Genomic DNA, 197,747 nt, shown 5'->3' with positions numbered 1-197,747 from the left:
TGAGTGGTAAGTGACGTTCTAACGCCACTTACCACTCACGACCCGCTGTACCGAGAACCTCTCGTCACCGAGCTGGCGTGAGGCGTCCCGAAAGCCACTTTCGGGACATCACACGTCGCGAAAGTGGCTTTCGCGACACGACCTGGCGATGCCATCTCCGGCGCCCTCACTTCAGGCCTTGCAGGGACAACAGCAGCGGATGCACGTCGGTCGCCCCCACCCGGCCGGACGGCTGGAAGGCCGGATCGCTGCACAGCAGCACCGGACCGTCCTCTGTGGAATCCGGTAGCCGTCCGTGTGAGCCGCGTACCCAGCGCGGGTCGGTCGGGACGACGTCCATCGCGTACCGGAGCCCGGCGAACTTCTTCGCCAGGTTGAGCCCGGCCCGCGCCTTGGCGAACTTGTCCTCCGGATCGAAGAACAGTTCGGCGGGGTCGTAACCCGGTTTGCGGTGGATCTCGACGCCGCGCGCGAAGTCGGGCTTCCGCTCGTCGTCGAGCCAGTAGTAGTAGGTGAACCACGAGTCCGGTTCCGCGACCGCGACGAGTTCGCCGGCGCGTTCGTGGTCGATCCCGTACTTCGCCTGCGCCTCGCGGTCGAGGACCTCGTCGACGCCGGTCAGCTCGCCGAAGATCGAACGGACCCGCTCCACGTCGGCGGAGTCACGGACGTAGACGTGTGCCACCTGGTGGTCGGCGACGGCGAACGCGCGCGACGCCCACGGGTCGAGGTACTCCATCCCCGCCTGGGTGTAGACCTCCAGCAGGCCCTCGCGGCGCAGCGCCCGGTTGATGTCGACGGGGCGCTCCACGTTGGTGATGCCGTACTCGCTGAGCACGACCACGGTCGCCCCGGCGTTGCGGGCGTCGTCGAGCAGCGGTGCGAGCGCGGTGTCCAGTTCCCGCGCGGCCAGCGCCGCCTGGGGAGCGTCCGGGCCGAAGCGCTGCAGGTCGTAGTCCAGATGCGGGACGTAGGTCAGCAGCAGGTCGGGCCGCTTCTCGCGCAGGATCTGCCGGGAAGCGCCGATCACCCACTTACTCGACTTGATCGACGCCGTCGGGCCCCAGTACTGGAAGAGCGGGAACTCCCCCAGCGCGCCGGTCAACTGGTCGTGCAGTTCCGGCGGACGCACGTAGGCGTCCGGCGACTTGCGGCCGTCGGCGTGGTAGATCGGCCTCGGTGTCACCGTGACGTCGGTGCTCATCCCCATCGCGTACCACCAGCACACGTTCGCCGACGTGTAGCCGGGGTGCGCCGACCGCGCGGTCTCCCACAGCTTCTCGCCACTGACGAGACGGTTGTGCTGGCGCCACAAGAAGATCTCGCCGAGTTCCCGGAAGTACCAGCCGTTGCCGACGATCCCGTGCTGCGCGGGCATGAGCCCGGTGAGGAAGGTCGACTGCGCGCTGCAGGTGACGGCGGGCAGCACCGTGCCCAGTTCGGCCTGCCAGCCGTCGCGGGCGACGGCGGACAGGTTCGGCATGTCCCGCAACGCCTTCGGGGTGAGCCCGACGACGTCGATGACGACCAGCGGCTTCACGCGGAAACCCCTTCCCGGACAAGGTTCGCCTTGGCCCATTCGAGTTCGGCGGCGATCCCGCCGACGAGGTCGCCCGCGTCCGGGAGCACGCTCCAGGTATAGGTCTCGACCTCGATATGCGGTTCGCCGGGCAGCCCGGCGGCGACCGTGCGCAGGACGTCGGTCGTGGTGGCGAGCGGCGCGGCCGGGGCCTGGTGCAGCGGCATGTGGAAGTGCACGCGCCACGGGCCCTCCCCCGGCAACTCCGTCCAGGCCTCGGGCAGATCGTCGGCCTTGTGCACGACACCGTCCGCGCCGAGCTCCCGCACCTGGTGCAGATAGCGTGGTTCGGCGAAAGTGGCCAGGGCTTCCGCCGCCTCCGCGGGCTTTTCGACGTGCAACGCCGCGGAAGCCTGGACCTTGACGATGTCCACCTCGGACTCCGCGATCGCCTTGAGGGTCTCCGCCGGATCGGCGAACGACACCGCGAGGTGACAGGTGTCCAGGCACAACCCGACGTACTCCGGGTCGACGCGGCCCGAGAGCCAGGCCAGCGCGTCGGCCACCGTGTCGAGCACGCAGCCGGGTTCGGGTTCGACGGCCAGCCGGATCGGCCGGTCACCGGTGGTCCGGATCGCCCGGACGACCTGTTCGAACGCCGTGGCCGCGGCGTGGTCGTCGTGGTCGGTCCACGGCTCGCGCCAAGCCAGCGGCAGGGTGGAGATACTGCCGTACGTGGCGTCCTCGGCGAGCAGATCCGCGAGCACGGTCACACAGTCGATCGTGTAGGCGACCCGTTCGCTTTCCGTCCACAAAGGACGATAAACCGCGTGCTTGACGACCTCGTCGTGGAAGCCGCCGTACGGGAACGCGTTCAGCGTGTAGACGGACAACCCGCGGGCGTCCAACTCCGCGCGGAAGGCCTTGCGCGCTCCGGCGTCGTCGGCGAGTCCGCGTGCGACCGGCGCGGAGAGCCACAGTCCGACGCCGAGCTTGTCGGCGCCCAGCCGCTCACGAACAGGGAGCGCGTACCGCTCCAACTGCGCGACGATGCCGTCGACGTCCTCGCCCGCGTGGACGTTCGTGCAGTAGGAGATCATTTGCGGGCACCTCGCAGGACCGAGTTGCCCTCGAAGGTCTCCGCCTCACCGGTGAAACCGGGCAGCGGGTCGAGGGTGAGCCGCCCGCTCTGGTCGTAGAAGGCGACCGGGTTCTGCCACAGCACCTTGTCGACGTCGGCGCCGGTGAACCCGCCGTCGAGCATCGCCTGCCCGGTTTTGGCGGTCTTCAAGGGATCCGAGCGGCCCCAGTCGGCGGCCGAGTTGACGATCATCTTGTCGAGGCCGTACTGGCGCAGGATCTCGACCATGCGGTGCTCGTCCATCTTGGTGTCCGGGTAGATGGAGAAGCCCATCCAGGCGCCGGAATCCTTGACCAGCTTGACGGTGACCTCGTTGAGGTGGTCGACGATGACGCGCTCCGGCGCGATGCCCGCTTCCCGGACGACGTCGAGGGTGCGTTTGGTCCCCTCGAGCTTGTCGCGGTGCGGGGTGTGCACCATCACCGGCAGATCGTGTTCGAGGGCCATCGCCAGCTGCCGCGCGAAGACCTCGTCCTCTTCCTTGGTCATCGAGTCGTAGCCGACCTCGCCGACCGCGACGACGCCGTCCTTGGCCAGATACCTCGGGAGCACGTCGAGCACCTCACGGCAGCGAGGGTCGTTGGCCTCCTTGGGGTTCAGCGCGATCGTGCAGTGGTGCCGGATGCCGAACTGGGCGGCGCGGAACCGTTCCCAGCCGATGAGCGCGTCGAAGTAGTCGGTGTACGAGCCGACACTGGTGCGCGGCTGCCCCAGCCAGAACGCGGGTTCGACCAGCGCGCGGACGCCTGCCGCGTACATGGCTTCGTAGTCGTCGGTGGTCCGGGAGGACATGTGGATGTGGGGATCGAAGATGCGCACGGTCAGTGGCCTTCCTTGAGCAATGAGAGGGCGTCGGCGGGAACGTCACGTCCGGCCGCCCTGCGTTCGTCGGCGAAATCGGCGAGCATGCGCCTCAGCTCGTCGTCCGCGCGGGTTTCGAGCTCCGCGACGGCGGCGAGGGGAACGCCGACGAAAACGCATTTCAGGACACCGTGCCGCCACGTGTGCGGTTCCAGGTGACGCGCCGCGAAGGCGCCCATGGCCGCGGCGACGAGCCGGATGTCGTTGGCCCGCAGGGCATCGGCGACGAGCAGTTGCCCGGCTCCGCTGACCTTCTCGTCGAGGGCTCCGTCCTGGACGAGCTTGTTCAGCCCGCGCAGGACCCCGCGCCGCTCGGCGTCGTCGCCGTACCGGTACAGCTCGCCCAGTTCGACCGCCAGATCCGCCGGGGGCAGCTGACGGGACAGCACCCCGATCAGCCGCGAGCGGGCCGCGTCGTCGACGGTGCCGTGGATCAAGCCCTGCGGATCGGTTTCGGGCTGGAGCGCCGTCCGCCCGACCTCACGACCGACGGCCGGGAAGAGTGAGCCGATGACCGACGGCTTCTCCCGGATCCGGCTTTCCGCCTTGGTCAGCCAGGTGTCCTCCGGCAGCGCCGCGGTCAACGCCTCGAAGGCGCGTCGCGCGGTGTCCGGCGCGGCGTGACTGTGCCGCGGCAGTTCGACCGCGGCCAGCCCGGCGTAGCCGATCTCGCTCAGTGCCGCCAGCGTCGCGGGCAGATCCAGCTGCCCGTCACCGAACTCCAGATGCTCGTGGACCTTCGGCAGCATGTCGTCCAGCTGCACGTTCCACAGCAGCGGACCGGCAAGACGGACGCATTCCGCCGCGTCCACCGGCTCGACGGCGACGCAGTGCCCGACGTCGAGCGTGACACCGAACAGTTCCGGTTCGCCGAGTTCCTTGCGCAGATCCAGGACCTGGCCGAGATGCTGCACGAGGTGGCCGGGCTCGGGTTCCATCGCCAGCCGCACGTTCAGCCGCGCGGCGTGCTCCAGGACCGCCGCGACACCCTCACGCAACCGAGACCAGGCCACACCATTGTCCACAGTGGACACACCAGACCAGAACGAGACACAGTCCGCCCCGAGGTCGCCCGCGATCTGCAAAGCCTTCGCCAGGAAGTCGATCCGGAGCGCGGGGTCGTCCGACAGCAGCGTCGGCGAGTGCTTGCGCCACGGGTCGAGCAGGTACCGCGCGCCCGTCTCGATGACGACCCGGTTCAGGCCGAGCGCCGAAAGCCGGGAGGCCACGTGGTCGACCTGTCGCGCCAGATCGTCGGCGAACGGGTCGAGATGGTCGTGGTCCAGCGTCAGCGCGACCCCGGTGTACCCGAGGTCCGCGATGACGGCGAGCGCGTCGTCGAGCCGGTGGTTGGAGAACCCGTTGGTGCCGTATCCCAGGGAGAAACTCATGTGGGGCTCACCTTCCGCGACAGCTTGCGGGCGATCGGCAGCGCGGCCGCGACCAGCGCGGCCCCCAGTACCGAGCCCTTGGCCGTCACCGCCGCCTGCAGCGGGACCATGCCGTGGATGCCGGACTTGGTCGCCGAGCGCACGGACTTCGCCGACGGATCGCGGACGGCGTCCGCCTGCGCCCTGCCGACCAGGCCCGCGTAACCCGAACCGGCCGCCAGAGACGCCGCCCGGTGCCAGCCACCGCGGACCGGGCCACTCAATGCCAACGTTGTCGCCGCACAGCTCGTGGCGAGCGCGGCACGGGCCGTCGCCGGGCTTCCACCGTGGACCTCCCCGGTGGACAACGCGGTGACGCCGAGCGTGTGGACCCCCACGGCCGCCGCGGCGGTGAGAGCACGGCGAGGTTCATGGCCCGCTCCCAGCAGGACGTCGAGCGTGCGGCAGGCCGCCATCGCCACCGGTCCGGCCGGGGTCGGCTTGAGCACGGTGTCGTAGGCCCACACCGCGGCCGCGAGCGGGACCGCGACCTTCATCGCCCCGCGGCCGCCGCCGAGCGCGGCCAGGCCGAGCCCGGCCGCGGTCAGCGCGGCGCCGGTGGTGAGCGCCGCGCCCGCGCTCACCCGCCCGGACGGGATCGGCCGCTCGGGACGCTCCACGGCGTCGAGCTCCCGGTCCGCCCAGTCGTTGAGGGCCATCCCGGCCCAGTAGAAGGCGACCGAGGACAGCGGCAGCAGCAGCCGTCGCCCGGTCATCTTGAGCCCCGCCGCGGCGGACCCGGCGACCGTGTCACCGAGCACCGTGAGCGCGGCGGGCGCCCGTACGAGTTCTACGTAAGCCTTCACAGGGCGGCCGCCCAGGTGATCAGGCGGGCGGACTGCTCGGCGAAGCGGTGCTCGTCGCTGCCCAGCGGGTCCTTGAAGAAGAAGCCGAGTTCGGTCAGCGCGCCGCTCTGGCCCGCGGCGTGCGCAGTGGTGACCAGGCGGGCGAGGTCGAGGATCAGCGGCGCCGCGAGCGCGGAGTCGTAACCGGTCCAGGTGAACTGCAGGCTCATGCGCGCGCCGAGGAAACCCTCGAACGACACGTGATCCCACGCGGTCTTGACCTCGCCGAGGTCGGGCACGTTGTCGATGTGCAGCGGCGCGGTGACGTCCTCGCCGAGCAGCGCGGCGAGCCCGCGTGCCTTCGATTCCAGCTTGCTGTTCGCGGTCACCGGGTCGGCCAGGGTCTCGCCGTCACCGCCGCCGAGGAGGTTGGTGCCCGCCCAGGAGCGGACCTTCAGCGCCCGCGCGCTGAACATCGGCGCGAGGACGGTGCGGAGCAGGGTCTCGCCGGTCTTGCCGTCGGAACCCGCGTACGGCAGGCCTTCCCGTTCGGCGAGCTCGCGCAGCGCGGGCAGGGTGATCCCGGCGGACGGCGTGAACTCGACGTACGGAGCCCCCGCTTTCAGTGCCGCGTAGGCCGAAAGCGAGCTGGACGGCAGTACCGCCCGCGCCGGATCGGCCAACGCCGTTTCGAGCGCGTCGAGGTCGTCGTGTTCGGGCAGGTGGGGGCACGGAGCCTCGGTGGAGGACACGTTGACCACGACGACCCGCGCGAGGTCGTGCCGGTCGGCGAAAGCTCGGATGTCCGCGGTGAGCCGGGCGGCCGCGTCGGACTGGGCACCCGTATGCGTCGCCGGGTGATAGCCGTCGCGGATCTCGGCGTCCACTTCGGCCAGCCCGGACCGGACCGCCGAGAACACCGAGTGCCCGAACACGCCGGCGTGCGCCAGCTGTTCGGCCCGCTTCTCCAGCGGGGTGTGCACGATGTCGTGCCCGCCGAGGACCAGATCGTCCCAGCCCGGCAACGGAACCCCGGCGAAATCGGGCAGTTCGGTGACGCAACCGCCACCGCCCGTCACCCCCGCGCGGAGGGCGAGCAGGCCCACCGCCGCGGTCGTGGCGACAGACCCCCTCGCCCCGATCAACCAGATGCCCGTACGCTCGTGAGCAGGCATTTCTCCACCTTTCCAGAACCCGAAAACGCCAACTGTGTTCACCATCGGATGGTCGGACGTTTCGGATCGAACCAAGTCGCACTGATGTACGTCCATGCGACTTTCGGCTGGATCTACTTCTCAGTTACTCCCCCTCGCAGTGACGCCGGGCACAGCGGTCCAACGGGACTCTTCGGACGCGCTGCGTTCGACCGCGTCCAAGACCTGCTGGACCCTCAACCCGTCCTCGAAGGACGGTTCGGGATCCGTGCCGTCGCCGATCGCGGTGAGCAGGTCGGCGACCTCGTTGGTGAAGGTGTGCTCGTAGCCGAGGAGATGCCCCGGCGGCCACCACACCCCGACGTACGGGTGCTCGGGTTCGGTGACCAGGATCCGGCGGAACCCCGCTTCGGTGGCGGGCTGGCCACCGTCGAACCAGGACAGTTCGTTCATCGATTCGAAGTCGAACGCGAGGCTCGCCTTCGACCCGTTGATCTCCAGCCGCATCGCGTTCTTGCGGCCCAGCGCGAACCGGGTGGCCTCGAAACTCGCCACCGCGCCGCCGGTGAACCGGCCGAGGAACAGGGCGGTGTCGTCGACCGTGACCTGGCCGGTGCCGCCGTCGCCGTCCGGCCGTTCCTTGACGAAGGTGTTGGTGAGCGCGGAAACCCCGGTGATCGTGTCACCGGTGACGAACTGGGCCGCGTCGACGATGTGCGCGCCGAGATCGCCCAGCGCGCCCGAGCCCGCCTTGTCCTTGTGCAGCCGCCAGGTCATCGGCGACGCCGGATCGGACAGCCAGTCCTGCAGGTAGACCGAACGCACGTGCCGGATCTCGCCGAGCGCCCCGCTCGCGACCAGTTTCCTGGCGTGCGCGAGCGCGGGCACCCGGCGGTAGTTGAACGCCACCATCGACCGGACGCCGTTCGCGCGGGCCTTCGCCGCCGCCTCGGCCATCGCTTCGGCCTCGGCGAGGGTGTTGGCCAGCGGTTTCTCGCACAGCACGTGCTTCCCGGCCTCGAGCGCGGCGATCGCGATCTCGGCGTGGCTGTCGCCCGGCGTGCAGATGTCGACCAGGTCGACGTCGTCACGGGCGATCAGCGCGCGCCAGTCCGTCTCGACGTCTTCCCAGCCGAACCGTTCCGCCGCGGCCTTCGCCCGCACCTCGTCACGGCCGCCGAGCACGGCGAGTCTCGGGATCAGCGGCGGGGTGAAGAACCGGTGCACACTGCGCCACGCGTGCGAATGCACCGCACCCATGAACGCGTGGCCCACCATGCCGATCCCGATCGTTTCCTTTGCCGTGCTCATGCCCCTCCTAGGTCCGCTTGCGTGTGTCGGGTACGCGGGTCTTACGAGTCGAAGCCGACGTCCATGTACTTGTCGACGTTCTCCTTGGTGACCACCGCGGAGTACGTGGTGATCTCGGCGGGGATCTCGTGCTCGGCGAAGTCACCGGCGCCCTTGCCCTGGCCGAGCAGCCGCGCGAGCGAGATCGCCGAAGACGCCATCGACGGGCTGTAGAGCACCGTCGCCTTCAGCGGCTCGGCGTCGGACTTGATCAGGTTCATCGCGTTCTTCGACCCGGCGCCGCCGACCATCAGGAAGTTCTTGCGGTTGGCGTTGTTGATCGCCGCGATGACCCCGACCCCCTGGTCGTCGTCGTGGTTCCACAGCGCGTCCAGCTTGGGCGCGGACTGCAGCAGGTTCGACGTCTGCTTCTCGCCCGACTCCGGCGTGAACTCCGCGGCGACCCGCGGGCCGACCGCGAAACCCTGACGCGCCAAGGCGTCCTTGAAACCCTTGCTGCGTTCCTGGGTCAGCGGCAGCGAGTCGATCCCGGCGACCTCACCGATCACGGGGCTCGCGATGTTCTTCGCCTTCATCTGCTGGGCGATGTAGTTCCCGGCGTTGACGCCCATCCGGTAGTTGTCGCCACCGATCCAGGTGCGGTACGCGAGCGGGGTGTCGAAGACGCGGTCGAGGTTGATCACCTGGATACCGGCGTCCATCGCCTGCTGGCCGACCGCGGTGAGCGCCTTGCCGTCGAACGGCAGGATCACCAGGACGTTGACCTTGGCGTTGATCAGCGTCTCCACCTGGGAGATCTGCTGGTTGACGTCGTTGGTGCCCTCGGTCGCGTTGAGCGTGACCTCACTGAACTTCTGCGCCTGCGCGCGGGCGTTCTTCGTGATGGCGGCCATCCAGCCGTGGTCCGCGGCCGGTGCCGAGAACCCGATGGTGACCGGGGTTCCGGGCTGCGAGTTGGCCCCGGCGTTGGCCACGTTGGCGGCGTTGTTCTGCGCCGGCGCCTCGTTCGAGGTGCACGCGGTCAGCAGCGCACCCGCTCCGACGGCCGCGCCTCCCAGCAGGAAGCGGCGGCGATGCAGGGATTGTTCGGTCATGACGACTCTCCATCCACGGTGATCAAGTACTCGTCTTGGTTTTCTTTACGGAGCGGAACTGGAGCAGCGCGGCCAGCACGATGATCACGCCCTTGGCGATGTTCTGGATGTCGGTGTCCAGGTTGTTGAGCGTGAAGATGTTGGACAGCACGGTGAAGATCAGCACGCCGATCAGGGTGCCGATGAGCGAGCCGCGGCCGCCGGTGAGCAGCGTGCCGCCGATGACGACCGCCGCGATGGCGTCGAGTTCGTAGAGCATGCCGTTGGTCGAGGCGCCCGCGGTGGTGCGGGCGACGACCATCAGCGCGGCGATGCCGCAGCACAGACCGGCGACGCCGTAAACGAGTGCGGTGTGCCGCTTGACGTTGATGCCCGCCAGGCGCGACGCCTCGGCGTTGCCGCCGACGGCGAAGGTGCGGCGGCCGAACGTGGTGCGGTTCAGCACCACCCAGCCGACCGCGAACACCAGCGCGAACATCCAGATCAGCACCGGGATGCCGAGCAGGTCACCGCGGAAGAACTCGAGGAAGCCCGCCTCGGCGACCACCTGCGTGCGGCGGCCGCTGATGCGTTCCGCGAGCCCGCGGGCCGAGACGTACATCGCCAAGGTCGCGATGAACGGCACGATCTTCCCGTAGGACACCAGGATCCCGTTGACCAGACCGCAGCCGAGGCCGACGAGGAGTCCACAAAGGATCATCACCCACGGGCCGTAGGACTGGGTGGCCAGTGTGGTCAGCCAGACGCTGGAGAGCGCCACGATCGACCCGACCGAGAGGTCGATGCCGCCGGCGATGATCACGAACGTCATCCCGACGCTGACCACGCCGATCGCCGCGGCGAGCCGCAGGATCGTCGAGATGTTGCCTTCGGTGAAGAACTGGTCTGGCCGGGTCACGCTCCCGACGACGCACAGGATCACCAGCACCCCGGTCAGCGCGAGCAGCCGGGAATCGAGTGAGAAGGCGAGTCCCTTCTTCTTCGGTGGTACGGGTTCCACGGCGGTTCCCGTACGCACCGACTCGGCTTGGTCAGTCACGCCGCACTCCCCTCGAGAATCACGTCGAGCACATCCGCCTCTGTCAGCTCCGCAGACGGCTTTTCAGCCAGGACACGTCCTTCACGCAGCACCAGCACCCGGTCGGACAGTCCGAGTACTTCGGGGATCTCGCTGCTGACGAGCACGATCGCGACCCCGGTCGCGGCCAGTTCCTCGATCAGCCGGTACAGCTCGGCCCGCGCGCCGACGTCGACCCCGCGCGTCGGCTCGTCCAGCAGCAGCACCCGGCAGCCGCGGACCAGCCAGCGCGCGAGCACCGCCTTCTGCTGGTTGCCGCCCGAAAGCGTGCGGATGATCCGGTGCGGGTCGGCGGGCCGGAGATCGAGCCGCCGCAGGCTTTCCCCGGCGTCTTCCAGTTCCCTCGACCGCTCGGTGAAGCCGAACGTCGCGTACTTGCCGAGGCTCGCCAGGGTCACGTTGTGCACGACGGGCAGGTCCAGGAGCAGCCCTTGGCTCTTGCGTTCCTCGGGCGCCAGGCCGATCCCGGCCTTGACCGCCGCGGACACACTGCCCGCCCGGACCGGCTCTCCGTCGACCGACACCGAACCGGTGTCCTGCTTGCGGGCGCCGAAGATCGTCTCCAGCAGCTCGCTGCGGCCGGAGCCGACGAGGCCCGCGATACCGACGACCTCACCCGCGTGCACGGTGAAACTCACGTTTTCGAACTCGCCGACGGTGGTCAGGTTCTCCACCTTGAGGACCTCGGTGTCCGGGTCCACGTGCTCCTGGTGACGCGGGCCGAACACGGTTTCGACCTTGCGGCCCGCCATCAGCGCGACGAGGTCCGAGGTCGGCGTCTCCTTGGCGTCGAGGCCGGTGGAAACGGTCTTGCCGTCCTTGAGCACGGTGACACGGTGGCCGATCCGGCGCAGTTCTTCGAGTCGGTGGGAGATGTAGATGATCGCGACGCCCTCGGCGGTCAGTTCGCCGACGATGCGGAACAGGTTGTCGACCTCTTCCCCCGCCAGCGCCGCGGTGGGCTCGTCCATCACCAGCAGCTTCGCGTCGTACGCGAGTGCCCGCGCCATCGAGACCAGCTGCTGCCCGGCGGCGGAGAGCTTGCCGACCTCGGTCGAGGGCGTGATCTCCGGATGCCCGAGCCTGGCCATCAGCTCGGCGGCCTTCTTGCGGGATTCGCTGATCCGCGTGAACCCGAACGACGCGCGTTCGCGGCCGAGGAAGATGTTGTCGGCGACGGAAAGTCCCGGTACCAGGTCGAGTTCCTGGTACATGGTCGCGATCCCGATCTTCAGGGCGGCGACCGGCGAGGGCAGCGTGACCTGCTCGCCCTGCCAGAAGATCTCGCCGCCGTCGGGACGGTGCGCCCCGGCGAGGGTCTTGATCAGCGTGGACTTGCCCGCGCCGTTCTGGCCGAGGAGACAGTGCACCTCGCCGGGTTCGACGTCGAAGTCGACCCCGTCGAGCGCGCGCACCCCCGGAAAGGTCTTCACGATCCCCCGGACCGAAAGCAGGGTCATGCCGGTGCCTCCTGGGTGACGAACGGGACGAGCGTCGGATCGGCGAAAAGCCGTTCGGTGGCGAGATGTGCGGCACCGCGCAGCGGGGCGGTGGTACCCAGCGGGGACGGCTCGACGCGGTAGGCGGGCTCGTGCCCGAGCGGACGCGCGGACAGTTCGCGGCGCACCGGCTCGACCAGCCACTCGCCCAGTTCGGCGAAGTACCCGCCGAGCACCACGACGTCCGGGTCGAGCACGTCGACCACGGTGGACACCGCGACGCCGAGCGCGACCCCGAGTTCCGAAACCGCCGCGACCGCGCGCTGATCACCGCGCTGGACACGGTGCTTGAGCAGCCCGACCCGGCCGTCGACGCCGAGCGCGGGGTCGTGCAGCGGGTCACCGGGTGAGGCGGCGCCGCGCAGGACGGCGTTGAGCCCCGCCTTGGTCTCCAGGCAGCCGACCCGGCCGCACTGGCACTGCTCGCCGGACGGGTCGACGGTGATGTGCCCGACCTCGCCCGCGAAACCCCTGGCACCGCGCAGGATCGCGCCGCCGGACACGAGTCCGCCGCCGACGCCCATCCCGCCGCTGAGGTAGAAGAGCTCCCGCACACCGCGCCCGACACCGGCGACGGCCTCGCCGACCGCGCCGAGGTTGGCCTCGTTGTCGACCGCGATGGCGTCGGCGGGCAGCCCGAGCCGGGCGGCGAGCAGATCGGCGATCTCGGCGTCGCGCCAGCGCAGGGTCGGCGCGAACCGCAGCACGGCGGCGGCCGAATCGACCAGGCCGGGAACGGACACCGTGACGCCGACCGGCAGATCGTCGCGGAGCACCTGCCCGGCGAGGAAGGCGAGCTCGTCCATGCTCCGGTGGAGACCGAGCGCGGCGACGTCGGCGGTCTCCGTGCGTTCGGCGACGACGCTGCCGTCGAGGTTCGTGACGACGGCGGCGAAACGATCGGCCTCGACGCTGAGCGCGAGCCCGTAGGCGCTGGCCCCGTTCAGCTCGACCAGCTGACTGGGCCTGCCGTTGCCGCCGGCCTGCAGTCCCGCGGAGCGGACGAGGCCGCGTTCGGACAACTCGGTGATCAACCCGGAGACAGCCGCTTTGGTGATCCCGCAGCGCGCCGCGAGCTGGGTGCGCGAAAGCGGCCCCCCACGCAACGCACGCAGGAGCGCGGCGAGGTTCGCCGTGCGTGGATCAGTCGCGGCCACACTGCCCTCACTTACGAATCGGCCGTAACAAACTTTGTTACTTAGCCAGCGAAAGTAGGGTGGTGCGTGTCACTCGTCAAGGTGACAACAGGACAGAAATCCCCGCCGTCACCCGAATAGCCGTCCAGATCAGTACAGACTTTCGTACTTCATGAGCGAAAGTCTGTACGATCTTGACGTTACTAATCGGAATCAGGTGGGTGCTCAACGTGCCGCTGGGAGGTCACTCAGCGCTTCCGGACGTCGCTTCGCTCCGCCTCCAGCGCGTGCAATGAAAGGCCCGTTCCTTGCAAAATTTGCAAGGAACGGGCCTTTCATTGCACGCGCGATACCGCAGAGCCGAGCGTGGTCAGCTACTCAGCGTGAAGGCTCGGTCCGTGGCGGACCAGGCGGCCCCGATGACGCCGGCGGTGTCCCCCAGTTCGGACAGCACGATCGGCAGGTTCCCGGTCGCGAGCGGCAGCGACCGCCGGTAGACCGAGCTGCGGATCTCGGCGAGCAGCTGATGCCCGAGCTGCGCCACACCACCGCCGATCACGACCATGCCCGGGTTCACGAAACTCACCAGCGAGGCCACCACCTGACCGAGCCGCCGCCCGCCGTCGCGGATCAGGTTGACCGCGCCGAAGTCGCCCGACGCGGCCGCGCGGCCGACGTCCTGGGCGGTGATCGCGCCGCGGTCCGCGACGACGTCGGCGAGGTACGCCGACCGGCCGCTGCGCGCGAGCGTCAGTCCGTCGCGGGCCAGCGCGGCGCCGCCGAAGTACGCCTCCAGGCAGCCTGTCTCACCGCAGGCGCAGGTGGGCCCGTAGTCGTCGAGGCGGATGTGCCCGATGTCGCCCGCGGTCCCCGCGACGCCGCGGTACACCTTGCCGCCCAGCACGATCCCGCAGCCGATGCCGGTACCGATCTTGACGAACACCAGATCGTCGGTGGAGCGGGCGACCCCGGCGTGCCGTTCCCCGAGCGCCATCGAGTTCACGTCGTTGTCGACGGTGACCGGGCAGCCCAGCAGTCCACCGAGATGGTCACGGACGGAGAACCGGTCCCAGCCGGGCATTATCGGCGGCGCGACCGCCATGCCCTCGGCGAAGCTCACCGGCCCCGGCAGGCCGATCCCGGCGGCGATCAGCTTGCCCGGCGCCTCTTCGCGGATCTTCTCCGCGAGGGCGCTCACGCGTTTGAGCACGGCGTGCGGTCCCTGCCGGACGTCGCAGTCCTCGACGGTGTGCACCAGCACCTCGCACGAAGCGTCGGTGAGGGCGACCCCGACCGAGGTCGCGCCGATGTCGACGGAGAGCACGCGCAGGTCTCCCGCCAGCCGCACCAGCGTCGACCGCCTGCCGCCCCGGCTCGCCGACGGACCCGCGGTTTCGACGAGGCCGACCTCGGCGAGGCGCGCGACCTCGGCACCCACCCGGGCACGCGGCAGCTCCAGCCGCTCCCCCAGTTCGACCCGGGACATCGGGCCCTCGTCCCGCAGCAGGGTGAGCAACTGGGTCTGGTGCCGGGTTTCGACCATCGGATGCTCCGTGGTGGATGCCGTGCTCATTCAAGCGAGCCTACGGCGTTCTCCCCGGGGTGTCCCGAATGCCACGGCGAAGACTCGCTCACGACATTCGGAACCTTCGGTGACGCCCTGGCGGGAACAAACCCACGGAAGCCTTCTAGTCCACTGTGGACTTTTCGGTGCGCATCAGGATCCACGCCGGGATCAGCACGATCGCGGTGATCCCGGCGATCCACCAATGCGTGTCGGCGATGACGGACGCGGCCCCCGGAGCGGCGGCGAAGCCCACGGAGACGACCACGGTCAGGATCGACGTCCCGAAGGATCCGCCGATCCGTTGCAGCATGGCGAAGATCGGCATCGCGTGGGAAATCCGGTCCCGGCGCACCAGCATCAGCCCGGCGGCGAGCGCCGGGGTGGTGGTCAGGCCGATGCCGCAGCCGCGGACGACCTGCACGGCCGAGAGCCACCAGTAGTCGTCGGATCCGGTGAGCAGCGCCAGCGGCACTGTCCCGATGATCGTGACGATCAGCCCGGCGAAGATCACCCGGGCGCCGCCGATCCGGTCGGTCAGCCTGCCCGCCAGCGGAAGTGCCGCGACCGTGCCGAGCGCCAGCGGGGCGGTCAGGAACCCGGTGGCGACGAGACTCTCGTGGCGGACGTCGAGGTAGTACAGCGGCAGGACGATCATCGCGCCGAACAGCGCGACCCCCATCCCGAAGATCACGGCGGCGGCCGAGGAGAACGCGCGGTCGCGGAACAGCCGCAGTTCGAGCAACGGCGCCCGCGACCGCAGCGCGGTGACCACGAAGACGGCGAGCAGGACCGCCCCGGCGATCGCCGGGACCGGGGCGGCTTCCGCGACGCCGAAAACGAGCAACGGCAGCCCGGTCATGGTGAGGACCAACCCGCGCACGTCCAGCGGTTCAGTGCCGGCGGCGGTCTCCCTCGGCAGCCATTTCCGGCCCAGCAGAAGACTGAGCACCGCGAGCGGCACGTTCACCAGGAACAGCCACGGCACGCCGAGCCCCTCGGTGAGCACGCTGCCGAACAGGGTGCCGAGCACCGGCGCGAGGTAGATCGGGATGCTCAGCACGGCCATCATCCGGCCGAGCCGTTTCGGCCCCGCCGTCACCGCGAACAGGATCTGCCCCGCCGGGACCAGCAATCCGCCTGCCGCGCCTTGCAGGACACGGAAAACGATCAGCGCCTCGATCGACGTCGCCATCGCGCAGAGCGCGGAGAACACCGCGAACAGGCCGACGCACAGCAGCCAGAGCCGGGTCGTCCCGAAGCGGCGGCTCGCCCAGCCGCTCACCGGCACCATCGCGGCGAGCGCGAGCAGGTAGCCGGTGGCGACCCACTGAGCGGTACCGAGCGAGGCACGGAATCCGGCCGCGATCGTGCCGAGCGCGATGTTCACCACGGTCGAGGTGAACATCGACAGGAACCCGCCGAGGGTCAAGATCGAGGCCATCCCCCACAACGCGGGGGTAAGGCGCTCGTCAGCGGCACGCCCGATCATCCTACCTGCCATTCTTATCACCGTTAAGATCTTAACAGTGATAAGATCGCCTGGAGTTGTCAAGTCCGATACGGACCGGCGAAAGTGTGCCCATGGTCGTGAGACGGGATGGCTACGTTCGAGCCGCGCTCGAACTCCTCGACGAGGTCGGGCTGGACGGCTTGAGCCTGCGCAAGCTCGGGGAGAAGCTCGGCGTGCGGGGTCCCGCGCTCTACACGCACTTCAAGAGCAAGCAGGCGTTGCTCGACCAGATGGCCGAAACCATGCTGGACGACAACCTCGCCCCGCTGAACGATCTCGCGGCGATGGACGACTGGGCCGGGTGGCTGACCCGGCGCGCCCGCACCATCCGCCGCACGCTGCTGTCCTACCGGGACGGCGCCCGCCTGCACGCCGGTTCCCGCCCGACCGGGCGGTCGGCGATGACGCCGCTGGTCAAACCGTTGCGGGAAGCGGGCTTCACCGAAGAGGACGCGACACACGCGATCCTCGCCATCAGCCGGTACACCCTCGGCTGCGCGATCGACGAACAGCAGCACATCGAGGGAGACTCGGCCGTCGACCATGCCGAGGATCCGGCCGCCTCCTTCGAGTACGGTCTCGCCCGCTTGATCGCCGGACTCCGGGCGGACGTCGATGTCGCAAAACCGCCAGACCAGGATGTCGCATAACTGCTGGAATGGCGGCATGACGACCGACAACGCCCGGCTGTTCCGTTCCCTGCACGTCCCGTCGAGCCCGCTGGTGCTGGCCAACGCGTGGGACGTCGCGAGCGCCCGGCTCATCGAGGACGCGGGCGCCGCCGCGATCGCCACCACCAGCGCCGGGGTGGCGTGGAGCCTCGGCGCCCCCGACGGCGACCTGCTCGGCCGCGACCTCGCGGTGGACCTGATCGCCCGGATCGCCCGCCTCGCAACGGTTCCGGTGACCGCCGACATCGAAGGCGGCTACGGGGACACTCCCGGCGACGTCGGCGAGACCGTCGCGGCCGTGGTCGCCGCGGGTGCGGCCGGGATCAACATCGAGGACGGCCCTCGTCCGCCCGAAGAGGTGGTCCCGCGGATCGCGGCGGCCCGCGCGGCGGACGGCGACGTGTTCGTCAACGCCCGGATCGACACCTTCCTCAGGGGGCTCGGCGGCGTGCCGGAAACGCTGGAGCGCGCGGCCGCGTACCTGGCGGCGGGCGCGGACGGGATCTTCGTTCCCGGCGCCACCGACCCCTCCGTGATCGCCGCGCTCGTCGAAGGCATCGACGCGCCGGTGAACGTGATGGCCCACCCCGGTGCGCCGAGCGTCAAGGAACTGGCCGCGCTCGGGGTCGCGCGGGTGAGCGTCGGCTCCGGGATCAGCCAGGCCGCGTACGCCGTCGCACGGGAAAGCGCCCGGGAGCTCTTCTCGACCGGCACCTACTCTCGCCTCGAAGAGTCCGTGGACTACGGCGTCCTCAACGGCCTGCTGAACCCCCGCAAGTAGTCCTCTAGTTGCGACGGAGGGGCGGTCAGGACCAGAGGTAGCGGCGCTCGGGGCGTCCCGTCCCGCCGTACTTGAGGGTCACTTCGGCCTTCCCCGTCGCCACGAAATGCTCGAGGTACCGGCGCGCGCTCACCCGCGCGACGCCGGTCGCCTCGGCGCATTCGCTCGCGGAGATCCCGGCGGGCGCGCCGCGCAGCGCGGTCTCCACCAGCCGCGCGGTCTCCGCGGTGAGTCCCTTGGGCAGCACCGGTTTCGCGCTCGGCCGCGCGCCGAAGACCTGGTCGACGTCGGCCTGCCCGGCCTCGGCGAGCCGGTCCAGCCGCTGGTGCAGCGTGGCGAAGTGGGTCAGCTGATCCCGCAGGGACGCGTATTCGAACGGCTTGATCAGGTAGTGCAGGACCCCGCCCCGCATCGCCTGCCGCACGGTTTCCACGTCGGTCGCCGCGGTGATCACGATGACGTCGACGTCTTCGGTGGCCCGCAACTCCCGCAGCACCGAAAGCCCGTCCAGATCGGGAAGATAGACGTCGAGCAGGACCAGATCCGGTTTCAGTTCCCGCGCCAGCCGGATCGCGTCGGCGCCGGTGTGCGCGACCCCCACCACGGCGAACCCGTCCGTGCGCGCGACGTATCCACTGTGGACTTTCGCGACCATGAAATCGTCGTCGACGACGAGGACCCGGATCATCGCGGCAACCTCGCGGTGAACACGGCACCGTCGTCGTTGTGCACCTCGACGGAACCGCCCCGCCGGACGCACGCCTGCCGGATCAGCGCGAGCCCGAGACCACGCTGACCGTGTGCGGCGGCCTTCGTGGTGAAGCCGTGCTTGAACACTTCTTCCGCGATCTCCGGGGCGACTCCCGGACCCGAGTCACGGACCTCCACCCGCACTTCGTCCTCCTCTTGCCAGACCCCGACCTCGATCCAGCCCCGTTCGCCGACCCGCATGGCCGAACTCAGCGCGTCCAACGCGTTGTCGACGAGATTTCCCAGCACCGTCACCAAATCCGTGGAAAGCGCGTCCTCGACGCGGTCCAGTTCGCTGTCCGGCGCCATTCGCAGCCCGACACCGCGTTCCGCGGCCAGCGACGCCTTCGCGATCAGCAGTGCCGCCACCGCCGGGTCGCCGACGCGCGAGCCGACCTCCGCGCGCCACTCCCCTTGCGCCGAGCTGATCCGGCTGACGTAACCGCGAACCTCTTCGTATTCCTCGAGTTCCAGCAGCCCGGAGATGGTGTGCAGCCGGTTGCTGAACTCGTGCGCCTGCGCCCGCAACGTGTCGGTGGCGTGTTTGCTGGCGTCGAGTTCGTCCCGCAGGGTCATCAGATCGGTGCGGTCCCGCAGGGTGACCACGGCCCCTCGTTCGTCGATCGGCATCCGGTTCAGCGTCAGTACCTTTCCTTGCCGCAGCACGATCTGGTCGGCGCCGGTCGCGCGGCCGGTGAGCAGCTCGCGGATCCGGTCGTTGAGATCGAGGTCCTCGACCGACCGGCCGACGGCGTCCTCCGGCAGCGCCAGCAGCGCGCGGGCCTGATCGTTCACCAGGGTGATCCGGTGCTGCGGATCGAGCCCGACGACGCCCTCCTTGATCCCGTGCAGGAGCGCCTCCCGGTTCTCCACCAGCGCGGTGATCTCGTGCGGCTCCAGGCCGAGCGTCTGGTTCTTCACCCGCCGCGCCAGCAGCAGCGAACCGCTCACGCCGATCACCAGCGCGACCCCCAGCACCCGCAGGGCGTTGTCCGGCGAGTCGAGCACGCCGGCGAAGAACCCGGGCGACTTCGAGCCCGCGGCGACCATACGGACCACCCTGCCGCCCTTCGCGTCGAGCACCGGGACGTGCGCCACGATCGAGCCGTCCAGTTCGCCGACCCACGACCGTCCGGAAAGGACGGTGCTCTCCCCGATGTCGAGCGTCGTCCTCAGCTGGCCCGGATCCGGCGACGCCAGCACGTAGCGGTCCGCGCCGGCGATCACGACGGAGTCCACGCCCGAGAAGCTCCGCGCGGTCTCCGCGGGGGCGTTCAGTTCGAACGGGCCGTTCTCGAGGTCGCCCACGACCCCCTGCGCGGCGACACTCTCCGCGACCGAAAGCACCCGGCGCCCCTCCGTCGTGCGGAAGTTGTTCCCCGCCTGGGTGACGGCCAGTACGCCCACCGCGCACAGTAGGCAGGTGACGACAACCAGTTGCCACACGAGGAGCTGGCGGGCCAAGGAACCCCGAGCACCCATCGCCACCTCCGCGTGACCAAAACGACCACAACAACCATTGGGCCCGCAAGCGGGACATCTCTGTTTACACGAGTGCAACATGTCCAACCACGCGGCAGAGAGGCGGGGATCACAGTGAAGCCCAGTAACTGGTTGGCCATCGCAGCGGCGCTCGTCGCCGTTTTGCTGGTGCCACCGTTGCTCACCCCGGGTGGCGAGGCCGACGAGGGCTCGCAGATCCGGTCGTTGCGGGTACTCGTGCCCAACGCGCCCGGCGGTGGTTACGACATCACGGCCCGCACGGCGACCAAGGCGATGGAAGACGCCGACCTGCTCGGCAACGCGGAGGTGTTCAACCTCCCCGGCGCCGGCGGCACGGTCGGCCTCGGCCGCACGGTGGCCGAACGCGGCAACGGCAAGCTCGTCATGTCCATGGGGCTCGGCGTCGTCGGCAGCGTGTTCACGAACAAGTCGCCGTCTTCGCTGCTCGACACCACGCCGGTGGCGAAACTGATCGAAGAATCGGACATCGTCGTGGTCGGCAAGGATTCGCCGTACCAGACGATCGGCCAGCTCATCACGGCGTGGAAGGCCGATCCGGGCGCGGTCCAGGTCGGCGGCGGTTCCTCGCCCGGCGGCCCGGACCACCTGGCGCCGATGCTGATGGCGAAGGCCGTCGGGCTCGCGCCCAAGGCGGTCAACTACGTCCAGTTCGACGGCGGCGGGGAACTGCTCGCGTCGGTCCTCGGCGGCAAGGTCGCGTTCGGTGTTTCGGGCATCGGCGAGTACCGCGACCAGATCGCGGCGGGCACGCTCCGGGTGCTGGCGGTGACCAGCGAGAAGCGGATCCCCGGCGTCGACGCGCCGACGCTCTCGGAGTCCGGTGTGGACGTCAAGTTCACCAACTGGCGCGGCATCGTCGCTCCGCCGGGCATCACGGACGCGGACCGCGCGAAGCTGGTGAGCCTGTTCGACCGGCTGCAGAAGACGCCGCAGTGGCAGGAAGCCTTGCAGCGCAACGGATGGACCGGAGCGTTCGCGCCCGGGGAGCAGTTCGGTTCGTTTCTCAAAGAGGAGAACACGCGAGTGGCAACGGTGCTGAAAGAGCTGGGTCTGGCATGACGACCACGTGGCTGAAGGAGCGCTCCGAACTCGGGGTGAGCGTGGTACTCCTGGCGCTCGGCGTGCTGGTGCTCACCGACGCGCTGAGCATTCCCACCGATTTCGCCCAGCGCGGGCCGGTGGGGCCGAAAGCGGTGCCGATCCTGGTCGGTTCGCTGCTGCTGCTCGTCGCCGTGCTGCTGGCGCGCGACGTGCTGCGCGGCGGCAAGGGCGAGGCCGAAGGCGGGGAGGACATCGACCTCACCGAGCCCGCCGACCTGCGCACGGTTCTGTTGCTGTGCGCCGCTTTCCTCGCCAACGCGGCGCTGATCGGCCTGGTCGGTTTCCCGATCTCGGGCGCGATCCTGTTCTGGGGCGCGGCGTACGCGCTCGGCAGCCGGAACCTGGTGCGTGACCCGCTGATCGCGGCGGGCATGTCCGTCGCGACCTTCCTGGTCTTCAACAACCTGCTCGGTGTCCCGCTCCCCGGTGGCCCGTTGATGGAGGTGTTCTGATGTTCCAGCAACTCATCGACGGCTTCGGTACCGCGCTGACCCCGACCCATATCGCGATGGCGGCGATCGGGGTCCTGCTGGGTACCGCGATCGGCGTGCTGCCGGGCATCGGCCCGGCCATGGCGGTGGCACTGCTGCTCCCGGTGACCTACGGGCTGGAGCCCACGGGCGCGTTCATCATGTTCGCCGGCATCTACTACGGCGGCATGTTCGGCGGTTCGACGACGTCGATCCTGCTGAACACCCCGGGCGAGAGCGCGGCGGTCGTGGCGGCGATCGACGGCAATCCCATGGCCCGCAAGGGCCGCGGCGCGCAAGCGCTGGCGGCGGCCGCGATCGGGCACTTCGTCGGCGGCATCCTCGGCACGATCGCGCTGGTCGTGCTGGCCCCGGTGATCGCGAAGCACGCGGTCGACATCGGCGCGCCGGACCTGTTCGCGATCATGGTGCTGGCGTTCATCGCGGTCACCTCGGTACTCGGCAGCTCCCGGATCCGCGGCGTGGCGTCGCTGCTGATCGGCCTCACCATCGGCCTGGTCGGCCTGGACGAGATGACCGGCCAGCAGCGGCTGACCTTCGGCTCGCTGCACCTGGCCGACGGCATCGACGTGGTGATCGTGGCGGTCGCGCTGTTCGCGGTCGGCGAGTCGCTGTGGGTCGCGGCGCACCTGCGGCGCAACGCGTTCAAACCGATCCCGGTCGGCAGGCCGTGGCTGTCGCGCGCCGACCTGAAGCGGACGTGGAAGCCGTGGCTGCGCGGGCCGCTCATCGGGTTCCCGTTCGGCGCGGTGCCCGCCGGTGGCGCCGAGATCCCGACGTTCCTCTCGTACGTCACGGAAAAGCGGCTCTCGAAGCACAAGGACGAGTTCGGCAAGGGCGCCATCGAAGGCGTCGCGGGTCCGGAAGCGACGGCTTCGGCGTCGGCCGCCGGAACGCTGGTCTCGATGCTGACGCTCGGCCTGCCGACCACCGCGGTCGCGGCCGTGATGCTGGCGGCGTTCCAGCAGTACGGCATCCAGCCGGGACCGCTGCTGTTCGAGCGGGAATCGTCGCTGGTGTGGGGTCTGATCGCCTCGCTGTTCGTCGGACTGACGCTGCTGCTGGTGCTGAACCTGCCGCTGGCGCCGCTGTGGGCGAAGCTGCTGCGGATCCCGCGGCCGTACCTCTACGCGGGCATCCTGTTCTTCGCCAGTGTCGGCGCGTACGCGGTCAACGCGGACATCTTCGATCTGCTGGTGATGTTCGTGATCGGCCTGATCGGCTTCGCGATGCGCCGCTACGGCCTGCCGGTGCTGCCGGCGATCATCGGCGTCATCCTCGGCCCGGCCGCCGAACAGCAGATGCGGCGCGCGCTGCAGCTGAGCGACGGCAGCCTGACCGGGTTGTTCAACACCCCGTTCGCGATCGTGGTCTACGTGATCATCCTGCTGATCCTGTTCTTCCCGTTGATCAAGCGCTTCCTGCCTGCCCGTCCCACCGCCGACGAGGCGGAGCCCAAGGACAAGGTGAACGCCTGACCAGTGGGAATCACAAGGAAGGCCCGGTCTCGACTGCCCCGAGACCGGGCCTTCTTTCGTATCGTCGCCGCACGGTTTGAACCCCTTCCGGTCGCCGTACGTGTGCGGGGCATCACCTCGATTTAATATAACGAAAAGGTAACGGAGAGATCGCGTTTTGAACCGGCTGTCCGCTGGGGCCGTTTCAGCCAACGCGGAGTCAGTGACGCCGGCGCTGCCGGCGCCGCATCCCCCGGGCTTCGCGCAACGACACCGAACGAGGTGAACAAGTTCATGCCCCGTAACCAAAGATCCGCCGGCCGCCACCGCATGGCACGCCGTACCAAGGTCGCCACCGGCGCCATCGCGCTCTCCCTCGCCGTCGGCGGGATCGTCGTGATCAACACGACCGGAACCCCCGACGCGGCCAGGGCCGACGGCGCGGACAAGTCGTTCTTCATCGACATCGCGAAGGTCCCCCGCGGCAACAACGTCAACCTCGACCTCGCGAAACGAGGCGCCCGGGGGACGTTCACCGTCGACTGTGGCCGCAACGAGAACGGCCACTTCAACGGCGACAACTTCATCGCGCAGCCCGGTGTCCGCAACGGAGCCGAGCATCTCCACGACTACGTCGGGAATCTTTCGACCAACGCGGACTCGAACAACAAGAGCCTGCTGCGCGCGGGCACCACCTGCAAGAACGGCGACAAATCCGCCTACTTCTGGCCGGTCATCCGGATCAACACCGAGGAAGAGGAAGAAAACGAGCGGGCGGCCGACGCGAAGCTCGCCGCCGACCGCGCGAACGCGGCCAAGGACGAGGCCGCGCCCCAGGTCGACTGTCCCGACGTCGCGAGCGAACTCGACGAGGTCCCCGACCAGGCCATGCCCGCGATCGACGAAAACCTCGACAAGCTCGACAAGGAGTCCGACAACGCGGACGGCCAGCTGGCACAAGGGAAACAGGCCGCCCAGGTGCTCGAAGAGCTGAAGAACAAGCGAAAGCCGTCGATCAAGCAGATCAGCGACGCCATGAAGCAGGCGGGCAAGCCGGTCGCGAAGAACGAAGACCAGCTCGCCGGTTGCGCGGTGAAACAGAACGGCGAAGGCGGCCTCGACAACGGCGGCCAGAACAGCGACGTCAGCAAAGCCGGTGACGCCGAGAAGAAGAAGTCCGACGGGAACGCCGCCGATCTGCCCGGCGTCGACGACAACAACGAGATCGGCGACAACGAAGGCGAGATCCAGCGTCCCGAAAAGGTCGACCTGACCTTCACCAGCGGTGGCGCCCGCCGCGTCGTCGCGATGCCGAAGTTCCTGCGCGTGCTCTACGGCGACGCCAAGCAGAGCACCAACGGCCCGGCCAACGCCCGGCCCAGCTGGACCTGCACCGGCTTCGAGGACCGGCTCACCGAGCTGTACCCGATCTGCCCGCGGGGCAGCAAGATCGCGCGCATCCACGCGTTCCCGAACTGCTGGGACGGGAAGAACACCGACAGCGCCAACCACCGCACGCACATCGTGTTCTCCGACCGCAACGGGAAATGCCCGCGCGGTTTCAAGAACGTGCCGCAGCTGCGGATCACGCTGGTGTACAACATCCCGCCGAACATCCAGGCCGCCGGGCAGTACGCGGTCGACGCGTTCGCGCAGGAGAAGCACAACCCGCGCTCCGACCACGACGACTTCGCGAACGTCATGTCGCAGCGGTTGATGAACCAGCTGGTGAAATGCGTCAACAGCGGAAAGCGCTGCAGGCAATAACGACAAACTCGTGAGTGGTAAGGACGGTTCTAACCGTCCTTACCACTCACGAGGCTCGTAGCGAGGGCGCGGCGGGGATGACCCGCGCCCCCACCCCCCGCGCCGGGGGTCCGGTTTCTGGCCCGGCGTAGGGGTACCGGGCCAGAAACCGGCGAGCGATACGGCCTTCCCTCCCTGGAAGCCGGACCGCCCGGTCTCGGGGTCAGGCCGTCGTGGACAACCGGCTCACCCGGTCGAACACGAGCGGCACCGCGACGGCGGGGTTCAGCTCGGCGAGGACCGCGTCGGCGTCCAAGCCAGGCAGGTGGATCCACGCGCTGTCCGCGAAATCCGGGGTCGTGACGCTGATCCTGGCGCAGCGGGCGGGCGGGACCAGCGCGACCCCGAACGGTTCGACCACGTTGCGGAACACCGATTGCGAGACGATCATCCCGGCGCCGAACTTGTCGCCCGTCGGGTCCAACCGGCACCAGTAGCCGACGGCGTCGTTGAAGGTCGAGGCACACAGCAGCCGGGTCAGCGTGATGTACGTGCGGTGGTAGCGGTGGTTGTCCGCCATCGGTCCCATATGGACGGCGACCCGGGCCCGCATCGGGACCCGGGCGTAGCGGTTACGGGTCCGAAGCAGATGGTCCAGGTGGAACACGACCTCGCAGAGCTGCCCGACGGCCCGGTCCGGATACGCGACCATCAGCCCGTCCCCGGTCTCCCGGAAGTGACGCGCTTCCCCCGGCGCTAGCCCGACCGCGGTGAACGAGCGGGAGACCAGCGTCTCCATCTCGGTCTTCATCGGGTCCAGCAGGTCATCGCTGGCCTTGGACGAACCGACGATGTCGACGGACAGTACGGCGTGGGTGTGCGCGTTGTAATGGCCTGAGGTCAGCACCTGCATCTCTGCGACCCCTCCCCTGATCGGTGAAAACTGGCGGCAGGAAGCAGTGTTCCCACTCGTCACCGGAAGTTCTGTTCGGAACCGAACAGAACCTGACCCCGCCCTGGTCAACGCCAGTGAGCTAAGTCACACCTTTTTCCGTGATCACTCGCAACGCTTCGCGGTCGACGACAGTGATCGCACGGCGCGAACTGGCCACAACTCCTGCCTTCCGGAGCTTGTCCAGTGCCTGCGCGACCATGGTCCGTCCCATCGGGATGAACTGCGCGAGCTCGTCCTGGCTCAGCGGGATCCCGATCCGCCAGCCGGCGGGCGTCCTGATCCCGCAGACGTCGACGAGGTAGTCCAGTCGCGTCGCGACCCTGGCCACCGCTTGCGGTTTCCAGGACTGCGTCCGCTGCCGCTGGGCGAGCACGAACCGGCGGGCGACACTGACGAGCACCTCCCGCATCGCCGACGGATGGTCCAGCAGGAACCGGTTGAACTCGCTCGCCGCGATCCGCCGGACGTGGACCTCCTCGATGGCGACGACGTCGGCCATCCGGATCCCGCCCGCGATCACCGCGATCTCGCCGTGCAGATCGCCGGGCACCCCGACGTCGAGGATGACCGTCGCCCCCATCCGGTCGGCGCTGGTCACCTTCACGTAGCCATGTCGCAGCAGCATGACGAAGTCGCCGGGCTCACCGGCCCGCATCAGCGCCTGTCTGCTCTCGTAGGTCTGCGGGGTGCCCATCTCCAGCAACCGCGCACGGACGGGTTCGTCCAGCCGCTCCAGGAACGGACGTTCTCTCTCTTCGGCGGCCTCCGGGCCCAAACCCACGAAACACCCTCCCAGGCAGTCGTGAACACCTATCGCGGAGAGTAACCGAATCGGCCACCCGATCCGGCGGCGGAACCATCGTGGGTGGTGAAAATGCCCAGCCGGACCAACTCGGACCTGATCCACTCGGCCAGCCGGTGCAACGGTCCGTCTTCGGCTTCGACGAAATAGCTGTCCACGATCTGGTGTCGCCTGTCGGCGTGCTTCGCCGCGTATAGCAGCGCTGACCGTACCTCCGACACCTTCAACGGAGCGACCTTGATTCCTGGAGCGGGCCGCACGGTGCTCTTGGCGGCCATCACCGCCAGCACGGCTTCCTCCAGGCTGAACCGGTGCTCCACCGGTACGACCACATGTTCCACGCCCTCGACAACCCGGCGCCCGATCAACGGCATGCTGTCAGATCAGCATGACGCACGGCCGTAGTCTGTTCGGCACCGAACACTCAGCGTGGTTCGACCACCGCGATGGCGTCTTCCAGCCCTTCCCGGTACAGCCTCATCCGCTCGACGAGCATCACCGGATCCGGGTTCTCGTCCCGCGCGTGTCGCTCCAGTTTCTCGGTGGTCTGCTTCACCGTGACGCGCAGTTCGACGACCGCGGGCGAGTTCTCACCCCTCACCCTTTCGAGTCTGGTCACCGCTCGCCGGAAGACCGACGAAAGCTCCGTTTCGCCTGGCTGCACGATTTCGATGGCCGTCAGCGCTCGCCCGAGCAGGCTGTAGTGGTCGTAGAAGGCGGCGGGCTCCGGCGCGCGGACCTCGCGCACCCTCCTCTTCGATCGCTTGCCGTTCAACACGAAGAACGCGACTTCGGCGGGGAACAGCACGGCGAAGGCGGCCACGCCGCCGAAGAGCCAGGCCTGCGGATGCGGCACGGTCACCGCGTGACCGAGCAGGCAGGCGATCAGCGTCAGCACCCCGGCGACGACGTGGAACGGGCGGTTGTCGTGATCGGCCATGTCAGAAGTTACTGAAGACGTTGACGAACATCTTGTCGATGCCCTGCGGGTCCACGGCCTTGTAGCTGCGCGCCTTGGATTTCAGCGCGATTTCGTCCAGCACGCTGCTGTCCGCCTGCGCGCCGTAGGCCATGGTGAAGATCCGGACCGAGTTGTCCAGCCGTTCCGCGTCGACGGCCTGGAGCATCTGTTCCTTGGTCGTCCCGGGCGCGGTGTTCTCCCCGTCGGTCAAAAAGACGATGGCGTTGATGACGTTCGGATCGAACTCCCGCCGCATCTTGTCGTTGGCGTCCACCACGGACTTGTACAGCGCTGTTTCCCCTTTCGGGGTCAGGTTGTCGACCAGGTCCAGCATCGGCCCCCGGACGTTCTTCACCTTGCCGATCGGCATCTTTTCCTCGGGCCCGTTCGTCGAGAACGTCCACAACCCGACTTCGTCCTCGGGATGCAGATACTCGAGCTGTTTCTTGATCGCGGGTTTCAGCAGGTCGATCCGGGGCTCGGAGTACGGTTTGTCCTTGCGGTTCTTGTCGAACGGTTCGTTCATCGACCCGGACAGGTCCAGCACCAGCAGGATCCGGCCGCGCCGCTGGGTGTACTCCCAGCCGTCGAGCATCTTCTGGATCTGTTCCCCGGTGGGGGTCTTGATCACCTGGGGTCCGGCGATCCCCGTGGTGCCCACGCCCTTGGCGAGTTTGTCGTTGCCACGGCCCTCGGGATCGCGGAAGCCGAGATCGCGGAAACGGTCCTGTTGCGCCGGTTCCCGCAAGAACGCGTAGAAGTCCTTGGCCGCCTCGCGCTGTTCCGGCGACGCCTTCGCCGTGGTCAGGAAGGGATGGTCGATCAGCATCGTGCCCTCGTCCGGATGCACGGCGACGAGCGGCCGGTTCAGCTGGACGGGATTGTCCTGCAGCTGTTTCGGGTCACCGGTCGGGGCGCCGTGGTTGTAGAGGTAGACCATCTGTTCCTGCATCGCCATCGCGCTGATGTAGGGCGTGGGCTTCTTCCGGTCCTCTTCGTACAGCGTCTTCAGGAAGGCCACCGAATCGTCGCTGTAGTAGGCGACCGACGCCTCGATGCCGCGGACGAACTGCACGGCGTCCGCCGAATCGATCTTGCCGTAGTCGCCGCCGGTCGCGGCGAAGTAGGTCGAGATGGTCGCGGCGAGCCCCGAGGTCGAGCGGCGCGGATTGTCCTTGCCCAGCGTGAAGTTCCCCCACTGCGCGTTCTTCGAACGGGTTGAGGCCCAGCCGCCGTTCCGGTTCACCTCGAGTACGTCCCGCCAGCCGATGCCCTTCTCGGGCCAGCCCAGTTCCCTCGCCATCGGCTCGGGCATCGCGATCACCATCGGGCTCGTCGCGAGCGAGGTCTTCATGCCGTCCTGGAGCAGGTCCCCCTTGCCGCGCTGACGCAGCAGATCCAGCCAGAGCGACGAACTCGGCATCCAGACCTGGGGTTCGGGCTGCCGTTCGTCGAGGTCGTTCCAGCCGTCGGCGATGAGGTCGAGCGCGGCACCCGAGGTCTTCTTGAACGCCTCGATCTTCGCGCACCGGCCGCCGCCGAAGGTCCGGTCGGTGTTGTTGTACCGCTCGGCCAGTTCGCCGATCAGGTCGCCCTTCTCCGTGGAAGAACTGGTGATCAGCCGGACGCAGTCGGTCCTGGCCGCGTTCGAGGGCGCGGTGACCGTGACCGAGAGGAGCACGATCACGACCGCCCCGACGAGCGCGCCGAAGGCGAGCGAAAGCCAGCCTGATCTCCGCATGTGCCGCCCCCTAGCCGTGGTAGCGGGCAAGTGTAGCTACAACCCGGCTCCCGGTTCTGTTTCCTCGGTCACCAGATCGTAGGTTTCGAAACTGAAGCGGGCGAGGGTACCCACCCAATTCCGATAGACCTGTAGATCATCGAAGGATTCGACGTCTAGCCGCCATTCAGGTGGAAAGGCTTCGGACGGCGCTGCGCCATCGGAAAGCGCGCCGCCGGAAAGCGCGACGAAGGTCGAGCGCGCGGCGTCCGGATCGGCGACCAGCAAGGTCAGCAGGACGAGCACCGCCCGGTAGGGGCCGCCGACGAACCGCGTCAGTTCCGCGTCGGGAATGCCGATGCGGACGAGCCGGTAGAGGTTGACCAGTTTCCGGATCTCGCGCGGTGTGTTCAGCTTTTTCCGCAGCACGTGGACGAAGTCGCGTTCGACCTCGGTGAGCCGCAGCCGGTCCGGCCGCATGTTGTAGAACGTCGGCGGGGCGGTGTCCTTGACGATGACCTCCGCCTGTTCGCCGCCTTCACCGCTTTCGCGGGTGTCCCCGTCTTCTGCCCATTCTTCGTGCCCGCGCGACGCCGGTGCCCGTCCTTCGATCGGCATCAGGGCGTCGATCAGCTCGTCCGCCGCGGCTCCCATGGGGCGCAACGCGAAGACGATCTGGAAGATCTTGTCGAGGTACTCGGCCCGCCGTGCTTCCCCGGTGCCGAACAGTTCTTCGTGATGCTGGTCGAGGCAGCGCCGCAACCACCGCGGATCGACGGCCACCACCACGACGAACGCGGGCAGGGCCAGCAGCAGGTGCACCGCGGCCAGTACCTCGATCACCTTCGACGGCGGGCAGCGGTCGAGGTCGTCGATGTAGAGCACGATCCGTTCCAGTGGCGGCTCGCCCTTACCGCCCGCCAGCAGCCATTCCGTCCGCGCGTCGGCCAAATCGGCGCTCAGGTCCGCGAGATCTTCCCGTACCCGGGCGAAAACCCCTTGGTAGTCACCGTATCTGCCAGTCTTCGCCTCTTCGATCAGCTCGCCGAGCCGGGCGGCCGCGTCCAGCCGCCGGAGCCGCTCCTCGGTCTCCCGGAGCTCGGTCTCGAACCGTTCCGCCCGTTTGTCGACGTCGTACCGCAGCTTGTCCAATGTGGACTTGACCGGCGCGAGGGCCGACTTGGCGGTGGTGAGCGCCGGGGTCAGCACCGCACCGAGCGCGACGATCGCTCCCGCCGCGGCGAGTATCGCGTTGTGCCACAAGGCCCAGCCGGTGATCGCCGCGGCGAGGCCGAGCACGCCCAAGACCGCGTAGCCCGCGACGGCGAGCCGTCGCCGCCGTCGCTCGGCGCGGTCCACCCCGGACACCAGGAGCCGCCAGCGCCAGGTGAGCGGGGAATCCGCTTTGATCGCGCGAAGGCTCGCGAGCCTGGTCCGCAGCTCCTCGCGTTCGGCGCGGACCTCGTCGGCGTCCGCGTGCGTCTCGGGCGCGCCGAGGTTGCGGAACAGGTGATCCACCAGCCCGACCCACAGATGGTCGTCGTGGTACTGCCAGGCGTTGAACCGGATCTGCCGGATCTCCCCGGCGAACACGCTGTTCGCCGCGTTGCCGCGGGAGCGGCGGGCCAGTTCCGCCACCCGGTCCGCCACCTGCCGCACGAAACTCGACTTTCCGGACCCCCACGGGCCCAGCAGCGCGACGCACAGCGGCGGGCTGGTCTCACGGTCGGCGATGACCGCGGCGAGGGTGCGCACGTCGTCCTGGAAGCCGATCAGGTCGACCGGGCTCTCGACATCGGGGGTGATCCGCGGGCGCGCCCGTCCCGGTTTGGGCTCGACGAAGCCGGTGCCGTCGATCTGGTTGCCGAAGCGGTCCCACACCCGGATCGTGCGGTCGTCCCCGACCGTGACGATCTTCTCGTTGCCCGCGGTGCACGCGATCGCGCGGACGTTCCCCTCGTGTCCCTTGAGGAGGGTGTAGTCGGCGGGGTTGTCGATCTCGCGGACGCAGACCTCGCCGCCGGAACCGCCGGAGAGCACCAGTTCGCCGTCCGGGCTGAAGGCGAGCACCCGCACCACGCCGGCGTGCCCGGGGAAGACGAGGGCGGGATCGCCCTTGCGCCCCCACAACCGGACCGTCTCCCCCTCGGCGGACAGCACCCGCGAGCCGTCGGGTGAGACCGCGACGACGTGGACCGCGCCCGCGCCACCGAACCGGTAGTGGGAAACGACTTCCCCGTCCCACAGCCGCACGCCACCGGTGTCGTCCCCGGCGACCACGACCCGGCCGTCCGGGGTCACCGCGACCGATTCGATCTCCGGACCGCCGGTGCGGAGGCCGCGGACGGTCACGCCGTCCAGCCGCCGGACCTCGACGGTGCTTCCCGCGCCGGACACGGCGAAATCCTTCGCCACCGCGACCGTGAGTGTCCGCTTGGTGGTCTGGACCTCTGGGGGTTGCGCCTCGCGGCCCGTGAGCCGCCAGCGCCGCACCGTCGCCCCATCGCAACCGACCACGTACCGACCCGAGATACCCACCGCGAGCACCGGCCGATCGTGCCCGCTCAAGGCGAACCGCTGCGCGCCGGTCTCCAGGTCCCACACCCGCACGGTCTTGTCCGTACCGCCGGTGACCAGGCGGTTTCCGTGCACGGCGACAGCGAGGATGGGTTCTTCGTGTCCGGTGAATCGCGCCGTCGTCATAGCCGCACAGTCTTCCGGTCGAGTCAAGATCATGGTTAACGACAGGCGACTATCGGCGGGTACCCCGACGACCTCGACAGGTCCTAACATCACGCGGAGGCAACGGAGGACTACTCAGAGATCCCTCCCGCCAGAACAAAAGTGTCGACACTGCTCCGAAATTCCAGCACGCCTTAAACGCGAGGAGTTCAACGTGCTTCGACGTACCTTCGCCGCGGTGCTCACCGGCGCCGCGCTCTCCATCTCGGTGCTCTCGGCACCCTCCGCCGGTGCCGCCGAGATCATGGCGACCACCCTGACCTACGACGACAGCCAGGCCGCGGAGTTCAAGGACGCGGTGGCCGCCGGCGTCAACGTCTGGAACACCAACGTCACCAACGTCCGCCTCGTGAAGGCGACGCCGGGGCAGCGGGTCAACATCCGGATCATCGCCGACAACGGCTGGCCGCGCGCCACCCTCGGGCCGGTCCGCCCGAGCGGCCAGGTCACCGTCTGGTACGGCAGGCAGGCCGTCCAGCAGGGCTACAACAAGACCCGGATCGCCTCGCACGAGCTGGGCCACAGCCTCGGCCTGCCCGACGTGAAGCCCGGGCCGTGCTCGTCGCTGATGTCCGGCTCGACCGGTGGCGTCAGCTGCGCCAGCGTGAACCCCAACGCCCAGGAGAAGGCCCGGGTTCAGCAGCTCTACGCCGGCACCGCCGTGCAGAGCGCCGACGCGGGCAAGGTCCTCGTGGACGTCGGCTGATCCCGCGCCAGGGGGTGCCCCGCCCGGCACCCCCTGGCCAGGGCGACGTCCTGGTCGTGCACCGTGCGGCGTTCGCGGTCGACCTCGAGTTTCATCGGGGTCACCAGGCCACCGGGAGCGCGTACACCCCGTAGATGTCGGAGTCCGTCCGCAACGGGATCTCGTCGGCCGGAACCGCCAGGCGCAGTTCCGGGAACCTGGCGAGCAGCCCGGTGAAGGCGACCTTCAGCTGGACTCGCGCGAGCTGCTGGCCGAGACACTGGTGGACGCCGTGCCCAAAGGCCGCGTGCCCGGCCGTCTTCCGCCCGACGTCGAGCCGATCGGGCTCCGGGAACTTGAGCGGATCGCGGTTGGCGGCCATCGCCGAAATCGCGACCGCCTCCCCCGCCTTGACGAGCTGCCCGCCGATTGCGACGTCCTCGAGCGCGGTGCGCACACCGGTGTGCGCGATCGTCAAGTACCGCAAGAGTTCCTCGACTGCGCCTTCCATGCTCTCCGGCTTCTCACGCAGGACTGCGAGCTGGTCCGGATGCTGGAGCAACGCGAAGGTACCCAGCCCCAGCATGTTGGCCGTGGTGTCCAAACCGGCCCCCAGCAAGAGGAACGCGATGCCGGTGAGCTCTTCGTCGGTGAGTTCCGTGGTGACCAGTTCGCCGAGGATGTCGTCGGCCGGCTCGGCCCGTTTGGCCACGACGAGCTTGTAGAGGTACTCCCCCAGCGCGTTCATGGCGGCTTCCTGCTCCGCGAGCGAGGCGTCCGGCAGGTTCAACGGCAGGACGTTGCGGCGGAAGAACTCGTGGTCTTCATAAGGGACCCCGAGCAGTTCACAGATCATCAGCGCCGGAATGGGCTGCGCGAAGGCCGTCACCAGATCGGCGGGCGACCCCTGCCGCTCCATGGCGTCGAGATGCTCGGCGGTCACCTGCTCGACCCGTTCGGTGAGCAGGCGCATCCGGCGGACGGTGAACTTGCCGGTGAGCAGCCTGCGGTACCGCGCGTGCTCCGCGCCGTCCATCTTGATGAACATCCCCGGCGCCGCGGGAGGCGGCACCACCATCGCCGCCGGTCCCGGCAGCGGTGAGTGCAGGAGCTCCTGTCGTGCGCTGAAGCGCGGATCCGCGATGATTTCCCGGATGGTCGCGTGCCCCGTCGCGAGCCAGCCTTGGTGACCGTCGGGGAACGTCAGCCGGGCGAGCGGGTGCTCGTCACGCAGCGTGCCGAGTGCGGCGGGCGGGTCGAACGGGCAGCCCCGCGGCCGGTCGAGGGGCAATTCCGTGAGGTGGGGTACCGAAGTCGTCATAGCTGTTCCTCCCAGATCTTCAGCCATGACAAAAGGCTACGTTGCGTTCATAGATCGCTCAAAGTTCTGATCTGGCTTTTCTTTCGTAATAGCTGGTAGATTTCCTGAAATCGTTGCAATCGTCTTGCCGATGAATGCAACGATGCGTTGCAATGATCTGCGACTGAACGCACCGGAGGTGCCCATGCCGGGCGGCAGGCTGACCCAGGAAGATCGTCGACTGATCGCGTCCTGGCTCAAGGACGGTCTCGGATACGCCGAGATCGCCCGGCGGCTCGGGCGCCCGACGTCGACGATCAGCCGCGAGGTTTCGCGCAACAGCGGGCACTCCGGCTACCGCGCCGAAGAAGCGAGCCGGGTGACCGGCGAACGCGCGCGGCGCCGCAAACCGCTGCCACGAGCCGTCCCCGTCGTCCAGAACGGCTACGGGCGGGACCCGGCGGCCGTGCGCCTCTTCGAAACCGAGTTCGCCGAGATGATCGTGGCCACCGGGCTTCCCAGGATGACGGCACGCGTGCTCGCGTGCCTGTCCGTCAGCGACGACGGCGTGCTCAGCGCGGCCGACCTCGCCCAGCGACTCCAGGTGAGTCCGGCGTCGATCTCGAACGCCGTGGCCTACCTCGAAGCGCAGGCGATGCTCAAGCGGGAACGGGACGGCCGGCGGGAGCAGTACGTCATCGACGAGGAAATGCCGCAACGAGTATGGGCCGAGAGCGTGCGCGCGAACCAGGAATGGGTCAAGATCGCCCGCCAGGGCGCCGAAGTCCTCGGCACGTCGACACCGGCGGGCGCCCGCATGGACGACCTCTCCCGATTCCACGCGCGCATCAACGAAATCATGCTGGACGACCGAGTGGCGGTCTTCGCCGCCGACGCGGTGACCGTACTCGCCGCCCTGCTGCACGCGGGACGACCGCTCGCCCCCGAATCGCTTTCCGCCGCCTTGGGATGGCCGCTCGAGCAAGTGGCCGCCGCCCTGCGGGTCGCCATCGAGCACCCGCACGTCGCCGGTCCGGTGACGGTGGTCGTCGAGGACGGGACTTATCGCGCGGCCCCGTTGAGGGAACGGCTTACTGCGGCGCAGTTGGCGGCTTTGGGGTGTTGAGTGGTGGCCGTTTTTCGGCGATACGGCGGGGACAGGTGGCCGACGGGACTTGTTGCCGTTGTTCGGCAAAGGACCAGAGTGGTGACGGCTAGTGGGCAACACCACCGCGGAAAAGCGTGGCCGATTCCCGGTAACGCGCGGAGACAGCTACGGATGGCCGCTAGGCAGCGGCCCCTCAGCTCGCGGGCTGAGGGCTCTTTCGCGGTTCACGGTGTCCGGTGGCCGTTTTTCGGCGATGAGGTGGAATGGGTAGTTCCGTAGGCGGAGTGGCTCAGGACCGCGCAGCTGGCCGCGCTGAGAACGGGAGCGGTGGCCGGTTTTCGGTGAAGGTGTTCTAAGCGGGGGCGGTTCCGTTTGGGCTGGTCGCGTTGGAAGCCTGGACCGTGGCCGGTTTTCGGCGACGGGGTTCAGAATGGTGGTGGTTCTTCGGTTTTTGGGCGGGGTTGGTGTAGTGGTGGTGGGGTGCTGTCGTGGCTTTGTCCGGTGGGGGTGGTGATGGTGAGGGTGCCGTCGGGTGTGAGGTGGTAGGTCCAGCCGGGTTCGTCTTTCAGGCGGTGATCGCGGCGGCAGAGGTCGATGAGGTCGGCGGCGTCGGTGTGGCCGCCGTGCTCCCAGGGCACGGAGTGGTCGAGGTCGCAGGCTTGGGCGGGGCGGTGGCAGCCGGGTCTTCGGCATTCGCGGTCGCGTACCCGGACGAACTCGCCCTGGCCCGCGGTGGGCCGATACCGGTTCCGGCCGAGGTCGAGCACTTGCCCGGACAACGGGTCGGTGATGATCCGCCGTAGCACGGTGTCCGCCCCGGTCGCGATCTCGCGGGCCAGTGACGCGGGAAGGTGGCCGTGTCCGGCGAGTTCCGCTGGATCGTCGTTCACTCCGAGGTAGGTGAACAGGTCCATGTAGAGGAACACCTCGGCGCGTTCGGTCTTGCCGCCTTGGCCGCCCAAGAGGAGGTCGAGCGCGACATCGGCGCGGAGTTGGTCGAGGGTGCGGGTCTCGTCACCGGTTTTGAGTGCTCGTGCTTCGCGGTCGATCCGGGTGTAGGCGGCGGTGACTTTTTCGGCGGGGCCGTCTTCGACTTCGATCGACGCCACGCCTGTCTCGCCGTGGCGGACCGTCAGCCGGCGGCCTTCGCGATGCCGCTCGGTACGGGTAGCGGCGCCTTCGCGGTCGACTGTGAGTGCCGCGTGGCTCGCCGCTTTCCGGATCTGTCCGGAGTTTTTGTCCGGTAGCCGGTCCTCCAGGAGGGCGTCGGCGGCGAGGGCGTTGTCGTCGGATAGCCACGCGGTGGCGGCGGCGACTTTCATCGCGCCGAAACCATCCACTTTTCCTTGGTCCATCAAGCCCAGTGTGCGGGGCAGGCGGGTGGTCAACGCCTCAGCCGCGGCGACCATCGCACCCGCATGATTGTCCACAAGAGACAACGCGAACGCGACCTCCTGGGTGACACTGCGGGCGCCGTCGCGATGCCGCGAAAGCTGCGCCAGCGCCCGGAACCGGACCGCTTCCAATCGTGCGATCCCCGCTGACGCGGCTTGGGCGACAGCGACGGAATCGGTGTCATCCAAGGAATCGACAGCAGCATTGACCGACTCCAGCAGGCCGGGGTCGGTGAGTTTCTCGAGGAGTGCCACAGGTGTGGCTTTACGTGTGTCCACCTGATCAACATACGACCGACCACCGACAATTTCCGATCATGCAGCCACCGTAAGGCGTTGCCGATTTTCGGCATGAAGGCTCGGCGAACCGACCAGATCAGGGCCCGATACCGACCACAGCACCCATGGCCACCCGGAATCATTCTGCCATCGTGAAGCGTCGCCAAATTCCGGCAATGCGTTCCCGGCAGCCGAAACCCCGACCGCCGAGAACGCCACAATGCCCCTACATCACGTCCCGCACGACCATCCGTTCCGAAGCCCGCTCGATCGCCGCTTCCACGGCACCGACCCGATCCGCCAGCAGGCCCATCGCGCCGACCGCGCGGCTCATCGGGTCCTCGTCGTCCCCGCCGAGTGCCTGCGCCCGCAGGTAAGCCGCCTTCACGTCCGCCCACCTTTGCGCTTCCGAGGCGCTCAGCCTTCCGCGCAGTTCCGCCAGTTTGAGCAGGTTGGCCTCGGCGCCCGAGGTCAGCGTCTGCGCCTCGCCGGCGTAGTGGTCGTCGATCAGCGCTTCGAGTTCGGCGTCGTTCATCGCGGGCACGATCCGTCCGGCGAGCTTGTTCATGTTCCGGTACGAACCCTGTAGCTGGAACGGTGGTTCTACCCGGGACGCGTCCGCCTGCGCCGCCGAAGCGATGTACGCCTGGTTGTTCTTCAGGATGATCCGCTGCACCTGGATCAGTTTCCGCAGCACGGCGAGGATCTGCTCCAGTTCGGTCGCCGAGTACGCGTGCTTCAGCTGATCCGCCCGCACCGAGCCATCGCCGCGGGCCAGGCGCACGAGAACGTCCACATCGGACCGTTCACGTGAGACCAGCGGTGCCAGCACGGTGTTCGCGGTGAGCGAGTTCTCGATGTAGCTCAGCGCGAACAGCTCTTCCTTGCCCGACAGTACATCGCCGAGGTTCCACACGTCCGCGCGGTTGGCGAGCATGTCCGGGATCCGGAACCGTTTACCCTGCTCGGTGTACGGGTTGCCCGCCATGCAGACGGCGAACCGCTTGCCGCGCAGGTCATAGGTCCGCGTCCGGCCTTCCCAGACGCCTTCCATCCGCCGCTGCGCGTCGCACAGCGAGATGAACTTCTGCAACAGCTCCGGCGACGTGTGCTGGATGTCGTCCAGGTACAGCAGCACGTTGTTGCCCTGCTCCAGCGCGAACGAGATCTTCTCGACCTCTTGCCGCGCGGTCGCGTTGGGCGCGTCCGCCGGATCCACCGACGTGACGTCGTGCCCGAGGGCCGGCCCGTTCACCTTGACGAACACCAGCCCGAGGCGGCTCGCGACGTACTCCATGAGGGTCGTCTTGCCGTATCCGGGCGGCGAGATGAGCAGCAGCAGACCGGACTGGTCGGTGCGCCTGGCATCGCCGGTCGCGCCGAGCTGCTTGGCGAGGTTGTCACCGATCAACGGCAGGTAGACCTCGTCGAGCAGCCTGTTGCGCACGAAGGCGCTCATCACCTTCGGCTTGTACTCGCCGAGCCGCAGCCTGTCCCGCTCGGCGGCGACGAGTTCGTTGCGCTGCCGCTGATACGCCCGGAAACCCGGCACCCGGTCACGCCGGAATCGCTGCGTCCTGGCCAGCGTCTCGTCGAGCCGCAGGGTCAGGGACCGGTTGACGATCCGCGCATGCGAGCCGAGCAGACCGTCCACGGTGGCCGAAAGCTCGGCCGAGGAATCGTACCGGGGCAGTTCGGCCAGTTCGATCGCGACGGCCTCCGCCAGTTCGTCGCCCGGCAAGCCCGCCGAGTCCACAAAGGACGTCAGCCAGGCTTCAGCGAGCTGGTGCCGGTCGGCGAGGTCTTCGAGGGCGCGGAGATCCTCGGCGAAGCTCCGGCGGTCGAGCCGGAACTTGTCGAGCAGCGTCCGCGCTCCGCCGCTGGTGACGAATCCCGGCGACGCGTCGGCCAGTTCCTCGAACAGGTACTCGCCGGCGAATTCGAGGTCCAGCGCCAGTCCGGACGACGTGGCGAAAGCGGTCATCGCCTCGGTGAACTCCCGCGCCAGCGAGTCGATCGCCGTGGTGTGCCCGAACGCCTCCCGCACCCGCGCGAGCGACGCGGCACGCGTCGTCCACGCGGACTTCGCCGCCTCTTCGACACCGAAAGCCCAGAACAGCTGAGTGGCGGCCCTGGCGGCGGGCGGGTAGCGCAGCAGCCCTGCGGCGGACCGCAGGCGCAGCAACGCGGACAGGATCGCCGCGGCGTCGTGATCGTGCACGCCGCGCGCGTAGCCCTCGTCGTAACGGTCTCCCGCGACGCGCCGGACGACCTCGAGCAGATCGGCGTCCGGCAAATCGGGCTTCTCGAGCAGGATCGACGTGGCCAGGTACTCCGCGCGATAGACCTCGGGCGATTCCGAGACCAGCAGTTGATCCCAGTACGGCCGCGTCGCCTCGAACGACTCGTCCCGCACGGGCGAGCGGTAGTCGGTCCCGGTGATCGCGAACTTCATCCCGCCGTCGTGCGGCACCAGGGTGAGGTCGATGTCCTGCGTGTTGACCGCGAAGGTGTTGCGACCCAGGCGGATCGTCTCCCCGCCCTCGCCGTACAGGTCGAGCCTGTCGCGCAGCGCGCGGCCTGCTTCCTGACGGGCGGCCTTGACCCGGCCTTCGAGTTCTTCGGCGCGCACCTGGTCACCGAGGTCACGCAGTTCGGCGACGACGCTGCGCAGTTTCGCGACCATGGGGTCGGAGGCGAAGTACGTGTTGATCTCGTCGACCGAACCGAGCGTGCCGACCCGCCTGGTCACACTCGACAGGATCCGGCCCGCCGAATCGACCAGCCGGTCCGCGCGGCGTGCGCGTTCGTCGAGCAACGCTTGTTTGCGCGAGGAGAACGCCTCGTAGACGTCCGTGCGCTTCTCGCCGAGCGAAGCCAGGAAGTCGTCGAACTCGCCGAACCGCGATTCGAGGTTTTCCAGCTGCAGCAGCAATCTGCCGAGCTGCTCGTCGCAGCGGTCCGGGGTGTCCGCGACCGCGAGCCCGCCGGTGATGGCCTGCGCCAGCAGGGCGAACTCGGCGGCGAACTCCGCCCGGCCCTCGGTCTCCAGCAGTTCCTTGCGCCGCGCCTCGAGCGTGGCCCGGGCCCGGTTGACGCCGCCGATGACCTCACCGACGCGTTCGAGGATCTTCGTCCGCACCACCGCGTCCGCGATCTCCAGCCCGCCGACGACGTCGGTGAGGACTCCGAGCCCGCCGGACTGTTCGTCCAGCTGCTCGGCGACCGGAACCGCCTCGGCGACGGTGGAGATCGCGCCCGCGGCGTCGATCAGCCTGTCGACCTCGGCGTGATAGCTCGTGAACGCGTCTTCGCCCTGCAGGAACCGGACGGCTCGCTGTGCGGCCTCGCCGAACTCCGCGTCGAGGTCGGCTATCAACTTGTCGACACGGTCGGTGTCGACGTAGCGCAGTTCCCGCACGGTGACGAGATGTCCTCGCGCGCGGTGCATCTCGGCGAGCCTGCGCACCCACGCGTCGGCCGCGTTCAGCGCCTCGCCGCGCACCTTGCGCACGAGCGAGGCGGTTTCCGCGGCCGCCTCCTCGACGGCTTCGGCCGCCTGCGCGGTGAGCGAGGTGACCGTCTCGAACTCGTCGAGCACCTGCTCAGCGGTGCCCCGGACGTCCGAAAGCGGCGACCGCAGATCACCGAGTTCGGCCTCGCCGAGCCAGTGATAGTGGTCGAAGACCCTCGCGCACGCGGCGATCAGCGCCTCGAACACGGCGGCCGACGGCGCCATCTCGCCGACCATCCGGCCGATCGAAAGACAGTCCGAGATCCCGCGGACCAGATCGGCGTTGCCGACCCGTTCCAGCGGCCCCGTCCCGGCAGGCTGCGACGCGGCATAGGTGTCCGACTGGAACGGCGTCCGCCACACCTGCATCGGGTGCACCCGGCTCGGCTCGTCGGACATCGCCCGGAACAGCACCATCGTGCCGTCGTCGAACAGCGAGTACCCGTGGCACGGGATCGGGTTCGAGACCTCTTTGCGGATCACGTTGTACGGCAGGAGAAGCGAACGTCCCTCGGCCCTGGCGTGGAAGACGTAGAGCACGTCCTCCCCGTTGGGCGAGCGGATCACGCGCTCGAATTCGAGACCGTCCACGGTGGTGTCGAACGTCTTGCTGATCCCCGTGTCGAGGTAGTAGCCGCCGGGGAAGATGATCCCGTGGTCCTCGGGCAGCCGCTGGCACGCCTGCCCGATCCCGTCGAGGCGCACCACGTCCCGGGTGCGCGTGTTGAACACCAGGTACCGGTACTCGGTCTCCTTGTACGGCAGCATCCGCAGCAGGATCAGCGGGCCGATCCTGGCATAGGAGACCTCGGCGTCGGCGAGACTCTGCAGCGGCTCGTCGACCGGTTCGGAGTAGACGCCCTCGCCGGTCTCGGTGTTGTTCTCGATCTTGATCGTCAGGTTTCCGCCGACGGTCTCGACGAACACCTCGTCCTCGATCGAGATGTGCGGATGCCGCCCGAGAACGTGCTGCTCGCGGCTGGTCTCGACCCATTCGAAATCGTGCGACGGCGGGAAGACGTGGTCGCGTTCGCCTCGGCTGTCCACATAGGACACCGTTCCGTCGGCGGCGATCCCCCAGCGCAGCACGCGGATGTCCTCGGTCCGCGGGCCGATCTGGAACACCGCGAGCAGCTTGCCCTCGACGCGCCGCAGCTGCAGCAGTTTCGCCTGCCGGTAGTAGCGGTACAGCTCGGCGAAGTCGCGGACGAACCGCTCGTCGCGCAGCAGCCCCGGCAGCTCCTCGGCGGGCACGTCGTCGAAGCGGAAGGCTTCTTCGTCATGGCTGAAGCCGTGCAGCGAGAAGACGTCGTCGACCGTCGTTTCGGGTTTGAGCCCGATGAAGACGTTGTAGCCGAACAACATCCGCCCGCCGACCGAAACGACGTCCCGCGGCACGCAGTTGTTCGCGGTGCGGATCCGTTCCGTGCCGATCAGCGCGAGCTGTGCGCTGCCGAAGATCCCGAGCCGCGCGGTGTTGAGCTCGTCCGCGCGTTTCGCCAGTTCGGCGGCCTGTGCGGCGAGCCGGGCGCGGAGCACCTCATAGGTGCCCGCGTCCAGCTGCTCCGTTCCTGCCGCCGGTTCGGTCGTCGTCACTGCTTCGCGGGGGCGAGGGCGGCGACGGACTGGTCGGCGAGGCCGAGCCGCTGCGCCATCGACAGCAGCTCACGCAGCTTGTCGCTGTCCGGGCCGCCCGCCTGCAGCTGCTTGGCCAGGAAGGCCGACAGCGTCAGGTTCTTCACGTCCTCGGTGCTCACCGAGCCGACCAGTTTGGTCAGGTCGTCGGTGAAGCTGCCCGAACCGTCGAGCCACGACTTCCCCAGCGTCTGGACGACGTCCGAGTGCTCGACGAACCCGTCCACGCTCTTGCCGAGCCCGATCGAGCCGATGACCTTCTCGAAGAACATCGTCTCGCCGCCGACGATGTCGATGTCGGCCTTCTCCAGTCCGATGCCGAGCACCGTGGCCTGCGCTTCGGCGACCTCACGCTGCACGTTGAGGGCGGCGAGCCGGATCTCCTTCTCGGCCTCCAGGCGCAGGCGGTACTCCTCGTGCTGGCGGCTGGCGGTGTCGAGGGCGGCCATCGCGGCGGCCTTCTCGGTGAGACCTTCGGCCTCGCCCTTGAGCTTGTCGCGCATGCCGTCGGCGAGCACGATCGCCTTCTCGCGCTCGACGATCGCCTCGGCGCGGCCGACCTTCTCCAGCGCGTCGGCGTCGCGTTCCTTGACCTGCGCCGCGGCCAGGCCGATCGCGGCCTCCTCGGCCTGGATGCCTTCCGCCAGGCGGATCTTCGCGCGGGTGTCCAGCTCGGCGGCCTGCTGGCGTGCCTCGGCCAGCGTCAGTTCCTCGCGGGCCTTGTGCTTCGACGCGGCCTCGGCGGCTTCCGCGGCCTTGATGTCCTTGACGAGGTTTTCCTGCGCCTCCGCCTCGGCCCGGATGATGATGGCCGAGCGCTGACGCTCCGCCTCTTCGACGACGCGAAGCTTCTTGATGTTCTCTTCCTGCTCCGCCACGGTCTTCTCGACCGCGATCCGCTCGCGGATCACCTCGGCGATGGACCGCTTCTCGGTCTCGACTTCCTTGTCCTTGGCGATGCGGGACAGCTCGGTCTCGCGTTCGCGGCCGATGACCTCGAGGAGCCTGTCCTTCTCGATGCGCTCGCTCTCGATGGCGATCACGCGCTCACGGTTCTTGCCCGCGACCTCGATCTCACGCTGCTGGTTCTGGTGCTGGATGCCCAGCTGCTCGTCCGTGCGCAGATCGGCGGCCTGCGACTTGAGCCGCTCCTCCGCCTGCACCTTGGCGATCTCGGCTTCTTCGCGCGCCCGCATGGTCTCGACCTCGCGGCGCTGCTTGATCTCGGCGTCGGCCTGCCGTCGCTCCAGTTCGAGGATCGCTTCGCGGGCGTCCACGTTCTGACGCGTGATCTCTTTTTCCTCGCCGCGGCGGAACTCGTTGGTGCGTACGTGCTCGATCGCGGTCAGCTCGGTGATCTTGCGGATACCCTGCGCGTCGAGGATGTTCGCGGAGTCGAGCTGCGACATCGGCGTCTGCTCGAGGTAGTCGATCGCCGCGTCCTCAAGGCTGTACCCGTTGAGGTCGGTGCCGATGACGCGGATGATCTGGTCACGGAATTCGTGGCGCTTGGTGTAGAGATCCACGAAGTCGAGCTGCTTGCCGACGGTTTTCAACGCCTCGGAGAACTTGGCGTTGAACAGTTCCTGCAGCGTCGCCTCGTCGCTCGCGCGTTCGGTGCCGATCGCCTGCGCGACCTTGATCACGTCCTCGACGGTCTTGTTGACCCGGACGAAGAACGAGATCCGGATGTCGGCGCGGATGTTGTCCCGGCAGATCAGGCCTTCACGGCCGGTACGGGTGATTTCCATCGCCTTGACTGAAGTGTCCATGATTTCGGCCTTGTGCAGCACCGGAAGGACGATCGCACCGGTGAAGGTGACGTCCACCCGGCGGACCTTCGAGATGATCAGTGCCTTCCCCTGCGGCACCTTCTTGAACAACCTGGTGATCGTGAAGAGCAAGACCAGGAGGATGACAACTATCACGGCGATCAGAACGCCGGCCCCCACGCTGATGGCACCCATAGTGTTCCTTTTCTGCTTCAGATGTCCAAGGACTCGACCCAGAAGAACTCGCCTTCGGAGTCGTAGTCATAGAGAACTACGCGGCTCCCCGCCGTCAGGTTGCCTTGACCCGCCTGCCGAACGTCCACAATGGCCGACGATCCGTCGGCGGCGGTGGCTTCGGCCTGGCCGAAGTCGTGGGTGACGGACGAGGTGCGGATGACCGCGGCACGACCGACGAAGTCCCTCCGGCTCGGTTCCTTCGCGGGACCGAACACCCGGCGCAGTGGCACCACGATCACCCTCGTCCCGAGTGTGCCGAGGACGAGCGCGACGGCGACCACGCCGACGCCGAACCCGATCCTCGAAGGTGTCGAAAGGTCCAAGTCATCGAGAAGAACCGTTCCTGCCAGGCTGGCGAACCAGGTGAAGGCGATCAGCAAAGAGAGCGAAATGGACAGTGGGACCCCGCCGAAGCCCGCCAGGAGCCCTTCGCCACCGCCGAATTCGGCAGAGTCTTCGATGTCGACGGCGCCGAGCAGCGCCAGCAGCCAATAGCCGATCACCACGATCAGCAGAAAGCTGAAGAGCACGGCCGGAAACCCCAGAGCCGCGGTGACGAACCCGCCCATCGCCGTCGTTCCCTCCCCCATTACCCCGGGTCAGGACTATAACCAGCGCGTGACACCGGGCGGGCCGTTTTCGGCTACGAGTGGGTCACGGTGTGCGGAAGCGTGCGCGAGGGTCGTCACCCTCGCCGCAAGTAGTCCTCTAGTTGCGAAGGGGAGCCACTCACGAGGCCCGGGCGGGTGCGGAGCGTTACGCCGACCGGCCGCCCGGAAGCCATCCGGTTGGACCTGTCGCGCCACCGGAGCGCCCCCTACTCTCCAGTATTGAGAGTGACACAGGACACACCACGGTCTTGGGAGGCTCCATGGGGTGGCACGTTCGCGAGGTGATCGACGGGGATCAGCGCGAACGGCGGATCCGCCACGTCACCCGATGTCTGAGCTGCACGCTCACCTGTGTCCATTGTGGACTTCCGGCCGGATTCGCCCTTCCCGTGGGACATCCCGGACTCGGCGTTGTCGAGCACCTCCCTGGCTCGACAACGCCCGGCCTGCCCGACCTCGCCCTACTGCACCGGTTCTGCCGGGACAACCTCGCCGCGGAACCCGGTATCGCGCTCAGGCGCGCCTACCTCGGACTGGCGACCGAACTCTTCGAAGCGGGACGGCGGATCCGCCGCCTCCGCAGGCTCGGCGTGCATCCGCCACGGCCGGGACACCTCGAGGCCTACCGAAAACGGTGGCGAGTGGCCAAAATGCGGTACGCCTGCAAGGCGTGCCGGTACTACACCGGCTCTCACTGAGCCGATTCTCCCCCGGAGGACTCGTGCTCGTTCGTCTCATCCTCGGCCTGCTCATCACCGTCGCCGGTCTCGCCTTCGCCGCCCGCCGCGCCGTCTGGCTCGCCAAACTCATCCGGTCCGGCCAGCCGGACGAAAAACGGTCGGACGTCATGGCCGTGCGCGCGAAAACGCATCTGGCCGAGGTCTTCGGGCAGCGCAAGCTGCTGAAGTGGTCCGTCCCCGGGCTCGCGCATCTGTTCACGTTCTGGGGCTTCGTGATCCTCGGCTCGGTCTACGTCGAGGCGTACGGCGCCCTGTTCGACCACGACTTCCACATCCCGCTCATCGGGCACTGGGCGGCGCTGGGGTTCCTGCAGGACTTCATCGCTGTCGCGGTCGTCGCCTCGCTCGTGGTCTTCGCGGTCATCCGGATCCGCCAGGCCCCGGAACGCAAGGACCGCGCGTCCCGGTTCTTCGGTTCGCACACCGGCGGCGCCTGGCTGATCCTGTTCATGATCTTCAACGTGATCTGGACGATGTTCCTCTTCCGCGGCGCGTCGGCGGCGGTCGGCGTCTTCCCCTACGAGTCGGGCGCATGGGTCTCCCTCGGCGTCGGCGAACTCCTGGAGCCGCTCGGCCCCTCGGTCACCGAGCCGCTGGAGACGGTCGGGCTGCTGCTGCACATCGGTGTCATGCTGGCGTTCCTGTCGATCGTGCTCTACTCCAAGCACCTGCACATCTTCCTGGCACCGATCAACGTCACCGCCAAACGACTCCCCGACGCGCTCGGCCCGCTGCTGCCGATGGAATCCGGCGGCAAGCCGATCGACTTCGAGGATCCGGGCGAGGACGACACCTTCGGTCGCGGCAAGATCGAGGACTTCACCTGGAAGGGCATGCTCGACTTCGCCACCTGTACCGAATGCGGCCGCTGCCAGTCGCAGTGCCCGGCGTGGAACACCGGGAAACCGTTGTCCCCCAAACTTTTGATCATGGATCTGCGTGACCACCTTTTTGACAGCGCGCCCTACATCCTGGACGGCAAGGAGCCTCCCCAAGAGCGTCCGCTCGTCGGCAAGAAGGAGGACTTCGGCGTCATCGACCCGGAGGTCCTCTGGTCCTGCACCTCCTGCGGCGCCTGCGTCGAGCAGTGCCCGGTGGACATCGAGCACGTCGACCACATCGTCGACATGCGCCGCTACCAGGTGATGATCGAATCGGCCTTCCCGAGCGAGCTCGGCGTCCTGTTCAAGAACCTCGAGACCAAGGGGAACCCCTGGGGCCAGAACAACTCCGACCGCCTCGCCTGGACCAAGGACCTCGGCTTCGAGGTACCGATCTTCGACGGCGAACTCGCCGACGACGTCGAGTACGTCTACTGGGTCGGCTGCGCGGGCGCGTTCGACGACAACGCCCGCAAGACCGTCCGCGCCACCGCGGAGCTGCTGCATCTGGCCGGGGTCGAGTACACGATCCTCGGCACCGACGAGTCCTGCACCGGTGACCCGGCCCGCCGGTCCGGCAACGAGTTCCTCTTCCAGATGCTCGCCCAGCAGACCGTCGAGACGCTGAACGCGGTGTTCGAGGGCCGCGAACCGGGGACGCGCAAGATCGTCACCACCTGCCCGCACTGCCTGAACACGCTCGGCCGCGAGTACCCGCAACTCGACGGGCACTACGAGGTCCTGCACCACACGCAGCTGCTGAACCGCCTGGTCCGCGCCAAGAAGCTGACCCCGGTCAAACCGGTCGACGCCGGCCCGGTGACCTATCACGACCCGTGTTACCTCGGCCGCCACAACAAGGTCTACGAGCCGCCGCGTGAACTCGTCGGCGCGACCGGCGCCACGCTCAGCGAGATGCCCCGGCACGCCGACCGCTCGCTCTGCTGCGGCGCCGGCGGCGCGCGGATGTGGATGGAGGAGCAGATCGGCAAGCGCATCAACCTCGAACGCGTCGACGAAGCGCTCGGCACGGACGCCGAAACCATCGTCACCGGCTGCCCGTTCTGCCGCGTGATGCTGAACGACGGCCTCGTGCAGCGGCAAAGCGAGCAGCGTGGCGAGAACGTCACCGTGCGCGACGTCTCCCAGCTACTGCTGGAGACCGTGCGTGAACGAGACCGGACCGCGACCGAGATTTGAGGCACACGAGAGTTGGAAGTTCGGCATACCGAACTCTAGACTCACGGGATGGCGAATCTCCGCAAGACCGTCTGCGCGCTGGCCGCGTCGGCGCTCGTCCTGACCGCGTGCGGCGCGGGCAACGGAACGAGCGGCGGCACGGACGACAAGCGGCCGGTGGTGCTGACCACGTTCACGGTCTTGGCGGACATCGCCGCGAACGTCGCGGGCGACCGGCTCCGGGTCGAGTCGATCACCAAACCCGGCGCCGAGATCCACGGTTACGAGCCCACCCCGGACGACATCAAGAAGGCCGCGAAAGCCGATCTGATCCTCGACAACGGGCTGAACCTGGAGGCCTGGTTCGCCCGGTTCGTCTCGGAGAGCGACGCGCCACACAAGGTGGTCAGCGAGGGTGTCCAGCCCATCGCCATCGGCGAAGACGCGTACCAGGGCAAGCCGAACCCGCACGCGTGGATGTCGCCGAAGAACGTCGGGATCTACGTCGACAACATGGTCAAGGCGTTCAGTGAGGTCGCCTCCGGCGATGCCGCCACGTTCAAGGCCAACGGTGATGCCTACAAGGCGAAACTGCAGGCGGTCCAGGACGAGATGACCGGCGCGCTGAGCGGGCTGCCGCAGAACGAGCGCGCACTGGTCACCTGCGAGGGCGCTTTCTCCTACCTGGCGCGCGATACCGGTCTCACCGAGCAGTACATCTGGGCGGTCAACGCCGAACAGCAGGCCACGCCCCAGCAGATCACCCGAGCCATCGGGTTCGTCAAGGAGAACAAGGTCCCCGCGGTGTTCTGCGAGTCGACCGTCTCCGACGCCCCGATGCGCCAGGTCGTCTCCGCGACCGGTGCCGCGTTCGGCGGTGTCCTCTACGTCGATTCCCTGTCCGGTCCCGAAGGCCCGGTGCCGACCTACCTCGACCTCATCCGCCACGACTCGAAGACGATCGTGGCCGCCCTCACCGGAGCGAAGCCGTGAGCGCCGCGATCCGCGTCGAGGACGTCACCGTCCACTACGGCGAGGTCCTGGCCCTCGACGGGGTCGACGTCTCCCTCGAACACGGCCGCGTCTGCGGGCTGATCGGGATGAACGGCTCGGGGAAGTCGACCCTGTTCAAGACGATCATGGGTATGGTCCGGCCGGACTCCGGCACGGTGTCGGTCGACGGCGGCCCGCCCGTCCGCGCGCGCAAGACCGGCGCGATCGGGTACGTGCCGCAGAGCGAGGACGTCGACTGGTCGTTCCCGCTGTCGGTGCGGGACGTCGTGATGATGGGGCGCTACGGGCATCTCGGCTTCACCAGGAGGCCGCGGCGCGCCGATCACGAGGCCGTCGAGCGGGCGCTGGAGCGGGTCGAACTGACCGAACTCGCCGGACGTCAGATCGGGCAGTTGTCCGGCGGGCAGCGCAAACGCGCGTTCGTCGCGCGCGGGATCGCCCAAGGCGCCCGTGTCCTGCTGCTGGACGAGCCGTTCGCCGGGGTGGACAAGCGGTCCGAAGCCACGATCACGCGGCTGCTCAAGGAACTCGCGGCCGACGGCGCCGCGGTCCTCATCTCCACCCACGACCTGCACGCGCTGCCCGGTCTCGCCGACGAGGCGATCCTGCTGATGCGCAAGGTGCTCGCGCACGGCTCACCCGGCGAGGTGCTCCGGCCGGAAAACCTCGCGCTGGCCTTCGGACTCGATGTCCTGCAACGGGAAGAAGAACCCGCGTGAGCCTTTACGACCTGTTCCTCGAACCGCTCTCCTACGACTTCATGGTGCGGGCGCTCGCGTCCACAGTGGTCGCTTCGACGGTCTGCGCGGTGCTTTCCTGCTGGCTGGTGCTGATCGGCTGGTCGCTGATGGGCGACGCCGTTTCGCACGCGGTGCTGCCCGGCGTCGTGCTCGCGTACATCCTCGGCGCCCCGTTCGCGCTCGGCGCCGTCGTCTTCGGGTTCCTCGCCGTGGCCCTGATCGGTGTCGTCCGCGACACCAGCCGCGTCAAGGAGGACGCCGCGATCGGCATCGTGTTCACCACGCTGTTCGCGCTCGGCCTGGTGCTGATTTCGGTGACGCCGAGCCAGACCGACCTGAACCACATCATCTTCGGCAACCTGCTCGGCGTCGACACCTCGGATCTGATCCAGATCGGCGTCCTCGGCGTGATCACGCTCGCCCTGCTGGTGCTCAAACGCCGCGATTTCACCTTGTACGCCTTCGATCCCACGCACGCGCACGCCATCGGTTTCAACCCGCGGCTGCTCGGTGCCGCGCTGCTCGGGCTGCTCGCGCTGACCGCGGTGGTCGCGCTGCAGGTGGTCGGCGTGATCCTGGTGGTGGCGATGCTGATCATCCCCGGCGCGACGGCGTACCTGCTGACCGACCGGTTCGGCCGCATGCTCGTGATCGCGCCGTCGTTCTCGGTGCTCGCCGGGGTGATCGGGCTGTACCTGAGCTACCACCTCGACACCGCGTCCGGCGGGATGATCGTGCTGGTGCAGGGCGCCGGGTTCACGCTCGTGTACCTGTTCGGGCCGCGGCACGGGATCGTCGGGAAGCGGCTGGCCAAGCGCAGGCGGGAAGCGGCGCGGGTGGCGTGACGCGTCAGTTCCAGCGGCCGGCGCGCACCCGGGCGACGGCGGCGCCGAGCGCCCGCACGCCCTGGTAGGAGCCCGGGTCCATCCCGGCGAGTTCGCGAATCCGCCGGAGCCGGTAGTCGAGGGTCCGAGGGTGGATGTGCAACGCCCCTGCGGTGTTGAGCCGGTTCATGTCGTGCCGGTAGTAGGCGTCGAGGGTGGTCACGAGATCGGGCCCGGCCTCCAGCCGCCGCGCGACCCCGCGCAACCAGTCGTCGACCTGCGGCAACCGGGAGACACCGAGCTCGACGAAGACGTCGGTCATCACGGGCAGCCTGCCCGGCCTGGCCTCGACGGGCGCGACCCGGCTGATCCGCCGGGCGAGCGCGGCGGTGTCCCGCAGCGCTCGGATCCGGCCGGAAGCCGCGCCCGTCGCGCAGGGCCGTCCGGCCAGCTCCGCGCACTCACGGACAAGTGCCAGCGCGCGTTCCCGCACCGTTTCGGGGTCATCACAGGGGAACAGGGCGACCAGTTCACCGGGCTCGGGCCAGGTCATCGGTACCCGCTCGCGTTTCAGCAACGCGCCGATGATCTCCTCGCGCCGTTCCTCCGAAGGCAAGGGACCGCCGGAGAACCGCACGACCGTGATCAGGTACCGGCCGGCGGAACCCAGGCCGAGACTTTCCGGGAGACCGGGGAGTACCGCCCTGTCGTCGAGCAGTGTCTCGGCGAGTTCCCGCGCCCGTCTGACGAACGGCGTAGCGCGTTGCTGCCCGGCCAGAAAGCCGCGGAGATAAGCGTTCTGCCCGGCGAGACCGTTGCCGGGCAGCCAGCCGATCATCTCGGTCACGTGGGCGACCTCGTGCAGGCCCGCCGCCTCGTGGATCTCCCGCAGGGTGAGCACGTCGTGCAGGTCGAGCACGCGCCGTCCGGAAGCCGTGGAAACGCCCTGAGCGCCGCGTTGCTCGCCGAAGGCCGCCAGTACCGCCAGATCCTCGCCGGTGAAAGGCGCGCCGTCGGCGGCGAGTTCGACCTCCCGGCGCCTGAGCAGGACGGCGAAGTCCAGCATCGAGGCGCGAACCCCGTCCCTCCGGGCCGCCGCCCGGAAATCGGGCACCTCGCTCAGATAGACGTCGACGGCCCGCCGCGCGTTGTGGTCCACGCGGTCCCACAGCAGTTTGTAGAGACCTTCCATGTCCCCTCCCCCGCCTTGTTCGCCGGGAAGGCTACGGACGACGACTGGACGTTTTCTGGATCGCTCGGACGGGCCAAGCGGCGGTACCCGCGCCGGGCGCAGGTCCGTGAAGGACTCCTTGAGGGACCCTGGGTCCCTCAAAGTTCCCCTCACCCTGACGGAACACCACCATGAGTCCCAGCCACACCTGAAGACCACGCGGTCAGTGCCCCCAATGCGGCATTGGGGGCGCTGAGCGTCTCCAATGCCGCATTGGGGGCAGCAGCTCTCGTGAGGCGTGGGGGCGACCGCCGCCTGCGGTAACCGGACAATCACCCCGCGCTCTGTGTCACTCACGACATCGGCCTGACCGCACGATTAGGTTAGGCTCCCCTCATGTCTACGGAAGACGCGCTGCTCACCGGCCATGACCTGGTGCTCGCGCACCATGAGCGGGCCGTGGTGGACGGCGTGTCCCTGTCGCTGCGCGCCGGGACGGTGACCGCGCTGGTCGGGCCGAACGGCTCCGGCAAGTCGACGCTCCTGCGGTCGCTGGCGCGGCTGCACAAGCCCCGCGAGGGCACCGTCCAGCTGGGCGACCGCACCGTCTGGGGCGGGAACGCGTTGTCCGGCAAGGAATTCGCGCGCCAGGTCACGTTGCTGACCCAGCACCGGCCCACTCCCAGCGGGGTCTCCGTGCGCGACGTCGTCTCCTACGGCCGCTACCCGTACCGCTCGGGCTGGCGCGGGGTCGACACCGACGGCGCCGCCGCGATCCGCCGCGCGATGGAACTGACCGGCGTGACGCCGATGGCCGAACGCGGAGTCGACGAACTCTCCGGCGGCGAGCTCCAGCGGGTCTGGCTCGCGTCCTGCCTCGCGCAGCAGACGTCGGTGCTGCTGCTCGACGAGCCCACCAACCATCTCGACCTGCGCTACCAGGTCGAGATCCTCGACGTCGTCCGCGATCTGGCCAACGAAGGCGTCGCGGTCGGTGTGGTGCTGCACGATCTCGACCACGCGGCGATCATCGCCGACGAGGTCGTGCTGCTGAGCGAGGGAACCATCGTGGCCACGGGTGACATCGGGCAGGTGCTCTCCACCGAGTACCTCTCCCAGGCCTACGGCGTCACCGTCCACGTCGCGAACGACCCGGTGACGGGCGCGATCCACTGCAGGCCACTCGGGCGGCATTCGCCCAGGCCCGCCTGAGAAAACCAGGAAGAACCATGCGTTTGCTGACCCCTGCCGTCCTCGTCGCGACGGCGGCGTTGCTGCTGTCCGCCTGCGGCACCACCGAGACCCCCACGGCCGCGCCGAGTGAGTCCGCCGCCGCGACCGGACCGGTCACGGTGACCGACGCGCGCGGCAAGGCCGTCACCCTCAAGGCCCCCGCCAAGCGCGTCGTCGCGCTCGAGTGGGGCGAGGCCGAGATGGTCGCTTCGCTCGGTGTCATGCCGGTCGGCGCGGCGGACGTCGCGGGCTACAACGTCTGGGACAAGGCCGTTCCGCTGACCGCCGAGGTCAAGGACGTCGGCAAGCGCAACGAACCCAGCGTCGACGCGATCGTCGGGCTGAACCCCGACGTCGTCATCATCGCCGAGGAGCGCGACTCGCCCCTGGTGCCGCAGATCGAGAAGTACGTCCCGGTCGTGGTCACCAAGACCAGTGACGCGAGCCGCAACTTCGACCGCCTGCGCGAGGACTTCAAGCTGATCGCCAAGACGGTCGGCAAGGAGGCCGAGGCGGGCAAGCAACTGTCCGAAATGGACGCCAAGCTCGCCGAGGGCAAGAAGGCCGTCGAGGCCAAGGGCGCCGCGGGCACCCCGTTCCTGATGGCCGACGGCTACCTCGAAGGCAGCACCGTCAGCATCCGCCCGTTCGGCAAGGGTTCGCTGGTCTCCGACACCGCCGAGGCCGTCGGCGCGAAGAACGTCTGGACCGGCCAGGTCGACCCGCAGTGGGGTCTCGGCCAGACCGACGTCGAGGGCCTGACCGCGATCACCGACCCGAAGACCGTGCTGTTCTACAGCGCGTCCGAAGAGGACGTCTTCACCACCGGGCTCGCCCAGAACGCCGTCTACCAGCGGCTGCCGTTCGTGGTGTCGAAGAAGATCCACAAACTGGAGTCCGGAACGTGGACCTTCGGCGGCCCGAAGTCGATCATCGCCACCAGCGACCAGATCGTGAAGGCTCTCACCGCCTGATGCTCAAAGAAGTCCGAGGTACTTCTTCCCGCCGAGGGCTCAGGAAAACAGCACGTGCGCCGCAAGCCATTCGCACGGTGGTGGTGTCGGCGGGACTGGTGGTGCTCATCGTCGTCCTCGCCGGCATCCACCTGACCCAGGGCACGTCGACGTCCGGTCCGCTGGACGTGGTGAAGGCGATCTTCGGCCACGGTGACGCGCAAACCCTCGCGGTACTGGAGGGTTCGCGCGTTCCCCGGCTGCTCGCCGCGCTGCTGCTCGGCGTCGCACTCGGTGTCGCGGGCGCGGGAATGCAGTCCGTGGCGCGGAACCCGCTCGCCTCGCCCGACACGCTCGCGGTCAACGCGGGCGCGCATTTCGCCGTGGTGGCCATTTCCGCGTTCGGCCTCTCGCTGCCGCTCGTGCCGGTCGGCGGGGCGGCGTTCGCGGGCGGGCTCGCCGCGGCCGTCGTCGTGCTCGGCCTGGCGGGCGGCGGTTCAGCGAGTCCGCGGCTGGTGCTCGTCGGCTCGGCGGTACTGCTGGCGCTGCAGTCGGTGACCATCCTGCTGCTGCTCCTGTTCGAGCAGGAGACGTCGGGCCTGTTCGCCTGGGGCAGCGGATCCCTGACGGTGTCCGACCTTCGGGCGACCGCGCAGATGACGCCGATCGTGGTGATCGCCGTCGTGGCGTTGATCGCGATGGGCCGCAAACTCGACGTCCTCGCCCTCGGCGACGACAACGCGACCGTGCTCGGCCTGCGGGTCCGCCGGACGCGGATCGGCGCGATCGTGCTGACCGTCGCGCTGACCGCGGCGGCGGTGACCGTCGCCGGACCGGTCGGGTTCGTCGGGCTGAGCGCGCCGGTGATCACGAAGCTGCTGTTGCCGATCGCGAAACATCGTGTGCTGCTGCCGGTGTCCGGGCTGGTCGGCGTCGTGACGGTGCTCGGCGCCGACGTCGTCCTGCGGGCGATCATGGGCTCGGCCGCCGCCGTGCGGGTGCCGACCGGGGTGGTGACCACGATCATCGGCGCCGTCGTGATGGTGTGGCTGGCCCGGCGCGGCCGGGGCAGTGGCTCGCGCCGTCCGGCTCCGGCGGGACGCGTCGGGGTCGCCGGCTCGACCCGGCGGCTCGTGCTGATCTCCGCCGTGCTGGTGGCACTGCTCGCCGTGATCCCCGTGGCGGGCATGATGTTCGGCGACCGGGTGGTGCTGCTCGGCGACCTGATGAACTGGGTCACCGGCAACACCGGGACCGCGCTCACCTTCGTGCTGGACCAACGGCTTCCGCGCGTCCTCGCCGCACTGCTCGCCGGTGCCGCGCTGGCGGTGTCCGGCTGCGGGATCCAGTCGGTCAGCCGCAACCCGCTCGCCGAACCCGGACTGCTCGGCATCACCGCGGGCGCCGGGCTCGGCGCGATCACGCTGATCACCGTCGTCCCGGTGGCGGGCGCCTGGGCGATCGCGGGTGCCGCGGGCGCCGGTGCCACCGTGGTGTTCCTGCTGGTCTACGGGCTGGCCTGGCGGTCGGGGCTGGATTCGGACCGGCTGGTGATCATCGGCATCGCGGTCTGGTCGGCCGGGATGGCGCTGATCACGCTGCTGATCGTGGTGTCCGACCCGTGGAACTCGGCCAAGGCGCTGACCTGGCTTTCCGGCTCGACCTACGGCCGCACGCTGGAGCAGGTCGCGCCGGTGGCGCTGGCCCTGATCGCGCTGACACCGTTGCTGTGGCTCAAGCACCGCGAACTGGACCTGCATGCCCTCGACGAGGACACGCCGCGGGTGCTCGGGATGCGCATCGAGCGGTCGCGGCTGGTGATCCTGGGGGCCTCCGGGATCCTGGCGGCCACCGCGGTGTCCGCGATCGGCGTGGTCGTGTTCGTCGGGCTGGTCGCGCCGCATCTGGCGCGGTCGCTGGTCGGCGGGCGGCACGGCCGGATCGTCCCGGTGGCGGCGGCGCTCGGAGCGCTGCTGGTGAGCGTCGCGGACACGCTCGGGCGGACGGTCATCGCACCCGCCCAGATCCCCGCCGGTCTGGTCATCGCGATGGTCGGGACGCCGTACTTCATCCTGGTGCTCTGGCGGACCCGGCCCTGACGAGAGCTGAAGGGGCCCTTCACCGCATCGCATGCGGTGAAGGGCCCCTTCGTGGCGTCTTATGCGGGGAAAGGCCCCTTCAGCTCCGGCTACAGGGTCTTTTCGAGGCGGCTCGCGAGGAGCTTGGTGAAGCGGGCCGGGTCGCCCAGTTCCCCGCCCTCGGCGAGCAAAGCCATGCCGTAGAGCAGTTCCGCGGTCTCCGCGAGCCCCTCGCTCTCACCGTTCTCCGTGAACGACGACCGCAGCCCGGCGACCAGCGGGTGGCCCGGGTTGAGTTCCAGGATCCGCTTGATCTGCGGCATTTCCTGGCCCATCGCGCGGTACATCTTCTCCAGCGTCGGGGTGACGTCGTTCGTGTCGCCGACGATGCAGGCGGGCGACGTCGTCAGCCGCGTCGAGAGCCGGACCTCCTTGACCTGCTCCGCGAGCGAAGTCGTCAGCCAGGTCAACAGCCCGGAGAACTCTTCCTTCTGCTCGTCGCTGGTCTCGTCGAGTTCGACCTCGCCCTTGGCAACCGACTGGAACTGCTTCTCCTCGAAGCCGGGCACCGCGTCGACCCACATCTCGTCGATCGGGTCGGTGAGCACGAGCACCTCGTACCCCTTGGCCTGGAAGGCTTCCAGATGCGGGGAGTTCTCGATGCTCTGGCGGGACTCGCCGGTCAGGTAGTAGATGTGCTCCTGGCCGTCCTTCATCCGCTCGACGTACTCGCGCAGCGAAGTGAGCTTATCCGGGTCGTTCGTCGAAGCGAACGAGCAGATGTCGAGGATCGCGGTGCGGTTCTCGTGGTCGTCCAGCAGGCCTTCCTTGACGGCGCGGCCGAACTCCTTCCAGAACGTCTCGTACTTGTACGGGTTCTCGTCCGCCATCAAGGTCTTGACCGTCGAGAGGACCTTCTTGACCAGGCGACGGCGGATCAGCTGGATCTGCCGGTCCTGCTGCAGGATCTCGCGCGAGACGTTGAGCGAGAGGTCCTGCGCGTCGACGACACCCTTCACGAAGCGCAGGTACTCCGGCATCAGCGCTTCGCAGTCGTCCATGATGAAGACGCGCTTCACGTACAGCTGGACGCCGCGTTTGCGCTCCCGCATGAACAGGTCGAGCGGCGCGTGCCCCGGCAGGAACAGCAGCGCCTGGTACTCGAAGGTGCCCTCGGCCTGGAGCCGGATCGTCTCCAGCGGGTCGTTCCAGTCGTGCGCGACGTGCTTGTAGAACTCGTTGTACTCGTCTTCGGTGACGTCGCTGGAGGAGCGGGCCCACAGCGCCTTCATCGAGTTGACCGTGGCGACCTCTTCACCCTCGGTCATCCGGATCGGCCAGGTGATGAAGTCCGAGTACTTCTTGACGATCTGCTTGATCTTCGTGGCCGAGGTGTAGTCGAAGAGCTGGTCTTCGGCGTCTTCCGGCTTGAGGTGCAGGACGACCGACGTGCCCTGCGGCAGGTCCGGGACCGTCTCGATGGTGTACGTGCCTTCGCCCTCGGACTCCCACCGGACGCCCTCGTCCGATCCCGCGCGGCGCGTCAGCAGCGTGACCTTGTCGGCCACCATGAAGCTCGCGTAGAACCCGATGCCGAATTGGCCGATCAGGTCCTGCGAGGCCGCGGAATCCTTGGTTTCCTTCAGCTTCTTCAGGAATTCGGCGGTGCCGGATTTCGCGATCGTGCCGATCAACGCGACGACGTCGTCCCGGCTCATCCCGATTCCGTTGTCCCGCACGGTGAGCGTGCGGTTTTCGGAATCGGTGTCGATCTCGATGTGGAGATCGTCGGTATCCGCCTGGAGTTCCTTGTCACGGAACGCTTCGAGGCGGAGTTTGTCCAGTGCGTCGGAGGCGTTGGACACCAGTTCGCGAAGGAAGGTGTCCTTGTTCGAGTAGATCGAGTGGATCATCAGCTGAAGCAGCTGACGTGCCTCCGACTGGAACTCGAGTGTTTCGGCAGAGGTGGTCACGCGGCGATATTACCGAGCGCGAAATCGGCTCAAGCCAGCCTCTGCCCGCCCACCTTCACCAGGCCGTCGCCGGTGGCCTGTTCGATCGTCGTGACGGCGGAGCGGCCGTCGGCGTCGACCGTGGCGATCACGTTGCCGAAATGCGGACCGGACACCTTGTCCCAGGTCAGCGGATCCGGTCCGACCCCGCCCCGGCGTGCCCAGCCGCGCGCGATCGCCGCCACCCGCCTCGACCAGGTGGCCGCGAAGGCCAGCCGGAGCGGCCGCGGCATCGCGTTGTGCACCGGGGAGCAGGTGAGCTGGTAGACGGTCGAAGTCACCGGTTCGGGGTACCGCGCTTCGGCGATGTACGCGTGGTGGACGTCGCCGGAGAGCACCGCGATGGTCGCGGGCGGATCTTCCTTCCGCCCCTCGCGGGCGATCATCGCGGAGAGCCGCTCGAACGACGCGCGGAACGCCGCCCAGTGTTCGAGGTCGGCGGCCTGCCGGATCTTCTCCGCGAGCCTGCCGCGCCACCCGGGGCGGTTGCAGGCGCGCTCGTTGAGGGATTGCAGGTGGGAGATGACCGGCGGCAGCAGCCACGGCAGCGAAGACCCGATGAGCAGGTGGTCACAGGCCTCGGCGGCGTTCTCCTCGATCCAGTCGAACTCGTCGTCGTCGACCATCGACCGGGCGCCGCCCGCCAGGATCCGGCCCGCGCGGCTGTCGATGACCAGCAGCCGCACGCCGCCGAAGTCGCGGCGGTAGCTCCAGCGCGCGCCCTTGGTGCCGTCGCGTTCGTTGTCGGCCTCGTCGGCGAACGCGACGAGCAGCTCGGCGTTGTCGCCGCCGGAGGTGATCGCCTTCTGGAAGGTCTCGTCTTCGGCGAGTTCGGCGGGGCCGAGGTTCCCGAGGTGCTGGTAGACCCAGTAGGTCATGATCGCGCCGCGCAGGCGCTCCTTCCACCACGGCTGCGCGCGCATCTGCTGCTGCCAGGTGTACGAGGTGTTCCAGTCGTCGCGGACGTCGTGGTCGTCGAAGATCATCGACGTCGGCACGGTGGAGAGCAGCCAGCGGATCGCCGGTTCGCCCCACGCCTCGAAGTAGAGGTGGGTGTACTCCTCGAAGTCCATCACCTCGGTGCCCGGCGGTTTCGAGGTGTCCCGGCGCTGCTTGAGCCACTCCTGCGTTTCATCGGTGGTCTCGTCGGCGTAGACCTGGTCGCCGAGCATCAGCAGTGCCTGCGGCCAATCGGTTTCCTCGCCGTGCGCCATCCGGTGGGCGTACGCGGCCAGCGCGTCCGGGCCGTAGACGTCGCCGTCGTGCGGTTTGCGGCAGGAACCGAACACGAGCCGGACCCGGGACTCGTTCTCCGGCAGCGTCCGGATGACGCTGGGCGGGAACTCCGATCCCTGCTCCGGCCACACCTTCTCGCCGTCCACGCGCACTTCGTATTCGGTGCGGGTGCCGGGTTCGAGCCCGGTCAGCACCAGCAGGGCGTAGTGGTGACCGCGGATCTCGAACGTCCTCGCGGTGGTACCGAGGACTTCGACCTCACTCGCGGTGTCGGTCTCGACCCACACCGTCGCCGATGTCTCGTCGACGTGTCTCAGCAGGGGGCCCAGGAGCAAGCTCATTCCTGAAACGGTGCCACAGCCGGGCCAAGATCGTCCGCTGAGTGTCAGCCGTGCTGGTCAGGAGTGAACTCTTCGCCGCGCTGAACCGGTTCGGCCCGCCGTCCGTGTAACCGGATGAAGGCTGCCCCCCGGAAGGAACCTGCGTTGTCGGTTTTCACGCCTCCCGCCCTCGTGGGCCTGCCGGGCGACCGGACGGCCGCCCGCGAAATCGCGTCCAGCGCGGTGACCACCCTCTCCGCGGTCCTCGTGCTGTTCGCCCTGCTCGCGCCGAACGACCTCGACAGGCTGACGCCGGAGGCGTTCGTGCGGCTGCCGGTCGAAGCGCTGCTCGGGGTGGCGGTCGTGCTCATGCTGCGCGACGGGGCCCGGCGGACCGTCGCGGCGTCCGCCGGCGCGGTCCTCGGCCTGCTGACCGTCGTCAAGGCGATCGACATCGGGTTCGGGCTCGCGCTGAACCGGCGGTTCAACCCGGTGTTCGACTGGGGTGTGCTCGGCAACGGCGTCGACCTGCTCGGTACGTCGATCGGCCGGACGGGCGCGATCGCGTCCTTCGCCGGGCTGACCCTGCTGGCCGTGGCCGTGATCGTGCTGATGGCGCTGGCGATGCTGCGGCTGAGCCGGGTGGTGGCCGGACGCCGCACCGCCTCGACCCGGGTGGTCGCCGTGCTCGGCGTGGTCTGGATCGGGTGCGCGCTGTTCGGCGCGCAGCTAGCGCCGGGGCAGCCGCTCGCGTCGCGCAGCGCGGTCGCGTTCGCCTACGACGACCTCCGCCAGGTGCGGGCCGGCATCCGCGACCGGGAGTCCTTCGCCGAAGAAGTCGCCGTCGACGCCTTTCGCGACACTCCGCCGTCCGGGCTGCTGAACGCGTTGCGGGGCAAGGACGTCCTGTTCACCTTCATCGAGAGCTACGGCCGGGTGGCCGTCCAGGATTCCGACATCGCGCCCAAGGTCGACGCGGTCCTCGACGCCGGGACAGCGCGGCTGAAGAACGCCGGATACGGCTCGCGCAGCGCGTTCCTGACCTCGCCGACGACGAGCGCGGGAAGCTGGCTGGCGCACTCCACGTTCCAGTCCGGGGTCTGGGTGGACAGCCAGCACCGCTACGACGACTTCGTGAAGACCGACCGGTTCACCCTCGGCGGCGCGTTCAAGCGGGCGGGCTGGGAAACCGTCGGCGTCGTTCCGGCGCACACCGAGGACTGGCCGGAGGGCAAGGTCTACGGCTACGACCGCTATTACGACTCACGCGGCATCGGCTACCACGGCCCGCCGTTCTCCTACGCCACGATGCCGGACCAGTTCACGCTTTCGGCCTTCCAGCGCGCCGAACGCGCGAAGGCGGGCCACCCGCCGCTGATGGCGGAGATCGACCTCGTCACCAGTCACTGGCCGTGGACCCCGCTCCCCCGCATGGTCGGCTGGGACGCCGTCGGCGACGGCTCGATCTACCAACCCATGCCCTCGCAAGGGAAAACGCCCGACGAGGTGTTCACCGACCCGGCCAAGGTGCGCGGCGCGTACGGCGACTCGATCGTCTATTCGCTGAACTCGCTCATCTCGTACGTGGAGACATACGGCGACGATGATCTCGTCCTGGTGTTCCTGGGTGACCATCAGCCGAATCCGATCGTCGCGGGCGAGGGCGCGGATCGCGACGTCCCGATCACCGTCGTCACCCGGGACAAGGCCGTCCTCGGCAAGATCGCCGGCTGGAACTGGCAGGAGGGCCTGAACCCGGACCGGAACGCGACCGTCTGGCCGATGCACACGTTCCGGGACCGGTTCCTGACGACTTTCGCGCGCTAGCCGACGGCGTCACGGTACCGATCGGCCAAGGTACGCAAGCAGTCGACCAATTGCGGCGGTCCTTCGACGGTGAAGGGATACCCGAGGAGTCCTAAATGGACGGCCAGGGTCTCGACGCTGTCGGCGCCGGTGTGCAGCACGCACGTCTTCGCGTCGACTGCCTCCACCGTGCCGACGGCCGGGTTGATCCGCGCGGTCACCTCGTCGGCGGGCGCGTGCACGGTGACGTCGGCCCGATGGCGCCAAGCGGCGGACGAGACGCCGCGCCGCACCCGGTCCGTGACGTCCTCGGGCAGGTCGCGCGGGGTGAACCGGGGTCCGATCGGGACGCGCGGGGTCAGCCTGTCGACGCGGTAGGTGCGCCAGTCGCCGCGGTCGAGGTCCCAGGCGACGAGGTACCAGCGGCGTCCCCAGTTGACCAGGCGGTACGGCTCGACCTTGCGGACGCTCTCCGAGCCGTCGTGGGCCCGGTAGCCGAAACGCAGCTGCTCGTGGTCGCGGCAGGCGGCCGTCAGCACGGTGAGCGTCTTCGCCTCGACCCTCGGGCCGGGCTCGTCCCTGGGCACAGGGATCGTGTACGCCTGCAGCGCGTTGACGCGGCGCCTCAGCCGCGAAGGGAGCACCTGCTCCAGTTTCGCGAGCGCGCGCAGCGACGTCTCCTCGACGCCCGCGATGGTGCCGCCGGCCGCCGTGCGGAGTCCTATCGCGACAGCGACGGCCTCCTCGTCGTCCAGCAGCAGCGGCGGCAGTTCGGCGCCCGCGCCGAGCCGGTAGCCGCCGACGGAACCGCGGGTCGCGTTCACCGGGTAGCCGAGCCCGCGCAGCCGCTCGACGTCGTTGCGGATCGTCCGGGAGCTCACTTCGAGGCGTTCTGCCAGTTCAGTGCCGGTCCAGTCACGGGGTGTTTGCAAGAGGGAGAGCAAACGGAGCAGTCGAGCAGAAGTGTCCAACATATTTTCAGGTTGCCCTCCTATTAGGAACGGCATGTTCCTAATAGGAGCTTACCTTGGTCTCATGAACGAGAACACCGAGATCAGACCCTTCCGCATCGACGTCCCGCAGTCCGAATTGGACGATCTGGCCAACCGCCTCGCGCGGGTCCGGTGGGCGAACGAACTGCCCGCCGATCAGGTCACCGACGGGGTGCAGCGTGGACCGGTCACGCCGGGCTGGGAGTACGGCGTGCCCCTCGACTACGTACAGCGCCTGGTCGCCTACTGGCGTGACGGCTACGACTGGCGGAAGTGGGAAGCGAAGCTCAACGAGTACCCGCAGTTCACCACCGAGATCGACGGGCAGAACGTCCACTTCCTGCACGTCCGCTCGCCGGAGCCCGACGCGACGCCGCTGATCCTGACGCACGGCTGGCCGAACTCGGTCTTCGAGTACCTCGACCTGATCGACCGGCTGACGGACCCGCGGTCGCACGACGGCGATCCGGCCGACGCGTTCCACGTGGTCATCCCGTCGCTGCCCGGGTTCGGTTTCTCGGGCGCCACCCGGGAGAAGGGCTGGAACCGGTACCGCACCGCCCGCGCCTGGGCCGAGCTGATGCGGCGGCTGGGCTACGAGCGTTACGGCACCCACGGGAACGACGCCGGTTCCTTCGTCGCCCCCGAGGTCGGCCGCGTCGACGCCGAGCACGTCGTCGGGGTGCACGTCACGCAGTTGTTCTCCTTCCCCAGTGGTGACCCCGCGGAGTTCGAGGGCATGACGGAGAAGGAACTGGAGTACATGCAGTTCCTCCAGACCTTCAACGACGACATGTCCGGCTACGCGAAGCTGCAGGAGAGCGCGCCGCAGAACCTCGCGCACGCGCTCGCCGATTCGCCGACCGGGCAGCTGGCCTGGAGCGCGCAGCTGCTGTCGGGGACGAGCGACGACCACGTGCTCACCAACGCCACGCTGTACTGGCTGACGAACACGGCGGCCTCGGCGGCGCGGTTCTACTACGAGGACAAGCACACCGAGCACCCGAGTGAGCCGACGACCGCGCCGACCGGGCTGGCGAGTTTCGCCTACGACTTCCGGCCGCTGCGGCGCTTCGCCGACCGCGACCACGCGAACATCGTTTCGTGGCAGGAATTCGACCGCGGCGGCCACTGGGCGACCCAGGACGCCGCGGACCTGTTGCTGGGCGACATCCGGGCGTTCTTCCGCAAGCTGGTCTAGCGGCTCGTGAGTGGTAAGGACGGTTCTAACCGTCCTTACCACTCACGAGGTCCGTCAGGCTCCGGCACCGTCCAGCACCGCCAGCTGCGACGCGCTCAGCTCCAGCGTGAACGCGGGCCGGATCGCCTCGTAGTGTTCCCAGGTCCGCGGCCCGATCAGGGGCAGCACCCGCGGCGACGTCTGACGCAGCAGCCACGCCAGCGCGACCTGGTTCCCGGTCGCCCCGGTTTCCGCCGCCACCGCCTCGATCGCGGCCATCCGCGCTTCGCCGTCCGGCCCGGCGTAGGACTGCCACACGGGGTGCGCGAGCCGTCGCGTGGAGTCGTCGTAGATCCCGCGCAGGATCGACGAGTACGCGGCGAGCGCGATGTCTTCGTTGTCCCGCAGGAAATCGAGCATGTCCCCGGTGGCGAGCGACGCCGAATCGGCCACCGGCCGCAGATACGAATGCTGCAGCTGGACGGCCACCGGCGACGCCCAGCCGTTCCGTTCCGCGAGCGCGCGGATCCGTTCCAGCCGCCAGGAGCGGACGTTGCTCCAGCCGATGTGCCGCACCTTCCCCGCGCGGACGATCTCGTCGAGCGCGGACAGCGTCTCCTCCAGCGGCGTCGCCCGGTCGTCGACGTGGATGTAGTACAGGTCGATGTGGTCGGTCCCGAGCCGCCGCAGGCTTTCGTCGACGCCGCGCCGGATCACGTCGCCGCCCGCGCCCTCGAAATGCCGTCCGATGTAGTCCCAGTCCGCGCTGCCGTCTTCGTGGTACCCCTTGCGCGCGCTCTCGGCGTCGGCGACCGCGGCCGACACCTTCGTCGCGAGGAAGACCTTGTCCCGCCTGCCTTTCAGCAGTTTCCCGAGCAGTTCCTCGCTTTCCCCGCCCGCCGCGCCGGGCACCCACCACGAGTAGCAGTTCGCGGTGTCGAGGAAGTCGCCGCCGTCGTCGAGATACGCGTCCAGGATCCGTGCCGAGGTCCGCTCGTCGGTGGCGGTGCCCATCGTCATGCACCCGAGCGAGACCTGGCTGACTTTCCGGCCCGTCCGGCCGAGCTCCACCTTTTCCATGGTCTAGACCTTACGAAAAGATCGGTCCGGGACTACAGTCCATTGACATGACGAAATCCCAGACCAATCTGGCTTGGGACGTGCTCCTCGACCTCTCCGGACCGGGTCCCCGGCACGAGCGGCTCACCCGGGCACTCCGCACGGTGATCCGCGATGGCGCGCTCGGCTCCGGCGCCGCGCTGCCGCCCAGCCGCACCCTCGCCGCGGATCTGGGCTTCTCCCGCTGGGTGATCACGCAGGCGTACGAGCAGCTGATCGCGGAGGGCTACCTCGCCGCGCGCACCGGCTCGGCCACCGTCGTGCGCTGGGTCGCGCCGGGGACAGAGCCCGCGAAACCCCTTCGCCGCCGGGCCGCGCCGCCGGAGATCGACCTCGCGCCCGGTCTGCCCGATCTCCGCCATTTCCCCCGGCAGCGCTGGGCGGAGGCGGTCCGCGAAGTGCTCGCGAACCTGCCGCACGGCGAGTTCGGCTACCCCGTCCCGGGTGGACATCCGCATCTGCGCGCGGTGCTGGCCGACTACCTCCGCCGATGCCGGGGCGCCGTCGTCGACGACGTGCGGATCTCGTCCGGCGTCACCGACGGGTTCGGCCGCGTGTGCCGCGCGCTGCTCGCGGCCGGGATCACCCGCGTCGCGGCCGAGGAGCCGGGCTGGCTGACGCTCCGCCGCGTCGCGACGAGGGCCGGTCTCGAAGTCGTCGGTGTCCCTGTCGACGAAGACGGCCTCCGCGTCGACGAGATCCCGCCCGGTGTGCGGGCCGTCCTCGTGACCCCGGCGCACCAGTTCCCCACCGGCACCGTCCTGTCGCCCGCCCGCCGCGCCGGGCTGCTGAACTGGGCGCGCGACGTCGACGGGCTCATCGTCGAGGACGATTACGACGCCGAGTTCCGCTACGACCGGCGCCCGGTCGGAACGGTGCAGGGCATGGATCCGGCGAGGGTCGCGCTGCTGGGGTCGGTCAGCAAGACGCTCAGTCCCGCGCTCGGTCTCGGCTGGTACGCCCTGCCTCCACAGTGGACCGAGCTGGTCGAACCCTCGCCGTCCCCGCCCGCGCTGGACCAGCTCGCGTTCGCGGCCTTCCTCGAACGCGGCTCGTACGACCGGCATCTGCGCGCGGCCCGGCGGCGCTACCGTTCCCGGCGCGACGCGCTGGTCGGCGCGCTCGGCCCGCTGCCCCTCTCCGGCATCGCCGCGGGCCTGCACCTCGTGCTGGACCTGCCGGGCGGATCCGCGGCCGAGGTGGTGCGACGAGCGGCCGTCAACGGACTGCGCGTCGCCGATCTCGACGACTACCGCGCGACTCCCGGCACCCCCGGGCTCGTTCTCGGCTACGGCAACCTCGCGGACGGTTCCGTCGGCACCGCCGCCCGCCTGCTGATCGAGGCCATCGGGGACTCGTGAGGCTCACTCGGCCATGCGGTGCAGCAGGAAGATCCCGTTCAGCAACGGCCTGTCGAGCCGCTGGTGGTCGGTGGCCATGTACTCGTCGAGGATGTCGAGGATGCGGTTGTCGAGTTCGGTGGCCTCCTCGGGCGAGAGGTGCAGCGCGAACCGCTCGACCACCCGCACCGAAGCAGGGCCTGCCTCGCGGAGTTCGTCTTGGAAGGCCTCGATCGGCCCGAACCGGGTGTCCTCGTTTTCCTCGTTCAGGGGCCCGTCCAGCCACCAGGTCTTGCCGGCGTTGCGGTACGGCTTCTCGAGCGCGCCGCTCGCGCCCGTCCGCACCGGCGCCTGCTCCAGCAGACCGGCGTCGACCAGCTGCCGCACGTGGTGGAGCACCGTGCCGGGGTCCTTGCCGAGCCGGTCGGCCAGTTCCTTGTTGGTCAGTTCGCGCTCCCCGCAGAGCCGGAGAATGCGCAACCGCATCGGGTGACCGAGCGCCTTGGCCTCGCGCGCCGTCGCCTCGCGCCGCCGGTCCGCGACCCTGGCGGCGACCTGATCGTCCATGAGCGCAGCGTAGCCGAGCGATGGGAGAAAAACACATCGATTGAGTTTTCCCCATCGATGTGTGATTCTCGATCGGTGACCGCGCTGGGGACCGCTTACTGGCGGCTGTGGAGCTCGTCGGGGCTGTCGAATCTGGCCGACGGGATCGTCAAGGTCGTGCTCGGCCTGGTGGCCGTCCAGTACACCCGGTCTCCGGCGCTCGTCGCGGGGCTGGCGACCGTGTCGTCCTTGCCGTGGCTGCTGTTCGCCCTGCACGCCGGGGTGCTCGCCGACCGCGTCGACCGCCGCCGCGCGATGCTCACCGCCAACGTGATCCGCGCGGGCCTGCTCGCTTCTCTCACGGCTGCGATCGAACTGGGCTTCGGCTCGATTTGGCTGCTCTACGTGGTCGCGCTCGGACTCGGGATCGCCGAAACGGTCCACGACACGGCCGCTCAGGCGATCCTCCCCCAGGTCGTGGGCCGCGATCAGCTGACGCGGGCCAACAGCCGCCTCTACGCCGCCGAACTCACCGCCAACGAGTTCGCCGGGCCACCGGTGGGCGGCTTTCTCGTGGCCGCGGGCGCTTTCGCCGCGTTCGCGGTGCCCTCGGCGCTCTGGATCGTCGCGATCGTCGCGCTCTTCTTCGTCCCGGGAACGTTCCGCGCCGAGCGCGTCCGCGAAACGAGCGTGCGCGAAGACCTCGTCGAAGGACTGCGTTTCCTTTGGGAGAAACGGATTCTCCGGATCCTGGCGATCATGGTCGGCGGGTTCAACTTCGCCACGAGCGCCATGATAACGATCTTCGTGCTCTACGCGGTGGGGCCGTCGTCGGCGATGGGCTTGTCGGAACAGGCCTACGGCTTCCTGCTGTCCGCCATCGCCCTCGGCAGCTTCGCGGCGTCGTTCGCGGCCGAGCGGATCGAACTCGCGCTCGGCCGCACCCGGTCCCTGGTCCTCAGCCTGCTCACCGGCGCCGCACTCGTCGGGATCCCCGCGGTGACCACAAATCCTTACGTGATCGGCGCGGTGTTCTTCGTCGGCGGGGCCGGGGTCGTGGTGTGGAACGTCGTCGTCGTGTCGCTGCGGCAGCGGATCATCCCGGACCACCTGCTGGGACGGGGCACCAGCGGCCACAGGCTCGTCGCGTGGGGCACCAAACCGCTGGGCGCGCTGACGGCGGGACTGCTCGCGGAGGGTGTCGGGCTGCGGCCTGTGTTCGCGGGTGCGGCGGCGCTGATCCTGGCGCTGGTGCTGCTCTGCCCTCGTGAGTGGTAAGGACGGTTAGAACCGTCCTTACCACTCACGAGACCAAACGCCTCACCGCCGCCGCTCAGCCAGGCAGCACCGCCCGCACGGCCTCCGGAGTCCGTGCGACCACGGTCGTGCCGTCGTCGGCGGTGATGATCGGCCGCTGGATCAGCTTCGGATGTGTCGCCAGCGCCTCGATCCACCGGTCGCGGTCGGCGGGCGTGCGCCCCCAGGTCTTCAGCCCGAGTTCCTTCGCGATCGCCTCGGCGGTGCGGGTGATGTCCCACGGTTCGAGGCCGAGTCGCTTGAGGACGGCCTTCAGTTCCTTCGCCGTCGGCGGCTCCTCGAGGTACTTCCGCACGGTGTATTCGGCCCCGGCCTCGTCCAGCATCGACACCGCGGACCGGCATTTGGCGCACGCCGGGTTCACCCAGATCTCCATCCGAGACCGCCTCCCTTCAAAAGTGCTCAGTCGGTGAGCACTTTGCTTCCGATGATGGTCACAGACGTTACGACGAGAGGAACCCGGTCATGGACGAGACCACCTTCACCGCCGCCACCCCCGCCGAATGGCGCGCCTGGCTGGCCGAAAACGCGGACACCGCGAAGGAGGTCTGGCTGATCATCCAGCACAAAGGCAACGGCGTCGCGAGCGTCCGCATCGAGGAGGCGATGGAGCAGGCACTCTGTTTCGGCTGGATCGACGGGCTGCACCGCAAGAACGACGCGACCAGTTCCCGGCTGCGGTTCACACCTCGCGGCCCCCGGAGTTCGTGGAGCCGGGTCAATCGCGAGCGTGCCGCCCGCCTGATCGCCGACGGGCTGATGACCGCACGGGGTCGGGCGATGATCGATCTCGCCAAGGAAAAGGGCCGCTGGCAGATGGTGCCCGACGGCGAAGGCGTCCCCGAGGATCTGCGCGCCCGGCTCGACGCCGACGAAGCCGCCCGCACCCATTTCGCGAAGTTCCCGCCGTCGTCGAAAAGGCTGATCCTGGAATGGATCCTGACGGCGAAGAAGCCGGAGACCCGGGAGCGGCGGATCGCCAGGACCGTCGAACTCGCGGCCGTGAACCTCCGCGCCAATCACCCTGTCCGGTGACTCAGTGGTCGTCGCGCCGGGCCACGAGGAGGGCGATGTCGTCCTGTGCCGGCGTCGTGCCGACGAGCGCGGCCATCACCCGCGCGCACACCACCCCGGGCAGTTCGGGGGTGATCACCGCGGCGAGCCGCTGCAGACCCACGTCGATCAGGCGATCCCGGCGCTCCACGAGACCATCCGTGTAGAAGGCGAGCACGCCGCCGGGCGGCAACTCGATCACCGTTCTTCGCCGCGTCAGTCCCGTGACCCCGATGGGCGGGTCGACCGGGACCTCGACGAACACCGAGGGACGGCCGGGCACCGCGAGCACCGGAGGGAGATGTCCCGCCAGCGAAATCGCCACGCTGTCCCGCGAAGCCGGTACCAGTCCGTACACGACGGTGGCGAGCGCACCCGGTTCGAAATGATGGACCTTCCGGTCCAATTTGGACAGAACCTCCGCCGGATCGTCCGATTCGAGCGCGTAGGCGCGAAGCGCGCTGCGCAGCCGTCCCATGATCACGGCGGCGTTGAGGCCGTGCCCGGCGACGTCGCCCATCACGACACCGAGGCGGTCGCCCGGCAGCGGGAACAGGTCGTACCAGTCACCACCGACCCCGGGCTCGGTACCCGGGACGTACCGCGCGGAGAACTTCATCCCGGCGACGGCGGGCAGCCGTCCCGGCAGCAGGCTCCGCTGGAGTGCCGCCGCGGCCGCGCGGTCGGTGGCGGAGTTGTCGATCTGCAACGCCAGCGCGAGCCGCGCGGCCACCAGCCGCAGCAGGTCGACGTCGGCCTCGGGGAATTCGCGCGGCGTCGTGGATCCGACGTGCAGCACGCCGATCAGCTCGTCCCCGGCCACCATCGGCACCCCGAGCAGGGTGCGGAGCCCGCGTTCCCGCAGCAGCGCGTTGACCACGGTGGTCTCGTCGACGTGGTCAAGGATCACCGGACGCCGTTCCGCGGCCACCCGGCCCGCGAACCCCGCGCCGACGGCGATCCGGACGTCCTGGAAGACCTCTTCTTCGATGCCGGAGGCGGCGATCGCGTGCAACTGCTGGGCTTCCGGGTCGTGCCGCAGGACCGTGGCCGTGTCGACGCCGAGCACTTCGCGCACCCGGCCGAGAATCGTGGCCATCACCCTTTCGGGATCGAGATGTCCCAGCGCGGTGTCGGTGATGGCCTCGAGCACCCGGAGCCGGTCGTCGGCGGTCGAAGTCCCGGACATGCGCTGAGCCTAGCCAGTCCGACGGCGCGATGTCGTCCAGCCCGCCGCCAGTTCGTCGAGGCCGTCGGCCAATTCGGCACTCGGCGGTATGGCTTCCCGCGGGACCCGGCAGGCGAGCGCCGTGCCGAGTCCCGCCATCCGGATGACGGTGTCGATCATCACCTCCGGCTCCTCCGGCCAGTCGAATCCCGGCTGGGTGATCAGCAGGCTCACGCATCCGTGCATCGCCGACCAGAGGCCCATCGCGAGGACTTCCGGTTCGCCACGCAGGATGCCCGCGCGCACGCAGGCGGCCGTCGCGTCGGCGAGGTGCCGGAAACAGGCGACCGCGCCGGGGGACGAACCGCCGGACGGTCGCATCAGGAGTACGCGGTACTGCACCGGATGGTCCAGTGCGAACCGCGCGTACACCCGCGCGCACCGGCTGAGCGCGCGCATGGGATCGGCGACTTCTGCGGCGTGTTCGCGCATCCGCTGCGCGAGCTCGTCCCATACCCCCAGGCAGACGGCCTCCAGCAACGCGTCACGGCTCGGGAAGTGCGCGTAGACCGATGGTGTGGAGACGCCGGTCCGCCGCGCGACCGCGCGCAGCGTCAGCGCCTCGTCGGTCCCCGTCTCGGCGAGCAGGGCGTCGGCGGCGCGCAGGATCTCGCCCCGCAGCTTCTCCCCTTCGCCCGGCCGCGCCTTCGTCCGCTTCGCGCCCATGCCGTGATGCTGCCAGCATTGACTTGACACCGTCAACTTGACGATGTCAGCTTGACCGTATGGCGCATTTCCAGACCGCGACCGCCCTGGTCCGCCGGGGCGACGACCCGGTGTTCGACACCGAACTCGATCCACAGTGGACGATCGGGGCGAAGCTGCACGGCGGCTACCTGCTCGCCGTCCTCGCCAAGGCTGCCGCGGCGGTCTCCTCGCATCCGCATCTGACCGCGATCAGCGGCTCGTTCTCGGTGGCCCCGGAGCCCGGCCCCGCGGTCGTCGAGGTCGAGGTCCTGCGCGAAGGCCGCGGCCTCACCCAGCTGCGCGCGCGGCTGAGCCAGCACGGCGCGCCCTGCACCGAGGCCCTGATCACCCAGGGCGTCCTGACGGACGGCGACGCGTGGTGGTCCGGAGTGGACCCGGTCGAGATCCCGCCGGAGCAGGACTGCCTTCCCGTCCCCGCCGACGGCGGCGGCGGGTTCCGCATCGGCCTGATGGACGTCGTCGAGCAGCGGCTCGATCCGGCCTCGGCCGGTTTCGCGGTGGGACAGCCGTCCCGGAAAGGCGTCATCTCGTCCTGGCTGCGGCTCGCCGACGGCACCGACTGGGATCCGGTGAGCCTGCTCGTGGCGCTCGACCCGGTACCGCCGATCTCCTACGACCTCGGCATCGCGGGCTGGGCGCCGACCGTCCAGTTCACCGCGTACCTGCGCGGGATCCCGGCGCCGGGCCCGGTCCGGGTGCGGATGCGGGCGGGCGAGATCGGCGGCGACCGCATGGACGAGATCGCGGAACTTTGGGACGAAAAGAACCGATTGATCGGGCAAGCCACCCAAATTGCCGCCGTGCGCGTCCCCTGATCCACCCGAAAGCAGGGTCATGACGGAACTCCGGGAGTTAAGATCCGGCGTCGACGTCATTGTTCTGGGGGCAGGACCATGGAAGTGGAACCACGCCGCGCGGACGCGGGCGGCTCCGACGGGGACGGGGCCGAAATCACCCGGCTCTGCCGGACCCTGGTGCCGCTGGCGGCCGCCGGTAAGCATGCCGAGGCCGCGTCGACCTACCGGTGGGTGACCAGGGCGTCCATGGGTGCTCCGCGCCAGTACGGCGACCACGCGCTCCGGCTGGAGTTCTGCGCGCTCACCGGCAACGAGCACACCGGTTTCGATCTTCTGTCGCTTTTGGACGGTGTCGGCGACCATTCGGACGCCGTCGGCAGGCTGGAGTTCTTCGCGTCGGCCGCCCTGCTCACCCGACGGTTGACGGAAACCGGATACGGCGAAATCCGGTTCGTTCTCAACGGTCCGTACGACGGCCTTTCCCTGCGGCTGCTGCACCGGCGGATGCGGGCGGCGGCGTTCGTCGAGGCCGAGGAACTCGACGAACGCGATCAGACCGCTTATTTCACCGCGTACGTGGAACGGAAGATGGCCGCGAAACCGGTCACCGAATTCGTCCCGCTCCTGCCTTCCGCACTGCCCCGGGTCCCGATCCTGCCCCCGCCGGACCTGTCCGCGGAGGAACTCGTCGTCCGGGCCGAAATCCACAATCACCGGTCCGAACCGGAGGAGGCGCGGGCCTGTCTCGCCGCGATCGACACCGTCGGAGACGAGCTCGCCCCACGGCTGGCGGAACTGCGCGCGATCTTCTTCCAGGGCGACGACACCGAGGAACGGCTGCGCCGCGCGGCCGCCGGGTTCCGGCGGCACGGCGACGAAATCCGGTTCCTGCTCAACCAATGCTGGCTCGGCCTGTGGCTCGTCTTCGACGATCAGGCGGAGACCGGGGTCGCGCTGACGACGGTGGCCGCGGCGCGGTTGCGCGCCGGGACCGACGATCGCGCCGCCTGCTGGGGCGAATACTGGCTGGCACACGTGCTTTCCGGGCAAGGACGCACTCCCGAGGCGTACGAGGCCTTGCGGCGTGGCGCCGAACGGGCCCGTGAAGCGGGCGATCCCTTGCTCCACGGCACTCTTCTGTGCCTGGAGGCGTCGCTGCGGAACGGCGACGGCGAGGATCCGGCGACCACCTTGGAACTCGCGCAGGCGGCGACGGACGCCTTCATCGTCGGCAACGTCGGCGAGAAGGCCGTCGAAGCCGTCGAACAGGTCCGGATCGCCTACGAGCGAGCAGGATCGCTCGACGAGTTGGACGTCTTCGTGGAGCACCTGCTGGTGACGCTGCCCGTCGGCGGCCCGGAACGGTTGCGCGGTCACCTCCGTCAGCTGCGGGCGTTGTCCCTGATCGGCACCGGCCGATTCGCGGAAGCCGTCGACGACGCCTACGCGTCTCTCGGCGTCGCCGCGTCGAAAGGCAAGGACAACGCGGAACATTGGTACGTCCTCGTCACCGCGCTGCACGGCGCCGGCCGCTACGACGAGGTCCTCGACGTCGCGCCCCACGCCATCGACCTGCTCACCGGACTGCCGGACTGGGGCCACCGCTGCCGGTGGATGTACGCCGACACCTACCGCGCGCTCGGCGAGTCTTCGCGCGCCTTCAACGAATACGCCGTCCTCGCCGAGATCCTGGAGGAGTCGGGTGACACCGGGCATTCGTACATCTCGGTGAGCATGGCCGCCGCCGAACAACTGGACCTGCTCGGCTACGGCGCGAACGCCGCCGACTTCTACGCGCGGGCGGCCGACGCGGCACTGGCGATCGGCGGCGGCTACGTGGCCGCCACCTGCCGGAACGCCGCGACGCTGTCCCGGCTGCGGTCCGGCGACCTGGACGCGGCGCTGACCGCGCTCGACGCCGCGGAAACCGCCGTGCACGCCGTGGAAACCGAAACCGCGCCCGCCAGGGAACATCTCATCGCCCAGCTCGATCACGTCGCTGCCCACGTGCTCAGCGCCGCGGGCCGGATCCGCGAAGCCGCCCGGCGCGCACTCCGCGCCGCCGAAACCTTCCACCGGATAGGCGAAGCCGAGTCCGCCCGCGACGTCGACCTGCTGCTCGAACAGATACTTCTCGGCGAACAAAAGTGACGACTCGTGACCGGCGCTCGACGTCGTGGCTGAACCGAAGGTGAGCGAGGGGCCTTCATGTACTTCAGGCGACCTTGCCAGCCCTCGCGACCCGGAGAAAAATGCCCGTCATGCCCGACGCAGCCAGCGGTACCCGAAGCCTGTCCCTCGGCTCGATCGCGCTGTGGATCGTGCGCGTCGCGCTGGCGGCCGAGTTCCTCTACAGCGGTTACCTGCTGTTCGCCGGCGGCCACACCGAACAGACCTTCGCCGAGATCGGGCTCGGGCAGTGGCTCCGGTACGTCACCGGCGTCCTGGAGGCCGGCGGCGCGATCGGCCTGCTCGTCCCCCGCCTCGGCGGGCCCGCGGCACTGCTGCTGGCGGGCGTCATGGTGGGCGCGAGCGTCACCGAGCTGTTCATCCTCGCCAACGGCGGCCCGGTCCTCCCCCTGATCCTGCTGATCGTCTCCGCGACCCTGGCGTGGTTCCTGCAGGATCAGACCCGCGCGCTGCTCGGAATCGAGCCTCCCGCCGACGACGAGGACTACCGCTAGGCGAACGCGAGGCCGCCGTCCTCCGAACGGCGCAACGGCCTCCCGCCGAATGCACCGATCACCGGAACAGTCAACGAAAAACCGCATGTCAGCGCGCCTCGCGAGCGCTTGTCGACAGCGCCGAAAACCGATCATCAGCGTGATCACGCGCTCACTCAAGGTGAAAGATTGCGGCTCGTTTACAACGAACCGGCCACCTGCTTGACAGTCGGAGTGGTACGTACCACGCTGCCCGCATTGGTCTACACCATTTTGTGGGAGCCCGGCACAGTGGCCGGGCATCGAAAGGACGGCACGAGTGAAGCGCTGGCTCAAGATGACTGCGGGCGCCGCGGCCATCACCCTCGCGACGGCGGGCTGCGCCGGTTCCGGCAGTGGCGACAGCACGAATTCGAGCGCTCCGGCCTCGAACGGCTCGCTCACGGTCTGGCTCATGACCGGGACCGCCCCGGAAGCACTGACGAACTCGCTCCACAAGGAATTCGAAGACGCGCACCCCGGCGTCAAGGTCAAGTACGAGATCCAGCAGTGGAACGGCATCCAGCAGAAGCTGACCACCGCGCTGGCCAGTGACAACCCGCCGGACGTGATCGAGCTGGGCAACACCCAGACCCCCGCGTTCGCGAACCAGGGCGTGCTCGCCGACCTCACCTCGAGCGTGGGCGACTTCAACGGCGCGCAGTGGCTCCAGGGCCTCAAGGCTTCGGGCGAGTTCGACGGCAAGACCTACGGTGTCCCGTTCTACGCGGCCAACCGTGAGGTCATCTACCGCAAGGACATGTTCGAGCAGGCTGGCATCACCGCGACGCCCAAGACCCGCGCGGAGTGGCTCGACGCGATCACCAAGCTCAAGGCGAAGTTCGGCAGCGACCCCGAGTTCCAGGCCCTCTACCAGCCGGGCCAGAACTGGTACGAGCTGCTGTCGTTCATCTGGGACGAGGGCGGCGACATCGCCCAGGCCAACGGGAAGTCCTTCAAGGCGACCCTGGACTCCCCGCAGGCCAAGGCCGGGCTCGAGTTCTACAAGCAGCTCACCGACGCTTCGGGCACCAAGGCGCCGAAGGACGCCGACGAGGCCACCCCGCAGCAGGCCGGTATCTACGGCGCTGGCAAGGTCGCGATGATGATCGGTGTCCCGGGTGAGGCCGACACCGCGGCGAAGACCGACAAGTCCATCAAGGAGAAGTCGGGCGCCTTCCCGATCCCCGGCAAGGCCGCCGACAAGTCGGCCCCGGTCTTCCTCGGTGGTTCGAACCTGGTCATCCCGGCCAACAGCAAGAACTCGGCCGCGGCCAAGGACTACGTCAAGCTGTTCTCCACCCCGAAGTACCAGACCGAGCTGGCCAAGGCCGGTTACGTCCCCGGTACCTCGACCGACGTGTCCGCGCTCGACGCGAACCCGCTCACCAAGGTCATGGCCGAGGCGTCCAAGAACGGCCGCGCCGTGCCGACCAGCCCCAAGTGGGGTGACGTCGAATCCGGTCAGAACCCGATCAAGGACATGCTGACCGCGTACCTGACCGGAACCAAATCGCTCGACCAGGCGACCGCCGACGCCAACGCAGCGCTCGACAAGCTCATCGGCGGATGACCACGACCAAAGATGTGACGACGCCGGCGGGGGCCACCCCGCCGGCTTCGCCGCGCATCAAGCCCCCGAAATCGAACCGGCGCCTCCGCCTCGGCGAGCGGACGGCGCCGTACCTGCTGATCCTTCCCGCGTTGATCGCGATCCTGGTCCTGCTGGGGTGGCCGACGCTGCAGCTGATCGGGATCAGTTTCCGCAAGCTCGACCTCCGTGAGCTGGTCTCCGGAGAGATGGTCTGGGTCGGATTCGAGAACTTCTCCGAAATCCTGTCCGACTCCGAATTCTGGGAGATCACCGTCCGCACGCTGGTGTTCACCGCCGCGGTCGTGATCACCACCCTGCTGCTCGCGCTGTTCATGGCGCTGCTGATGCGGCATCTCAACCCGGTGGTCCGGGTGATCCTGCAGGTCGCGCTGATCCTCGCGTGGGCGACCCCGGTGCTCGCGACGACCACGATCTTCCAGTGGATCTTCGACCAGCAGTACGGGATCCTGAACAAGACGCTCGCGAAACTCGGCTTCGAGGGATTCATCGGGCATTCCTGGTTCGCCACCGGACCGAGCACGCTGACCGTGATCGGCCTGCTGGTCGTCTGGCAGGCCGTGCCGTTCGTGGCGTTCACGCTCTACGCCGGGCTCCTCGGCGTCCCCAAGGAGCAGTACGAGGCCGCGGGCATCGACGGGGCGAACGGCTGGCAGGCGTTCTGGGCGGTCAGCTGGCCGGCGATCCGGCCGATCCTGACCATGGTCACGTTCCTGTCGGTCCTGTGGGACTTCAAGTTGTTCGCCCAGGTGTGGGCGATCCGCCAGGGCGGGCCGGACGGCTCCAGCACGACGCTGCCGGTCTACATGTACCTCAAGGGCCTCGCAGGCAACCACTTCGGCCTGGCGGCGACCGCCGCCCTGCTGATGATGCTCGTGCTGATCCTGCTCACCGCCCGGTACGTCCAGCTGCTGGTGCGCACGAAGGAGGCCGACCTGTCATGAAGAAGTCCCTCGCGCAGCGGATCGGCCTCGGCACGTTCGGCGTGATCGTGGCCTTCCTGTTCGTCTTCCCGACGTACTGGATGGTCACGTCCGCGCTGAAGACGCCAGGCGAAGTCCTGTCGCCGAATTACGACCTGATCCCGCTCTCGGTGACGTTCGACAACTTCGTCACGGCGCTGACGAAGCCCGGATTCACCACCTATCTCGCCAACAGCCTGATCGTCACGATCGGCGCGGTGCTGTGCTCGCTCGTCGCGGGCGTGCTCGCCGCGGTTCCCCTGTCCCGGATGCGATTCCGCGGGCGCAAGGGGTTCCTGATGCTGGTGCTGATCGCCCAGCTCGCGCCGTTCGAGGCGCTGCTGATCCCGATGTACCTGCTGATGCGGGACGCCGGGCTGCTCAACCAGCTGCCTTCGCTGCTGCTGGTGTACTTCGCCGCGACACTGCCCTTCACGTGCTGGATGCTCTACGGCTTCGTCAACGGCATCCCGTACGACCTCGAAGAAGCCGCGATGATCGACGGCTGCAGCCGGGCGGGCGCGTTCCGCCGGGTGACGCTGCCGCTGCTCGCGCCGGGACTGGTGACCACGTCGGTGTTCAGCTTCATCACCGCGTGGAACGAGTTCCTGTTCGCGTTCGTGTTCATGCGCGACCAGAACAAGCAGACGCTGCCGGTGTGGCTTTCGTCGTTCCGGACGGCGTTTTCCGTGGACTGGGGCGGGATCATGGCGGCGTCGGTCATCTACGCCGTACCCGCGCTGGTGTTCTTCATCCTCGTTCAGCGCAAACTCGTGTCCAACCTGACCGCAGGCGCAGTGAAGGGATAATCCTTGTCTTCACCGGAAAAGCTCGCCGGCTCCGTTCTCGTATCGGGCTTCGACGGCACGACCGCACCGGATTGGCTGCGGCGCAAGGTCGCCGACGGCCTCGGCGGCGCGATCCTGTTCGGCCGCAACGTGGTCGACGACGAGCAGGTGGCCGCGCTCAGCGCGCAGCTGCGGGCGGAGCGGCCCGACGTGCTCATCGGCATCGACGAAGAGGGCGGTGACGTCACGCGGCTCGACGTCGCCACCGGCTCGTTCGTCCCGGGACCACTCGCACTCGGCGCCGCGGACGACGTCGAGCTGACGACCTCGGTCGCGGCGGCGCTCGGCGAGCGGCTGGCCGCGTGCGGGGTCACGATCAACTTCGCCCCGTGCGCGGATCTGACCCTGGCGGCGGAGGATCCCTCCATCGGGGTCCGCGCGTTCGGTTCGGATCCGGTGAAGGCGTCGCCGCATGTCGCGGCGTACATCACCGGTCTGCAGAAGTACGGCGTGGCCGCGTCGGCGAAGCACTTCCCCGGGCACGGGGCGGCGACCGACGATTCGCACCACTCGCTGCCGGTCCTGCCCAGGACCGAGGCGGAACTGCACGAGATCGAGCTCGTCCCGTTCAAGGCGGCGATCGCGGCCGGGGTGCGCGCGGTGATGACCGGGCACCTCGTCGTGCCCGCGTGGGGCGATTTGCCCGCAACGCTCAACCCGAAGGCGCTCACCGACGTCCTGCGCGGCGAGCTCGGCTTCACCGGCGCGGTGATCACCGACGCGCTCGACATGGGTGCCATCGCGGGCGAACTCGGCAAGACCGAGGGTGTCGGCCGGGCGTCGGTGCGGGCGCTGATCGCCGGTGCCGACGCGCTCTGCCTCGGCGGTGTTTCGTTCGAAGAGGACGAGCTGAACCGGATCGCGGCGGTCATCGCGGCCGCGGTCGAATCCGGCGAGCTGCCGATGGAACGGCTCGTGGAGGCGTCGGAGCGGGTCGCCGCGCTCGGCACTCCCCCGGTGTCGACGCCGATCTCGCCGGTCGACCACCGGCTCGGCCTGGAGGCGGCTCGCAAGGCGCTGCGGATCCAGGGCTCGCCGAAGCTGGACGGGCCGCCGCTGGTGATCGACATCGAGACCGAGCCGATCATCGCCGCGGGCCCGATGCCGTGGGGGCTCGGTGCGCATCTGACCGAACTCGTGCCGGGCACCCGCGCGCTCAAGGTCACCTCGGACGAGATCGCGACCGCGATCGACGCCGTCCACGGCGCGCGCGACATCGTCGTGGTGACCCGCGAGGCGCACCGGCACCCTGAGGTCCGCGAGTTCCTCGGCTGGCTCCGTGAGGCAGGCGTGGACTACATCCGGGTCGAGACCGGCGCTCCCGGCCCCGACACCGAAGGTCCGCGGCTCGACACGTTCAGCGGGTCCTACGTCAGCCTCCGCGCCGCCGCGGAGTACCTGGCCTGACCCTCTCTCGCGTTTCGTCCTCTAGTTGCGGTACTTGCATGTGCAAGTACCGCAACTAGAGGACGAATTGCGTTGGGGGGTTATTCGGTTGCGAAGCGGGCGGCGGGGGTGTGTAGTCGGGAAGATCGGTTCCCGGCCCAGGAGATGATCGTCTTGCCAGTGTCCATGTTCTTCCCTCAGGTAATTTCCGCCTACCTCAAGGACATGACACTTCGTGAAGACCCTCAATCTGGGGATTCTGGCGCATGTTGACGCCGGGAAGACCAGCCTGACAGAGCGGCTGCTGCATACGGCCGGGATCATCGGCGAACTGGGCAGTGTCGACGACGGCAGCACCCAGACAGACACGCTGGCGCTGGAGCGCGCCCGTGGGATCACCATCAAGGCGGCCGTGGTGTCGTTCGCCGTCGGCGACGTCATCGTCAACCTGATCGACACCCCCGGCCACCCCGATTTCATCGCCGAGGTCGAACGCGCGCTCGGCGTGCTCGACGGCGCCGTCCTGGTGCTGTCCGCGGTCGAAGGCGTTCAGGCGCAGACTCGCATCCTGATGCGGACCCTGCGACGGCTGGGGATCCCGGCGCTGCTGTTCGTGAACAAACTGGATCGCCGCGGAGCCGACCCGGACCGCGTGTTCCGTGAGATAGCCGAGAAACTCACGCCGTCGGTCGTCGCGATGGACCCCGTGGCACCCGATCGGGTGGCCGACCTGCTGGCGACGCTCGACGAGGACTTCCTGACCGAATACCTCACCGACCCGGACGCGTTCACACCGTCGCGACTGCAGGCCGAACTCACCGCAAAAGTGGTCGAAGGGCTCGCTTATCCGGTCTACTTCGGCTCGGCGATCACCGGAGCGGGTATCGACGCACTCCGCGACGGCATCGAGAATCTGCTGCCCGCCAAGGAAGGCGACGCCGACGGGCCACTGTCCGGCACGGTGTTCAAGGTCGAACGCGCTCCGGGCGGCGAAAAGATCGCCTACGTCCGGCTGTACTCCGGCACTGTCGCCGTCCGCGACAAGGTCCTGCTCGGTGACGGCGAAGGCAAGGTCACCGCGATCAGCGTCTTCGACAACGGCTCGGCCGTGTCTTCGGGATCGGCTAGTGCCGGGCGGATCGCGAAGCTGTCGGGGCTCGATGTCCGCATCGGTGACGTGTTCGGGACCAGGCCAAGGCACGCGCAAGTGGCTCTGTTCTCACCTCCGACGCTGGAAACCGTCGTCTCCCCGGTGCACGCGGTCGATCGCGGACCGCTGCATCAGGCGCTGACCCGGCTGACCGAACAGGATCCGCTGATCGGCCTGCGGCACGACGAGATCCGCGGGGAAACCTCGGTCTCGCTGTACGGCGAAGTGCAGAAGGAGGTCATTCAAGCGACGCTCGCGGAGGAGTACGGCATCGACGTCACGTTCAGCGAGACGACCACGATCTGCGTCGAGCGCGTCTCCGGCACCGGGTCGGCCGCCGAAATCATCGACAAAGCGCCGAATCCCTTTCTCGCCACGGTCGGATTGCGCGTCGAACCAGGCCCGGCGGGAAGCGGGATCTCGTTCCGGCTGGAGGTCGAACTCGGCTCGATGCCGTATTCCTTCATCAAGGCCGTGGAGGACGCGGTGAAGGAGACACTGCGCGAGGGCGTCCACGGCTGGGAGGTGCTCGACTGCGTGGTGACGATGACGCATTCCGGCTACCACGCCAGGCAAAGCCACGCCTACGGCACGTTCGACAAGAGCATGTCCAGTACCGCGGGCGACTTCCGCGATCTGACGCCGCTAGTGCTGATGGCGGCGCTGCGACAGGCCGGGACGACCGTGCACGAGCCGATGCACCGGTTCACCCTCCAGGCCCCGGCCGACACGCTCGGCCCGGTCACCGCGCTGCTGGCGCAGGCTTGGGCCGTCCCGCGCACGACACTCACGAGAGGCGGGACGGCGGAACTCGACGGCGAGATCCCGGCGGCGAAAACCCATGAGGTGCACCAACTCCTGCCCTCGGCGACAAGGGGCGAAGGCACGATGGAGACCGCCTTCCACGGCTACCGGCCCGTCCGGGGCGCGGCACCGTCACGGTCGCGGACCGATCACAACCCGTTGGAGCGCAAGGAATACCTGCTACGCGTGCTGCGGCGTGTCTGACGTCACGGCGTTCAGAGCGCCTTTACGACGGCGACCATGTCCTCCGCACCGAACCCGAGCCGCTCGGTCTCTGCGTAGAGGGCACGGGACGCGTCGAGCAGCGGCAGGGTGAGTCCCGCTCGCCCTGCCGCCGCCGCGATCAGCTCGACGTTGGCCAGGACGTTCGCGATCGACGCCTGCGGCGTGAAGTCCTCTTCGGTCAGTTTGGGCACCTTGACCCGCAGGATCGGGCTGGCCAGCTGCCCCGCGCCGAGGACGTCGGTGAGCAGGCCGAGGTCGAGCCCGTGCGCCCTGGCGAAGCGGACGGTCTCGGCCAGCCCGGTCACGACCGCGGTCAGCTGCACGTTGACCGCCAGCTTCATCAGGAGCCCGTTCGGTACCGGCCCGCAGTGCACGGTCTCCCGGCACAAGGGCTCCAGCAGCGACCGGATCTCCCCGATCGCGCCCGGGTCGCCCGCGAGCATGGCGACCAGCTCCCCCGCCTCGGCCGGAACCCTCGAGCCCGAAACCGGTGCCTCCACGTACTTCGCCCCGGCCGCGAGGAGCTCGGCCTCGATCCCGCGGGAGTGCTCCGGCGCCGTCGTTCCCATGTGGACGATCGTGCGGCCGGCGAGCGCGGGCCGTCCGCGGTCGAGCACGGCATCGACGGCCGCCGCGTCCTTCAGCATCAGGAACACGACCTCGCACCGCGTGAAGAGCTCCGCCGCGTCCTCGGCGACCTCGGCGCCCGCGGTCACCAGTTCGGAGGTCTTGCCGGGGGTGCGATTCCAGACGAGCAACGGGATTCCGGCCCGCGCCAGGTTCAGTGCCATCGGCCCGCCCATGCTGCCCAGCCCGGCGAAGCCGACTCGTGAGATACCCATGGACCCACTGTGCCCCAGGGTCGCGAACCGGTGTGGACGATGAGATGTTCCTGCCGGAAATCGCGAGGAATGCCCCTCGTGAGTGGTAAGGACGGTTCTAACCGTCCTTACCACTCACGAGGCTTTAGAACGGGTGCACCATCCACACGTTCGCTTCCACGTAGACCCCGCAGTCCCGCTCGACGTTCGCGTGCACCGGCGCGATCCCACCGGGGATCACGTTGTCTCCGTCGGCGAGTTTGACGCCGGTCCAGTCGTGCCAGTCCGCGATCGAGCCCGAGATGGTCACGGCGAACGGGCAGACCTTGATCATCCGCGCGCCGAGCCGTTCGTGGGTGCGCAGCCAGCGGTCGGCGAACAGCCCGTCCTCACGGCGCCGGACGGCGTACTCCTCCATCGGGACGTCCGGCTCGTCCTCCTTGCCGATCGGGCGCACCGAGACGATCAGCCGCTTCAACCCCGTCTCGGCCGCACGCGCTTTGAGCGCCTTCAGCATCGGTGTGGACAGGCCCGTCCCGCGCATCTTCGGGGCCACGACGACTTCGAGCGCGCACAACGTGTCCGGCTCGCGGCCGTCCATGAGGTCCTGCGCGGCCCACTGGATCGCTTCGTCCCAGCCGTGTTCCGGCAGTTCCCGGCGATCCTCGGCGGGATAGGTCAGCGGGACCGACAGCGCCCGCGCGATCGGCACGCCGTCGTCGTCCAGCGCGATCAGGAAGTAGCGGGCCCAGTGCCGCAGGAACCGTTCCGGGGTGATCATCTTGCCGCTGAAACCCCGGTAGATGAACTCACCCCCGACATCGCCGAGATTCAGTGCGGGGTCGAGGAGATCGGGACGGGACGCAAGATCGACGATTCGCATGCCGCCCAGTCAAGCGAGCCGACGTTCACCGGCGATAGCTGCTTCCGGGCGATGATCAAGCCAGCTGTCGCGGCGCGGCCTGCAATCGGGAAAGAACATCGGTGAGCCTGCCCGCGGCGACGTCCCATTCCTCGAGGACGCTGCTCCGCGCGAGCGCCGACGTCCGCAGGGAATGGCGGAGCTCGGCGTCGAGCGACCAGCGCAGCAGAGCCGTCGCGAGCGCGGACGGATTGTTCGGTGGCACCAGCATGCCGGGGACCCCGCCGCCGGGCGCCATGCCGAGGGCATCGTGCGCGCCGGCGGTTTCGGTGGTCACCGCGGGGATCCCGCGCGCGAGCGCCTCGGCGACGACCAGTCCGGACGTGCCGCCGCGGGCGGGCAGGACAAGCAGATCCGCGCCGTCGTAGACCAGGTCGAGGTCGTCCGGCGGCCGGATGAGGCTGATCCGGGAACCGAGCCCGAGCCGCTCCACCGTCCAGCGCAGTTCGTCCACGTAGACGGGATCGTGGTGCATCGCGCCGGCGAAGACGCATTTGAACGCCAGTTCGTCGACCATCGAGAGCGCCTGGATCAGCACGTCCTGGCCGTGGCGCGCGGTCATCGGCGCGAGGCAGAGCAGCCGGGAGACGCCGTCCGCGCCGGTGGCGAGCGGTGCGGCGTCCGTGCCGGGTGTCGCGACGTAGACCCGGGTGGGGTCGAGGTCGTGCCGGTCGATCAGCTGCCGCGCGAGCCACGGCCCGGTGGCGACGACCATGCCCGCGAGCCGCAGGGTCTCCCGTTCGCACGCGTCGAGTTCACCGGCCTGCGCCGGGTCGAGCGCGGGATCGTCGGCGAGCGGCTGATGCACCAGGACGGCCAGCCGCAGCCGCCGGGCGTGCGGGATCACGATCTCCGGGACCCCGCAGGCGACCGTGCCGTCGATCAGGACGACGGTGTCGTCGGGCAGCGCGGTGAGCGAGCGCGCCAGTCTCGACCGGGCGAGTGGCCCCGGCATCGGCCAGTCGCCCGCGATCGGCAGTTCCAGCAACGGGAGGCCGGTGGCCGGGAGGTTCTGGCACATCCGTCGGTCGTACTCACCGCTGGTCTCCCCGGCTTCCCCCGGCAGGACGAAGACGACCGGTTCGGTCACGCGGACATTCGAGGTGAACACGGTTACCTCCAGGTGCGGGCGCCTTATTAAGGGACACGGACGCGGAGTCCGGACGGTTCACATCTGGAGGCGGAAATTTCAGCCGCGCACGCGCGCGATCGCGGCGACGATCTCGTCACGCAGTCCGGCCCCGACCGCGATGGTGGCCGCCGAGCGCACCGTGTGGTCGTCGCCATCGGTATCGACGACCACTCCCCCGGCCTCGCGCACCAGCAGGACACCCGCCATCGTGTCCCACGGTTTGTTGGCGAGGATGACGCTCGCGTCGAGTTTGCCGTGCGCGACCCAGGCCAGGTCGATCGCCGCGGAGCCGAGGAACCGGACCCGCTGGACGCGGCCGCCGAGTTCGGCCAGCAACGCCATCCGGACGCGGTTCTTGACCTCGGCGCCCTCGCCGACCGCGAAGTCTCCGATCGAGACGATCGCGTCGGACAGCTTCGTCGCCTTCGAAGCTTCGAGACGTTCTTCGCCCGCGTACGCGCCCTGGCCCTCCACAGCGGTGTACGTGACATCGAGGAACGGCAGGGAGATGGCCGCGACCGTGCTCTTGAGACCGTCGACGAGACCGAGCGAAACGCCGCACAGCGGGATGCCGCGCGCGAAGTTGGCCGTGCCGTCGACAGGGTCGAGCGCCCACCACAGGTTCTCGTCGCCCTGGTGCCCGCGTTCCTCGCCGAGGATGCCGATCTCCGGGGTCTCGCGCGCCAGGAACTCGCGCACGGCGTCCTCGACGGCGAGGTCGACGTCGGTCACCATGTCGCGATCACCCTTGGCGGCAACGGAAAACGACGTCATCGAGCGGATGATCCCGGTCGCCTTGGCGACGGCCTCGCGGGCGACGGACAACAATGCGGCGTGGTCGGTCATCTGGGTACCGTAGCCCGGTGAATCTGTTCCCGACGACCACGACGGCCGACGAACGCGCCCGCGACGCCGACGTCGCGGTGCTGCCCGTCGGCAGTTTCGAACAGCACGGCGCGCACCTCCCGCTGGCCACCGACGCGATCATCGCGACCACCATCGCCGACGCCCTCGCCTCGGCGTACCCGGTGCTGCGCCTCCCGCCGATCACGATCGCCTGCTCGCACGAACACGCGGACTGGCCGGGAACGGTCAGCATCTCGGCCGCGACGCTGTACGCCGTGGTGAACGACGTCGCCGCCTCGCTGCGCCGTTCCGGGGTGCCGAAACTGGTGCTGGTGAACGCGCACGGCGGCAACTACGTGCTGTCCAACGTGGTCCAGGAATCGACGTCGCCGATGGCGCTCTTCCCCGGCGTCGAAGGCTGGCAGGCGGCGCACGGCGCGGCCGGACTGGAGACGTCGCTGGACAGCGACATGCACGCCGGGGAACTGGAGACCTCCCTGCTGCTGCACGCCCACCCTGCGCTGGTCCGGCCCGGTTTCGCGGAGGCGGACCACCTGGCCGACGACCGGCGGCACCTGCTGACGACGGGGCTGCGGCCGTACTCGGAGTCCGGTGTGGTGGGACGGCCTTCGCTGGCGACGGCGGAGAAGGGGCGGCTGGTGCTGGAGTCGCTCGTGCGGAGCTTCGGAGACACCCTGACCGCGCTCGCCTGACCCGCCCGCGCCGCGGGAACAGCGAGGGTCAGGAGCCGACTGAGCCGACAGAGCCGACTGAGCCGACAGTGCCGATCGAACCGACAGTGCCGATCGAGCCGGCCGAGTCCAGGTGCGGGAGGAAGTGGTGCATCCGCTCCCGTTTCGTCCGCAGGTACCGCAGGTTCTCGTCGTTCGGCGTGACCAGCAGCGGCACCCGTTCGCTGATCCGCACCCCGTGCAGTTTCAGCTGGTCGACCTTCGTCGGGTTGTTGGACAGCAGCCGCACCGACCGCACCCCGAGGTCGGCCAGGATCGCCGCCGCCGCACGGTAGTCCCGCGCGTCCACCGGCAGCCCGAGCGCGATGTTCGCCTCGACGGTGTCGAGTCCTTCGTCCTGCAGCCGCATCGCCTTCAGTTTCGCGAGCAGGCCGATGCCGCGCCCTTCGTGCCCCTGCGCGTACACGAGGACTCCCGCGCCCTCTTCGACGATCGCCCGCAGCGCGGCGGCGAGCTGGTCTCCGCATTCGCAGTGCATCGAGGCGAACACGTCGCCGGTCAGGCATTCCGAGTGGACCCGCGCCAGCGTGCCGGAACCCTCGACGTCGCCGTGCACCAGCGCCATCTGCTCGGTGCCGTCGGCGTCCAGGTAGCCGTACGCGCGGAAAACGCCGTAATGGGTCGGCAATCTGGTCTCTACGACCCTCTCCACGATCATCGCGTTTCTCCTATCCGTACAGGTACCCCGAGGCGCGGTGCGGCGGGCGTATGAGTCTTGAAAGAGCGCGCCAGCAGCACGGCGGCGCCGGGAAGGCTCGCCACGAGCGCGAGCACGCCGTAGACGACGGCCACGGTGACACCCTGCGCCGAACCGAGCCCGGCCGTGCCGAACAGCAGCGCGCACACGCCTTCGCGCGGGCCCCAGCCGCCGATGTTCAGCGGCAGTCCCATCGCGAGCAGGGCGAGGATCATCAGCGGCAGCAGTTCGCCGACCGGCGCGGTGACCCCGGCCGCCCGAGCGGCGACGACGAACAGGGCGAGGTGCCCGGCGAGGGTGGCCACCGAAAGCAGGCTCACCCCTGGCCAGGTCTCCTTGGTCAGCAGGCCGAGCCGGACGTCGGCGAGGGTGACGGCGAAACCGCGGCGCCACTTCGATCCACTGTGGATCCAGTGTTTCCCCGCCGTCATCCCGGTGACGACGGCCGCGAAAGCGACGACGACGACCACGATCGCGGCGGCCATGACGACCCCGTCGATCGGCGGCGGGACTACGGAAGGCGCACTGAGCACGACGGCGACCGAAGCGCCGATCACCGCGACCTGCCCGGCCGTCCGCTCCAGCACCACCGCGCGGACCCCGCGCGGGACGTCACCGGATTCGCGGCCGTGCTGCACGGCGCGGTTGACGTCACCGAGAACTCCCGCCGGCAGGACACCGTTGAGGAACAACGCGCGGTAGTACTCGCCGACGGCGCTCCACAACGACAGCTTCAGGCTCAGCCGCCGAGCGACCAGGCACCAGCGCCAGGCGCTGAACACCGTCGTCGCGAAGCCGATCCCGAGCGCGGCGGCGACACCGGTGGCGTCGACCTCGCGCAGCCCGTCCAGGAAGGCCCGGGTGCCCAGTTGCCAGGCGAGAACGGCGAGGATGCCGAGCGCGCCGAGGATCTTCAGCCAAGGCCAAAATCGCTTCACGACGGCACCACCAGAAGATCTTCGTGCTGGATCACCGCGTTCAGCTCGCCCGCCGCGCACTGCGCGAGCCGCCACCGCAGGTAGGCGTCCCCGTCCGCCGCGAGCTCCGGCCGCTGCTCGCGGGCGGCGCCGACCCAGCCGGTGAGCCATTCCGCGGTCAGCGCGGCCTGGTCCGCCCCGAGCCGCCACGGGCTCGGGGCCCGCCGCACGGTGGCGCCGAGCCGTTCGAAGACGCCGAACGCGACGTCCACCGCGTCCGGGCCGAGCAGCCACCGGCCGTTGGTCACCCGGCGCTGGTGGGCGTTGAAGGCGTCGGCGATCTCGACGTCGAACTTGTCCTTGGGCGACAGCACGACCCGGCCCGAAACGCTCAACGTGAACAGAACCGCGCAATTGGCCTCGACGCACGCCTCCGCCAGCCTGCTCATCTCCTCGGCGGTGAGCAGGTCGAGCAGCGCGGACGCCGCCACGAGCGACGTCCCGGCGAGGTCCTCGGCACGCAGTTCGGTGATGTCGCGTTCTTCGGCGACGACGGTGACTTCGCTTCCGTCCAAAGCGTGCTCCGGACGACTGGTGCGGGCCAGCGCGTGGGTGAGCAGATCGGTGTCGCGGTCGTGCAGGATCCAGCGCTGGCGGCCGGGCAGCCGCCTGGCCAGCCAGCGGCCGAGTGAGCCGGTGCCACAGCCCAGATCCCGGACGACGACCTCGTCCTGAGTCTTCAAGAAGGAACGGACCGGCTCGATCAGCTCGGTCGCGCGCGCGGCGGCGTCGGCGTCCTCCCGCAATTGCAGCCAGCTGGGGGCGTACTTGGTCATGCCGCCGTCCTTTCGTTCAGCAGCACGGCGGCGACGCCGCGGGCCGTCGCGTCCCAGCTGGTCAGCGTCTCGCGGCGAAGGCGGGCGGAGGCGCGAAGACGGTCACGCAGTTCAGGCTCGGTGAGCCAGCGGCGAAGGGCGGCGGCCAGCGCGTTGACGTCCTCGCCGGGTACGAGCATCCCGGGCACGCTGCCGTCGGGTGACCGGCCGAGCGTGTCCGGCAGCGCGTCGACGGCGGTCGCGAGCACGGGAACACCGTGCGCGAGCGCCTCGGTGACCACCATGCCGTAGGTCTCCGCACGCGAAGGCAGCACGAGAAGGTCTGCGGCCGCGTACGTCGCTTCGAGCGCTTCGCCGGACCGGGGGCCGGTGAGGGTGAACCTCTCGCCGAGGATGTGTCGCCGCAGGCGCTCGACGTAGCGCGTCTCGCGGCGGATGGCGCCGACGCATTCGCAGATCCACGGGAGATCGGTGAGCGACTTCAGCGCGTCCGCGAGCAAGCCCTGCCCCTTGCGCGGGGTCACGTTGGCGACGCAGACCAGATGCGTCCCGTTCAGGCTTCCGGGCGAGACTTCGGCCTTGTCGACGCCGGGCGGGACGGCGTGGACGCGATGCGGGGCGAGGTCGTGGTGCTCGATCAGCCGCCGCGCCGCCCAGTCGCTCGTCGCGACCACGGCCTCGACAGCGCCGAGCGTCTCGCGCTCCAGACGGTCCAGTTCGGCGGCGAGCGAGGGCGAAAGGCCCGTCTCGTCGGCCAGCGGCAGGTGCATCAGCACCGCGATCGACAGCCGTTGCGCCGCGGGCACGATCACCTCGGGCACCCCGCAGGCGACCAGCCCGTCGAGCAGGACCGCCGCACCGTCCGGCAGCTCGGCGAGCTTGCGCGCCAGGACCTTGCGCGCCTCGGTGTCAGGCCGCGGCCAGTTCCCGCGGACGGCGATCTCGCGGACCTCCACGCCCGTCGCGGCGAGGCCGTCGCACAGGCGGCGGTCGTAGACGTTGCCGCCGCTCGGCGCGCTCAGGTCGTCGATGTCGTTGGGCAGGACGACATGGAGGCCGTTCACAACACACGCTCGTAACTCGCCCACGCGACGTGGGATTCGTGCAGCGAGACGGTGATCCCCTCGAGCCCTCGCGCCCCTTCGCCGAGCGCTCCCGCGTGGACGCGGTCGGCGAGCCTGTCGGCGATGACCTTGGCGAGGAATTCGGTCGAGGTGTTGATCCCGGCGAACTCGGGCACGTCGTCGAGGTTGCGGTAGTTCAGGTCGGCGAGCACCGCCTTGAGCTCTTCGGTCGCCTTGCCGATGTCGACGACGATGTTGTCGGCGTCCAGCGCGGACCGGCGGAACGTCGCGTCCACCACGAAGGTGGCGCCGTGCAGTTTCTGCGCGGGTCCGAAGACCTCGCCGCGGAAGCTGTGGGCCACCATGACGTGGTCGCGGACGGTGATACTGAACAACGGACCTCCTCCGGTCGTGCCCTTAACGCATGTCCTCCATCTGATAGGTGACACGGAGGCAGAGCGTTCCTGGTTCATTCGCGGCCAGACGCGGCAGAACGTCCGGCAGTTCCTGGAACCGGCATTCCCCGCTGACCAGCACTTCAAAGCCCGGATCGGCCAGAATTCGCAAAGCGAGAGCCAAGCGGTCGCCGTAGCTCCGGTTCGTGCGGCGAGCGGGCGAGACCATGCCGACCTGGCTGCTGCGGATCGTCAGGCGCCGTGAGTGGAAGTTCTCGCCGAGCGGGACACTGATCCGGCGGTCGCCGTACCAGCTCAGCTCGACGACCTCGCCCTCCGGCGCGAGCAGTTCCAGCGACCGCGCCAGTCCGGCCTCGCTCGCGCTGGCGTGCACGACGAGGTCGCAGTCGCCCAGCGCGTCCTCCGGTGTCGAGAACTCGACGCCCAGCGCTTCGGCGATCTTCGCGCGCCCCGGGTCGACGTCGATCAGCTGTACCCGGGTCGCGGGGAAGCCCGCCAGCAGTTTCGCGACGCTGCTGCCGACCATCCCGGCGCCGACGACGGCGATCCGGTCGCCGAGTTTCGGCGACGCGTCCCAGACGGCGTTGACCGCGGTCTCGATCGTCCCGGCGAGGATCGCGCGCTCCGGCGGCACCCCGTGCGGCACCGGCGTGACAGCCGACGCCGGGACGACGTAACGGGTCTGATGTGGATAGAGGCAGAAAACCACTTGCCCGGCCAGATGCTCCGGACCATGTTCGACCACGCCGACGTTGAGGTAGCCGTACTTCACGGGTCCGGGGAAGTCGCCCTCCTGGAACGGCGCGCGCATGGCCTCGCGCTGGCTCGGCGGGACCTCACCGCGGAAGACGAGCGTCTCGGTACCCCGGCTCACGCCGGTGTACAGGGTGCGGACCAGCACCTCGCCGTCACCGACCGGAGGGAGCGTGACCGGCCGGAGCTCGCCGTCACCGGAACCACTGAACCAGAAGGCGCGTTCCATCGTGTCCTCTCATGTCGGACCCTGGAGACGGGGTCGCCGTCACCATAACGAGGAGGCCTCGTGATCAACCCCGGAGTTTTCCTGGGGGTCCTCGTCCAGCTGGCACTGTTGGGAACGCTGGACGCCGTCACCGGACTGGGCCCGCTGGGCTGGATCGCCGGAGCGGCCTACGGCATCGCCGTCGGCGGATTCCTGACCTACGGCCTGAACCGGAGCACCGCGCGCTCCCTCGGTCCGGCCGACGCCGTGACGCTCGGACGCTCCGGGCTGGTCGGCTGTGTGACCGCCCTCGTCGTCGACACCGCGGGCGGGGAGATCGTCACGATGGTCGTCATCGCGTCGGTCGCGCTCGCCCTGGACGCCGTCGACGGCCAGGTCGCGCGCCGCACCGGTACGGCGTCGCCCCTCGGCGCGCGCTTCGACATGGAGGTCGACGCGTATCTGATCCTGATCCTGAGCGTGGTCGTCGCCCAGTCGCTCGGCCCGTGGGTGCTCACGATCGGCGCGATGCGGTACGTCTTCGTCGCCGCGAGCCGGCTGTGGCCGTGGCTGAACACTCCGCTGCCGCCGAGCCTGGCGCGCAAGACGGTCGCGGCGGTGCAGGGCATCGTGCTGGTCGCGGCGGCTTCGACGATCCTGCCGCTCTGGGCCGGTTTCGTCGTGACGTTGGGCGCGCTCGGACTGCTGACCTGGTCTTTCGGTCGCGACACGTGGTGGCTGCTGGAGCAGCACGCCTTCAGCGGCACGCGGCGTGTGACGGCCGACGTCGCGTGATCACGCGTACTGCGCCTCTCCGTTCCCGAACGACCAGTTGATCAGATCGGTCTCGTTGATCGTCACGAGCACGTTCCGCGGCTCGGTCCCCGAGTACTCCTCGGCGAGCTCCGCGATCCGCCGGTACAGCGCCTTCTTCCGTTCGTCGGTGCGCCCCGGGCGCATGGTGATCGCGACGAACACGACCCCCTCGTCCCGGTGGATCCCCAGGTAGTCGTCGTACTTCAAGGTGCTCCGGCCGTTGAGGACCTGGAACCGGTCGTCGGCCGGGATGCCGAGCGTCTCGACCATCGCGTCGTGGACGGCGTTGCCGAGGGCTTCGAGCCTGTCGGTCCCGACAGCGTCGATGCGTACGAAGGGCATGTCAGTTCTCCTTGGTGGCGAGCAGGCCGAGGGCGCCATCGACGGCTTTCGCGAACACGTCCGGGGATCCGGCGGCGCGGGCGAGGACATAACCGCCCTGCAGGACCGCGACCAGCGCGGTCGCCGTGGCGGTGGAATCGAGCGAAGCGTCCAATTCGCCGTTCGCGCGGCCTTCTTCGAGCAGTTCGGCGAGACGGCCGGTGAGCCAGCCGAAGGTGTCCTCGACCGGCTTTCGCAGGTCCGGATCGGCCATCACGTCGGGATCCTGGGTGAGCTTGCCGACCGGGCAGCCCTTGAGCACGTCGCGCTCGCGGCGCAGGTAGACGGTGATCCGTTCGACGACCGTGCCCGGCCCGGCGAACTCGGCCTCCGCCCTCGCCCGCAGCTCCTCGGCGTTGCGGCCGATCGCGGCGAGCGCGAGGCCGGACTTGCCCTGGAAGTGGTGGTACATGCTGCCCTGACCGGCGCCGGAGCGCTCCTGGATCGCCTTGGGGCTGGTGCCGACGTACCCGCGCTCCCACAGCAGTTCGCGAGTGCTCTCGATGAGCTGTTCCCTCTTGTCCACACCGAGACCGTACATACTAGTAGGTACAGAGCGCAAACCAGCGCGGCGAGAGCAAGGGACCTTTGCACCGCCGGAACGCGTTTAGTCGGCTAAACGCGCCTCAGGGGCGCGAGTCCTGCCCGAACCGCTCCCACTCCCGGTCCCAGGCCGCGCGCCGCGCCCGGTCCAGCAGGTGCCGCGCGACGAGGTACCCCGCCGCCAGCAGCGTCACCGCGATCAGCCACACGCCCACCCCGACGCCGACCCCCGTACTGGTCGCGTCCATCGGCGTCACCGGCGGATCGACCACGGCTTCGGCGTCGTCGAGCCACACGGTCACCCCGTCACCCGCCGAAGCGCCGAGATCGGCGGTGACGAGTTCCTCTCGGTACGTCCCGTCCGGCAACGTCCACCGCGCCTTCACCGAAGCGGTATCGGCCGAGGGGGTCCCATCGACGCCGACACGCGCCGACGGAGCGTCTTCGAGCAGGAACGCGGTCGTCGAGTGCCGCGCGGCCGTCTCGAGCGCCGAGCGCTCCATCATGGCCGCGTAGGCCTCGGAACCGGCCGCCGCGGCCAGCGGGACACCGAGCAGCGCCACCGCGACGCCGCCGACGAGGATCACTGCCTCGATCCGGTCCCAGATCCGCGCGAGCGGATTCCGGCCGGGATGGATCCGGCGCCACAGGAACAGAAGCGACACGACGGGCCTCCTTCGCCGGTTCCCCACCGACAAGACTGCGTCGGGAAGAGCCGGAGGGATAGGAGGCTTTGGTCCCTGTCAGCGGCGAGGAACGTTCTCACCCGGGACCACGTGCGCGGAGGCCGCACGGTTCATCGCACGACGTGTTCGTACGCGGACTTCAGGTCCCCGACCGGACCGGCCGGCGCGACCAGTGGCCCCTTCGCCCAATCGCAGCCGAGTTCGTGCAGGACCTTCAGCTGCCGCGCGGTTTCGACTCCCTCGGCGACCACCACGAGGTCGACGGCGTGCGCCATCGCCATGATCCCGGCGACGATCGGTTCGGCGTCGCTCGATCGCCCGAGATCGGCCACGAACGACCGATCGATTTCGATCACGTTCAGATCGAGACGGCACAGCTGGGCTAGCGAGGAGTACCCGGCGCCGAACCGTTCCGCGGTCACCCTGACCCCGGTCTTCCGCAGCGCGTCGACGGCGTCGGCCGCGTCCTTCAGCGCCGTCTCGTCGACGTCGAGGCTCAGATCGTGCGGCCCCAGCCCCGCGCCTTCCAGTGTGGTCTGAACCACTTGCAGCAACGTGGGATCGCCCAGTTGGCGGACCGAAAGACTCACATTCACATTACAGTGCACACCATGATCGGCACGCCATCGGGAGATCTCACCGGCGGCCTTGGCAAGGACCTCCGCACCGATGATCGTCAGAAGATCGCCGTCGTCGGCGATCTCGGCCAATTCCGCCGGATCGATCGGCCCCCGGACCGGATGGTCCCAACAGGACTTCGCCTTCACCGCGACCATGTCGCCGGTCCGCAGATCGACGACGGGCTGATAAACGGTCTCGACCAGCCCGTCCGCGACGGCGTTCCGCAGATCCTGCTCCAGGATGAAGCGGTCCTGCACGCGTTTCCGCATGATCGGCGCATAGAAAGCAGAGCGGCCCGGTCCGAATGTTTTCGCCTGATACATCGCCAGATCGGCGTCTTCCAGCAATTCGTCGGCACTGCGGGTATCACCGGGTTCTGCGATCACTATTCCGATGCTCGTATTGATATGCAGTTCCCTGCCGTGCACGGTGAGCGATTCGGCCAGATGCCGCTGGAGGTGATCGGCCAGCGCCCGCACCTCGGCGGCTTCGGGATAACCGGTGGTGATGACCAGGAACTCGTCCCCGCCGAGCCGTCCGACCAGGTCCGAAGGTCCGGCGGCGGCCCGCAGCCGGTCGCCGATGATGCGCAGCACCTGGTCGCCGACGGTGTGCCCGAGCGAGTCGTTGATGATCTTGAACTTGTCGAGGTCGATGAACAGCACGGTGGTCGTCTGCGACGGATCCGCGATCGTGAGGCGCAGATGGTTCAGCGCGAGCGTGCGGTTCGCGAGCCGGGTCAGCGGATCGTGGGTCGCCTCGTAGGCCAGCCGCTCGCTGATCGCCCGCCGTTCGGTGATGTCGGCGAAGGAGGTCAGCACCGAGGGCACGCTCTGCCCCGGCGCCATCAGCGGACCGGACGTCAGCGAAAGCCACCGATGGGCACCGTCGCGCCGCCGCACCTGCACGACCCGTCCGGTCTCGACCTTCCCCGAGCGCCGCACGCGCGCCGACGGCAGATCGTCGACGGGGACCGGGGCCCCGTGCTCGTCGTGCAGCCGCAACGTCCGGCTTTCCAGGCCGACCAGGGAGCCCTCCGGCACGCCGGAGATCCGGTGCGCGGCGGAGTTCGCGAGCTCGATCCGCCCGCTGGGGCCGACCAGCAGCACCCCTTCGTCGAGCGTTTCGACGACGGTGGCGAATTCGGCCTCGGCCCGGCGCTGCGCGGTCTCGTCGGCGCACAGCAGCACGTAGCCGTCGAACATCTCGGCCGCGGAGACGCGGACCGCGAGCGCCGTGCCGTCGGCGCTGAAATGCGTCGCCTGCACCACACCGCCCGCCGCGACGACCTGCCGCGGATTCATCGGCGCGCCCACGACCTCGGACACCGGCACCCCGATGACCTGGTCGAGTTCGTGTCCGTAGACGGCCTCGGCCGCCGGGTTCCAGCTCGTCACCAGGCCGTCGGGCGAGGTCGCGATGATCGCGTCGCTCGCGTGGCCGACCAGCGCGGCCTGAAACCGCAGACCGGCTTCCGCCGCCTTCTGCGTGGTCAGATCGCGCATGATCACCTGATAGGCGGGTTTGCCCTCCCAGGTGGTGAGCACCGCCTGCGATTCGACGGCGACCTTGTGGCCCTGAAGGGTCCGCAGCATCATTTCGGTCGGCTCACTGAACGAGCCGGGCGCGACCAGCGAACCGATCCGCGCCAGCAACGCGTCCTGCGAGCCGGCGTCGACCAGATCCGTGATGTGCATCCCGATGATTTCGGTCGACACACTCGCGCCGACGAAGCGCATCGTGGCCGAGTTCACGAAGACGACTTTGCCCCGCTGATGGACACAGATCCCGTAAGGGCTCGCCTCGACCATCGTGAGGTATTGCGTACCCAAAGTCCCGCCGTCGGAATTTTGCTCCAAAAGGCGGTACCCCTTGCCGAGAAAGGCAAGCGCGGGTTCACCACGTTGATCCCTCTCGGCGGACAACTCGGTCAGCAGGCGGACGAGCGAAGCATGACGGTCGGGTTCTCCAACCGTGCAGGTCGCGGTGCCGTTCGCTGGCGAGGAATCCTGATCCGAAGGCCGGTGGGTGTCGGGGGTCCCACCGTCGAGATCGTCAGGATCCATGTGATCCAAACCCCCTACTCGACTGATGTAGCTTCCGATTAGATCACTAAATCGACGTAGCCGTCCTCCTCGTCCAGCTGATCGGTGCGGCTTTTCCACCCCAGCGTTGACGGAATGTAGTTGAAGGGAAACACGTGCGGAGCAAAACAGACATCTGCGGCATCGGCGCCGTAACCGCCTACGGCTGGGGGCGCGAATCGCTGTGGGAGGGCCTCGCGAGCGGCGTCCCCTGCGCCCAGTACACCGACGGCTTCGGGGAAACCCCGGACCTGCCCGGCTGGGTGGCCCACATCCCCGAGGGCGGCAGACCGAGGGACGGCAGCCTGCACGCCCGTGCCCTGCTCGCCGCCGCACGGGAGGCGATCGAAGACGCGGGCACCCGCGGCTGGTCGCCGGGACGGCGGGTGGGCGTCATCTCCGGCGGCGTCCGCGAGGACCTGCGGACCTGGGACAGGCTCACCGAACTCGGCGAGGAACTCATGTACCGGCGCGAGTTCATCGGCATGATGCCCTCGACCCCGATCGCCTCGCTGATGTCGGAGTTCGGTTTCCACGGCCCGTCGATGGCCACCTCCGCGATGTGCGCGACCGGCAGCGCCGCCGTCCTCACCGCGAAGATGTGGCTGGACGCGGGAATGGCCGACGACGTCGTCGTGGTCACCACCGATCTGTCCGCGACCAGGACGATGGTGCGCAACTTCGTGCACTGCGGGGTGGCGATCACCGACACTCCCCCGCTCGACGCGTGCCGCCCTTTCCAAGAGGGCACAAGGGGATTCACCTTCTCCGAGGCCGCGGTCGCGGTGGTGCTGACCCAGCGGAAGACCGACTCGTACGCGACTTTGCTGGGCGGCGCCATGTCCCATGAGGCGCACAACGCGATGGCGCTCGACCCGAACCCGGCGAACGCGATCTCGGCGGTGACCGGGGCCTTGGAGAACGCGAACGCCACCGCGAAGGACGTCCGCTACCTGAACGCGCACGGAACGGGCACGAAACTCTGCCACCGCACGGAATCCCAGATCCTCGAAGCGGTCTTCCCCGGCAGTACGGAGATCTACTCGATCAAACCGCTGACCGGCCACAGCCAGTCCGGCAGCGCGCTGACCGAGATCGCGGCGACCTGCCTCGCGGCACAGCGCGACCTCGTCCCGGCGCCGAAACCGGTGGCGGACGGGCATCCGCAGCTGATGGACGGGCCCTCCCGGCCGGAAAGCGGGCTCACCGTCAAGACGTCGATCGGGATGGGCGGGTATGTCGCCGCCGTCGTCTTGGACGCCGCCTGACTCCTATTCGATAACACACGGTCTCAACGTCGTCACGAAGTGTCATATCCGGTGCTCATCGGGTCGATACTGCCAAGTAGCGATACGCACTAGGCACGGAGGCGGCCATGAGCCCGAGAACGGCATCCGACAACCTCGTCCACAACTACCTGTTCTTGCGGCGTGCCATCGGTTTCCTCGGGATCGGACTGCCTTTCGTGCTGATCTTCGGGAAGATCGCCGTCGACGGCGGCGGCCTGCTCAACTCGATCAGCGGCTACTACTACTCGGGGATGCGCGACGTCTGGGTCGGCGTCATGTGCGCCATCGGTGTCTTCCTGTTGTCCTACCGGGGTTACGGCCGGATCGACGACATCGCCGGGAACATCGCCGCGGTGGCCGCGGTCGGCGTGGCGCTGTTCCCCACGACACCGTCGAACGGTGACCGCACGGACGAGATCCTCGGCCTGCTGCACCTCGGGTTCGCCGCGGTCTTCTTCCTCACCCTGGCGTTCTTCTGCATCGTGCTGTTCACCAAGTCGGACAAGGAGATCCCCGGCGCCCGCAAACCCGAACGGAACCGGCTGTACGTCGCCTCGGGCGTGATCATGCTGGTGTGCCTGGCGTTGATCGTGCTCTGCGGCCTCGTCTTCGACGATCTGACGAAGTCGCTTTACCCGGCGCTGTGGCTGGAGTCGGTGGCGATCCTCGCGTTCGGTGTCGCGTGGCTCACCAAGGGCGGGACACTGCTGCCGGACAAGACCGTGACGGCGGGAACGCGGGTGACGGCCTGACCTGTACCGGAGCCGGGCCGATCAAGGTAAAGGAACCTTTGTCATCGGCCGGGTCGTTGACGCGGTATGACTGAGCGCATCGCACTCCAGCTCGGCCGCCGCGACCTCCTGGTGGTCGCGGGGATACCCGGGGCGGGCAAGACCACGCTCCTGGCCCGGGCGGCGACCGGCGCGATGCCGGTGCTCGATTCCGACCAGGTCCGCGCGCGGCTGCGCGGACGGCTGCCCGCCGCGCTGCCGTACCGGTGCTATCGGCCCGTGGTCCACCTGTGGCACCGCGCGCGGGTCGTCCGGGCCGCGCTGGCGGACGGCGGCCCGCTGGTCGTGCACGAGCCGTCGACCCGCGCGACGACCCGCGGGCTGCTGGCCCTGCTCGGCCTGGTGAGCCGCCGCCCGGTCCGGCTGCTGTGGCTCGACGTCACCCCGGAGGAGGCCCGCGCGGGCCAGGTCGCGCGCGGGCGCGTCATCCGGCCGCGGTCGTTCGCCCGCCACGTCAGAAGGGCCGAGAAGGTGCGCCGCGACCTGCGCGCCGGCTGGGTCCCGGCAGGCTGGCACGGCGCGCGGATGGTGACCCGCGAGGTCACCGGGGCGCTGCGGTTCGTCACCGAAGAGGAGCCGGGAAGAGGCCGCTCAGGCGACGTCCGGCTCCTCCCGGTCGACCGGCCCGGCGCACCCACAGTGCGCGCAGGTTAGCGGTTCCGGCTCGGGTTCGTCCGAAGGTCCTGGTCGGTTCGGGGGCGGACACGGGTTCCCTGGCGCCCAGCGGATGCGTACCGGCATCGTCGTTCGTCCTTTCCACGCCGCGAAGGACCTTCGCACGGAGATACGGACGTGCTGATCCACCGGTTCATCCCATCCCCGGATCGGGTCAGATCCCCACGTAGTTCTCGGCGAAGAAGTCCTGGTGCGCACGGGAAACCCGCAGGCTCTCCAGCCGCGCGTCCCGCAGGGCCCGCTGGAACAGGGCCTCGTCGTCGTATCCGGCCGGACTGTGCAGGAGACCGATCATCCACTGCGAGAACTCCTGCGCGCGCCAGATCCGCGGCAGGCACTCCGCGGAGTAGTGGTCGAGCGCCGTCGTGTCGTCCGTTTCGTGGGCGGCGATCAACGCCTTGGCGAGGATCTCCGCCTCCATCAGCGCGAGATTGGCGCCTTTCGCCGCGGCGGGACTGATCAGGCTCGCCGCGTCGCCCGCGAGGAACAGTTTCCCGCGCTGGATCGTGTCCATCACGTGCGAACCCAGGTCCACGATCCGCCGTTCGATGACGGGGCCGCGTTTGAGCGCGCCGTACCGCTCGCCGCGCATCCGCAGGTGCAGCTCGTCCCAGACCCGGTCGTCGGTCCAGGCGTCCGGATCCTCGCCGCGCGGGACTTCGAGGTAGTAGCGCGTCACCGTCGGCGTCCTCGCCATATGCCCGGCGAAACCGCGTTCGTGGAGCGCGTAACCGATCGCGGACATACTGGGCGGCGCCTCGGCGAGGATCGCGAGCCACGAGATCGCATGGTCTCGCTGGAAGACCTTGGCGGGAACGGATCTCCGCGAGACGCCGTGCCTGCCGTCGCAGCCGGCGATGTACTCGGCGCGCAGGAGACGGTCGTCGGCGATGATGGTGGCCTCCGTCCCCGACACCGACGAAACCTCGGTCTCGAACCGGATCTCCCCGCCGCGGGCGAGGAATTCCGCGATCAGATCGGTGACCAGGAATTGCTGCGGATAGACGGTGTGCACCTCGCCGCCGCCGAGTTCGCCGTACTTGAGCTCGAATTCCCCTTGTTCGGCACGGAAGGCGCAGGTGTCATGCCGGACGCCGTTGGCGAGAAGCCCGTCGGCGAGGCCGTTCCCGTCGAGGACACGGACACTGTTCGCGGCCAGGAATCCCGCCCTGGCACGGTTTTCGACGTACTCCCGGCTTTTCCGCTCCAGGATCAGGCAGTCGATTCCGGCCGCGCGCAAAAGATTTCCCACGACCAGCCCGGCCGGACCCGCTCCCACGATCAGTACATCGGCGTCGTTCTTCCCCACGAAAGCCCCCCGTGCCCTCCCCCACTGCGATCCACGGTACACAAACTGCGTTCACCCGGGGGATGTTCAGCCCTTCTGGGCACGCAACCTCGCCCGGCGTTTCCCTTCGTGCATCGCCACGACACGCGCGATCGGGATCGTGTGCCCCTGTTCGACGAGGTCGGCGGGCAACGTCTGCGGCGCGGGCATCGCCTCGGCCCACGGATCCTTGTCGCCGAGCAGACCCGGCGCCGTGTAGACGGTGAAGTCGGCGGGGACCACGTCCGCCAAGGCGTCCCAGGCGACCGGGAACGACACCGGCAGTCCCGGCCGCAAACGCGGGCTGTACGCCGCCGCGACCGTGTTCCCGCCTGCCCGCGTCGAATCGAGGTACACCTTGCCCTCGCGGTCTTCCACGATGTACGCGGTCGTCGCGACCGACGGGTCGACCTGCTCCGCGCGAGCGGAAAGGGCGCGGGTCGCGGCCGCGACGTCTTCGAAGGTCTGCCCCGGCACCAGCGGGACGAAGATGTGCACTCCCTTGGAACCACTGGTCTTCACCGCACCGGCGAGCCCCGAATCGGAGAGCGCCTGCCGCACCAGCCCCGCGGCCTTCACCACGTGCGCGAAATCGTCACCCGGCGGCGGGTCGAGGTCCAGGACGAGATGGGTCGGGCCCGCGACGTCCCCGGCGGTCATCAACGTCGGGTGATACTCGACGGCGCGCTGGTTCGCGAACCACAGCAACGTGCGGCGGTCGTCGCACAGCGCGTACGACACCTGCCGCTGGGAGGTCTCCGCCCAGATTTCGTGCCGCTTCACCCAGCCGGGTGTGTATTTGGGCAGGTTCTTCTGCATGAACGGGTCCTGGCCGCGCAGGACGCGGATCACCGACAGCGGCCGGTTCTCCAGTACCGGGAGGAGACGGCCCGCGACGAAGTCCAGGTAATCGACGAGATCGCGTTTCGTCGCGCCCTCGAACAACGGCTGGTCGAGGTTGGTCAGCTTGACCCCGTCGCGCTCGTCATCGCTCATGACGGTGAGCCTGACACAAAAAGCCTCGTGAGTGGTACGGACGGTTCTAACCGCCCTTACCACTCACGAGGCCGACGCTTAGCTGATGTTGGCGTCGATGCAGGCGTAAAACGCGTTCGCCGTGTCGTAGACGTTCCAGCGGGCGAGGATCTTGTGCCGCCCGCTCTGCTGCAGGTTCACGCTGTGCGTGACCGTGGCACCCGGCTGCGCGCCGTTGTCGTTGACGGTCGCGACCTTCGCGCCGTCGACGAAGTACTCCCACGTGCTGGTGCGGTGGCGAGCCGTGATCGTCCACCGGAACGTGGTGGTACGGCCGAGGGAATGCACCTTCCAGCCCTTGCTGTCATTGTTGAGGTCCGCGAAACGGCCGACGCCGCCGTTACAGCTCATGAGACCCTTGGGGCCTTCGACGCTTTGCGGTTCCCATTTGATGTCACCGCAGGAAACGGTGTTCTGAGCGCACTGCGCCTGCCTGCTGGCAGGTGAGGAGACGTAGCCGTGCGCGCTGGCGGTACCCGCCGGGATCGCGACCAGAACCGCCGGCACCGTTGCCGCACCTGCCGCCAGGGTCAAAAGCCGTCGTTTGAAGCTCATGCCTACCCCTTTCCCATCTGTGCACCCACCGCTGACCCGGGTGGCGGAACCGTCCGTGGAGCTCGAGGTTCCTGGGCCACGGCGAGCGAAAAACCAATGAAGGTTGGGACCACATCCGCCGAAGCGCCGAGCGGCGAATGTGGTCTAGACCATAATTGGTTCAGACGACTCGGTCAAGAGTAACCAACCGGGCACTTGGAGTCGTGAAGATCGAACAGGGGTTGTCAAGCCGTGCGATCAGCCCGCACCCAAACAGACGAAGGGTCGCCGGAACGGATCAACCGCGATGGTGTCCGCGAGCGCCGTCGCCGGGCCGGCCCCGTCGGCGAGTCCACGGTGGTAGTCGTCCATCGCGGCCGCGGCGGCTTCGTCACCGACTCGGCTCAACGGTGCGATCACCGTCCGCGAACCGCTCGCGAGCAGCGCGCTGGCGAAACCGAGGACTTCGTCGCCGGGCCGGATCCGGTTCAGCGCCAGTTCGCACGACGCGAAGACGACTTGCGACGGCGGCTGCGCGAGCCCGGCCATCTCGTGCGCGAAAAGGATGCCATCGGCCAGTTCCAGCCGGGAGAACAAGGCGTTCTCGGGCTCGTGCGCACCGTGCGCGGCGATGTGCGCGAGCTTCGCGCCGTCCAGCGCGCCGAGGACGGACCGCACCGTCGCGTCCGGCCCGGTCAGCGTATGCGCCGTCCGGTAGTGCGTGGCGAGTTTGGCCAGCTCACCCCTGGTCCCCACGAGGCCGGGGCCGCTGACGAGGACGACCTTCCGCGCCTCGGGGACCGTCGTGCGTTCGGCTCCCAGCCAGGCGGTCGCCGACGGGGCCACGACGATCGGCCGCGACCGCAGCGCCGGCAGCACCCCCCACGGGATGGCGAACAGCGGACCGGTCGGCACGACGACCAGGCCGCGGTCGCCGAGCAGCCGCTCCAGCGGCCGGATGAGCTGGGCGTCGAGCCGTTCGGCCTGTTTCCGCGCCGAACCGAGTACCGCCTGGACCAGGGGCGGCGGCAGGTGATCCGGCGCGAGGGCGTCGAGATCGACGTTCAGCATCCGCGCGGACTCCGCCGCCGACGCCGCCGAGCCGAGCCGCACCAGTTCGCACCGCCCGCCCGCGACGACCACCGCCACCAGGTCGTCTCCGGAGGACACGAAGCTCACCAGCGCGCGTTCGCCCAGCTCGTCGGCGACCTCGGCGAGCCGCGCGATCGGCCGCGGCCTGCCCCAGCGTCCGGCGTGCCACCCGAGCCGATGCGCCTCACGCAACCGCTCGGCGTGTTTCGCCCGCAAGGCCGCCGTCGGATGCCCGTCGTGCTGCGCCTGGTGGATCGCCTGATCGAGACCCCGGACCTCACCGACGCGCTCGGCGAGATCCGGATCGCTCGCGGCAACAGGTTCGTACCGGTAACTTTGCGCGCGGGTCCGTTCCGTCCAGCCGAACAACCGGGCCGCGTCCGCGCGTTCGAGCACGATCTTGACGGCCAGATCCGCCAGCTCCCTGCCGTGCAGCGCCGTCCCGGACACCAGTTCGAGGCCGCCCATCCGGTCGCGGACCCGGTCGAGTTCGGTGAGCCCGCCCCTGATCTCGGCCAGCGCCCTGGCCTTGTCCCCCTCTTCGACCGCGAGTTCCGCGCGGCAGAGCCGTCGCAGCATCCGGTAATCGACGGTGGTCAACCGGCCCGGCTGCGGAATCCGCGCCAGCAGTTCGGCGGCGCGCTTGCGTTTTCCCTTCCGCAGCTCGACCCGGACGGCCAGCATGCGCGCCAAGGCCGCCTGATCGGCGAGCCTCGGCATCGGCATCGCGTTCGCCGCCCGCAGCGCACGGGCCGTCAGGTTGGCCGGGATCTCGTTGGTACGCAACGCATCCCGCACGTCGGCACGAAGGCCGACGATCGTCGCGTTGGCGACACAGGTCTGACATCCCCAGCGCAGCGTCCGGCGCCGGGCCGAAGAGGCGTACGTCCGGGCGAGCTCCAGGTCGTCGGTCATCAGCGCCGCGGACGCGCGGAACAGCTCCACCCCGCCCAGATCCCTGGTGATGCTCCGCTGTTCCAGCATCACCGGCAGGATCTCGTCGAGATGTACTCCGGCCTCTTCGGCCAGGCCCGCGGTCAGCAGTGCTTCGGCCCGTTCCCACCGCAGCAGCGGCGGGATCTCCAGGTCGAGAGATCGGTAGATCCGCTCGCTTTCCTCGTAGAGCCGCAATGCGGCGGGCACGTTCCCGACGCGGAGTTCCAGCGTGCCCAGCGGGCGGCGGACGTCCGCGGCCTGGGCGTGCAGGCCGTTGCGTTCCGCGAGCGCCACGGCGTTGGCTAGGTCCCGCCTGGCGCGGCGGATGTCGCCGAGCCTGGTGTAGGCCAGCCCCCGGGTGGTCAACGTGCCCAGGTACGGATCGAGCGAGGGCGCGGGATCCTTTTCCATGGCCAGGAGGGCCTCTTTGTGCGCGAGCGAGGAATCGAAATACGCCGTGCTTTCCTCGTTCCGCCCCACCGCCATGAGCAGGAGTCCGTAATTGTGGTCGAGCTGACCGCGCAATTCCGCGTGGAGCCGGGGGTCGTCCACCGCTTTGAGCAACAACCGGACGTCGTCCAGGCCCGCGAGACCGGAAGCCACGCCCCCGCTGGTCTCCGACCCCACGGTCGCGATGCTGGAAGCCAGCCGGATCCGGGTGGCCAGCCAGTCGTTCCTCATCCGTTCGGCGACCGGATGGATCGAATCGAGCAGAGCCATCCCCCGCCGCAGCAGGAGAATTCCCTCACGTTGACGGGCCGAACACGCGGCATCGATACCGGCGCGCTGGAGTTCGCGCGCCTTGCGAATGACATCGGCTTGATCGAGCTGTGTAACCGCCACTGATCTATGACAGCACACTCCGTAGCCGAGAGTCGCCCGCCACCGGTTCTTACCCGGGTGACGGGCGAACCCTCTTCAGCCAGGAGTGTGCTCAGGGAGTGGGCGGCGGCGTCTGAGCGCATCCGCCAGGACAGTCCCAGACTCGTTCGTTCTGGTGCTCGCAGTCGGGGCTGTGCTGGTGTTCTCCCTGGTCGGGCCTGGGCTGAGCCGGGTCGACCGGCTCTTCCTCACCGATGGGATCCTTGACGTCCGTAGGCGTCGACATTTGACGATCTCCTCCCCTGATGATCTTTCTTTGTCGTACCAGGCAGCCCCGTCACACCAGGCCCCCTCTGATTCGCAGGCCCTCTTCCTGCGAACGGGGCAATAGTGCCACAACGGAGCAGTGATCGGGAGTTTTTACCTACACTGAGTCATCGGCGGCACCCAAAAGGGGGACGCCTAGTTAGCGAACCTCACGACCTGCGCCGAATGGCCGAACGGGGGGTACGCCGTCTCCGACCCGCCAGCGGGACCGAGATCATCAACGAATCCCTTGCCCGGAAAGGGAAACCGGCCGGAAGCCACGCGCGGACCCGGCAGAGCCCACTGCGCCATCCGGCCTAAGATCCAAAAATACTTGTGGCACAAGGGTTTCCGGCCACGAAAGCCGGGGAACTCACGGCCCGTCGGGGGTTGCCTGGCAAAACATCCGGAGGAGATAACGATGCCCACGTGGTTGGTCATCATCATCGTCATCGCCGCGGTCCTGGTGGTGGGAGCGGCCGCCTGGTTCGTCGTCGCGGAGCAACGCAAGCGGCGGTTGCGAGAGACGTTCGGGCCCGAATACGACCGGGCCGTCAAGGAACACGAAAGCCCGCGAGAAGCGGAACGCGAGCTGTCGTCGCGAGTGAAACGCCACTCGGACCTCGACATCCGGCCGCTGCCATCGTCCACAAAGGACCGGTACGCGCAGGAATGGGCACTGATCCAGGAACAGTTCGTCGACCGCCCGTCCGGTGCCGTCGTCGACGCGGACCGGGTATTGGTCTCCCTGATGGCCGAGCGCGGCTACCCGACCGAAGGGTACGACCAGCAGCTCGCGGATCTGTCCGTCCGGCACGCGAACGCGTTGCGGCACTACCGCGCCGGGCACGACACGCTGGTGCGCCATCGGGATTCCGAAATGTCCACAGAGGACATGCGTGAAGCGATGAAGCACTACCGCGAAGTGTTCGAAGATCTGTTGACCGATGGTGGCGAAGGAGCGGAAAGTCATGGAGAGCAGGCCTCTGGGAACCGAGGGAACGGAACCGCGGAGCACGGAACGCGTCGCGGGGACGACGGATCGGCTCGACGGGGAACCGACCGCTGACGGTCTCGGCGACACCCGGGCCGACGAGGATTCCGGGCACACGCTGAGCACCGAGGACCTGGTGGCCGCCGAACCCGAGCGCACCACCGGGAGCACGACCGAACATCACGAAGACAAAGCCCAGACGTTGTTCGACAACGTCGACGTGGACAAGTTCCGCGACAGCTGGCAGGGCATCCAGACGGCCTTTGTGGACGATCCGCAGCGGGCGGTCAAGGAGGCCGACGAACTCGTCGCCGTCGTGATCCAGAACCTCGCCACGACCTTCGCGGACCACAAGAAGGAACTGGAATCCGCGTGGAGCCAGGGCGAACCGGCCACCGAGGATCTGCGGATCGCGTTGCGCCGCTACCGCTCGTTCTTCAATCAACTGCTGAGCACGTAGCCCAAGAGCTCGTGAGTGGTAAGGACGGTTCTAACCGTCCTTACCACTCACGAGTTTTTACGCGCCGGTCGTCGACCCGGGCCGCACGATCATCAGCACCGTCACCACGGCCCAGAGCAGGTTGAACACCCCCGTGTACATCGCCACGCGCCCCGCCATCACCGGTTCCGACGGCCGCTCGGCGTCCAGCACCGCCAGGATCGCGTTCTGCCCGGGCAGGACCAGCAACGCCAGCACCCCGGCGGCCGCGGCGGTGAGCACGATCGACACGATCACCCACACGTCACCGAAGACCCGCATGCTGCCCGCGGTCGCCAGCCCGAACAACGGCACGGCCACCCCGAAGATCGCGTACACCCGGCAGATCCGGTTGAGCATGCGCAGGACGGACAACCCGGAACCCGGTTCGGCGAACGCGCGCCGGGCGGCGGCCGGGAACATGCTCGCCGCGACGGTGACCGGACCGACCGCGATGACGGCGGCGAGCACGTGGAGGATCAAAAGTACTTTCGACACCCGCCGAGCCTAAGATCGTCACCCCGGCGCCCGATACGGGTGTTTTCGACGGATGTCGCAGGATTCCGGCCATGCGCTACGTCCGATGACGTACGCCGGGTGCCGCCTGCGAACGGATGTGGTGCGGCCTCGCGGGAGCCACCATTCATCACCATGAACCTTCCCGTGGACACAGACGAACTCACGAAACGGTACGGAGAACACCTCGCCGTCGACCGGATGAAGCTGACCGTGCTGCCCGGCGAGATCTACGGTTTCCTCGGCCCGAACGGCGCCGGCAAGACGACGACGTTGCGGATGCTGCTGGGGCTTGTCCGCCCGACGTCCGGCAGCGTGCGGCTGTTCGGCAGACCGCCCGGCGACCTCGACGGGGTCGGCGCGCTGATCGAATCGCCGGGCTTCTACCCGTATCTGTCCGGCGCGGACAACCTCAAGGTGCTGGCCCGGTACAGCGGAACGGATCCGCTCCGCGTCGGCGAGGTGCTCGCGTTGGTCGATCTCGCCGATCGCGGCAAGGACCGGTACTCGACCTACTCCCTCGGGATGAAGCAACGGCTGGGGGTCGCGGCCGCGCTCCTGAAGGATCCGCGACTGCTGATCCTCGACGAACCGACCAACGGCCTGGACCCGGCGGGGATGGCCGACATGCGCGTGCTGATCCGGCGGCTGGGCGCGGAAGGCTGCACCGTCCTGCTGTCGAGCCATCTGCTGGGCGAGGTCCAGCAGATCTGCGACCGGGTCGGCGTCGTCTCGCGGGGACGGCTGGTCGCGGAGAACACGGTGACCGAACTCCGCGGCGGCACGGTGCTGCACATCGAAACCGACGAGATCCTGCGTGCCGCCGACCTGGTGAAGCACTGGATCGGCGCGGAGAACGTGCGCGCGAGCGGGACCGGGCTCGATCTGACCGTCGACCCGGACCGCGCGTCGTGGCTGAACCGCGAGCTCGTCACAGAAGGGATCCCGGTGCGGGAACTGCACGTCCGCGAACGGGATCTGGAGCAGGTTTTCTTCGAGCTCACCGGAGAGGTGGCAAGTCATGTGGGGTAGCTGCACCGCCGAGCTGGCGAAACTCGTCCGGCGTCCGGCGAACTGGTTCATGCTGGGGATCGCGGTCGTGCTCGGCCTGACCTTCACCTATCTGCTGCCGCTCGCGGGCGCGGCGGGTTCGTCGAGCGGGGCGCCCGGCACGGATCGCGGGCTGGCCGCGACCATGCCGTCGAACCTGGTCGGCAACTCGATCGGCGGACTGCCGGTGTTCCTCGGCGCGATCGTGCTCGTGCTCGGGGTGCTGGCCGTCGGCACCGAATACGGCTGGAGCACGTGGAAGACCGTGCTGACACAAGGACCTTCGCGGCTGACCGTCTACAGTGGAAAGTTGTTCGCGCTGGCCGTCGCGACTCTGGCCGTCGTGCTGACAAGCTTCGCGACCGGAGCGGCCACGAGCGCGATCATCGCCTCCTCGGAAGGCGAACCGATGAACTGGCCCGCGTTCGGCGAGCTCGTCACCGGGATCGGCGCGGGCTGGCTGATCGCGATGACCTGGGCCGTCCTGGGCGCGGCGCTCGCCATCGCGATGCGCGGGGTGGCGCTGCCGATCGGGCTCGGCCTGGTGTGGCTGCTGGTGGTCCAGAACCTGCTGTTCGGCGTCGCGGCCCCGCTGCTGGACTGGGTCGGCACGCTCCAGCTGGCCCTGCCGGGAGCCAACGCCGGTTCGCTGGCCGCGTCGCTCGGTGCTTCGGGGGCGACGCCGGGGATCGGGGAACTCGTCGGCGTCTCCCAGGCGACGCTGGTGGTGGCCGGCTACCTGGTGGCCTTCGCCGTTCTCGGCGGCTGGCTGCTGCGGCGCCGGGATGTCCTCTGAAAGCACGTGAAGGCCCCCTTCCCCCTGCTGGGTTTTACAAGCAGAGGGAAGGGGGCCTTCACGCGGGATCAGGCGAGGGCGTCGAGGTCCGCGACGACGTCCTCGGGCAGCTCCAGCTTCGCGGCGGCGACGTTCTCGCGCAGGTGCAGCAGCGACGACGTACCGGGGATCACCAGGATGTTCGGCGACCGCTGAAGCAGCCACGCGAGCGCGACCTGCATCGGCGTCGCGTCGACGCGGCGGGCGCAGTCGTCGAGCACGCCGGACTGCAGCGGGGTGAACCCGCCGAGCGGGAAGTACGGCACGAACGGGATGTTGATGGCCGCGAGCGCGTCGAGCAGCCCGTCGTTGACGCGGTTCGCGACGTTGTACTCGTTCTGCACGCAGACGACCGGCGCGATGGAGCGGGCTTCCTTGACCTGCTCCGCCGAGACGTGGCTCAGGCCGAGGTGCCGGATCAGGCCCTGCTGCTGAAGTTCGGCGAGGACCTCGAACGGCTCCGTGATCGAGACCGGGATCGGGAAGACGCCGTGCTCCCCCGCGAGCCGCAGGTTGACGACGTCGAGCACATCGACGCCGAGGTTGCGCAGGTTGTCGTGGACCGCGGAGGTCAGCTCCTCACGCGAGAGCGCCGAAGGCCAGCCCTTGTCCGGAGTCCGCTTCGCGCCGACCTTCGTGACGAGGTGCAGGTTCTCCGGGTACGGGTGGAGCGCCTCGCGGATCAGCTCGTTGGTCGTGTGCGGCCCGTAGAAATCGCTGGTGTCGATGTGGGTCACGCCCAGTTCGACCGCCGCGCGGAGGACGGCGATCGCGGTTTCGCGATCCTCCGGCGGCCCCCAGATGCCGGGGCCGGACAGCCGCATGGCGCCGTAGCCCATCCGGCTCACGGTGAGATCGCCGAGAGTGAGGGTGCCGCCTGGGCTCATGATCGCTCCTTGGTCGTGGTTCCCGGCTCACCCTATGCAGGGTCGGCCGCCTCGGCGCGCGCGGGAAGGGAGCAAGGGACCTTTGCTATCGCCCGAGGCTCTGACCTGCGCGAACGACGAGGCCGACCAGCTGGTTCGCCAGTCCTTCGGTCAGCCCGTCGACGAACATCTCGCGGCCCGCGGGCGCTCCCCGTTCGGCCAGGACCGTCGCTACAGCCTCGCCCGGGTTCGCGTAGGGCCACAGCCCCGCGACGAGGATGAAGACGGCTTTCGCAAAGTGCCCGGCGGCTTCGGCGTCCAACGGGACCTGGGCCCGGACGACGTCCGCGAGCCGTTCGGTGCGTTCACCGGCCCGGGTCTTGAACGCCCGGGCGGTCTCGACGGAGATGTTGCGTTCGAGCACGGCCGCCATCGTGCTGATCAGCTCGCACAGGAGGCGCTGCCGCGAAATCGACGTCGCGATGACGGCCGCGACGCGGACTTCGCGCTCGTAACCAGGCTTCGCGTCTCTCGGGGCACCTAGTTCGTCTTCGAGTTCGTCGAGCCATGCGACCCAGATCGAGTCGAGGACCTCCAGGAAGATCGCCTCGCGGCTGTCGAAGTACCGCAGCACGTTCGACTTAGCCAGGCCGACGCGATCGCTCAGCTCGCGCAGGCTGATCTGCGAGACAGGCCGCTCAGCCAGGAGTTCGCGCGCCGAGTCGAGGATCGCCGTGCGCCGCGCCTCCACCTGTTCCGGCCGCCGTGCGCGCTGGAAGTCGGGGGACACGCGCCGCACGGTACCAGACCACCCGGCTGTTATTCGGCCTTCGCGGCCCTCCGGGCCTGCACTCGCTTGTAGCTCCAGATCAGCAACGCGAACAGGATCAGGCCGGACAGGATCAGGCTCGAACCGGTGCTCCATCCGCCGAGCGGCAGCCCGGGCACGAGCCCCCAGACCACACCCGCGGCCAGCAAACCCAGCCCGGCCAGCACCGAACCCGCGATGCGCAGCGGCGACGAAACACTGTCCTCGGCCGCCTTCATCGCCCTGTCGCGGATGGGATCGACGTACTTCTCCACCGCCGGGAACTCCGAAGCCAGCACGAGCAGACCTGCCAGTACCAGCAGCAGACCGGGTCCTGGCAGCACGAGCAGCGCGATGCCGACCAGCAGCAGAATGACGCCCGCGATCAGGATCAGCACCTGCCTCACGGGTTTTCCGATGCCCACGTCATTCTCCTCGCCGTCGTTCCTGAGACTGATTGTGCCGGGAACGCGCTGGTCCCGCCCGGTCTGAGGATGGAGACACGGTCTTGATCAACGAAGCGATCCATCGACGATGAAGGAATCGGGACACTCAACGTCCCGATTCCTTCATCGTCGACTCCGGCACACGCTGAATCGCCACCCTTGTGCTGGTCGGCTGGCCGCGCGATCCGGCCGAGCGGGGTGGATCACCTCACCCAGGCGATAGCAAAGGTCCCTTGCTCACTCCCCCGCGCCCAACAGCTGCTCGAACGGCACAAACCCGCTGTTCGGAGCCACAACAGCCCCCTCCGACGAGAGCCGCGAGGCGAACTCCCGCCCAGCCCGCGAAGCCCGCGCGTCGAGATCGCCCGGAGAAGCCCAGTCCGACGAAGCCGCGTACACCGCCGTCGCGACAGGCTCGGCGCGAAGGTAGGCGAAGAGCGGCCGCAGCGCGAAGTCGAGCACCAGCGAGTGCCGTTCGGTTCCGCCGGTGGCACCGATCAGTACCGGCTTCCCGTCGAGCGCCTTCTGCTCCAGCACGTCGAAGAACGACTTGAACAGTCCGCTGTACGACGCGGTGAACACCGGTGTCACGGCGATCAGGCCGTCCGCGGTGGTCACCGTGTCGATGGCCGCGCGCAGGGCCGGGGAGGGAAACCCGGTCAGCATGTTCTTCGTGACGTCGAGGGCGAGGTCGCGAAGTTCGATCACCTCGATCTTCACGTCCGGCAGCACCGAAGAAGTCGCCGCGGCCAGTTTGTCCGCGAGCAGCCGCGTCGAGGACGGCTGGCTCAACCCCGCGGTCACGACAGCGATCGTCGTCATGCGGTCACCGCCGAAGAAGCCTCCGAAAGAAGCGAAGCGTGCGTAGGAGCCTCAGGCACGTGAGCGGGACGAAGGGAGTCGAGTTCCTTACGCAGCACCGGGATCACGTGCTCGCCCAGCAGGTCGAGCTGCTCCAGCACGGTCTTCAACGGCAGACCGGCGTGGTCCAGCAGGAACAGCTGACGCTGGTAGTCGCCGAAGTGCTCGCGGAAGGTCAGCGTCTTGTCGATCACCTCCTGCGGGCTGCCGACGGTCAGCGGCGTCTGCTCGGTGAACTCCTCCAGCGACGGCCCGTGCCCGTACACCGGCGCGTTGTCGAAGTACGGCCGGAACTCCCGCACCGCGTCCTGCGACTTCGGCCGCAGGAACACCTGGCCGCCGAGGCCGACGATCGCCTGGTCCGCCTTGCCGTGCCCGTAGTGCTCGTACCGCTCGCGGTACAGCTCGATCAGCGCCTGGAAGTGCTCCTTCGGCCAGAAGATGTGGTTCGCGAAGAACCCGTCGCCGTAGTAGGCGGCCTGCTCTGCGATCTCCGGGCTGCGGATCGATCCGTGCCAGACGAACGGCGGCACCCCGTCGAGCGGCCGCGGGGTCGAGGTGAACTCCTGCAGCGGCGTCCGGAACTTGCCGGACCAGCTGACCACGTCCTCGCGCCACAACCGGTGCAGCAGGTGGTAGTTCTCGATGGCGAGCGGGATCCCCTGCCGGATGTCCTGCCCGAACCACGGGTACACCGGGCCGGTGTTGCCGCGGCCCATCATCAGGTCGACGCGGCCGTCGGCGAGGTGCTGCAGCATCGCGAAGTCCTCGGCGATCTTCACCGGGTCGTTCGTGGTGATCAGCGTGGTCGAGGTGGAAAGAATGAGTTTCGACGTCTGCGCGGCGATGTAGCCGAGCATCGTCGTCGGCGAAGACGGCACGAAAGGCGGGTTGTGGTGCTCGCCGGTCGCGAAGACGTCGAGGCCGACTTCTTCGGCCTTGAGCGCGATCCGCACCATCGCCTTGATCCGCTCGTACTCGCTGGGCGCCTCCCCGGTGGTCGGGTCGGTCGTCACATCGCCCACCGTGAAGATTCCGAACTGCATGACCTGCTCCCTAAGCCGGGTTGTTGTTGCTTGAGCGTTCAACCTCACGCGCGCGAGAAGTATTCCAGACCATCGACGCAGGCCGAAAGGGTGACTTGATCAGTCCCGGAAAGTGGCCGCCCTCACACTCGGATCCATGTGGCTCACTTCCCTGCTTGTGACAACGTTGACATTCGCTCTCACGCCGGCCACCACCACTCCCGAACCCACCGTCGCCGCGACGATCTGCGCCAAGTACTGCGACAGCCGCGATCCCGCACTGGCCGTCGGCGAAAGAAGACCCAGTACGGCGACGGTCTGGGGCCGCGGCATCACACTGCATCTCTCCGACGGCGACGACATGGGCTGGGGCAGCATCGCCAACGGCGACCCCGGCGACGAGGTCTGGCTCGACCGCTCCTTCGACGGCGGCCGCACCTGGGCCGGAGACAGCCGGATCGGTGACACCAAGATCCCGGCCGGCCAGCGCGGCTGGCGGACCCTGATGTTCAACGTGGACGACCCCGCCACCCACCGGTTCGGCGCCCTGCGCGCGTGCGGGAAGGCGGGCAACCGGCCGGAAATCGCCTGCACGCCGTGGTTCCGCACCACGGTCGCCGCGCACGACCGCGCCGAAGCCGCGGCCACCGCGCTCATGCAGTTCTACGACAACGGCACCGGCCTCTGGCAGACCACGGGCTGGTGGAACTCGGCGAACGCGCTCACCGCGATCCTCGACTACAGCACCCGCACCGGCTCACAGAACTACCGCCACGCCATCGCCAACACCTTCGACCGCAACCGCGGCGACAACTTCACGAACGAGTACATCGACGACACCGGCTGGTGGGCGCTCGCCTGGATCCGCGCCTACGACCTGACCAAGGACCGCCGCTACCTCGACACCGCCGTCATCGCGGCGGACTACATGTACTCCTACCGCGACGGCACCTGCGGCGGCGGCCTCTGGTGGTCGACGGCGAAGACGTACAAGAACGCCGTCACCAACGAGCTGTACGTCAAGGTCGCCGCGTCACTGCACAACCGGCTCCCCGGCGACACACGCCAGCTCGCGCGGGCACGCGAGGTCTGGGACTGGTTCCGCGCGAGCGGCATGATCAACGGGAACGACCTGATCAACGACGGCCTGAACGCCTCCTGCGCCAACAACGGGCAAGCCGTCTGGAGTTACAACCAGGGCATCGTCCTCGGCGCGCTGCTCGAACTGAACCGCGCGACCGGTGACGCCGCCCTGCTCACCCGTGCCCGCCGGCTCGCCGACGCTTCCACCACGACGTCACTGCTGCACACGAACGGGATCCTGCGCGATCCGTGCGAGTCCGGCGACTGCGGCGCCGACGGGCCGTCGTTCAAGGGCGCGTACGCCCGCAACCTCGGTGAGCTGGACCGGGCCCTGCCCGGCAGGCCGTACCGCGCTTACCTGACACGCCAAGCGAACTCGACGATCGCGCACAACCGCACGTCGCTCGACCAGCACGGCCTGCGCTGGTCGGGACCGGTCGACAAGGTCGACGCCGCTCGTCAGCACAGCGCGCTGGAGGTCCTCACGGCAGCACTCTGATCACCGGATCCGGGACGTGCAGCCAGGCGCGGACCTCGGTCTCCTTCTCGTTCACGAGCACCTGCCGGTAGCTCATCGTGTCGAGACCGGGGCCGCCCTGGTCCTGGACGTCCTCGTGGAACCGGTCCGAGACGAGCACGACCATGGGCGAACCGTCCGGCGCCTCGGCCAGCGCGTCACGCAGCACCCGTGAATCGAGCAGCCGGGCCAGCAGCACCTTCGGCCGCCCCGTCACGCCGTATTCGTCGAGCGTGACCTCGCCGGCGTGGATCGCGACCCGCACCCGGATCCGCAGCTCGGGCGCCGTGACCACGTTGTACCTGGCCAGGTCCGCCGCGAGCTGGGCGAGGAGCGGGTACAGCAGCCTGAACTTCGGGAACTGCGGCGGGACGACCACGATCATCCCGTCCCCGGTGTCGCTCTTCAGGCAGACCTCCCAGGCGATCCCGCTGCCGGTGAAGGCGTTCTCCAGCAGGCCGAAGAGCATCCGCCGGACCTGGACGAAGATCTCGCTGCTGCGCCCGACCTGCCCGAACCCGGCGATGTCGATCGAGAACAGCCCGCAGTGCATGCCGGACTCCACCCACACCGTGGGCAGTGGGTAGAGGATCTTCTTCCGCAGCAGGGCGAGGTGCACACAGGACACGGTGACCAACAGGATCGTGCCGAAGAACCAGAAGAAGCCGAACGCGATCTCCGTGTTGTCCGCGTCGCCCGCCCGCGCGAGCGAGTAGGTCATGAAGAAGGACATGAGGCTGTAGCCGAGCACGTAGAACCACAGGGCGGCGCGTCGCAGCCGCCACGCGGCGTGCACGAACGCCAGCGGCGCGAACACGCCGAGTGACCCGACCGCCACCACGAAATACCAGAGACTCACCACGCGCTGTGCGGTCGACGCACGTGTCGGGCCGATTCCGACGACCACTGCTTCCCCCCGTCACCCTGTGACACGGGAAACGATAACGCCTCATCCGAAGAAGGAGAAAGCCACTCGCGGCGGCCGTGACCCGGCCATCGGGACAGGTGGTTCGCCACACCGAGGGCGCTGGAGAAGACTAACTGTCGGGGCGGCCGGATATCCTCCAGTACGGTGTCGCGTTGAACGCCACCGTCACGAGCAAGTTCGCGAGCCACGACTCCAGGAGAAAGACCCAGTGACTGCTGAGACCCTGTACGGGGCCGACGACCTGACGCATCTCGAGGGTCTGGAAGCGGTCCGCAAGCGTCCCGGGATGTACATCGGCTCCACCGACAGCCGCGGCATCAACCACCTGTTCTCCGAGGTCGTGGACAACTCGACCGATGAAGGTGTGGCGGGTCACGCCGCGAAGATCGTGGTCACCCTGCACGCCGACGGCAGTGTCCAGGTCGACGACGACGGCCGCGGCATCCCCACCGGCACGCACGCCAAATCCGGTTTGTCCGGTGTCGAGCTGGTGCTGACCAGGCTGCACGCCGGCGGCAAGTTCGGCGGCTCGGGCTACAAGACCTCCGGCGGCCTGCACGGCGTCGGCGCTTCGGCGGTGAACGCGCTGTCGCACCGCTTCGACGTCACGGTGAAGCAGGACGGCAAGGTCCACCAGATGTCGTTCGCGCACGGCGTCCCCGGCGTGTTCGACGGGCCGGGCCCGAAGGCGAAGTTCACCCGCAAGTCCGGGCTGAACATCACCGGGAAGATGAAGCGCGGCGAGCGCGGCGGCACCTCGATCCGGTACTGGTACGACTCGCGCTACTTCGAGACGGGCGCCGTGCTCGACGTCGAAGGCGTCCGCGCGAAGATGCGCAACACCGCGTTCCTGGTCCCGGGCGTCACGTACATCCTGCGCACCGCCGTCGACGACTCGATCAGCGAAGAGACCTTCCACTTCCCCAACGGCCTGGCCGACATGGTCGACTTCCTCGCCCCGGACAGCGAAAAACCCGTCTGCGGCACGCTGATCATCAACGGCGAAGGCACGTACAAGGAGAACGCCGCGGACGCCAGCGGGGTCATGCAGTCCAATGTGGAGCGTCACGCCGAGATCGAGGTCGCGCTGCGCTGGGGCACCGGCTACGAGCGCACGGTGGAGTGCTTCACCAACACCATCCGCAACGTGCACGGCGGCACGCACCGCCGCGGTTTCGACCGCGCGGTGCTGAAGTCCTTGCAGGACGCCATTTCCAAGACCCGCGGGCTGCTCAAGCCCAAGGAGGACATGCCGACCGTCGAGGACGTCCTCGAAGGCATGACGGCGGTCGTCCACGTCCGGCTGCCGGAGCCGCAGTTCACCTCGCAGACCAAGGACGAACTGTCCACCGCCGGCATCACCCGGGTCATCCAGGGCGTCGTCGACAAGCACATCCGCGCCTGGACCGAAGAGCGCAAGACCAAGTCCGAGGCCAAGATCGTGCTGCAGAAGGTGGTCGACGCGGCACGCGTCCGGCTCACCCAGAAGCAGCAGAAGGACGCCGCCCGGCGCAAGACCGCGCTCGAAGGCGCGGCCATGCCGCCGAAGCTGGTCGACTGCCGCACCACCGGCGTCTCCCGCAGTGAGCTGTTCCTCGTCGAGGGTGACAGCGCGCTCGGTTCGGCCCGGATGGCGCGCGTGTCGGAGTACCAGGCGCTACTTCCCTTGCGCGGCAAGATCCTGAACGTCCAGAAGGCGTCGCTCGGCGACACCTTGAAGAACGCCGAGATCGCCTCGATCGTGCAGGTGCTCGGCGCGGGCAGCGGGCGCACGTTCGACCTGACGACCATGCGCTACGGCCGGGTGATCCTGATGGCCGACGCGGACGTCGACGGTTCGCACATCCGGACACTGCTGATCACGCTGTTCGCCAAGTACATGCGGCCGGTCATCGAGGACGGCAGGCTCTACGCCGCGATGCCGCCGCTGCACAAACTGGTCACCAAGGGCCGCAACCCGGAGACCCACTTCACCTTCACCCAGAAGGAGATGGAGACCAAGTTCGCGGCGCTGGAGCGCGCGGGCAAACAGATCGTCACGCCGGTGCCGCGGTTCAAGGGCCTCGGCGAGATGGACGCCGACGAACTGTGGGACACCACGATGAACCCGGCCACCCGCTCGGTCCGCCGCATCACCCTCGACGACGTCGAAGCCGCGGAGAACGCGCTCGAACTGTTGATGGGCGAGAAGGTCGAGCCGCGCCGCAACTGGCTGGTCGAATCCTCCGACCGGGTCGACCGCGAAGCCATCGACGCCTGATTTCGTTGCTATTCAAGGAGCTTTGAGCAATGGCACGCCGTAAGGGCACCACCACCAAGGTCGACCCCTCCGCGTTCGACCAGCCCGGCGCGAACGTCTTCGACAACTCCCTGAAGACGGAGATCGAGGATTCGTACCTGGAGTACGCCTACTCCGTCATCCACTCGCGGGCGCTCCCGGACGCGCGAGACGGGTTGAAGCCGGTCCACCGCCGGATCATGTACTCGATGAACGAGAACGGCTACCGGCCGACGCACGCGTACGTGAAGTCGTCCCGCGTGGTCGGCGACGTGATGGGCAAGTACCACCCGCACGGCGACACGGCGATCTACGACGCCATGGTCCGGCTCGCGCAGGACTTCTCGCTCAACGTCCCGCTGGTCGACGGGCACGGCAACTTCGGCTCCCCCGACGACGGCCCGGCCGCTTCGCGATACACCGAGGCGCGGCTGTCCCCCGAGGCGATGCTGCTGGTCGGCGAACTCGGCGAGGACACCGTCGACTTCCGGCCGAACTACGACGGTTCGCTCGAAGAGCCGTCGGTGCTGCCCGCGGCGTTCCCGAACCTGCTGGTCAACGGCACTTCCGGGATCGCGGTCGGGATGGCGACCAACATGATCCCGCACAACCTGACCGAGGTCATCGGCGCGGCGCGGTGGCTGATCAACCACCCGAACGCCACCCTCGACAAGCTGATGGAGTTCGTCCCGGGCCCCGACCTGCCGACCGGCGGTTCGCTGCTGGGCCTCGACGAGGTCCGCCGCGCGTACGAGACCGGCCGCGGCGTGGTGCGCATGCGCGCCAGCGCCGAGACCGGCCCGCTGGAAGGCAGCCGCGGCCGCCAGGCGATCACCGTCACCGAACTGCCGTACGGCGTCGGCCCGGAGAAGGTGATCGAGAAGATCACCGACGAGGTCAACAAGTCCAAGCGGCTCACCGGCATCGCCGACGTCAAGGACCTCACCGACCGCGAGAACGGCACGCGGCTGGTCATCGAGTGCAAGGTCGGCGTGAACCCGCAGGCCCTGCTGGCGGACCTGTACCGCCTGACGCCGCTGGAGCAGTCCTTCGGCATCAACAACCTGGTGCTGGTCGAAGGACAGCCGCGGACGCTGGGGCTCAAGGCGCTGCTGGAGGTCTTCCTCAGCCACCGCTACGAAGTCGTCACCCGCCGCACGCGCTACCGCCGCCGCAAGCGCGAAGAGCGTCTGCACCTGGTCGAGGGCCTGCTGGCGGCCCTGCTCAACATCGACAAGGTGATCAAGCTGATCCGCGAGAGCGAGAACGCCGCGGCCGCGAAGGACGGCTTGATGAAGCGGTTCAAGCTCTCGGAGATCCAGGCGACGTACATCCTGGACACCCCGCTGCGGCGGCTCACGAAGTACGACCGCATCGAACTCGAGGCCGAGCAGGACAAGCTGCGCGAGGAGATCGCCGAGCTGTCGAAGATCCTCGACGACGAGACGGTGCTGAAGAAGGTCGTCTCGGCCGAACTGGCCAAGGTCGCCAAGGACTCCCCGACCGAACGCCGCACCGCGCTGATCGACGGCGACCTCAAGGAGGTCCTCGCCGCGTCGAAGCCGTCCGGTCCGCTGGAGGTCACCGACGACCCGTGCCAGGTGATCCTGTCGGCCACCGGCCTGGTCGCGCGGACGGCCGCGGAATCGGAGGAGGCGTCGGAGGTGCGGCGCCGCAACGGCCGCGTCAAACACGACTCGGTGTCCGCCGTCGTGCACTCGACCGCGCGCGGTCAGGTGCTGCTGGTGACCAACCGCGGGCGTGCCTTCAAGACCGACGTGCTGCCGCTGCCGGTGCTGCCCGAGCAGGCGGGCACCGTCTCCCTGCGCGGCGGGATGGCCGCGAAGGAACTGGTACCGCTGGAAAAGGGCGAGCACGTCGTCGGGCTGGCTCCGCTCGGCGAGCAGGCGACCGGCTCCCCAGGCCTCGCGCTCGGCACGAAACTCGGCGTCGTGAAGGTGTGCGCGCCGGAATGGCCGGTCCGCTCCGACGAGTTCGACGTGATCAGCCTGAAGGACGGCGACGAGGTCGTCGGCGCCACCTGGCTCACCGACGGCAACGAGACACTGGCGTTCCTGTCGTCCGAAGCGTCACTGCTGCGCTACGCCGCTTCGCTGGTGCGGCCGCAGGGCCTCAAGGGCGGTGGCATGGCCGGGATCGTGGTGCGAGGCGAGGCGGAAGTGGTCTTCTTCGGTGCGATCCGGACCGACGACGCCGAGCACGGCGAGCCGATGGTCGTCACCGCGACCGGCGCGAGTGTGAAGGTGACCCCGTTCAACGAGTACCCGGCCAAGGGCCGCGCGACCGGCGGTGTCCGGGCACAGCGGTTCCTCAAGGGCGAGACGCGACTGATCGTCGGCTGGATCGGCCCGCGCCCGGCCGGCGCGGCCCGCAACGGCGACCCCGTGGAGCTGCCCGAGATCGACCCGCGCCGAGACGGCTCCGGCCACGCGCACCCGGGTCCCGAGGTCGTGGGTCACCTCATCGAACGCACCTAGGCCGTCGCCGCATTTAGTCCTCTGAATGCGAAACGCCTCCTGCCCCCTTGTTCGCGCCCGGCGCGAGCAAGGGGGTTTCCTGTGCCGGACGGCCGTCTGCCTGCGGATGGCGTAAGACATGAGGGCACTGTCTGCGCCCCTAAGAGGCAAGCCTGGGACCTTCGCTCACTTGAGCGCCCGGGCCGCGCGGCGTTTTCGGCATCCACCCCTCGGCCTCGTTGCCGAAATCGTAGAGATCCACCGCACCTGGACTCGGGAAACTCCTCCGGAGTCCGGCGTCCCGGCATTTCAAGAGTCCATTCGGGCGATTCCCATTTTCCTTGTTTCCAGTTGACCTTGTGGCCGGGCTGCGGATACATTTCCGTTCGGCCAGCTCGGCCCAGACACTTCACGCAATGACGCGGATAGCAGAGCTGCGACTCTTGTACTGAGGGGAATTCGGATGTCGAGTTTTGTCGACCTGCTCAACTCACCGAAAGACACGCGACCGAACATAAAGTTCGAGCAGCCAGGAGAACAATCGGACAGTCAGAACATTCTTGCCCGCGTCGCATTCGAAAAGAATGGGTTCGCCCCCGAATTGCACAAGGGCGTGCCGACGGTGGGCGTACCGATGACCACGGAGACCGAGCCGGGATTCCACGAGGTTTTCGCTGCTTCGGGCCCGGTCGTGGCGGGCAAGGAAGGCGGCCTGGTCTACGCCGTGGACGGCCGCCATCTGTTCTGCTCCGTCCAGGTCAGCGAGCGCGGCGTTTATCGCGATGCGGCCCGGATCGCCTACGACTCCGCCTTCGAGCTCGCCACACGTCTCGGCTACCCGAACATCCTGCGCATGTGGAACCTGGTCGGCGGCATCATCGACGACAACGCCGACGGCGTGGAGGTCTACCGCGACTTCTGCGCGGGACGGTCCGAAGCCTTCGCCCTGTGGTCAGGCAGAATCCTGCACATCCCGGCGGCCACCGGGATCGGCACCCGGGGCAACGGCGTGTACCTCTACTTCATCTCCGGGCGCGCCGATGCCGACGTGCACCACCTCGAGAACCCCCGGCAGACTCCGGCCTACCACTACCCGGACAGCTACGGTCCCAAAGCGCCGAGTTTCGCGCGAGCCACCTTCGCCGACGGAATCCTGTACATTTCCGGGACCGCCAGCATCATCGGCGACGAAACCGTGCACAAGGGGGACATCTCCGGCCAGGTCGACGTCACCTTGGAGAACATCGCGGCGCTGATCAGCACGGAAAACCTGGGGAAAGTCCGGGCGGAAGGCGGCTACACCCTCCAGGACCTCGACTTGATCAAGGTTTACGTCAGCCGTTCTGAAGACATCCCGTTCGTCCGTTCGCGGTGCAAGGAAGTCTTTTCTCCCGATGCGCGGGTCGTCTATTTGAACGTCGACATCTGCCGCCCCGATCTGCTCGTCGAAATCGAGGCGATAGTCCAATGAATCTGGCCCGTCACCTTGCCGCACTCGCCGAAGAAAAAGGCTGGTCGGGGCGAACCGCCTACCATACCGAAGATACGAAGGTGTCTTACGCGGAGTTGTACGCCGGTTCGGCACGCTACGCCGGTGGACTGGCCGCACACGGGGTGAAGGCGGGAGACCGTGTCCTGCTGGTGCTCCCCGACGGTGTCGAACTCGTGCAAGCCGTCCTCGGCACGATCCGGCTGGGGGCCGTGGCGATCCCCCTCAACACCTTCATCCACGAGGCGGCCATCGGGCGTGCGGCCGAAACCGCGAGTCCTTTCCTGACCATCGCGGAACCGGGGACACCCGGGCTCGACCAGGTCGACCCGGTCCCACCCGCCCGGCTGCGCGACCATGAGCCGGTGACCGGGTACGCCGCGGCCGACGCGGATACGCCGGCGTTCGCCTTCTTCACCTCCGGCACGACAGGGACTCCCCGGCTTTGCTTCCACACGCACGGTGACCCGGAGATCTACGACCAGGCCATCGGCTCGGTGGTGGACCTCACCCCGGAGGACGTCACCCTCTCCGTTTCGCGAATGTACTTCTCCTACGGATTCGGCAACTCCATCCTCTTGCCGCTGCTTCGCGGAGGCTCGACGGTGCTCAGCCGGGAGCGTCTCACCGAATCCGCGGCCCTGGAGCTGATCACCCGGCATCAGGTTTCGGTCCTTTATGGACAGCCCAGCTTCTACGCCCGGCTGCTCCAGCAACCTTTCGCCGCGGCGCTCCGCGGCCTGAGGCTGGCACTGGTCGCCGGTGAACCCCTGCCCGAAAGTGTCGAAACCACGCTGCGCGAAACACTCGGGGCGAGGTTCCTCAATATTTTCGGCACCACGGAAATAGGTCACGCGCTGATCGCGAACACCCTGTCCTCGCAACGGGACGGCAGCATCGGCCGGATTCTCCCGCCGTACCGCATGCGGATCGTCGACCAGCTGCGCCGAGAGGTGGCGGCCGGTGTGGAAGGGAAGCTGGAGGTCCGTGGCCCGACGATCGCGCCCGGGGTCCCTCGCGGCTCCGACACCCCGCTACGCACGCCGGACGACTGGTACGTGACCGGCGATGCCGCCACCGTCGATCCCGACGGCTTCGTCCGCCTGCACGGCAGACTGGACGACATCGAGATCGTCGGCGGGCAGAACGTGCATCCCGCCGAAATCGAGGATCTCCTGGTGAGTCACCCCGCCGTCCGCGCGGCCGGTGTCTGTTCGGTGCGCCGGGAGTCCTCCACGACTTCACTGCGCGCCCACGTCGAACTGGACGAGGGCGCCGAGCCGGACCGGGTGATCGCCGAGATCGATTCCCTGACACAGAAGAACCTGAGCTGGTACGAGATCCCGGAGGACATCATCGTCGTCGAATCCCTTCCCCGCACCCCGGTCGGCAAGCTGGACCGCCGGGCGCTCCGGACGCTGGCGGCCGTTCGATGAGCACCCGGACCGAGGCCGAGGCAGGGCTCGACATCAAGGCCGTCGCCGCGGTCACCGTCACGTTGGTCTTGTGGGCGTCCGCCTTCGTCGGCATCCGCTTCGCCGGTGCGCACTACGAGCCGGGGTCGCTCGCCCTGGGCAGGCTCCTGGTGGGCGCGCTCGCCCTGGGCGCGATCGCGGCGATCAAGGGAATGCCGCTCCCGCCGCGCAAGGCCTGGCCCGGCATCGCCGGCGCCGGGGTCTTCTGGTTCGGCCTGTACATGGTCGCGCTGAACTGGGGCGAACGCTATACCGACGCGGGGACGGCGTCGCTCCTGGTCGGGATCGGCCCGGTCTTCGCCGCGATCCTCGCTGGGATCGTCCTGAAGGAAGGGCTCCCCCGCCCTCTGGTGATCGGGCTCGTCGTCGCTTTCACCGGCGCGGCGATCGTGGGACTCGCCTCGCAGCACGGCTCCTCCAGTGCCCTCGGCGTCGCGCTCTGCTTGCTGGCGGCGGCGGGATACGCGGTGGGCGTCGTCTCCCAGAAACCGGCTTTGAGTCACGCGACCGCGTTGCAGGCCACGACCTTCGGCTGCGTCGTCGGCGCCGTCGCCTGTCTTCCGTTCAGCGGTCAGCTGATCCACGATGTGGCGACAGCACCGGCATCGGCCACCTGGTCGGTGGTCTATCTGGGCTTGCTGCCCACCGCGCTCGCCTTCTACACCTGGGCCTACGCGTTGTCCCGGACGCCCGCCGGAAAGCTCGGCGTGACCACCTACGTGGTCCCGGTGATCGTGATCGCGCTGTCCTGGCTCTTCCTCGACGAAGTTCCCACTCTGCTCGCAGTCCTTGGCGGGGCTCTGTGCCTTGCCGGCGTCGGCGTTTCCCGGACCAAGAAACGGAGAGCGCAGTGACCACGATCCCCGATTACGAACTGTTGCCGAGCCCGGCGGAGCTGGCCGCCGAACACCCCGTTCCCAGCCAGGTCGTCGACGAAATCCGGGAACACCGCTCGGACATCACCGACGTGCTCAACGGTCGTGACGGACGGGTGCTGGCCGTCGTCGGCCCGTGTTCCGTCCACGACCCGGTCGCTGTCCTCGACTACGCCGAACGGCTGGCGAAGGCGGCCGAACCGATGAAGGACCACTTGCTCGTCGTGCTGCGGGCGTACCTGGAAAAGCCGCGAACCGGGGTCGGCTGGAAGGGCCTTCTCCACGATCCCTGGCTGGACGGCTCCGAAGACATCGCCGGTGGCCTGCGCACCGGCCGCCGGTTCTTGACCATGGCCGCGGAGAGTGGTCTGCCACTGGCGGGGGAATTCGTCGAGCCGATGCTCGCCCCCTATGTGAGCGATCTCCTCAGCTACGGTGCCATCGGAGCGCGGACGGTCTCCAGCCAGTCGCACCGGGAGCTCGCGTCCCAGCTGCCGATGCCGATCGGGATCAAGAACGGTCTCGACGGTGACTTGTCGGTCGCCACCGCCGCGATCCACTGCGCCCGCACCGCGCAGCGCCACCCGGCGGTGAACGAACACGGCGCGCTCGTCGTGCGAAGTTCGCCCGGCAACCCGGCGGCACACCTGATCCTCCGGGGCACCGCGGCCGGGGCCAACTACGACCCGGAGAACGTGGACGCGGCCATCGAGGGACTACGCGCCACGAAGTCCTTGGACCGTGTCGTCGTGGACGCGTCGCACGGCAACTCCCGCAAGGACCATCGTCGCCAGGGCGGCGTCGTCGCCGACATCGCGCGCCGGATCGCCTGTGGTGAGCGGGGAATCGCGGGAATCATGATGGAGTCGTTCCTCGAAGCGGGACGACAGGACCATCCGGCGCCGTACGGGGTGAGCATCACCGACGCCTGTCTCGACCTGGGCAGCACCGTTTCGGTGCTGGAGTCGCTCGCCGACTCCGTGCGACTGGGCCGGTCAGTCGTCCTCGGGTGATCTCCGCCCCAGTGTCAGGAAAGGGTCGTTCAGGACGCTTTTCGTCTTGAACGACCCTTTCCTGACACACGCGACAGCAAAGGTCCCTTGCTCCCGCTCAGCGACCCAGCAGCCCCTTCGCGATGTGCGTCACCTGGATCTCGTTGCTTCCCGCGTAGATCATCAGCGACTTCGCGTCCCGGGCCAGCTGCTCCACCCGGTACTCCGCCATGTACCCGTTGCCGCCGAACAGCTGCACGGCCTCCATCGCGACCTCGGTCGCCGCCTCCGACGAGTAGAGCTTCATCGCGGAAGCCTCGGCCAGCGTCGGCATCTTGCCCGCGCGCAGCGTCTCGATCAGCTGGAACACCATGTTCTGCACGTTGATCCGCGCGACCTCCATCTTCGCCAGCTTGAGCTGGATCAGCTGGAACCGCCCGATCTCCTGGCCCCACAGCTTCCGGTTCTTCGCGTAGTCCACGCAGAGCCGGTGGCATTCGTTGATGATCCCGAGCGCCAGCGCCGCCACCCCGATCCGCTCGACGGCGAAGCCGGACTTCACCTCGGCCTTGCTGTCGCCGTCTCGGCTGTTCTCGGACTCGCCCAGCAGCCGATCGCGCCCGAGCCGGACGTCGCTGAAGAACAGCTCGCCGGTCGGCGACGACATCATGCCCATCTTCTTGAACGGCTTGCCCTGCGTGAGGCCGGGCATGCCCTTGTCGAGCACGAAGGTCAGGACCTTGCGATCACGGACGGCGGCGCCGTTGCCTTCGTCGAGCTTGGCGTAGACGATGATCGTGTCGGCATACGGGCCGTTGGTGATGAACGTCTTCTGTCCATTGAGGACGTACTCGTCGCCGTCACGCCGCACCGACGTCTTCATGCCGCCGAAAGCGTCCGAGCCGGAGTCGGGCTCGGTGATCGCCCACGCGCCGACCTTCTCGAACGTCGCCAGCCCGGGCAGCCAGCGTTCCTTCTGCGCCCGCGTGCCCTTGGTCAGGATCGTCTGCGCGGTCAGGCCGATGCTCACGCCGAGCGAAGCGACGATGCCGAGGCTCACCCCGGCCAGTTCGCTCACCGCGATGAGCGCCATCGCCTCCTGCCCACCGAACGCCAGCCCACCGCCACCGGATCCCGAGCCACCCTCCTTCGCCAGCAGTTTCGTCACCGATTCCCGCGCGAGCGCGTCGATGCCGAAGGCGGCGAACATCTTGCGGATGAGGTCGTACGGCGGCAGCGTCCCGCTTTCGAGTTCGTCGACGTGCGGCCGGATCTCCTTGTCGACGAACTCGCGGATCGCGTCCCGGATCAGCAGTTCGGTCTCGGACCACTCGATCACGGCAGCCTCGCCGCGATGTCGTCGATCTCCCAGGCTTCCTCGGTTTCGATCACCTTGACGTCGTGCCAGCCCGCGAGTTCCGAGATCGCGCCACCCTGCACCGCGAACACCTTGCCGGTGAGCGGGCACTTCTCGGTCGCGAGGTAGGCCACCAGCGGGGAGATGTTGGCCGGGGAGAACGCGTCGAACTCGCCTTCCTCCACCTCCTGCGCGAAGATCGCGCCCATCCCCGGCGTCGCCAGGGTGAGCCGCGTGCGCGCGATCGGCGCGATCGCGTTGACCCGCACGCCGTAGCGTTCCAGTTCCTCGGCGGCGACCAGGGTCAGCGCGGCGATCCCCGCTTTCGCCGCGCCGTAGTTGGCCTGTCCCGCGTTCGGCAGCGTGACCCCGGAGGCCGACGCGGTGTTGATCACCGAGCCCGCCACCCGCTCGCCCGCCTTGCTCGCCGTCTTCCAGTACGCGGCCGCGTGCCGCAGCACCGCCGCGTGCCCCTTGAGGTGGACCGCGATCACGGAATCCCACTGGGACTCCTCGAGCCCGGCGATGAACGCGTCGCGCAGGATGCCCGCGTTGTTCACGACGACGTCGAGCCTGCCGAACTCGTCCACCGCCTGCGCGACCAGCTCGGCGGCGCCCGCCCAGTCCGCGACGTTGGCCGTGTTCGCCACGGCCTTCCCGCCCGCCGCGCGGATCTCGTCGGCGACCTCCTGTGCCGGGCCGACATCGGCGCCGCTTCCGTCGTTCGCCCCGCCGAGGTCGTTGACCACGACGCTCGCGCCCTCCCGCGCGAACAGCAGCGCGTGCTCGCGGCCGATCCCGCGACCGGCGCCGGTGATGACGGCGACCCGCCCGTCGAGTGCTCCCATGACTTTGGCTCCTACTCCGCGAATTCCGCGAGACCGTCTTTGATCACGACGGTCTCGCCGACGGTGGTTTCGAACGCGTGACTCCCGGCGCCCGCGCGCCAGATCCGCGTCGTCAGGTCCTGGCCGGGCAGTACCGGTTTGGCGAACCGGACGGCGAACCGCTTCAGTCTGTCCACATCGGACCCGGCGACCTCGGTCAGCAGCGCCCAGGACGTGAACGCCATGGTGCACAGGCCGTGCGCGATGATCCCCGGTAGTCCCGAATCCTTCGCGACCTCTTCGTCGAGATGGATCGGCATCGGGTCGCCCGCGGCGGGCGCGTACCGGTATGTCTGGTCGTCGTCGACGTGCTGCTTCACCTCGGCCACCGGTGCCTGTGCACGCAGCGCGTCGTCGAACTTGTGCTCCGGCCCGAGTTCGCCCCGGGTCTCGCCGGTGTCGAACCCGCGGACGAACAACGTCACGTACTGCTCGTTGACGAGGTCGCCGTCCCCGGTCCGGCATTCGAGGTGGATGGTGCCGCGGGTGCCGTTCGGGAGACCCTCGTACCCGGTCATCCGCGCCCGCGACACGAGCTTGTCGCCGGGCTTGATCGGCCGGTGGAAGCGGAATTCCTGTTCCCCGTGCACGATCCGGCCGAACAGCCCGACCGGGACGACCTCCAGCGCGGGTTCCATCAGCGACTCGAACACCGGCACGATCGCGAACACGGGGCTCGCGACGTCCCCGGCGAGATGCGCCGGGATCGGGTCGTTGGTGGCCTTCGCGTACTCGATCAGCCGTTCGCGGGTCACCTCGAACCGGGACTCGTCGGTCCACTTGCCGAGCCCGGCGGGATCGAACCGCTCGTCGGTCACGCGACCAGCGCCTTGAAGTTCTCGAGGGAGGCGTCGAGGTTCTTCTTGCCGTCCTTCTCGACGGCCTTGCCGAGCGCGCCGATGATCATCTGGCCCGCGAACTCCGCGTCGATGCTGGCGAGCGAGCCGTCGCCGGACGCTTCCACGGACAGCTCGAACTTGACCTTCACCCCGGCCATCCCGGTCCCGGAGATCGCGAGCTTCGAGGGCGCCTCGAACTCGTCGACGGTCCAGGTGATCGTGTTCGGCATCCCGAGCATCGTGACGACCTCGGAAGCCTGCGCCCCCTTGGAGAACTCGGCCGGGACCTCGCCCTTCCACTTGGTGTGGATGGTCAGCCACTTCTCGAAGTTGTTGGGGTTGGAAAACTCCGCCCAGACCTTGTCGGGAGCGGCGGGGAGTTCGACGGAGGCACTGATCTTGCCCATGGTTCTTCCCTTTCGGTGAGATCAGCGCACGGCGCGCTGGTAGGCGGTGACGACGGCGGCGCCACCGAGTCCGATGTTGTGCTGCAGCGCGGCTTCGACGCCGTCGACCTGGCGTTTGTCCGCGGTTCCCCGCAGCTGCCAGGTCAGTTCGGCGCATTGCGCGAGGCCGGTGGCGCCGAGCGGGTGCCCCTTGGAGATCAGCCCGCCGGACGGGTTGACGACCCATTTCCCGCCATAGGTGGTGTCCCCGGAGTCGACCAGCTTCCCGGCCTCCCCTTCGGCGCAGAGTCCCAGCGCTTCGTAGAGCAGGAGTTCGTTGGCGGAGAAGCAGTCGTGCAGCTCGATGACCTGGAAGTCCTCCGGTCCGAGCCCGGCCTGGTCGTAGACCTGGCGCGAGGCCTGGACGTTCATGTCGTGGCCGATGATGTTCTTCGCGGTCCCGTCGAAGGTGCTGGCGAAGTCGGTGGTCATCGCCTGCCCGACGATCTCGACGGCCTGGTCCGCGAGCCCGTGCGAGTCCACAAAGGACTCACTGGCGAGGATCGCCGCGCCCGAACCGTCCGAAGTCGGGGAGCACTGGAGCTTCGTGAGCGGGTCGTAGATCATCCGCGAGTCCAGGATGTCCTGCAGCGAATAGCTTTCCTGGAACTGCGCGTACGGGTTGTTCACCGAGTGCCGGTGGTTCTTCTCGCCGATCTTGGCGAAGTGCTCGGCGGTCGTGCCGTAGGTCTTCATATGCTCACGGCCCGCCGCGCCGAACATCCACGGCGCGGGCGGGAAGAGCACCTCGGAGATCTCCGCGAGCGCCTGGAGGTGCTTGCCCATCGGCTGCTCGCGGTCGTCGTAGGTCGAACCGAGTGATCCGGGCTGCATCTTCTCGAACCCGAGCGCGAGCACGCAGTCCGCGCGGCCGCCCCGGATCGCCTCCGCGGCCAGGTACAGCGCGGTCGACCCGGTCGAGCAGTTGTTGTTGACGTTGACCACCGGGATGCCGGTCATGCCCAGCTCGTAGACCGCGCGCTGCCCCGAGGTCGACTCGCCGTAGACGTAGCCGACGTAGGCCTGCCGCACCTCGTCGAACGAGATCCCGGCGTCGGCGAGCGCCTTGGTCCCGGACTCCTTGGCCATCTGCGGGTAGTCCCAGTCCTCGCGGCGTCCGGGTTTCTCGAACTTCGTCATGCCCACGCCGACGACGTACACCTTGTTGGCCACCACGACGCTCCTTGTCGTTGCCGGTCGCTACTGGAACTGAAGATACAGACAGGTCTGTATTTATCAACCCCTTACATACAATCCTGCACGGATGTTACTTACGGCACGCTCAGTGTCAGGTGACGCAGACGGCCGGCTCACACCCCCGTTAAACAGGGTGGACACGACTCACAGGGGGTTTCGATGAAACGTACGAGCCTGGTCATGGCGGCCACCGTCGCCGCCGGACTGCTGTCGGCGGGCACCGCGTCGGCGAGCGAATGGACGATGAGCTACCTGCCGTTGCCGCCCGGCGGCGCCGCCGCGCGAGTGACCACGACGGACGGTGCCGGTGGCTACGCGGGGACCTACGACGGGCGGCTGATCACCTGGACGGGCGGGACCTTCCAGGACCGCGGCCTCCCGGCGGGCTACATCTCGGTCGAAGCGGTGGACGAGAACGCGTCCGGTTCGGTCCTCGGCAACGCCGTCTACTACCCGGAAGGGAGCCGCTACCCGGGCAAGCACGCTTTCGCCTTCGAGAACGGCGACTTCCGGTTCCTGGGGAAGGTTCCGGGCTACTACAACACGCAAGCCCTCGGCACGAACGACCGCGGCGACGTCGTCGGCACGGTGTTCAACGACATCCGCTACGGCTCCACCTCCGCTTTCTGGCCGTCCGGCGACCGTGAGCACCCGGTGCTGCTGGACGTCCCGCCGCTGCTCTCCCCCGTCGACATCGACCAGGACGGCACCATCCTGCTGAACGAACAGTTCGGCGGCACCTGGCTCTGGAAGGAAGGCGTGCTGAGGCAACTCGTCCTCCCCGAGGGCCTTCGCGAATCGAGGGGAATCGCGATCCGGAACGGGAAGGTGCTGGCCTCGACTCAGCTGGGCGACCGGCTCTGGTCGTCCATCGACACCTCCGAGGAGATCCCGGGCGGCATGTACACGACGGCGCTCAACGGATCCGGGCTGGTCACGGGCTACATCTCACCGAGGACCCCCGCGGTGTGGTCACCGGGCGGCACGATCACGACGCTCCCCGCGCCCATTCAGGGGCACGGCGTCGTCGTGGGCGACAACGGCGAGGTCGCGGGAGCGCTGCAGGGCGGCTACGAGAACGCTCCTGTGGTGTGGCGCCGTGGCTAAGGTCGGGATATGGATCCCGAGGAGCTTCGTCAGCGGTTCTCCCAGCTGACCACCGCGCATCTGACCGACGGCTGCGTCCGCGCGGGCGTACCGGTCCGATGCGCGCCCGCCGGCACGCACGCGGTCGTGCCCGGCGGCCGCGTGGCCGGGCGGGTCGCCCCCGCCCGGCACGTCGGCAGTGTCGACGTCTTCCTGGAGGCGTACGAAACCGCGAACCCCGGCGACATCCTCGTCGTCGACAACCGCGGAAGACTCGACGAAAGCTGCGTCGGAGACCTCGCCGTCCTCGAAGCGGAGGCGGCCGGGCTGAGCGGCGTCGTCATCTGGGGCCTGCACCGCGACACCGCCGACATCAAGAAGATCGGCCTGCCCGTGTTCAGCCTCGGCTCGATCCCGACCGGCCCGCTCTCGGTCTCGGCCCGCCCGGACGGCGCGCTGGACTCGGCCGTCGTCGGCGAATGGACGGTGACCCGGGACGACCTCGTGTTCGGCGACGAGGACGGGGTCCTGTTCATCGCGGCCGACCGGGCCGACGAGGTCCTGGACCGCGCCGAAGGCATCCGCGACACCGAACGGCTCCAGGCCGAGCGGATCCGCGCCGGAGAGTCCCTTCGCGAGCAGGTGCGCTTCGCCGACTTCCTCGCGGAGCGCGCGAAGACGCCTTCGCTGACGTTCCGCGAACACCTGCGATCGGTCGGCGGCGCCATCGAGGAGTAGCAAGGGACCTTTGGTATCGCCCGCGCGACTGGGTGCTGGGGGGGACCGGGCCGAGCTGTCCGCGAAGGCCTCCTTCCCTACCTTCAGGGTAGGCAAGGAGGCCTTCACGGACAGGACTTACGAAGTCTTCACGCCGCCAAGCCACAGCAGACCGTCGATGACGAAGCGGTTCTGCACCTCACTGCCGAAGGTCGACGACAGCGGCTGGTTCGTCTCGTAGTTCATCTTGTTGTGGCCGAAGTTGGCGTACAGCATCTTGTACTTGTTGTTGGTCCAGAGGATCGGGTAGTACCCGCTGTACCAGGACTGGTTCGGGTCGGTCCCCAGCGGGAAGCTCACCGGGTCCACCGACGCGAGGATCCGGATGTCCGGGTTCTTGCGCAGGTCGCTGTTCCAGGCGTACCACTCGCTCACCGACGAGGTGAACGTCGCGGGCAGCCGCGTGGTCGAGGGGTGCGGCCGGTTCTCCACCTTCAGCGTCGCCGTCGTCGGCCCCCAGGTGTTGGACTTGAACGCGCCCGTGCCGAGGAACCTGTTGTGGTACCAGTCCCAAGTGGACGGATTGGTGTTGAACGCCGCGACGTGGAAACCGAAGAACGCGCCGCCCGCCTTCACGTAGCGCTCGAAGCCCGCGCGCTGCGACGAGGTCTGCGGCAGGTCGTCCAGGAACAGCACGACCTGGTACTGCGAAGGCTGCAGCGAGTTCAGCTGGTTCCAGTTGTTGGTCGCGGTGTAGCTGAAGTTGTTCTGCGAAGCGGTGTTCGGGAACCACTGGTTGGCTTCCTTGACGAAGCTGATGTGCGCCGCGTCGTAGGTGCCGTTGTAGAAGGCCAGCACCTTGAACGCGGGTGCCGCCTGTGCCGTCACCGGCGCCAGCGCCAGTGCGAGACACGAAACGAACAGCAGAGCGAGCCGGACCGCGATTTTCTTCATCTTGCTCACCACCCATGCCGATAGCGAAGGCCGAACCCGAACGGGAACAGCCCGGACTTTCCGTCGCCGACGTTGATCGGCTGCTGGTCAGCACTGCGCATCCAGGTCACCGGCAACTTGCCGGTGGGGTTGTAGTCGCCGAAGAGCACGTCCGCGACGCCCTGGCCTTCCGAGCCGGGCAGCCACGACGCGATCAACCCGTCCCAAGCCGGCACCTGCCGGGCGATGTCCAGCGGCCGCCCGGAAACGAGCACCACCACCGTCGGGACGCCGCTGTCCTGCAGCCGCTTCAAGGTCGCCAGATCTTCGGCGTCGAGCCCCATTCCCTCCGGCTTGTCACCGCGGCCTTCGGCGTACGGCGTCTCCCCGACCACCGCGACGGCGACGTCGTAGGACTTGTCGATCCCGTTCGCGTCCTTGTCGAAGGTGACCGTGGACGACGGCTTCGCGGTGTGCCGGATCCCTTGCAGGATGGTCGTTCCCTCGGTGACCGGACCGCTCTTGCCCTGCCAGCCGACCGTCCAGCCGCCACTCTGGTTCCCGATGTCGTCGGCGCTCTTGCCCGCGACGAAGATCCGGTTGCGCGACTTGTCCAGCGGCAGTACCCGGTTCTCGTTCTTCAGCAGCACCTGCGATTGCCGGACGGCCTGCCGCGCGAGGGCGCGGTGCTCGTCGCTGCCGACGGTCTTGAGGAACCGGCGATCGGTCAGCGGCCGCTCGAACAGGCCCAGCTCGAACTTCTTCGTCAGGATGCGCTTGTTCGCGTCGTCGATCCGCGCCTGCGTGACCCGCCCGGCGAGGACTTCGGCCTTGAGCGTGTCCATGAACTTCTGGTACTCGAAGGGCACCATCACCATGTCGATGCCGGCGTTGATCGACGCGGTGACCTCGGCCGGGGTGAAGCCCGGCTGCCGGTCGATCTGGTCGATGCCGTTGTAGTCCGAGATCACGATGCCGGAGAACTTGAGTTCCTTCTTGAGCACGTCGTTGATCAGGTAGGAACCGGCGTGCATCTTGAGGCCGTTCCAGCTGCTGTAGGAGATCATCACCGAGCCGACGTCGCGGCGGACGGCCTCGCGGAACGGCGGCAGGTGCACCGCGCGCAGTTCGGCTTCGCTGATGTCGGTCTCGCCCTGGTCGTCGCCCCCGGTGGTGCCGCCGTCGCCGATGTAGTGCTTCGCGGTCGCGAGCACCGATCCGGGCGCGGACAGCGAACGGCCCTGCATACCGTCGATGGCCGTCGTCATCGCGGACGCGATTTCCGGCACCTCGCCGAAGGATTCGTACGTGCGCCCCCACCGGTCGTTGCGCGCGACGCACAGGCACGGCGCGAAGTTCCAGTCGATTCCGGTGCCCGAGACCTCTTCGGCGGTCGCGCGGCCGATCTTCTCGACCAGCGCGGGATCGCGCGTCGCGCCGAGGCCGATGTTGTGCGGGAAGACCGTGGCGCCGTAGAGCCCGTTGTGGCCGTGGACGGCGTCGACACCGTAGATCAGCGGAATGCCGAGCCGGGTCGCGAGAGCTTCCTTCTGGAAGTTGTCGTACATGTCGGCCCAGGTGACCGCGTTGTTCGGGGTCGGCTGGGAACTGCCGCCGGAGAGCAGGGAACCGAGCATGCCCTTGGTGACGTCGCCGGGCGCCTTGATCCCGAGCCGCTCGGCCTGCGTCATCTGGCCGATCTTCTCGTCGAGGGTCATCCGCGAAAGCAGATCGGCCACGCGCACTTTCACCGGCCGCCAGGCGTCCCGGTAAGCGGGGCCGTTTCCGGCGACTGCCGGGGTATGCGACCCCAGCACCAGCGCGGCCGTCACTATCCCCAGGGTGAATCTCCGCATCCGGGTCCTCCTCGACACCATGCGTAAGTTCAAGGCTTGAATTAACGCATGATGGAGGTCGCATGGTCTAGACCTGCGGAAAAGACGGTTCCCGGTGACCGACACCGGCCCGGATCGATAACCTGGGGATTATGGAACTGCGGGACATCGAGATCTTCTTGGCGCTGGCCGACGAGCTGCATTTCGGCCGCACCGCCGAGCGGCTGCACGTCTCGCAGGCACGGGTGAGCCAGACGATCAAACAGGTGGAACGCCGGATCGGCGCCCCGCTGTTCGCCCGCACCAGCAGGCGGGTCCAGCTCACCCCGATCGGCAAACGGCTGCGCGACGACCTCGGCCCCGCGTACCGCGCGCTGCACGAAGGCGTCGAACGCGCGGTCGCGGCCGGGCGCGGGATCGGCGGCGTGCTGCGGCTGGGCTTCGAGGCCCCCGGCGTCGCCGATCTGACCGAGGATCTCCTGAACCGCTTCCGGCAGCGTCATCCCGGCACGGAACTGCTCATCCGGGAGGCCGAGTTCGCCGACCCGTTCGCGATGCTGCGATCGGGTGAGATCGACGTCCTGGTGACCCTGTTTCCGGTCGACGAAGCCGATCTCGCGACCGGACCGGCCGTGCACACCGAACCGATGGTGCTCGCGGTGTCGTCGAAACACCCTTTCGCGCGACGGAAGTCAGTCACCCTGGACGATCTCGCGCGCGACACCGTCCTCCGCGCGGCACATCCGCCGGAGCCGTACTGGTTCGAGGAACCGCGGCAATGGCTGACGCCTGCCGGACATCTCGTGACCCGGGGCAAACCCTTCGCGACGTTTCAGGAACTGCTCGCCGCGATCGCCACCGGCGCCGGAATCTGCCCGCTCGCCGCGCACGCGCAGGAGTACTTCTCGCATCCCCGGATCCGCTTCGTGCCCTTCGCCGGTTCCCCCGACGTCGAGTGGGGCCTCGTCTGGCCGCGCTCCGCCGAGACGGCCCGCGTACAGGCCTTCGCGTCCGTCGCCTCCGCTTCGCGCCCCTGACTCCCCCGCAATTCGTCCTCTAGTTGCGGTCCTTGCACGCGCAACTACCGCAACTAGAGGACGAAACGCGGCGAAAACTAGCCGACGACCTTCTTCACCCAGTCCTGCTCGAGCTTCACGACCTGCCCGTTCGACGCGACCGTCGGCGTGCCGAAGCCGGGACCGTTGCCGAAGTCCTGCTGCAGCGACGGATCCGTGGAGATCTTCTTGTACGCGTCCTGGATCTGCTGCTCGTAAGCGCCGGTGTTGATCGCCGTCGCGAAGGCCGGGTCGGTGATGCCGACGTCCTGGCCGAGCTTGATCAGCTGCGCCTTGTCGAATCCGCGCGCGCCTTCCTGCGGCTGGTCCTTGAACAGCGCGTCGTGGAAGGCGATGAACTTGCCCGCGTCGGCCGCGGCGAGCGAGGCGTTGGCGGAGTCCAGCGAGTAGCCCGGCGGGTCGGAACGCTGGTTCAGCATCGGCAGCATGTGATAGCGGACCTGCAGGGTCCCGTTGTTCACCTGCTCCTCGATCTGTCCCTTGAACGACTCTTCGAACTGCTTGCAAATAGGGCACAGGAAGTCGGCGTAGACGTCGATGGTCTTCTTCGCCTCGGGCTTGCCGGCGGTCACGACGGCCCCGTCGCGCTTCTCGACGACACCCGCCGCCCAGGTGCCCGACTGCGCCGCGATCACCTTGCCCTCGGTGCTGTCCTTGCTGGACGTCGTCCAGATCACGCCGCCGATCACCAGGGCGGCGAGCACGACCACCGCGACCGTGATCGCGACGACCTTCTTCTTGTCGCCGCCCGCGACGCCCCTGGCCTGCGCCACCGAGCGCGAAGCCGTCTGCTGCTGCTTGCGTTTCCGAGCGTTGCGCTCAGCTCCACCCACGATTATTCGTTCCCTTCAGCGATACCCACATAGTCGTCGTCGGCGGGGACCCGAGAGTTCCCGAGCCAGCCGTCCACGGACAGCCAGGTCCGCGGCCGCACGATCAGCCAGACACCCAGCAGGGCGAACCCGAGGTCCCTGGCGATCTCCTGCGGATACTGCGTCTGATCCGCGGCGATCTGACCGCCACCGCCGAAGCAGCCGCAATCGATGCTCAGCCCGCGCGCCCACGATTGGGCGATCGCGGCGATGAGCACCGCGAGCAGCAGCACCGACAGCACCGACGCCCAGCGGGTCACGAACCCGGCGAGCAGGAGCAGGCCGAGCGCCAGTTCGGCGATCGGCATCCCGATCGCGACCGGGCGGACGAGCCCGTCCGGCAGGACGTCGAACGCCTGCACGGCGACATAGGTCTGCCCCGGATCGCTGATCTTCAGCGCTCCGGAAATCAACCAGACGGCGGCCAGTCCGAGCCGGGCGAGGGTGCCCACGGCGTCGAGCACGACTTGGGACGGTCTACGCACGGGCCTAGGCTAGCCGTCGACCCTGAGAACAACGTGAGGCGGCGGACGGAGGTACCCGATGAGGGGACGCGCCCTGCTGATGGTCTGTTTGATGCTGGTCACAACGACGGCCTGCAGCAAAGAGGCCGGTCCGGCGGATTCCCTCGTCGCGCGCGCCGTCGGGTCCAACAAACTCACCATCGGCATCCGCTTCGACCAGCCGGGACTCTCCAAACGGACGGTCGACGGGCGGTACGTCGGCTTCGACGTCGACGTGGCGAAGTACATCGCGAGCGAATTGGGTGTCGACCAGGATCACATCACCTGGCACGACAGCAAGCCGTCGTCGCGCGAGACGGACATAACATCCGGGGTGACGGACCTGATCGTGGCGACCTACTCGATCACCGAAAAACGGAAACAGACGGTCGCCTTCGCCGGGCCGTACTTCGACACCGGCCAGGACCTGCTCGTCCGCCTCCGGTCGACCGACATCACCGGTCCCGAGAACCTCAACGGCCGCAAACTGTGCGCCGTGGGCGGCACCACCTCGGCCGAGCAGGTGCGCGACAAGTTCGCCCAGGCCGTCCAGCTCGTCGAGTACCCGCGCTACCAGGACTGCGTCACGGCGCTGCTCGCGGGACAGGTGGACGCGGTGACCACCGACGACGTCATCCTGGCGGGCTACGTGGCGCAGAACCCGGAGTTGCTGAGAGTCGTCGGCAAGCCGTTCTCGAAGGAGAAATACGGCGTCGGCCTGCGCAAGGGTGACACCGAGGGCCGCGCGGCGGTGGCCAGGGCCATCCAGAAGATGATCTCTTCCGGTGACTGGCTCGACTCGCTGAACCGCAACATCGGCCCGTCCGGCTACCGGATCCCGCCCCCGCCGCAGGTCACCGAGCAGTGATCCTTCCCGATCTGCCGGTTCGCGCCGTCCTGCCCGAACTCCAAGCCGCGCTCGACGCCCATGGCACCGCCGTGCTCGTCGCGCCCCCTGGAACCGGTAAGACCACCCTGGTGCCGCTCGCGCTGGACAACGGCGAAGGCCGGGTGATCGTCGCCGAACCGAGGCGGCTGGCCGCACGGGCCGCGGCGGCGCGGATGGCGTCCCTGCTGGGCGAACGCGTCGGCGAGACGGTCGGTTACTCGGTGCGCGGAGACCGGAAGGTGTCGTCTTCGACGCGGATCGAAGTGGTCACCTCGGGACTGCTGGTCCGGCGGGTGCAGGGCGACCCCGAACTCGCCGGGGTGTCGACCGTCCTGCTCGACGAATGCCACGAGCGCCACCTCGACGCGGATCTACTGCTCGCGCTGCTGCTGGACGTGCGCGCCGGGCTGCGGGACGACCTGCGGCTGCTCGCGACGTCCGCCACCGTGGCCGCCGGACGGTTGGCGGCCCTGCTCGGGGACGCGCCGGTGATCACCGCGCACGCGCGGACCTATCCGGTCGACGTCTCGTACTCTCCGCCCGCACGTGGCGAGCGGATCGAGACGACCGTGGTCCGCGCGATCCACAAAGCACTGTCCGAAGGAGACGGTGACATCCTCGCCTTCCTTCCCGGCGCCGGTGAGATCGCCAGGGTCAGCGGAATGCTCGGTGGCCTGGACGCGGACGTGCTGCCCCTGCACGGGCGGCTTTCGGCGGCGAGCCAGGACGACGCGCTGCGCCCGCGCGCCCGCCGCCGGGTGGTGCTCTCGACGTCGGTCGCCGAGTCCAGCCTGACCGTGCCGGGTGTCCGCGCGGTGGTGGACTGCGGGCTGTCCCGGGTCCCCCGCGTCGATCACCGGCGCGGACTGCCGGGGCTGGCGACGATCCGTGTTTCGGCCGCGGTCGCGGAACAGCGCACCGGCCGGGCCGGGCGCGAGGCGCCGGGGCGCGCGTACCGGTGCTGGGCGGCGCACGAGCAGGGTTCCCTGCCCGCCTATCCCGAACCCGAGATCAGGACGGCGGAACTGGCGCGTTTCGCGCTCGAACTCGCGTGCTGGTCCACTCCGGACGGTTCCGGCCTGTCCTGGTGGGATCCGCCGGGCGAAGGCGCGCTGGCCGCCGGTCGCGCGCTGCTGACCACCCTCGGGGCGACCACCGAAGACGGCACGGTGACCGAACGCGGCCGAAAGATGGCCGGACTCGGCCTGCATCCGCGCTTGGCGCGGGCGCTGCTGGACGGCGCGGCGCGGACCAACGCGCGTTCGGCGGCCGAGGTCGTCGCGCTGCTGGACAGCGGCGGCACGCTGACCGATCTCGAAGCCGAACTGCGGCGCGTGCGGGACGACGGGCGCTGGAAGTCCGACGTGCGGCGGCTGACCAAGCTGGTCCCCGACGGCGGCAAGGCGTCCGACCCTGCGCTGGTCGTGGCCCTGGCGCATCCCGAGCGGCTCGCACGGCGGCGTTCCGCGGGCACGCCGGTGTACCTGATGGCCGGCGGTACGGCGGCGGAACTGCCGCGCGGCAGCGGGCTGGCGGACGTCGAATGGCTGGCGGTGGCCGAAGCGACCCGCGATCCCGGCCGCGCGCAGGGCATCATCCGGCTGGCCGCCCCCGCCGACGAGGCCCTCGCCGTGCGCGCGGCGCCGAATCTCGTTTCGACGGTGGACGAAGTGCACTGGGCGAGCGGGGATGTCGTGGCGCGTTCAGTGCGGCGACTCGGGGCGATCGTGCTGTCGGAGAAGCCGTTGCGCTCCCCCGCGCCGGACGCGATCCGCGCCGCGCTGCTGGACGGCCTGCGCACCGAAGGGCTCGGCCTGCTGCGCTGGTCGGAGGACGGGCGGCGACTGCGCGAACGACTCTCCTTCCTGCATCGAGTGCTGGGCTCGCCTTGGCCCGCGGTCGACGAAGCCGCCCTGTTGTCCACTATGGACAGCTGGCTCGATCTCGGCTCGGCGCGCCGCCGGTCGGACCTGGCGTCGCTGGACGCGGGCGCCGCGTTGCGTGGGCTGATGCCCTGGCCGGAAGCGTCGCGCTTGGACGAGTTGGCGCCGGACCGGCTGGAGGTGCCGTCGGGTTCGCGGATCCGGGTCGATTACTCGGGTGAGCAGCCGGTGCTGGCCGTAAAACTGCAGGAGACCTTCGGCTGGCTCGCGACGCCGGAGCTGGCGGGCGTCCCCGTCGTCCTGCACCTGCTCTCGCCCGCCGGTCGGCCCGCGGCGGTCACCGCGGATCTGGAGTCGTTCTGGCGCAACGGTTACGCGGCCGTACGCGCCGACCTCCGCGGGCGCTATCCGAAGCATCCCTGGCCGGAAGACCCGCTGGGCGCCGCGCCCACGCGGCGGACCACGCGGCGCGGCGGGACGTGACCGCTCAGTCCATCATCTGGTGCTGAGGCCTGGTCGGCAGCTGCGCGGCCAGCTCCTCGTCGTCCTCTTTCTCGTTCAGCCCGAGTTGCACCGCGCTCCGGATCTGCTCCCGGTTCTCCCGCACGACATGCGCGAAGAACTCGTCGATCCGCGGGTCCGTCAGCACTTCGAGGATCACGCGCATCGCGGTGTCGATCACCGAACGCACCACCTCGTCGTGGAACGGCAGCTTGGAAAGCCGTCCGGCCTGCGGGTCGTTCTTCAGCTTCTCGGCGATGATCCCCCGCAGCAGCGATTGGTTGTCACCCAGTGACCGCGCGAGGTTCTGCGGGTAGTTCCCGGTTTCCAGCACCTTGACGACCTCGTCGAGCACCGCGATCGTGATCGGTTTCTTGATCGCCAGCACGATCGGCCGCGAAAGCCGTTCGACCAGCCGCTGGGTGAACCGCTCCCCGAACGCGCGGTCGGCCGTGCGCGCGAGCCGGACGAGCACGACCAGGATCCGCAGCAGCCGGAACCCGCGCAGCGCCGGATGCGCGATCGGGATCATGCCGAGGATTTCGTACCAGTTGCGCAGCGGGAACCACTTCTCCCAGCCGTTGCGCCGCCATCGCCACAGGAATTCCAGCGCGAAGATCCCGCACACCACGGTGTCGATGATGAAGACGGTGTGCGCCGTCTCGTCCGAATGCGGGAAGAACGTCACGTAGACGAGCAGCCCGACCGAGAACACGGCGAGCACGAGCATCACCAGGTCGAGCGGATTGACGCGCCGTTGTTCGCGGGTGGTCATGGCGCCGATTCTGCCTTTCCGGGGTGACTCGTGCCGAGCGGCACCTGTCGAAAGTAAGGGATGACCGATGACTTCGGGGCGATGCCCGCACGTGTCCCCGCGTCGGAAACTTTCGGTACACGAAGGAGGGCGCGGATGATCACGCTTCGAGGACTCACGAAGCGCTATGGCGGGAAGACGGTGGTCGACGGGCTGACCTTCGCCGTCGAGCCGGGCAAGGTGACCGGTTTCCTCGGTCCCAACGGCGCGGGCAAGTCGACGACCATGCGGATGACACTCGGCCTCGACACGCCGAGCGGCGGCGAGGTCCACATCGGTGGCGAGAAGTACGCGGACCTGCGGTATCCGCTGCGTGAGGTCGGTGCGCTGCTGGAGGCCAAGGCACTGCACCCCGGGCGGAGCGCGGGCAAACACCTGCTGGCGATGGCGCGCAGCAACGGGATCGCGGCGAGCCGGGTGGACGAGGTGCTCGCGACGGTCGGCCTCACCGATGTCGCGGGCAAACGAGCCGGGACGTTCTCACTCGGCATGGGACAACGGCTGGGCATCGCCGGCGCGCTCCTGGGCGACCCGGGCGTGCTGATGTTCGACGAACCGGTCAACGGCCTCGACCCCGACGGCGTCCGCTGGGTGCGGCAGCTGATGCGTTCGCTGGCGGCGGAGGGCCGCACGGTGTTCGTTTCGAGCCACCTGATGAGCGAGATGCAGCTGACCGCGGACAGGCTGGTCGTCATCGGCAAGGGAAAGCTGCTCGCCGACGCCCCGGTGGACGAATTCATCGCGGGCAATTCGCGGACGTCGGTCGCGGTGCGGGTGCCCGTTCCCGGGGAACTCCGGGCGCTCGAACAGCGTCTGCGCGCGCTCGGCGCGACCACGGAAGCCGACCGGGACGAACTGATCGTGCACGACCTGCCCGTCCACCGTGTCGGTGACGCGGTGCACGAACTCGGGATCCGCGTGCACGGGCTGACCGAACGGACCGCGTCGCTGGAACAGGCCTACATGGAATTGACCGCGTCGTCGGTCGAATACGGAACGGGAGTCGCGGCATGAAGTCACTCATGGTCCTGGTGGCGGTGATCGCCGGCCTGCTGGGGGTGCCGACGGCCGCGTCGGCGGCACCGAACCTGTCGCTGCCCGCGCCGGGTGGCCCGGTCCCGATCGGACTGCGCACGCTGCACCTCACCGACCAGGCACGAGCCGATCCTTGGGTGCCCGAGAAGCGCCGAGAGCTGATGGTCAACGTCTGGTACCCGGCCTTCCCGGTCGGGCGGGCGCCGCTGTACATGACGCACGCGGAATCTGCGGCCGCGGTCGCCGGGCGGAAGCTCGATTTGCCGCCGGACACGCTGAGCAAGGTGCGGGTCCACTCGAGGGAGAACGCGCCTTCCCTACCGGGACGGCGTCCGCTCGTGCTGTTGTCGCCGGGCGCGGGCAACAACCGGACCACCCTCACCGCGATGGCCGAACGCCTTGCCTCACAAGGATTCGTGGTCGCCGGAATCGACCACGCCCACGAAGCCTGGGCGACGGAGTTCCCCGACGGGCTGCGTCAGTGTGTCGCTTGTGGGCGTCCGGACGACCCGTGGCCCGCCGCGATCGCGAACCGCGCGATCGACACGTCGTTCGTCATCGACACCCTGCTGAAGGACTCACGCTGGTCGATCGACGCCGGGAAGATCGGGATGGCCGGTCACTCCGCCGGTGGTTCGGCGACCGCCGCCTCGATGGTCGCCGACCGGCGGATCAAAGCGGGCGTGAACGTCGACGGCCCCTTCTACGGCACCGTTTCCCTCGACCGGCCAGTGCTTCTCCTGACGAGTCCGATCGGCGAGAAGCACTTCAGCCCGACTTGGGACGAGACCTGGCCGCGGCTCACCGGGCCGAAAGAGCGGTTCCTGGTCGAGGACAGCGGCCATTCGTCGGTGACCGACGCGGCGATCCTGATCGACCAACTGGGGCTGCGGCCGCGGATCCCGCCGACCGAGGTCGAGAACCAGTACGGCTCGATCGATTCGCGGAAGGCGCTGGACTTCTTCCGTGACCGGCTGACCGGTTTCTTCAAGCAGTGGAGCGCACGATGAACGCGATCTCTTCGGAATGGACCAAGTTCTGGTCGGTCCGCTCGACGTGGTGGTGCCTGAGCCTCGGGGTCGTCCTGATGATCGCCTACTCCGGCGCGCTGGGCCTGGCCGCGCACGCGGGCGTCGAACGCTCGATGGCCCCGCACGCCGTGGTGACCGGGGCGGCTTTCTACCTCACGCAATTCGCCGTGGTCGCGCTGGCGGCGCTGTTCATCACGAGTGAATACGCCAGCGGCAGCATCCGCTCGACCTTGCAGTGGATCCCGGTGCGGAACCGGCTTCTCGCGGCGAAATCGGCGGTCCTGTTGCCGGTCCTGTTCGGCTACGGCGTCCTGAACACGCTCCTCGGCGTGGCGGTCTCGGCACCGCTGATCCCCGAGCGGGAATCGTCGGTGGGCGATGTCCTCACGACCGCCGCGGGCATGGGTGGCTACTTCGGACTGCTGGGCCTGCTCTGCCTCGGCCTGGGGACGGCGCTGCGGAGCACGGCGGGGACGATCGTGACGATGTTCGTGCTGCTGGTGATGATCCCGATGTTCGCCGGTTCACTGGGCGGCGAAGACCTCGTGAACTACTTCCCCGGCTTCGCGGGCGTCAACGCGATGCTTTCCGCAGGAGAGCCGAACCCCATCTTCGGCGGCATCGCGCCCTACTCGCCCTGGATCGGCATCGTGCTCTGCACGGCTTGGGCGGCGGCCGGACTCGCCGCCGGTTCCACCGTGCTCCGGCGACGCGACGCCTGAGCGGGGAAGCAAGGGACCTTTGCTCTCGCCTCTCACCCGGCATGTCGCGAAAGCCACTTTCGGGACATCTGATGTCCCGAAAGTGGCTTTCGCGACACCCCGACCCCGGGCCAACGCACCTGCCCCAAGCAGGCGAAACCAAAGGTCCCCCGCTACCCCGCCACTCCGAGCCCCGCCAAGACCTCCCGCGCTCCCCGCGTCAGCTCCGCGAGATCCGGCGGCCGCAGCGAGCCGGTCCCGGCCAGCGCGTCGAAGATCGTCCCGTCCAGCCACGCCACGAGCACCCGCGCGTGCCGCTCCGGCTCGGCCGATCCGCGTCCGGCCAGCACCTCGGCACACCGCCGCCGGATGACCAGCCCCCCGCGGTCATAAGCCTCGCGCAACTCCGGCCGCCGCGTCGCCTCCAGCGCGAACTCGTACCGCGCGAGCATCCGAGTCCGCCCCCGCGTGATCGCCGCGTGGGCGAACCCCGCCACGTACTCCGCCAGTTGCCCGGGCTCGGGATCCAGGGTGACGTCGTCGAGTTCGACCATCCGCGAGATCGCCAGCTCCAGCAGCGCCGCCCGCGTCCGCGCGTAGTACGAGGTCGAACCCGCGGGCAGCCCGGCGAACCGGTCGACGGCCCGATGCGTCAGCCCGCGCATCCCTTCGGCCGCGATCACCTCGATGGCCGCGTCCCCGATCGTCGCCTTTCGCACTCTACAAGTGTAGTAGTACTCTACAGATGTAGAGGAGGTCGGCATGCGCAAAGCGATCGTGGTCGGCGGAGGAATCGGCGGATTGAGTGCCGCCATCGGACTGCACGGAATCGGCTGGGAGGTCACCGTCCTGGAACGGGCGCCGGAACTCACCGCCGCCGGCGCGGGCATCTCCCTGTGGCCGAACGCCCTGCGGTCACTCGAAACACTGGGCATCCACCTCGGCAAGCTGCGGGAACAAGCGTCGGGCGGTCTCCACGACCGCGCGGGCCGCCGCATCACCCGTTGGGATGCCGAGGCGTTCCGCCGGCACCACGGGCGCCCGCTCGCCGCCATCCACCGCGCCGACCTCGTCGACGCGCTCCGCGACGCCCTTCCCGCGGGCTGCGTCCGCACCGGCACCGAGGTCACCGGCCTCGACGATCTCGACGCGAACGTCATCGTCGCCGCCGACGGAATCCACAGCGCACTCCGGAAACAGCTGTGGCCTCGGCATCCCGAACCGGTCTACAGCGGCAGCACGGCCTTCCGCGCGGTGACCGCCCTTCCCCACGCGGCCGACCTCAGCACGAGCTGGGACGACGGCGCCGAGATCGGCGTCATCCCCTTGCACGACGGCCGGGTCTACTGGTGGGCGAGCTATGTCACCGAACCGGGAATCCGATACGAAGACCCGAAGGCGTACCTGCGGAGCCGTTTCGGCGGCTGGCACGAACCCGTCCCCGAGCTCATCGACGCCACCGCTCCGGAAACGCTGCTCCACCACGATCTCTACCTGCTCGGCTCGCCCCTGCCGTCGTACGTGCGGGGACGCGTCGCGCTCCTCGGCGACGCGGCGCACGCGATGCCGCCGTTCCTCGGCCAAGGCGGCTGTCAGGCGATCGAGGACGCCGTCGTCCTCGCCGCCGCGCTCAGTGACACCGAAGACGTCGACGCGGCGCTGAAGAGTTACGACGAGCAGCGCCGCCCGCGCAGCCAAGCGGTCGCCAAAGCCTCGGTCCAGGCGGGGAAACTGGGCCCGCAGCTGCGCAACCCGCTCGCCGTCGCCGTCCGCAACGGCGTGGCCCGCCTGCTCCCCGGCGCGCTCACCGCCCGCGCCGGTGCCGGTGTCAGCGGCTGGATTCCTCCCGTTCCCCGCCGACCAGCCCCGCCTCGTACGCGGTGATCGCGGCCTGCACCCGGTTCCGCGCGCCGAGCCGGTTGAGGATGGTGCTCACGTAGGCCTTCACCGTGCCCTCGACCACGAACAGCCTCCCGGCGATGTCCGCATTGGACAGTCCGGAACCCAGCAGCGCCAGCACTTCCTGTTCGCGCGGGGTCAGCTTGCCGATCAGCGCCTTCGCCTCTTCGGCGCGGGAAACCCGATTGCCGGAGAAGCGGGCGATGACCCGCTGCGCGACCTTCGGCGAAAGGAACGCCGCTCCACCGGCGACCGCGCGGATCCCGGACAGCAGTTCGCGGGGATCTCCGGATTTCAGCAGGAAACCACTCGCGCCGAGACCCAGCGCACGCTCGATGTAGGTGTCTTCGCCGAACGTGGTCAGCATGATCACGCCGATCTCGGGCAGCAGCCGCCGGATCTCCTCGGCCGCCTTGAGCCCGTCCATGACCGGCATCCGGATGTCGAGGAGCACGACGTCCGGCCGGGTCGCACGGACCTGCTCGACGGCGGCGCGGCCGTCCTCGGCCTCCGCGACCACTTCGATCCCGGCGTCCGCGGCCAGGATCGCCGACACCCCGGCGCGGATCATCGCCTCGTCATCGGCCAGCACCACCCGGATCATCCGGGTTCCCCCTTTGCTCGTCTTCACTGATCACGTCCTTCGCCACGAGTTTCCCGTCGGCGAAGCACAACCGGTACGCCTCGTAGTACCTGTGGAACAGGGTGCGCTCGGTGCCGTAGTACTCGCAGGTCGCCCCGGCGGGCACCGGCGGTTCCGCCTGACGAGGTCGCGCGATCCGCTGACCAGCGGGCAGGACGGACGCGATCTCCGCCCTCGGCTGGCCCAGCCGGATGCGGTCATAGTCCCCCTTGGGGAGTTCCGAGCTGTACCACTGGACGAGGAACACCGCCCCACTGATCCCGACCAGCACCCCGAAGAGCCCGATCGGCACGACGATCGCCTGGATCAGGCTGCGCCGGACATCCCGGCGGGCGCGTTCGAGTTCCCTCGCCGACGTCGATTGTCCCACTTCGGCGTCCATCGCCGCCTGGCTTTCCGGCGACTCCTCCGACGGCGCGGCATCATGCGGCAAGCTCGCACTGACCTCGAAGCCGCCGTCGTGCGGTACCGCCCGCAGGGTCCCGCCGACCAGCCGGACCCGCTCACGCAGACCGATCAGCCCGCGTCGTCCCGAGGTCCGGCCGGGCAGGGGGCCCGCCGGTGGCGGCGCGTTGGTGACCACGACGTCGGTCCGCCCTTCGGATCGCACGACCCGGACGGTGACGGCGGCGCCGGGCGCGTGCTTCACGACGTTCGTGACCGACTCCTGCACCACACGATAGGCCGCGCGGTCGACCATCCGCGGCTCGCCGTCGGCCGGATCGTCCACAAAGGACTTGATCAGCACGCCCGACGTCCTCGCCCGGTCGAGCAGTTCGTCGATGCTCTCGTCCACCGGCTCGGTCGGCGCGTCGTCCTCACGCAGCACGCCGATGATCTCGCGCAGCCGTTCGGTCGCCGTCGCGGCGCTCTGCCGCAGGTCACCGGCGGCCTCCCGCTGCTTCTCGTCGAGGCCGCCCGCGACCTCGAGCGCCGCGGCCCGGACCGCGATCAAGCTGAGCTCGTGCCCCAGCGAATCGTGCATGTCACTGGCGATCCGGGTGCGCTCGCGCAGCCGCGCCCGGTCGGCGATGAGCCGCTGACGGCTCTCCATCTCCTCGGCGCGACGCCAGCCGTCGCGCGCCATGTCCTCGCGCTGCCGGATGTACTTGCCCAGCAGCCACGGCGTCACCGAAGCGAAAACAAAGAGTCCGAGCAGGGCGCCCCAGTCGGCGAACCCGTCGTCGCCCCAGATCAGCGCCACGGGGATCGCGACCAGGGTGACGACGGTGAAAACACGCAACATCGGCTTCGCGATCGGCTGCCGGTAGCCGGCGAGATAGCTCACCGTGACCAGGACGAACCCTTCCCAGATCGGCACCCGGCCGCCGAAACTGCCCAGGATGACGAAGCTCGCGACCATCGCGATGGCGAGCGAGACCACCGGGTACCGGCGTGACAACCCGATCGCGGCCGTGGTCGCGACGAGCCCGACGATCAGCTCCCAGTGTCTCGTGCTGGATCCCGCGTCGATGACCACCCAACCGCAGAGACCGAGCCACAGCGCGACGTCCATGGCCAGCCGCCGCCCACGCCGCACAGGCTCCTCCGCATCCTTCACGGGATCGGACGCTACAAGCCGCGACAGCCGCTTCGCCATGGACGAAAGTCAAGAAGGTCCGATCACCCGGCCTCCGCACGGGTGATGAGGCATGATGATCGACCATGGCCGAGCGCACACTCTCCGGTCAGCTAGGCGGTCCTGTCCCGGCAGGTATCGAAGCGCTGGCCGACAACGAGAAACAAGACCTCTCCGACGCGTTGCGCGACGCGCGCCACCGCCAGGCCAAAGCCTTGGCCGAAGCGGGCGAAGAGGGTCTGAAATACGTACCCGCGCTGCTGCGGGGCACCATCCGCAAGGTGGTGGGCCTGTGAGCACCGAGAACTTCGCCTCGCAGGCGGAGATCCTCAAACTCGCCCGCGTCCTCGGCACCACCCCGGAGCGGCATTCCTACCTGGAGAACGTGGACGCGGCCGAACTCCAGACGTTCCGCGAGCAGGTCACGGACACGCTGTTCGACGCCAATCTCGCCGCCCTCGAGCGGATGGCGATGGCGAGCAAGCTCGTCCCGAGCCCGATTCTCGCGAAGATCGCCGAGAAGGTCTTCGGCCCGCTTCTGTGCGCCCGGATCGCCGGGCTGGTCGACGTCTCCAGGGGCGTTGACGTCGCGAAGCGGCTGAAGCCGCAGTTCCTGTCCGACGTCGCGGCCGAACTGGACCCGCGCCGGGCGAGCGCGATCATCGCGCGGATCCCGCTCGACACCGTGGTCGCGGTCGCCGGGGAACTGGTGCGCCGCGAGGACTGGATCACCGTCGGCCGGTTCGTCGGGCACCTGCCCGATCCGACCGTGCGAAGGGCTCTCGGCGTCATCGGCGACGAGGCGCTGATCCGGATCGCGTTCGTCCTCGACGACAAGGGCCGGATCGATCACGTCCTCGGGCTGCTCTCCGAGAGCCGGTTCCGGGGCCTCTTGCGGGTCGCGGCCGCCGACGAGGACCTGTGGGCGCCGGTGCTCGACCTGCTCACCCACCTGAGCGAGCAGCGGATCGAGCAGTGGTCCCACCTGCTCGGCGAGCTCCCGCCGGAGCTGCGGGAGCGCGTCGAAGAAACCCTCGGTCAAGCCTCCTGACCCCGGCGGGGAGAGCAAGGGACCTTTGCTATCACTTTGCGGCGAAACCGCTGGTCAGAAGCTCACCGCGTCGCCAGACAGCGGCCGTCAGCGGCACTCCCGGCCGGTACGCCAGATGGGTCGTCGAAGGCGCCTCGAGCACGTGAAGGTCGGCACGCGCTCCTGGCCGCACGAAGCCCACATCGTCACGCCTCAAAGCGCGAGCACCACCCGCCGTCGCCGACCAGACCGCCTCGTCGATCGTCATCCGCATCTGCAGCACCGCGGTCGTGACGCAGAACGCCATCGACGTCGTGTACGAGCTGCCCGGGTTCGCGTTGCTGGCCAGCGCGACCGTCGCCCCCGCGTCCAGCAGCCGCCGCGCCGGCGCCAGCGGCTGCCGGGTCGACAGGTCGCACGCGGGCAGCAACGTCGCAACAGTGTCCGAAGCGGCGAGAGCCTCTACGTCCGCTTCGCTCAGGTACGTGCAGTGGTCGACACTCGCCGCCCCCAGCTCGACGGCGAGCCGCACTCCCGGCCCCTCCCCCAGCTGGTTCCCGTGCACCCGCAGCCCGAGGCCACGCTCCCGCGCCGCCTTCAGCACCCGCCCGGACTGCGCCTCGTCGAAAGCGCCGGTCTCGCAGAACACGTCCGCCCACCGCACCAGCGGCGCCACCGCGTCGAGCATGTCGCCGCACACCAGATCCACATAGGACTCCGCGTCCGCACCCGGCGGCACCAGATGCGCGCCGAGAAACGTGACCTCGTCCGCCACGCCGGCCGCGATCCGCGCCGAGCGCGCCTCGTCCTCGACGTTGAGCCCGTACCCGGTCTTCGTCTCCAGGCAGGTCGTCCCCTGCCTCGCCGCTTCGTCGACGTGACGCCGCAGGTTCGCCGCCAACTGCTCGTCGGAGGCCGACCGCGTCGCGTCGACGGTGACCGCGATGCCCCCGGCGCTGTACGCCTTCCCGGCCATCCGCGCCTCGAACTCGGCCGTCCGGTCCCCGGCGAAGACGAGGTGCGTGTGACTGTCCACCCAGCCGGGCAGCACCGCGCGGCCGTCCACGTCGATCCGCTCGTCCGCGTCGGGCGCGCCCGACGCCGAGCCTGCCCAAACGATCGTCTCGCCCTCGACGACGACGGCCGCGTCGCGGAGTTTGCCCAGCTCGGCGTCGTTCGTGGTGAGCTCGCCGATACCCGTGATCAGGACTGCCACAATGCCTCGATCTCCTTGGCCAAGACCGTTTCCGGCCGGTCGATCAGCTGATGCGTGCCGTCGCGGACGATCTCACGCCCGGCGACGACGACATCCCGGACGTCCGCCCCGGAGGCGGCGAAGACCACCCCGGACGGCTCGATCCCCGCGGTCCGCACCGAACCGAGGCCGACGGTCACGAAGTCCGCACCCGCCCCCACGGCCAGCGAACCGACCTCGTCCCAGCCGATCGCGCCGTGATCCGTCGCCGCCGCGAGCAGTTCCTCCGCGGTGAACCGGCCGCGCTGCTCGCTGGCGAGCCGCTCGTTCAGTTCCAGCGCCCTGGTCTCCTCGAACGCGTCGACGACAGCGTTGCTGTCACTGCCGAGGGACAGCCGCACCCCCGCGTCCAGCAACGTCCGCGCCGGGCCGATGCCGTCGCCGAGGTCCCGCTCCGTCGTCGGGCAGAAACACGCTCGGCTGCGGGCCGCGCCCAGTCGCTCGATGTCGAGCGGCGTCAGATGTGTCGCGTGCACCGCGGTGAGCCGTTCGCTGAGCACACCATGGTCGTGGAGCAAGCCCGTCGGCGTCCAGCCGTAAGCCGCCATGCACTGCTCGTTCTCGGCCCGCTGCTCGGAAAGGTGGATGTGCAGCGGACGATCCGACGGCGTACTGTTGTCCACTTCGGACAGTTGATCCTCGGGAACGGCGCGCACCGAATGAATCGCGCCGCCCACCCGGAACGTCTCCTTCTCCCGCAAGTCGCCGACTCGTTGCGCCCACTTCGCGGCCGAACCGTCGGAGAATCGCCGTTGGACCTCGTCGGGTTCCACACCGATACCGCCCGCGAGGTAGCAAGTGTCGAGCAGCGTCAGCCGGATTCCGGCGTCCTCGGCAGCCTGCCGCAGTGCCTCGCCCATCGCATTCGGCTCCGCATAAGGCTTTCCGCCCGGCGCGTGATGCAGATAGTGGAACTCGCCGACACTCGTGTATCCGGCCAGCACCATCTCGGCGTAGACGCCGCGCGCCAGCCGGTGGTACGAGTCCGGATCGAGCCGGGACGCGAGCGAGTACATCCGCTCGCGCCACGTCCAGAACGTCCCGCGGTCATGGTGCGTCCGCCCCCGCAGCGCCCGATGGAACGCGTGCGAGTGCCCGTTGGCGAAACCCGGCAAGGTCAGTCCGTTCAGGACGGTTCCTTCGCGGGGCGCGTTCGCCGTCACGGACGTGATCTTCCCGCCACCGACCTCGATCAGGACGGCGTCGGCGATCCCGTCCGGCAACCAGGCACGCTCACACCAATATGTCGTCATGTCGACAGTTTCTCCAGGACGTCCGCGAGCGCGCGAGCACCGTGATCGACGTCCTCGGCCTCGGAGAACTCTTCCGGGGAATGGCTGATCCCGGTCGGATTGCGCACGTAGAGCATCCCGGACGGGACGAACCCGGCGAGGATCGCCGCGTCGTGCCCGGCGCCGGTCGGCAGCTCCGGCGGACCGCCCAGCCAGGTGCCCAGGTCACGCCGCAGCGCGTCGTCGAAGATCACGTCGTCCGAGTACGACTCCCTGGTCACCTCGACCCGGCAGCCTTCCTGACCCGCCGCGTCCTCGGCCAGTTTCGCGATCTCCGCGACCAGTTCGGGCGTGTCCGTACCCGGCACCCGCGCGTCCAGCCACAGGTCCACGGTGGACGCGATGACGTTGGTCCCGCCCGGGACCGGCACGAGCCTGCCGACCGTAGCCCTGGCGTCGGCTTTCGCCCTCGCCAGTTTCCGCACGGCGAGAACGGTCTCGGCCGCCGGGATCATCGGGTCACGACGGTCACCGATCAGTGTCGCGCCGGCGTGGTTTCCCTGACCTTGGAAGGAGAATCGCCATCGGCCGTGCGCGATCACCGTATTGCCGACGGCGACCGGAGAGCCGAGATCGATCAGCCCGCGCCCCTGCTCGACGTGCAGTTCGAGGAATCGCCCGATCAGGCCGAGCCGCTCGGAATCGCGGCCGACGCGTTCGGGATCGAGGCCGGATTTCGCCGCCGCTTCGGCGAACGTGACGCCGTCCGGGTCGCGCAGACCGCGCGCCTTGTCCGCGTCGATGGTCCCGGTCAGCAGCCGCGAGCCGAGGCACGGCACGCCGAACCGGCCACCTTCCTCTTCCGCGAAGACCACGACCGCGAACGGCTTGGCGGGACGGAATCCCTTGGCCTGCAAGCTCTCCACCGCGTCGAGCGCGCTGGCGACGCCGAGCGGGCCGTCGAAGGCGCCGCCGCCGGGAACCGAGTCGAGATGGCTGCCGGTGACGACCGCGTCCGGACCGGGCGTGCCCCACCAGGCCCAGATGTTGCCGTTGCGGTCCGTCTCGACGCCCAGCCCGAGCCGCCCCGCACGCTCGACGAACCACGCGCGCAGTTCGGTTTCGCCCGCGTCGAAGGCGTGGCGCGAGTAACCGCCACGCTTCGGGTCGCGGCCGACGTCGGAGATCTCCGCCAGCAGCGAGGACGCGGTCACTCGGCGTCCCGCATCGGCACGCGGACGCCACGCTCGTCGGCGACGTCGGCCGCGCGGTCGTATCCGGCGTCGACGTGCCGGATGACGCCCATCCCCGGGTCGTTGGTGAGCACCCGCTCGAGTTTCTGCGCGGCCAGCAGGGTTCCGTCGGCCACGCTGACCTGGCCGGCGTGGATGGAGCGGCCCATGCCGACACCGCCGCCGTGGTGGATCGACACCCAACTGGCCCCCGACGAGGTGTTGACCAGCGCGTTCAGCAGCGGCCAGTCGGCGATCGCGTCGGAGCCGTCGGCCATGCCCTCGGTCTCGCGGTACGGCGAGGCGACACTGCCCGAGTCGAGGTGGTCGCGGCCGATGACGACCGGCGCCTTCAGCTCACCGCTGGCGACCATCTCGTTGAACCGCAGCCCCGCGAGGTGCCGCTCGCCGTAGCCGAGCCAGCAGATCCGCGACGGGAGCCCCTGGAACGCGACGCGCTCGCCTGCCAGCTTGATCCAGCGGGCGAGGGATTCGTTCTCCGGGAACAGTTCCAGCATCGCGCGGTCGGTCGCCGCGATGTCCTCGGGGTCACCCGACAGCGCCGCCCAGCGGAACGGGCCGTTGCCCTCGCAGAACAGCGGGCGGATGTAGGCGGGCACGAACCCCGGGAAGTCGAACGCGCGCTCGCAGCCGCCGAGTTTCGCCTCACCACGCAGGGAGTTGCCGTAGTCGAAGACCTCGGCGCCCTTGTCGAGGAAGCCGAGCATCGCCTCCACGTGCTCCGCCATCGACTCGCGGGCGCGTTCGGTAAACTCGTCGGGCTTCTTGTCCGCGTAGTCCTGCCACTCGTCGACACCGATGCCCTTGGGCAGGTAGGAAAGCGGGTCGTGCGCGGAGGTCTGGTCGGTGACGATGTCGACCTCGACGCCGCGGCGCAGCAGTTCCGGCAGCACCTCGGCGGCGTTGCCGACCACGCCGACGGACAGCGCGCGCTTCTCCTTCTTCGCGGCTTCCACGCGGCGGATCGCGTCGTCGAGGTCATCGGCGACCTCGTCGAGGTAGCGGGTCTCGACGCGGCGGTGGGCGCGCTGCGGGTCGCACTCGATGACGAGCGCGACGCCGTCGTTCATCGTGACGGCCAGCGGCTGCGCGCCGCCCATGCCACCGAGCCCGGCGGTGACGGTGAGCGTGCCCTTGAGGCTCCCTCCGAACCGCTTCTTCGCGACGGCCGCGAAGGTCTCGTAGGTGCCCTGCAGGATTCCCTGCGTGCCGATGTAGATCCAGGACCCCGCGGTCATCTGGCCGTACATCGTCAGGCCCTGCGCTTCCAGGCGGCGGAATTCCGGCCAGGTCGCCCAGTCGCCGACGAGGTTGGAGTTCGCGATGAGCACGCGCGGCGCCCACTCGTGCGTGCGGAACACGCCGACCGGCTTGCCGGACTGGACGAGCAGCGTCTCGTCACCCTCCAAAGTGGTCAGTTCGCGGGTGATCGCGTCGAAACTGGCCCAGTTGCGGGCGGCCTTGCCGGTGCCGCCGTAGACGACCAGGTCCTCGGGGCGCTCGGCGACCTCGGGGTCGAGGTTGTTGTGGAACATCCGCAACGCGGCTTCGGTCTGCCAGTTCTTCGCGGTGAGCGTGGTGCCTCGGGCGGCACGGACCGTGCGGGTCATGGGCTCAGACCTCCAGTTGGGCCGCGGCGAGGACGGCACCCGACGCGACGAGTTCTTCGGCGGCGGCGATCTCCGGCGCCAGATGACGGTCGGGGCCGGGGCCCTCGACCTTGGTGCGGACGAGATCCCGGACCCGGCCGGTGACCGGCGACGGGACCAGGGGCGCGCGCATGTCGAGTGCCCGCGCGGCGGTGAGCAGTTCGATGGCGAGGACGGTGTTGAGACCCTCGACGGCCTTGCGCAGCTTGCGCGCGGCGGACCAGCCCATGGAGACGTGGTCCTCCTGCATGGCGCTGCTCGGGATCGAGTCGACCGACGCCGGCACCGCGAGGCGTTTGAGCTCACTGACCACGGCCGCCTGCGTGTACTGGGCGATCATGTGGCCGGAGTCGACGCCCGGGTCGAACGCGAGGAACGGCGGCAAGCCGTGCGAGCGGGCCTTGTCGAGCATGCGGTCCGTGCGGCGTTCGGCGATGCTGGCGACGTCCGCGAGCGGGATGGCGAGGAAGTCGAGCACGTAGGCGACCGGGGCGCCGTGGAAGTTGCCGTTCGACTCGACGCGACCGTCGGACAACACGACCGGGTTGTCGACTGCGGAGTGAAGCTCACGCTCGGCGACAAGCTCGGCGTGCGTGAGGCTGTCCCGTGCGCCTCCGTGCACCTGCGGCGAGCAGCGGAGAGAGTACGCGTCCTGGACGCGGTTGCAGTCCGGGCCGCGGTGGCTCTCGACGATCTTCGAATCCTGGAGCGCGGTCCACATGCGCTGGGCGCTCAGCGCCTGCCCGGGGTGCGGGCGCAGGGCCTGGAGATCGGCGGCGAAGGCGCGATCGGTGCCGAGGAGGGCTTCGACGCTCATCGCCGCGGTGATGTCGGCGGTGTCGAGAAGCTTGCGCAGGTCCGCCGCGGCCAGCAGGAGCATGCCGAGCATGCCGTCGGTCCCGTTAGTGAGGGCGAGGCCCTCCTTCTCCGCGAGAACGACCGGTTCGATCCCGGCGTGCTTCAGCGCGACGGCGGCCTGGACGACTTCGCCGTTGTACTCGACTTCGCCCTCCCCCATCAGCGCGAGCGCGACAGCGGCCAACGGCGCGAGGTCGCCGGAGCAGCCGAGGGAGCCGTACTCGTGGACGAGCGGGGTGATCCCGGCGTTGAGCAGGGCCGCAAGCGCTTGCGCGGTCTGCGGGCGGACACCGGTGTAACCGCTGGTGAGGGTGCGGAGACGCAGCAGCATCAGCGCGCGCACGACCTCGGTCTCCACGACCGGTCCCGCGCCCGCCGCGTGCGAACGGATCAGCGACCGCTGGAGCGCGGTGCGGCTCTCGAGCGGGATGTGCCTGGTGGCGAGCGCCCCGAAGCCGGTCGAAACGCCATACGTCGGCGCCTCGGCGTGGGCGAGGTTGTCGATGTGCTGACGCGTCGCGGTGAGGTTCTTCTCGGCCGCTTCGCTGACCGCGACGGGCGAGTGGTCACGGGCGACCGCGACGACCTGTTCGGGCCGAAGCGATTCGGACCCCAGAAGTACGGTTTCCGGCATAGCCCCCATTGGACAACGCCATGCTCGCTGGTGGGCGGCCCCAACCGGTGTTTGTGTCTGGTATCCAAGACACACCGGCGGGAGCAGGGGACCTTTGCTATCGCTTGCCTCAACGTTGAGAGAGGCGAGAGCAAAGGACCCCTGCTATCGCCGGTGAGCGAGACAGGAGGTCGGCATGGGTGAGAGCAGCGAAGTGCCAGCGCTGCGACGCGGTCTCGGCATCCTTCGCGCCCTGGCCGCGCGGCCGGGCCCGGTGTCGGCGGCCGCGATCGCGCGCGAGTTGAATCTGCCGCGCTCGACGACGTATCACCTGCTCGCCGAGCTGGAGGCCGCCGGGTTTGTGGCGCACTTACCCACCGAACGCCGCTACGGACTCGGCATCGCCGCGTTCGAACTGGGCTCGGCATATCTGCGGCACGACCCGCTGGAACGGCTCGCCGTCCCGCTGCTGCGCAAGCTCGCCGACCGGGTCGGCCACACCGCTCATCTCGGCGTACTGCACGGCAACGAGTCGCTTTACCTGGTCAAAGAGCGCCCCACGCGACCGGAAACCCTGGTCACCGAGGTCGGCGTCCGGCTGCCCGGCCAGCTCACGGCGTCGGGCAGGGCGATGCTGCGGCACCTGCCGTCACCACACGTGCGTGCGCTCTACCCGGCCGCGTCGGCGTTCGTCCTGCGCACCGGTCGCGGCCCGCGCACCCTCGCCGAACTGCGCCGCACGCTGAACGCGGAGGGCAGACTCGGTTGGGCGGTCGAGGACGGTCACGTGACCGAAGGATTCGCCTCGGTGGCCTGCCCGGTCTTCGACCACGGCGGCCGGCCGATGGCCGCGATCAGCGTGACCCTCCGCCACCTCTGCCCGGGAGCCGAGGGATGCGAGGAAACTTGGCCTGACCTCGCGGAAGAGGTCCGTCTGACCGCGGCCGAACTGACCACCCGGATCGGGGGTCAGGTGCGCTGAGCGTGCTTCTTCTGGACTCCCTCGAGGCCGAGCATCGCCAGCAGTTCCGCACAGTCGAGGGCGTCCGAAGCGTGCCCGGCGACGGTTCGCGCGGCTCTGCCGTTCTGCAGGGTGAGGCGGACTTCTTCCTCCGCGCGCACACCGGCCATCCGGCTCTGGTCTTCTGCGGGATCGGGACGACTGGAATGCCTAGCCCAGGTCATCTGCCACCTTCTTCCGGCCCATCCGTCGACTCGGGGTCGGTTCGATAGAGGGCCATGGTCGGACACTCAGCATGACATCCCACCCCGCGACAGTTCCCGGCGCGGGTGAATTGAGACGAAAATGATCTAGATTTGGCTACGCTCCGTGATTCAAAAAGGACTCGAGTCGGTCATTGAACGGCGCACCCGTGTCGGGCACCAAATGGCTCATCCCCGCCACGACGTCGCGGTCCGCGCCGGTCCTGTCCGCGATCGCGTCGGCGATGATTTCGTACTCCGGCCGATGGCCACCGGTGATCACGAGCATCGGGAAATCCGCTGAGGCCAACACATCGAGCGGTATTTCCGCGTCTCCCGGCGGCCGCATCCCGAGCAACGCGCGGGCACCGCGCCGCAACGTTTCCGGCACCGGATCCGGGATGGGCAGCGGCACACCCGCGAGCGGGAAGAACGCTTCGAAGACCTCGCGAGGGTCGTCCAGCGAGCCCGCGAGGAGCTGCCGCAGTTCGCCGTCCCACGCGTCGACGACCTCATCACCTCGGACGACCCCGGTCGCGGGCGGCTCGACCACCGTGAGCGTCCAGACCATCTCCGGCCTCCTCGCGGCCGCGAGCATCGCGACGATCGCGCCGTAGGACAGCCCGACCAGATGCGCAGGCTCGTCAAGCACCTGCTCCGCGATCAAACCGGCGTCGACCTCGAAATCCTGCACACCATCCGGCGATTTCCCGTGGCCGAGGCGGTCGGGTGCGAGCAACGTCCACCGCTCGGTCAACGGGCGCTGAGCCCGCCACGCCTCCCGGCCGCCGAGCAGCACGCCGTGGACGAGCACGACGCGAGGTCCTGATCCCCATTGATGTACGTGAAGCCGCATGCTCGCGAGCGTATCCCGGAGAATTGCTTCCCTGATGCCCGAATAGGCGGCCAAGCGGGTCGGTTCATGTCCTGAGGTGCATGGTGTTGCGCCTCGGTTCTCCGATGGGGTCGAGGTAGGCGGGTGCGGTGAATTCGGGTAGTCCGTCTTGGGCGATCTGGACTTTCCATTCGCTGTGGTGGATGAGCCGGTGATGCTTGGTACAGAGCAGGACCAGGTTGTCAATTTTGGTTTCGCCATGGTGCCGCCAGAAAACAATATGGTGAGCCGTACAACGAGGCACGGGCATGTCGCAGCCTGGGAAGGCGCACCCGCCGTCGCGGATGGTGAGCGCGTATTTCTGAGCAAGGGAAACGGTGCGTTTGGAGCGGCCGATGTCGAGAGGTTCCCCAGCTGTACCGAGAACGCCGGGCCGGACACGGGCGTCGCAGGCGAGGATGCGGGCGTCGGTGGCGCTGATCGGCCCGACCAGATCCAAATGCGCTTCGCCGATGTCCCGGACGAGGTCTTCGTAGGACATGGTGACGAGGATGTGGGTGGCCTCGCCCGCCTGGCCGGGAAGGTTCCGGCTCGTGGTCTTCAATCGCACATAGTCGGTGAAAGCATCCCCGTAGCGTTCATCCTGAGTGCGAGAGTCCCGGACTCCGTCGATGGCCTTGTGCGGTTTGGCCATCGGGTCCAGGTCGGACTTCAACCGCGCGTAGGTCTCCAGATCCAGAGTGCCCTTCAAACCCAGGGTGCCGTTGCGGTGCTTGACGAACCGCAACTCCGGACGCGTGTCCTTCGGGTTCTCGTCGCGGGGTGCTTTCCCATCGGGATCGAGCTTGTCCAGGAGTCTCCGTCCAGCTTGGGCGATCTGACGAGGCCCGGCATGCCGGGCCAGATCCACAAGAATCTTCTCCCCACCCCGCACCTCCTCTTCCGGGACGAAAGACGGGATACGCGCCAGGGTGCGGATGATCGCGTCGATCTGCGCACCACCGATCGCACCCTCCGCCGCAGCATCAGCGGTCAGCGGAGCCAGTGGCGGCACCCGATCACCACCCACCGCCACCCCGGCATGCAACGCCAACACCCGGTCAGCGCGAGCATCCGCTTCCTTGCCAGTCACAAGGAAGTCCTCGAAAATCATCGCCGACAACGTCGCATGACCACTGCACCCACGAACCCCACGGATATTGATTTCCGCGAGAATCGCGTTCTGCTCAGCATCCAATTGCCGCTTCAAAACTTCGAGTTCCTGTTTACGGGCATGCAGCGTCGCAGTATCGACACGCCACCATTCGGCGGGTGTCGTCTGGGATGCATCGTCGCTGGCCACGGGATCGACATTACTCCCGTTCGAACAGGTGTGCTATCGCATATTCATGTGACACCCCCAAGCGCGCAATTCACTCGGCGCGGTGAACCCCGACGTCGGCAGGTTCGAGCACCACCACAGGAATCTTCCGCTCGGTATAAGTCGCATAGGTCGCGTAGGACTTGTAGATCGCCACCACCCGATCCCACAAACGGTCCCGCTCCACCCCCTCGGCGACACGCGGACGGACTCTTCTGCGTTCGCCACCGGGCAACTCCACCTCGGTGGTCGCCATCGCCATCAAGTTGTGGAACCACGCCGGGTGCGCGTCCACGCCGCCCTTCGATGCCACGATGACCAGCCGCGGCGAGTCGTCGAGATAGATCAAGGGACTGATCCGGGCCTGGCCGGACTTGCGGCCGACATGGTGGAGCAGCAGGACAGGCGCGCCGCCGAAGTACGACCCGCCCACCTTGCCGCCGGTTTTGCGGAACAGGAACGTGTTGAACCGCGCCAGCTGCCGAAGCAGCTTCCAGCAACGAGACGTCGGCGAAGGCGGCTTTGACATGCCGCCATCGTGTCACTTGATGCCAACTGTCGTCAACTGACAAAAGCCTGGGCGTGACGTAATGCCGTAAGCTGGCCGACATGGAAAAGCCCGGCCTGCGGGAGCGGAAGAAACAGCGGACCCGGGAGGCGCTGATCGACGCGGCCCACGAGTTGTTCTGCGCCAACGGCTTCGAGGCCACGACCATCGACCAGATCGCCGAGGCGGTAGAGGTTTCGTCACGGACGTTCTTCCGGTACTTCACCTCGAAGGAAGACGTCGCGCTGTCACTCGCGGACGAGCAGATCACGGCGATACTCGAAGCGTTCGCCGCACAACCGGCCGACATGCCGGTGCTGACCGCGTTGCGGACGGCCACGGTCGAAGTCGTGCGGGCGTACGAGGCCGAGGCGCGCTTCCACAGCCTGCAGAACTTGATCTCGGTAAGCCCGGCACTGACGGCCGCGCGGATCGAGCGGGGCACCGCCCGGTTCGACACGGTGGCGGAGCTGATCGGCGCCCGGATGGGGGTCGACCCGGCCATGGATCCCCGGCCGTACCTTGTGGCCTCGGTAGCGCTCTACTCGGTGCAGACGGCAGTAGCTGCTTGGCGCACCGCCGGCCGTCAGGCGCCGGAATCCGAACTGACCGGGCAGGCGTTCGACCTGCTGTCAGCAGGCCTCGACTACCCCGCACACGAAGAAGCGGCCTCACCCCGAGGGGTAAGGCCGCTTCCGTGAGACGGTGGAGGTGCCGGGAATTGAACCCGGGTCCTCTGGCGTGTCACCAGGACTTCTCCGTGCGCAGTCCGCTATGTCTCTACTTGGCCCCTTCAGTCACGCGAACAAGCTGAAGTGACGAGCCCAGCCACTGTTTGCTTCCCAACCACACCCCGTAGCCGAGTGCGGCGGTAAGCCTCCTAGCTGATGCCGGTGACCGGGTCGGAGGCAACCCCGGACCGACAGAGTCACTCTACTGCTTAGGCAGCAAGAGCGAACTCGCGCTGGCTCGTAGGCTCGGCGCTTATTGGTTTGCGATGACGCTTACGGTGGTCTCTCGCCTGCACCGGCACGCTTCTCCTGATTCAACGTCCAAAGTCGAAACCGTTCACCCCCTTGGTGGGACACAACCTGTACAGCATAACGCGCCCGGCAACCGGGTTGATCCCGCAGGTGGGGCTAGCCCCACCCGGGAGATGCCCGCGGGCACCATGTCGCCCACCTCTCCGGGGGACGATGCTTGTGCCATCGACCCCGGAGAGGAGCACGACCATGAGTTCGCTAGCGGCCGAGCGGGAGCTGAGCAAGTCCGATCCGTCGTTCGGCGGCTCACTGGCCTACCTGCTGATGAACCTTCCGATGGGTGTGTGCGCGTTCGCGCTCCTGATGGCGTTCATCTGGGCGGGCATCGGCACGGCGATCGTCTGGATCGGGTTGCCCATCCTCGCGCTGGTGATCCTGTCGGTCCGCGGGGCGGCCCGGATGGAACGCGCCAGGGTGTACGCGCTGCTCGACCGCTACATCGACCTGCCGTACCTCCCGTTGCCCGCCGCCGGCCAGTCGGTGCGGTGGAAGGCGCGGTTGAAGGACGGCTCGACCTGGCGCGACCTCGGCTACTTCTTCCTGCTCTTCCCGCTCGGGATCATCGAGTTCGTCCTGGTCACGGCGTTCTGGTCGACCAGTCTCGGCCTCGTCGGCCTGCCGATCTACTACCGGTTCCTGCCGGGCGGCGCGTACCGCTTCCCGAACTGGGACGTTCCGTGGTTCACCGTCGACTCGACGGTCTCGGCCTTGCCTTGGGCCGCTCTCGGTGTGCTGTGCATCGCGCTCTCGGTAGCGTTGACGAAGGCGCTGGCCGGGATGCACGCCCGGCTGGCGACGGCGCTGCTCGGGCCCACTCACGCCCAGCGCCGCCGTCTGGAGGATTCATGGGGCGAGGTTCCGACGATGAGCACGGTGAACGGATGACGGTCGACCAGCAGATCCAGCACGTCGAGATTCCGCGTCCGCGGCCCTTGAAGTCGATCGTCTACATGATCGTCAGCTTCGTCCTGCGGCTGCTCCAGTTCGTCTTGATCATCACCGGCCTGTCGGTCGGCATCGCGACGGTGGCGGTGTGGATCGGCTTCCCGATCCTCTTGGCCACGACCAACTTCATCCGCTGGTCCGCCGACCGCGAGCGCGGCTGGGCGCGGAAGATGCTCGGCACCCCGCTGGAGCCGGTCGAACGCCTCCCGTTGGAGGGTCTTTCGCTGGTCAAGCGCTGGCTGACCCGGCTGACGGACCCGACGACCTGGCGCGACCTCGCGTACTTGATGGTGGCGTTCCCGCTGGCCTGCCTGGAACTCCCCATCGCGCTGGCGTCCATCGTGCTGCTGCCGATGGCGATCTGGGTGACGCCGTGGATCGGCTGGCTGCACGGCAACCTGGCGTTCACCTTCCTCGGCCCGAACCGCACGCAGCGGCTGGAGCAGAAGGCCGAGCGGCTGCAGGCGTCGCGGGCTCGTGGCGTCGACGCCGCCGAGGCCGAACGCCGCCGCATCGAGCGTGACCTGCACGACGGCGCGCAGCAGCGCTTGGTCGCCGTCGCCATGAGCCTCGGCCGCGCGAAGTCGAAGTTCGACAACGATCCGGACGCCGTCCGCGATCTGATCGACGAAGCGCACCTCGACGCCAAGCTCGCGGTGTCGGAACTGCGCGACCTCGCCCGGGGCATCTACCCCGCCGTCCTCGGCGACCGGGGCCTCGACGCGGCGCTGTCCGCGCAGGCCGCGAAGTCCCCCATCCACGTCGACGTCCAGGTGGACGTCGAGCCGCGGCCGCCCGCCGCGGTCGAGACGACGGCGTACTTCATCGTCGGCGAGACGCTGACGAACATCGCGAAGCACGCCGGAGCGACCGAAGCAGGCGTAAAGGTGTGGCGCTCCGACTCGATGGTGATCGTCGAGATCACCGACAACGGCCACGGTGGCGCCGAGGTCCGGCCCGGCGGCGGTCTCGCCGGTCTCGCCGACCGCGCGGCCACGATCGACGGCGTCATCACCGTCGTCAGCCCGCCCGGTGGCCCGACGGTGATTCGCGCGGACCTGCCGTGTCAATGGTGACCCGCTCGTGAGTGAATAGGCTCTGCCATTCACTCACGACGCTGGGGGCAGGATGCGGGTTGTCATCGCCGAGGACGCGGTTCTGTTGCGCGAGGGGGTGATCCGGCTGCTCGCCGACGAGAAGATCGAGACCGTCGCGGCCGTGGACAACGGCGACGATCTGCTGGGCGCGGTCAAGGAACACCGGCCGGATCTCGCGATCGTCGACGTACGGATGCCGCCCACCTTCACCGACGAGGGCCTGCGCGCGGCGTTGGGTGCCCGTGAGGCGATCCCCGGACTGCCCGTTCTGGTGCTGTCGCAGTACGTCGAAGAGAGCTACGCCGTCGAGCTCCTGTCCGGCGGCGCGGGCGGAGTCGGTTACCTGCTCAAGGAACGCGTCGCCGACGTCGGGGATTTCCTCGACGCGGTCAAGCGCGTCGCCGGCGGCGGCACGGCCATCGACCCGGACGTCATCGCGCAACTGATGGCCCGAGGCCGCAAGAACCCCCTCGACGCGCTCACCGCGCGCGAATCCGAGGTGCTCGGGCTGATGGCGCAGGGGCTGTCCAACAACGCCATCGCGAACTCGCTCGTCGTCTCGCACGGCGCCGTCGAGAAGCACATCGGCAACATCTTCTCCAAGCTCGGCCTCGAAGCGAGCTCTGAAGAACATCGCCGCGTCCGCGCGGTCCTCACTTACTTAGGACGCTGAAGTAGCTCTTGGTGGCGAAGCCGTCACTCACCTAACATGGGCAGACTGTTGGTGAGTGACGAGCCGAACCGAGGAGGACCCATGACCGACCGGCCCTCCCACAGCGCCCGCTTCTTCGGCGGGCCACTCGACGGACGTGTCCAGGAACTCGGTGACACCGAGCCGGTCGCGGGCACCGTTCTCAAGCACGTCCATCTGCACGACGGGCCCAAGATCGAAACCCGGTACGAACTCGGCCGCGCCGAGGACGACTGCTGGGAGTTCCGGCTGTGTTCCGCCCCGGTTCCGGAGCCCGCGCCACGGCCGGAGCCCGAATCGGACGGTGTGGGGTAGGGAAAACTCCACCTTCGAAGGGCGAAAACCGGAAGATCGATACGGCGGCCCACCCCGCTGTTTTCGCGGCCCTGAAGCACCAGGCTCATTTCCATGCACACGAGCCAGAAACAGGGCCGCGACAGGTTCCTGGACATCGTCCGAGCGGTCGCGATCCTCGCGGTCGTCGTCCAGCACTGGGGCATGCCGGTGCTCTCCTACGCCGACGGCCATCTCTCCACCGGGAACGCCCTCGCGACGCCCGGCTGGTGGGTTTTGACCTGGCTGTCGCAAGTAATGCCCTTGGTTTTCTTCGCCGGTGGCGCGGCGAACCTGATCTCCTTGGGCCGCGCGGAAAGTTCGCGGTCCTGGCTCGCGGCCCGCCTCAAGCGGCTGATGATCCCGGTGCTGCCGCTCGTGGCCGTCTGGCTCTTCGTCCCGGACATCCTGCGGGGCATGGGGATCCCGGAGCAGCCGCTTCAGGTCGGCGGTGCGATCGCCGCGCAGCTGCTGTGGTTCCTGGCCGTGTACGTGCTCACCGTGCTGCTCACCCCGATGCTGGCCGCGGCGCATCGCCGCTGGGGTCTCAAGGTCCCGCTCGTGATGCTCGCCGCCGCCGTCCTCGTCGACGTCGCCCGCTTCAACGACCTCGGCCTGATCGGTTTCGCGAACGCCGTCTTCGTCTGGATGGCCGTGCACCAACTCGGTTTCCACTACACCCAGGGCCGTCTCGGCGCGCTGAGCCGCAACGCCGCGCTGGGCATGTCCGCCGCCGGTTTCGGCATCACCGCGCTGATGGTCGCCTTCGGTCCGTACCCCGCGAGCATGATCGGCATGCCGGGCGCCCCGGTGTCGAACATGAGCCCGCCGACCGTGCTGCTGGCCTTCCTCGCGATCGGCCAGATCGGGCTCCTGCTGGCCTTCAAACCGCAGCTGAACGCCTTGGCCGCCCGCCCGAACCTGGACGCCGCCCTGAAGTGGATCGGCCCGCGGTTCATGAGCGTCTACCTGTGGCACATGCCCGCCCTGATCGTCGTCTCCGGCGTCGCGGTCTACGGCCTGGGTTACGAGACCCCCGAACCGGGTTCCGTGCTGTGGCTGACGATGGTCCCGGCCTGGCTCGGTGCCTGCGGGCTGGTGCTGCTCGGTCTCCTGCGGCTCTTCGCCCGCTTCGAAACGCAGAGCTCCGGCCCGGCTTCGACCGCGCAGACGCCTCAGCTCGTCGTGGCCGGACTGGCGATCGCCGGCGGCCTGCTCGGACTGGCCGCGCACGGTTTCGCCCCGCTGAGCGACGGTCTCGCGCAGGGCCCGGTGCCGTGGGTCGCGCTGGCGACGGGCGGATTCCTCTTGGCGGGCAAGCAGATCCCGGTCTCGGACCTGGGGACGCGACTGCTCGGCCGCGCGGTGGCCGTCACCGAGGTGGCCCAGCTCAAACGCTGAGCAGTTTCGCGGGGGTGTCGTGCAGCACCGCTCGCAGGAACGGCTCACCCAGGCGATCGTCGGCGGCCCAGCCGGCGATCGCCTGCAGCTGTGTGGCGTAGGAGTACGGGATGTTGGGGAAGTCGGTGCCGAGGACGACGCGATCCGGGAACTCCGCCAGCAGGTCCGTCCAGTCCGGTGGGAGCGGGTTGCCGCGCTCGGTGAACTCCACCCCGACCATCGTGGTGTCGAGGTACACGCGCGGATACTTCCGTGCCAGCTCGAAGGCGAAGTCGATCTCCGGCATGCCGGCGTGCGCGAGCACCAGCGTCAGAGCGGGATGCCGCACGAGGATCTCTTCGAACAGTCGTAGCCCGGTGTAGGCGCCCTTCAACGGTCCGTGTCCACAGTGGACGACCACCGGGACGCCCGCGTCCGCCAACGCGCCCCAGACGCCGTCCAGCAGCTCGTCACGCGGGTCGTAGGCGCCGACCTGGACGTGCGCCTTGAAGCAGCGGGCGCCCGCGCGCAGCGCACCGTCCACAACGGACAACGCCGACGGCTCCGGGTAGAAGGTGCCCGTCGGCACGGCGTCCGGGACGCGTTCGGCGAACTCCAGCGCCCAGGACGTCAGCCATTCCGCCATCCCCGGCTTGTGCGGATAGACCAGCGGCGCGAACTTGCGCACGCCGAACGAGCGCAGCGTTGCGATCCGCTCTTCTTCCGACGTCCGGTAGTGCACCGGCCAGGCCATGCCGTAGTGCTCTTCGGCCTGGTCGAAGTAGGCCCACACCTTGTCCATCACCGGCTTCGGCAGGAAGTGCAGGTGAAGGTCCACGAGCCCGTCGATGCCCAGCGCCGAGATCCACCCGGGGATCTCGGCGTCCGAGGCGGGTCCGTGGATCAATCGTTGTACCGGCCCTTCAGCGCCCGGCCCAGGGCCCGGCTGATGGTGCGGTCCGCGTCACGCTTCGAGATGTCCTGGCGCTTGTCGTAGGACTTCTTGCCCTTGGCCAGCGCGATCTCGACCTTGACCTTGCCGTCCTTGAAGTACATCGACAGCGGGACCAGGGAAAGCCCGCTCTCCTTGGTCTTGCCGATGAGCCGCTCGATCTCCTGGCGGTGCAGCAGCAGTTTCCGGGTGCGCCGCGGCGTGTGGTTCGTCCAGGTGCCCTGCACGTACTCCGGGATGTGCACGTTGCGCAGCCAGACCTCGCCGTCGTCCACCGTGGCGAACGCGTCGGCCAGTGATGCCCGTCCTTCACGCAGGCTCTTCACCTCGGTACCGACGAGCACGAGACCGGCTTCGTAGGTATCGAGGATGGAGTAATCGTGGCGAGCCTTGCGGTTCGACACGATCACCTTGTGTCCACGTTCCTTGGGCATAACGGCGACTCTACGTGAGTTTCTGTGTTCGGGCAGGTGGTTATCGGGGCGGCTAGTGGCGCACGTACAGGCGCAGCGTCACGTAGCCGGTGATCGCCGAAATGATGACCGAGACGGCGAGCAGGATCGGCGCCACCGGGAACAGCAATTCGAGCATGCCGACCGCGGGGAACACGTCACCGGTGAGCACCAAGTCGAGCAACAGCACCTTGGTGAGCACGAGGAAGACGATGCCGATGATCGCACCGACAAGGCCGGCGACCACCGCCTCCAGGAGGAACGGCAGCTGCGTGTACCAGCGGGTCGCGCCGACCAGGCGCATGATGCCGACCTCGGTGCGCCGGGTGAACGCCGACACCTGGATCGTGTTGGCGATCAGCAGCAGCGCGGCGATGGCCATGATCAGCGCGGCGCCGAAGGCCAGGTTCCGCACACCGTTGAGCGCGTTGAACACGCGGTCCAGCGCCTTCTGCTGGTCGTCGACCTTGCTGACGCCGGGTTTGCCGGTGTACTCCTGGATGATCGCCTGGCTGCGTTCCGGGTTCTTCAGCTTCACGTGCAGGGACGCGGGCAGCGCCTCCGGCCCGGTCAGCGCGAGCAGTTCCGGCTGGCTCTCGAACATTTTCTTGAACCGCTCGTAGGACTGCTCGCGGTTCTCGAACACGACGGACTCGACGCCGTCGTTGCCCTGGAGGTCCTGGCGCAGCGACTGGCAGGCGGACTGCGAGCAGTTCGGGTCACCCGAGCTGATGTCGTTGACCAGATAGACCGAAACCTCGACGTCGGCGAGGAAGTTGGCCTTCATCTTGTCGATCGTTCCGACGGCCAGCAGACCGAAGCCGAGCATGGCGAGGGAGACCGCGGTGGTGAGGATCATCGCGATGGTCATCGTGACGTTCCGGCGCAGGCCGGTGACTACCTCGCTGAAGACGAAACTGGCGCGCATCGGGGTTGCTGTCCCTTGGAAGTCGTGGGTTACGGAGGAGGGCGGGGCCGGTCAGCGGCCGATGCCGTAGACGCCTCGGGCGTCGTCACGGATGACCTTGCCGAGCTGAAGCTCGACGACCCTTCGCCGCATCGAGTCCACGATCGAATGGTCGTGGGTGGCCATCAGCACCGTCGTGCCGGTGCGGTTGATCCGCTCCAGCAGCAACATGATGTCCTGGCTGGTGTCGGGGTCCAGGTTCCCGGTCGGTTCGTCGGCGAGCAGCACGAGCGGGCGGTTCACGAACGCGCGGGCGATCGCGACACGCTGCTGCTCACCACCGGAGAGTTCGTTGGGGAGGCGGTCGGCCTTGCCGTCGAGGCCGACGAGTTCGAGGACCTCGGGCACGACCTTGCGGATCGTGGGGCGCGGCTTGCCGATGACTTCGAGCGCGAACGCGACGTTCTCGGCGACGGTCTTGTTCGACAGCAGGCGGAAGTCCTGGAAGACGCAGCCGATGGTCTGCCGCAGACGCGGCACCCGGCGACGGGCGAGCTTGGCGACGTCGAAGTTGGAGACCATCACGCGACCCTTGCTCGGCACCTCTTCGCGCAGCAGGAGACGCAGGAAGGTCGACTTCCCGGACCCCGAGGGACCGATCAGGAAGACGAACTCACCTTTGTCGATCTCGACCGACACCCTTTCGAGGGCGGGACGGGTCGAGGTCTTGTAGACCTTGGAAACCTCTTCGAGCCGGATCACGGTTCGGCATACTACCCATGTCGGTCGTTAAGCCCGGGTAGCCCGGTCCCGGCGGCCAAGCGAGCAAGGGACCTTTGCTGTCACTCTCTTCCGGAAAGTGACAGCAAAGGTCCCTTGCTCTCTCACGCAGGGTTGTTACGCGGCTCCGGACTGCTTGCGCCAGCGGATGCCCGCCTCCAGGAAACCGTCGATCTCACCGTCGAGAACGGACGACGGGTTGCCGACCTCGAACTCGGTCCGCAGGTCCTTGACCATCTGATACGGGTGCAGCACGTAGGAGCGCATCTGGTTGCCCCAGCTGGAGCCGCCGTCCTTGAGCGCGTCCATCTCGGCGCGCTCCTCCTCCTTCTTCCGCAGCAGCAGCCGCGCCTGGAGGACCTTCATCGCGGCCGCCTTGTTCTGCAGCTGCGACTTTTCGTTCTGGCACGAAACGACCACACCGGTCGGGATGTGCGTGATGCGCACCGCCGAATCCGTCGTGTTGACGCTCTGGCCACCGGGGCCGGACGAGCGGTACACGTCGACGCGGATGTCCTTCTCGGGGATGTCGACGTGGTCGACCTCCTCGACCTCGGGCATCACCTCGACGTGTGCGAAGGAGGTCTGGCGACGGCTCTGGTTGTCGAACGGCGAGATGCGCACCAGCCGGTGCGTGCCCTGCTCGACCGAGAGCGTGCCGTAGACGTAAGGCGCGGTCACCTTGAACGTGGCGGACTTGATGCCCGCCTCTTCGGCGTAGGAGATGTCGTAGACGTCCGTCGGGTAGTGGTGCCGCTCCGCCCAGCGCAGGTACATCCGGAGCAGCATCTCGGCCCAGTCGGCCGCGTCCACGCCACCCGCTTCGGACCGGATGGTGATCACGGCGTTCCGCTGGTCGTATTCACCCGACAGCAGCGTGCGGACCTCGAGGCCGTCGATGTCCTTGGTGAGCGCCGTGAGCTCGGACTCGGACTCGGTCACGCTGGCGGAGTCGCCCTCGGCCTCGGCCAGTTCATAGAGGACGCCCAGGTCGTCGAGCCGCTGCCGCAGCTCGGAAATGCGTCGCAGCTCACTCTGCCGGTGGGACAACTGGCTGGTGACCTTCTGCGCCGCTTCGGGGTCGTCCCAGAGGTTCGGGCTGGACGCCTGTTCCTCCAGCTCGGCCACCTGGGCACGCAGCGCGTCCAGGTCCATCACCGACTCGATCTGCGTCAGCTTGCCGGTCAGGTCCTTCAGGGCCGCATCGAACTCATCACTCACGTCGGCCAAGGTTACGGCAAAACCCACGGCCGGTTGCGGGGAACCGGCCGTGGGTACCTGTCCGGGTCAGGACTGGGGGATGGAATCCAGCAGTTTCAGTGCCGCTTTCGCCTGTGCCTGCGCGAACTCGGCGACCGCCTTGGCGTAGGGGCCGTCGGCACCCTTGGTGGCGGCCTTGGCCTCGTCGAGCTGCTGGGTGTAGCTGGCGCGCGCCGACTCGAGGAGGGTCGAGCGCTGCTTCACCGTCAGCGAACCGGCGTGCACGAGACGCAGGATCAGCGGGCTGCGGAGGTGGTCAGGACCGGCTTCGGAGGACAGCCACGTCTTGAACGCCTTCTTGCCCGCCGCGGTGATGAGGTACTGCTGGCTCGACCGCGGGCCCTGCTTGCCGAGGCGGACGAGGCCCTCCTTCGACAAGGCGGGGAGCTCCCGGTACACCTGGCTGCGGGTCACGCTGAAGAAGGCGCCGAAACGCTCACCCGCCCCCGCGACCAGTTGCCCGCCCGTGGCGGGACCGTCGTGGAGAAGACCGAGCAGTGCGGCGGCTGTTGCATTCAATTCGGACACGTACTCTACGGTCCCACTTTTCCGAACCTGTGTCCACTGTGGTCAGCACATCTGTCCATTGTGGCTAGTGATATGCGCTCATTCGGCCCAACGCACTACGCCTGTCCACAATGGACCGGACACGCTGCGCAACCGGCCTTCGCCACGGACAGCGGTACGCGTCCCCCGCCCCGCCCAACGACGGCGGGTGATCGACCCGGAGGGCACACGCGCCACGAAACCGGAAAACAAAGAGGCGCGGGTCTGCGATTTCCGCAGACCCGCGCCTTGTTTTCTCTGTAGCGGGGACAGGATTTGAACCTGCGACCTCTGGGTTATGAGCCCAGCGAGCTACCGAGCTGCTCCACCCCGCGTCGTTGTGTTAATAGATTACATGGGGGCGAAACCGGGTTTCAGGGGGGTACCCTTAACTTTCCGAAGGGCCTTTGACCTGGCTTTATGGCGAAACTTTGTCATCCAGCCAAGCGAAGACGCCGTCGAGCACCATGGTCAGCCCGTCGTCGAACCTGCCCTCGACGTCCTCGTCGAAGACCCAGACCGTGGACGTCGTGTCATAACGCGGGTCCCGCTCGCCCGGCACCGGGTAAACGGCCTGCTCTTCGATGGTGAAGCCGATGACGTAGCTGTAGACGGTGAACAACGCTCGTCCGACCAGGTACTGCTTCAGTCCCGCGTCGACACGAGACTGGAGCGGATTGTCGGTGAGCAGGGTGTCGTCGGTCAGGAATGTTCCGGAAAAGACCTTCGCGCCGTCACGGTAAGCGAGCATCATCCGGCGCATCTGCCGTGACGCCAATTCGAGAGACTCCCGCTCTCCCACGACTCCCGGCGTGCGACCGGGCATGGCGTCGGCGTACATCAGCGTCGCCATCTCGTCGAGCAGCTCCTGCTTGTTCTTCACATGCCAGTAGAGCGCCGGCGCCTTGACCCCCAGTTCCTGCGCGATCAGGCGCAGCGTGAGCCCGTTGAGCCCGACTTCGTTGAGCAGCCGTAGCCCGGCGCGGACGATGTCCTGCCTGGTCAGACCCACTTTTTAACCCGCCTCCCGCCGTATCGCCTTGACAATTTAACGATGTTAAGGGCACGCTGGGCTCAGGTCAATTTAACGTCGTTAAGGAGTGGTATGAACAACCTGGGGACGGACGTGATCGTGGCCGGAGCGGGGCCGACCGGGCTGATGCTCGCCAACGAACTCGCGCTCGCCGGCGTCGATGTGGTGGTACTGGAACGGGATCCACGGCGGACCGGCCTGTCGAAAGCGCTGAACCTGCAGCCGCGTACTGCGGAAATGCTGGAACTACGGGGACTTCTGGACGGCGCCGAAGACCGCTCGTACGCCACGGTCGGTGACGGGCACTTCGCGATGATCCCCGTCGGCTACGACGGCTGGGGCACGCGATTCCCGTACCAGCTGGGGATTCCGCAGGCGGAGATCGAGGAGCACCTCGAGGAACGGCTTGCCGCACAAGGAACGAAGGTGCTGCGCGCCAGCGAAGTAATCGGTTTCGTGCAGGACAAGGACTCTGTGACTGTCCGGTACCGAACAGACGGTGGCGAGAACCTGCTGCGCGCGAAGTTCCTCGTCGGCTGCGATGGATCTCGAAGTGTTGTACGCAAAGGACTCGGCGTGGACTTTCCCGGTGTGGACGGTGAAGGTTTCGGCGTGGTCGCGGATGTCCTGTTCGACAAAGTGCCTGACGGTGCGCAAAAACAGTGGCGAACGATGCGCAACATCGGTGAGCCGACCGGCGAAACGACGTTCAAAGGCCTGATTCCGTTGGGAGAACCGGGTCTTTACCGCTTCACGTACGGCGACAGGGCCTCGCGGCCTGCGGACATGCGGTCCGCCGTCTCGCACGACGAGGTCCGGCAGGCGGTGCTCGACTCGTACGGCGCCTCCTCGACGGTGGCGGAAATCCGGTGGGCGTCACGGTTTTCCGACGCGGCACGGCAAGCGGCGCAGTACCGCGCCGAGCGGGTCCTGCTGGCGGGCGATGCCGCGCACATCCATTTCCCCGCGGGTGGTCAGGGGTTGAACCTGGGCGTACAGGACGCGATGAACCTGGGCTGGAAGCTCGCCGCGACGGTGCACGGCTGGGCCGGTGACGAGCTGCTCGACACGTACGAGGCCGAACGGCACCCTGTCGGCGCTCAGGTACTCCATAACGTCGCCGCGCAGTTAGGACTGACTCCGCGGTCTCACGAGACTCGCGCGCTTCGCGCCTTCTTCGCTGATCTGGTCGAACTGCCCGAGGTGAACCGGTACCTGGCGGGCATGGTCTCCGGTCTCGGGATCCGCTACACGACCTATGGGACGTCGCATCCGGCGCTCGGCTCGCGGCTCACCGACCAGGACGTCACCACCGCGACCGGCCCGCTTCGCCCCAGCTCGCTCTTCCACAAGGGCGACTTCGTGCTCCTGACGACCACTCAGGACCACGTCGAGCCCGCCCGGGCCCACTCGACACGGCTGACGACCCAGCTCGTCACAGAGCTCCCCTGGCCCTCTACCGAGGCCGTCCTGTACCGCCCCGACGGCTACGCCTGCTGGACCGCCCCCACGCGCACGCGATAGCAAAGGTCCCCCGCTCCCCCGCCGACCGGCGATACCAAAGGTCCCTCGCTCCCCCGCGACACCAAAGGTCCCCCGCTACCCCGGCCCAGCTCCGGGCACCTGCGCCACCGACCACCTGGGGGTCCAGGGGGCGAAGCCCTCCTGGCGGGGGTCCGGGGGTTCGACCCCCGTAGAAATGCGAAAGAGGCGTGTGTCCGCGTTTCCGCGGACACACGCCTCCAACCTCTGTAGCGGGGACAGGATTTGAACCTGCGACCTCTGGGTTATGAGCCCAGCGAGCTACCGAGCTGCTCCACCCCGCGTCGTGACACCTACCTTACGCCTGCGTTTCCAGCAGGCGCAAAGCAGGTGCCCTTTAGGTAAGCGACGTCACCCTCCGGGCTGGCCGGAGGTCGGCGGCGCACCGGATGCCGGCGGGCTGGCCTTGGCCGACTCGTAAGCCTTGGAGGCGGCTTCGAGTGCGGCGAGGGCGGTTCCCTGGTCGGCGTAATTGCCGGACTGCTGGGCGGCGCGGAACTTGATCCAGGCGTCGTGCATGTCGCCCGCGGCCTTGTCGAGCGCCGGGTTGCCGCCGGCAGGCGGCTGCGGTGTCGTCGTGCCCGGCGGTTGCGGCGTCGTGGGTCCTGGGGTGCCGCCGGTCTGAGGCGGTGTGACTCCGGAACCCGTACCGGCACCGAAGACCTGATCGAGTGCTTCGTTGAGCGTCGGCGCGAAGCCGATCTTGGTGCCGTAGGAGACGAGGACGCGGGCCAGCTGCGGATAGCTCAGTTGGTTCCGTTGCCGGATGTAGACCGGTTCCACGTAGAGGAAGCCGTTGGCGACGGGCAGCGTGATCAGGTTTCCGTAGGTGACCGTGACGTTCGGGTTGTTGAAGAGCGTCCGGTCCTGCGCGACCCGCGGGTCACTCTGGAATCTGTTCTGGACCTGGACGGGGCCGTCGACCTGGGTCGACCCACTCGCCCCCGTGGGCAGTCTCAGCACCCTCATTCGCCCGTAGTCTTCGGGATCCGAGGACACCGACATCCAGGCCGCCAGGTACTGACGTTGGAGACCGGTGAGCGAACTGGTGAGCTGGAACCGCGACCTGGTGTCGCCCGGCGCGGTGGCCAGGACGTAGTAACCGGGCTGGTTGGCGATGCCGGAGGCGGACGCGTTCACGCCGCCTTCCTGCGTCGGATCCTGCGGAACACTCCAGAAGGCCTGCTGAGCGTAGAACTCGGCGGGGTTGTTCACGTGGTACTTCGACAGGAGTTCCCGCTGCACCTTGAAGAGGTCTTCGGGATAGCGGAAGTGCGACCGCAGGTCCGGGGAGATCTCGCTGCTCGGCTTGACCAGGCCCGGGAAGACCTTCTTCCAGGCGTTCAGCACCGGCTCGTTGTCCTCGACCCCGTACAGGGTCACGGTGCCGTCGAACGCGTCGACGGTGGCCTTGACCGAGTTGCGGATGTAGTTGATCGAGGAGTTCGCCTGGCGGGTGGTGCCGCTGAGCGAGTCGTTGGTCGCCTGCCCGAGCTGGGTCTGCTGGGCGTACGGGAAGTTGTTCATCGTCGTGTAGCCGTCGACGATCCAGATGATCTTGCCGTTGACGACCGCCGGGTACGGGTCACCGTCGAGGGTCAGCCACGGAGCGGCCTTGGCGACGCGTTCCCGCGGCTCGCGGTTGAACATGATCTTGGATCCGTCGCCGATGGCGTCGGAGAAGAGGATGTTCCGTTCCCCGTATTCGGCGGCGAAGACGAGCCGGTTGAACCAGTTGTCGATCGGCACGCCGCCGGAGCCCTTGTAGATGTAGGCGCGGTCGACGGCGGTGTCGTACTCGCCAGGTGCCTGTCCGGCCGTGCCGCCGACGATCGCGTACGCGGCGTCGCTCGCGAGCTCGCCGTAGTAGATGCGGGGCTCGTCCACCTTGATGCCCGGCTTGGTCGGGTCGGTCGAGCCAGCGCCCGACGGGTTCTGCGTGTCGCTGGTGGTCGCGATCGGGTAGCCGCCGTCGGAGTTGGCGTCCTTCAGCGCGCGGTCGATCGTGTTGGCCGGTGCGGCGACGAAACCGTTTCCGTGCGTGTAGACGAGGTGCTTGTTGATCCAGTTCGTCTGGTTGCCGGTGAGGCCCTCGGTCTTGATCTCCTTGGCCGCGACGATGTAGTCCTGCGTGACCCCGTTGAGGGTGTAGCGGTCAATGTCCAGCTTAGACGGGAAGCCGTAGAAGTTTTCACGGCCGACGCGCTGGGTGAAGGTGTCACTGAGGACGTTCGGGTCGAGGAGCCGGATGTTCGGGACGGTCCCCTTGTCCGCCTTGATCTCCGCGGAGGTCGCCTCGGACTTGCCGGTGTAGTCCTTGTACTCGACGTTGGTCAGGCCGAACGCCTGGCGCGTCGCGTCCATGTTGCGCTGGATCGACGCGGATTCCTTCTCGTTCGCGTTGGGACGCACCGAGAACTGGTCGAGCACCGCGGGCCACGCGACACCGACGAGCACGTTCGACAGGATCAGCAGCACCAGCGCGATCGCGGGGAGCTGCAGGTTGCGCAGGAACGCCCCGGCGAAGAACGCGACGGCACAGATCACCGAGATGCACAGGAGGATCAGCTTCGCGGGCAGGACCGCGTTCAGGTCGGTGTAGGTCGCACCGACGAACAGCGGCAATCCCCGGTCGGAGAGCAGCAGGTTGTAGCGGTCGAAGTAGTACTCGACCGCCTTCAGCAGCACGAAGATGCCGATGGTGATGGCGAGCTGGGCTCGGGTCGGGCCGGCGAGCTGACCGCCCTTGCCCGCGAGCCGGATGCCGCCGAAGACGTAGTGCGAGATCAGCGCACCGAAGAACGCGATGACGACCGCGATGAACAGCCAGCCCAGGAGCCAGTTGTAGAACGGCAGGTCGAAGGCGTAGAAGCCGACGTCGTTGCCGAACTCGGGATCGGTCTGGCCGAACGGCGTGCCGTTCAAGAACAGCTGCACGACCTGCCAGTCGCTCTGCGCGGACGCGCCGGCGATGAGCCCGGTGAGCACCGGGATGCCGATGCCGAACAGGCGGATCCGGCCGACGATCGCGGACCGGTAGCGCGCGAGCGGATCGTCGTTGCCGGAAATCGGCACGAAGACCGGCCTGCTCCGGTACGCGATCATCAAACTGATCGCGAGCGCGCCTCCCACCAAGAGCCCTACGGCGAAGAACAAGATGACGCGGGTGATCAACACCGTGCTGAACACGGTGCGGGCGCCGACTTCGCCGAACCACAACCAGTCGACATAGGTGTCGAGCAGTCTCGCGCCCAGCAGCAGGGCGAGGATGACTACGGCGGCGATGATGAGCAGTATCCGGCTGCGCCGGGACAGCTTCGGCAGGCTCACGGGGGGCCGAGTGGCCACTGCACACGCTCCTGGTTTGGTGAACTTTTCGCGGGGGCGCGCGTACCGCGTGCGGCCCCTGATGCTCTAACTCTACGGATGCCGTCGGAAGTTCCCGGAACCCGCCCAAACCGGACTCGGAAGGCCGTGGTCCGGGCCGCCTGGAACGATATGCCCATGGCACCGAGTGAGCAGCAGGGTGTGGCCGGCCTGGCCCGCGAAGTCGAGGAGTTCGTCGCCTCCGGAGGATGGGATCAACCGCCGCAGTTGTTCGCGCTGGTCCCGACCGCCGCGCTGCTGGACGAACAGCCCGAACTGGCCGGGCAACTCGACCCGTCGGCCCCGCTGACGCCGGTCGCCCAGGAGTCCCTGCCGGACGGCGACCTCGGGGAAGCGCTGGCGCAGATCGCGTGGCCCGATCTGGTCCTGGGCTGCGCACTCGCGCAGGAGATCATCGTGCTGCCGCCGGACGCGGAGGCCGAACTTCCGGCCGAGCCCGAGACCGATGCCGAACGCCTTCGCCAGGCGGCCGCCGACCACCCGCGCCGCACCGAAGCCCGGCTCGTGGCCGCGGTATTGCGGGACGGTTCCGGAGCGTGCGTCATGCGGCTTCGCGGTGTCGGACAGGCCGAAGAACCCGGTGACGTCCCTGTCGACGAAATCATCGAGAACCCGGAGCTGGCCCCTAACCTGCTCGAAGCCCTGAAGGCAACCTTGCAGCCCTGACCTGCGAAAAGAGAGCAAGGGACCTTTGGTATCGCCGGCCCCAGGAAACAGGCTGGGCGATACCAAAGGTCCCTTGCTCTCGTCGGTCGACCCCGCGGGCGATAGCAAAGGTCCCTTGCTCCCCCGGCGGTCAGCAGGAGGCGGTGGGCCGTCCCGCCTTGAGGTTCTCGAGCTGCGCGATCGCTTCGTCCAGCGTGGACACCTTGATCAGGTTCAGGCCGTCGGGCGCGGCGGTCTTCGCCTCGGCGCAGTTGTGCGCGGGCACGAGGAAGTCGGTGGCACCGGCCTCGCGAGCGCCGACCACCTTGAACGAGATGCCGCCGATCGCCCCGACGACGCCCTTCTCCGAGATCTCGCCCGTCCCGGCGATATGCCTGCCACCGGCGAGGTCGCCGGGCTCCATCTTGTCGACGATCGCGAGCGCGAACATCAGGCCCGCCGACGGGCCACCGACGTCCTGCAGCGAGATCTTCACGTCGAAGGGGACATCGGCGCGGTCCACCGCGGTCAGGCCCATGAAGCCCTCCGGGCCGTCGGGCCGCTGCGCCAGCGTGAGCGGCACGGTGCGCTCGGCCTGCCCGTCGGATTTGAAGGTGATCTGGACGGTCTGCCCGGGCTTCGTCCCGTTCAGCGCGGCCCGCACCTCGGTCGCCTCGGTGACCGTCTTCCCGTTGACCACCAGCAACCGGTCCCCGGGGGCGAGCACCTTGTCCGCCGGGCTGCCGGAGACGATCGTCTTCGCAAGCACCTTCACCGGGAACTTGCGGCGCAGCGCGGCGACCTGAGCGGCGGTCTGCGAGTCCTGCAGCTGCTGGATGTTCTCCTGGCGGACCTGCTCGTTGGTCTCACCCGGCTTGAAGTACTCCTCGCGCGGCGCCAGCGCGTACCGGCCGCTCGCCCAGAGCCCGAGCGCGTTGAACAGCGTGATGCCGCCATCGCGCAGGGAGACCGTCGTCATCCGCAGCTCACCGGAGGTCTGGAACATCTCGTGCCCGTTGACCTGGATCACCGACTGCCCGGCGGCGTCCTTGCCCAAGGTGTCGTAGGTCGGGCCGGGACTGATCGCCACGTACGGCACCGGGATGAAGAACCCGACCAGCGCGAAGGCGACGAACAACGCGCCGCTGACCAGCAGCGTCCAGCCGCGCCGGGTCAGCCGCCGTTCGGAGCGGTCCTGGTCACTCGCGGAGCCCGCACGGCTCCGCGCTGCTGTGGTCTCCTCCGAGGGCTCTGTCACGCGTGACAGCGTACGGTGACGGTGTTCGCTTCTCGGTGAAGGCCACGCGCATCACTCCAGTTGACGAGCTCTGGGTCCCGGGACCCGCGTACGGTGGTGCCATGAGCAAACCCCCGTTCGGCTTCGGACCGCCCGATCCCGACAAACGAGGCGAGAACGAGCCGTCGGACTCCGGCGGCCAGCCCTCCGGCGCCGAGGCCTTCAATCAGCTCGGTCAGATGCTCAGCCAGCTGGGCCAGATGCTCAGCCAGGCCGGCAGCTCGACCGGGCCGGTCAACTACGACCTGGCGAAACAGATCGCGCTGCAGAACCTCAGCAGCAGCGACAGTGACGTCAAGCTCGGCTTCTCGTCGTCCAGCGGCGGAGATGCGAGCACGGCCGTCCGTGACGCCGCCCACCTGGCGGAGCTGTGGCTCGACGCCGCGACGATCCTGCCCGCCGGAGCCACGACGACAGTCGCGTGGTCCGCGCGCACCTGGGTCGAGAAGACACTGCCCACCTGGCAGCGCCTCTGCGACCCCGTCGCCCAGCAAGTCTCAGGCGCATGGGTGCAAGCCCTGCCCGAGGAGGCCAAGCAGGCCGCCGGACCGCTTCTGTCGATGATGGGGCAGATGGGCGGGATGGCCTTCGGCTCCCAGCTCGGTAACGCCCTGGCTCAGTTGGCTTCCGAAGTCCTCACCTCCACCGAGGTCGGCCTTCCGCTCGGCCCCGCGGCCACCTCCGCGCTCCTGCCGGCGAACATCGAGAAGTTCACCGAGGGCCTGGAGCTGCCGACCAGCGAGGTGCTGGTCTTCATCGCCGCGCGCGAGGCCGCCCACCAGCGGCTGTTCGCCCACGTTCCCTGGCTGCGGCAGCGCCTGCTGGCCACCGTCGAGGAGTTCGCGAGCGGTATCTCCGTCGACACCTCGGCGCTGGAACAGCTCGCGGGCCAGATCGACCCGTCGAACCCCGCCAGCATCGAAGAGGCCATGTCCTCCGGCTTGCTCGAGCCGCAGACCTCGCCCGAGCAGAAGGCGGCCCTGAACCGGCTGGAGACCCTGCTCGCGCTGGTCGAAGGCTGGGTCGACGTCGTGGTCGCCGAGGCCATCGGAGACCGTCTTCCTGGCGCGGACGCGCTTCGCGAGACGCTGCGGCGTCGCCGGGCCACGGGTGGCCCGGCCGAGCAGACCTTCGCCACCTTGGTCGGGCTCGAACTCCGGCCCAGGCGGATGCGGGCGGCTTCCGCGTTGTGGAAGCTGGTCGGCGACCAGCACGGCATCGAGAAGCGGGACGGCCTCTGGTCCCACCCCGACCTGATGCCGACCGCCGAGGACCTCGACGAGCCGCTCGACTTCGCCGAACGTCTCGGCGATGGCGAGTCGACCCTCGAAGGCATCGACCCGATCGCGGAGATCGAGCGCGCCGAGCGCGAGAAGAACAAGCCCAAGGACGACGAAGACAAGAGCTGAGGCACGTCAGTCCTCCGTCGCGATGCCCCATCCGGCGGCGGAGGACAGGCCCTCCAGATAGCCGATGGCGCGCTCGGTCTTGGGATAACGGCGAACGAGCTCCCAGAACGCCGCGTTGTGCCCTGGTTCCTTCAAATGCGCGAGTTCGTGCACGAGGACGTAATCAAGCACCCATGCCGGCACCCGGCGCAGGCGATCACTGACCCTGATCGTCGCGTCGACCGGCGTGCAGGACGCCCACCTCGTGCGCATCGGCGGCACCCAGCGAACGCTCGCGGGTATCGCCTTTCCGTCCAGATACTTCGCCGAGAGCACGGCGCAGCGCGCCAGCAGCGCCTCGTCAGAGGCCTTTGGCGGAGCGGCCTGCCTCGGGCCCTTGCGCAGCAGCTTGCGCTGCATCTCGGCTACCCAGTGCTTCTCCTCGGCCCGGGTCATCCGGGCGGGGATCAGCACGACGAGGGTGTCCTCGTCCCAGTACGCGGTGACGGTCCGGTGGCGGCGCTGGCTACGCCGTACCTCGACCTTGTGTTCGGGAGTGTCCGACGGATTCGTCGTGTCCCGGCCCCTCAATGAGGGCGTCCGTGCTTCGACCACTCGACCACGGTAAGGCCAGTCACCGACAAGTCCGAGAGCCGAAAGGTCACAGCCTCGAGTTGTCCACAACAAGGCCAGCCTGTGGATAACTCGCGTTTTTCTTAGCGGTTGGTTAGTGGCCCAGTGCGATGCTGCGATCATGAACCTTCGCGAACCGGATCTGCGATCGATCATCCTGCCGGAGTTCCCCGCCCTGCTTCCCGGCCTGGATGTGCTGGAACGCGGAAACGGCGAGATCCAGATCGGCCTGGACCCCGCCCACGCCGTGGTGATCGCCGGAGTCGCCACCGAGGTGGCGCGAGCGCTCCGCGAGCTGGACGGGAAACAGGCCGCCGACGACATCGTGCTCGCGCAGAGCGAACACGACGAGCAGCTGCGGGACCTGATGACGGACCTGACGGCGCGCGGGCTCTTGACCGATGCCGGGCAGTCTCGGCAGCAGCCGAGACCGAGGCTGGAAACGGGACTGTGGTCCCTCCGGGCCCGCCACCACCAAGCTGCCATGACGGCGCGCCGCAAACACACGGCGGTGGCGATCCACGGCGACGGTCGGCTGGCCGTGGCCATCGCCGTCCTGCTCGCGAACGGCGGAATCGGGCACATCGACATCCGGGCGTCGGGCACAGTGCTCGAACGTGACCTGGGTTCGGGCTACACCGAGGCCGAAATCGGCATGCCCCGCCGGGAGGCGATGGCACAGGTGGTGCACCGGGCCGGGGCGGAAACGTCGACCACCCGGCTCTACTCGGACCGTCAGCCGGAACTCGTGCTGCTCACCGATGCCGTGGTGCCCGCTCCCGAAGTGGTCGACGAGCTCGTCCGAGACGGCGTCAGCCACCTGCCGGTGCGCGTGCGGGACGGCGTCGGCATCGTCGGGCCGCTGGTGGTGCCCGGCCGTAGCAGCTGCCTGCGCTGCGCAGACCTGCACCGCGCCGGTCTCGACGAGTCCTGGCCCAGGGTGGCGAGCCAGCTCGCCGGACGCGTGCAACGGCCGGACCTCGGCGCCGTGCAAGCATGCGCCGCACTGGCCGCCGCACAGGCGCTCCGCCTTCTCTCGCCGAGCGACCAGGCACCGCCCTCGTGGAACGCCACGATGGAAATCGACTTCTTCGACGGCACGATCCGCCATCGCGACTGGCCGCCGCATTCCGGGTGCGGATGCGGCGCTCGCTGACACAACAAGCGACGTAGCCCACACACACGCCCTCGACAGGCTGCGCGGGCGGAGTGAATCAAGGCAGAATCGCGGAGGTGACCGACTCCCGCAACGCCGAGGACCGTGACGCAGCCATCCCCCGCAACGGGGCGGCGCGAACGGCGAAGCTGGCCAGTATCCCGCTCGGCATAGCGGGCCGGGCGGTCGGAGGCTGGGGCAGGCGGCTGACCGGCCAGAGTGCCGAAGAGGTCAACGCGACGCTGTCCGCCAAGGCCGCGGAGCAGCTCTTCGAGGTCCTCGGCACGCTCAAAGGCGGCGCCATGAAGTTCGGCCAAGCGCTGAGTGTCTTCGAGGCAGCGGTGCCGGATGAGATGGCGAAGCCCTACCGCGAGGCCCTGACGAAGCTTCAGGCTGCGGCACCGCCCATGCCCACCCGGCAGACCCACCGGGTCCTCGCCGAGCAGCTGGGACGCACCTGGCAGCAGCGCTTCGCCGACTTCGACGACAAGCCTGCCGCGTCCGCGAGCATCGGCCAGGTCCACCGCGCGACCTGGCACGACGGCCGCGAAGTCGCCGTCAAGGTCCAGTACCCCGGAGCCGACGACGCGTTGCGGAGCGACCTCCGGCAGCTCCAGCGTTTCAGCAGGCTGTTCCAGGCCTTCGTGCCCGGGACCGAGGTGAAACCCCTCCTCGCGGAACTCGCCGAGCGGATGAACGAGGAACTCGACTACCAGGCGGAAGCCCAGAACCAGCGCGCTTTCGTGAAGGCCTTCGAGAGCGTCCCCGGGTTCTTGATCCCCCGCGTGGTCGCCAGCGCGCCGAAGGTCATCGTCACGGAGTGGGTCACCGGCACTCCCTTGTCGAAAATCATCGCCGGCGGGGACAAGGAGGCTCGGGACCGCGCCGGCCGCCTGCTCACCGAGTTCCACTACTCGTCCCCGGAACGGGCCAGGCTCCTGCACTCGGACCCGCATCCGGGCAACTTCATGCTGACCGACGACGGCAGGCTGTGCGTGATCGACTTCGGCGGCGTGTCCCGGCTGCCCGAGGGGATTCCGCAGCACCTCGGCGAGATGACCAGGCTGGCGCTCGACGGCGAGTCCTCGAAGCTCATGCGACTGCTCAGGGAGTCCGGCTTCATCCGGGCCGACGCGGATCTGCAGGCCGATGACGTGCTCGCCTACCTGGCGCCGTTCACCGAACCGCTCGCGGGCGAAACGTTCCATTTCACCCGCCGCTGGATGCAGCGGCAGGCGGGCCGCGTCGGCGACACCCGAGGCCGGGACTTCCGGATCGGCCGCTCGCTCAACCTGCCGCCCGAGTACCTGATGATCCACCGGGTGACCGCCGGATCGACCGGCATCCTCTGTCAGCTCGACGCCGAGATCCCCGCCCGCGCGATCGTCGAACAGTGGCAGCCGGGCTTCGCGGCCTGAGAAGTTATCCACAGGGATCGTTGGAACTGAGCCAAAATCGGGGTCGTTCGGGCGAGTTGTCCACAACTTCGCGGAAGTGGTTCCACCCGGACGGCCCAACGGTCATCCTCGATTCATGACCATTACACGAAGCGCTCGACTCGTGGCGCTCAGTAACACCAGCGAGTCCGGCATCATCACCAACCGCGAGCTGCGGAAGGCAGGCGTGACCGCGCGTTACGCCGCGAAGCTGTGCGGTCCGGGCGGTCCTTGGCGAAGGCTGATGCCGGGTGTGATCCTGTTGCGCGACTCGGTGCCCACCCGGCTTCAGCTGCTCCAGGCCGCCGTCGCGCGGTTCGGGCCGGACGTGGTGGTGACGGGTGCCGACGCGCTTCGCGCCCGGGGCGTGGACTGCGCGCTGACTCGGGAGGTCCATCTCCTCGTCCCCGACTACCGGCGAATGCCCGCGGAACCCGGCATGCTCCCCCGAAGAACCACGCGGATGCCGCCGCCGACCTTGATCGACGGCGTTCCGTTCGCCCCGCCTGCCAGGGCGGCGCTCGATCTCGCCCGGTTGGAGCTCGATCCGGCACGGATCGACGAGCTGATCTCGCTACCGCTGTACTGGGGTCTTTGCACGCTTGAAGAACTCAGCGAGGAGCTCGATTCCGGCAATCGGCGAGGCTCAGCCGCGGTCCGTGCGGCTCTGCGTCGGGTCGATCCTGAAGAGACCTACGCGCACGGCCTGGCGAAGAAGGTCCTCAGCGGATGCCCGCTGCCCTCGCCGTCTTGGAACATGACGATCTGCGACCGGCGAGGACGTCCCATCGGCTCCGCCGACGCCTGGTGGGACGACATCGGCCTGGCCTGGCAGTTCCGCGCCCCGAAGCAGGGCGCCGCGAACTTCCACCCGCTGGCGCTGACCGCGACCGGGACGGTGCTGGTTCGCTGCACCATCGACCAGCTGAAGAAGGTACCGCTGGAGGTAGCGGCCGAGCTGGTCAGAGCGTTCGCCGAGGCGACGCGGACACCGCGGCCGAAGGTCCGCACGATCGGCCGGATCGACGACGCCGCCTGAGGGGCTCACCAGTACTCGTCCGGCAGCTTTCCCTCGATGTCGCGGGTGTGGCGGCGGGCGCAGGTCGGGCACATCCAGCGCACGACGTCCTTCTCCCGGGTGGACACCCAGGCGAGCGTCTGCGCGGGCTCCTCGTCGGCACCGCGGATCCGGCCGCACAACGAACAGCCGACCTGGTCGCTCACGGCCGCCGTCCACAATGGATCGTCTTCGCCCCCTGCAGGAACAGATCCTGGCGCGCGCCGAGAAAGGCGGAGCTCGCCGGATCCAGCAGGGCGGCCACGGTTTCGCGATCGTCGTCGCCCAGGAGGTCGCCTGCCACCCCGGTCAGCCAGGTCACTCGCTCGATGACGAACTCACGCAGCAGTTCCGGCCCGGGCGCCGGGTGGTGGATGAGCACCCCGAAGGAATCGACGTCTTCGAGGCCCGCCCGCTGCAGCGCGATGTTCCAGCCATAGGGCATCGAGACGGAGCCGGGGATGCCTGCTCGCATCCCGGCGAACCACTCGCCTCGCGCGGCGAGCAATCGCCCCTCGAGCCCGGGACGGCCGATGCCGAGGTCCCAGGGGAGACAGTTGAAGTCCAGGCCGCCCTCGGAGATGGCGACCAGCCCGCCGGGGCGGGCGAGCCGGGCGAGGGTGTCGATCGCAGCCTGCTGATCGGGCAGGTGATGCACCACGCGTGAGGCCCAGACGAGGTCGGCGGGAGGAAGCTTGGCGGGCAATCCGCCGTCGGCGACGTCGGCATGGACCGTCTCGACGGTGGCCTTGTCCCCCGCGGCCGCGCTGACGACCCGATGCGCTTCGGCCAACAGATGCTCGGTCGCGTCGACCAGCACGATCCTGGCACCGGCGGCAGTGAGCTCTTCGGCGAAGAGCACGCTCATCCCGCCCGCGCCGCAGCCGACGTCGACGATGGTCGGCCCTTCCGGCATGCCATCCAGCAGCCGACGGGCCGCCACTCGCGTCGGCTCGGCGTCGAGCGCCTCGGCCATGCGAAGCGACCGAAGCCGATCCCCCCAGTCGATGTCGTCGTGCGTGTGTACGGCCATTCCCCCAGTGAACCGCACCGTGCCCCAAAGGGGGAGCGGGGGACCTTTGCTCTCGCCGCGCGATAGCAAAGGTCCCCCGCTCCCCCAAGGATCAGGCCTGCAGACGCTCGACTCGCCGGTTCGCCCAGCGGGCGACCTTGGTCCACCTGCGCACGGCGCGCGCACCACTTCGAGCCCGCTGCGCGCGGACTCCCTCTTCGAGGTCTCGTATTCGGGCTCTGGACAGTTCTTCATAAAGCAACATTTCGCTGGTCTCCTCGACCTTGATCTCGTTCAACTTGGCCGGCGCGAGAGTCCGGTTACCCGTTCGCGCCTCGTAATCCCTGGTGGTGATGGGTTCGACGGTCATGCCGCAGCGCTCCGCTCGACCTTGTGCGCAACGGGACGCGCCTCGGCGGCGGGCTCGACGACCGGGTTCTTGCGGGGACGGCCACGGGGCCGCTTCCGCGCGACGACAACGCCGCGCTCGAAGATCTCGCCACCCCAGACACCCCACGGCTCACGCCGCGAAAGGGCACCCGCGAGGCAGGCGGAACGGACCGGGCAGTCCGCGCAGGACGCCTTCGCGCGCTCGAGTTCTGCCGGCGACTCGGCGAACCACAGGTCCGCGTCGCCCGAACGGCAGGGAAGCATCGACTCGGGCGAGTCGATGGCGTCGAGCAGGTCGACGACGCCTGCGTCGGCGAAGGGCAGAGCCTCCCCCGGCGCGAAAGCTATGGCCGATGACATAAGTGCACTCCTCTGTTCCGTGACGGATTTCTTACTGACGGTGGAACTGGACAACGCTGAACCCCAATTAGGTTGTGCAGCCAACTTGTTTGTGCAGCAAAAACACGAAGGCCGCGGATCCGGTAACCGGTTCCGCGGCCTTCGTGAGCCTCTAGTCCTGACTAGGTCAGGAACTTCGCTCCCGTATGGACAACGGAACACGGAACTGCTTGATGACCGGCAGATCGACGCCACCGTTCACGTACGCCCCACCGAAGGCGGCAGCGTGCGCGAAGGTCTCGTCAGCGGCGATCCTGCTCAGATCGAGACGCTGGGTGCCGCGGGCGGCGAGGATGCTCACGGGCATGAAGGTGCCCTGGCGCTGAGCCTGCGGGACTTCCGCGACGCAGGACAGACGGGTGCCGGGTTTCGTGAGCGTCATCTTGATCGTCATAGCACCGGCACCACCTTTCTCTGTCGCGCGCGAACCGCCCTGCGGTCTACGCTGTGTTGTAGAAGTTCTTCCCCATGCCGGGTGCTTCGCACCCGGTACCAGCAGGTTATTGCCCCCGACCATACCGGGGCAACTTATTTTCCAGAAAAACCGTCGAAGTTACGAAGATCGGCTCTGAGCAGCGGGTTCGCCGCGCGGATCAAGCCCGCGACGCGGTCAAGACTCCACCGAGGCCCGTACGACGTCGAGAACTTCCGCTCCGAAGCGTTCGAGCTTCGTCGCGCCGATCCCGGAGATCGCACACAACGCTGTGTCATCGGTCGGACGCTGCTCGGCGATGGCGACCAGGGTCGCGTCCGTGAAGACGACGAAGGCCGGCACCTTGAGCTCGCGGGAGCGTTCTCCTCGCCAGGACCTCAGCTTTTCGAGCAGTTGCTCGTCCACGTTGGACGGGCAACGGGAGCAGCGGCCCAGCTTGATGTCCAGGGTCTCCAAGAGCGGCCCACCGCACACCCGGCACCGCGCCTTGGTGCCGGCCTGCTTCGGCTGCTGGGATCGGGCGACCCTCGCCGCCGGGTGGTCTTCGGGGATCAGGCCGTAGAGGAATCGGCTGCGTCGCCGATTGCGGCGGTTCCCCGCTGTCCTGGCCAAGGCCCACGACAGCGAGAGGTGCTCTCGTGCTCGAGTGACGCCGACGTAGAAAAGACGGCGCTCTTCCTCGATGGCCGCGTCGTCTCCGTCGGCATGAAGGATCGGCATGGTCCCCTCGGCAAGCCCGACGAGGAACACGGCGTCCCACTCGAGGCCTTTCGCCGCGTGAAGCGAGGCCAGGGTGATGCCCTCCACCGTCGGCGGATGCTGTGCGTTCGCCCGCTGTTCGAGTTCCGCCACGAATCGGGGCAGATCGGCGTCCTCGACGGTGGAAGCCAGCTCCTCCGCCAGCTCGACGATCGACAAAAGCGCGTCCCACCGCTCCTTCGCAGCGCCTCCGGCCGGAGGCTGGTCGGTGAGGCCCACCTTCGCGAGCACGGAGCGAACCCTGGTCACGAGCTCGCCGGTGTCGGCGTCGGTCGACGCCATCCGCAATGCCGACATCGCCTGCCGTACCTCGGCCCTGGCGAAGAAGCGCTCGCCGCCGCGGACCAGGTACGGGATGCCCACCTCCGCCAGCGCCTGTTCATAGGCCTCTGACTGGGCGTTGACTCGGTAGAGCACCGCGATCTCGCTGGCCGCCACTCCGCCGTCGAGCAGGTCACGGATCCTGCGTGCGACTGCGGCCGCCTCGGCGGTCTCGTCGTCGTACTCGGCGAAACGCGGGACAGGCCCCGAGGGTCGCTGGCCGATAAGTTTCAGCCTCGACCCCGCGGGACGGCCGCGGGCGGCACCGATCACCTGATTGGCGAGAGCCACGACCTCCGGAGTCGAGCGGTAGTCCCGCTCGAGCCTCACGACCGTCGCTTCGGGGAACCGTCGCGTGAACTCCAGCAGCGGCCGGGGCGAGGCGCCGCCGAACGAATAGATGGTCTGGTTGGCGTCGCCGACCACGGTCAGGTCGTCGCGGCCGCCGAGCCACGCGTCGAGCAGCCGTTGCTGCAGTGGAGTGACGTCCTGGTACTCGTCGACGACGAAGCAGCGGTAGCGCTCGCGGAACTCCTGGGCCACCACCGTGTGCTCCTCGAGAACGGCCGTGGTGTGCAGGAGCAGATCGTCGAAATCGAGGACCTGCGCGGCGTTCTTGACCTTCTCGTAGTTGCGGTAGACCTCCGCGACCTGCGACGAGGGAGCTGGGGTATCCCGCTGCGTACGCGCGGCGACGGCCGGGTAGTCGTCCGGCGATACCAAAGAGGCCTTGCTCCACTCGATCTCACTGGCGAGGTCGCGCAGGAGCTCCGTCTCGGTGCCGAGACCGGCCTTGTTGGCGGCTTGGCTGATGTAGCGGAACTTGTTCTCGAGCAGCTCCCAGGGCCGGTCCCCGACGACCTGCGGCCAGAAGTACCGGAGCTGGCGGCGAGCGGCGGCGTGAAAAGTGAGCGCCTGCGCGGCGTCGACACCCAAGCCCCGAAGGCGCGCGCGCATCTCACCCGCGGCGCGGGTCGTGAAGGTGACTGCGAGGACCTGACCAGCGGCGACGTGTCCAGAGCGGACCAGATGGGCGATGCGATGCGTGATCGTCCGCGTCTTGCCGGTTCCCGCTCCGGCGAGCACACAGACCGGCCCCCTCGGCGCGCAGGCGGCGGCGCGTTGCTCGGGATCGAGCCCATCGAGCAGGCCTGGACGACTCTTCGGGGACGATGCGCTAACCACGCCCCGATCCTCGCAGAGGGCCCGACGGGATCGACGCAGGGCACGCGGCCGTATCCTGGTCACATGGCGGGAAAGCAGGACAAGGAAGCAGCGAAGCTGGCCAAGAAGGAGAAGCGCGCCGCGAGCAAGGCTCGCCGCGGGCAGATCTTCGAGGCCTTCAAGATGCAGCGCAAGGAAGACAAGGCGCTCATCCCCTGGATGGCCGGATCGCTCCTGGTCATCACCGGTGTCGTGTTCGGTATCGGGTTCATCTTCGACGTCCACTGGGTCGTGCTGCCGCTGGGCATTCTGCTCGGCGCGCTCGCCGCTGTGATCATCTTCGGCAGGCGGGTCCAGAAGACCGTGTACTCGAAGGCCGATGGGCAGCCGGGTGCCGCGGCCTGGGCACTCGAGAACATGCGAGGTCGCTGGAAGGTGACGCCGACCGTGGCGGCCACGACTCAGCTCGACGCCGTGCACCGAGTGCTCGGTGGCCCGGGTGTCGTACTCGTCGCCGAAGGCGCGCCGCACCGCGTGAAGTCCCTGCTCGCGCAGGAGAAGAAGCGCGTGTCCCGCTTGATCGGTGAGACCCCGATCTACAACGTGATCATCGGGAACGAAGAGCAGCAGGTGCCGCTGAAGAAGCTGCAGGGCTACCTCATGAAGCTCCCCCGCAACCTCAAGCCCGCCCAGGTCGACGCGCTGGAAGCGAAGCTGGCCGCCCTCGGCAGCCGCGGCGCCGCGATGCCGAAGGGCCCGATGCCCGCCGGCGCGAAGATGCGCAACGTCCAGCGCACGATCCGCCGCCGCTGACCAAACGAGAATCAGGGGTCCTTTGCTACCGCCCGCGGCGGTAGCAAAGGACCCCTGATTCGTCTCCGGACGAAAACTGTCGGTGGGTGGTCGCATGATCACTGTGTGGACGGAACCTCGGGCGCTTTGCAGAAGGCGCTGGCAGCGATGTTCCCGGACGGCGTGGCCGCCCGGGCGAAACTTGTCGCCTTGGGCCACTCCCACACTTGGATTTCGCGCCGTTGTCGCGAAGACGGCCCGTGGCGACGCCCGATTCCGGGCGTCATCCTCCTTACCAACACCACTCCGACCAGGCATCAACTTCTGAAGATCGCGCTGACTCACGCGGGTCCGGACGCGATGCTCACCGGAGTCCAGGCAGCCCGGTTGTACGGAGTCCGAAGACTTCCGCCGGAAAGACGGGCCCACACCTTGATCCCCCACCGGAGCAAGGTCGCCACCTGGGGATACGCCATTGTCGAACGAACGATCCACCTGCCGGAACCAGTAGAGATCGACGGGCTTCCGGTAGCTCCGCTCGCCCGGGTCCTGATCGACGCGGCTCGCCGTATGGACGAACTCCAGTCCGTGCGGGCGATGATCCACGACGCGGTCCAGCGCGGGCTCTGCACTCCCGAGGAACTTCGAGATGAGCTGGCGCAGGCCAGCACGATCGGCTCGGCGCTCCCCCGAATCGTCGTCGGCGCGCTCCAGGACGGAGTCGACTCCGCCGTCGAGCAATGGCTGGAAACCGTGCTCGAGCGCAGTGGCTTGCCCAAGCCGACGCGGAAGGCCGAGCTACGGACTCCGAACGGGGAGGTCGTCGGTGTCGCCGAAGTCTGGTGGCCGAAGGCCGGCGTCGCCATGCAAATCCGCTACGACGAGGTCTCTCTCGAACCGGACAAGGCACCCGAGATACCTACCCTGGTCGCCGCCGGACTCATCGTCGTCCAGGTAAGTCCAGCGCGGCTACGGGACCAGCCGCTGGTGGTGATCCAGGATCTGCGGGCAGCTCACCGCCGTGCTCGGCAACGACCACCTCCGGAACTCAGCAGCACTCCTGCGGTACCGGCTGCCTGACCACAGCCGGTGTTCCACGAAGAGAGCAAAGGTCCCTTGCTCCCTTCCTAGATCACCGCATGCGGATCACGACGGTTCCGGTCAGCCGGTCGAGCCAGCTCCGGCCGTCGATGTTGCGGAGCGCTGCCGGAATGATCAGGAAGGTCAGCGCGGCCCGCACGACGGCGCGCCACACTCCGACCATTTGCGCGCCGTCGAGCCTGGCGACGCGGATTCCGACCACCGCCATACCGGGGGTGAAGCCGAAGAAGGTCGCGGGAATGACCGTGATCGCCGCCCAGACGCCCACCGACCAGAGGTTGAACGTCTGCATGACGGCCGGATCCTGGAGGCTGGGGGTCACGAAGAGAGTGGTGACCAGTGAGGCGAGCACCAAGTCGATGATCAGCCCGAGGAGGCGTGCCCCACCGCCCGCCACCGAGCCGACACCCGATTGGGGCAAGCCGAGTCGCTCGCCCCGCCACCGCTGCGTACCCTCGCCACCGGCCGTCGTTTCGTCCCCGGCTCCGGGTAGCCATTCTCCGGTCCATCTCGCCACCCATCCAGGGTATGCCGGTGGCGCGGACCACATTCGCCCTGGTCGACTACCCGATATCGCCGCCCCGTTAACACCGGCGAAACATACGGGTGACGGTCGGGCAACACCGCGCTCTTAGCGTGAGCCGAAGAGAGTACTGCCGCCGGCAACGAACGAGAAGGAGTCACCGAGGGTGCCCACTACTCCAGACGACATTCAGCGCCTTATCGCCGACGAGAACGTAGAGGTCGTCGACGTCAGGTTCTGCGACCTGCCCGGCGTTATGCAGCACTTCACCGTTCCGGCGAAGGCGTTCAACGAAGAAGCCTATGAAGAAGGCCTGGCCTTCGACGGCTCCTCGGTGCGTGGGTTCCAGTCGATCCACGAATCCGACATGCTGCTCCTCCCGGACCCCGAAACCGCGCGTATCGACCCGTTCCGCAAGGCGAAGACGCTTTCGCTGAACTTCTTCGTGCACGACCCGTTCACCCGCGAGGCGTACAGCCGCGACCCGCGCAACATCGCGCGCAAGGCCGAGCAGTACATCTCCGAGTACGGCGTCGCGGACAACGTGTTCTTCGGCCCGGAGGCCGAGTTCTACATCTTCGACTCGATCCGGTTCGACTCCGCCGAGCACGCCTCGTTCCACGAGATCGACTCCGTCGAGGGCTGGTGGAACACCGGTGCCGACGTGCCGGGCGGCAACCAGGGTTACAAGACGAAGTTCAAGGGCGGCTACTTCCCCGTCCCGCCGGTCGACCACTTCGCCGACCTGCGCGACGAGATCGTCAGCAAGCTGCAGGGTTCCGGTTTCGAGATCGAGCGCGCGCACCACGAGGTGGGCACCGCCGGTCAGACCGAGATCAACTACAAGTACAACACGCTGCTGCACGCTGCGGACGACCTGCAGCTGTTCAAGTACATCGTGAAGAACACCGTGTTCGCCGCCGGCAAGACCGCGACGTTCATGCCGAAGCCGCTCGCCGGTGACAACGGCTCGGGTATGCACTGCCACCAGTCGCTGTGGAAGGACGGCACGCCGCTGTTCCACGACGAGTCGGGTTACGCGGGGCTGTCCGACACCGCGCGCCACTACATCGGCGGTCTGCTCAAGCACGCGCCGAGCCTGCTGGCGTTCACCAACCCGACCGTCAACTCGTACCACCGGCTCGTGCCGGGCTTCGAGGCGCCGGTCAGCCTGGTGTACTCGCAGCGGAACCGGTCGGCTTGTGTACGTATCCCCATCACGGGCAACAACCCGAAGGCCAAGCGCGCCGAGTTCCGGTGCCCGGACTCGTCCGGCAACCCGTACCTGGCGTTCTCGGCGATGATGATGGCCGGTCTCGACGGCATCAAGAACAAGATCGAGCCGCCGGAGCCCATCGACAAGGACCTCTACGAGCTCCCGCCGGAGGAGGCCCAGAACGTCAAGCTCGTTCCTGGCGACCTCGGCGCGGTTCTCGACACGCTCGAGGCCGACCACGACTACCTGCTCGAGGGTGGCGTGTTCACCCCCGACGTGATCGACACGTGGATCTCCTACAAGCGTGAGAACGAGATCGACCCGCTGCGGCTGCGCCCGCACCCGTACGAGTTCTCGCTGTACTACGACGTGTAAGTCGTGCGGTAGCAACACCAAGAGCACGCCGGTGGTGAGGTGCGGAAACGCCCTCACCACCGGCGTTTCTTTTGGTCCGGCAGAGCGGCTACTCCGACGTGGAGAGAACCTTCAGATCGACGCCCGCTCGCTCGATACGGCCGCGTGGATCATCCACCAGCTTGCGTCGTTCGAGATCCATCAGTCCCAGGGTGCACGTGATTTCCGCGGAGAGGGTGCCGTCGACCTTGTAGATGTTCGAGTCCATGTGGAAGGTCTTGCCGGTACCGAACTTGGCATCACAGGTCACGTCGACGACGTCACCGGCCCGGAGCTCGCGCCGGAACACGATGTGGGACTCAAGCAGCACAAAGGCGAGATTCGCGTCTCGCATGCCCGCGTTGAGGCCACCGGCGAGCTCCATCAGCTCGAGTCTGGAAACCTCGCCGTAAGAGTGGTAGACGGCGTGGTTGAGATGGCCGAGTGTGTCCAGCTCGTAGTGCCGCACCTTGATCCGGGTGCGAAATGGTTCGCGCACAGTCACCGGTCCACTGTAAGTGCCGCTCTCCGTCCGCGTCGGCAAGTGTGAGCAAGGGACCTTTGCTAACACCAGCCACGCGCGGCTGAGGTGAGAGCAAAGGTCCCTTGCTCACTTCCCGCAGGTCAGAGCGGTCGGTCCTGGTAAAAGAGGGTTTCCACGACCGCATGGGCGCGCCGCGTCGTCCGCCGGTAGGCGTCCAGAAACTCGCCGGGATCGTCGTCCGCGGAGTAGCCGAGCACCCGCGCGACCGCGGCGAGATCTCGACCAGAGCTGGGGATCTCGTCGACGGCTTTACCTCTGACCAGCATCCCGGCGTTCCGGACTCTCGTCGCCAGCAGCCAAGCCTCGGTCAGGGATTCGATCTCGGCGGGCTCGGCGAGCCCTGCCTCCACCGCCGCCTTCAGCGCTTCGATCGTCGACGTGGTCCGAAGGCCCGCAACTTGGTGCCCATGCCGCAGTTGCATGAGCTGCACGGTCCACTCCACGTCGGCGAGCCCTCCGCGCCCGAGTTTCGTATGCCGTGTCGGGTCGGCGCCCTTGGGCATCCGCTCCGTCTCCACCCGCGCCTTGATCCTCCGGATCTCCCGTACTCGGACCGCGTCGAGGCCGGCCTGCGGATAGCGAATGGGGTCGATCATCTCGATGAACCGTGCGCCGAGGTCGTCATCACCGGCGATGAACCGGGCCCGAAGCAGCGCCTGCGATTCCCAGACCTCCGCCCACCGTCCGTAGTAGCTGCGATAGGACTCGAGGGTTCGCACCAACGGACCGCTCCGCCCCTCGGGACGAAGATCGGCGTCGACGACCAATGCCGGGTCAGGGCTGGGCGCGCCGAGAATCTTGCGCACCGTCTCGGCGACAGAGGAAGCGAACTTCGCCGCTTCGGAATCCGACACTCCCTCGGTCGGCTCGCAGACGAAGAGAACGTCCGCGTCGGAGCCATAACCGAGTTCCGCCCCTCCCAGACGTCCCATACCGATGACAGCGATCTTCGCCGGTGTCTGGCCGAGCTCTGCCTGCCGCTGACGAAAGGCCGCGGCCAACGCACCCTGCAACACGGCGACCCACACGCTCGACAACGCCTCGCAAACGGCGGGAACGTCAAGCAAACCCAGCAGGTCCGCGGACGCGATCCGCAGCATCTCGTGCCGCCGGAGCGATCTCGCGGCAGCGACCGCGGCGTTCAACCCTGGCTGCCGACGAACCGCGGCTCTCAGCGAAGTGGCCACTTCGGCCGGAGTGCGACCGGCCAGCCGCGCGGGATCACCGAGCAACTGCAGGACTTCCGGCGCTCTCGCCAGCAGATCGGGCACCAATCGTGACGTGCCCAGGAGGAAGGCAAGCCGCTCGACAACAGCACCCTCGTCACGAAGAACCCTGAGGTACCAAGGCGTTTGTTCGAGCGCCTCCGAGACTTTCCGGTAGGACAGAAGTCCACGGTCGGGGTCCGGGGTGTCGGCGAGAAGGTCCAGCAAGACCGGCAGCAAAGCCTGTTGGATAGCCGCCCGGCGCGACATTCCCGCGGTCAGCGCCTTGATGTGCTGCAGCGCCCCATCCGGCGCGGCGTACCCGAGCGCGGCGAGTCGGCTTTCCGCCTGTTTCGTCGTCAACCGCAGCGCTTCGGTCGGCACGTTCGCGACGGACTGCAGCAGAGGCCGGTAGAAGAGCTTCTCGTGAAGACGGCGGATGCTCTGCAGGTGGCGGCGGAACTCCGCCAGCAGCACGTCCCCTTCGCTCCTGCCACGAGCGGGCCGTACCCCGCTCGCTCTCGCGATCGTTCGCAATTCGCTGGCGTCCGAAGCGGCGGGAAACAGGTGCGTACGCCGTAGTCGGCGAAGCTGGAGCCGATGCTCGATTGTCCGGAGGAACTCGTACGACGATCCGAGCTCCGCGGCGTCCGTGCGGCCGACGTACCCGCCTTCCCCAAGCGCGGCGAGTGCGTCCATCGTGGACGGTGAACGCAGCTCGGCATCGATTCGGCCGTGGACCAGTTGCAGCAACTGCACCGCGAACTCGACATCGCGAAGACCGCCACGTCCCAGCTTCAGCTCCCGCTCGGCGTACGCGGACGGCACATGGCCTTCGACGCGGCGCCGCATCTTCTGTACCTCGGGGACGAAGTTCTCCCGATCGGCCGCAGCCCACACCTTCGGTGCGACCATCTCCGCGTACTGACGCCCGAGCTCGGCGTCGCCTGCGACCGGCCGCGCTTTGAGCAAAGCCTGGAACTCCCAGGTCTTGGCCCATTTCTGGTAGTAGGCGGCGTGGCCCTCGAGGGTGCGGACCAAGGCGCCCGCCTTACCCTCTGGACGCAACGCAGCATCGACCTCGAAGCAGGCCTTGCCGACCACGCGCATCATCGTGCTGGCCAGTCGCGTCGAGACCGAAAGATCTCCGTCACCCACGAAGATGACGTCCACATCGCTCACATAATTCAGCTCTCGACCGCCGCATTTGCCCATCGCGATCACGGCCAGCCGACCTTCGACACCGGCTCCCACCTCTGATTCCGCGACCAGAAGCCCCACCGTGAGTGCGGCCTCGGCCAGCGTGGTGAGCTGAGCCCCGATCTCGGCGTAGGGCGGTTGGTGGAGGCCGGGTTCGACGAGATGACCGAGGTCGGCAGCCGCGATTCCGAGGAGCAGTTCGCGGTACCCGACGCGAAGAGCCTGCTCTGACTCGAGCCCGGTGAGCAGCTCTCCGTCCGACCGCAAATGGTCAAGAAGACGGCTCACATACTGATCAGGCTCAGTACTCTTATCGCCTTCGAGGGTCTTCCAGCTGTCGGTGTTCGCGACCAGGAAGTCCGCGAGCGCACTCGACGTGCCCAAAACCCCGAGCAAGCGGCCTCGGAAGGTGCGGTTAGTGCGAAGCGCCTGGTCGATCTCAGTCCAGACTGCGGGGTCGGCCTCCCTGATTCGGTCGAGCCCACTGAGGGCCAGATCAGGGTCCGCTGAGCGGGACAGTGCTGACAGCACGTCCGCGGCAGAGCCGTCCGGGCCGGATTCGGTCCACCAACCGGCAGCACGCAGCTGCCCGTCGGCACGGGGGTCGGTGAAGCCGTATCTCGCCACGGAAGCGGTCGGCCTGGCGCGCTCAACCATCGGCTTCCACCGTAGTCGCCCTTTCGCCCGTGACCAGACGGACGCGCAAGAGAGCAGGGGACCTTTGGTGTCGCCGAGCGGCGGCGATACCAAAGGTCCCCTGCTCCGCTAGGCGGCGATCCTGCCGACTTCCTGGTCTGGAACGGTCGGAGCGGGAGTGGTGAAGCTGCCGGCGTTGACGGGGCTCCGCCGCGAAAGCAGGTAGATCCCGATACCGATCGCCAGGCCCACGACGCCGACGGAGATGGTGCCCACGGTGCCTGTCGAGGTCACGAGACCGGCCGCGGCGCCGACGATGGCGGCCGCCGGAAGCGTGAACAGCCACGCGATCACCATGCGGCCGGCAGTGCGCCAGCGGACCGGTGATTCGTTCCTGCCCACACCCGAACCGACAATGCCACCGGAACAGACGTGAGTCGTCGAGAGCGGAAAGCCGAAGCTCGTCGACGCGAGGATGACCGCCGCCGAGCTGGTCTGCGCGGCGAAGCCCTGCGGACCATCGATGTCCGTCAAACCCTTGCCCAGTGTGAAGGTGATCCGCCAGCCGCCGAGGTACGTACCGAGCGCCAACGCGAGCGCCGCACTGACGATCACCCAGAGCGGCGGCCCGGCTCCCGCGGGAAGGGTTCCGGCGGTGATCATCGTGAGGGTGATGACACCCATGGTCTTCTGCGCGTCGTTCGTGCCATGAGCGAGCGAGACGAGCGAAGCCGAGATGATCTGGCCGACGCGGAAGCCCGCAGTGCGGCCGCGGCGGACGAAGATCCGGTAGACGAAGTACGTCACGATCATCGCGACGAGGCCTGCCAGGACCGGCGACAGCGCCGCCGGGATCAGAACCTTCTCGACGATCTTTCCGAAATGGACGGAGTCCGTACCGGCAGACACCCACGTGGCGCCGATCAGACCGCCGAACAGCGCGTGGGACGAACTGGACGGCAGTCCCACGAACCATGTGACCAGGTTCCACACGATCGCCCCGACCAGGCCGCCGAACACGATCGCAGGTCCGATCTTGGTGTCGTCGACCAGTCCATTCGAGATGGTCTTGGCCACTTCGACCGACAGGAAGGCGCCGACCAGGTTCAAGACAGCGGAGATCGTCACCGCGACCTTGGGACGCAGTGCCCCGGTGGCGATCGACGTCGCCATCGAGTTGGCCGTGTCATGGAACCCGTTTGTGAAATCGAAAATTAGGGCCGTGACGACGACGAGCACGACCAATACTGAGGGCTCCACCCCGACCTCCGAACCCTTCGAAACTCCCTTCGCAAGGTACCTGACAGCAAGGCAAGAGCGTTAACAACCCATACACAGTTGAGACATAAGTCGTTAAGCCATCGGCAATGTACGTTGACGTTCCGCAGCCGGAGCGAGGTCACCGGACACCAGTCGGACGAAGCGATGCGCGAACGGTCGCCAGGTTTCGGTGATGTCAGCATGCACCCGGGCGAGATTTTCCGGGGTCAGTGCGTCCGGCCGGGTGAGTTCCGCCATTTCCGGCGACTGCCGCGCCCAGTCGAGGACGATGTCCGGTGTTGTCTCGATATGGAACTGGACACCGTAGGCACAACGGTCGAATCGGAAGGCCTGGTAGGCATACCGTGGCGAGGAAGCGAGAAGCTCAGCGCCGGCGGGCAGTCGGGTGATCGCGTCGTTGTGGAACTGCAGGACGTCCTGCATGAGTGGCAGGTCCGCGAAGAGCGGGTCCGTCCAGGCAGCGTCCTTCTTGGACACAAGTCCTGGGCCGACCTCGGGGCCTTGATCACCTGTGGCGACGATGCCGCCCAGAGCCACGGCCAGGAGCTGACCGCCAAGGCAGATCGCGAGCGTCGGGATGCGAGCGCTCGCGGCTTTCGAAAGAAGCTTCCGGACGTCCGCGAGCCACGGATGAGCGGCGTCATCGTTGGCGCCCATCCCTCCGCCAAGGCAGACGACGCCCGCGTACCCGTCGAGATCGGCGGGAAGACTCTGATCGGGCAGCAACCGGATGTCGAGCTCGGCTCCCGCCTCGGTGAGCCAGTCGCCGAGGGGGCCGATCGGATCTGATTCGTCTGGCTGGATGACGAGCAACTTGGGAGCGGTCACCACCCCAGCCTACGACCGCCGGAAGAGCGGGGGACCTTTGCTATCGCTCGGGGGCGGCGATAGCAAAGGTCCCCTGCTCTTCTGGTCAGCAGGCGCAGCGTGGGGTGGGCGCGGAAGTGAGTGAGAGTGCGGGAGTGTCCCGGTCGACGGGATAGCCGGCCGCCTGCCAGGCGGTGATGCCGCCGGACAGGCGTTTGACCTTGAAGCCGAACTCCGCGAGCTTCAGGGCTCCCTTGGTCGCGGCGTTGCAGTGGATGCTCTCGCAGTAGCAGACGTAGACGAGACCTCTGTCGAGGTGGCTGACCGACTCGGGCGTCATATCCCGATACGGGAGGTTGATCGCACCGGGGATGCGAGCCGACTCGAAGGCTTCGGGTGCCCGGGTCTCGACGACCACGTATCCGTGCTGAATGCCGGCGGTGAGATCGCGGATCAGGTCGTCGGGGTCCACGTCGAGGGCGAGTTCGGCACGAAGGTGCGCGGCCGCGGTCGCGCTGTCCAGAGCCGGAAACGTCAGTACGCGGGGTTCGGTCGTCATGCCTCAATCTTGCTGAGCAGTGCTCATCCAGAACATCGGAGAATCCAGGTGTCGCCGCCGGTTAGCCTGGAGATTCCTGGCAGGCATGAAGATCGACCTGGAGTTCTGTGAACCTCGATGATCTCGACTGGCAGTTGCTCGAACTGCTCCAGTCCGACGGACGGCTGACCTTCTCGGAGCTCGGTCGACGAGTGTCGCTGTCCTCACCCGCGGTGACCGAGCGGGTCCGGCGGCTCGAGGAGAAGGGGATCATCACCGGCTACTCGGCGAGCGTGGACCTGACGAAGCTCGGGCTGCCGATCGAGGCGATCGTTCGGGCGAAGGTGCGGAGTCTCGACACCGCTCGCTTCCGTGAAGTCGTCCTCGCGCTGCCCCAGGTGCTCGACGCCGATCACGTCACGGGAGACGAGTGCTGGCTGGTGCGGGTCGCCTGTCAGGACACCGCGGAGTTGGAGGAGCTCGTAGAGCGGATGCAGCGCTATGGGGAGACGACGACTTCGCTGGTCTTCTCGTCACCGGTCCGCCGTCGTACGGTCGGCCGGCGGACCGGCTGAGCGACGCCGCGGTGATAGCAAGGGACCTTTGCTATCACCTGGTGGGTCTGGGTATGAGAAAAGGTCTGGGACCTGGGAGAACCTCGGGGGTTCTCGACCAGGTCCCAGACCTTCTTTAATGTTAGTCCGGCGGTGTCCTACTCTCCCACAACCCTTCGGTTGCAGTAC

177 protein-coding genes, 2 tRNA genes and 1 other RNA gene are annotated in these 197,747 nt (G+C 68.4%); 73 read left to right on the top strand and 107 right to left on the bottom strand.

The features are described 5' to 3' along the window. Positions 1–166: 166 nt before the first annotated feature. The 13 genes from ACLJPX_RS43450 to ACLJPX_RS43390 form a co-directional block, all read right to left on the bottom strand. On the bottom strand, positions 167–1,540 hold the full coding sequence (locus ACLJPX_RS43450; protein ID WP_410605972.1) for an alkaline phosphatase family protein: 1,374 nt from the start codon (positions 1,538–1,540) through the stop codon (positions 167–169). Next, positions 1,537–2,619 (bottom strand): metabolite traffic protein EboE, encoded by a 1,083-nt coding sequence (eboE, locus tag ACLJPX_RS43445; protein ID WP_410605971.1) that lies wholly within the window; start codon positions 2,617–2,619, stop codon positions 1,537–1,539. Before eboE ends, ACLJPX_RS43450 begins: the two co-directional genes overlap by 4 nt. Next, the gene (locus ACLJPX_RS43440) at positions 2,616–3,479 is read right to left on the bottom strand and encodes a TatD family hydrolase (protein ID WP_410605970.1); all 864 of its coding nucleotides are present in this window, start codon (positions 3,477–3,479) and stop codon (positions 2,616–2,618) included. Before ACLJPX_RS43440 ends, eboE begins: the two co-directional genes overlap by 4 nt. A gap of 2 nt (positions 3,480–3,481) precedes the next feature. After that, the gene (locus ACLJPX_RS43435; protein ID WP_410605969.1) at positions 3,482–4,912 is read right to left on the bottom strand and encodes an EboA domain-containing protein; all 1,431 of its coding nucleotides are present in this window, start codon (positions 4,910–4,912) and stop codon (positions 3,482–3,484) included. Beyond that, on the bottom strand, positions 4,909–5,757 hold the full coding sequence (locus tag ACLJPX_RS43430; protein WP_410605968.1) for an SCO3242 family prenyltransferase: 849 nt from the start codon (positions 5,755–5,757) through the stop codon (positions 4,909–4,911). Before ACLJPX_RS43430 ends, ACLJPX_RS43435 begins: the two co-directional genes overlap by 4 nt. Continuing rightward, positions 5,754–6,911, bottom strand: coding sequence for an inositol-3-phosphate synthase (locus ACLJPX_RS43425; protein ID WP_410605967.1), 1,158 nt, complete (start codon positions 6,909–6,911; stop codon positions 5,754–5,756). The genes ACLJPX_RS43430 and ACLJPX_RS43425 overlap by 4 nt, the downstream gene beginning before the upstream one ends. A 120-nt stretch (positions 6,912–7,031) precedes the next feature. Continuing rightward, a complete protein-coding gene (locus tag ACLJPX_RS43420; protein WP_101612764.1) occupies positions 7,032–8,201 on the bottom strand; it encodes a Gfo/Idh/MocA family protein in 1,170 nt (389 codons plus the stop codon). Positions 8,202–8,242: 41 nt separating this feature from the next. Then, positions 8,243–9,295, bottom strand: coding sequence for a substrate-binding domain-containing protein (locus ACLJPX_RS43415; RefSeq protein ID WP_410605966.1), 1,053 nt, complete (start codon positions 9,293–9,295; stop codon positions 8,243–8,245). A 22-nt stretch (positions 9,296–9,317) separates the two neighbouring features. After that, a complete protein-coding gene (locus ACLJPX_RS43410) occupies positions 9,318–10,334 on the bottom strand; it encodes an ABC transporter permease (RefSeq protein WP_101612762.1) in 1,017 nt (338 codons plus the stop codon). Beyond that, positions 10,331–11,833: a sugar ABC transporter ATP-binding protein gene (locus ACLJPX_RS43405; protein ID WP_410605965.1), complete on the bottom strand. Its 1,503-nt coding sequence runs from the start codon at positions 11,831–11,833 to the stop codon at positions 10,331–10,333. The genes ACLJPX_RS43410 and ACLJPX_RS43405 overlap by 4 nt, the downstream gene beginning before the upstream one ends. Continuing rightward, the gene (locus tag ACLJPX_RS43400) at positions 11,830–13,029 is read right to left on the bottom strand and encodes an ROK family protein (protein ID WP_410605964.1); all 1,200 of its coding nucleotides are present in this window, start codon (positions 13,027–13,029) and stop codon (positions 11,830–11,832) included. The genes ACLJPX_RS43405 and ACLJPX_RS43400 overlap by 4 nt, the downstream gene beginning before the upstream one ends. A 349-nt stretch (positions 13,030–13,378) precedes the next feature. Beyond that, positions 13,379–14,581: an ROK family protein gene (locus ACLJPX_RS43395; protein ID WP_410605963.1), complete on the bottom strand. Its 1,203-nt coding sequence runs from the start codon at positions 14,579–14,581 to the stop codon at positions 13,379–13,381. A gap of 115 nt (positions 14,582–14,696) precedes the next feature. Continuing rightward, entirely contained in the window at positions 14,697–16,076 is a 1,380-nt protein-coding gene (locus tag ACLJPX_RS43390) for a DHA2 family efflux MFS transporter permease subunit (protein WP_410605962.1), read from the bottom strand. An 80-nt stretch (positions 16,077–16,156) separates the two neighbouring features. Between ACLJPX_RS43390 and ACLJPX_RS43385 the strand changes: the two genes are divergently transcribed. Further along, on the top strand, positions 16,157–16,735 hold the full coding sequence (locus tag ACLJPX_RS43385) for a TetR/AcrR family transcriptional regulator C-terminal domain-containing protein (RefSeq protein ID WP_410605961.1): 579 nt from the start codon (positions 16,157–16,159) through the stop codon (positions 16,733–16,735). Between the two features lie 16 nt (positions 16,736–16,751). Further along, complete coding sequence (locus ACLJPX_RS43380) at positions 16,752–17,537, top strand: isocitrate lyase/phosphoenolpyruvate mutase family protein (protein WP_101612756.1); 786 nt, start codon at positions 16,752–16,754, stop codon at positions 17,535–17,537. 25 nt (positions 17,538–17,562) lie between these two features. Here the strand turns inward: ACLJPX_RS43380 and ACLJPX_RS43375 are convergent, their stop codons facing one another. Both ACLJPX_RS43375 and ACLJPX_RS43370 read right to left on the bottom strand, forming a co-directional pair. After that, positions 17,563–18,225 carry a response regulator gene (locus tag ACLJPX_RS43375; protein WP_101612755.1) on the bottom strand — a complete coding sequence of 221 codons (663 nt, stop codon included), beginning with the start codon at positions 18,223–18,225 and terminating at the stop codon, positions 17,563–17,565. Then, complete coding sequence (locus ACLJPX_RS43370) at positions 18,222–19,769, bottom strand: ATP-binding protein (RefSeq protein WP_410605960.1); 1,548 nt, start codon at positions 19,767–19,769, stop codon at positions 18,222–18,224. The genes ACLJPX_RS43375 and ACLJPX_RS43370 overlap by 4 nt, the downstream gene beginning before the upstream one ends. 132 nt (positions 19,770–19,901) lie before the next feature. Here ACLJPX_RS43370 and ACLJPX_RS43365 point away from each other — a divergent pair, with 132 nt between their 5' ends. From ACLJPX_RS43365 to ACLJPX_RS43350, 4 genes are all read left to right on the top strand, one after another. Next, positions 19,902–20,870 (top strand): Bug family tripartite tricarboxylate transporter substrate binding protein, encoded by a 969-nt coding sequence (locus ACLJPX_RS43365; protein WP_410605959.1) that lies wholly within the window; start codon positions 19,902–19,904, stop codon positions 20,868–20,870. Beyond that, a complete protein-coding gene (locus ACLJPX_RS43360; RefSeq protein WP_410605958.1) occupies positions 20,867–21,364 on the top strand; it encodes a tripartite tricarboxylate transporter TctB family protein in 498 nt (165 codons plus the stop codon). The genes ACLJPX_RS43365 and ACLJPX_RS43360 overlap by 4 nt, the downstream gene beginning before the upstream one ends. Continuing rightward, a complete protein-coding gene (locus tag ACLJPX_RS43355) occupies positions 21,364–22,881 on the top strand; it encodes a tripartite tricarboxylate transporter permease (RefSeq protein ID WP_410605957.1) in 1,518 nt (505 codons plus the stop codon). The genes ACLJPX_RS43360 and ACLJPX_RS43355 overlap by 1 nt, the downstream gene beginning before the upstream one ends. A gap of 309 nt (positions 22,882–23,190) precedes the next feature. Further along, on the top strand, positions 23,191–24,627 hold the full coding sequence (locus ACLJPX_RS43350; RefSeq protein WP_410605977.1) for a DUF1996 domain-containing protein: 1,437 nt from the start codon (positions 23,191–23,193) through the stop codon (positions 24,625–24,627). Between the two features lie 202 nt (positions 24,628–24,829). Here ACLJPX_RS43350 and ACLJPX_RS43345 read toward each other — a convergent pair whose 3' ends face one another. The 6 genes from ACLJPX_RS43345 to ACLJPX_RS43320 all read right to left on the bottom strand — a co-directional run bounded on the left by ACLJPX_RS43345 (position 24,830) and on the right by ACLJPX_RS43320 (position 31,747). Beyond that, a complete protein-coding gene (locus tag ACLJPX_RS43345) occupies positions 24,830–25,519 on the bottom strand; it encodes a hypothetical protein (protein WP_101612749.1) in 690 nt (229 codons plus the stop codon). 121 nt (positions 25,520–25,640) lie between these two features. Continuing rightward, positions 25,641–26,342 carry a Crp/Fnr family transcriptional regulator gene (locus tag ACLJPX_RS43340; RefSeq protein WP_037307965.1) on the bottom strand — a complete coding sequence of 234 codons (702 nt, stop codon included), beginning with the start codon at positions 26,340–26,342 and terminating at the stop codon, positions 25,641–25,643. Between the two features lie 29 nt (positions 26,343–26,371). Beyond that, complete coding sequence (locus tag ACLJPX_RS43335) at positions 26,372–26,737, bottom strand: hypothetical protein (RefSeq protein WP_007034234.1); 366 nt, start codon at positions 26,735–26,737, stop codon at positions 26,372–26,374. Between the two features lie 50 nt (positions 26,738–26,787). Beyond that, positions 26,788–27,303: a hypothetical protein gene (locus ACLJPX_RS43330; RefSeq protein ID WP_410605956.1), complete on the bottom strand. Its 516-nt coding sequence runs from the start codon at positions 27,301–27,303 to the stop codon at positions 26,788–26,790. Between the two features lies 1 nt (position 27,304). Beyond that, positions 27,305–29,065 carry a substrate-binding and vWA domain-containing protein gene (locus ACLJPX_RS43325; RefSeq protein WP_410605955.1) on the bottom strand — a complete coding sequence of 587 codons (1,761 nt, stop codon included), beginning with the start codon at positions 29,063–29,065 and terminating at the stop codon, positions 27,305–27,307. Between the two features lie 36 nt (positions 29,066–29,101). Beyond that, positions 29,102–31,747, bottom strand: coding sequence for a P-loop NTPase fold protein (locus ACLJPX_RS43320; protein WP_410605954.1), 2,646 nt, complete (start codon positions 31,745–31,747; stop codon positions 29,102–29,104). A 193-nt stretch (positions 31,748–31,940) separates the two neighbouring features. Here ACLJPX_RS43320 and ACLJPX_RS43315 point away from each other — a divergent pair, with 193 nt between their 5' ends. Beyond that, the gene (locus tag ACLJPX_RS43315; RefSeq protein WP_410605953.1) at positions 31,941–32,492 is read left to right on the top strand and encodes a snapalysin family zinc-dependent metalloprotease; all 552 of its coding nucleotides are present in this window, start codon (positions 31,941–31,943) and stop codon (positions 32,490–32,492) included. A gap of 100 nt (positions 32,493–32,592) precedes the next feature. On the opposite strand, the gene ACLJPX_RS43310 is transcribed toward ACLJPX_RS43315, so the two are convergent. Beyond that, entirely contained in the window at positions 32,593–33,792 is a 1,200-nt protein-coding gene (locus ACLJPX_RS43310) for a cytochrome P450 (protein WP_410605952.1), read from the bottom strand. Positions 33,793–33,934: 142 nt separating this feature from the next. On the opposite strand from ACLJPX_RS43310, the gene ACLJPX_RS43305 reads away from it, so the two are divergent. Beyond that, positions 33,935–34,897, top strand: coding sequence for a helix-turn-helix domain-containing protein (locus ACLJPX_RS43305; RefSeq protein WP_410605951.1), 963 nt, complete (start codon positions 33,935–33,937; stop codon positions 34,895–34,897). 407 nt (positions 34,898–35,304) lie between these two features. Here ACLJPX_RS43305 and ACLJPX_RS43300 read toward each other — a convergent pair whose 3' ends face one another. From ACLJPX_RS43300 to ACLJPX_RS43285, 4 genes are all read right to left on the bottom strand, one after another. After that, the gene (locus ACLJPX_RS43300; protein WP_410605976.1) at positions 35,305–36,528 is read right to left on the bottom strand and encodes a DUF222 domain-containing protein; all 1,224 of its coding nucleotides are present in this window, start codon (positions 36,526–36,528) and stop codon (positions 35,305–35,307) included. Between the two features lie 250 nt (positions 36,529–36,778). Continuing rightward, positions 36,779–41,662 (bottom strand): DNA repair ATPase, encoded by a 4,884-nt coding sequence (locus ACLJPX_RS43295; RefSeq protein WP_410605950.1) that lies wholly within the window; start codon positions 41,660–41,662, stop codon positions 36,779–36,781. Further along, positions 41,659–43,668, bottom strand: coding sequence for a flotillin family protein (locus ACLJPX_RS43290; protein WP_410605949.1), 2,010 nt, complete (start codon positions 43,666–43,668; stop codon positions 41,659–41,661). Before ACLJPX_RS43290 ends, ACLJPX_RS43295 begins: the two co-directional genes overlap by 4 nt. Positions 43,669–43,685: 17 nt before the next feature. Further along, entirely contained in the window at positions 43,686–44,300 is a 615-nt protein-coding gene (locus ACLJPX_RS43285) for a hypothetical protein (protein ID WP_410605948.1), read from the bottom strand. 281 nt (positions 44,301–44,581) lie between these two features. Here ACLJPX_RS43285 and ACLJPX_RS43280 point away from each other — a divergent pair, with 281 nt between their 5' ends. Genes ACLJPX_RS43280 through ACLJPX_RS43260 form a run of 5 tightly spaced genes read left to right on the top strand, consistent with a single transcriptional unit; the run spans position 44,582 to position 49,720 of the window. After that, entirely contained in the window at positions 44,582–45,019 is a 438-nt protein-coding gene (locus ACLJPX_RS43280) for a hypothetical protein (protein ID WP_101612738.1), read from the top strand. Between the two features lie 23 nt (positions 45,020–45,042). Beyond that, positions 45,043–47,142, top strand: coding sequence for a (Fe-S)-binding protein (locus ACLJPX_RS43275; protein WP_410605947.1), 2,100 nt, complete (start codon positions 45,043–45,045; stop codon positions 47,140–47,142). A 48-nt stretch (positions 47,143–47,190) separates the two neighbouring features. Further along, entirely contained in the window at positions 47,191–48,114 is a 924-nt protein-coding gene (locus ACLJPX_RS43270) for a metal ABC transporter substrate-binding protein (protein WP_410605946.1), read from the top strand. After that, the gene (locus ACLJPX_RS43265; protein WP_410605945.1) at positions 48,111–48,854 is read left to right on the top strand and encodes a metal ABC transporter ATP-binding protein; all 744 of its coding nucleotides are present in this window, start codon (positions 48,111–48,113) and stop codon (positions 48,852–48,854) included. Before ACLJPX_RS43270 ends, ACLJPX_RS43265 begins: the two co-directional genes overlap by 4 nt. Beyond that, positions 48,851–49,720, top strand: a complete 870-nt coding sequence (locus ACLJPX_RS43260) for a metal ABC transporter permease (RefSeq protein ID WP_174720519.1) — start codon at positions 48,851–48,853, stop codon at positions 49,718–49,720. Before ACLJPX_RS43265 ends, ACLJPX_RS43260 begins: the two co-directional genes overlap by 4 nt. 4 nt (positions 49,721–49,724) lie before the next feature. Here the strand turns inward: ACLJPX_RS43260 and ACLJPX_RS43255 are convergent, their stop codons facing one another. Further along, positions 49,725–50,891 (bottom strand): helix-turn-helix domain-containing protein, encoded by a 1,167-nt coding sequence (locus tag ACLJPX_RS43255; protein WP_410605944.1) that lies wholly within the window; start codon positions 50,889–50,891, stop codon positions 49,725–49,727. A 375-nt stretch (positions 50,892–51,266) separates the two neighbouring features. On the opposite strand from ACLJPX_RS43255, the gene ACLJPX_RS43250 reads away from it, so the two are divergent. From ACLJPX_RS43250 to ACLJPX_RS43240, 3 genes are read left to right on the top strand one after another with little or no spacing between them, the layout of a single operon-like run. Further along, positions 51,267–52,082: an ABC transporter ATP-binding protein gene (locus ACLJPX_RS43250; RefSeq protein WP_410605943.1), complete on the top strand. Its 816-nt coding sequence runs from the start codon at positions 51,267–51,269 to the stop codon at positions 52,080–52,082. Positions 52,083–52,099: 17 nt separating this feature from the next. Continuing rightward, complete coding sequence (locus tag ACLJPX_RS43245; protein ID WP_410605942.1) at positions 52,100–53,077, top strand: ABC transporter substrate-binding protein; 978 nt, start codon at positions 52,100–52,102, stop codon at positions 53,075–53,077. Then, positions 53,077–55,155, top strand: a complete 2,079-nt coding sequence (locus tag ACLJPX_RS43240) for an iron ABC transporter permease (RefSeq protein WP_410605941.1) — start codon at positions 53,077–53,079, stop codon at positions 55,153–55,155. Before ACLJPX_RS43245 ends, ACLJPX_RS43240 begins: the two co-directional genes overlap by 1 nt. Before the next feature lie 89 nt (positions 55,156–55,244). On the opposite strand, the gene htpG is transcribed toward ACLJPX_RS43240, so the two are convergent. Further along, positions 55,245–57,107: a molecular chaperone HtpG gene (gene htpG / locus ACLJPX_RS43235; RefSeq protein WP_410605940.1), complete on the bottom strand. Its 1,863-nt coding sequence runs from the start codon at positions 57,105–57,107 to the stop codon at positions 55,245–55,247. A 29-nt stretch (positions 57,108–57,136) separates the two neighbouring features. Next, positions 57,137–58,723, bottom strand: coding sequence for an alkaline phosphatase D family protein (locus ACLJPX_RS43230; protein ID WP_410605939.1), 1,587 nt, complete (start codon positions 58,721–58,723; stop codon positions 57,137–57,139). Positions 58,724–58,867: 144 nt separating this feature from the next. Here ACLJPX_RS43230 and ACLJPX_RS43225 point away from each other — a divergent pair, with 144 nt between their 5' ends. After that, on the top strand, positions 58,868–60,529 hold the full coding sequence (locus ACLJPX_RS43225) for a sulfatase (protein WP_410605938.1): 1,662 nt from the start codon (positions 58,868–58,870) through the stop codon (positions 60,527–60,529). Here the strand turns inward: ACLJPX_RS43225 and ACLJPX_RS43220 are convergent. Further along, entirely contained in the window at positions 60,526–61,482 is a 957-nt protein-coding gene (locus ACLJPX_RS43220) for a helix-turn-helix transcriptional regulator (protein ID WP_410605937.1), read from the bottom strand. The genes ACLJPX_RS43225 and ACLJPX_RS43220 overlap by 4 nt on opposite strands. Before the next feature lie 61 nt (positions 61,483–61,543). Between ACLJPX_RS43220 and ACLJPX_RS43215 the strand changes: the two genes are divergently transcribed. After that, positions 61,544–62,701, top strand: coding sequence for an epoxide hydrolase family protein (locus ACLJPX_RS43215; RefSeq protein WP_410605936.1), 1,158 nt, complete (start codon positions 61,544–61,546; stop codon positions 62,699–62,701). A gap of 54 nt (positions 62,702–62,755) precedes the next feature. Here ACLJPX_RS43215 and ACLJPX_RS43210 read toward each other — a convergent pair whose 3' ends face one another. Continuing rightward, a complete protein-coding gene (locus tag ACLJPX_RS43210; RefSeq protein WP_410605935.1) occupies positions 62,756–63,760 on the bottom strand; it encodes an aldo/keto reductase in 1,005 nt (334 codons plus the stop codon). A gap of 47 nt (positions 63,761–63,807) precedes the next feature. Between ACLJPX_RS43210 and ACLJPX_RS43205 the strand changes: the two genes are divergently transcribed. Further along, positions 63,808–65,160, top strand: coding sequence for a PLP-dependent aminotransferase family protein (locus tag ACLJPX_RS43205; RefSeq protein ID WP_410605934.1), 1,353 nt, complete (start codon positions 63,808–63,810; stop codon positions 65,158–65,160). 3 nt (positions 65,161–65,163) lie between these two features. Here ACLJPX_RS43205 and ACLJPX_RS43200 read toward each other — a convergent pair whose 3' ends face one another. Further along, positions 65,164–65,706 (bottom strand): ArsR/SmtB family transcription factor, encoded by a 543-nt coding sequence (locus tag ACLJPX_RS43200; RefSeq protein ID WP_410605933.1) that lies wholly within the window; start codon positions 65,704–65,706, stop codon positions 65,164–65,166. 75 nt (positions 65,707–65,781) lie between these two features. Here ACLJPX_RS43200 and ACLJPX_RS43195 point away from each other — a divergent pair, with 75 nt between their 5' ends. Then, positions 65,782–66,963, top strand: a complete 1,182-nt coding sequence (locus tag ACLJPX_RS43195; protein WP_410605932.1) for an MFS transporter — start codon at positions 65,782–65,784, stop codon at positions 66,961–66,963. A 55-nt stretch (positions 66,964–67,018) separates the two neighbouring features. On the opposite strand, the gene ACLJPX_RS43190 is transcribed toward ACLJPX_RS43195, so the two are convergent. After that, positions 67,019–67,378: an arsenate reductase family protein gene (locus tag ACLJPX_RS43190; protein WP_410605931.1), complete on the bottom strand. Its 360-nt coding sequence runs from the start codon at positions 67,376–67,378 to the stop codon at positions 67,019–67,021. An 89-nt stretch (positions 67,379–67,467) separates the two neighbouring features. Here ACLJPX_RS43190 and ACLJPX_RS43185 point away from each other — a divergent pair, with 89 nt between their 5' ends. Then, positions 67,468–68,037, top strand: coding sequence for a YdeI/OmpD-associated family protein (locus tag ACLJPX_RS43185; RefSeq protein WP_410605930.1), 570 nt, complete (start codon positions 67,468–67,470; stop codon positions 68,035–68,037). Position 68,038: 1 nt separating this feature from the next. On the opposite strand, the gene ACLJPX_RS43180 is transcribed toward ACLJPX_RS43185, so the two are convergent. Beyond that, a complete protein-coding gene (locus ACLJPX_RS43180) occupies positions 68,039–69,244 on the bottom strand; it encodes a PP2C family protein-serine/threonine phosphatase (protein ID WP_410605929.1) in 1,206 nt (401 codons plus the stop codon). A gap of 9 nt (positions 69,245–69,253) precedes the next feature. Next, positions 69,254–69,949, bottom strand: a complete 696-nt coding sequence (locus tag ACLJPX_RS43175; protein ID WP_410605928.1) for a TetR/AcrR family transcriptional regulator — start codon at positions 69,947–69,949, stop codon at positions 69,254–69,256. Between the two features lie 59 nt (positions 69,950–70,008). Here ACLJPX_RS43175 and ACLJPX_RS43170 point away from each other — a divergent pair, with 59 nt between their 5' ends. From ACLJPX_RS43170 to ACLJPX_RS43135, 8 genes are all read left to right on the top strand, one after another. After that, entirely contained in the window at positions 70,009–70,806 is a 798-nt protein-coding gene (locus tag ACLJPX_RS43170) for a thioesterase family protein (protein WP_410605927.1), read from the top strand. 78 nt (positions 70,807–70,884) lie between these two features. Then, positions 70,885–72,939: a hypothetical protein gene (locus ACLJPX_RS43165; protein WP_410605926.1), complete on the top strand. Its 2,055-nt coding sequence runs from the start codon at positions 70,885–70,887 to the stop codon at positions 72,937–72,939. 110 nt (positions 72,940–73,049) lie between these two features. Then, positions 73,050–73,472 carry a DoxX family protein gene (locus ACLJPX_RS43160; RefSeq protein WP_410605925.1) on the top strand — a complete coding sequence of 141 codons (423 nt, stop codon included), beginning with the start codon at positions 73,050–73,052 and terminating at the stop codon, positions 73,470–73,472. 298 nt (positions 73,473–73,770) lie between these two features. Next, on the top strand, positions 73,771–75,063 hold the full coding sequence (locus ACLJPX_RS43155; RefSeq protein WP_101612715.1) for a sugar ABC transporter substrate-binding protein: 1,293 nt from the start codon (positions 73,771–73,773) through the stop codon (positions 75,061–75,063). Beyond that, complete coding sequence (locus ACLJPX_RS43150) at positions 75,060–76,046, top strand: carbohydrate ABC transporter permease (RefSeq protein ID WP_410605924.1); 987 nt, start codon at positions 75,060–75,062, stop codon at positions 76,044–76,046. The genes ACLJPX_RS43155 and ACLJPX_RS43150 overlap by 4 nt, the downstream gene beginning before the upstream one ends. Beyond that, positions 76,043–76,873, top strand: a complete 831-nt coding sequence (locus ACLJPX_RS43145; RefSeq protein WP_101612713.1) for a carbohydrate ABC transporter permease — start codon at positions 76,043–76,045, stop codon at positions 76,871–76,873. Before ACLJPX_RS43150 ends, ACLJPX_RS43145 begins: the two co-directional genes overlap by 4 nt. A gap of 3 nt (positions 76,874–76,876) precedes the next feature. Then, positions 76,877–78,319, top strand: a complete 1,443-nt coding sequence (locus ACLJPX_RS43140; RefSeq protein ID WP_410605923.1) for a glycoside hydrolase family 3 protein — start codon at positions 76,877–76,879, stop codon at positions 78,317–78,319. A 214-nt stretch (positions 78,320–78,533) separates the two neighbouring features. After that, complete coding sequence (locus tag ACLJPX_RS43135) at positions 78,534–80,456, top strand: GTP-binding protein (protein WP_410605922.1); 1,923 nt, start codon at positions 78,534–78,536, stop codon at positions 80,454–80,456. A gap of 11 nt (positions 80,457–80,467) precedes the next feature. Here the strand turns inward: ACLJPX_RS43135 and ACLJPX_RS43130 are convergent, their stop codons facing one another. The 4 genes from ACLJPX_RS43130 to ACLJPX_RS43115 all read right to left on the bottom strand — a co-directional run bounded on the left by ACLJPX_RS43130 (position 80,468) and on the right by ACLJPX_RS43115 (position 84,198). After that, positions 80,468–81,319, bottom strand: a complete 852-nt coding sequence (locus ACLJPX_RS43130; protein ID WP_410605921.1) for an NAD(P)-dependent oxidoreductase — start codon at positions 81,317–81,319, stop codon at positions 80,468–80,470. A 124-nt stretch (positions 81,320–81,443) separates the two neighbouring features. Further along, complete coding sequence (locus tag ACLJPX_RS43125; RefSeq protein WP_101612709.1) at positions 81,444–82,181, bottom strand: Long-chain-fatty-acid--CoA ligase; 738 nt, start codon at positions 82,179–82,181, stop codon at positions 81,444–81,446. Between the two features lie 55 nt (positions 82,182–82,236). Beyond that, complete coding sequence (locus ACLJPX_RS43120; RefSeq protein ID WP_410605920.1) at positions 82,237–83,331, bottom strand: glycosyltransferase family 4 protein; 1,095 nt, start codon at positions 83,329–83,331, stop codon at positions 82,237–82,239. A gap of 78 nt (positions 83,332–83,409) precedes the next feature. Further along, complete coding sequence (locus tag ACLJPX_RS43115) at positions 83,410–84,198, bottom strand: inositol monophosphatase family protein (RefSeq protein ID WP_410605919.1); 789 nt, start codon at positions 84,196–84,198, stop codon at positions 83,410–83,412. A gap of 17 nt (positions 84,199–84,215) precedes the next feature. On the opposite strand from ACLJPX_RS43115, the gene ACLJPX_RS43110 reads away from it, so the two are divergent. After that, positions 84,216–84,911, top strand: coding sequence for a creatininase family protein (locus tag ACLJPX_RS43110; protein WP_410605918.1), 696 nt, complete (start codon positions 84,216–84,218; stop codon positions 84,909–84,911). 28 nt (positions 84,912–84,939) lie between these two features. On the opposite strand, the gene ribA is transcribed toward ACLJPX_RS43110, so the two are convergent. The 6 genes from ribA to ACLJPX_RS43080 are packed head-to-tail and all read right to left on the bottom strand — an operon-like array spanning position 84,940 to position 89,862. Beyond that, positions 84,940–85,608, bottom strand: a complete 669-nt coding sequence (gene ribA, locus ACLJPX_RS43105; RefSeq protein WP_410605917.1) for a GTP cyclohydrolase II — start codon at positions 85,606–85,608, stop codon at positions 84,940–84,942. Continuing rightward, positions 85,605–86,585 (bottom strand): lysylphosphatidylglycerol synthase transmembrane domain-containing protein, encoded by a 981-nt coding sequence (locus tag ACLJPX_RS43100; RefSeq protein ID WP_410605916.1) that lies wholly within the window; start codon positions 86,583–86,585, stop codon positions 85,605–85,607. Before ACLJPX_RS43100 ends, ribA begins: the two co-directional genes overlap by 4 nt. After that, positions 86,582–87,400: an SAM-dependent methyltransferase gene (locus ACLJPX_RS43095; RefSeq protein WP_410605915.1), complete on the bottom strand. Its 819-nt coding sequence runs from the start codon at positions 87,398–87,400 to the stop codon at positions 86,582–86,584. The genes ACLJPX_RS43100 and ACLJPX_RS43095 overlap by 4 nt, the downstream gene beginning before the upstream one ends. Continuing rightward, complete coding sequence (locus tag ACLJPX_RS43090; protein WP_410605914.1) at positions 87,397–88,464, bottom strand: glycosyltransferase family 4 protein; 1,068 nt, start codon at positions 88,462–88,464, stop codon at positions 87,397–87,399. Before ACLJPX_RS43090 ends, ACLJPX_RS43095 begins: the two co-directional genes overlap by 4 nt. Next, complete coding sequence (locus ACLJPX_RS43085) at positions 88,461–88,859, bottom strand: 6-pyruvoyl trahydropterin synthase family protein (protein WP_101612701.1); 399 nt, start codon at positions 88,857–88,859, stop codon at positions 88,461–88,463. Before ACLJPX_RS43085 ends, ACLJPX_RS43090 begins: the two co-directional genes overlap by 4 nt. Before the next feature lie 22 nt (positions 88,860–88,881). Further along, entirely contained in the window at positions 88,882–89,862 is a 981-nt protein-coding gene (locus tag ACLJPX_RS43080; RefSeq protein WP_410605913.1) for a dehydrogenase, read from the bottom strand. 60 nt (positions 89,863–89,922) lie between these two features. Between ACLJPX_RS43080 and ACLJPX_RS43075 the strand changes: the two genes are divergently transcribed. Next, positions 89,923–90,636: a CDP-alcohol phosphatidyltransferase family protein gene (locus ACLJPX_RS43075; RefSeq protein ID WP_410605912.1), complete on the top strand. Its 714-nt coding sequence runs from the start codon at positions 89,923–89,925 to the stop codon at positions 90,634–90,636. Here ACLJPX_RS43075 and ACLJPX_RS43070 read toward each other — a convergent pair whose 3' ends face one another. The 4 genes from ACLJPX_RS43070 to ACLJPX_RS43055 form a co-directional block, all read right to left on the bottom strand. Next, positions 90,637–90,999 carry a tautomerase family protein gene (locus ACLJPX_RS43070; protein ID WP_410605911.1) on the bottom strand — a complete coding sequence of 121 codons (363 nt, stop codon included), beginning with the start codon at positions 90,997–90,999 and terminating at the stop codon, positions 90,637–90,639. It abuts the gene before it with no gap. A 1-nt stretch (position 91,000) separates the two neighbouring features. After that, complete coding sequence (locus ACLJPX_RS43065; RefSeq protein ID WP_410605910.1) at positions 91,001–91,564, bottom strand: TetR/AcrR family transcriptional regulator; 564 nt, start codon at positions 91,562–91,564, stop codon at positions 91,001–91,003. A 100-nt stretch (positions 91,565–91,664) separates the two neighbouring features. Continuing rightward, on the bottom strand, positions 91,665–92,246 hold the full coding sequence (locus ACLJPX_RS43060; RefSeq protein ID WP_410605909.1) for a hypothetical protein: 582 nt from the start codon (positions 92,244–92,246) through the stop codon (positions 91,665–91,667). A gap of 131 nt (positions 92,247–92,377) precedes the next feature. Next, positions 92,378–94,954, bottom strand: a complete 2,577-nt coding sequence (locus ACLJPX_RS43055; protein ID WP_410605908.1) for an EAL domain-containing protein — start codon at positions 94,952–94,954, stop codon at positions 92,378–92,380. A gap of 134 nt (positions 94,955–95,088) precedes the next feature. Between ACLJPX_RS43055 and ACLJPX_RS43050 the strand changes: the two genes are divergently transcribed. From ACLJPX_RS43050 to ACLJPX_RS43040, 3 genes are all read left to right on the top strand, one after another. Further along, positions 95,089–96,240 carry a beta-ketoacyl synthase N-terminal-like domain-containing protein gene (locus ACLJPX_RS43050; protein WP_410605907.1) on the top strand — a complete coding sequence of 384 codons (1,152 nt, stop codon included), beginning with the start codon at positions 95,089–95,091 and terminating at the stop codon, positions 96,238–96,240. A 107-nt stretch (positions 96,241–96,347) separates the two neighbouring features. Beyond that, a complete protein-coding gene (locus tag ACLJPX_RS43045; RefSeq protein ID WP_410605906.1) occupies positions 96,348–97,013 on the top strand; it encodes a DUF998 domain-containing protein in 666 nt (221 codons plus the stop codon). Positions 97,014–97,079: 66 nt separating this feature from the next. Then, complete coding sequence (locus tag ACLJPX_RS43040) at positions 97,080–97,706, top strand: AAA family ATPase (protein ID WP_410605905.1); 627 nt, start codon at positions 97,080–97,082, stop codon at positions 97,704–97,706. Between the two features lie 175 nt (positions 97,707–97,881). Here the strand turns inward: ACLJPX_RS43040 and ACLJPX_RS43035 are convergent, their stop codons facing one another. From ACLJPX_RS43035 to ACLJPX_RS43020, 4 genes are all read right to left on the bottom strand, one after another. Beyond that, the gene (locus ACLJPX_RS43035; RefSeq protein WP_410605904.1) at positions 97,882–99,036 is read right to left on the bottom strand and encodes a 4-hydroxybenzoate 3-monooxygenase; all 1,155 of its coding nucleotides are present in this window, start codon (positions 99,034–99,036) and stop codon (positions 97,882–97,884) included. Positions 99,037–99,102: 66 nt separating this feature from the next. Further along, entirely contained in the window at positions 99,103–100,050 is a 948-nt protein-coding gene (locus ACLJPX_RS43030) for a DNA polymerase domain-containing protein (RefSeq protein ID WP_410605903.1), read from the bottom strand. 78 nt (positions 100,051–100,128) lie between these two features. After that, positions 100,129–100,644 carry a lytic polysaccharide monooxygenase auxiliary activity family 9 protein gene (locus ACLJPX_RS43025; RefSeq protein WP_184900112.1) on the bottom strand — a complete coding sequence of 172 codons (516 nt, stop codon included), beginning with the start codon at positions 100,642–100,644 and terminating at the stop codon, positions 100,129–100,131. A 237-nt stretch (positions 100,645–100,881) separates the two neighbouring features. Continuing rightward, positions 100,882–103,494, bottom strand: a complete 2,613-nt coding sequence (locus ACLJPX_RS43020; protein WP_410605902.1) for a CHAT domain-containing protein — start codon at positions 103,492–103,494, stop codon at positions 100,882–100,884. A 706-nt stretch (positions 103,495–104,200) separates the two neighbouring features. Here ACLJPX_RS43020 and ACLJPX_RS43015 point away from each other — a divergent pair. Next, the gene (locus tag ACLJPX_RS43015; RefSeq protein WP_101612687.1) at positions 104,201–104,848 is read left to right on the top strand and encodes a hypothetical protein; all 648 of its coding nucleotides are present in this window, start codon (positions 104,201–104,203) and stop codon (positions 104,846–104,848) included. After that, positions 104,751–105,233, top strand: coding sequence for a hypothetical protein (locus tag ACLJPX_RS43010; RefSeq protein ID WP_410605901.1), 483 nt, complete (start codon positions 104,751–104,753; stop codon positions 105,231–105,233). The genes ACLJPX_RS43015 and ACLJPX_RS43010 overlap by 98 nt, the downstream gene beginning before the upstream one ends. Before the next feature lie 57 nt (positions 105,234–105,290). On the opposite strand, the gene ACLJPX_RS43005 is transcribed toward ACLJPX_RS43010, so the two are convergent. Further along, positions 105,291–105,749: a hypothetical protein gene (locus tag ACLJPX_RS43005; protein ID WP_410605900.1), complete on the bottom strand. Its 459-nt coding sequence runs from the start codon at positions 105,747–105,749 to the stop codon at positions 105,291–105,293. Between the two features lie 153 nt (positions 105,750–105,902). Here ACLJPX_RS43005 and ACLJPX_RS43000 point away from each other — a divergent pair, with 153 nt between their 5' ends. Both ACLJPX_RS43000 and ACLJPX_RS42995 read left to right on the top strand, forming a co-directional pair. Next, on the top strand, positions 105,903–106,799 hold the full coding sequence (locus ACLJPX_RS43000; RefSeq protein ID WP_410605899.1) for an ABC transporter ATP-binding protein: 897 nt from the start codon (positions 105,903–105,905) through the stop codon (positions 106,797–106,799). Then, the gene (locus ACLJPX_RS42995) at positions 106,789–107,613 is read left to right on the top strand and encodes an ABC transporter permease (RefSeq protein WP_410605898.1); all 825 of its coding nucleotides are present in this window, start codon (positions 106,789–106,791) and stop codon (positions 107,611–107,613) included. Before ACLJPX_RS43000 ends, ACLJPX_RS42995 begins: the two co-directional genes overlap by 11 nt. A gap of 68 nt (positions 107,614–107,681) precedes the next feature. Here ACLJPX_RS42995 and ACLJPX_RS42990 read toward each other — a convergent pair whose 3' ends face one another. From ACLJPX_RS42990 to ACLJPX_RS42970, 5 genes are all read right to left on the bottom strand, one after another. Further along, a complete protein-coding gene (locus tag ACLJPX_RS42990; protein WP_410605897.1) occupies positions 107,682–108,539 on the bottom strand; it encodes an oxidoreductase in 858 nt (285 codons plus the stop codon). A gap of 85 nt (positions 108,540–108,624) precedes the next feature. Beyond that, on the bottom strand, positions 108,625–109,317 hold the full coding sequence (locus tag ACLJPX_RS42985) for a TetR family transcriptional regulator (RefSeq protein ID WP_410605896.1): 693 nt from the start codon (positions 109,315–109,317) through the stop codon (positions 108,625–108,627). A 20-nt stretch (positions 109,318–109,337) separates the two neighbouring features. Further along, positions 109,338–109,751 carry a PGPGW domain-containing protein gene (locus ACLJPX_RS42980; RefSeq protein WP_101612681.1) on the bottom strand — a complete coding sequence of 138 codons (414 nt, stop codon included), beginning with the start codon at positions 109,749–109,751 and terminating at the stop codon, positions 109,338–109,340. Positions 109,752–110,009: 258 nt separating this feature from the next. Beyond that, the gene (locus tag ACLJPX_RS42975) at positions 110,010–110,594 is read right to left on the bottom strand and encodes an FMN reductase (protein WP_410605895.1); all 585 of its coding nucleotides are present in this window, start codon (positions 110,592–110,594) and stop codon (positions 110,010–110,012) included. Then, a complete protein-coding gene (locus tag ACLJPX_RS42970; protein ID WP_410605894.1) occupies positions 110,591–111,679 on the bottom strand; it encodes an LLM class flavin-dependent oxidoreductase in 1,089 nt (362 codons plus the stop codon). Before ACLJPX_RS42970 ends, ACLJPX_RS42975 begins: the two co-directional genes overlap by 4 nt. A 136-nt stretch (positions 111,680–111,815) precedes the next feature. On the opposite strand from ACLJPX_RS42970, the gene ACLJPX_RS42965 reads away from it, so the two are divergent. Further along, positions 111,816–113,240, top strand: a complete 1,425-nt coding sequence (locus tag ACLJPX_RS42965; RefSeq protein ID WP_410605893.1) for a glycoside hydrolase family 76 protein — start codon at positions 111,816–111,818, stop codon at positions 113,238–113,240. Here ACLJPX_RS42965 and ACLJPX_RS42960 read toward each other — a convergent pair. Next, positions 113,224–114,120: a hypothetical protein gene (locus tag ACLJPX_RS42960; RefSeq protein WP_410605892.1), complete on the bottom strand. Its 897-nt coding sequence runs from the start codon at positions 114,118–114,120 to the stop codon at positions 113,224–113,226. The genes ACLJPX_RS42965 and ACLJPX_RS42960 overlap by 17 nt on opposite strands. A gap of 274 nt (positions 114,121–114,394) precedes the next feature. On the opposite strand from ACLJPX_RS42960, the gene ACLJPX_RS42955 reads away from it, so the two are divergent. The 6 genes from ACLJPX_RS42955 (at position 114,395) to ACLJPX_RS42930 (ending at position 123,793) form a co-directional block, all read left to right on the top strand. Beyond that, the gene (locus ACLJPX_RS42955; RefSeq protein WP_410605891.1) at positions 114,395–116,446 is read left to right on the top strand and encodes a type IIA DNA topoisomerase subunit B; all 2,052 of its coding nucleotides are present in this window, start codon (positions 114,395–114,397) and stop codon (positions 116,444–116,446) included. Between the two features lie 29 nt (positions 116,447–116,475). Next, a complete protein-coding gene (locus ACLJPX_RS42950; protein ID WP_410605890.1) occupies positions 116,476–118,962 on the top strand; it encodes a DNA topoisomerase (ATP-hydrolyzing) subunit A in 2,487 nt (828 codons plus the stop codon). Positions 118,963–119,404: 442 nt separating this feature from the next. Beyond that, the gene (locus ACLJPX_RS42945) at positions 119,405–120,412 is read left to right on the top strand and encodes an FkbO/Hyg5 family chorismatase (protein WP_101612675.1); all 1,008 of its coding nucleotides are present in this window, start codon (positions 119,405–119,407) and stop codon (positions 120,410–120,412) included. Then, positions 120,409–121,866, top strand: a complete 1,458-nt coding sequence (locus ACLJPX_RS42940) for a class I adenylate-forming enzyme family protein (RefSeq protein ID WP_410605889.1) — start codon at positions 120,409–120,411, stop codon at positions 121,864–121,866. The genes ACLJPX_RS42945 and ACLJPX_RS42940 overlap by 4 nt, the downstream gene beginning before the upstream one ends. Further along, positions 121,863–122,759 (top strand): DMT family transporter, encoded by an 897-nt coding sequence (locus tag ACLJPX_RS42935; protein WP_410605888.1) that lies wholly within the window; start codon positions 121,863–121,865, stop codon positions 122,757–122,759. The genes ACLJPX_RS42940 and ACLJPX_RS42935 overlap by 4 nt, the downstream gene beginning before the upstream one ends. Beyond that, on the top strand, positions 122,756–123,793 hold the full coding sequence (locus tag ACLJPX_RS42930; RefSeq protein WP_410605887.1) for a 3-deoxy-7-phosphoheptulonate synthase: 1,038 nt from the start codon (positions 122,756–122,758) through the stop codon (positions 123,791–123,793). The genes ACLJPX_RS42935 and ACLJPX_RS42930 overlap by 4 nt, the downstream gene beginning before the upstream one ends. Before the next feature lie 97 nt (positions 123,794–123,890). On the opposite strand, the gene ACLJPX_RS42925 is transcribed toward ACLJPX_RS42930, so the two are convergent. Genes ACLJPX_RS42925 through ACLJPX_RS42905 form a run of 5 tightly spaced genes read right to left on the bottom strand, consistent with a single transcriptional unit; the run spans position 123,891 to position 128,477 of the window. Continuing rightward, complete coding sequence (locus ACLJPX_RS42925) at positions 123,891–125,111, bottom strand: acyl-CoA dehydrogenase family protein (RefSeq protein ID WP_410605886.1); 1,221 nt, start codon at positions 125,109–125,111, stop codon at positions 123,891–123,893. Further along, the gene (locus ACLJPX_RS42920) at positions 125,108–125,977 is read right to left on the bottom strand and encodes an SDR family oxidoreductase (RefSeq protein WP_101612670.1); all 870 of its coding nucleotides are present in this window, start codon (positions 125,975–125,977) and stop codon (positions 125,108–125,110) included. The genes ACLJPX_RS42925 and ACLJPX_RS42920 overlap by 4 nt, the downstream gene beginning before the upstream one ends. 11 nt (positions 125,978–125,988) lie before the next feature. Continuing rightward, positions 125,989–126,834 carry a MaoC/PaaZ C-terminal domain-containing protein gene (locus ACLJPX_RS42915; protein ID WP_410605885.1) on the bottom strand — a complete coding sequence of 282 codons (846 nt, stop codon included), beginning with the start codon at positions 126,832–126,834 and terminating at the stop codon, positions 125,989–125,991. Further along, on the bottom strand, positions 126,831–127,262 hold the full coding sequence (locus ACLJPX_RS42910) for an SRPBCC family protein (RefSeq protein WP_101612668.1): 432 nt from the start codon (positions 127,260–127,262) through the stop codon (positions 126,831–126,833). The genes ACLJPX_RS42915 and ACLJPX_RS42910 overlap by 4 nt, the downstream gene beginning before the upstream one ends. Positions 127,263–127,283: 21 nt before the next feature. Then, positions 127,284–128,477, bottom strand: coding sequence for a lipid-transfer protein (locus ACLJPX_RS42905; protein WP_410605884.1), 1,194 nt, complete (start codon positions 128,475–128,477; stop codon positions 127,284–127,286). 180 nt (positions 128,478–128,657) lie between these two features. Here ACLJPX_RS42905 and ACLJPX_RS42900 point away from each other — a divergent pair, with 180 nt between their 5' ends. Both ACLJPX_RS42900 and ACLJPX_RS42895 read left to right on the top strand, forming a co-directional pair. Then, on the top strand, positions 128,658–129,605 hold the full coding sequence (locus ACLJPX_RS42900; RefSeq protein WP_410605883.1) for a hypothetical protein: 948 nt from the start codon (positions 128,658–128,660) through the stop codon (positions 129,603–129,605). A gap of 9 nt (positions 129,606–129,614) precedes the next feature. Further along, positions 129,615–130,322 (top strand): RraA family protein, encoded by a 708-nt coding sequence (locus tag ACLJPX_RS42895; RefSeq protein ID WP_410605882.1) that lies wholly within the window; start codon positions 129,615–129,617, stop codon positions 130,320–130,322. Between the two features lie 117 nt (positions 130,323–130,439). Here the strand turns inward: ACLJPX_RS42895 and ACLJPX_RS42890 are convergent, their stop codons facing one another. Then, positions 130,440–131,255 carry a ThuA domain-containing protein gene (locus ACLJPX_RS42890; protein WP_410605881.1) on the bottom strand — a complete coding sequence of 272 codons (816 nt, stop codon included), beginning with the start codon at positions 131,253–131,255 and terminating at the stop codon, positions 130,440–130,442. 5 nt (positions 131,256–131,260) lie between these two features. Beyond that, complete coding sequence (locus ACLJPX_RS42885) at positions 131,261–133,090, bottom strand: glycoside hydrolase family 3 protein (protein WP_410605880.1); 1,830 nt, start codon at positions 133,088–133,090, stop codon at positions 131,261–131,263. 131 nt (positions 133,091–133,221) lie between these two features. On the opposite strand from ACLJPX_RS42885, the gene ACLJPX_RS42880 reads away from it, so the two are divergent. After that, positions 133,222–134,106, top strand: coding sequence for a LysR family transcriptional regulator (locus ACLJPX_RS42880; RefSeq protein ID WP_410605879.1), 885 nt, complete (start codon positions 133,222–133,224; stop codon positions 134,104–134,106). A 77-nt stretch (positions 134,107–134,183) separates the two neighbouring features. On the opposite strand, the gene ACLJPX_RS42875 is transcribed toward ACLJPX_RS42880, so the two are convergent. Both ACLJPX_RS42875 and ACLJPX_RS42870 read right to left on the bottom strand, forming a co-directional pair. Beyond that, positions 134,184–134,978, bottom strand: a complete 795-nt coding sequence (locus ACLJPX_RS42875) for a DsbA family protein (protein ID WP_410605878.1) — start codon at positions 134,976–134,978, stop codon at positions 134,184–134,186. A gap of 2 nt (positions 134,979–134,980) precedes the next feature. Further along, positions 134,981–135,469 carry a MauE/DoxX family redox-associated membrane protein gene (locus ACLJPX_RS42870; protein ID WP_410605975.1) on the bottom strand — a complete coding sequence of 163 codons (489 nt, stop codon included), beginning with the start codon at positions 135,467–135,469 and terminating at the stop codon, positions 134,981–134,983. Between the two features lie 91 nt (positions 135,470–135,560). Here ACLJPX_RS42870 and ACLJPX_RS42865 point away from each other — a divergent pair, with 91 nt between their 5' ends. After that, the gene (locus tag ACLJPX_RS42865; RefSeq protein WP_410605877.1) at positions 135,561–136,388 is read left to right on the top strand and encodes a glutamate ABC transporter substrate-binding protein; all 828 of its coding nucleotides are present in this window, start codon (positions 135,561–135,563) and stop codon (positions 136,386–136,388) included. After that, positions 136,385–138,775 (top strand): ATP-dependent helicase HrpB, encoded by a 2,391-nt coding sequence (hrpB, locus tag ACLJPX_RS42860; RefSeq protein WP_410605876.1) that lies wholly within the window; start codon positions 136,385–136,387, stop codon positions 138,773–138,775. The genes ACLJPX_RS42865 and hrpB overlap by 4 nt, the downstream gene beginning before the upstream one ends. Positions 138,776–138,779: 4 nt before the next feature. On the opposite strand, the gene ACLJPX_RS42855 is transcribed toward hrpB, so the two are convergent. Continuing rightward, the gene (locus ACLJPX_RS42855; RefSeq protein ID WP_101612660.1) at positions 138,780–139,568 is read right to left on the bottom strand and encodes an ion transporter; all 789 of its coding nucleotides are present in this window, start codon (positions 139,566–139,568) and stop codon (positions 138,780–138,782) included. 135 nt (positions 139,569–139,703) lie between these two features. Here ACLJPX_RS42855 and ACLJPX_RS42850 point away from each other — a divergent pair, with 135 nt between their 5' ends. Genes ACLJPX_RS42850 through ACLJPX_RS42840 form a run of 3 tightly spaced genes read left to right on the top strand, consistent with a single transcriptional unit; the run spans position 139,704 to position 142,395 of the window. Beyond that, entirely contained in the window at positions 139,704–140,621 is a 918-nt protein-coding gene (locus tag ACLJPX_RS42850; protein WP_410605875.1) for an ATP-binding cassette domain-containing protein, read from the top strand. Continuing rightward, the gene (locus tag ACLJPX_RS42845; RefSeq protein ID WP_410605874.1) at positions 140,618–141,652 is read left to right on the top strand and encodes an alpha/beta hydrolase family protein; all 1,035 of its coding nucleotides are present in this window, start codon (positions 140,618–140,620) and stop codon (positions 141,650–141,652) included. Before ACLJPX_RS42850 ends, ACLJPX_RS42845 begins: the two co-directional genes overlap by 4 nt. Further along, complete coding sequence (locus ACLJPX_RS42840; RefSeq protein ID WP_410605873.1) at positions 141,649–142,395, top strand: ABC transporter permease; 747 nt, start codon at positions 141,649–141,651, stop codon at positions 142,393–142,395. The genes ACLJPX_RS42845 and ACLJPX_RS42840 overlap by 4 nt, the downstream gene beginning before the upstream one ends. A 152-nt stretch (positions 142,396–142,547) precedes the next feature. Here ACLJPX_RS42840 and ACLJPX_RS42835 read toward each other — a convergent pair whose 3' ends face one another. Then, positions 142,548–143,093: a TetR/AcrR family transcriptional regulator gene (locus tag ACLJPX_RS42835; RefSeq protein ID WP_410605872.1), complete on the bottom strand. Its 546-nt coding sequence runs from the start codon at positions 143,091–143,093 to the stop codon at positions 142,548–142,550. A gap of 43 nt (positions 143,094–143,136) precedes the next feature. Between ACLJPX_RS42835 and ACLJPX_RS42830 the strand changes: the two genes are divergently transcribed. Next, complete coding sequence (locus ACLJPX_RS42830; RefSeq protein WP_410605871.1) at positions 143,137–144,258, top strand: FAD-dependent monooxygenase; 1,122 nt, start codon at positions 143,137–143,139, stop codon at positions 144,256–144,258. Here the strand turns inward: ACLJPX_RS42830 and ACLJPX_RS42825 are convergent. Continuing rightward, entirely contained in the window at positions 144,203–144,877 is a 675-nt protein-coding gene (locus ACLJPX_RS42825) for a response regulator (protein WP_410605870.1), read from the bottom strand. The genes ACLJPX_RS42830 and ACLJPX_RS42825 overlap by 56 nt on opposite strands. Then, complete coding sequence (locus ACLJPX_RS42820; protein WP_410605974.1) at positions 144,852–146,456, bottom strand: sensor histidine kinase; 1,605 nt, start codon at positions 146,454–146,456, stop codon at positions 144,852–144,854. Before ACLJPX_RS42820 ends, ACLJPX_RS42825 begins: the two co-directional genes overlap by 26 nt. 125 nt (positions 146,457–146,581) lie before the next feature. Here ACLJPX_RS42820 and ACLJPX_RS42815 point away from each other — a divergent pair, with 125 nt between their 5' ends. Together ACLJPX_RS42815 and ACLJPX_RS42810 are read left to right on the top strand one after the other, a co-directional pair. After that, positions 146,582–146,791: a hypothetical protein gene (locus ACLJPX_RS42815; RefSeq protein WP_410605869.1), complete on the top strand. Its 210-nt coding sequence runs from the start codon at positions 146,582–146,584 to the stop codon at positions 146,789–146,791. Continuing rightward, positions 146,788–147,546 carry a hypothetical protein gene (locus ACLJPX_RS42810; RefSeq protein ID WP_410605868.1) on the top strand — a complete coding sequence of 253 codons (759 nt, stop codon included), beginning with the start codon at positions 146,788–146,790 and terminating at the stop codon, positions 147,544–147,546. Before ACLJPX_RS42815 ends, ACLJPX_RS42810 begins: the two co-directional genes overlap by 4 nt. A gap of 31 nt (positions 147,547–147,577) precedes the next feature. Here ACLJPX_RS42810 and hutI read toward each other — a convergent pair whose 3' ends face one another. The 5 genes from hutI to hutH are packed head-to-tail and all read right to left on the bottom strand — an operon-like array spanning position 147,578 to position 154,406. Next, positions 147,578–148,741, bottom strand: a complete 1,164-nt coding sequence (hutI, locus tag ACLJPX_RS42805) for an imidazolonepropionase (protein ID WP_410605867.1) — start codon at positions 148,739–148,741, stop codon at positions 147,578–147,580. Further along, positions 148,729–150,033: a formimidoylglutamate deiminase gene (locus ACLJPX_RS42800; RefSeq protein WP_410605866.1), complete on the bottom strand. Its 1,305-nt coding sequence runs from the start codon at positions 150,031–150,033 to the stop codon at positions 148,729–148,731. The genes hutI and ACLJPX_RS42800 overlap by 13 nt, the downstream gene beginning before the upstream one ends. Then, positions 150,030–151,226, bottom strand: a complete 1,197-nt coding sequence (locus ACLJPX_RS42795; RefSeq protein WP_101612649.1) for an allantoate amidohydrolase — start codon at positions 151,224–151,226, stop codon at positions 150,030–150,032. Before ACLJPX_RS42795 ends, ACLJPX_RS42800 begins: the two co-directional genes overlap by 4 nt. Then, on the bottom strand, positions 151,223–152,875 hold the full coding sequence (gene hutU, locus ACLJPX_RS42790; protein WP_101612648.1) for a urocanate hydratase: 1,653 nt from the start codon (positions 152,873–152,875) through the stop codon (positions 151,223–151,225). The genes ACLJPX_RS42795 and hutU overlap by 4 nt, the downstream gene beginning before the upstream one ends. A 4-nt stretch (positions 152,876–152,879) precedes the next feature. Further along, positions 152,880–154,406, bottom strand: a complete 1,527-nt coding sequence (gene hutH / locus ACLJPX_RS42785) for a histidine ammonia-lyase (protein ID WP_410605865.1) — start codon at positions 154,404–154,406, stop codon at positions 152,880–152,882. 175 nt (positions 154,407–154,581) lie between these two features. On the opposite strand from hutH, the gene ACLJPX_RS42780 reads away from it, so the two are divergent. Beyond that, positions 154,582–155,367, top strand: coding sequence for an IclR family transcriptional regulator (locus tag ACLJPX_RS42780; protein WP_410605864.1), 786 nt, complete (start codon positions 154,582–154,584; stop codon positions 155,365–155,367). Here the strand turns inward: ACLJPX_RS42780 and ACLJPX_RS42775 are convergent. The 4 genes from ACLJPX_RS42775 to ACLJPX_RS42760 all read right to left on the bottom strand — a co-directional run bounded on the left by ACLJPX_RS42775 (position 155,355) and on the right by ACLJPX_RS42760 (position 158,312). Then, on the bottom strand, positions 155,355–155,570 hold the full coding sequence (locus tag ACLJPX_RS42775; RefSeq protein ID WP_143253029.1) for a hypothetical protein: 216 nt from the start codon (positions 155,568–155,570) through the stop codon (positions 155,355–155,357). The genes ACLJPX_RS42780 and ACLJPX_RS42775 overlap by 13 nt on opposite strands. Before the next feature lie 136 nt (positions 155,571–155,706). Then, positions 155,707–156,444: an alpha/beta fold hydrolase gene (locus ACLJPX_RS42770; RefSeq protein ID WP_410605863.1), complete on the bottom strand. Its 738-nt coding sequence runs from the start codon at positions 156,442–156,444 to the stop codon at positions 155,707–155,709. Between the two features lie 64 nt (positions 156,445–156,508). Then, the gene (locus tag ACLJPX_RS42765) at positions 156,509–157,765 is read right to left on the bottom strand and encodes a DUF222 domain-containing protein (RefSeq protein WP_410605862.1); all 1,257 of its coding nucleotides are present in this window, start codon (positions 157,763–157,765) and stop codon (positions 156,509–156,511) included. Positions 157,766–157,835: 70 nt separating this feature from the next. Then, a complete protein-coding gene (locus tag ACLJPX_RS42760; protein ID WP_410605861.1) occupies positions 157,836–158,312 on the bottom strand; it encodes a nitroreductase/quinone reductase family protein in 477 nt (158 codons plus the stop codon). An 80-nt stretch (positions 158,313–158,392) separates the two neighbouring features. Here ACLJPX_RS42760 and ACLJPX_RS42755 point away from each other — a divergent pair, with 80 nt between their 5' ends. Then, positions 158,393–159,031: a TetR family transcriptional regulator gene (locus ACLJPX_RS42755; protein WP_410605860.1), complete on the top strand. Its 639-nt coding sequence runs from the start codon at positions 158,393–158,395 to the stop codon at positions 159,029–159,031. A 2-nt stretch (positions 159,032–159,033) separates the two neighbouring features. Here the strand turns inward: ACLJPX_RS42755 and ssrA are convergent. Continuing rightward, positions 159,034–159,406, bottom strand: a transfer-messenger RNA (tmRNA) gene (gene ssrA, locus ACLJPX_RS42750). A gap of 156 nt (positions 159,407–159,562) precedes the next feature. Here ssrA and ACLJPX_RS42745 point away from each other — a divergent pair. From ACLJPX_RS42745 to ACLJPX_RS42725, 5 genes are all read left to right on the top strand, one after another. After that, a complete protein-coding gene (locus ACLJPX_RS42745) occupies positions 159,563–160,258 on the top strand; it encodes a sensor domain-containing protein (RefSeq protein WP_410605859.1) in 696 nt (231 codons plus the stop codon). After that, on the top strand, positions 160,255–161,394 hold the full coding sequence (locus ACLJPX_RS42740) for a sensor histidine kinase (RefSeq protein WP_410605858.1): 1,140 nt from the start codon (positions 160,255–160,257) through the stop codon (positions 161,392–161,394). Before ACLJPX_RS42745 ends, ACLJPX_RS42740 begins: the two co-directional genes overlap by 4 nt. Before the next feature lie 52 nt (positions 161,395–161,446). Beyond that, positions 161,447–162,088: a response regulator transcription factor gene (locus ACLJPX_RS42735; RefSeq protein ID WP_101612641.1), complete on the top strand. Its 642-nt coding sequence runs from the start codon at positions 161,447–161,449 to the stop codon at positions 162,086–162,088. An 81-nt stretch (positions 162,089–162,169) separates the two neighbouring features. Beyond that, a complete protein-coding gene (locus ACLJPX_RS42730; RefSeq protein ID WP_101612640.1) occupies positions 162,170–162,421 on the top strand; it encodes a hypothetical protein in 252 nt (83 codons plus the stop codon). A gap of 93 nt (positions 162,422–162,514) precedes the next feature. Then, positions 162,515–163,840: an acyltransferase family protein gene (locus ACLJPX_RS42725; protein WP_410605857.1), complete on the top strand. Its 1,326-nt coding sequence runs from the start codon at positions 162,515–162,517 to the stop codon at positions 163,838–163,840. Here the strand turns inward: ACLJPX_RS42725 and ACLJPX_RS42720 are convergent. The 8 genes from ACLJPX_RS42720 to ACLJPX_RS42685 form a co-directional block, all read right to left on the bottom strand. Continuing rightward, on the bottom strand, positions 163,830–164,726 hold the full coding sequence (locus ACLJPX_RS42720) for an amidohydrolase family protein (RefSeq protein ID WP_101612638.1): 897 nt from the start codon (positions 164,724–164,726) through the stop codon (positions 163,830–163,832). The genes ACLJPX_RS42725 and ACLJPX_RS42720 overlap by 11 nt on opposite strands. Further along, positions 164,723–165,205, bottom strand: a complete 483-nt coding sequence (gene smpB, locus ACLJPX_RS42715) for an SsrA-binding protein SmpB (RefSeq protein WP_101612637.1) — start codon at positions 165,203–165,205, stop codon at positions 164,723–164,725. The genes ACLJPX_RS42720 and smpB overlap by 4 nt, the downstream gene beginning before the upstream one ends. 52 nt (positions 165,206–165,257) lie before the next feature. Next, on the bottom strand, positions 165,258–166,151 hold the full coding sequence (ftsX, locus tag ACLJPX_RS42710; RefSeq protein ID WP_125789209.1) for a permease-like cell division protein FtsX: 894 nt from the start codon (positions 166,149–166,151) through the stop codon (positions 165,258–165,260). Positions 166,152–166,202: 51 nt separating this feature from the next. Further along, complete coding sequence (gene ftsE, locus ACLJPX_RS42705) at positions 166,203–166,892, bottom strand: cell division ATP-binding protein FtsE (protein WP_005168409.1); 690 nt, start codon at positions 166,890–166,892, stop codon at positions 166,203–166,205. Between the two features lie 135 nt (positions 166,893–167,027). Beyond that, positions 167,028–168,131: a peptide chain release factor 2 gene (gene prfB / locus ACLJPX_RS42700; RefSeq protein ID WP_101612635.1), complete on the bottom strand. Its 1,104-nt coding sequence runs from the start codon at positions 168,129–168,131 to the stop codon at positions 167,028–167,030. Between the two features lie 66 nt (positions 168,132–168,197). After that, positions 168,198–168,698, bottom strand: coding sequence for a PadR family transcriptional regulator (locus ACLJPX_RS42695; RefSeq protein ID WP_020633847.1), 501 nt, complete (start codon positions 168,696–168,698; stop codon positions 168,198–168,200). A gap of 279 nt (positions 168,699–168,977) precedes the next feature. After that, positions 168,978–169,051 (bottom strand) — tRNA-Met (locus ACLJPX_RS42690). Positions 169,052–169,134: 83 nt separating this feature from the next. Then, entirely contained in the window at positions 169,135–169,728 is a 594-nt protein-coding gene (locus ACLJPX_RS42685) for a TetR family transcriptional regulator (protein ID WP_410605856.1), read from the bottom strand. Positions 169,729–169,821: 93 nt separating this feature from the next. Here ACLJPX_RS42685 and ACLJPX_RS42680 point away from each other — a divergent pair, with 93 nt between their 5' ends. Then, positions 169,822–171,273, top strand: coding sequence for an FAD-dependent monooxygenase (locus ACLJPX_RS42680; protein ID WP_410605855.1), 1,452 nt, complete (start codon positions 169,822–169,824; stop codon positions 171,271–171,273). A 228-nt stretch (positions 171,274–171,501) separates the two neighbouring features. Here the strand turns inward: ACLJPX_RS42680 and ACLJPX_RS42675 are convergent. Further along, positions 171,502–171,575, bottom strand: a tRNA-Met gene (locus ACLJPX_RS42675). A 67-nt stretch (positions 171,576–171,642) separates the two neighbouring features. Beyond that, positions 171,643–174,639 carry a UPF0182 family protein gene (locus ACLJPX_RS42670; RefSeq protein ID WP_410605854.1) on the bottom strand — a complete coding sequence of 999 codons (2,997 nt, stop codon included), beginning with the start codon at positions 174,637–174,639 and terminating at the stop codon, positions 171,643–171,645. A 156-nt stretch (positions 174,640–174,795) separates the two neighbouring features. On the opposite strand from ACLJPX_RS42670, the gene ACLJPX_RS42665 reads away from it, so the two are divergent. After that, positions 174,796–175,344, top strand: a complete 549-nt coding sequence (locus tag ACLJPX_RS42665; protein ID WP_410605853.1) for a PPA1309 family protein — start codon at positions 174,796–174,798, stop codon at positions 175,342–175,344. A 130-nt stretch (positions 175,345–175,474) separates the two neighbouring features. Here ACLJPX_RS42665 and ACLJPX_RS42660 read toward each other — a convergent pair whose 3' ends face one another. Continuing rightward, on the bottom strand, positions 175,475–176,479 hold the full coding sequence (locus ACLJPX_RS42660; RefSeq protein ID WP_184906094.1) for a PDZ domain-containing protein: 1,005 nt from the start codon (positions 176,477–176,479) through the stop codon (positions 175,475–175,477). 203 nt (positions 176,480–176,682) lie between these two features. On the opposite strand from ACLJPX_RS42660, the gene ACLJPX_RS42655 reads away from it, so the two are divergent. Next, a complete protein-coding gene (locus ACLJPX_RS42655) occupies positions 176,683–178,029 on the top strand; it encodes a zinc-dependent metalloprotease (RefSeq protein WP_410605852.1) in 1,347 nt (448 codons plus the stop codon). 6 nt (positions 178,030–178,035) lie between these two features. Here the strand turns inward: ACLJPX_RS42655 and ACLJPX_RS42650 are convergent, their stop codons facing one another. Continuing rightward, positions 178,036–178,599: a M48 family metallopeptidase gene (locus ACLJPX_RS42650; RefSeq protein WP_101612629.1), complete on the bottom strand. Its 564-nt coding sequence runs from the start codon at positions 178,597–178,599 to the stop codon at positions 178,036–178,038. A gap of 163 nt (positions 178,600–178,762) precedes the next feature. Between ACLJPX_RS42650 and ACLJPX_RS42645 the strand changes: the two genes are divergently transcribed. The 3 genes from ACLJPX_RS42645 to ACLJPX_RS42635 all read left to right on the top strand — a co-directional run bounded on the left by ACLJPX_RS42645 (position 178,763) and on the right by ACLJPX_RS42635 (position 182,272). Beyond that, positions 178,763–179,797: a TOMM precursor leader peptide-binding protein gene (locus ACLJPX_RS42645; protein WP_101612628.1), complete on the top strand. Its 1,035-nt coding sequence runs from the start codon at positions 178,763–178,765 to the stop codon at positions 179,795–179,797. Positions 179,798–179,874: 77 nt separating this feature from the next. Next, positions 179,875–181,215 carry an ABC1 kinase family protein gene (locus ACLJPX_RS42640; RefSeq protein ID WP_410605851.1) on the top strand — a complete coding sequence of 447 codons (1,341 nt, stop codon included), beginning with the start codon at positions 179,875–179,877 and terminating at the stop codon, positions 181,213–181,215. 142 nt (positions 181,216–181,357) lie between these two features. Beyond that, positions 181,358–182,272: a hypothetical protein gene (locus ACLJPX_RS42635; RefSeq protein WP_410605973.1), complete on the top strand. Its 915-nt coding sequence runs from the start codon at positions 181,358–181,360 to the stop codon at positions 182,270–182,272. A gap of 5 nt (positions 182,273–182,277) precedes the next feature. On the opposite strand, the gene ACLJPX_RS42630 is transcribed toward ACLJPX_RS42635, so the two are convergent. The 6 genes from ACLJPX_RS42630 to ACLJPX_RS42605 form a co-directional block, all read right to left on the bottom strand. After that, positions 182,278–182,457, bottom strand: coding sequence for a hypothetical protein (locus tag ACLJPX_RS42630; protein WP_101613765.1), 180 nt, complete (start codon positions 182,455–182,457; stop codon positions 182,278–182,280). Beyond that, the gene (locus tag ACLJPX_RS42625; RefSeq protein ID WP_410605850.1) at positions 182,454–183,323 is read right to left on the bottom strand and encodes a class I SAM-dependent methyltransferase; all 870 of its coding nucleotides are present in this window, start codon (positions 183,321–183,323) and stop codon (positions 182,454–182,456) included. The genes ACLJPX_RS42630 and ACLJPX_RS42625 overlap by 4 nt, the downstream gene beginning before the upstream one ends. Positions 183,324–183,414: 91 nt before the next feature. Further along, a complete protein-coding gene (locus ACLJPX_RS42620; RefSeq protein ID WP_101612624.1) occupies positions 183,415–183,672 on the bottom strand; it encodes a hypothetical protein in 258 nt (85 codons plus the stop codon). Continuing rightward, positions 183,669–184,052, bottom strand: a complete 384-nt coding sequence (locus ACLJPX_RS42615; protein WP_101612623.1) for a WhiB family transcriptional regulator — start codon at positions 184,050–184,052, stop codon at positions 183,669–183,671. The genes ACLJPX_RS42620 and ACLJPX_RS42615 overlap by 4 nt, the downstream gene beginning before the upstream one ends. A gap of 166 nt (positions 184,053–184,218) precedes the next feature. Next, positions 184,219–184,485: a hypothetical protein gene (locus tag ACLJPX_RS42610; RefSeq protein ID WP_410605849.1), complete on the bottom strand. Its 267-nt coding sequence runs from the start codon at positions 184,483–184,485 to the stop codon at positions 184,219–184,221. A 216-nt stretch (positions 184,486–184,701) separates the two neighbouring features. Continuing rightward, a complete protein-coding gene (locus ACLJPX_RS42605) occupies positions 184,702–186,789 on the bottom strand; it encodes an ATP-dependent DNA helicase UvrD2 (RefSeq protein ID WP_410605848.1) in 2,088 nt (695 codons plus the stop codon). A gap of 63 nt (positions 186,790–186,852) precedes the next feature. On the opposite strand from ACLJPX_RS42605, the gene ACLJPX_RS42600 reads away from it, so the two are divergent. Together ACLJPX_RS42600 and ACLJPX_RS42595 are read left to right on the top strand one after the other, a co-directional pair. Then, entirely contained in the window at positions 186,853–187,581 is a 729-nt protein-coding gene (locus ACLJPX_RS42600; protein ID WP_076168932.1) for a DUF4191 domain-containing protein, read from the top strand. 411 nt (positions 187,582–187,992) lie between these two features. Continuing rightward, entirely contained in the window at positions 187,993–188,640 is a 648-nt protein-coding gene (locus tag ACLJPX_RS42595; protein ID WP_410605847.1) for a hypothetical protein, read from the top strand. A 52-nt stretch (positions 188,641–188,692) separates the two neighbouring features. Here ACLJPX_RS42595 and ACLJPX_RS42590 read toward each other — a convergent pair whose 3' ends face one another. Beyond that, on the bottom strand, positions 188,693–189,178 hold the full coding sequence (locus ACLJPX_RS42590; RefSeq protein WP_174720516.1) for an RDD family protein: 486 nt from the start codon (positions 189,176–189,178) through the stop codon (positions 188,693–188,695). 172 nt (positions 189,179–189,350) lie between these two features. On the opposite strand from ACLJPX_RS42590, the gene glnA reads away from it, so the two are divergent. Next, on the top strand, positions 189,351–190,775 hold the full coding sequence (gene glnA, locus ACLJPX_RS42585) for a type I glutamate--ammonia ligase (RefSeq protein WP_076168933.1): 1,425 nt from the start codon (positions 189,351–189,353) through the stop codon (positions 190,773–190,775). An 88-nt stretch (positions 190,776–190,863) separates the two neighbouring features. Here glnA and ACLJPX_RS42580 read toward each other — a convergent pair whose 3' ends face one another. The 5 genes from ACLJPX_RS42580 to ACLJPX_RS42560 form a co-directional block, all read right to left on the bottom strand. Continuing rightward, on the bottom strand, positions 190,864–191,298 hold the full coding sequence (locus ACLJPX_RS42580) for an acyl-CoA thioesterase (protein ID WP_044856402.1): 435 nt from the start codon (positions 191,296–191,298) through the stop codon (positions 190,864–190,866). 119 nt (positions 191,299–191,417) lie between these two features. After that, positions 191,418–194,399: a bifunctional [glutamine synthetase] adenylyltransferase/[glutamine synthetase]-adenylyl-L-tyrosine phosphorylase gene (locus ACLJPX_RS42575; RefSeq protein ID WP_410605846.1), complete on the bottom strand. Its 2,982-nt coding sequence runs from the start codon at positions 194,397–194,399 to the stop codon at positions 191,418–191,420. A 108-nt stretch (positions 194,400–194,507) separates the two neighbouring features. Beyond that, on the bottom strand, positions 194,508–195,638 hold the full coding sequence (locus ACLJPX_RS42570) for an inorganic phosphate transporter (RefSeq protein WP_101612617.1): 1,131 nt from the start codon (positions 195,636–195,638) through the stop codon (positions 194,508–194,510). A gap of 93 nt (positions 195,639–195,731) precedes the next feature. Continuing rightward, positions 195,732–196,487 carry a type 1 glutamine amidotransferase gene (locus ACLJPX_RS42565; RefSeq protein ID WP_410605845.1) on the bottom strand — a complete coding sequence of 252 codons (756 nt, stop codon included), beginning with the start codon at positions 196,485–196,487 and terminating at the stop codon, positions 195,732–195,734. Between the two features lie 85 nt (positions 196,488–196,572). Beyond that, a complete protein-coding gene (locus ACLJPX_RS42560; protein ID WP_410605844.1) occupies positions 196,573–197,025 on the bottom strand; it encodes a rhodanese-like domain-containing protein in 453 nt (150 codons plus the stop codon). A gap of 107 nt (positions 197,026–197,132) precedes the next feature. On the opposite strand from ACLJPX_RS42560, the gene ACLJPX_RS42555 reads away from it, so the two are divergent. Beyond that, positions 197,133–197,579 carry an Lrp/AsnC family transcriptional regulator gene (locus tag ACLJPX_RS42555; RefSeq protein ID WP_410605843.1) on the top strand — a complete coding sequence of 149 codons (447 nt, stop codon included), beginning with the start codon at positions 197,133–197,135 and terminating at the stop codon, positions 197,577–197,579. Positions 197,580–197,747: the final 168 nt, after the last annotated feature.

Source organism: Amycolatopsis sp. lyj-90, from assembly GCF_046549035.1.
Classification (GTDB): domain Bacteria; phylum Actinomycetota; class Actinomycetes; order Mycobacteriales; family Pseudonocardiaceae; genus Amycolatopsis.
The sequence above is the reverse complement of the archived record's forward strand: the minus strand, read 5'-3'. Positions and strand labels throughout refer to the sequence as shown.

Excerpts from the sequence above, each read along its gene's own strand:
- ACLJPX_RS43370 (WP_410605960.1), bottom strand. The coding sequence starts at position 19,769 with ATGGGTGCTCGGGGTTCCTTGGCCCGCCAGCTCCTCGTGTGGCAACTG.
- ACLJPX_RS42740 (WP_410605858.1), top strand. The coding sequence starts at position 160,255 with ATGACGGTCGACCAGCAGATCCAGCACGTCGAGATTCCGCGTCCGCGG.
- ACLJPX_RS43070 (WP_410605911.1), bottom strand. The coding sequence starts at position 90,999 with ATGCCCTTCGTACGCATCGACGCTGTCGGGACCGACAGGCTCGAAGCC.
- ACLJPX_RS43325 (WP_410605955.1), bottom strand. The coding sequence starts at position 29,065 with ATGCGGAGATCAGGCTGGCTTTCGCTCGCCTTCGGCGCGCTCGTCGGG.
- ACLJPX_RS43330 (WP_410605956.1), bottom strand. The coding sequence starts at position 27,303 with ATGGCCGATCACGACAACCGCCCGTTCCACGTCGTCGCCGGGGTGCTG.
- ACLJPX_RS43360 (WP_410605958.1), top strand. The coding sequence starts at position 20,867 with ATGACGACCACGTGGCTGAAGGAGCGCTCCGAACTCGGGGTGAGCGTG.
- ACLJPX_RS43210 (WP_410605935.1), bottom strand. The coding sequence starts at position 63,760 with ATGGAAAAGGTGGAGCTCGGCCGGACGGGCCGGAAAGTCAGCCAGGTC.
- ACLJPX_RS42995 (WP_410605898.1), top strand. The coding sequence starts at position 106,789 with ATGTGGGGTAGCTGCACCGCCGAGCTGGCGAAACTCGTCCGGCGTCCG.
- ACLJPX_RS42885 (WP_410605880.1), bottom strand. The coding sequence starts at position 133,090 with ATGCGGAGATTCACCCTGGGGATAGTGACGGCCGCGCTGGTGCTGGGG.
- ACLJPX_RS42935 (WP_410605888.1), top strand. The coding sequence starts at position 121,863 with ATGAGCACCCGGACCGAGGCCGAGGCAGGGCTCGACATCAAGGCCGTC.
- ACLJPX_RS43185 (WP_410605930.1), top strand. The coding sequence starts at position 67,468 with ATGGACGAGACCACCTTCACCGCCGCCACCCCCGCCGAATGGCGCGCC.
- ribA (WP_410605917.1), bottom strand. The coding sequence starts at position 85,608 with ATGATCGTGGAGAGGGTCGTAGAGACCAGATTGCCGACCCATTACGGC.
- ACLJPX_RS43180 (WP_410605929.1), bottom strand. The coding sequence starts at position 69,244 with ATGTCCGGGACTTCGACCGCCGACGACCGGCTCCGGGTGCTCGAGGCC.
- ACLJPX_RS42830 (WP_410605871.1), top strand. The coding sequence starts at position 143,137 with ATGCGCAAAGCGATCGTGGTCGGCGGAGGAATCGGCGGATTGAGTGCC.
- ACLJPX_RS42940 (WP_410605889.1), top strand. The coding sequence starts at position 120,409 with ATGAATCTGGCCCGTCACCTTGCCGCACTCGCCGAAGAAAAAGGCTGG.
- ACLJPX_RS42655 (WP_410605852.1), top strand. The coding sequence starts at position 176,683 with ATGAGCAAACCCCCGTTCGGCTTCGGACCGCCCGATCCCGACAAACGA.
- ACLJPX_RS42625 (WP_410605850.1), bottom strand. The coding sequence starts at position 183,323 with ATGGCCGTACACACGCACGACGACATCGACTGGGGGGATCGGCTTCGG.
- ACLJPX_RS43290 (WP_410605949.1), bottom strand. The coding sequence starts at position 43,668 with ATGGGTGCCATCAGCGTGGGGGCCGGCGTTCTGATCGCCGTGATAGTT.
- hutU (WP_101612648.1), bottom strand. The coding sequence starts at position 152,875 with ATGACCCGCACGGTCCGTGCCGCCCGAGGCACCACGCTCACCGCGAAG.
- ACLJPX_RS43380 (WP_101612756.1), top strand. The coding sequence starts at position 16,752 with ATGACGACCGACAACGCCCGGCTGTTCCGTTCCCTGCACGTCCCGTCG.
- ACLJPX_RS43270 (WP_410605946.1), top strand. The coding sequence starts at position 47,191 with ATGGCGAATCTCCGCAAGACCGTCTGCGCGCTGGCCGCGTCGGCGCTC.
- ACLJPX_RS42900 (WP_410605883.1), top strand. The coding sequence starts at position 128,658 with ATGAAACGTACGAGCCTGGTCATGGCGGCCACCGTCGCCGCCGGACTG.
- ACLJPX_RS42665 (WP_410605853.1), top strand. The coding sequence starts at position 174,796 with ATGGCACCGAGTGAGCAGCAGGGTGTGGCCGGCCTGGCCCGCGAAGTC.
- ACLJPX_RS43170 (WP_410605927.1), top strand. The coding sequence starts at position 70,009 with ATGGCGCATTTCCAGACCGCGACCGCCCTGGTCCGCCGGGGCGACGAC.
- ACLJPX_RS43280 (WP_101612738.1), top strand. The coding sequence starts at position 44,582 with ATGGGGTGGCACGTTCGCGAGGTGATCGACGGGGATCAGCGCGAACGG.
- ACLJPX_RS42840 (WP_410605873.1), top strand. The coding sequence starts at position 141,649 with ATGAACGCGATCTCTTCGGAATGGACCAAGTTCTGGTCGGTCCGCTCG.
- ACLJPX_RS42910 (WP_101612668.1), bottom strand. The coding sequence starts at position 127,262 with ATGGGCAAGATCAGTGCCTCCGTCGAACTCCCCGCCGCTCCCGACAAG.
- ACLJPX_RS43095 (WP_410605915.1), bottom strand. The coding sequence starts at position 87,400 with ATGACCAAGTACGCCCCCAGCTGGCTGCAATTGCGGGAGGACGCCGAC.
- ACLJPX_RS42730 (WP_101612640.1), top strand. The coding sequence starts at position 162,170 with ATGACCGACCGGCCCTCCCACAGCGCCCGCTTCTTCGGCGGGCCACTC.
- ACLJPX_RS42850 (WP_410605875.1), top strand. The coding sequence starts at position 139,704 with ATGATCACGCTTCGAGGACTCACGAAGCGCTATGGCGGGAAGACGGTG.
- ACLJPX_RS43250 (WP_410605943.1), top strand. The coding sequence starts at position 51,267 with ATGTCTACGGAAGACGCGCTGCTCACCGGCCATGACCTGGTGCTCGCG.
- ACLJPX_RS43190 (WP_410605931.1), bottom strand. The coding sequence starts at position 67,378 with ATGGAGATCTGGGTGAACCCGGCGTGCGCCAAATGCCGGTCCGCGGTG.
- ACLJPX_RS43000 (WP_410605899.1), top strand. The coding sequence starts at position 105,903 with ATGAACCTTCCCGTGGACACAGACGAACTCACGAAACGGTACGGAGAA.
- ACLJPX_RS42965 (WP_410605893.1), top strand. The coding sequence starts at position 111,816 with ATGTGGCTCACTTCCCTGCTTGTGACAACGTTGACATTCGCTCTCACG.
- ACLJPX_RS42890 (WP_410605881.1), bottom strand. The coding sequence starts at position 131,255 with ATGAAGAAAATCGCGGTCCGGCTCGCTCTGCTGTTCGTTTCGTGTCTC.
- ACLJPX_RS42990 (WP_410605897.1), bottom strand. The coding sequence starts at position 108,539 with ATGAGCCCAGGCGGCACCCTCACTCTCGGCGATCTCACCGTGAGCCGG.
- ACLJPX_RS43310 (WP_410605952.1), bottom strand. The coding sequence starts at position 33,792 with ATGACGACTTCGGTACCCCACCTCACGGAATTGCCCCTCGACCGGCCG.
- ACLJPX_RS42600 (WP_076168932.1), top strand. The coding sequence starts at position 186,853 with ATGGCGGGAAAGCAGGACAAGGAAGCAGCGAAGCTGGCCAAGAAGGAG.
- ACLJPX_RS43220 (WP_410605937.1), bottom strand. The coding sequence starts at position 61,482 with ATGTTGGACACTTCTGCTCGACTGCTCCGTTTGCTCTCCCTCTTGCAA.
- ACLJPX_RS43255 (WP_410605944.1), bottom strand. The coding sequence starts at position 50,891 with ATGGAAGGTCTCTACAAACTGCTGTGGGACCGCGTGGACCACAACGCG.
- ACLJPX_RS43335 (WP_007034234.1), bottom strand. The coding sequence starts at position 26,737 with ATGCCGTTGATCGGGCGCCGGGTTGTCGAGGGCGTGGAACATGTGGTC.
- ACLJPX_RS42895 (WP_410605882.1), top strand. The coding sequence starts at position 129,615 with ATGGATCCCGAGGAGCTTCGTCAGCGGTTCTCCCAGCTGACCACCGCG.
- hutH (WP_410605865.1), bottom strand. The coding sequence starts at position 154,406 with ATGCCGGAAACCGTACTTCTGGGGTCCGAATCGCTTCGGCCCGAACAG.
- ACLJPX_RS43040 (WP_410605905.1), top strand. The coding sequence starts at position 97,080 with ATGACTGAGCGCATCGCACTCCAGCTCGGCCGCCGCGACCTCCTGGTG.
- ACLJPX_RS43395 (WP_410605963.1), bottom strand. The coding sequence starts at position 14,581 with ATGAGCACGGCATCCACCACGGAGCATCCGATGGTCGAAACCCGGCAC.
- ACLJPX_RS43245 (WP_410605942.1), top strand. The coding sequence starts at position 52,100 with ATGCGTTTGCTGACCCCTGCCGTCCTCGTCGCGACGGCGGCGTTGCTG.
- ACLJPX_RS43230 (WP_410605939.1), bottom strand. The coding sequence starts at position 58,723 with ATGAGCTTGCTCCTGGGCCCCCTGCTGAGACACGTCGACGAGACATCG.
- ACLJPX_RS42970 (WP_410605894.1), bottom strand. The coding sequence starts at position 111,679 with ATGCAGTTCGGAATCTTCACGGTGGGCGATGTGACGACCGACCCGACC.
- ACLJPX_RS42725 (WP_410605857.1), top strand. The coding sequence starts at position 162,515 with ATGCACACGAGCCAGAAACAGGGCCGCGACAGGTTCCTGGACATCGTC.
- ACLJPX_RS43285 (WP_410605948.1), bottom strand. The coding sequence starts at position 44,300 with ATGGGGGAGGGAACGACGGCGATGGGCGGGTTCGTCACCGCGGCTCTG.
- ACLJPX_RS42560 (WP_410605844.1), bottom strand. The coding sequence starts at position 197,025 with ATGACGACCGAACCCCGCGTACTGACGTTTCCGGCTCTGGACAGCGCG.
- ACLJPX_RS43145 (WP_101612713.1), top strand. The coding sequence starts at position 76,043 with ATGAAGAAGTCCCTCGCGCAGCGGATCGGCCTCGGCACGTTCGGCGTG.
- ACLJPX_RS42800 (WP_410605866.1), bottom strand. The coding sequence starts at position 150,033 with ATGACGACATATTGGTGTGAGCGTGCCTGGTTGCCGGACGGGATCGCC.
- ACLJPX_RS43425 (WP_410605967.1), bottom strand. The coding sequence starts at position 6,911 with ATGCCTGCTCACGAGCGTACGGGCATCTGGTTGATCGGGGCGAGGGGG.
- ACLJPX_RS42825 (WP_410605870.1), bottom strand. The coding sequence starts at position 144,877 with ATGATCCGGGTGGTGCTGGCCGATGACGAGGCGATGATCCGCGCCGGG.
- ACLJPX_RS42610 (WP_410605849.1), bottom strand. The coding sequence starts at position 184,485 with ATGACGATCAAGATGACGCTCACGAAACCCGGCACCCGTCTGTCCTGC.
- ACLJPX_RS43435 (WP_410605969.1), bottom strand. The coding sequence starts at position 4,912 with ATGAGTTTCTCCCTGGGATACGGCACCAACGGGTTCTCCAACCACCGG.
- ACLJPX_RS43345 (WP_101612749.1), bottom strand. The coding sequence starts at position 25,519 with ATGCAGGTGCTGACCTCAGGCCATTACAACGCGCACACCCACGCCGTA.
- ACLJPX_RS43045 (WP_410605906.1), top strand. The coding sequence starts at position 96,348 with ATGAGCCCGAGAACGGCATCCGACAACCTCGTCCACAACTACCTGTTC.
- ACLJPX_RS43160 (WP_410605925.1), top strand. The coding sequence starts at position 73,050 with ATGCCCGACGCAGCCAGCGGTACCCGAAGCCTGTCCCTCGGCTCGATC.
- ACLJPX_RS42755 (WP_410605860.1), top strand. The coding sequence starts at position 158,393 with ATGGAAAAGCCCGGCCTGCGGGAGCGGAAGAAACAGCGGACCCGGGAG.
- ACLJPX_RS43420 (WP_101612764.1), bottom strand. The coding sequence starts at position 8,201 with ATGAGCACGGCAAAGGAAACGATCGGGATCGGCATGGTGGGCCACGCG.
- ACLJPX_RS43405 (WP_410605965.1), bottom strand. The coding sequence starts at position 11,833 with ATGACCCTGCTTTCGGTCCGGGGGATCGTGAAGACCTTTCCGGGGGTG.
- ACLJPX_RS42920 (WP_101612670.1), bottom strand. The coding sequence starts at position 125,977 with ATGGGAGCACTCGACGGGCGGGTCGCCGTCATCACCGGCGCCGGTCGC.
- ACLJPX_RS43305 (WP_410605951.1), top strand. The coding sequence starts at position 33,935 with ATGCGTTGCAATGATCTGCGACTGAACGCACCGGAGGTGCCCATGCCG.
- ACLJPX_RS42680 (WP_410605855.1), top strand. The coding sequence starts at position 169,822 with ATGAACAACCTGGGGACGGACGTGATCGTGGCCGGAGCGGGGCCGACC.
- ftsX (WP_125789209.1), bottom strand. The coding sequence starts at position 166,151 with ATGCGCGCCAGTTTCGTCTTCAGCGAGGTAGTCACCGGCCTGCGCCGG.
- ACLJPX_RS43175 (WP_410605928.1), bottom strand. The coding sequence starts at position 69,949 with ATGGGCGCGAAGCGGACGAAGGCGCGGCCGGGCGAAGGGGAGAAGCTG.
- ACLJPX_RS42735 (WP_101612641.1), top strand. The coding sequence starts at position 161,447 with ATGCGGGTTGTCATCGCCGAGGACGCGGTTCTGTTGCGCGAGGGGGTG.
- ACLJPX_RS42645 (WP_101612628.1), top strand. The coding sequence starts at position 178,763 with ATGAACCTTCGCGAACCGGATCTGCGATCGATCATCCTGCCGGAGTTC.
- ACLJPX_RS42815 (WP_410605869.1), top strand. The coding sequence starts at position 146,582 with ATGGCCGAGCGCACACTCTCCGGTCAGCTAGGCGGTCCTGTCCCGGCA.
- ACLJPX_RS42865 (WP_410605877.1), top strand. The coding sequence starts at position 135,561 with ATGAGGGGACGCGCCCTGCTGATGGTCTGTTTGATGCTGGTCACAACG.
- ACLJPX_RS43015 (WP_101612687.1), top strand. The coding sequence starts at position 104,201 with ATGCCCACGTGGTTGGTCATCATCATCGTCATCGCCGCGGTCCTGGTG.
- ACLJPX_RS43415 (WP_410605966.1), bottom strand. The coding sequence starts at position 9,295 with ATGACCGAACAATCCCTGCATCGCCGCCGCTTCCTGCTGGGAGGCGCG.
- ACLJPX_RS42975 (WP_410605895.1), bottom strand. The coding sequence starts at position 110,594 with ATGACGACGATCGCTGTCGTGACCGCGGGGTTGAGCCAGCCGTCCTCG.
- ACLJPX_RS43165 (WP_410605926.1), top strand. The coding sequence starts at position 70,885 with ATGGAAGTGGAACCACGCCGCGCGGACGCGGGCGGCTCCGACGGGGAC.
- ACLJPX_RS43055 (WP_410605908.1), bottom strand. The coding sequence starts at position 94,954 with ATGGATCCTGACGATCTCGACGGTGGGACCCCCGACACCCACCGGCCT.
- ACLJPX_RS43130 (WP_410605921.1), bottom strand. The coding sequence starts at position 81,319 with ATGGGTATCTCACGAGTCGGCTTCGCCGGGCTGGGCAGCATGGGCGGG.
- ACLJPX_RS43080 (WP_410605913.1), bottom strand. The coding sequence starts at position 89,862 with ATGGAACGCGCCTTCTGGTTCAGTGGTTCCGGTGACGGCGAGCTCCGG.
- ACLJPX_RS43385 (WP_410605961.1), top strand. The coding sequence starts at position 16,157 with ATGGTCGTGAGACGGGATGGCTACGTTCGAGCCGCGCTCGAACTCCTC.
- ACLJPX_RS42845 (WP_410605874.1), top strand. The coding sequence starts at position 140,618 with ATGAAGTCACTCATGGTCCTGGTGGCGGTGATCGCCGGCCTGCTGGGG.
- ACLJPX_RS42620 (WP_101612624.1), bottom strand. The coding sequence starts at position 183,672 with ATGACCGTCGAACCCATCACCACCAGGGATTACGAGGCGCGAACGGGT.
- ACLJPX_RS42745 (WP_410605859.1), top strand. The coding sequence starts at position 159,563 with ATGAGTTCGCTAGCGGCCGAGCGGGAGCTGAGCAAGTCCGATCCGTCG.
- ACLJPX_RS43025 (WP_184900112.1), bottom strand. The coding sequence starts at position 100,644 with ATGAGCTTCAAACGACGGCTTTTGACCCTGGCGGCAGGTGCGGCAACG.
- ACLJPX_RS43350 (WP_410605977.1), top strand. The coding sequence starts at position 23,191 with ATGGCACGCCGTACCAAGGTCGCCACCGGCGCCATCGCGCTCTCCCTC.
- smpB (WP_101612637.1), bottom strand. The coding sequence starts at position 165,205 with ATGCCCAAGGAACGTGGACACAAGGTGATCGTGTCGAACCGCAAGGCT.
- ACLJPX_RS42575 (WP_410605846.1), bottom strand. The coding sequence starts at position 194,399 with ATGGTTGAGCGCGCCAGGCCGACCGCTTCCGTGGCGAGATACGGCTTC.
- ACLJPX_RS42855 (WP_101612660.1), bottom strand. The coding sequence starts at position 139,568 with ATGACCACCCGCGAACAACGGCGCGTCAATCCGCTCGACCTGGTGATG.
- ACLJPX_RS42950 (WP_410605890.1), top strand. The coding sequence starts at position 116,476 with ATGGCACGCCGTAAGGGCACCACCACCAAGGTCGACCCCTCCGCGTTC.
- ACLJPX_RS43010 (WP_410605901.1), top strand. The coding sequence starts at position 104,751 with ATGGAGAGCAGGCCTCTGGGAACCGAGGGAACGGAACCGCGGAGCACG.
- ACLJPX_RS43115 (WP_410605919.1), bottom strand. The coding sequence starts at position 84,198 with ATGACCGACCACGCCGCATTGTTGTCCGTCGCCCGCGAGGCCGTCGCC.
- ACLJPX_RS43205 (WP_410605934.1), top strand. The coding sequence starts at position 63,808 with ATGACGAAATCCCAGACCAATCTGGCTTGGGACGTGCTCCTCGACCTC.
- ACLJPX_RS42880 (WP_410605879.1), top strand. The coding sequence starts at position 133,222 with ATGGAACTGCGGGACATCGAGATCTTCTTGGCGCTGGCCGACGAGCTG.
- ACLJPX_RS43390 (WP_410605962.1), bottom strand. The coding sequence starts at position 16,076 with ATGGCAGGTAGGATGATCGGGCGTGCCGCTGACGAGCGCCTTACCCCC.
- ACLJPX_RS43375 (WP_101612755.1), bottom strand. The coding sequence starts at position 18,225 with ATGATCCGGGTCCTCGTCGTCGACGACGATTTCATGGTCGCGAAAGTC.
- ACLJPX_RS43320 (WP_410605954.1), bottom strand. The coding sequence starts at position 31,747 with ATGACGACGGCGCGATTCACCGGACACGAAGAACCCATCCTCGCTGTC.
- ACLJPX_RS43215 (WP_410605936.1), top strand. The coding sequence starts at position 61,544 with ATGAACGAGAACACCGAGATCAGACCCTTCCGCATCGACGTCCCGCAG.
- ACLJPX_RS43125 (WP_101612709.1), bottom strand. The coding sequence starts at position 82,181 with ATGCGAATCGTCGATCTTGCGTCCCGTCCCGATCTCCTCGACCCCGCA.
- ACLJPX_RS43150 (WP_410605924.1), top strand. The coding sequence starts at position 75,060 with ATGACCACGACCAAAGATGTGACGACGCCGGCGGGGGCCACCCCGCCG.
- ACLJPX_RS42780 (WP_410605864.1), top strand. The coding sequence starts at position 154,582 with ATGGGTGAGAGCAGCGAAGTGCCAGCGCTGCGACGCGGTCTCGGCATC.
- eboE (WP_410605971.1), bottom strand. The coding sequence starts at position 2,619 with ATGATCTCCTACTGCACGAACGTCCACGCGGGCGAGGACGTCGACGGC.
- ACLJPX_RS42775 (WP_143253029.1), bottom strand. The coding sequence starts at position 155,570 with ATGACCTGGGCTAGGCATTCCAGTCGTCCCGATCCCGCAGAAGACCAG.
- ACLJPX_RS42760 (WP_410605861.1), bottom strand. The coding sequence starts at position 158,312 with ATGTCAAAGCCGCCTTCGCCGACGTCTCGTTGCTGGAAGCTGCTTCGG.
- ACLJPX_RS43355 (WP_410605957.1), top strand. The coding sequence starts at position 21,364 with ATGTTCCAGCAACTCATCGACGGCTTCGGTACCGCGCTGACCCCGACC.
- ACLJPX_RS42770 (WP_410605863.1), bottom strand. The coding sequence starts at position 156,444 with ATGCGGCTTCACGTACATCAATGGGGATCAGGACCTCGCGTCGTGCTC.
- ACLJPX_RS43240 (WP_410605941.1), top strand. The coding sequence starts at position 53,077 with ATGCTCAAAGAAGTCCGAGGTACTTCTTCCCGCCGAGGGCTCAGGAAA.
- ACLJPX_RS42945 (WP_101612675.1), top strand. The coding sequence starts at position 119,405 with ATGTCGAGTTTTGTCGACCTGCTCAACTCACCGAAAGACACGCGACCG.
- ACLJPX_RS43030 (WP_410605903.1), bottom strand. The coding sequence starts at position 100,050 with ATGAGCGATGACGAGCGCGACGGGGTCAAGCTGACCAACCTCGACCAG.
- ACLJPX_RS43200 (WP_410605933.1), bottom strand. The coding sequence starts at position 65,706 with ATGGACGATCAGGTCGCCGCCAGGGTCGCGGACCGGCGGCGCGAGGCG.
- ACLJPX_RS42615 (WP_101612623.1), bottom strand. The coding sequence starts at position 184,052 with ATGTCATCGGCCATAGCTTTCGCGCCGGGGGAGGCTCTGCCCTTCGCC.